Source organism: Oceanicola sp. D3, from assembly GCF_006351965.1.
In the GTDB taxonomy this organism is placed as follows: domain Bacteria; phylum Pseudomonadota; class Alphaproteobacteria; order Rhodobacterales; family Rhodobacteraceae; genus Vannielia.
Genome location: NZ_CP040932.1, coordinates 111,932 through 335,563, shown reverse-complemented (window position 1 = coordinate 335,563; position 223,632 = coordinate 111,932). Strand labels below are relative to the sequence as shown.

Annotated in this window: 230 protein-coding genes, 2 tRNA genes and 1 riboswitch (2 of these 233 only partly in view); of the genes, 136 read left to right on the top strand and 96 right to left on the bottom strand. The window is 62.7% G+C overall.

The window, feature by feature from the left end; all coding sequences use genetic code 11:
• The 3 genes in view from FHY55_RS01730 to FHY55_RS01720 are tightly spaced (at most 46 nt apart) and all read right to left on the bottom strand, a layout consistent with a single transcriptional unit that may run on beyond the window.
• A protein-coding gene (locus tag FHY55_RS01730) for a heme biosynthesis protein HemY (protein ID WP_140012548.1) crosses the window boundary here: on the bottom strand, positions 1–884 show its 5' portion. It extends 607 nt beyond the left edge of the window; 884 of the gene's 1,491 nt are visible here — the first part of the coding sequence; it begins with the start codon at positions 882–884; its stop codon lies off the left edge, out of view.
• 14 nt (positions 885–898) lie between these two features.
• Positions 899–2,350 carry a COG4223 family protein gene (locus tag FHY55_RS01725; protein ID WP_140012547.1) on the bottom strand — a complete coding sequence of 484 codons (1,452 nt, stop codon included), beginning with the start codon at positions 2,348–2,350 and terminating at the stop codon, positions 899–901.
• 46 nt (positions 2,351–2,396) lie between these two features.
• On the bottom strand, positions 2,397–3,083 hold the full coding sequence (locus FHY55_RS01720) for a uroporphyrinogen-III synthase (RefSeq protein WP_168222909.1): 687 nt from the start codon (positions 3,081–3,083) through the stop codon (positions 2,397–2,399).
• 75 nt (positions 3,084–3,158) lie between these two features.
• On the opposite strand from FHY55_RS01720, the gene tsaD reads away from it, so the two are divergent.
• The 4 genes from tsaD to FHY55_RS01700 are packed head-to-tail and all read left to right on the top strand — an operon-like array spanning position 3,159 to position 6,083.
• A complete protein-coding gene (tsaD, locus tag FHY55_RS01715; RefSeq protein WP_140012545.1) occupies positions 3,159–4,250 on the top strand; it encodes a tRNA (adenosine(37)-N6)-threonylcarbamoyltransferase complex transferase subunit TsaD in 1,092 nt (363 codons plus the stop codon).
• Positions 4,247–5,215 (top strand): NAD(P)H-dependent glycerol-3-phosphate dehydrogenase, encoded by a 969-nt coding sequence (locus FHY55_RS01710; protein ID WP_140012544.1) that lies wholly within the window; start codon positions 4,247–4,249, stop codon positions 5,213–5,215. Before tsaD ends, FHY55_RS01710 begins: the two co-directional genes overlap by 4 nt.
• Before the next feature lie 4 nt (positions 5,216–5,219).
• Complete coding sequence (locus FHY55_RS01705; RefSeq protein ID WP_140012543.1) at positions 5,220–5,645, top strand: EVE domain-containing protein; 426 nt, start codon at positions 5,220–5,222, stop codon at positions 5,643–5,645.
• A 42-nt stretch (positions 5,646–5,687) separates the two neighbouring features.
• Entirely contained in the window at positions 5,688–6,083 is a 396-nt protein-coding gene (locus FHY55_RS01700; protein ID WP_140012542.1) for a DUF1761 domain-containing protein, read from the top strand.
• A 3-nt stretch (positions 6,084–6,086) separates the two neighbouring features.
• On the opposite strand, the gene FHY55_RS01695 is transcribed toward FHY55_RS01700, so the two are convergent.
• Positions 6,087–6,983 (bottom strand): serine hydrolase, encoded by an 897-nt coding sequence (locus tag FHY55_RS01695; RefSeq protein WP_254695392.1) that lies wholly within the window; start codon positions 6,981–6,983, stop codon positions 6,087–6,089.
• 333 nt (positions 6,984–7,316) lie between these two features.
• On the bottom strand, positions 7,317–7,658 hold the full coding sequence (locus FHY55_RS01690) for a DUF2853 family protein (protein ID WP_140012541.1): 342 nt from the start codon (positions 7,656–7,658) through the stop codon (positions 7,317–7,319).
• Positions 7,659–7,975: 317 nt separating this feature from the next.
• On the opposite strand from FHY55_RS01690, the gene FHY55_RS01685 reads away from it, so the two are divergent.
• Entirely contained in the window at positions 7,976–8,413 is a 438-nt protein-coding gene (locus FHY55_RS01685) for a universal stress protein (RefSeq protein WP_140012540.1), read from the top strand.
• Positions 8,414–8,429: 16 nt separating this feature from the next.
• Positions 8,430–9,971 (top strand): sodium:alanine symporter family protein, encoded by a 1,542-nt coding sequence (locus tag FHY55_RS01680; protein WP_140012539.1) that lies wholly within the window; start codon positions 8,430–8,432, stop codon positions 9,969–9,971.
• Between the two features lie 67 nt (positions 9,972–10,038).
• Here the strand turns inward: FHY55_RS01680 and FHY55_RS01675 are convergent, their stop codons facing one another.
• The 3 genes from FHY55_RS01675 to FHY55_RS01665 all read right to left on the bottom strand — a co-directional run bounded on the left by FHY55_RS01675 (position 10,039) and on the right by FHY55_RS01665 (position 12,872).
• Positions 10,039–11,007, bottom strand: coding sequence for a ketopantoate reductase family protein (locus FHY55_RS01675; RefSeq protein ID WP_140012538.1), 969 nt, complete (start codon positions 11,005–11,007; stop codon positions 10,039–10,041).
• 78 nt (positions 11,008–11,085) lie between these two features.
• Positions 11,086–12,474 carry an adenosylhomocysteinase gene (gene ahcY / locus FHY55_RS01670; protein ID WP_140015959.1) on the bottom strand — a complete coding sequence of 463 codons (1,389 nt, stop codon included), beginning with the start codon at positions 12,472–12,474 and terminating at the stop codon, positions 11,086–11,088.
• 92 nt (positions 12,475–12,566) lie between these two features.
• Positions 12,567–12,872, bottom strand: a complete 306-nt coding sequence (locus tag FHY55_RS01665; protein ID WP_140012537.1) for a hypothetical protein — start codon at positions 12,870–12,872, stop codon at positions 12,567–12,569.
• 156 nt (positions 12,873–13,028) lie between these two features.
• Here FHY55_RS01665 and FHY55_RS01660 point away from each other — a divergent pair, with 156 nt between their 5' ends.
• Genes FHY55_RS01660 through bla form a run of 4 tightly spaced genes read left to right on the top strand, consistent with a single transcriptional unit; the run spans position 13,029 to position 15,911 of the window.
• Entirely contained in the window at positions 13,029–13,625 is a 597-nt protein-coding gene (locus tag FHY55_RS01660) for an HD domain-containing protein (RefSeq protein ID WP_140012536.1), read from the top strand.
• Positions 13,625–14,542, top strand: coding sequence for a hypothetical protein (locus FHY55_RS01655; RefSeq protein ID WP_140012535.1), 918 nt, complete (start codon positions 13,625–13,627; stop codon positions 14,540–14,542). The genes FHY55_RS01660 and FHY55_RS01655 overlap by 1 nt, the downstream gene beginning before the upstream one ends.
• Positions 14,539–15,021, top strand: a complete 483-nt coding sequence (locus tag FHY55_RS01650) for a GNAT family N-acetyltransferase (protein ID WP_140012534.1) — start codon at positions 14,539–14,541, stop codon at positions 15,019–15,021. Before FHY55_RS01655 ends, FHY55_RS01650 begins: the two co-directional genes overlap by 4 nt.
• Positions 15,018–15,911, top strand: coding sequence for a class A beta-lactamase (gene bla, locus FHY55_RS01645; RefSeq protein WP_140012533.1), 894 nt, complete (start codon positions 15,018–15,020; stop codon positions 15,909–15,911). The genes FHY55_RS01650 and bla overlap by 4 nt, the downstream gene beginning before the upstream one ends.
• Here the strand turns inward: bla and FHY55_RS01640 are convergent, their stop codons facing one another.
• From FHY55_RS01640 to FHY55_RS01630, 3 genes are all read right to left on the bottom strand, one after another.
• Entirely contained in the window at positions 15,912–16,220 is a 309-nt protein-coding gene (locus tag FHY55_RS01640; RefSeq protein ID WP_140012532.1) for a hypothetical protein, read from the bottom strand.
• 68 nt (positions 16,221–16,288) lie between these two features.
• Positions 16,289–16,843, bottom strand: a complete 555-nt coding sequence (locus FHY55_RS01635) for an ActR/PrrA/RegA family redox response regulator transcription factor (RefSeq protein WP_140012531.1) — start codon at positions 16,841–16,843, stop codon at positions 16,289–16,291.
• An 82-nt stretch (positions 16,844–16,925) separates the two neighbouring features.
• Positions 16,926–17,543: an SCO family protein gene (locus tag FHY55_RS01630; protein WP_140012530.1), complete on the bottom strand. Its 618-nt coding sequence runs from the start codon at positions 17,541–17,543 to the stop codon at positions 16,926–16,928.
• Between the two features lie 98 nt (positions 17,544–17,641).
• Between FHY55_RS01630 and regB the strand changes: the two genes are divergently transcribed.
• The 8 genes from regB (at position 17,642) to trxA (ending at position 29,678) form a co-directional block, all read left to right on the top strand.
• Positions 17,642–19,060, top strand: a complete 1,419-nt coding sequence (regB, locus tag FHY55_RS01625; RefSeq protein ID WP_140015958.1) for a sensor histidine kinase RegB — start codon at positions 17,642–17,644, stop codon at positions 19,058–19,060.
• Positions 19,061–19,320: 260 nt separating this feature from the next.
• The gene (locus FHY55_RS01620) at positions 19,321–20,748 is read left to right on the top strand and encodes a PAS-domain containing protein (protein WP_140012529.1); all 1,428 of its coding nucleotides are present in this window, start codon (positions 19,321–19,323) and stop codon (positions 20,746–20,748) included.
• A gap of 52 nt (positions 20,749–20,800) precedes the next feature.
• Positions 20,801–21,295 (top strand): tRNA (adenosine(37)-N6)-threonylcarbamoyltransferase complex ATPase subunit type 1 TsaE, encoded by a 495-nt coding sequence (gene tsaE / locus FHY55_RS01615; protein ID WP_140012528.1) that lies wholly within the window; start codon positions 20,801–20,803, stop codon positions 21,293–21,295.
• Positions 21,292–22,278, top strand: coding sequence for an aminoglycoside phosphotransferase family protein (locus FHY55_RS01610; RefSeq protein WP_140012527.1), 987 nt, complete (start codon positions 21,292–21,294; stop codon positions 22,276–22,278). Before tsaE ends, FHY55_RS01610 begins: the two co-directional genes overlap by 4 nt.
• Positions 22,275–22,958: a nucleotidyltransferase family protein gene (locus FHY55_RS01605; RefSeq protein WP_140012526.1), complete on the top strand. Its 684-nt coding sequence runs from the start codon at positions 22,275–22,277 to the stop codon at positions 22,956–22,958. The genes FHY55_RS01610 and FHY55_RS01605 overlap by 4 nt, the downstream gene beginning before the upstream one ends.
• A complete protein-coding gene (gene addB / locus FHY55_RS01600; RefSeq protein WP_140012525.1) occupies positions 22,951–25,941 on the top strand; it encodes a double-strand break repair protein AddB in 2,991 nt (996 codons plus the stop codon). The genes FHY55_RS01605 and addB overlap by 8 nt, the downstream gene beginning before the upstream one ends.
• Entirely contained in the window at positions 25,938–29,297 is a 3,360-nt protein-coding gene (gene addA / locus FHY55_RS01595; RefSeq protein ID WP_140012524.1) for a double-strand break repair helicase AddA, read from the top strand. Before addB ends, addA begins: the two co-directional genes overlap by 4 nt.
• Positions 29,298–29,357: 60 nt before the next feature.
• A complete protein-coding gene (gene trxA, locus FHY55_RS01590; protein ID WP_140012523.1) occupies positions 29,358–29,678 on the top strand; it encodes a thioredoxin in 321 nt (106 codons plus the stop codon).
• A gap of 45 nt (positions 29,679–29,723) precedes the next feature.
• Here the strand turns inward: trxA and FHY55_RS01585 are convergent, their stop codons facing one another.
• Positions 29,724–30,623, bottom strand: a complete 900-nt coding sequence (locus FHY55_RS01585) for a hypothetical protein (RefSeq protein ID WP_140012522.1) — start codon at positions 30,621–30,623, stop codon at positions 29,724–29,726.
• 92 nt (positions 30,624–30,715) lie between these two features.
• Here FHY55_RS01585 and hslV point away from each other — a divergent pair, with 92 nt between their 5' ends.
• Together hslV and FHY55_RS01575 are read left to right on the top strand one after the other, a co-directional pair.
• On the top strand, positions 30,716–31,273 hold the full coding sequence (hslV, locus tag FHY55_RS01580; protein ID WP_140012521.1) for an ATP-dependent protease subunit HslV: 558 nt from the start codon (positions 30,716–30,718) through the stop codon (positions 31,271–31,273).
• Positions 31,270–32,373 (top strand): hypothetical protein, encoded by a 1,104-nt coding sequence (locus tag FHY55_RS01575; RefSeq protein WP_140012520.1) that lies wholly within the window; start codon positions 31,270–31,272, stop codon positions 32,371–32,373. Before hslV ends, FHY55_RS01575 begins: the two co-directional genes overlap by 4 nt.
• Here the strand turns inward: FHY55_RS01575 and FHY55_RS01570 are convergent.
• The gene (locus FHY55_RS01570) at positions 32,362–32,616 is read right to left on the bottom strand and encodes a hypothetical protein (RefSeq protein WP_140012519.1); all 255 of its coding nucleotides are present in this window, start codon (positions 32,614–32,616) and stop codon (positions 32,362–32,364) included. The two genes, FHY55_RS01575 and FHY55_RS01570, sit on opposite strands and share 12 nt — an antisense overlap.
• Before the next feature lie 168 nt (positions 32,617–32,784).
• Here FHY55_RS01570 and hslU point away from each other — a divergent pair, with 168 nt between their 5' ends.
• Genes hslU through FHY55_RS01555 form a run of 3 tightly spaced genes read left to right on the top strand, consistent with a single transcriptional unit; the run spans position 32,785 to position 36,511 of the window.
• Complete coding sequence (gene hslU, locus FHY55_RS01565) at positions 32,785–34,095, top strand: ATP-dependent protease ATPase subunit HslU (RefSeq protein WP_140012518.1); 1,311 nt, start codon at positions 32,785–32,787, stop codon at positions 34,093–34,095.
• A 39-nt stretch (positions 34,096–34,134) separates the two neighbouring features.
• Complete coding sequence (locus FHY55_RS01560) at positions 34,135–35,247, top strand: alpha/beta hydrolase (protein ID WP_140012517.1); 1,113 nt, start codon at positions 34,135–34,137, stop codon at positions 35,245–35,247.
• A gap of 40 nt (positions 35,248–35,287) precedes the next feature.
• The gene (locus tag FHY55_RS01555) at positions 35,288–36,511 is read left to right on the top strand and encodes an MFS transporter (RefSeq protein ID WP_140012516.1); all 1,224 of its coding nucleotides are present in this window, start codon (positions 35,288–35,290) and stop codon (positions 36,509–36,511) included.
• Here the strand turns inward: FHY55_RS01555 and FHY55_RS01550 are convergent.
• The 3 genes from FHY55_RS01550 to FHY55_RS01540 form a co-directional block, all read right to left on the bottom strand.
• Positions 36,494–37,069 (bottom strand): Smr/MutS family protein, encoded by a 576-nt coding sequence (locus tag FHY55_RS01550; protein ID WP_140012515.1) that lies wholly within the window; start codon positions 37,067–37,069, stop codon positions 36,494–36,496. The two genes, FHY55_RS01555 and FHY55_RS01550, sit on opposite strands and share 18 nt — an antisense overlap.
• A complete protein-coding gene (locus tag FHY55_RS01545) occupies positions 37,066–37,806 on the bottom strand; it encodes an MltA domain-containing protein (protein WP_254695391.1) in 741 nt (246 codons plus the stop codon). The genes FHY55_RS01550 and FHY55_RS01545 overlap by 4 nt, the downstream gene beginning before the upstream one ends.
• A 169-nt stretch (positions 37,807–37,975) precedes the next feature.
• Complete coding sequence (locus FHY55_RS01540) at positions 37,976–38,641, bottom strand: Tim44/TimA family putative adaptor protein (RefSeq protein WP_140012513.1); 666 nt, start codon at positions 38,639–38,641, stop codon at positions 37,976–37,978.
• 103 nt (positions 38,642–38,744) lie between these two features.
• On the opposite strand from FHY55_RS01540, the gene FHY55_RS01535 reads away from it, so the two are divergent.
• Positions 38,745–39,221: an FxsA family protein gene (locus tag FHY55_RS01535; RefSeq protein ID WP_140012512.1), complete on the top strand. Its 477-nt coding sequence runs from the start codon at positions 38,745–38,747 to the stop codon at positions 39,219–39,221.
• A gap of 54 nt (positions 39,222–39,275) precedes the next feature.
• The gene (gene secB / locus FHY55_RS01530; RefSeq protein ID WP_140012511.1) at positions 39,276–39,776 is read left to right on the top strand and encodes a protein-export chaperone SecB; all 501 of its coding nucleotides are present in this window, start codon (positions 39,276–39,278) and stop codon (positions 39,774–39,776) included.
• On the opposite strand, the gene dnaQ is transcribed toward secB, so the two are convergent.
• From dnaQ to FHY55_RS01510, 4 genes are read right to left on the bottom strand one after another with little or no spacing between them, the layout of a single operon-like run.
• The gene (gene dnaQ, locus FHY55_RS01525; RefSeq protein WP_140012510.1) at positions 39,773–40,465 is read right to left on the bottom strand and encodes a DNA polymerase III subunit epsilon; all 693 of its coding nucleotides are present in this window, start codon (positions 40,463–40,465) and stop codon (positions 39,773–39,775) included. The genes secB and dnaQ overlap by 4 nt on opposite strands.
• Complete coding sequence (coaE, locus tag FHY55_RS01520) at positions 40,458–41,012, bottom strand: dephospho-CoA kinase (protein ID WP_254695479.1); 555 nt, start codon at positions 41,010–41,012, stop codon at positions 40,458–40,460. Before coaE ends, dnaQ begins: the two co-directional genes overlap by 8 nt.
• A 38-nt stretch (positions 41,013–41,050) precedes the next feature.
• Positions 41,051–41,884, bottom strand: a complete 834-nt coding sequence (locus FHY55_RS01515) for a shikimate dehydrogenase (RefSeq protein ID WP_140012508.1) — start codon at positions 41,882–41,884, stop codon at positions 41,051–41,053.
• Positions 41,881–42,480: a nucleoside triphosphate pyrophosphatase gene (locus FHY55_RS01510; RefSeq protein ID WP_140012507.1), complete on the bottom strand. Its 600-nt coding sequence runs from the start codon at positions 42,478–42,480 to the stop codon at positions 41,881–41,883. The genes FHY55_RS01515 and FHY55_RS01510 overlap by 4 nt, the downstream gene beginning before the upstream one ends.
• A gap of 387 nt (positions 42,481–42,867) precedes the next feature.
• On the opposite strand from FHY55_RS01510, the gene hemJ reads away from it, so the two are divergent.
• The 7 genes from hemJ to FHY55_RS01475 all read left to right on the top strand — a co-directional run bounded on the left by hemJ (position 42,868) and on the right by FHY55_RS01475 (position 50,219).
• Positions 42,868–43,323 carry a protoporphyrinogen oxidase HemJ gene (hemJ, locus tag FHY55_RS01505; RefSeq protein ID WP_140012506.1) on the top strand — a complete coding sequence of 152 codons (456 nt, stop codon included), beginning with the start codon at positions 42,868–42,870 and terminating at the stop codon, positions 43,321–43,323.
• A 129-nt stretch (positions 43,324–43,452) separates the two neighbouring features.
• Positions 43,453–44,724 (top strand): transcription termination factor Rho, encoded by a 1,272-nt coding sequence (gene rho, locus FHY55_RS01500; RefSeq protein WP_140012505.1) that lies wholly within the window; start codon positions 43,453–43,455, stop codon positions 44,722–44,724.
• Between the two features lie 27 nt (positions 44,725–44,751).
• Complete coding sequence (gene mnmE, locus FHY55_RS01495) at positions 44,752–46,032, top strand: tRNA uridine-5-carboxymethylaminomethyl(34) synthesis GTPase MnmE (RefSeq protein ID WP_140012504.1); 1,281 nt, start codon at positions 44,752–44,754, stop codon at positions 46,030–46,032.
• An 11-nt stretch (positions 46,033–46,043) separates the two neighbouring features.
• Entirely contained in the window at positions 46,044–47,909 is a 1,866-nt protein-coding gene (gene mnmG, locus FHY55_RS01490; protein ID WP_140012503.1) for a tRNA uridine-5-carboxymethylaminomethyl(34) synthesis enzyme MnmG, read from the top strand.
• Positions 47,906–48,526 (top strand): 16S rRNA (guanine(527)-N(7))-methyltransferase RsmG, encoded by a 621-nt coding sequence (gene rsmG / locus FHY55_RS01485; RefSeq protein WP_254695390.1) that lies wholly within the window; start codon positions 47,906–47,908, stop codon positions 48,524–48,526. Before mnmG ends, rsmG begins: the two co-directional genes overlap by 4 nt.
• Complete coding sequence (locus tag FHY55_RS01480) at positions 48,519–49,319, top strand: ParA family protein (protein WP_140012502.1); 801 nt, start codon at positions 48,519–48,521, stop codon at positions 49,317–49,319. The genes rsmG and FHY55_RS01480 overlap by 8 nt, the downstream gene beginning before the upstream one ends.
• A gap of 15 nt (positions 49,320–49,334) precedes the next feature.
• On the top strand, positions 49,335–50,219 hold the full coding sequence (locus FHY55_RS01475) for a ParB/RepB/Spo0J family partition protein (protein ID WP_140012501.1): 885 nt from the start codon (positions 49,335–49,337) through the stop codon (positions 50,217–50,219).
• On the opposite strand, the gene FHY55_RS01470 is transcribed toward FHY55_RS01475, so the two are convergent.
• From FHY55_RS01470 to rph, 4 genes are read right to left on the bottom strand one after another with little or no spacing between them, the layout of a single operon-like run.
• On the bottom strand, positions 50,194–50,547 hold the full coding sequence (locus FHY55_RS01470; RefSeq protein WP_140012500.1) for a YbaN family protein: 354 nt from the start codon (positions 50,545–50,547) through the stop codon (positions 50,194–50,196). The two genes, FHY55_RS01475 and FHY55_RS01470, sit on opposite strands and share 26 nt — an antisense overlap.
• Positions 50,548–51,723, bottom strand: a complete 1,176-nt coding sequence (hemW, locus tag FHY55_RS01465; RefSeq protein ID WP_254695389.1) for a radical SAM family heme chaperone HemW — start codon at positions 51,721–51,723, stop codon at positions 50,548–50,550.
• Positions 51,689–52,300 (bottom strand): RdgB/HAM1 family non-canonical purine NTP pyrophosphatase, encoded by a 612-nt coding sequence (gene rdgB / locus FHY55_RS01460; protein WP_140012499.1) that lies wholly within the window; start codon positions 52,298–52,300, stop codon positions 51,689–51,691. Before rdgB ends, hemW begins: the two co-directional genes overlap by 35 nt.
• A gap of 3 nt (positions 52,301–52,303) precedes the next feature.
• Positions 52,304–53,017 carry a ribonuclease PH gene (rph, locus tag FHY55_RS01455; protein WP_140012498.1) on the bottom strand — a complete coding sequence of 238 codons (714 nt, stop codon included), beginning with the start codon at positions 53,015–53,017 and terminating at the stop codon, positions 52,304–52,306.
• 98 nt (positions 53,018–53,115) lie between these two features.
• Between rph and hrcA the strand changes: the two genes are divergently transcribed.
• Together hrcA and FHY55_RS01445 are read left to right on the top strand one after the other, a co-directional pair.
• The gene (hrcA, locus tag FHY55_RS01450) at positions 53,116–54,183 is read left to right on the top strand and encodes a heat-inducible transcriptional repressor HrcA (protein ID WP_140012497.1); all 1,068 of its coding nucleotides are present in this window, start codon (positions 53,116–53,118) and stop codon (positions 54,181–54,183) included.
• A 3-nt stretch (positions 54,184–54,186) separates the two neighbouring features.
• Positions 54,187–54,738: a nucleotide exchange factor GrpE gene (locus FHY55_RS01445; RefSeq protein ID WP_140012496.1), complete on the top strand. Its 552-nt coding sequence runs from the start codon at positions 54,187–54,189 to the stop codon at positions 54,736–54,738.
• A gap of 28 nt (positions 54,739–54,766) precedes the next feature.
• Here the strand turns inward: FHY55_RS01445 and mutS are convergent, their stop codons facing one another.
• On the bottom strand, positions 54,767–57,382 hold the full coding sequence (gene mutS / locus FHY55_RS01440) for a DNA mismatch repair protein MutS (protein ID WP_140015955.1): 2,616 nt from the start codon (positions 57,380–57,382) through the stop codon (positions 54,767–54,769).
• A gap of 139 nt (positions 57,383–57,521) precedes the next feature.
• Between mutS and FHY55_RS01435 the strand changes: the two genes are divergently transcribed.
• Positions 57,522–59,777 (top strand): NADP-dependent malic enzyme, encoded by a 2,256-nt coding sequence (locus tag FHY55_RS01435; protein WP_140012495.1) that lies wholly within the window; start codon positions 57,522–57,524, stop codon positions 59,775–59,777.
• Between the two features lie 13 nt (positions 59,778–59,790).
• Positions 59,791–60,660, top strand: coding sequence for a ribokinase (locus FHY55_RS01430; RefSeq protein WP_140012494.1), 870 nt, complete (start codon positions 59,791–59,793; stop codon positions 60,658–60,660).
• Positions 60,661–60,684: 24 nt separating this feature from the next.
• On the opposite strand, the gene msrA is transcribed toward FHY55_RS01430, so the two are convergent.
• Positions 60,685–61,350, bottom strand: a complete 666-nt coding sequence (msrA, locus tag FHY55_RS01425) for a peptide-methionine (S)-S-oxide reductase MsrA (protein WP_140012493.1) — start codon at positions 61,348–61,350, stop codon at positions 60,685–60,687.
• A gap of 121 nt (positions 61,351–61,471) precedes the next feature.
• On the opposite strand from msrA, the gene FHY55_RS01420 reads away from it, so the two are divergent.
• The 4 genes from FHY55_RS01420 to FHY55_RS01405 all read left to right on the top strand — a co-directional run bounded on the left by FHY55_RS01420 (position 61,472) and on the right by FHY55_RS01405 (position 63,857).
• The gene (locus tag FHY55_RS01420) at positions 61,472–62,380 is read left to right on the top strand and encodes a D-amino acid aminotransferase (RefSeq protein WP_140012492.1); all 909 of its coding nucleotides are present in this window, start codon (positions 61,472–61,474) and stop codon (positions 62,378–62,380) included.
• Positions 62,377–62,643 carry a hypothetical protein gene (locus tag FHY55_RS01415; protein ID WP_140012491.1) on the top strand — a complete coding sequence of 89 codons (267 nt, stop codon included), beginning with the start codon at positions 62,377–62,379 and terminating at the stop codon, positions 62,641–62,643. The genes FHY55_RS01420 and FHY55_RS01415 overlap by 4 nt, the downstream gene beginning before the upstream one ends.
• A 4-nt stretch (positions 62,644–62,647) precedes the next feature.
• Positions 62,648–63,349 carry an HAD family hydrolase gene (locus tag FHY55_RS01410; RefSeq protein ID WP_140012490.1) on the top strand — a complete coding sequence of 234 codons (702 nt, stop codon included), beginning with the start codon at positions 62,648–62,650 and terminating at the stop codon, positions 63,347–63,349.
• A gap of 94 nt (positions 63,350–63,443) precedes the next feature.
• Entirely contained in the window at positions 63,444–63,857 is a 414-nt protein-coding gene (locus FHY55_RS01405; protein ID WP_140012489.1) for a hypothetical protein, read from the top strand.
• Positions 63,858–63,914: 57 nt separating this feature from the next.
• On the opposite strand, the gene FHY55_RS01400 is transcribed toward FHY55_RS01405, so the two are convergent.
• On the bottom strand, positions 63,915–65,138 hold the full coding sequence (locus FHY55_RS01400; protein WP_140012488.1) for an argininosuccinate synthase: 1,224 nt from the start codon (positions 65,136–65,138) through the stop codon (positions 63,915–63,917).
• A gap of 72 nt (positions 65,139–65,210) precedes the next feature.
• Positions 65,211–65,528 (bottom strand): Hpt domain-containing protein, encoded by a 318-nt coding sequence (locus FHY55_RS01395; RefSeq protein WP_140012487.1) that lies wholly within the window; start codon positions 65,526–65,528, stop codon positions 65,211–65,213.
• 180 nt (positions 65,529–65,708) lie between these two features.
• Between FHY55_RS01395 and FHY55_RS01390 the strand changes: the two genes are divergently transcribed.
• Positions 65,709–66,956, top strand: coding sequence for a PP2C family protein-serine/threonine phosphatase (locus FHY55_RS01390; RefSeq protein ID WP_140012486.1), 1,248 nt, complete (start codon positions 65,709–65,711; stop codon positions 66,954–66,956).
• Here the strand turns inward: FHY55_RS01390 and FHY55_RS01385 are convergent.
• Positions 66,953–67,399, bottom strand: a complete 447-nt coding sequence (locus FHY55_RS01385) for an NUDIX hydrolase (protein ID WP_140012485.1) — start codon at positions 67,397–67,399, stop codon at positions 66,953–66,955. The two genes, FHY55_RS01390 and FHY55_RS01385, sit on opposite strands and share 4 nt — an antisense overlap.
• Positions 67,400–67,476: 77 nt before the next feature.
• Here FHY55_RS01385 and FHY55_RS01380 point away from each other — a divergent pair, with 77 nt between their 5' ends.
• The 6 genes from FHY55_RS01380 (at position 67,477) to FHY55_RS01355 (ending at position 73,894) form a co-directional block, all read left to right on the top strand.
• Complete coding sequence (locus FHY55_RS01380) at positions 67,477–68,466, top strand: Hsp33 family molecular chaperone HslO (RefSeq protein ID WP_140012484.1); 990 nt, start codon at positions 67,477–67,479, stop codon at positions 68,464–68,466.
• Positions 68,459–69,052 (top strand): CoA pyrophosphatase, encoded by a 594-nt coding sequence (locus tag FHY55_RS01375; protein WP_140012483.1) that lies wholly within the window; start codon positions 68,459–68,461, stop codon positions 69,050–69,052. The genes FHY55_RS01380 and FHY55_RS01375 overlap by 8 nt, the downstream gene beginning before the upstream one ends.
• Positions 69,049–70,185 (top strand): CCA tRNA nucleotidyltransferase, encoded by a 1,137-nt coding sequence (locus FHY55_RS01370; protein ID WP_140012482.1) that lies wholly within the window; start codon positions 69,049–69,051, stop codon positions 70,183–70,185. Before FHY55_RS01375 ends, FHY55_RS01370 begins: the two co-directional genes overlap by 4 nt.
• Positions 70,186–70,236: 51 nt before the next feature.
• Positions 70,237–72,084 (top strand): ABC transporter ATP-binding protein, encoded by a 1,848-nt coding sequence (locus FHY55_RS01365; RefSeq protein ID WP_140012481.1) that lies wholly within the window; start codon positions 70,237–70,239, stop codon positions 72,082–72,084.
• A 10-nt stretch (positions 72,085–72,094) separates the two neighbouring features.
• The gene (locus FHY55_RS01360; RefSeq protein WP_140012480.1) at positions 72,095–73,303 is read left to right on the top strand and encodes a class I SAM-dependent RNA methyltransferase; all 1,209 of its coding nucleotides are present in this window, start codon (positions 72,095–72,097) and stop codon (positions 73,301–73,303) included.
• An 87-nt stretch (positions 73,304–73,390) separates the two neighbouring features.
• Positions 73,391–73,894, top strand: a complete 504-nt coding sequence (locus tag FHY55_RS01355; RefSeq protein ID WP_140012479.1) for a murein L,D-transpeptidase family protein — start codon at positions 73,391–73,393, stop codon at positions 73,892–73,894.
• Positions 73,895–73,963: 69 nt separating this feature from the next.
• On the opposite strand, the gene FHY55_RS01350 is transcribed toward FHY55_RS01355, so the two are convergent.
• Positions 73,964–74,467: a CAP domain-containing protein gene (locus FHY55_RS01350; protein ID WP_140012478.1), complete on the bottom strand. Its 504-nt coding sequence runs from the start codon at positions 74,465–74,467 to the stop codon at positions 73,964–73,966.
• A gap of 188 nt (positions 74,468–74,655) precedes the next feature.
• On the opposite strand from FHY55_RS01350, the gene FHY55_RS01345 reads away from it, so the two are divergent.
• Positions 74,656–75,249 (top strand): L,D-transpeptidase, encoded by a 594-nt coding sequence (locus FHY55_RS01345; RefSeq protein WP_140012477.1) that lies wholly within the window; start codon positions 74,656–74,658, stop codon positions 75,247–75,249.
• Between the two features lie 58 nt (positions 75,250–75,307).
• On the opposite strand, the gene FHY55_RS01340 is transcribed toward FHY55_RS01345, so the two are convergent.
• From FHY55_RS01340 to FHY55_RS01325, 4 genes are all read right to left on the bottom strand, one after another.
• A complete protein-coding gene (locus FHY55_RS01340) occupies positions 75,308–75,625 on the bottom strand; it encodes a HigA family addiction module antitoxin (RefSeq protein WP_140012476.1) in 318 nt (105 codons plus the stop codon).
• Positions 75,615–75,905 carry a type II toxin-antitoxin system RelE/ParE family toxin gene (locus FHY55_RS01335; protein WP_140012475.1) on the bottom strand — a complete coding sequence of 97 codons (291 nt, stop codon included), beginning with the start codon at positions 75,903–75,905 and terminating at the stop codon, positions 75,615–75,617. The genes FHY55_RS01340 and FHY55_RS01335 overlap by 11 nt, the downstream gene beginning before the upstream one ends.
• Positions 75,906–76,019: 114 nt before the next feature.
• The gene (hemH, locus tag FHY55_RS01330) at positions 76,020–77,036 is read right to left on the bottom strand and encodes a ferrochelatase (RefSeq protein WP_140012474.1); all 1,017 of its coding nucleotides are present in this window, start codon (positions 77,034–77,036) and stop codon (positions 76,020–76,022) included.
• A gap of 60 nt (positions 77,037–77,096) precedes the next feature.
• Entirely contained in the window at positions 77,097–77,921 is an 825-nt protein-coding gene (locus tag FHY55_RS01325) for an SAM-dependent methyltransferase (protein WP_140012473.1), read from the bottom strand.
• Between the two features lie 24 nt (positions 77,922–77,945).
• On the opposite strand from FHY55_RS01325, the gene FHY55_RS01320 reads away from it, so the two are divergent.
• Genes FHY55_RS01320 through FHY55_RS01305 form a run of 4 tightly spaced genes read left to right on the top strand, consistent with a single transcriptional unit; the run spans position 77,946 to position 80,253 of the window.
• Positions 77,946–78,677 carry a ComF family protein gene (locus FHY55_RS01320; RefSeq protein WP_140012472.1) on the top strand — a complete coding sequence of 244 codons (732 nt, stop codon included), beginning with the start codon at positions 77,946–77,948 and terminating at the stop codon, positions 78,675–78,677.
• Between the two features lie 28 nt (positions 78,678–78,705).
• Positions 78,706–78,963: a glutaredoxin 3 gene (grxC, locus tag FHY55_RS01315; RefSeq protein WP_140012471.1), complete on the top strand. Its 258-nt coding sequence runs from the start codon at positions 78,706–78,708 to the stop codon at positions 78,961–78,963.
• Positions 78,963–79,793 carry a carbon-nitrogen hydrolase family protein gene (locus FHY55_RS01310; RefSeq protein WP_140012470.1) on the top strand — a complete coding sequence of 277 codons (831 nt, stop codon included), beginning with the start codon at positions 78,963–78,965 and terminating at the stop codon, positions 79,791–79,793. Before grxC ends, FHY55_RS01310 begins: the two co-directional genes overlap by 1 nt.
• Positions 79,768–80,253 (top strand): MarR family winged helix-turn-helix transcriptional regulator, encoded by a 486-nt coding sequence (locus tag FHY55_RS01305; RefSeq protein WP_254695388.1) that lies wholly within the window; start codon positions 79,768–79,770, stop codon positions 80,251–80,253. Before FHY55_RS01310 ends, FHY55_RS01305 begins: the two co-directional genes overlap by 26 nt.
• Positions 80,254–80,274: 21 nt before the next feature.
• On the opposite strand, the gene ubiG is transcribed toward FHY55_RS01305, so the two are convergent.
• Positions 80,275–81,015 (bottom strand): bifunctional 2-polyprenyl-6-hydroxyphenol methylase/3-demethylubiquinol 3-O-methyltransferase UbiG, encoded by a 741-nt coding sequence (gene ubiG / locus FHY55_RS01300; RefSeq protein WP_140012469.1) that lies wholly within the window; start codon positions 81,013–81,015, stop codon positions 80,275–80,277.
• Between the two features lie 57 nt (positions 81,016–81,072).
• On the opposite strand from ubiG, the gene pip reads away from it, so the two are divergent.
• The gene (gene pip, locus FHY55_RS01295) at positions 81,073–82,062 is read left to right on the top strand and encodes a prolyl aminopeptidase (protein ID WP_140012468.1); all 990 of its coding nucleotides are present in this window, start codon (positions 81,073–81,075) and stop codon (positions 82,060–82,062) included.
• Here pip and FHY55_RS01290 read toward each other — a convergent pair.
• Both FHY55_RS01290 and FHY55_RS01285 read right to left on the bottom strand, forming a co-directional pair.
• Positions 82,059–82,265 carry a hypothetical protein gene (locus FHY55_RS01290; RefSeq protein WP_140012467.1) on the bottom strand — a complete coding sequence of 69 codons (207 nt, stop codon included), beginning with the start codon at positions 82,263–82,265 and terminating at the stop codon, positions 82,059–82,061. The genes pip and FHY55_RS01290 overlap by 4 nt on opposite strands.
• Before the next feature lie 262 nt (positions 82,266–82,527).
• Positions 82,528–82,944 (bottom strand): hypothetical protein, encoded by a 417-nt coding sequence (locus FHY55_RS01285; protein WP_140012466.1) that lies wholly within the window; start codon positions 82,942–82,944, stop codon positions 82,528–82,530.
• A 223-nt stretch (positions 82,945–83,167) separates the two neighbouring features.
• Between FHY55_RS01285 and rimP the strand changes: the two genes are divergently transcribed.
• Genes rimP through infB form a run of 4 tightly spaced genes read left to right on the top strand, consistent with a single transcriptional unit; the run spans position 83,168 to position 88,702 of the window.
• Positions 83,168–83,755, top strand: a complete 588-nt coding sequence (rimP, locus tag FHY55_RS01280; protein ID WP_140012465.1) for a ribosome maturation factor RimP — start codon at positions 83,168–83,170, stop codon at positions 83,753–83,755.
• Positions 83,755–85,527 carry a transcription termination factor NusA gene (gene nusA / locus FHY55_RS01275; RefSeq protein ID WP_140012464.1) on the top strand — a complete coding sequence of 591 codons (1,773 nt, stop codon included), beginning with the start codon at positions 83,755–83,757 and terminating at the stop codon, positions 85,525–85,527. The genes rimP and nusA overlap by 1 nt, the downstream gene beginning before the upstream one ends.
• Positions 85,528–85,548: 21 nt before the next feature.
• Positions 85,549–86,187 carry an RNA-binding protein gene (locus FHY55_RS01270; RefSeq protein WP_140012463.1) on the top strand — a complete coding sequence of 213 codons (639 nt, stop codon included), beginning with the start codon at positions 85,549–85,551 and terminating at the stop codon, positions 86,185–86,187.
• Complete coding sequence (gene infB, locus FHY55_RS01265; protein WP_140012462.1) at positions 86,177–88,702, top strand: translation initiation factor IF-2; 2,526 nt, start codon at positions 86,177–86,179, stop codon at positions 88,700–88,702. Before FHY55_RS01270 ends, infB begins: the two co-directional genes overlap by 11 nt.
• Positions 88,703–89,010: 308 nt before the next feature.
• Here infB and FHY55_RS20840 read toward each other — a convergent pair whose 3' ends face one another.
• The 4 genes from FHY55_RS20840 to FHY55_RS01250 all read right to left on the bottom strand — a co-directional run bounded on the left by FHY55_RS20840 (position 89,011) and on the right by FHY55_RS01250 (position 91,828).
• Entirely contained in the window at positions 89,011–89,145 is a 135-nt protein-coding gene (locus tag FHY55_RS20840) for a hypothetical protein (protein ID WP_256377569.1), read from the bottom strand.
• Between the two features lie 152 nt (positions 89,146–89,297).
• On the bottom strand, positions 89,298–89,696 hold the full coding sequence (mutT, locus tag FHY55_RS01260; RefSeq protein ID WP_140012461.1) for an 8-oxo-dGTP diphosphatase MutT: 399 nt from the start codon (positions 89,694–89,696) through the stop codon (positions 89,298–89,300).
• Positions 89,697–89,708: 12 nt separating this feature from the next.
• A complete protein-coding gene (gene argJ / locus FHY55_RS01255) occupies positions 89,709–90,932 on the bottom strand; it encodes a bifunctional glutamate N-acetyltransferase/amino-acid acetyltransferase ArgJ (RefSeq protein WP_140012460.1) in 1,224 nt (407 codons plus the stop codon).
• Positions 90,932–91,828, bottom strand: a complete 897-nt coding sequence (locus FHY55_RS01250) for a peptidylprolyl isomerase (protein WP_140012459.1) — start codon at positions 91,826–91,828, stop codon at positions 90,932–90,934. The genes argJ and FHY55_RS01250 overlap by 1 nt, the downstream gene beginning before the upstream one ends.
• Positions 91,829–92,010: 182 nt before the next feature.
• On the opposite strand from FHY55_RS01250, the gene secA reads away from it, so the two are divergent.
• Positions 92,011–94,695 (top strand): preprotein translocase subunit SecA, encoded by a 2,685-nt coding sequence (secA, locus tag FHY55_RS01245; protein WP_140012458.1) that lies wholly within the window; start codon positions 92,011–92,013, stop codon positions 94,693–94,695.
• Between the two features lie 190 nt (positions 94,696–94,885).
• Here secA and FHY55_RS01240 read toward each other — a convergent pair whose 3' ends face one another.
• Positions 94,886–95,197, bottom strand: coding sequence for a hypothetical protein (locus FHY55_RS01240; RefSeq protein WP_140012457.1), 312 nt, complete (start codon positions 95,195–95,197; stop codon positions 94,886–94,888).
• Between FHY55_RS01240 and FHY55_RS01235 the strand changes: the two genes are divergently transcribed.
• Positions 95,196–95,915 (top strand): hypothetical protein, encoded by a 720-nt coding sequence (locus FHY55_RS01235; RefSeq protein WP_140012456.1) that lies wholly within the window; start codon positions 95,196–95,198, stop codon positions 95,913–95,915. The two genes, FHY55_RS01240 and FHY55_RS01235, sit on opposite strands and share 2 nt — an antisense overlap.
• A 60-nt stretch (positions 95,916–95,975) precedes the next feature.
• Here FHY55_RS01235 and radC read toward each other — a convergent pair whose 3' ends face one another.
• Positions 95,976–96,731: a DNA repair protein RadC gene (radC, locus tag FHY55_RS01230; protein WP_140012455.1), complete on the bottom strand. Its 756-nt coding sequence runs from the start codon at positions 96,729–96,731 to the stop codon at positions 95,976–95,978.
• Positions 96,732–96,815: 84 nt separating this feature from the next.
• Here radC and FHY55_RS01225 point away from each other — a divergent pair, with 84 nt between their 5' ends.
• A complete protein-coding gene (locus tag FHY55_RS01225) occupies positions 96,816–97,307 on the top strand; it encodes a hypothetical protein (RefSeq protein WP_140012454.1) in 492 nt (163 codons plus the stop codon).
• Positions 97,308–97,320: 13 nt separating this feature from the next.
• Positions 97,321–97,794, top strand: a complete 474-nt coding sequence (locus FHY55_RS01220) for a hypothetical protein (protein WP_140012453.1) — start codon at positions 97,321–97,323, stop codon at positions 97,792–97,794.
• Positions 97,795–97,834: 40 nt separating this feature from the next.
• Here FHY55_RS01220 and dnaJ read toward each other — a convergent pair whose 3' ends face one another.
• Together dnaJ and dnaK are read right to left on the bottom strand one after the other, a co-directional pair.
• Positions 97,835–98,989, bottom strand: a complete 1,155-nt coding sequence (gene dnaJ, locus FHY55_RS01215) for a molecular chaperone DnaJ (RefSeq protein ID WP_140012452.1) — start codon at positions 98,987–98,989, stop codon at positions 97,835–97,837.
• A 78-nt stretch (positions 98,990–99,067) separates the two neighbouring features.
• On the bottom strand, positions 99,068–100,984 hold the full coding sequence (dnaK, locus tag FHY55_RS01210; RefSeq protein WP_140012451.1) for a molecular chaperone DnaK: 1,917 nt from the start codon (positions 100,982–100,984) through the stop codon (positions 99,068–99,070).
• Positions 100,985–101,179: 195 nt separating this feature from the next.
• Here dnaK and FHY55_RS01205 point away from each other — a divergent pair, with 195 nt between their 5' ends.
• Entirely contained in the window at positions 101,180–101,740 is a 561-nt protein-coding gene (locus FHY55_RS01205; protein WP_140012450.1) for a GNAT family N-acetyltransferase, read from the top strand.
• The gene (locus tag FHY55_RS01200; RefSeq protein WP_140012449.1) at positions 101,737–102,342 is read left to right on the top strand and encodes an alpha-ketoglutarate-dependent dioxygenase AlkB; all 606 of its coding nucleotides are present in this window, start codon (positions 101,737–101,739) and stop codon (positions 102,340–102,342) included. Before FHY55_RS01205 ends, FHY55_RS01200 begins: the two co-directional genes overlap by 4 nt.
• 247 nt (positions 102,343–102,589) lie before the next feature.
• On the opposite strand, the gene FHY55_RS01195 is transcribed toward FHY55_RS01200, so the two are convergent.
• A complete protein-coding gene (locus FHY55_RS01195; protein WP_140012448.1) occupies positions 102,590–103,411 on the bottom strand; it encodes an ABC transporter permease in 822 nt (273 codons plus the stop codon).
• A 132-nt stretch (positions 103,412–103,543) separates the two neighbouring features.
• On the opposite strand from FHY55_RS01195, the gene cysQ reads away from it, so the two are divergent.
• The 9 genes from cysQ to FHY55_RS01150 all read left to right on the top strand — a co-directional run bounded on the left by cysQ (position 103,544) and on the right by FHY55_RS01150 (position 113,867).
• Positions 103,544–104,341, top strand: a complete 798-nt coding sequence (gene cysQ, locus FHY55_RS01190; RefSeq protein WP_140012447.1) for a 3'(2'),5'-bisphosphate nucleotidase CysQ — start codon at positions 103,544–103,546, stop codon at positions 104,339–104,341.
• A 15-nt stretch (positions 104,342–104,356) separates the two neighbouring features.
• On the top strand, positions 104,357–105,157 hold the full coding sequence (locus tag FHY55_RS01185) for a 3-deoxy-manno-octulosonate cytidylyltransferase (RefSeq protein WP_140012446.1): 801 nt from the start codon (positions 104,357–104,359) through the stop codon (positions 105,155–105,157).
• Positions 105,154–106,386 (top strand): glycosyltransferase family 2 protein, encoded by a 1,233-nt coding sequence (locus FHY55_RS01180; RefSeq protein ID WP_140012445.1) that lies wholly within the window; start codon positions 105,154–105,156, stop codon positions 106,384–106,386. Before FHY55_RS01185 ends, FHY55_RS01180 begins: the two co-directional genes overlap by 4 nt.
• Positions 106,387–106,570: 184 nt before the next feature.
• The gene (galU, locus tag FHY55_RS01175; RefSeq protein WP_140012444.1) at positions 106,571–107,461 is read left to right on the top strand and encodes a UTP--glucose-1-phosphate uridylyltransferase GalU; all 891 of its coding nucleotides are present in this window, start codon (positions 106,571–106,573) and stop codon (positions 107,459–107,461) included.
• A gap of 12 nt (positions 107,462–107,473) precedes the next feature.
• Complete coding sequence (gene galE, locus FHY55_RS01170; protein ID WP_140012443.1) at positions 107,474–108,457, top strand: UDP-glucose 4-epimerase GalE; 984 nt, start codon at positions 107,474–107,476, stop codon at positions 108,455–108,457.
• On the top strand, positions 108,447–109,673 hold the full coding sequence (locus tag FHY55_RS01165; protein WP_140012442.1) for a glycosyltransferase family 1 protein: 1,227 nt from the start codon (positions 108,447–108,449) through the stop codon (positions 109,671–109,673). The genes galE and FHY55_RS01165 overlap by 11 nt, the downstream gene beginning before the upstream one ends.
• A gap of 15 nt (positions 109,674–109,688) precedes the next feature.
• Positions 109,689–110,723, top strand: a complete 1,035-nt coding sequence (locus tag FHY55_RS01160) for a glycosyltransferase family 2 protein (protein ID WP_140012441.1) — start codon at positions 109,689–109,691, stop codon at positions 110,721–110,723.
• Complete coding sequence (locus FHY55_RS01155) at positions 110,720–112,423, top strand: beta-1,6-N-acetylglucosaminyltransferase (RefSeq protein WP_140012440.1); 1,704 nt, start codon at positions 110,720–110,722, stop codon at positions 112,421–112,423. The genes FHY55_RS01160 and FHY55_RS01155 overlap by 4 nt, the downstream gene beginning before the upstream one ends.
• 7 nt (positions 112,424–112,430) lie before the next feature.
• Positions 112,431–113,867 (top strand): nodulation protein NodH, encoded by a 1,437-nt coding sequence (locus tag FHY55_RS01150; RefSeq protein ID WP_140012439.1) that lies wholly within the window; start codon positions 112,431–112,433, stop codon positions 113,865–113,867.
• A 7-nt stretch (positions 113,868–113,874) separates the two neighbouring features.
• Here FHY55_RS01150 and FHY55_RS01145 read toward each other — a convergent pair whose 3' ends face one another.
• From FHY55_RS01145 to FHY55_RS01100, 10 genes are all read right to left on the bottom strand, one after another.
• Entirely contained in the window at positions 113,875–114,339 is a 465-nt protein-coding gene (locus tag FHY55_RS01145) for a PTS sugar transporter subunit IIA (RefSeq protein WP_140012438.1), read from the bottom strand.
• A gap of 39 nt (positions 114,340–114,378) precedes the next feature.
• Positions 114,379–114,951, bottom strand: coding sequence for a ribosome hibernation-promoting factor, HPF/YfiA family (gene hpf / locus FHY55_RS01140; protein ID WP_140012437.1), 573 nt, complete (start codon positions 114,949–114,951; stop codon positions 114,379–114,381).
• 108 nt (positions 114,952–115,059) lie between these two features.
• Positions 115,060–116,367, bottom strand: a complete 1,308-nt coding sequence (locus FHY55_RS01135) for an RNA polymerase sigma-54 factor (protein WP_140012436.1) — start codon at positions 116,365–116,367, stop codon at positions 115,060–115,062.
• Between the two features lie 12 nt (positions 116,368–116,379).
• The gene (gene lptB / locus FHY55_RS01130) at positions 116,380–117,081 is read right to left on the bottom strand and encodes an LPS export ABC transporter ATP-binding protein (protein ID WP_140015953.1); all 702 of its coding nucleotides are present in this window, start codon (positions 117,079–117,081) and stop codon (positions 116,380–116,382) included.
• 71 nt (positions 117,082–117,152) lie between these two features.
• Positions 117,153–117,656 (bottom strand): LptA/OstA family protein, encoded by a 504-nt coding sequence (locus FHY55_RS01125; RefSeq protein WP_140015952.1) that lies wholly within the window; start codon positions 117,654–117,656, stop codon positions 117,153–117,155.
• A gap of 17 nt (positions 117,657–117,673) precedes the next feature.
• Positions 117,674–118,291 carry an LPS export ABC transporter periplasmic protein LptC gene (lptC, locus tag FHY55_RS01120; RefSeq protein WP_168222908.1) on the bottom strand — a complete coding sequence of 206 codons (618 nt, stop codon included), beginning with the start codon at positions 118,289–118,291 and terminating at the stop codon, positions 117,674–117,676.
• A 16-nt stretch (positions 118,292–118,307) separates the two neighbouring features.
• Positions 118,308–119,279 carry an SIS domain-containing protein gene (locus FHY55_RS01115; protein WP_140012434.1) on the bottom strand — a complete coding sequence of 324 codons (972 nt, stop codon included), beginning with the start codon at positions 119,277–119,279 and terminating at the stop codon, positions 118,308–118,310.
• Between the two features lie 15 nt (positions 119,280–119,294).
• A complete protein-coding gene (locus tag FHY55_RS01110; protein ID WP_140012433.1) occupies positions 119,295–119,909 on the bottom strand; it encodes a ribonuclease D in 615 nt (204 codons plus the stop codon).
• Between the two features lie 82 nt (positions 119,910–119,991).
• Positions 119,992–120,717 carry a hypothetical protein gene (locus tag FHY55_RS01105; RefSeq protein ID WP_140012432.1) on the bottom strand — a complete coding sequence of 242 codons (726 nt, stop codon included), beginning with the start codon at positions 120,715–120,717 and terminating at the stop codon, positions 119,992–119,994.
• 308 nt (positions 120,718–121,025) lie between these two features.
• Positions 121,026–121,112: transfer RNA gene (locus FHY55_RS01100), tRNA-Leu, on the bottom strand.
• Between the two features lie 129 nt (positions 121,113–121,241).
• On the opposite strand from FHY55_RS01100, the gene FHY55_RS01095 reads away from it, so the two are divergent.
• The gene (locus FHY55_RS01095; RefSeq protein ID WP_140012431.1) at positions 121,242–122,225 is read left to right on the top strand and encodes a complex I NDUFA9 subunit family protein; all 984 of its coding nucleotides are present in this window, start codon (positions 121,242–121,244) and stop codon (positions 122,223–122,225) included.
• Here FHY55_RS01095 and FHY55_RS01090 read toward each other — a convergent pair.
• Positions 122,222–123,025 carry an undecaprenyl-diphosphate phosphatase gene (locus FHY55_RS01090; protein ID WP_140012430.1) on the bottom strand — a complete coding sequence of 268 codons (804 nt, stop codon included), beginning with the start codon at positions 123,023–123,025 and terminating at the stop codon, positions 122,222–122,224. The genes FHY55_RS01095 and FHY55_RS01090 overlap by 4 nt on opposite strands.
• A 211-nt stretch (positions 123,026–123,236) precedes the next feature.
• Here FHY55_RS01090 and FHY55_RS01085 point away from each other — a divergent pair, with 211 nt between their 5' ends.
• From FHY55_RS01085 to queG, 7 genes are all read left to right on the top strand, one after another.
• On the top strand, positions 123,237–124,673 hold the full coding sequence (locus FHY55_RS01085; RefSeq protein ID WP_140012429.1) for an NAD(P)-dependent oxidoreductase: 1,437 nt from the start codon (positions 123,237–123,239) through the stop codon (positions 124,671–124,673).
• Between the two features lie 168 nt (positions 124,674–124,841).
• Positions 124,842–125,552, top strand: a complete 711-nt coding sequence (locus tag FHY55_RS01080; protein ID WP_140012428.1) for a hypothetical protein — start codon at positions 124,842–124,844, stop codon at positions 125,550–125,552.
• A gap of 11 nt (positions 125,553–125,563) precedes the next feature.
• Positions 125,564–130,105, top strand: coding sequence for a glutamate synthase large subunit (gltB, locus tag FHY55_RS01075; RefSeq protein ID WP_140012427.1), 4,542 nt, complete (start codon positions 125,564–125,566; stop codon positions 130,103–130,105).
• Positions 130,106–130,283: 178 nt separating this feature from the next.
• On the top strand, positions 130,284–131,189 hold the full coding sequence (locus tag FHY55_RS01070) for a Hint domain-containing protein (RefSeq protein ID WP_140012426.1): 906 nt from the start codon (positions 130,284–130,286) through the stop codon (positions 131,187–131,189).
• Positions 131,190–131,229: 40 nt separating this feature from the next.
• Positions 131,230–131,976, top strand: coding sequence for a monofunctional biosynthetic peptidoglycan transglycosylase (mtgA, locus tag FHY55_RS01065; RefSeq protein ID WP_140012425.1), 747 nt, complete (start codon positions 131,230–131,232; stop codon positions 131,974–131,976).
• Between the two features lie 55 nt (positions 131,977–132,031).
• A complete protein-coding gene (locus FHY55_RS01060; RefSeq protein ID WP_140012424.1) occupies positions 132,032–132,700 on the top strand; it encodes a glutathione S-transferase family protein in 669 nt (222 codons plus the stop codon).
• A gap of 129 nt (positions 132,701–132,829) precedes the next feature.
• On the top strand, positions 132,830–133,792 hold the full coding sequence (queG, locus tag FHY55_RS01055; protein ID WP_254695478.1) for a tRNA epoxyqueuosine(34) reductase QueG: 963 nt from the start codon (positions 132,830–132,832) through the stop codon (positions 133,790–133,792).
• Positions 133,793–133,860: 68 nt separating this feature from the next.
• Here queG and FHY55_RS01050 read toward each other — a convergent pair whose 3' ends face one another.
• Together FHY55_RS01050 and FHY55_RS01045 are read right to left on the bottom strand one after the other, a co-directional pair.
• Positions 133,861–134,562 (bottom strand): response regulator, encoded by a 702-nt coding sequence (locus tag FHY55_RS01050; protein WP_140015951.1) that lies wholly within the window; start codon positions 134,560–134,562, stop codon positions 133,861–133,863.
• 8 nt (positions 134,563–134,570) lie between these two features.
• Positions 134,571–135,077: a MarR family winged helix-turn-helix transcriptional regulator gene (locus tag FHY55_RS01045; RefSeq protein ID WP_140012422.1), complete on the bottom strand. Its 507-nt coding sequence runs from the start codon at positions 135,075–135,077 to the stop codon at positions 134,571–134,573.
• A gap of 159 nt (positions 135,078–135,236) precedes the next feature.
• Between FHY55_RS01045 and FHY55_RS01040 the strand changes: the two genes are divergently transcribed.
• The 3 genes from FHY55_RS01040 to FHY55_RS01030 all read left to right on the top strand — a co-directional run bounded on the left by FHY55_RS01040 (position 135,237) and on the right by FHY55_RS01030 (position 137,580).
• Positions 135,237–136,106: a branched-chain amino acid aminotransferase gene (locus FHY55_RS01040; protein WP_140012421.1), complete on the top strand. Its 870-nt coding sequence runs from the start codon at positions 135,237–135,239 to the stop codon at positions 136,104–136,106.
• Positions 136,107–136,182: 76 nt separating this feature from the next.
• Positions 136,183–136,608: a hypothetical protein gene (locus FHY55_RS01035; protein ID WP_140012420.1), complete on the top strand. Its 426-nt coding sequence runs from the start codon at positions 136,183–136,185 to the stop codon at positions 136,606–136,608.
• Positions 136,609–136,671: 63 nt separating this feature from the next.
• Positions 136,672–137,580 (top strand): DMT family transporter, encoded by a 909-nt coding sequence (locus FHY55_RS01030; RefSeq protein ID WP_140012419.1) that lies wholly within the window; start codon positions 136,672–136,674, stop codon positions 137,578–137,580.
• 3 nt (positions 137,581–137,583) lie between these two features.
• Here the strand turns inward: FHY55_RS01030 and FHY55_RS01025 are convergent, their stop codons facing one another.
• A complete protein-coding gene (locus tag FHY55_RS01025; protein ID WP_140012418.1) occupies positions 137,584–138,726 on the bottom strand; it encodes a HupE/UreJ family protein in 1,143 nt (380 codons plus the stop codon).
• On the opposite strand from FHY55_RS01025, the gene FHY55_RS01020 reads away from it, so the two are divergent.
• The 5 genes from FHY55_RS01020 to dxs are packed head-to-tail and all read left to right on the top strand — an operon-like array spanning position 138,725 to position 143,547.
• The gene (locus FHY55_RS01020) at positions 138,725–139,525 is read left to right on the top strand and encodes a DUF4198 domain-containing protein (RefSeq protein ID WP_140012417.1); all 801 of its coding nucleotides are present in this window, start codon (positions 138,725–138,727) and stop codon (positions 139,523–139,525) included. The two genes, FHY55_RS01025 and FHY55_RS01020, sit on opposite strands and share 2 nt — an antisense overlap.
• Positions 139,526–139,561: 36 nt before the next feature.
• Positions 139,562–140,506, top strand: coding sequence for a histone deacetylase family protein (locus tag FHY55_RS01015; RefSeq protein ID WP_140012416.1), 945 nt, complete (start codon positions 139,562–139,564; stop codon positions 140,504–140,506).
• Positions 140,503–140,745, top strand: coding sequence for an exodeoxyribonuclease VII small subunit (locus tag FHY55_RS01010; protein ID WP_140012415.1), 243 nt, complete (start codon positions 140,503–140,505; stop codon positions 140,743–140,745). Before FHY55_RS01015 ends, FHY55_RS01010 begins: the two co-directional genes overlap by 4 nt.
• A 12-nt stretch (positions 140,746–140,757) precedes the next feature.
• Positions 140,758–141,609, top strand: a complete 852-nt coding sequence (locus FHY55_RS01005; RefSeq protein ID WP_371707142.1) for a polyprenyl synthetase family protein — start codon at positions 140,758–140,760, stop codon at positions 141,607–141,609.
• Between the two features lie 9 nt (positions 141,610–141,618).
• Positions 141,619–143,547 (top strand): 1-deoxy-D-xylulose-5-phosphate synthase, encoded by a 1,929-nt coding sequence (dxs, locus tag FHY55_RS01000; RefSeq protein WP_140012414.1) that lies wholly within the window; start codon positions 141,619–141,621, stop codon positions 143,545–143,547.
• Positions 143,548–143,558: 11 nt separating this feature from the next.
• On the opposite strand, the gene FHY55_RS00995 is transcribed toward dxs, so the two are convergent.
• The 4 genes from FHY55_RS00995 to FHY55_RS00980 form a co-directional block, all read right to left on the bottom strand.
• A complete protein-coding gene (locus FHY55_RS00995; RefSeq protein WP_254695476.1) occupies positions 143,559–144,110 on the bottom strand; it encodes an exopolysaccharide biosynthesis protein in 552 nt (183 codons plus the stop codon).
• A gap of 19 nt (positions 144,111–144,129) precedes the next feature.
• Positions 144,130–144,987, bottom strand: coding sequence for an SDR family oxidoreductase (locus FHY55_RS00990; RefSeq protein WP_140012412.1), 858 nt, complete (start codon positions 144,985–144,987; stop codon positions 144,130–144,132).
• Complete coding sequence (locus tag FHY55_RS00985) at positions 144,980–145,645, bottom strand: class II aldolase/adducin family protein (RefSeq protein WP_140012411.1); 666 nt, start codon at positions 145,643–145,645, stop codon at positions 144,980–144,982. The genes FHY55_RS00990 and FHY55_RS00985 overlap by 8 nt, the downstream gene beginning before the upstream one ends.
• 66 nt (positions 145,646–145,711) lie before the next feature.
• On the bottom strand, positions 145,712–146,695 hold the full coding sequence (locus FHY55_RS00980; RefSeq protein ID WP_140012410.1) for a DNA topoisomerase IB: 984 nt from the start codon (positions 146,693–146,695) through the stop codon (positions 145,712–145,714).
• 76 nt (positions 146,696–146,771) lie between these two features.
• Here FHY55_RS00980 and ade point away from each other — a divergent pair, with 76 nt between their 5' ends.
• From ade to FHY55_RS00965, 3 genes are all read left to right on the top strand, one after another.
• On the top strand, positions 146,772–148,574 hold the full coding sequence (ade, locus tag FHY55_RS00975; RefSeq protein ID WP_140012409.1) for an adenine deaminase: 1,803 nt from the start codon (positions 146,772–146,774) through the stop codon (positions 148,572–148,574).
• Positions 148,571–150,055, top strand: coding sequence for an AMP nucleosidase (locus FHY55_RS00970; protein ID WP_140012408.1), 1,485 nt, complete (start codon positions 148,571–148,573; stop codon positions 150,053–150,055). Before ade ends, FHY55_RS00970 begins: the two co-directional genes overlap by 4 nt.
• A 130-nt stretch (positions 150,056–150,185) precedes the next feature.
• Positions 150,186–150,476, top strand: coding sequence for an HU family DNA-binding protein (locus FHY55_RS00965; protein WP_140012407.1), 291 nt, complete (start codon positions 150,186–150,188; stop codon positions 150,474–150,476).
• Positions 150,477–150,559: 83 nt separating this feature from the next.
• Here the strand turns inward: FHY55_RS00965 and FHY55_RS00960 are convergent, their stop codons facing one another.
• The 4 genes from FHY55_RS00960 to FHY55_RS00945 all read right to left on the bottom strand — a co-directional run bounded on the left by FHY55_RS00960 (position 150,560) and on the right by FHY55_RS00945 (position 153,643).
• On the bottom strand, positions 150,560–150,928 hold the full coding sequence (locus FHY55_RS00960; protein WP_140012406.1) for a hypothetical protein: 369 nt from the start codon (positions 150,926–150,928) through the stop codon (positions 150,560–150,562).
• The gene (locus tag FHY55_RS00955; RefSeq protein ID WP_140012405.1) at positions 150,915–151,493 is read right to left on the bottom strand and encodes a polysaccharide deacetylase family protein; all 579 of its coding nucleotides are present in this window, start codon (positions 151,491–151,493) and stop codon (positions 150,915–150,917) included. The genes FHY55_RS00960 and FHY55_RS00955 overlap by 14 nt, the downstream gene beginning before the upstream one ends.
• Positions 151,494–151,567: 74 nt before the next feature.
• Positions 151,568–152,815: an aminotransferase class V-fold PLP-dependent enzyme gene (locus FHY55_RS00950; protein WP_140012404.1), complete on the bottom strand. Its 1,248-nt coding sequence runs from the start codon at positions 152,813–152,815 to the stop codon at positions 151,568–151,570.
• 114 nt (positions 152,816–152,929) lie between these two features.
• Positions 152,930–153,643, bottom strand: coding sequence for a DUF1045 domain-containing protein (locus FHY55_RS00945; RefSeq protein WP_140012403.1), 714 nt, complete (start codon positions 153,641–153,643; stop codon positions 152,930–152,932).
• 168 nt (positions 153,644–153,811) lie between these two features.
• Here FHY55_RS00945 and FHY55_RS00940 point away from each other — a divergent pair, with 168 nt between their 5' ends.
• From FHY55_RS00940 to speA, 5 genes are all read left to right on the top strand, one after another.
• Positions 153,812–154,534, top strand: a complete 723-nt coding sequence (locus FHY55_RS00940) for a response regulator (protein WP_140012402.1) — start codon at positions 153,812–153,814, stop codon at positions 154,532–154,534.
• Positions 154,535–154,554: 20 nt separating this feature from the next.
• Entirely contained in the window at positions 154,555–156,765 is a 2,211-nt protein-coding gene (locus FHY55_RS00935) for an ATP-binding protein (RefSeq protein ID WP_140012401.1), read from the top strand.
• Positions 156,762–157,247: a response regulator gene (locus FHY55_RS00930; RefSeq protein WP_140012400.1), complete on the top strand. Its 486-nt coding sequence runs from the start codon at positions 156,762–156,764 to the stop codon at positions 157,245–157,247. Before FHY55_RS00935 ends, FHY55_RS00930 begins: the two co-directional genes overlap by 4 nt.
• A 2-nt stretch (positions 157,248–157,249) precedes the next feature.
• Positions 157,250–158,335, top strand: coding sequence for an ATP-binding protein (locus FHY55_RS00925; protein ID WP_140012399.1), 1,086 nt, complete (start codon positions 157,250–157,252; stop codon positions 158,333–158,335).
• A 78-nt stretch (positions 158,336–158,413) separates the two neighbouring features.
• The gene (gene speA / locus FHY55_RS00920) at positions 158,414–160,309 is read left to right on the top strand and encodes a biosynthetic arginine decarboxylase (protein WP_140012398.1); all 1,896 of its coding nucleotides are present in this window, start codon (positions 158,414–158,416) and stop codon (positions 160,307–160,309) included.
• 1 nt (position 160,310) lies between these two features.
• Here the strand turns inward: speA and FHY55_RS00915 are convergent, their stop codons facing one another.
• The 6 genes from FHY55_RS00915 to FHY55_RS00890 all read right to left on the bottom strand — a co-directional run bounded on the left by FHY55_RS00915 (position 160,311) and on the right by FHY55_RS00890 (position 166,811).
• Positions 160,311–161,162 (bottom strand): ABC transporter permease, encoded by an 852-nt coding sequence (locus tag FHY55_RS00915; RefSeq protein ID WP_140012397.1) that lies wholly within the window; start codon positions 161,160–161,162, stop codon positions 160,311–160,313.
• 5 nt (positions 161,163–161,167) lie between these two features.
• Positions 161,168–162,034 (bottom strand): ABC transporter permease, encoded by an 867-nt coding sequence (locus FHY55_RS00910; RefSeq protein WP_140012396.1) that lies wholly within the window; start codon positions 162,032–162,034, stop codon positions 161,168–161,170.
• Positions 162,031–163,155 (bottom strand): ABC transporter ATP-binding protein, encoded by a 1,125-nt coding sequence (locus FHY55_RS00905; protein ID WP_140012395.1) that lies wholly within the window; start codon positions 163,153–163,155, stop codon positions 162,031–162,033. The genes FHY55_RS00910 and FHY55_RS00905 overlap by 4 nt, the downstream gene beginning before the upstream one ends.
• Before the next feature lie 45 nt (positions 163,156–163,200).
• Entirely contained in the window at positions 163,201–164,268 is a 1,068-nt protein-coding gene (locus tag FHY55_RS00900; protein ID WP_140012394.1) for an extracellular solute-binding protein, read from the bottom strand.
• Positions 164,269–164,400: 132 nt separating this feature from the next.
• Complete coding sequence (locus FHY55_RS00895; protein WP_140012393.1) at positions 164,401–165,654, bottom strand: FAD-binding oxidoreductase; 1,254 nt, start codon at positions 165,652–165,654, stop codon at positions 164,401–164,403.
• Positions 165,655–165,689: 35 nt separating this feature from the next.
• On the bottom strand, positions 165,690–166,811 hold the full coding sequence (locus tag FHY55_RS00890) for a mandelate racemase/muconate lactonizing enzyme family protein (RefSeq protein ID WP_140012392.1): 1,122 nt from the start codon (positions 166,809–166,811) through the stop codon (positions 165,690–165,692).
• Positions 166,812–166,906: 95 nt separating this feature from the next.
• Here FHY55_RS00890 and FHY55_RS00885 point away from each other — a divergent pair, with 95 nt between their 5' ends.
• On the top strand, positions 166,907–168,370 hold the full coding sequence (locus FHY55_RS00885; protein ID WP_140012391.1) for a PLP-dependent aminotransferase family protein: 1,464 nt from the start codon (positions 166,907–166,909) through the stop codon (positions 168,368–168,370).
• Here FHY55_RS00885 and FHY55_RS00880 read toward each other — a convergent pair.
• Positions 168,351–169,973 (bottom strand): GMC family oxidoreductase, encoded by a 1,623-nt coding sequence (locus FHY55_RS00880; RefSeq protein WP_140012390.1) that lies wholly within the window; start codon positions 169,971–169,973, stop codon positions 168,351–168,353. The genes FHY55_RS00885 and FHY55_RS00880 overlap by 20 nt on opposite strands.
• Before the next feature lie 505 nt (positions 169,974–170,478).
• On the opposite strand from FHY55_RS00880, the gene FHY55_RS00875 reads away from it, so the two are divergent.
• The 6 genes from FHY55_RS00875 to FHY55_RS00850 all read left to right on the top strand — a co-directional run bounded on the left by FHY55_RS00875 (position 170,479) and on the right by FHY55_RS00850 (position 175,552).
• The gene (locus FHY55_RS00875; RefSeq protein ID WP_140012389.1) at positions 170,479–171,330 is read left to right on the top strand and encodes a helix-turn-helix domain-containing protein; all 852 of its coding nucleotides are present in this window, start codon (positions 170,479–170,481) and stop codon (positions 171,328–171,330) included.
• 19 nt (positions 171,331–171,349) lie between these two features.
• Complete coding sequence (gene mobC / locus FHY55_RS00870) at positions 171,350–171,778, top strand: plasmid mobilization relaxosome protein MobC (protein WP_254695387.1); 429 nt, start codon at positions 171,350–171,352, stop codon at positions 171,776–171,778.
• Complete coding sequence (locus FHY55_RS00865; protein ID WP_140012388.1) at positions 171,772–173,328, top strand: relaxase/mobilization nuclease domain-containing protein; 1,557 nt, start codon at positions 171,772–171,774, stop codon at positions 173,326–173,328. The genes mobC and FHY55_RS00865 overlap by 7 nt, the downstream gene beginning before the upstream one ends.
• 337 nt (positions 173,329–173,665) lie before the next feature.
• The gene (locus FHY55_RS00860) at positions 173,666–173,959 is read left to right on the top strand and encodes a type II toxin-antitoxin system HigB family toxin (RefSeq protein ID WP_140012387.1); all 294 of its coding nucleotides are present in this window, start codon (positions 173,666–173,668) and stop codon (positions 173,957–173,959) included.
• A 2-nt stretch (positions 173,960–173,961) separates the two neighbouring features.
• Positions 173,962–175,191: a transcriptional regulator gene (locus tag FHY55_RS00855; RefSeq protein WP_140012386.1), complete on the top strand. Its 1,230-nt coding sequence runs from the start codon at positions 173,962–173,964 to the stop codon at positions 175,189–175,191.
• Positions 175,192–175,366: 175 nt separating this feature from the next.
• Positions 175,367–175,552 carry a hypothetical protein gene (locus tag FHY55_RS00850; protein WP_089962287.1) on the top strand — a complete coding sequence of 62 codons (186 nt, stop codon included), beginning with the start codon at positions 175,367–175,369 and terminating at the stop codon, positions 175,550–175,552.
• 272 nt (positions 175,553–175,824) lie between these two features.
• Here the strand turns inward: FHY55_RS00850 and FHY55_RS00840 are convergent, their stop codons facing one another.
• The 6 genes from FHY55_RS00840 to FHY55_RS00815 form a co-directional block, all read right to left on the bottom strand.
• Entirely contained in the window at positions 175,825–177,048 is a 1,224-nt protein-coding gene (locus FHY55_RS00840; RefSeq protein WP_140012384.1) for a retron St85 family RNA-directed DNA polymerase, read from the bottom strand.
• A 185-nt stretch (positions 177,049–177,233) separates the two neighbouring features.
• The gene (locus FHY55_RS00835; RefSeq protein ID WP_089962282.1) at positions 177,234–177,545 is read right to left on the bottom strand and encodes a hypothetical protein; all 312 of its coding nucleotides are present in this window, start codon (positions 177,543–177,545) and stop codon (positions 177,234–177,236) included.
• Positions 177,542–178,141 (bottom strand): hypothetical protein, encoded by a 600-nt coding sequence (locus FHY55_RS00830; RefSeq protein WP_140012383.1) that lies wholly within the window; start codon positions 178,139–178,141, stop codon positions 177,542–177,544. Before FHY55_RS00830 ends, FHY55_RS00835 begins: the two co-directional genes overlap by 4 nt.
• Entirely contained in the window at positions 178,138–181,587 is a 3,450-nt protein-coding gene (locus tag FHY55_RS20410) for a class I SAM-dependent DNA methyltransferase (RefSeq protein ID WP_168222907.1), read from the bottom strand. The genes FHY55_RS00830 and FHY55_RS20410 overlap by 4 nt, the downstream gene beginning before the upstream one ends.
• 7 nt (positions 181,588–181,594) lie before the next feature.
• Complete coding sequence (locus FHY55_RS00820; RefSeq protein ID WP_140012382.1) at positions 181,595–182,170, bottom strand: hypothetical protein; 576 nt, start codon at positions 182,168–182,170, stop codon at positions 181,595–181,597.
• Positions 182,170–182,559 (bottom strand): helix-turn-helix domain-containing protein, encoded by a 390-nt coding sequence (locus FHY55_RS00815; protein WP_168222906.1) that lies wholly within the window; start codon positions 182,557–182,559, stop codon positions 182,170–182,172. Before FHY55_RS00815 ends, FHY55_RS00820 begins: the two co-directional genes overlap by 1 nt.
• Before the next feature lie 221 nt (positions 182,560–182,780).
• Here FHY55_RS00815 and FHY55_RS00810 point away from each other — a divergent pair, with 221 nt between their 5' ends.
• Genes FHY55_RS00810 through xerC form a run of 3 tightly spaced genes read left to right on the top strand, consistent with a single transcriptional unit; the run spans position 182,781 to position 184,312 of the window.
• Positions 182,781–183,005 carry a hypothetical protein gene (locus tag FHY55_RS00810; RefSeq protein ID WP_131822039.1) on the top strand — a complete coding sequence of 75 codons (225 nt, stop codon included), beginning with the start codon at positions 182,781–182,783 and terminating at the stop codon, positions 183,003–183,005.
• Positions 183,006–183,023: 18 nt separating this feature from the next.
• The gene (locus FHY55_RS20405; protein ID WP_155846068.1) at positions 183,024–183,197 is read left to right on the top strand and encodes a hypothetical protein; all 174 of its coding nucleotides are present in this window, start codon (positions 183,024–183,026) and stop codon (positions 183,195–183,197) included.
• Complete coding sequence (xerC, locus tag FHY55_RS00805; RefSeq protein ID WP_140012380.1) at positions 183,194–184,312, top strand: tyrosine recombinase XerC; 1,119 nt, start codon at positions 183,194–183,196, stop codon at positions 184,310–184,312. Before FHY55_RS20405 ends, xerC begins: the two co-directional genes overlap by 4 nt.
• Before the next feature lie 4 nt (positions 184,313–184,316).
• Here xerC and FHY55_RS00800 read toward each other — a convergent pair.
• Positions 184,317–184,392: transfer RNA gene (locus FHY55_RS00800), tRNA-Lys, on the bottom strand.
• A 101-nt stretch (positions 184,393–184,493) separates the two neighbouring features.
• Between FHY55_RS00800 and dapF the strand changes: the two genes are divergently transcribed.
• The 4 genes from dapF to FHY55_RS00780 all read left to right on the top strand — a co-directional run bounded on the left by dapF (position 184,494) and on the right by FHY55_RS00780 (position 187,970).
• On the top strand, positions 184,494–185,312 hold the full coding sequence (dapF, locus tag FHY55_RS00795; RefSeq protein ID WP_140012379.1) for a diaminopimelate epimerase: 819 nt from the start codon (positions 184,494–184,496) through the stop codon (positions 185,310–185,312).
• Positions 185,305–186,561 (top strand): tRNA (N(6)-L-threonylcarbamoyladenosine(37)-C(2))-methylthiotransferase MtaB, encoded by a 1,257-nt coding sequence (gene mtaB / locus FHY55_RS00790; RefSeq protein WP_140012378.1) that lies wholly within the window; start codon positions 185,305–185,307, stop codon positions 186,559–186,561. The genes dapF and mtaB overlap by 8 nt, the downstream gene beginning before the upstream one ends.
• 72 nt (positions 186,562–186,633) lie before the next feature.
• Positions 186,634–187,263, top strand: a complete 630-nt coding sequence (locus FHY55_RS00785) for an FMN-binding negative transcriptional regulator (RefSeq protein WP_254695386.1) — start codon at positions 186,634–186,636, stop codon at positions 187,261–187,263.
• 92 nt (positions 187,264–187,355) lie between these two features.
• Positions 187,356–187,970, top strand: coding sequence for a glutathione S-transferase (locus tag FHY55_RS00780; RefSeq protein WP_140012377.1), 615 nt, complete (start codon positions 187,356–187,358; stop codon positions 187,968–187,970).
• Positions 187,971–188,021: 51 nt separating this feature from the next.
• Here the strand turns inward: FHY55_RS00780 and FHY55_RS00775 are convergent, their stop codons facing one another.
• Entirely contained in the window at positions 188,022–188,702 is a 681-nt protein-coding gene (locus tag FHY55_RS00775) for an outer membrane protein (RefSeq protein ID WP_140012376.1), read from the bottom strand.
• 297 nt (positions 188,703–188,999) lie between these two features.
• Between FHY55_RS00775 and petA the strand changes: the two genes are divergently transcribed.
• The 3 genes from petA to FHY55_RS00760 are packed head-to-tail and all read left to right on the top strand — an operon-like array spanning position 189,000 to position 191,752.
• Positions 189,000–189,560 carry a ubiquinol-cytochrome c reductase iron-sulfur subunit gene (gene petA / locus FHY55_RS00770; protein WP_140012375.1) on the top strand — a complete coding sequence of 187 codons (561 nt, stop codon included), beginning with the start codon at positions 189,000–189,002 and terminating at the stop codon, positions 189,558–189,560.
• Positions 189,561–189,574: 14 nt separating this feature from the next.
• Entirely contained in the window at positions 189,575–190,903 is a 1,329-nt protein-coding gene (gene petB / locus FHY55_RS00765; protein WP_140012374.1) for a cytochrome b, read from the top strand.
• An 18-nt stretch (positions 190,904–190,921) separates the two neighbouring features.
• Positions 190,922–191,752 (top strand): cytochrome c1, encoded by an 831-nt coding sequence (locus tag FHY55_RS00760; protein ID WP_140012373.1) that lies wholly within the window; start codon positions 190,922–190,924, stop codon positions 191,750–191,752.
• A 125-nt stretch (positions 191,753–191,877) separates the two neighbouring features.
• Here FHY55_RS00760 and thiQ read toward each other — a convergent pair whose 3' ends face one another.
• From thiQ to FHY55_RS00745, 3 genes are read right to left on the bottom strand one after another with little or no spacing between them, the layout of a single operon-like run.
• Positions 191,878–192,570, bottom strand: a complete 693-nt coding sequence (thiQ, locus tag FHY55_RS00755; RefSeq protein WP_140012372.1) for a thiamine ABC transporter ATP-binding protein — start codon at positions 192,568–192,570, stop codon at positions 191,878–191,880.
• Positions 192,557–194,104: a thiamine/thiamine pyrophosphate ABC transporter permease ThiP gene (locus FHY55_RS00750; protein WP_140012371.1), complete on the bottom strand. Its 1,548-nt coding sequence runs from the start codon at positions 194,102–194,104 to the stop codon at positions 192,557–192,559. Before FHY55_RS00750 ends, thiQ begins: the two co-directional genes overlap by 14 nt.
• Positions 194,080–195,057, bottom strand: coding sequence for a thiamine ABC transporter substrate binding subunit (locus tag FHY55_RS00745; RefSeq protein ID WP_140012370.1), 978 nt, complete (start codon positions 195,055–195,057; stop codon positions 194,080–194,082). The genes FHY55_RS00750 and FHY55_RS00745 overlap by 25 nt, the downstream gene beginning before the upstream one ends.
• A gap of 38 nt (positions 195,058–195,095) precedes the next feature.
• Positions 195,096–195,207, bottom strand: a riboswitch (TPP riboswitch).
• Between the two features lie 121 nt (positions 195,208–195,328).
• Here FHY55_RS00745 and FHY55_RS00740 point away from each other — a divergent pair.
• From FHY55_RS00740 to FHY55_RS00730, 3 genes are all read left to right on the top strand, one after another.
• On the top strand, positions 195,329–196,108 hold the full coding sequence (locus tag FHY55_RS00740; protein WP_140012369.1) for a hypothetical protein: 780 nt from the start codon (positions 195,329–195,331) through the stop codon (positions 196,106–196,108).
• Positions 196,109–196,493: 385 nt separating this feature from the next.
• The gene (aroC, locus tag FHY55_RS00735) at positions 196,494–197,597 is read left to right on the top strand and encodes a chorismate synthase (protein ID WP_140012368.1); all 1,104 of its coding nucleotides are present in this window, start codon (positions 196,494–196,496) and stop codon (positions 197,595–197,597) included.
• A gap of 91 nt (positions 197,598–197,688) precedes the next feature.
• Positions 197,689–198,288 carry a glutathione S-transferase family protein gene (locus FHY55_RS00730; protein ID WP_140012367.1) on the top strand — a complete coding sequence of 200 codons (600 nt, stop codon included), beginning with the start codon at positions 197,689–197,691 and terminating at the stop codon, positions 198,286–198,288.
• A gap of 29 nt (positions 198,289–198,317) precedes the next feature.
• Here the strand turns inward: FHY55_RS00730 and FHY55_RS00725 are convergent, their stop codons facing one another.
• From FHY55_RS00725 to FHY55_RS00705, 5 genes are all read right to left on the bottom strand, one after another.
• Entirely contained in the window at positions 198,318–199,196 is an 879-nt protein-coding gene (locus FHY55_RS00725) for a DMT family transporter (protein ID WP_140012366.1), read from the bottom strand.
• A gap of 108 nt (positions 199,197–199,304) precedes the next feature.
• Positions 199,305–199,940 carry a nucleoside/nucleotide kinase family protein gene (locus FHY55_RS00720; RefSeq protein WP_140012365.1) on the bottom strand — a complete coding sequence of 212 codons (636 nt, stop codon included), beginning with the start codon at positions 199,938–199,940 and terminating at the stop codon, positions 199,305–199,307.
• Positions 199,937–200,707 (bottom strand): ATP-binding cassette domain-containing protein, encoded by a 771-nt coding sequence (locus tag FHY55_RS00715; RefSeq protein WP_140012364.1) that lies wholly within the window; start codon positions 200,705–200,707, stop codon positions 199,937–199,939. Before FHY55_RS00715 ends, FHY55_RS00720 begins: the two co-directional genes overlap by 4 nt.
• Positions 200,707–201,768: an ABC transporter permease gene (locus FHY55_RS00710; protein WP_140012363.1), complete on the bottom strand. Its 1,062-nt coding sequence runs from the start codon at positions 201,766–201,768 to the stop codon at positions 200,707–200,709. The genes FHY55_RS00715 and FHY55_RS00710 overlap by 1 nt, the downstream gene beginning before the upstream one ends.
• Before the next feature lie 89 nt (positions 201,769–201,857).
• Entirely contained in the window at positions 201,858–202,871 is a 1,014-nt protein-coding gene (locus FHY55_RS00705) for a sugar ABC transporter substrate-binding protein (protein ID WP_140012362.1), read from the bottom strand.
• 185 nt (positions 202,872–203,056) lie between these two features.
• Here FHY55_RS00705 and FHY55_RS00700 point away from each other — a divergent pair, with 185 nt between their 5' ends.
• Positions 203,057–204,256 carry an ROK family transcriptional regulator gene (locus FHY55_RS00700; protein WP_140015948.1) on the top strand — a complete coding sequence of 400 codons (1,200 nt, stop codon included), beginning with the start codon at positions 203,057–203,059 and terminating at the stop codon, positions 204,254–204,256.
• A gap of 56 nt (positions 204,257–204,312) precedes the next feature.
• Here FHY55_RS00700 and FHY55_RS00695 read toward each other — a convergent pair whose 3' ends face one another.
• Positions 204,313–204,822 (bottom strand): DUF1772 domain-containing protein, encoded by a 510-nt coding sequence (locus FHY55_RS00695; RefSeq protein ID WP_140012361.1) that lies wholly within the window; start codon positions 204,820–204,822, stop codon positions 204,313–204,315.
• A 78-nt stretch (positions 204,823–204,900) separates the two neighbouring features.
• Between FHY55_RS00695 and FHY55_RS00690 the strand changes: the two genes are divergently transcribed.
• The 10 genes from FHY55_RS00690 to uvrC all read left to right on the top strand — a co-directional run bounded on the left by FHY55_RS00690 (position 204,901) and on the right by uvrC (position 216,190).
• A complete protein-coding gene (locus tag FHY55_RS00690; protein WP_140012360.1) occupies positions 204,901–205,515 on the top strand; it encodes a TetR/AcrR family transcriptional regulator in 615 nt (204 codons plus the stop codon).
• Between the two features lie 230 nt (positions 205,516–205,745).
• Positions 205,746–207,095, top strand: a complete 1,350-nt coding sequence (locus tag FHY55_RS00685) for an ABC transporter substrate-binding protein (protein ID WP_140012359.1) — start codon at positions 205,746–205,748, stop codon at positions 207,093–207,095.
• Positions 207,096–207,141: 46 nt separating this feature from the next.
• The gene (locus tag FHY55_RS00680) at positions 207,142–208,377 is read left to right on the top strand and encodes a carbohydrate ABC transporter permease (protein ID WP_140012358.1); all 1,236 of its coding nucleotides are present in this window, start codon (positions 207,142–207,144) and stop codon (positions 208,375–208,377) included.
• Positions 208,374–209,585 carry a carbohydrate ABC transporter permease gene (locus FHY55_RS00675; protein ID WP_254695385.1) on the top strand — a complete coding sequence of 404 codons (1,212 nt, stop codon included), beginning with the start codon at positions 208,374–208,376 and terminating at the stop codon, positions 209,583–209,585. Before FHY55_RS00680 ends, FHY55_RS00675 begins: the two co-directional genes overlap by 4 nt.
• Positions 209,582–210,835: a hypothetical protein gene (locus FHY55_RS00670; protein ID WP_140012357.1), complete on the top strand. Its 1,254-nt coding sequence runs from the start codon at positions 209,582–209,584 to the stop codon at positions 210,833–210,835. Before FHY55_RS00675 ends, FHY55_RS00670 begins: the two co-directional genes overlap by 4 nt.
• A complete protein-coding gene (locus tag FHY55_RS00665; RefSeq protein WP_140012356.1) occupies positions 210,823–211,845 on the top strand; it encodes an ABC transporter ATP-binding protein in 1,023 nt (340 codons plus the stop codon). Before FHY55_RS00670 ends, FHY55_RS00665 begins: the two co-directional genes overlap by 13 nt.
• Before the next feature lie 200 nt (positions 211,846–212,045).
• On the top strand, positions 212,046–212,840 hold the full coding sequence (locus FHY55_RS00660; protein WP_140012355.1) for a S49 family peptidase: 795 nt from the start codon (positions 212,046–212,048) through the stop codon (positions 212,838–212,840).
• Positions 212,841–213,017: a hypothetical protein gene (locus FHY55_RS20400; RefSeq protein ID WP_168222905.1), complete on the top strand. Its 177-nt coding sequence runs from the start codon at positions 212,841–212,843 to the stop codon at positions 213,015–213,017. It begins immediately after the preceding gene.
• A gap of 3 nt (positions 213,018–213,020) precedes the next feature.
• Entirely contained in the window at positions 213,021–213,986 is a 966-nt protein-coding gene (locus FHY55_RS00655) for a calcium/sodium antiporter (RefSeq protein WP_140012354.1), read from the top strand.
• A 359-nt stretch (positions 213,987–214,345) separates the two neighbouring features.
• Positions 214,346–216,190 (top strand): excinuclease ABC subunit UvrC, encoded by a 1,845-nt coding sequence (gene uvrC, locus FHY55_RS00650; RefSeq protein WP_140012353.1) that lies wholly within the window; start codon positions 214,346–214,348, stop codon positions 216,188–216,190.
• A 15-nt stretch (positions 216,191–216,205) separates the two neighbouring features.
• On the opposite strand, the gene FHY55_RS00645 is transcribed toward uvrC, so the two are convergent.
• Entirely contained in the window at positions 216,206–216,619 is a 414-nt protein-coding gene (locus FHY55_RS00645) for a hypothetical protein (RefSeq protein ID WP_140012352.1), read from the bottom strand.
• Between the two features lie 114 nt (positions 216,620–216,733).
• Between FHY55_RS00645 and pgsA the strand changes: the two genes are divergently transcribed.
• From pgsA to FHY55_RS00630, 3 genes are read left to right on the top strand one after another with little or no spacing between them, the layout of a single operon-like run.
• Entirely contained in the window at positions 216,734–217,351 is a 618-nt protein-coding gene (gene pgsA, locus FHY55_RS00640) for a CDP-diacylglycerol--glycerol-3-phosphate 3-phosphatidyltransferase (RefSeq protein ID WP_140012351.1), read from the top strand.
• Between the two features lie 2 nt (positions 217,352–217,353).
• Positions 217,354–217,599, top strand: coding sequence for a molybdopterin converting factor subunit 1 (moaD, locus tag FHY55_RS00635; RefSeq protein WP_140015946.1), 246 nt, complete (start codon positions 217,354–217,356; stop codon positions 217,597–217,599).
• The gene (locus tag FHY55_RS00630; RefSeq protein WP_140012350.1) at positions 217,599–218,042 is read left to right on the top strand and encodes a molybdenum cofactor biosynthesis protein MoaE; all 444 of its coding nucleotides are present in this window, start codon (positions 217,599–217,601) and stop codon (positions 218,040–218,042) included. The genes moaD and FHY55_RS00630 overlap by 1 nt, the downstream gene beginning before the upstream one ends.
• A gap of 73 nt (positions 218,043–218,115) precedes the next feature.
• Here FHY55_RS00630 and moaB read toward each other — a convergent pair whose 3' ends face one another.
• From moaB to FHY55_RS00615, 3 genes are read right to left on the bottom strand one after another with little or no spacing between them, the layout of a single operon-like run.
• Positions 218,116–218,649 (bottom strand): molybdenum cofactor biosynthesis protein B, encoded by a 534-nt coding sequence (gene moaB, locus FHY55_RS00625; RefSeq protein WP_140012349.1) that lies wholly within the window; start codon positions 218,647–218,649, stop codon positions 218,116–218,118.
• The gene (locus FHY55_RS00620) at positions 218,646–219,266 is read right to left on the bottom strand and encodes a LysE family translocator (RefSeq protein ID WP_140012348.1); all 621 of its coding nucleotides are present in this window, start codon (positions 219,264–219,266) and stop codon (positions 218,646–218,648) included. Before FHY55_RS00620 ends, moaB begins: the two co-directional genes overlap by 4 nt.
• Positions 219,263–220,045 (bottom strand): uracil-DNA glycosylase, encoded by a 783-nt coding sequence (locus FHY55_RS00615; protein ID WP_140012347.1) that lies wholly within the window; start codon positions 220,043–220,045, stop codon positions 219,263–219,265. Before FHY55_RS00615 ends, FHY55_RS00620 begins: the two co-directional genes overlap by 4 nt.
• A 74-nt stretch (positions 220,046–220,119) precedes the next feature.
• On the opposite strand from FHY55_RS00615, the gene FHY55_RS00610 reads away from it, so the two are divergent.
• The 6 genes in view from FHY55_RS00610 to pyrC are tightly spaced (each overlapping or abutting the next) and all read left to right on the top strand, a layout consistent with a single transcriptional unit that may run on beyond the window.
• Positions 220,120–221,061, top strand: coding sequence for an aspartate carbamoyltransferase catalytic subunit (locus FHY55_RS00610; RefSeq protein WP_140012346.1), 942 nt, complete (start codon positions 220,120–220,122; stop codon positions 221,059–221,061).
• Complete coding sequence (locus tag FHY55_RS00605) at positions 221,058–222,032, top strand: DUF4268 domain-containing protein (RefSeq protein WP_140012345.1); 975 nt, start codon at positions 221,058–221,060, stop codon at positions 222,030–222,032. The genes FHY55_RS00610 and FHY55_RS00605 overlap by 4 nt, the downstream gene beginning before the upstream one ends.
• Complete coding sequence (locus FHY55_RS00600) at positions 222,029–222,481, top strand: hypothetical protein (protein WP_140012344.1); 453 nt, start codon at positions 222,029–222,031, stop codon at positions 222,479–222,481. Before FHY55_RS00605 ends, FHY55_RS00600 begins: the two co-directional genes overlap by 4 nt.
• On the top strand, positions 222,478–223,038 hold the full coding sequence (locus FHY55_RS00595; RefSeq protein ID WP_140012343.1) for a hypothetical protein: 561 nt from the start codon (positions 222,478–222,480) through the stop codon (positions 223,036–223,038). Before FHY55_RS00600 ends, FHY55_RS00595 begins: the two co-directional genes overlap by 4 nt.
• On the top strand, positions 223,038–223,604 hold the full coding sequence (locus FHY55_RS00590; protein WP_140012342.1) for an aspartate carbamoyltransferase catalytic subunit: 567 nt from the start codon (positions 223,038–223,040) through the stop codon (positions 223,602–223,604). The genes FHY55_RS00595 and FHY55_RS00590 overlap by 1 nt, the downstream gene beginning before the upstream one ends.
• A protein-coding gene (gene pyrC / locus FHY55_RS00585) for a dihydroorotase (RefSeq protein ID WP_140012341.1) crosses the window boundary here: on the top strand, positions 223,601–223,632 show its beginning. It continues 1,246 nt past the right edge of the window; the window shows 32 of its 1,278 coding nt (coding positions 1–32); its start codon is at positions 223,601–223,603; its stop codon lies off the right edge, out of view. The genes FHY55_RS00590 and pyrC overlap by 4 nt, the downstream gene beginning before the upstream one ends.

The following is a 223,632-nucleotide window of genomic DNA, read 5'->3' as shown; positions in this document are numbered from 1 at the left end:
ACCCGGGTCGCATAGCGCGGTTTGTCCTGCTCGATGTAGCCGTGGGCGGCCATGACGGCAGCGGGCACAAGATCGGGCGAAAGACGGTTTGCCTCGATCGCGGCTTCACGCGCTTCGATGCTGCCGCCTTCCTCAACCACATCCTTGGCTTCCGAGAGCGCCAGAACAGCATCACGGCGACGATGCACATCGCGCGGCAGCGAGCCGTGCTTCAGCTTGGCGCTCAGGGTCTTGCGGGCACCGGACCAATCAGAGTGGCCAGCCTGAAGCTGGAGCAGAGTATCCTGCACCTCTTCGTGACCCGGCTTCATCGAAAAGGCCTTCTCCGCCAGTTTGAGGGCGGTGTCAGTGTCACCATCGGCGAGCTTTTGCTTCAACAGGCCGCGAACGCCGACAAAGCGGGTGCGGTCATCGGTCAGCAGGGATTTATAGGCTTCTTCGGCCCGCTTCCTGTCGCCCACCTGCTCGGCGGCCTGCGCCGTCAAAAGGCGAGTGAGCTCGGGCTTGCCGAGGTAGCGCTCGGCCCGGTTGGCCTTGGTCAGGGCCAACTGCCCCTCACCAGAAGCCAGCGCCATCATCCCGTCTGCCAAGGCCTCATAGCCGCGCTTTTCGCGGTGACGGTCAAAGTAGCGGCTCATCGCGGTTTCATCGCCGTTGAGAAAGCGAACCACAGCCACCAGAAGGCCAGCGAGCTTGAGCAGCAGCCAGACCGCGAGCAGCAGAACGAGGGCGCAGATGATCGCAACCAATGGCGAGGGCGCAAATTCGATGGAGCCAACGCGCAGCAAAACCGATGGGCCGTTTTCCATCACGAACCCCGCGCCAAGCGCGAGAGCCGCCACGATCACGACGAAAAAGAGAATCTTGAGAACCGACCAGAGCATGCGTCTGTTGTCTCCTAGTTACTTGTGAGCGTGGCAGACAGGGATTGGGCCCCGGTCACGGCATCGTTGCGGCGGCTGGCTTGCGCGATCCACTGATCCATCGCCTGTTGGCCGCCCTCGGGCAGCGCTGCAAGCTCTTCGAGCGCGGTGGAAAGGTCGCCCCCATTCAGCGCCGCTTCAGCGCGGGAGAGCACGGCATCGGGGTCATCCCCCTCCTTGGGCTCAAGTGAGCGGGCGCCAACTTGCCGCGTGAGCCACGAGCCAAAGCCGCCACCGTCTTCCGAGGCTGTTTCTTCGCGCGATACCCGAAGCGCACCGCGGGCCGCGGCGGGGAAGCTGGCTTTCAGCGCATCCAGCGTCATCACACCCTCTTCGGCATGGGCGGCAAGCCCTTCGGGGATCTCCGCAGATGTGATGCGCGCAAGCGCCTCGGCATAGGGCGCGCCAGTATCGAGGGCCTGCTGCACTTCAAGCAACGCGCGTTGCTCTTCGGCGCGGGCGGCGGCGGCGGCGGCCTCTTCCTGCCGTGCGGCGGCCTGCGCCTCGGTTTCCTTCGCGGCCTCCAGCGCCGCATTCATCTCGCTCATCTGTTCGGCCACTTCCTTGCGAAGGGCCTCAACTTCTCGGCCATAGGCGGCAAGGGCGGCCTGGCTTGCCGGGTCTGCCGAGCCTTCCACAGGGGCCTTCTCCAGCGCCTCCATCCGCGCTGAAAGGGCTGCAAGTGCATCGGCCTGTTCTGCGATGGCGGCATCGATTTCGCTGGTGTCGGCGGTAACGGCTGGCGCGGCTTCAAGCTCCGCCACGCGGGCCTCCAGCGCGGCAAGATCTTCCGAAGACGCCTTTTCATTGAGCGCGGCCGTTGTTCCGGCGGCGCTTTCCTCTTGCTGGGTCAGCCGCGCGGTCAGGTCTGCGGAGGCATTGTCGCGCCCCCAGAGGGCCCATGCGGCGGCAAAGCCGATAAGGCCCGCGATGATTCCGCCAAAAAGCAAAGGCATGACGCTGGCTTTTTGCGCAGCTGGTGGCGGAGCCGCAGCATGGGTCGGCGTGGCCTCGGGCTCCGGCGGTTCTGAAAGGTCGGGCACCTCATCCGTGGCTTCGGCTTCGGCTTCGGCTTCGAGGCTATCCGCGCCCTTTTCGGTGGGTCCAAACTTCAACGGTTCAGCGATTTCGAGCGTTGCGTCGGGGTCGGCGGCATCGCCACTGGGCGAATCCTCCGGCTCAACGGGTGTAAGAGCGTTCTCGTCAGCCTCGGCGTCACCCGGTTCGCCATCTTCATCGGCTGTCTCATCGGTCGTGTCGTCCTGCGAAGAGTCGGCCAATTCTTCAGCGTCCGCAGCGGTGTCAGGCTCATGATCCTTCTTCTGATCCGGGCCATCATCTTGCGTATCCGCACCGTTCACTTCGGCCTCGCTGCCCTCGTCTTCCGGCTTGTCGTCCGAACCCGCCACGTCAACTCCTCTCGTCATTTCGCTGCGCTGCCGCACAACACCCTAGCCTGCCACCCGCAGCGGCTCAACCAACCTCGCGCCTGACGGCATCCAGCATCGCCGCTGCGTCAGGGCGCTCCGCAACAACGGCATCTCCGGGCCATTCCTGAGCCACCGCACTACTCAACGCCACAACCCGAAGATTCGCACCAAGGTTTTTCACCTCTGCGGCCAAAAGACCTGCCGAGCGGGGCGAAAAGAGGGGCGCAACCATCGCTTCACCCCCCGCAAGGCGAGCTTTGAGGGGCGGGGTCAGGGCGCGCGCGGGTTGGTCATAGATAACGACGCTATGGCAGGGGTAGCCCATTGAGGTGAGACGTTCCGCAAGATCCACCCGAACATGCGCGCCATGCATATGCAAAAGCAACGGCACTGGCTGCTCCCGCGCAATCCTCTCGGGCAGGCCGGCTGCCACCCCATTCCCCACACGCGGCTCAAACCCTGCTGAGGCAGCCGCCGCTGCTGTGCGATCTCCCACGCACCACGCCCTGCGCCCACCGCCCGCCTGAAACGTTGCAAAAACCTCAACCGCGCTCACCGATGTAAAAATCAGCGCATCATCCGGGCCGGGGAGTTCTTTGGGCGCAACCGGAACGATTTCGATCAGCGGATTAACGATGATCTCCACCTCGCCCAGCGCGCCACGCAGCGCCTCGGCAAACTCTGCCGAACCCCGTGCCGGGCGGGTGAGCAGGACGGGCAGGCGGTTCACAACGCAACCCGGGCGGGATAACAACGATCAGCCATCTGCGCGGGTCATGCCGCGCGACCCCTGAAAAGGCAAGACATGAGCGTGCTAACCGTCCTTGGCATCGAAAGCAGCTGCGACGACACCGCCGCAGCGGTTTTGCGCTGGGACGGTGCCGCCCATGTGCTCTCCTCCGAGGTCTCCGGGCAAACAGACCTGCACGCAGCCTTCGGTGGCGTGGTGCCCGAAATTGCCGCCCGTGCCCACGCCGAGCGGCTGGACCTGATGGTGGAGCTGGCCTTGCAAAACGCGGGCGTGGCGTTGACAGAGCTGGATGCGATTGCCGTCACCGCCGGCCCGGGGCTGATCGGCGGGGTCGTCTCTGGCGTGATGTGCGCCAAGGGGCTCGCAGCGGCTACCGGGCTTCCTCTCATCGGGGTCAATCACCTTGCAGGCCATGCGCTGACGCCGCGGCTGACAGATGGGCTGGCCTTCCCCTACCTGATGCTGCTGGTTTCCGGGGGGCATTGCCAGTTTCTGATCGTGCACGGGCCAGAAAGCTTTGAACGGCTGGGCGGCACCATCGACGATGCACCGGGCGAGGCCTTCGACAAATCCGCCCGCCTGCTTGGCCTGCCTCAACCCGGCGGCCCGGCCATCGAAAATGCCGCGCAGGAGGGGGACGAAGAGCGCTTCAGCCTGCCCCGCCCTCTGCTGCGCGAGCCGCATTGCGATATGTCCTTCTCCGGGCTCAAAACAGCGCTTTTGCGCGCCCGAGACGAGGTGATGATCGGCGGCAACCAGCTGAAGCGACAGGATGTGGCCGACCTTTCCGCCGGTTTCCAGGCCGCCGTGCGCGATGTGCTGGCCGCAAAGACAGCGCGGGCACTGGAGGCCTACATGGCACATTCTCCGGCCGAACCTGCGCTGGCTGTGGCTGGGGGCGTGGCCGCCAATCAGGCCCTCCGCGCGGCACTTCAGGATGTGGCCGCAAAGGCCGGCGCCCGGTTTACCGCACCGCCACTCAGTCTCTGCACCGACAACGCGGCAATGATCGGCTGGGCCGCAATCGAACGACTGCGCGCAGGTGGCTCTGCAGACGACCTCACCCTCTCGGCCCGCCCACGCTGGCCGCTTGACACAGCAGCCCTGCCAATGCTCGGCTCCGGCAAGAAAGGCGCAAAGGCATGAGCGATATTTCCGTCATAGGAGCAGGGGCCTTTGGCACCGCACTGGCCAGCCAACTCGCTGGCGAGGACGGCCCCACCGTGACCCTGTGGGCGCGCAACCCCGATCATGCCGCCGAGATTAGTGAGGCAAGGGAAAACAAGCGTCACCTGCCCGGCGTGTCCCTGCCCTCTGAACTTGCAGTGGTGCATGACAATGGCGCTTTCGCCGCACCAATCCTCATCATGGCCACACCCATGCAAACCCTCGCCAGCCTCTTGGCCGAGCACCGCGAGCATATCGGCGAGGCCTGCGTTGTTGCGGCCTGCAAGGGTGTTGATCTTGAGCGTGGCAAGGGGCCAACCGGCATCATCGAAAGCGCCGCAAAAAAGGCGATTCCGGCCATTCTTACCGGCCCGTCCTTTGCCGTCGATATTGCCCAGGGCCTGCCCACCGCCCTCACCCTCGCCTGCGCCGACAAACGCACCGGCGAGATGCTGCAATCGGCGCTCTCCACCACCACCCTCCGGCTCTACCTGTCGACGGACCCGATCGGGGCGGAGCTTGGCGGAGCGCTGAAGAATGTCATCGCCATCGCCTGCGGGGCCTGCATTGGGGCGGGCTTCGGTGAAAGCGCCCGCGCCGCTCTGATGACGCGTGGCTTTACCGAGATGGCCCGCCTTGCGGCCGCGCTGGGCGGCAAGCGCGACACGCTCTCCGGCCTTTCCGGCTTTGGTGATCTCGCGCTGACCTGCACCTCCGACAAAAGCCGCAACTTCCGCCACGGCTTCGCGCTGGGCCGGGGGGAGGTTCCGCCGCCGGGAGTGACAACCGAGGGCATCGCCACCGCCGAGGCCACGCTGCGGCTTGCGCAGCGATACAAGCTCGACATGCCGATCACCGAGGCCGTTGCTGCGCTCACCTCCGGCACGCTCTCGGCGCCCGAGGCAATGGCCGTGCTGCTCTCCAGACCGCTGACGAAGGAGTAATCTCATGGCCTATTGGCTCTTCAAATCCGAACCCTCCACGTGGAGCTGGGATGATCAGGTCGCCAAGGGCGACGCGGGCGAAGAGTGGGATGGCGTGCGCAACTATCAGGCGCGCAACATGATGCGGCAGATGAAGCTGGGCGACCTTGGGTTTTTCTACCACTCCCAAAAGGATAAGGAGATCGTCGGCGTGGTTGAAGTCTGCGCCGAGATTCACCCCGACAGCACCACAGATGACGCGCGCTGGGAGTGCGTCGACATCAAGGCGGTTGCGCCCATGCCCAATCCCGTGACCTTGGCGATGTGCAAGGAAGAGCCCGCGTTGAAAGACATGGTGTTGGTCAACAACACCCGCCTCTCCGTGCAGCCCGTCACCGAGGCAGAATGGTCGTACATCTGCAAGCTTGGCGGGTATTCCCACAAAGGTTGATGTGCCGCATACTCGCTGCTGACCGCAGAGGGAGGGGGCCCAATGGGCATGATCGCCGTACTCATCGCAGCTATCGCCGGATTCGCCTTTGGCGCAGTCTGGTACATGACGCTGTCCAAGCCCTGGCTCGCCGCCTCGGAGATTCCCGTGGATGAAACCGGCGCGCCTGCGGGCGGGTTCTCTCCGGTGCCCTTCATCATCTCCGGTGTGGCAATGCTTCTGGTTGCCGGGATGATGCGCCATATCCTCGTGATGTCGGGCATCGAAGGCGCGCTGAAGTCCGCCCTCGTCGGCCTCGGCATCGGGCTCTTCATGATCACGCCCTGGGTGGCGATGAACTACGCCTACGCCCGCCGCAAACGCGAGCTGACGCTGCTGGATGGTGGCTATTCCGTGCTTGGCCCCACGGTCATCGGCCTCGTGCTCGGCCTGTTCTAAGCGTTAGCCCCCAAGGGCAATCCGCACCGCCTCCCACTCCGGCCCGGCTTCGCTTGCGCCGGTGCCAAAGGTCGCCACGCTCACCGGGCGGGCGACATCGGCAAAATGGTAGATGGCGCAATGGCTGAACGGCCCCGAGCCAGAATGGCCAACCACGCGGCCAGCACCCTCAACGGCACCGGCCATCACACCCAGCCCATAGCCCGTTTCGCTCCACGGTCGCCCCTCTATACCGCCGCCAAGCCGGTGCACAGGCTGCCCGCCAAGTTCCAACGCCAACACGCCCACCAGCCGCGCGGCATCTCTCGCTGATCCCATGAAGCACCGGTGGTAGACCCATCCCGGGTGATATCCTGCCGCGCCCGGACTCTCCGCAAAATCGCCCGGCACCTCGGCCAGCCGCATGGTGGCAAGCGCCAGCGGCTCGGCGTAGTACCGCGCCGCCAAACTGCCAATGTCACAGCCCGCCGCGGCTTCTACGGCTTCGCGGGCCAGCATGTATCCGATGTTCGAATAGGCCCAGCCCTCGCCCGGCGCGAACAGAAGCTCGCTGCCAGCCTCCCGCACCAACCTCTCGCGTGACCACGGCGTATCGCCCCGGGCCACCGCATCGTGATAGGCACGCAACCCCCCGTAGCACGGCACGCCGGCCCGGTGCTGAAGAAGCTGCCGCAACGTGTGAGGGCCGCCGTATGGCGCCTCAAGATCAAGCGCGCCCTCCTGCGACAGACGAAGCGCACAGCCCGCAATGATTGTCTTGGAAAAGCTCCACCACGGCCAAACGCGGGATGCCTCGCCGCCTTGCCCCTCTTCTCCGTCGTCATGGATCCAAGCCGCGTCCAAACCGATCCCGCAAACAAAATGGAGGGCCTCGACCCCCGAGACCCTCCATCTTCCCACGAGCTCCCAATCGCACCGCTCGTATCTGATATGTCCCGGGTCATCCTGACCCTTCGCTTGTGAACGAACCTACGCCAAGTGGCACCACAAAGCAACTGTTCCGTTTAGAAAAATGTCTGTTTTACAGTGGTTTAGGGTATATGGCGCGTTAACCATAAGGGTCGCCTCAAAGCCACCACATTCACCGCTTTCCGGCCCCGGGCGAAACCTTCCAAGCGCCCGAAACAAAAGAGGGAACCGCTGTTGAGCGGCTCCCCGTCTTGATGGCATGACCAAAGCGCCGCCGCCACAATCCTCTCGGAGAGGTTACGATTTCGGCGGCTTCAGGCTGCCTTACTTGTAAACAGATTCTTTCTTGAACTGCTTCACGAGCAGATAATAGAAAACCGCGCGATACTTGTTCCGCTCCGATTTGCCATAGGTCTCGATCGCCTTGTCGATGCCCGCCATCAGGTCGGGCCCGGCGGGCAGGCCGAGCTTTTTGATCAGGAAGTTCTTCTCGATCGTCTCCAGCTCGCTCTTCTGGCTCGCGGCTACGGTAGAAGCATCGTCGTTGTAGATCGACGGACCGCAACCGATTGTGACTTTCGTCAGCAGGTCCATGTCCGGGGTCATCCCGCACTTGTTCTTCAGATCGTCGGCATACTTCGCGATCAACTCGTCTCTCTTGCCCATGATGCTTCACTCCCTCGCATGGTGGCACTGCGGCGAGTTCTCCCGCCGTTGGGGTGAAACATACGCATCAGCCCCATACCGGCAAAGGAAAAATACCCCCGACGCGAGGTCAAGCCGATGTCGGGTGACATACCACGCAATGGGCCAATTAACCGCCCATTCCGGCGGTTGACCGCCGAGTTTCGCCCGTTTTCACCAGAAATTCCGTGACAGACCTGTGACATATCGCACAGGCTCAAAGAGCGGCCTGTCAGTTTTTGTGTGTTTTTTGGGGATCTTGATTGGGCCGGAACATAAAAAGACACGGGGGACGACCAATGAGTTCTGAAACATTCATCGTCGCGTATGAGGGCGAAGAGGGCGATACGCCCACGCTCGATTACGCGATCGAGCGCGCCAAGAAAGACGGCGCCAGCCTGCTGATCGTGCATATTCTGGAGTGGTCGCCCTACAGCTTCCTCACCCCGGAAGAGATCGAAGAGCGCCACAGTCGCCGCAAACAGGAGATGACCCGCGCCAAGGAGTTCGTGCTTGATCCGGCTGTTGCCAAGGCACAGGCCGCCGGTCTCGATGCCAAATGCGAGCTGCGCTACGGCAATGTGGTGGACAAGATCGTTGAGATCGCCGCCGAAACAAAGGCCACGATGATCTATGTCGGGCGGGCCGGGTCACAATCCATCGCGGCCCGGGTGTTTGGCTCAGTGCCCATCGGGCTGGCCCAGATTGCCCCCGTTCCCACCGTGATCGTGCCCTGAGCGCCGGAGAAAACCCATGCATCTCAAAACAGCTTTCGCCGCCCTCATTGCCACCCTTTTTGCGCCTTTCCCGGCGCTGGCACAGGGCATCGACGAAACCATCAACACCATCTTCGCAGACTATACCGGCTGGTATGTGTCCTTCATCTTCGCGCCCCTTCCCGGCACCACCTTTTCGTGGATCGCGCTTTGGCTCGTCGTCGGCGCGCTCGTGTTCACGCTCTATTTCGGCTTCATCCAGATCAAGGGCTTCGTCCATTCGATCCGGCTGGTGAAGGGCGATTATTCCGATCCGAACGACGCCGGTGAGGTCTCCCACTTTCAGGCGCTCGCCACGGCGCTCTCGGGCACCGTGGGCCTCGGCAACATCGCCGGTGTCGCGGTGGCTGTCGGCATCGGCGGGCCGGGGGCAACCTTCTGGATGATCGTCGCAGGCCTCTTCGGCATGGCGACCAAGTTCACCGAATGCACGCTCGGCGTGAAGTATCGCAACGAGTACCCCGACGGGCGCGTCTCTGGCGGCCCAATGTATTACATCACCAAGGGCTTCAAAGAGCGCGGGCTTCCGGGTGGCAAGATCCTCGCGGTGCTGTTCTGTATCTTCACCATCCTCGGCGCGTTGGGCGGCGGCAACATGTTCCAGGCCAACCAGGCCCACGCACAGCTCGCAGGCGTGTTGGGCGACTATCCGGGCTGGATCACCGGCGTCATCCTTGCGCTCGTAACCTTTGCAGTGATCGTTGGCGGCATCAAATCCATCGCCCGGGTCACGGAAAAGGTCGTGCCCTTCATGGGCATCTTCTACGTCGCCGTGTCACTGGTGATCCTTCTGATGAACTATCAGATGATCGGATGGGCCTTTGGGCAAATCTTCATGGGTGCCTTCACCGGCCTCGGGGTTGTGGGTGGCTTCACCGGCGCCCTGATCCAAGGCTTCCGCCGCGCCGCCTTCTCCAATGAAGCGGGCATCGGCTCTGCCGCCATCGCCCACTCGGCGGTGCGCACCAAGGAGCCGGTGACAGAGGGCTACGTCGCCCTGCTGGAGCCCTTTATCGACACCGTGGTGATCTGCACCATGACCGCGCTGGTGATCGTCATCACCGGGGTGCTCAACGTCGATCCCGAAACCGGGCTCTATGTCTGGAACGCCGAGGCGGGCCGGATCGCGACCGAAGGCGAGGTTTCAGGTGTGGCGCTCACCTCTGCGGCCTATGCCAAGGCCTTCTCGTGGTTCCCGGTCCTTCTGGCCGTGGCGGTGGTACTCTTCGCCTTCTCCACCATGATCTCGTGGAGCTACTACGGCCTGAAAGCCTGGACCTATCTCTTCGGCGAAGGCGGCACGACAGAGGTGATCTTCAAGATCATCTTCTGCCTCTTCATCGTGATCGGTGCAGCGGCCCAGCTTGGCCCGGTGATCGACTTCTCCGATGCCATGCTCTTCTCGATGGCGATCGTGAACATCATCGCGCTCTACCTGCTGATGCCGATCGTGAAGCGTGAGGTGAACAGCTACATCTCCCGGCTGAAGTCCGGCGAGATCAAGCGGTTCAAGCACTAAAACTCCGGCGCTCCGCGATCCGTCGCGGGGCGCCGCCTTCGTAGGGTGGGCAATCTGCCCACCGCCCCTACGCGCTGAAAAGCCTCTCCCGCAGCTCCGCCACGCTCAGGCTCCCGGGCTTTCCACCCTCCGCGATCATCTCCACCGAAAGCGCCTGCACCCGCGCATTCAGCGGTGCCGCCACCCCATGCAGCCGCGCAAGCTGCACGATTTCGCCGTTGAGCCAATCGGTCTCCACGCTGCCCGTCGCCCGCGCAAGGCTCTGGGTCGTCGAGTTGCCGGGCCGTCCCGCGTCGCCCCCGGCGCGGTCCTGCATGTGCTTCGCGCGCCGCTCCGTCTTGCCAACATCTTCCCAGGCGATCCCGGCGGCCTTCAGCACCGCCTTGCCCTCTTCGCGCAGCGGCCCGTCAAACTCCGCGCACTCCGCGCCCGGCGGCAGCAGCGCACCGGTGATATTGCCGAGATTGAGGATCAGCTTGCCGTATTTCGGCGCCATCGCATCGTTCCGCACGAGCGTGGCGATGTTGGCCGCGTTCAGCACCTCCGCAACGGCCTCGTCATCACCGTCATGCCCACCCGGAAAGCGCCCGATGTCGAACATCCCGAAGCTCGGCTGGCAGAAGATGCTCACCTCGCCCGGCTCGATATAGCTCGCAGGCATCATCACCGTTACCGCGTGAACATTCGGAAAGAACCGCAGCGCCAGCGGCTCGTTCGCAACGCCGTTCTGGCAGCAGAACACCGGCTGATCCGTCAGCCCCGCCGCCCGCAGATCGGCCAGCGCAGCGGCAGTATCCTGCCCCTTCACGCAAAGCAGCACCGCATCATCCGGCTGAAACGTGATCTCGTTCGGGTGCCCCACGCACTCAAACCGCGCCACCTCGCGGCCCCGCTCACTATCAAGCAGCAGCCCATTGGCCCGGATCGCCTTCAGCATCCGCCCCCGCGCAATGCCAACAACCTCCTGTCCGCTCAGCGCCAGCGCCGCCGCAACAACGCCCCCAATGGCGCCCACTCCATAAACGATGATCCGCATAACCCCTCCAAAATCAAAAGGCCCCGAGGTCTCCCCCGGGGCCCGTTGTCTGTAGGGTGGGCAATCTGCCCACCATTCTCAATACCGGTAATGCTCCGGCTTGAACGGCCCTTCCGGCGTCACGCCGATGTAAGCCGCCTGATCCTTCGAGAGCTTCGACAGCTTAACCCCGATCCGGTCGAGGTGCAGCATCGCCACCTTCTCGTCGAGGTGCTTGGGCAGGATGTAGACGCCCGGCTGATACTCTTCGCCCTTGGTCCAAAGCTCGATCTGCGCCAGCACCTGGTTGGTGAAGGAGGCGCTCATCACGAAGGACGGGTGGCCCGTGGCATTGCCAAGGTTCAACAGGCGCCCTTCCGAGAGCAGGATGATCCGGTTGCCGCTTGGCATCTCGATCATATCCACCTGATCCTTGATGTTGGTCCACTTGTGGTTCTTCAGGTTGGCCACCTGAATCTCGTTGTCGAAGTGGCCGATGTTGCCGACGATGGCCATGTCCTTCATCTCGCGCATATGCTCGATGCGGATCACGTCCTTGTTGCCGGTGGTGGTGATGAAGACATCGGCGGTGGGGGCAACATCCTCTAGCGTCACCACCTCGAAGCCGTCCATCGCCGCCTGAAGCGCGCAGATCGGGTCGACCTCCGTCACCTTCACCCGGGCCCCCGCGCCGCGCAGCGAGGCGGCAGAGCCCTTGCCCACGTCGCCGTAGCCGCAGACCACGGCCACCTTGCCAGCCATCATCGTATCGGTCGCGCGGCGGATGCCGTCGACCAGCGATTCCTTGCAGCCGTACTTGTTGTCGAACTTCGACTTGGTCACCGAGTCGTTCACGTTGATCGCCGGGAAGGGCAGCTGGCCCTTCTTGTGCAGGTCATAGAGCCGGTGCACGCCGGTGGTCGTCTCTTCCGACACACCCTTGATCTGGTCGCGCACCTTGGTGAACCAACCGGGGCTCGCCTCCATCCGCTTTTTGATCTGCGCCTTGATAACTTCCTCTTCCTCCGACTGCGGCACGGGGATGATATCCTCCCCCGCCTCAGCCCGTGCGCCGAGCAGCACGTAAAGCGTGGCATCGCCGCCATCGTCGAGGATCATGTTGGGGCCGTCCTCAAACAGGAACGACTTGTCGAGGTAGTCCCAATGCTCCTCAAGGCTCTGCCCCTTGATCGCAAACACCGGCACGCCCGCTTCTGCAATCGCCGCCGCCGCGTGGTCTTGCGTGGAGAAGATGTTGCAGGAGGCCCAGCGCACGTCGGCACCCAGCGCCACCAGCGTTTCGATCAGCACCGCCGTCTGGATCGTCATGTGAAGCGAGCCCACGATACGGGCCCCTTTCAGCGACTTGCTCTCACCATATTCGGCGCGGCAAGACATGAGCCCGGGCATCTCGGTCTCTGCAATGTCCAGCTCCTTACGGCCGAACCCGGCAAGAGAGATGTCTTTAACAACGTAATCGGCGGCCATCGGGCGCTCCCACTGCATGTTTCACTTGCAGCGGCACATAGCACTCGACCCAATGAGCGGCAACCAAACCTGCCTAATCCGAAGTTGTTTGATCAGGACGCCTCGCCTTTGACGCCAACAAAGCCACCGGCCTCGTGAAAGTCCTCACCAGTGATGGCCACGCAGGTTTGCCCCGACGCATCGGTAACGAGAATGGTAAAGCTACCACTCGTTTCAGAGGCCCAGATTTCCACCAGAGAGTCTTCGCTTTGCAGCCCGCCCGCAACAGGCTGCTCCTCGTAGGTTTCTACAAGCTGATCCACGAAGAACTCGCGCTTGCCGCAGGGCCCGTCTGCACTCTGCGCGGCCAGCGGCGTGGCGGCGGCGAGCAAGGTCGCGGTGGCGATGACGGTCTTCATGTTACACTCCTAACGGGCCCGCATCTGGCAGGCTTCATTCTGGCTGGTTGCCCTGTGTTGTCAGCAGTTTAACAGCTACGACGGCCCTGTGGTTCCAACCCACGTTTACACCTCGCCGTGATCGCGCTACCCAATCCGGGCGAGAGGGAGACGTTCATGGCCAAGGCACCGCCCCGCGCGTGGCAACGCATGTTATCGGGCCGAAGGCTCGATCTGCTTGATCCGACGCCGGTCGATATCGAGATCGAAGATATCGCCCACGGCCTCGCCTTCGTCGCCCGGTGGAACGGCCAGACCCACGGCGACTATGCCTATTCCGTGGCCGAGCATTCCCTGCTGGTCGAGGCGCTCTTCACCCGGATGAACCCCGCCGCCCCCGTCAAATGGCAACTCGCCGCCCTGCTGCATGACGCGCCCGAATACGTGATCGGCGATATGATCTCTCCCGTTAAGGCCGCAGTTGGCCCCGGCTACGGTGCGCTGGATGATCGGCTGACAGCCGCCATTCACATCCGCTTTGGCCTGCCCGCCGCAATCCCCGCCACGGTCAAGAAACAGATCAAGAAGGCCGATAAGGTCTCAGCCTGGCTGGAGGCCACGCGCATCGCCGGTTTCACTGTGGCCGAGGCCAACAAGTTTTTCGGCGTTCCCGCGCCGGAGCTGATCGACGGCATGGAAATCACCCTGCGCCCACCCGTCGACGTGCGAGCCGATTTCACCGCCCGCCACGCAGCCCTGATGGCAGCTCTCTGATGGCGCCCCTGGTCCTGCGCCCGCTGATCTTTCTGATCTATGCGGCACTGGCCTACGCGGTCTTCTTCCTCGTGCCGTCCGGGCCCGATATCGCTTGGCTAGCGCTCTGGTTTGCCCTTGGCCTCGGTTTTGCTGGCCAGCTCGTGTTCGATTGGCACCGCAGGCTCGATTTCTGGGCAGTCGTCGGCCGCACGTGTCTGGCAATGCTCGCTATCACCATCCTGTTCCTGCTCTTCGCCATCGAAACCTTGGTTTGCGTGGTGATGATCCTGCCAATCGCCATGTTTATCGCCGTAATCGGCATCGCCCTCACCCGCCTCCTGCTGAAGCGTTTCGAGCGCCAAAGCCATCTCTGCGCAGCACTGCTCGCCCTGCCGCTGCTCGTGCCCGTGTTCGATTGGCCCGCACCCGCCTTTGAAGAAGTCGTTTCGGTCTCCACTGTCATAACCATCGCCGCACCAGCTTCCGAGGTGCGCGCGCAGGCCGAAAACGTCTCTGACATTGCCGAAAGTGAGCGCCCTTGGACGTTCACCCACAACCTGCTGCGCGCGCCGCGCCCGCTCTCCGCGCAGACAGAAGGCGGTGTTCGCTATGCCCGGTGGACGCGGGCCGTGCGCTTTGAAGAGCATCTCCTGCCCGGCCCCGATCTCGCGTGGCGCTTCGCCTTTCCCGATCCGGACGCGCTGAAGGCGCTCGATCCCCGCATTTCGCCGCTCGGCCCGGAAGTGGTGATGCTTGAAGGCCGCTACAACTTCGAGCCGCTCGGCCCGTCGCAAACCCGCGTCACCCTCACCACGAGCTACCAGCTCTCCACACCGATCAACGCCTACCTCAAGCCGTGGGGCAGGCTCTTCTTGAACGACATGCACAACGCCGTCCTCCATGTCATCAAAGCCCGCGCCGAGGCCCGATCATGATTCACATCCGCGCGGCGGGGGCCTCCGATGCCCGCGCCATTGCCGAACTCTTGCAGGAAGTCGTCGATGCTGGCGGCACCACCGCGATCACAGGGGAGGTGACCCGCGAAGACATCCTCGCCAAAATGTCCATCTCCCCCCGCGCCGCATGGCACGTAGCCGAAGATGAAGCAGGCGAGCTTCTCGGGTTTCAGTGGATCGACCCGATGGTTGATGAGCCCAAAACCTGCGCCGAGATCGCCACCTTCGCCCGGCGTGGCAAAACCGGGCTGGGCATCGGCTCAAAGCTCTTCGAGGCCACGCTAAAGGCCGCCAAACGGCTCGATTATCGCTGGATCCGCGCGAATATCCGCGCCGACAACACGGGCGGGCTGGCCTATTACCAATCTCGTGGTTTTGAGGATTATGGCCGCATCGAGGGCTACCGGATGGCCGATGGCACCGTGGTCGACAAGGTGCTCAAGCGTTTCGATCTATGATCCGCCGCCACTTCCTCACCAGCGCCGCAGCCCTCACTGCCACGCCCCTGCTCGGCCAGACCGGCACGCGCGAGTACCATCCCCGCAGCTACGATGAGGGGCTGATCCCGCGCTTCTCTTTCGAGCTGATCGAACAGGAGGCCCAAGGCTCGCTCGGTGTGCTGGCCCTCGACACGGCCACAGGCCGCCGCGCTGGGTGGCGCGCCGACGAACGCTTTCCGTTCAACTCCACTTTCAAGGCCTTGCTGGCGGGCCTCGTGCTCGAACGTGTGGACGCCGGCGCGGAGCGACTCGATCGCCGCATACCCATCCGCGCGGCGGACATTCTGAACTACGCCCCTGTCACCGCCGCCGCGCAGGGCAATTCGCTCACCATCGGCCAACTCTGCGCCGCCGCCGTCGGACGCAGCGACAACACAGCCGCCAACCTATTGCTCGATACCCTCGGCGGCCCCTCCGGCTTTACAACCCGGCTCGCCCACCCCGACGCGCGGATCGACGCGTGGGAACCTGCCTTGAACACCTTTGCGCCGGGCGATCCCGCCAACACCGTAACACCTTCGTCCATGGTCTCTCTGATGACCGGTTTTCTGTTGGAACAGAGACTTTCCGAGGCCTCCCGCGCCCAGCTTCTCGCCTGGCTGCGCGCTGCCTCCACCGGGGCCAAGCGCATCCGTGCCGGTGTACCCTCCGGCTGGCAAGTCGGGCACAAGACGGGCACCGGCCCGGGCGGGTGCTGCTCGGATGTTGCCATCATTCATCCGCCGCAAGGTCGCGCGCCGCTGATGTTGGCCATCTACGTCGCTGGCTCCGAGCGACCCACCGCCCGGATCGAACCGCTCTTCGCCGAACTCACCCGGATCGCCTGCGCCAACCTCTTGGCCGGTTAGTCAGCCGCAGGTCATCCCCACACTGCGCCCCTCGCTCCGCCAGCCTACAAACTCACGGCCCCGGAATGTGGCCACCAGCCCGTCGCGGAAGGTGATCCGCGTCATACCCGGCCCGCAGGTCTGCCGCGCGGTCACCGGCCCGGCGAGCTTGGCAAGCGAGGTCTCCGCCCCTGGCAGCACCCGGTCAAAGCTCACCTCCTGTGGTGAGCCCGGAACGCCCACACCGGTCTGGCGCAGCTCGTAACCAAGGGGTTTGCCAACCGGGCGCAGCGCCTCACCAGATGTGGTGCAGCCTGCGAGCAGAATCACCAGAGGCCAAATCCTCGTATGCATGGGTTGTGCACGGGATGTGCATGGGTTGTGGCCCATGTGATTTTTCACTTCGGAGAGCGTTTTGCGAGGATCCGCTGAAGTGTCCGGCGGTGCATGTTAAGCCTGCGCGCGGTCTCGCTGACGTTGCGATCACACAGCTCATAGACCCGCTGGATATGCTCCCAACGCACCCTGTCGGCACTCATCGGATTTTCCGGCGGCGGCGGCAGTTCGTCAGCGCTGGCCAGCAGGGCAGCAGTCACCTCATTGGCATCGGCCGGCTTGCTAAGATAGTCCGTCGCCCCGATCTTCACGGCAGCAACGGCGGTGGCGATGGCACCATAGCCGGTGAGCACAACAACCTTTGCATCGGGTCGCTTTTCACGAATGGTTTCAACCACATCGAGGCCGTTGCCATCTTCGAGCCGCAGGTCGATCACGGCGTATGCCGGGGGGCGGGCCGTGGCGATTGCTTTGCCGGCGGCAACCGACCCCGCCATCTCGGGCTCAAAGCCGCGTTTCTCCATCGCCCGCGCCAGACGCCGCAGAAAAGGTTCATCGTCATCCACGATAAGAAGGGATTTGTCTTCCCCGATCTCCCTGAGATCACGCTCGGCCACGCGCACCCCTCCGCTCGTCGTCCAATGGTTGCATCACGCTATACGGGCGGCAAATCCGCCACAAGCCTTTCCGCACAACGGGTTATCCCGCGTCGAGGAAGCATTGCACCCGATCGGCCAATTGCTCCCCCGTCAACTCGCGCTTGAAAAAGCCTGCAAATCCGGTCTCCGGCAGGGTGAGATAGGTGAAGGTGGAGTGATCTACGAGATAGTAGTCGGGGTCATCCTCGGTATGGGCCTTGTAGTAGGTGCGATAGGCCTTGGAGGCGGCATCCACCTGCTCGGGGCTCCCGGTCAGGCCCACCATCTTCTCACTGATATTACCCGCAAAATCCCCCACCGCCTCGGGCGTGTCGCGCGCCGGGTCGATACTGATGAACACAGGCGTCACCGCATAGCCGCGCTCGGCAAGGATATCCACCGCCTCGGCGTTTCGCACAGTATCGAGCGGGCAGACATCGGGGCAAAAGGTGTAACCGAAGTAGATCAATGCGGGCTCGGTGATGACATCCTTGTCAGTCACCGTCTCACCGCTGGCATTTACCAACTCAAACGGCCCGCCGATGCTGGCACCGCTGGCCCCCCCAGCACATTCGGCAAAGGCATCACTCGGCGCACCGGGGTAAACCTTCCAGAGCGTCACGCCGATCACGCCGCAAATGGCCGCTGCCGCCGCTCCTGCCCAAATCGCCGTTCGCATGCTCTGCTCTCCTTCGCCGTCTTGCCCTTTGCTGCCGGTGCAGCACCGGGCTATCAATGGGTCCGACTGTCACACCAAAGGCTCCAGCCGCAATTCACATGCCCGAGACCGGCCCCCCTCAAACGCTCTTCGAGCACCCGCACCGGGCCAACTGGATCCGGTTGCGCACGCTTATCGTGCTACGCTGGGTTGCCGTTGCCGGGCAAAGCGCTGCCATCGCCATCGCCCATTTCTGGTATGATCTGCAATTGGAAATCGGGCTCTGCGTGCTGGCCATCGGCATGTCGGTCATCGCCAATCTCGTAGCCATGTTCATCTATCCGGCGAACAAGCGGCTGAACGAGACCGAGACTATGCTGATGCTGCTCTTCGATCTCGCGCAGCTGGCCTTTCTGATCTATCTGACCGGCGGGCTGCACAACCCCTTTGCCCTGCTCTTGCTGACGCCGGTCACCATCGCCGCTACCGCCTTGGGCCTAAACGCCGTGCTCATCGTCGGTGCCGCCGCCATCGGGCTCGTCACCTTCGTGGCGTTTGGTTATCTGCCCCTGCGCACCGTTCAGGGCTTCGTGTTGCGGGTGCCCTCGATCTTTCTCTTCGGCTCGTGGACGGCGATCGTCATCGGCGTGTCGTTCCTCGCGCTCTATGCCCGGCGGGTAACCACCGAGATTGCGACGATGGGCGATGCCTTGCTGGCCACGCAACTGGCACTCGCGCGCGAGCAAAAGCTGACCGACCTTGGCGGCGTTGTGGCGGCAGCGGCCCATGAGCTTGGTACCCCGCTGGCAACGATCAAGCTGGTCAGCTCGGAGATGGCCGATGAATTGAAGGCCGATGCGGACCGGGAGAGCCTGCTGGAGGATTCTCAGCTCATCGCCGAGCAGGCCGACCGGTGCCGAGAAATCCTGCGCGCCATGGGCCGCGTCGGAAAGGATGACCTTCACATGCGAACAGCACCGCTTGGCGCCGTGCTGGAAGAGGCCGCCGAGCCGCATCAAGACAGGGGCAAGGCGCTGCATTTTGATCTGCAGCCGGGCCCGGGCAATGAGGCGGAAGACCAGCAGCCTGAAGTGCACCGCAGCTCCGAATTGATACACGGCATGCGCAACCTGATTCAGAACGCTGTGGATTTTTCTGCCGGTCACGTCTGGATCGAGGCGCGATGGACGGCGCGCCGCATCACCGTGCGCGTAATCGACGATGGCGACGGCTACCCGCCTCACCTGATCGGCCGCATCGGCGACCCGTTCATGCGGCGGCGGCGCAGCGAGGAAGAGCGCCGAAAACGTCCTGAGTATGAGGGCATGGGCCTTGGGCTCTTCATTGCCAAAACCCTCCTTGAGCGGGTCGGCGCAGAGCTCACATTCGCCAATGGCTCAGACCCGTTTCTTGCACCGGAGGAACGCCCCGATCGGAGCGGCGCTATCGTAGAGGCCACATGGCCGCGCGCGCGCCTAGTGGCGGAAAAGGATGAAACCCGCGCCGCGCTCGGGCTTAACCGGCCGTTTCAGACGTAACCTCCATATTGACGTTGGGTTAACAACGTCGCGGAACGACAAATTAACCAGCGGTTAACCAGATTCGCTTTTCATCGGATCTAGGGAACAGTTTTCCCTTTCGGGGAGAAACGGAATTGTTAAGCGAATTGTCGTGGACGTTCGCGCTGCTCTTGGTGGTGACTTCCTTCGGAACAGCGCTCATTGCCCTTCTGGCGGTAAATTACTTGCAGCCCAAGCGCCGCATTGCATGGGATCGGCTCGGGCGCGAAAGCGGCAGAATGACCTTTTTGTTCGAGGAAGAACAGTTGGTCGACGCCACCGAAGAGGCTCAGAATTTTCTGTCGAAAGGGCCAGAAGCGCTGCCGCCTTGGCCCCGTTTCCTCGCTCTGCTCGCAGGCAGCTTCCCTGATATTGGTGCCCGAGCCGCCCAACTTGCCGATGTCGGGGTGATGGAGCTTCGCGCCCGTGACGGCGCATCGCGGCTTGAGGCCGAATGGAAGAGCGGTCTTGCCCGGTTTTCATTGCATGAGGGAGACGATCTGGAGCCCGAGGCCTATGATAGCTTTTCGGTAGCTGCCATGGCTGAAGAGCTAGAGAGCCTTCGCGCGGTTGTCGATGATGCGCCCGTTCTGGCATGGCGCGAGGATGACGACGGACAGGTTACATGGGCAAACGGCGCCTATATTGACCTGCTCTACCGGATGCACCCTGACCGCACCACTTTGGCATGGCCCTTGCCCCGCGCGTTCGCACACACGTTCTTCGACTGCGACGATGATGTGGTGCATCGGGTTTCCGTCACCGTGCCCTACATCGAGCAGGTGGTCTGGTATGATTGCACGGCCCGCCCGATTGGCGACGAGGCCCTTGTTTTTGCAACCCCGGCCGACCGGCTCGTGCAGGCAGAACGCTCGCGCATCGAGTTTTTGCAGACGCTGACCAAGACCTTCGCAGATCTGCCCACTGGCCTCGCCGTCTTTGACAAAAACCGGCAACTCGCCCTGTTCAATCCCGCGCTCACCGACCTGTCTGCGCTGGAGCCTCCGTTTCTCTCTTCCCGCCCAACGCTCGTGGCTTTTCTCGACCACCTCCGCGAGGCGCAGAGAATGCCGGAGCCGAAGAACTACAAGAGCTGGCGCGAGAGCATTGCCCAGCTGGAGTCGGCGGCATCCGAAGGGATGCATCAGGAGCTCTGGTCGCTGCCCACGGGCCAGACCTATCGGGTCACCGGGCAACCCCACCCGGATGGGGCGATTGCCTTCCTGTTTGAGGACATCTCCGCTGAAATGTCGCTCACCCGCCGCTTTCGCTCCGAATTGGAGATGGGCCAAGCGGTTGTCGACAGCTTGGAGGAAGCCATCGCCGTTTTCGCGCACACCGGATCGATGGTGCTGTGCAACCGCGCCTATCAAGAACTGTGGGATTGTGATTTGGCCGGATCACTCTCTGACATCACGGTGCAAGATGCGGTGCGCGACTGGTCTGTCTTGTCGGACGATGAGGCGCTGTGGTCACGCGCAGCAAGGTTTCTGTGTAGCCGTGACAACCGGCGCCCTTGGCGCGTTGAGCTTGACACCCCGGAGCGGGGAGGCGTGACGTGCCGATTTGCCCCCGTCGCCGGTGGCGCAGCTTTGGTTGGCTTCAAAGTTAAGGATGGTCTGGGCAGTTCGGCCCAAGAGGAAAAGTCGCACTCACTTCAGGCCTGACCATGTGCCGTTCGGCCTTGCCCTGCGCGGCGCGGCGGATAGTCTGGCGGCGATGACCCGTGATGTTTCATTTCCCCTCTCCCTGCACCTTGGTTCCCCCGCGCAGACAACCCGCCTCGCCGAGACCCTCGCGCCCGAGCTTGGCGCTGGCGATGTTCTGTTGCTTGCCGGGCCGGTCGGTGCCGGAAAGAGCCACTTTGCCCGCGCCCTGATCCGCTGGCGGATGCAGCGCGCGGATGCTGTTGAGGATGTGCCCTCGCCCACCTTCACGCTGGTGCAAAGCTACCCCCTCCCCGACGCAGAGATCTGGCACGCCGACCTGTATCGCTTGTCAGATCCCGATGAGGTTGAGGAACTTGGGCTGGCAGCGGCCTTTGAAGAGGCCATTTGCCTTGTAGAATGGCCCGACCGATTGCCAGAGCCGCCATCCAACGCACTGACGCTGGAGTTTGCGCCCGCCGATGAACCGGAAGCCCGCAACCTTGTGATCAATGGGCCAAAACGCTGGGCCACACGCCTAGGCGCAGTGCTTGAGGCCGCCACATGAACACTGTTGAAACCTTCCTGGCCTCTGCCGGATGGGCAGATGCCCATCGTGAGGCCCTCGCAGGGGATGCCTCTTCTCGCCGCTACGAGCGGCTCACCCGCGGGCCGGATCGCGCCGTTCTGATGAACGATCCGGGCGGCGATCTTCAGCCGTTTCTCCGCATTGGGCGGCATCTCTCGGCCACCGGCCTCTCCGCGCCAGAAATCTATGCGACAGAGCCGGATAACGGCCTCATCCTGATGGAGGATTTTGGCAACAGCCTTCTGGCTCGGCTCGCCGAAGAGGAGCCCGGCAACGAAGCAAACCTTTACCGCGCCGCAACCGATGTGCTCATCACCCTGCGCACCGCTCCGCTGCCGGACGGTCTCCAACCCTATGGACCAGCCGAGATGGCGCTGGCCGTCAGCCCCGCCGCCGAGTTTTACGCGCCCGCCACCGAAGCGCCGGTCATCCACCACAGCTGGCTGGAGCTGACATCAGCGCTGGAAGAGGCCCTGCTGGCCTCCGACATGAGCCCGCCCGTACTGATCCACCGGGATTACCACGCCGAAAACCTGATCTGGCTTCCGGAGCGCAGCGGCGCCGCGCGCGTTGGCTTGCTGGATTTTCAGGACGCCCTCGCGGGCCACGCGGCCTACGATTTTGCATCCCTCATCGGCGATGTTCGCCGCGAGATTTCCGCACCTGTCCGAGAGGCCGCCATCCGCCATTATCTCGATGCAACCGGGGAAGAGGAGGCGCGCTTTACCGCAGCACTGGCGGCTCAAGGTGCCCAGCGCAACCTTCGCATATTGGGCATGTTCGCGCGGCTGTGCACCCATATGGGCAAGCCCGGCTACCTCTCCATGATGCCTCGCGTCTGGTCTCTCCTCATGGCCGACCTGTCACATCCCAGCATCGAAACGCTGCGCGAGGCCGTTCTCTCCACCCTGCCAGAGCCCACACCAGAGCGCATCGAGCGGATCCGCAGGTCTGCCAAATGACCCCGCCGCAAGCCGCCATGATCTTTGCTGCCGGTTTCGGCACACGGATGCGCCCGCTCACCGAAACGCGGCCAAAGCCTCTTATTGAGGTCGCGGGCAAGCCGTTGCTGGATCACGCACTCGCCCTCACCTCCGGGCTGCCGCACGTGGTGGTGAACACGCATTACCTCGGCGAGCAAATCGCCAGCCATCTCGCCGGTCGTGATGTCTCTGTGATCCACGAGCCCGAAATTCTCGACACCGGCGGCGGCCTGCGCAACGCCCTGCCCCGGCTCGGCAGTGGCCCTGTCATCACCCTCAACTCCGATGCGGTGTGGACAGGCTCAAACCCGCTCGACACCCTGCGCGCAGCATGGGCCCCCGACGTCATGGACGCCCTGCTACTGCTCATCCCGGTCCCATCAGCGCGCGGCTACTCAGGCCAAGGTGACTTTTCCTTGGATGATACGGGGCAACTCACACGCGGTGCGGGCTATGTCTATTCCGGTGCACAAATCATCAAGACCGACGGGTTGGCGGCGATCCCCGATCACGTTTTTTCCCTCAACAAGCTGTGGAACGTGATGCAACCCGCCGGGCGTCTGCATGGCGTTGTGCACGCGGGTGGCTGGTGCGATGTGGGCCATCCCGGCGGAATCGCTGAGGCCGAAACCATGCTTGCTGAGGCCGGCCATGTTTGAGCCATCCGAAAAGCCCCGCCTCTTCTCCACGCCCATTGGTGTGGATTTCGGCGCAGCGCTGCTGAACGGGCTGGAAACCCGCCTTGAGGGTGCCCCGCCGGAGGCATGGGGGCGGGTGACGGTGTTTGTGAACACCACGCGCATGCGCCGCCATCTGCTGGACCGTTTCGCCGAAGGGCCGGCCCGGCTGATGCCGAAGATTCGGCTGGTGACAGATCTTGCCTCCGACACTCGGCTCACCGGACTTGATCCGGCTCTGTCGTCGCTTCGGCTGCGGCTCCAGCTTCGGCAAGCCATCGCGCGGCTGATCGAGCTTCAGCCAGACCTAGCCCCTCCCGCCGCCGCTTTCGACCTCGCCACCAGCCTCGCTGCACTGCTCGATGAAATGCGCGATGAGGGCGTGGACCCTGAAAACCTCGCCAACCTAGACGTGGGCGATCACTCGGCGCATTGGGCACGCAGCCTCAAGCTGATTTCCATCCTCTCCGGTGAAGACAGCGACGCATTCCGCAGCCAATCCGCGCTGAACAGAGATGCCCTCGCCGCGCTGCTCTCCCATTGGTCTGAGCAGGCACCAACCGATCCTGTAATCGTTGCGGGCTCCACCGGTTCTCGCGGCACAACCCACCACCTGATGGAGGCCGTCGCCCGCCTGCCCCAAGGCGCGGTGATCCTTCCGGGCGTCGATGCAGAAATGCCGAGCGCCATATGGGAGACGCTGCTTTCATCCGCCCTGCGCGAAGATCGCATACCGGAAGAGGACCATCCGCAGTATCGTTTCGCGGCCCTGCTGGCCTCACTCGACCTAAGCCCGGCAGACATGGCAACGTGGGCAAATACACCGCCCGTTGCCCCCGCCCGCAACCGGCTGGTCTCCCTCGCCCTCCGCCCCGCACCCGTCACCGACCAGTGGCGGCGGGACGGGCCTGAGCTTTTGCCTGAACTCTCAAGCGCCACCGAGACGGTAACCCTGATCGAAGCACCGACACCGCGCCAAGAAGCCGGGGCCATTGCACTGGCCCTGCGTGAGGCGGCGGGGCAAGGCAAATCCGCCGCCCTCGTCACACCGGACAGAACGCTTGCCCGGCAGGTCACCGCTGCGCTTGAGCGCTGGGCGATTGTGCCAGACGATTCTGCGGGCCTGCCTTTGCACCAAAGCGCGCCGGGGCGGTTCTTGATCGAAACCGCCGCGCTCTTCGGGCAGCCGCTGGAGCTTGCACCGGCGCTCTCGCTGCTCAAACACCCCCTTACCGCCTCAAGCCCGACCGTCCGTGGCATGCATCAGCTCAACACCGGGCGCTTTGAGCTCTGGGCGCGGCGCAATGGCGTGGCCCGGCTGGATTCTGAAAACCTCGCAGGTTGGATAAAAGAGGGCGAGGGGGCTGAGGAAGCGCGCGCTTGGGCGGCCTGGGTCTCTGACCTTCTGCTGCCCCCGGCAACACGCCCCGCGCAACCCGTCGAAACGCGCCTTGCCGATCACATTGCCCTTGCCGAAGCCCTTGCCGCCGGCCCTGGGCAAACTGGCTCTGGTGGTCTCTGGCTGAAGGAGCCGGGAGAAGCCGCGCGCGCCGTGCTTGATGAGCTGGCAGAGGCTGCGCCCTATGCGGGCGATTTGGAAAACAGTCACTATTCCGGCCTTATTCGCCGCATTCTGGCAGAAAAGGACGTGCGTGAAGCCCCAATCGCCCACCCGCTCATCTCGATCTGGGGCACGATCGAAGCGCGCACCCGTGTGGTGGATCTGTGCATACTCGCCGGGTTAAACGAGGGCACATGGCCCGCCAGCCTACCGCAAGACCCTTGGATGAACCGCGCCATGCGCCGCGAGGCCGGAATGCTGCTGCCGGAGCGGCGTGTTGGGCTGGCTGCGCATGATTTTCAGCAGGCCATGGGGGCGGCAGAGGTTATTCTGAGCCGCAGCGCGCGCAGCGCCGAAGCCGAAACTGTGCCCTCCCGCTGGCTGAACCGTTTTACCAACCTGCTCACCGGCCTTGGTGATCCGGGTCAGCAGGCCCTTTCCGCCATGCGCAAGCGCGGCCAAAGCCTGCTCGCCACCTCTGCCGCCTTGGCGCATCATACCGAGCAGGCACTCTCGCCCCTGCCAGCCCCCCGGCCCTCGCCCGCGCCGCCTGTTGAGGCACGCCCGCGCAAGCTTTTTGTCACCGCCGTCTCAACCCTCATCCGCGACCCCTATGCAATTTATGCCCGCCATGTGCTCAGGCTGCGTCGCGCAGGTTCCCGTTCGCCCGAGCCGGACGCTGCGCTTCGTGGCACCGTCCTTCACATGGTCATGGAGCGCGCCCTGAGGCGCGAATTCGCCTTCGACGGCCCAGTTGAAGATACCGTCGCCGCCTTCGTCGCGCTTGCTGAAGGCGTCATTGCAGAGCACATCCCTTGGCCCGCAACGCGGCGGCTCTGGCTTGGCAAGCTGGCGGCTGTGGTGCCCGACCTGATCCGGAAGGAGGCCCAGTGGCAGGCGCAGGGCAAGCCGGTGGTAATCGAAAAAGAGGGCTTCGTGCCCCTGCAAGCGGTCGATTTCACCGTCGCAGCAAAGCCTGACCGGATTGATAGCCTCACCTCCGGCGCGTGCGCCGTTATGGATTACAAATCCGGCACCAAGCCGCCCTCCGAAAAAGAGGTGGAGGCGTTCGACAAACAACTTCTGATCGAGGCGGCCATCGCAGAGGCGGGCGGGTTCCCCGGGCTTGGTCAGAGAAGGGCAGAGCGGGTGGGTTACATCGCGCTGGGCAACCCCGGCAACTCACGCGAAGAGCCCCTCGAAACTGAAGAGGGCGTCTGGAGACCCGATGCCATGTTGCAGGATCTCGCGGCGCTGATCCGGTGCTACGAAGATCCCGCGAAAGGCTACACCGCCCGCCGTGCACCCCAACACCTGCGCTACTCCAGCGACTATGACCACCTCTCCCGCTACGGCGAATGGGACGATACCACCGCGCCAGAAACCATTCCGGTAGGCAGATGACAGCACCCAACGAAGCCTCCGCCGCCCAGATCCGCGCCGCGCAACCGGAGATGTCCACTTGGCTTTCGGCCAATGCAGGCTCCGGCAAGACACGCGTGCTGACAGACCGCGTGGCGCGGCTGCTGCTCCGCGACGTGCCACCGCAAAACATCCTGTGCCTGACCTTCACCAAAGCCGCTGCTGCCGAAATGCAAAACCGCCTGTTCGACCGGCTTGGCACCTGGTCGATGCTGGACGACGCCACGCTTGGCAAGGCCCTCGAAACGGTTGGCGAGGCCTCCCCAGTTGGCCCAGACCGCCTCGCCAAGGCGCGGCGGCTCTTTGCCCGGGCGATCGAAACGCCGGGCGGGCTGAAAATTCAGACGATCCACTCTTTCTGCTCGGCGATCCTGCGGCGCTTCCCGCTTGAAGCTGGCGTGCCGCCCGGCTTCACCGAGCTTGATGATGTCACCGCCAAAGCCCGGCTCCGCGAGGCGCTTGATGAGGTGGCGCTATCTCACCCGCTTGTGTTTGATGCCTTCGCCGCCCTCTTCTCGGGGCTGGAGGTAGAGGCCTTCTGCGCCCGTCTCGCTGGCCAGCGCGAGGCCTTTGCCGAGCCAGCCAGCTTCGAAAGCATCTCAAATGCTCTGGGCTTGCCGCCCGGTTACACGGAAACCGCGATGCTCGACGAGGTGTTCAACGGCGATGAAGACGATCTGATAACGGCCCTGCTCCCCCATCTGCGGGGGGGAACATCTAGTGATGCAAAAGCGGCCGAGGGCTTGGCCGATTTGCCGCAAGAGCCGCTCGCCCGCCTTGCGGTGTTTGATAAGCGCTTCATCGCGCAGTCTGGCCAGAAGGCGGGGCAAGCCCGGATCGGCAGCTTCCCGACCAAGGCCACCCGAGAAGGGATGCCCCCCGACCTGCTGGATGAACTCGAAGCGCTGATGGCCAGGGTGGAGTCTGCTCATGAACCCGCCAAGCAGCTCCGCCTGGCCCGCCGCACCGCTGCGCTGCACGATTTTGCAGCCGCATTCCTCCCAGCCTACAGCGCCGCCAAAGCGCGGCGGGGCGAGTTGGATTTTGATGATCTGATCTTCAAAACCCGCAACCTGCTGACCCATGAGGGGGTGGCAGATTGGGTGCTCTTCCGGCTCGACGGCGGGATAGATCATATTCTGGTGGACGAGGCGCAGGATACCGGCCCCGAGCAATGGCAGGTGATTGACCTGATCTCCCGCGAAATCACCGCCGGAAGCGGGCGGCGCGAGGCCGGTGAGCGCACCATCTTTGTGGTGGGTGACAAAAAGCAGTCGATCTACGGGTTTCAGGGGGCCGATCCCGATGGCTTCGAGCGGATGGCCGATACCTTCACCGACAGGCTAGGCCAGCTAGGGACGCCGCCGCAGCGGATGGAGCTGCAATATTCCTTCCGATCCGCCGCTCCCGTGCTGCGCGTTGTCGATGCCGCCTTCCCAGATGCGCCACCCGCTATGGGCGGCGCTCTGACCCACATCGCCTTTCATGAAGATATGCCCGGCCGGGTGGACCTTTGGCCGTTCATTCCCAAGCCTGAAAAGTCCGAGGAGGAAGAGCCGCCTTGGTTCTCTCCGGTCGACATGGTCAGCGCCGATGACCCGCAGGTGCAGCTGGCCGAGCGCATTGCGGCTGAGATCCTGCGCATGCAGGCAGAAGAACGGCTCTATGAGCCAGTGGATGGCGGCTTTCGTCCGCGCCGTATCACCGATGGCGATATCCTTATCCTCGTGCAGCAGCGCAAGCTGATCTTCCATGAGGTGATCCGGGCCTGCAAAGCCGCCGGGCTGGAAGTGGCGGGCGCGGACAGAGTCAAACTCTCCGAGGCGATGGCGGTGAGGGATTTGCTGGCCCTCCTCGCGTTCCTCGATACCGCCGATGATGACCTTTCGCTCGCCGCCGCGCTCCGCTCGCCGCTCTTTGGCTGGAGCGAAGACGCGCTTTATCGTTTGGCGCAGCCGCGAAAAGGCACGCTCTGGCAAGCGCTTCGCAACCACGGCGAGGCCGGAGAGCCAGCGCTGGGCATTCTCGAAGATCTGCGCGATCACGCCGGGTTCTTGCGCCCCTACGAGCTGCTCGAACGGATCTTGACCCACCACCAAGGTCGCCCCCGCTTGCTGGCCCGCCTTGGTGCAGAGGCCGAAGAGTCGATTGATCTGCTGCTGTCCACCGCACTTTCCTATGAGCAGGCCGAAACCCCCAGCCTGACCGGCTTCCTCGCGTGGATGGAGGCCAGCGAGATTGATATCAAGCGCGGCCAAGAGAGTGGCGGGCGCGCCATCCGGGTGATGACGGTGCATGGCGCCAAGGGCCTTGAAGCGCCCATCGTTATCCTTGCCGAAAGTGGCGACAGGCGGCCTCCGCGCGAGGATGGGGCCGTTTTGCTCGAAGGCATGCCCCCGCTCTGGAAGCCCTCCAAGGCCGACATACCGGCCGATCTGCGCCCATCGTTCGAGGAACTGAAGGAGAAGCAGGAGGAAGAGCGCCTGCGCCTGCAATACGTGGCCATGACCCGCGCGGAGCAATGGTTGATCGTTTGCGGCGCAGGTGAGGCCAAGGAAGATAAGGAAAACTGGTATCGCCGAACCGAAAGCGCCCTGGAGCGGGTCGGCGCGGTGTCTCACCTGTTTCCCTTCGGCCAAGGGCTCCGGGCGCAAAACACGCAACCGGCAGGGGAAGACATTGTAGCCGATGATAGCCAGCCAGCGCAGGGCACCACTCTTCCGCCCCACATCCTCATGCCACTCCCCGCGCCCGCACGCCCGGCCAAAATTCTCTCTCCTTCCAGCGTTCCGGGCCCCAAGACCTTGCCCGCCGAGGGCAGCGGCAACCCTGACGCGATGGATCGCGGGTCGGCCCTTCATATGCTGCTGGAGCATCTTCCGGATGTTCCGCCCAGCGAGCGCCAAAGCCGCGCCGTTGCCCTGCTTGAAGCGCACGCGCCCACCGTGGCCGCCGACGTTCTGCCAGAAGCACTTGCCGTGCTCGCCGCGCCAGAACTCGCCAGCCTCTTTGCCGGTGAGGCCTTGGTGGAAGTGCCGGTTTGCGCCCGCTTGCCCGAACTCGGCGAACGCCCCATGCAGGGCATCATCGACAGGTTGATCGTCACCGAAACACATGTCACCGCGATCGACTACAAATCCAACGTCATCGTTCCGGCTCGCATCGAAGACACACCCACCGGCCTTCTGGCTCAGATGGGCGCATATGCCTCCGCCCTTTCGCAAATATACCCCCAGCACACCGTCCAAACCGCCCTGCTCTGGACCCGTGAGCCCCGGATTGACCTTCTTCCACACGACCTTGTGACGAATGCACTCAAAGCCACTGCTCCTGCTTGACCTGCCCTAGGCGCGACCCTACCTTCCCCACCCGAACCGCAAATCATCAGGAGAGCCGAGATGGCCACCGTTGCCGTTACCGATGACACCTTCGACACCGAGGTGAAGGAAGCTGATCTGCCCGTTGTGGTGGATTTCTGGGCCGAGTGGTGCGGCCCCTGCAAACAGATCGGCCCGGCGCTTGAGGAGCTTTCCGACGAGCTCGACGGCAAAGTGAAGATCGTCAAAGTCAACGTCGACGAAAACCCCAACGCCCCGGCCCAGATGGGTGTGCGCGGCATCCCCGCCCTGTTCCTCTTCAAGGACGGTCAGGTTGTGTCGAACAAGACAGGCGCTGCCCCCAAGGCCGCGCTGCAAAGCTGGATCACCGAATCCATCTGATTGCATTCCATCGCGAACGTTAAATGGCGCCTTCGGGCGCCATTTTCATAAATGCCAGCCGTGGGCTCGCAGCTTCTTCGGCAAGTCCCGATCGAAAGTATCGTTGCCTGCATTCAGCGTATCGCGCGTGAGAAACCAAGTGACATAGGCGGCAAAGTCCGGCGCCTCACGAAGCTTGTCGAAAGCCGCCTGCAGCCCATCACGCGGCACCGACCCGGCGATATGGTGAAAGTCGATTTCTCCAAAAAGAATGGCCGGCTTTTCAAGAAAATAACCTTGAAAGGCGACCGAACTGTTCTGCGCCGCTATGTACGAACACCTTCGCAAGAGCATGTCGGTGGCGCCTTCGGTAACCTCAAAGCGCCCATGCGCCCGCTCCAGCGCCTCCAACGCCTCGCGTTCCGCCGTTGTGTAGGCCTCGCGCGGGTGCAACGTGGCCACAACCGGGCAGGACGTGCGCGCAAGCACCTCGCCGATCATTTCCATCGGGCTCATCGACTGAAACGAGCGGCGCTCCAACAAGCGCCCCTGCAACGGAATCAGCACAAAGCCATCATCCGCCACATCCACCCCACGCTGAAACTGCCAGGCCCGCCAGTTGCCAAAAAACCGTGCAGCCTCCTCCGGGTCGACGTCGCCCGGCTCAAAACGCGTTTTTGCCACGGGCCAGCCCCACCGCTCATAGCTCTTTTCAATGCGCCAGAACGCACCGATGTAGGCGCGACGGCAGGTAAGGGCGGCATCGTGTGTTGGCGCTTCCATGTGGGTCAGGGTCGGCCCGCCAAAGGCCGCAGCACGGGCTTGCTCCTCCGGGCCATCGACCAAAGTGACAACCTTCCAGCCCTCCGCCTCGAAGATCCCCTGCACCCGGTTAAAAAAGTTGAACGTCCCGTTGCGCACCCGTTTCAGGCTGGGCGCATCTAGAAGAATGTGCAGTGTTTTCACGCTCATGCCGCAGGCTAGGCGGCCAGCGTCCGGGCAACAAGGGTTGCACCCGTGCCCCTCCGCCAATATCTCCCCATAAAATGGAGGTCGCTATGGCGGACGACAAATTTCCCGGGTGGCACGGCACAACGATCATCGGCGTTCGCAAGGACGGCGAGGTGGTGGTGGCCGGTGACGGGCAGGTAAGCCTTGGCCAGACGGTCATCAAAGGGTCTGCCCGCAAGGTGCGGCGCATTTCCCCTGGCGGTTTCGATGTGGTGTGCGGTTTCGCTGGCTCCACGGCTGATGCCTTCACCCTGCTCGAACGGCTCGAATCCAAGCTGGAGGCCACACCGGGCCAGCTTGCCCGTGCATCGGTTGAGCTTGCAAAGGACTGGCGCACCGACAAGTACCTTCAAAAGCTGGAGGCCATGCTGATCGTCACCGACGGCAAGGAGCTTCTGGTTATCACCGGCGCTGGAGATGTGCTTGAGCCCGAGCATGGCATTGCGGCCATCGGCTCCGGCGGCAACTTCGCACTGGCCGCCGCACGCGGCCTCATAGATCAGGATCTCGACGCCGAGGCCATCGCCCGCCGAGCGATGGAGATCGCCTCCGACATTTGCGTCTATACCAATGGCAACCTGACCGTTGAGAAGATTGGCGAATGACCATCACCCGCGATGACATCCGGGCAGCCGTCGGTGCAGGCAAAATCAGCGAGGCGCAGGCCACGGCCATTGTTGCGCTCTCCGATGCCCGCCGGGGTGCCCGCGAAAACCTGCAAGGCCTCGACGAGCCCTTTGAGCTGTTCAAAGGCTTCAACGAAATCTTCATCGTCGTCGGCCTGACAATCCTCTACGCAGGGTGGACGGGCCTCACTGGCGTTACCACCTTTCTCGCCAGCAGCTCCATGACCTCGCTCCTGCTGTGCGGCATCACCGGCATGGCCACGCTGGTTGCCCTCGCGTCCTACTTCACACGTAGGCGCAGGATGGTTGCACCCTCTATCGCGCTGGCCATCATGTTTGCCTTCTCCGCAATTCAAGCCGGATGGGCGGTGAGCTATTGGATGGTGCCCGATAGCGGCATCCCCAAGGTGACCGGTTCTTCAGATGTGCGCATCGTCATCATGCTGGCCCTCGCCACCCTTGCGGTCATCTTCTACTGGCTCGCGTTCCGCGTGCCATTCGCGATGCTCCTCATTGCGCTGGGTTTTTACGCCACATGCTTCGGGCTGACGGCGCTCAATGGCCCCGAGCTAGACAGTTTTCGCGATGTCTTTCTGCTCTCTGCCAATTCGGCATTCTCTTGGGTCACCCTCGCCCTCGGCCTCCTTGGCCTGGCCATCGCACTGCGCTTTGACATGTCAGACCCGCACCGCGTGACCCGCCGAGCCAGTCAGGCGTTCTGGCTCCATGTCATCGCCGCGCCAGCCATCGTCAACACCGTAGCCTTCACTCTCTTCCTGCAGGGCGGGGCTACCTCCTACCTCATCCTAAGCAGCTTCCTCCTGCTCATGGCGCTCTTCGCCATCGTGATCGACCGCCGCTCTTTCCTCATTTCCGGCATCGGCTACGTCGTGGCCCTCACCGCACTCGCAGCCGAAGGCAATACATGGGCCTTCATCTTGCTGCTCGGCGTCTTCCTCGTGGCCCTCGGCGCCTTCTGGGAAAGCATCCGCGGCGCGATCATGGCCGTGCTCCCTGCCTTTCCGGGCAAAGACAACCTGCCACCCTGGACGCGGCCCAGAGAGGTTTCAGCGAGTTAGCGGGTAGATGAGGCTGGCGTCAAACGGCACCGGCCCGGTCGCCAGTGCATCCCGAATGGAGCTCAGGTAATCCGAGAGGCGCTTTTGCGAAATCTCGATGGCGCGGCCCTTGTTCACGCCTTTCAGCGCGTTCATCCCGGCGCCAGACTTCACGGGAAAGGCCGCTTTCTGAAGTGCATAGCTGGTGCGAGTGACGCAAGTGTTGGAGTAGTTCGTATTCGAGATCAGGTCATCCCAGCCCATTTCCCGAAACAGGCGCTCCCGGCTCCATCCATCTTGTGGGCGCGGTTAACTCTTCCAAACTTCTGCGACCTTCGGTTTCATCGCCCCTGAGTTATCCAGCGTCTTTTCGCTGCGGGTTGTGTGCGGGACTGAGGCGCTTACATAGGGCGGAAGCCAAGGACGGAATACATGACAGACCTGACCCCCCGCGAGATCGTTTCCGAGCTCGACCGCTTCATCATCGGCCAAAAGGACGCCAAGCGCGCCGTTGCCGTTGCCCTTCGCAACCGCTGGCGGCGCAAGCAGCTGGCCGATGACATCCGCGAAGAGGTCTACCCCAAGAACATCCTTATGATCGGCCCGACCGGCGTGGGCAAAACCGAGATTTCCCGACGCCTCGCCAAGCTGGCCCGTGCGCCTTTCATCAAGGTTGAGGCCACCAAGTTTACCGAGGTTGGCTATGTTGGCCGTGATGTGGAGCAGATCATCCGCGATCTGGTTGATGCTTCCATTGCCCAGACCCGGGAGTTGATGCGCGAAGACGTCAGGTCGAAGGCCCGCGAAGCCGCCGAAGAGCGGGTGCTGCGCGCCATCGCCGGAGAAGACGCGCGCGGCAAGACGCTCGACATGTTCCGCGACAAGCTCCGCAACGGCGAGCTCGACGACACCGAGATCGAGCTCGACATCGCAGAGCCCGCTCCCTCCATGCCGATGTTCGAGATTCCCGGCCAACCCGGCGGCGGGATGCAGGGCATGGGCAACCTGCAAGATCTGTTCGGCAAGGCCTTCGGCGGGCGCACCCAGCGCCGCAAATTCACCGTCGCCGAAAGCTATGACGTGCTGATCGGCGAAGAGGCCGACAAGCTGCTGGATGATGAGGCCGTCAAGGCGGCAGCCCTTGAATCCGTGCAGGAGAACGGCATCGTCTTCATCGACGAGATCGACAAGGTCTGCGCCCGCGCCGAAACGCGTGGCGGCGATGTGAGCCGCGAGGGTGTTCAGCGCGATCTGCTGCCGCTGATCGAGGGCACAACCGTGTCCACCAAGCATGGACCGGTCAAGACCGACCATATCCTCTTCATCGCCTCAGGCGCCTTCCACATCGCCAAGCCGTCCGATCTGCTCCCCGAGCTTCAGGGCCGCCTGCCCATCCGGGTTGAGCTGCGGGCGCTGACCGAGCAGGATTTTGTGCGGATCCTGACCGAAACCGACAATGCGCTGACCCGGCAATACACCGCCCTTATGAAGACCGAAGGGGTGGAGGTGAGTTTTACCGATGATGGTATCTCGGCGCTTGCCCGCATCGCGGCAGAGGTCAATCAGAGCGTCGAGAATATCGGTGCCCGTCGGCTCTACACGGTGATCGAACGGGTCTTTGAGGAGCTTTCCTTCGTGGCGCCCGACAAGTCTGGCGACGCGGTCGAGATCAACGCCGACTATGTCGAGGAAAACCTTGGCGAACTTTCCCGCTCCACCGATTTGTCGCGGTACGTTCTATAGCAATGGCACCTGCCGTGCGGGCGCGATAATCTGGCAACCATGACTGGTTTCTTGCGCCTTACGCTGCTGATTCTTGCGCTGTCCGCCTGCGCCCCGCGCGCCTCGCTGGTGATCGTGCCCGGCGCCGTGGGGATCGGTACGCCCTACACAATCTTTGTCGGCAGCACCCGGGAGCGTGACCCTACAAAGAAGGCCCTCCGCTACACGGAGCGCGGCCCGCTTGGCTACCTGTCCTATGACGTGTCCGTTCCGCCCAACAGGCAGCCCGGCGAGGTGCGCACCGCACGGCGCCGTGGCGCAGATGTTCAGCGCGATTTCGTCGCAACGGCGGCAAACCGTTACGCGACACCACAAACATTTCGTGGTGCGGTCCATCAGGCGTTGAAGGCCCGGCCAAAGGCGCGGGGGAACGTGATCGTCTATGTTCACGGCTACAACAACACCATCGCTGACGCAGTCTTCCGCCTCGCTCAGTTGACCCATGATCTCAAGATCGACGATCTGCCTGTCAGCTACACATGGCCCTCCGCCGAAAACCCGCTGGCTTACGCCTATGACCGCGACAGTGCCCTGTTTGCCCGGGACGGGCTGGAGCAGTTTCTGGAGGAAGTCTCGCAGTCCGGTGCCCGGACTATCACCATTGTCGGCCATTCGATGGGCTCGCTTGTGGTGATGGAAACCCTGCGCCAAATGGCCATTCGCGGTGATCGCAAAGTGCTGCCCAAGCTCAACGGCGTCATACTGATGTCGCCCGATCTGGATGTTGATCTGTTCCGCACCCAAGCCAAGCGGATCGGCAACCTGCCGCAACCCTTCATCATCTTCACCTCAAGCCGAGATAAGGCCCTGCGCCTGTCTGCCCGCCTTACTGGCCTGCCCGCCCGGCTGGGCAATCTGCCGGATGTAGAGGCCGTGGCAGACCTCGATGTCACCCTCATAGATGTTTCCAGCTTCCAGAGCGGCGGGCTGGATCACTTCGTGGCCGCCGAAAATCCGGCACTGTTGAAGATCCTCGGCCAAGTCGGTGCCGTCGATGCCGCCTTCGGAACCGATAATGCAGGCCGCGCCGGACTCCTCCCCGGCACAATCCTGACGGTGCGCAGCGCCACCTCCATCATCCTCTCGCCCGTGTCCGCGTTAGCCGGAAACTGACAGCTTTTCATCCCCGTCCTTCGGCGCGATAAACGCCCGCATGAGCTTCTTCGGCTTCCTTCGCAGCAATGCCCCATTCCTACTGGCCGGTGCATTGCTCTCCTTTAGCTCATCCTTCGGGCAAACCTTCTTCATTTCGGTTTTCGCGGGCGAGATCATGGGCACCTTCGGGCTCTCTGACGGCCAGTGGGGGCTCATCTATACCGTTGGCACCACCCTTTCGGCCTTGGCGATGGTCTGGGCCGGTGCCTTGACCGATCGCTACCGCGTGCGCGCCCTCGCCAATATCGTCGGGCCAGGTCTGGCACTCTCCTGCCTCGCGATGGCCGCCGTCCCCGGGCCGGTTCTTCTGGTGTTCGTCATCTTCGCACTCCGCCTGTTTGGACAAGGCCTGTTCAGCCATCTTTCTGTGGTTGCCATGGCGCGGTGGTTCATCGGTCGGCGCGGAATGGCGCTGTCGATCTCATCGCTCGGCTTTGCCCTCGGGCAAGCGGTTCTTCCCGTTGGAGCCGCGGCTGCTTTGCTGACAATGAACTGGCGGTGGCTGTGGGTTGTGGCCGCTGGCCTTATTCTGGCGGCGCTGCCCGTGTTGGCCCTCCTGCTGCGCAACGAAAGAACGCCTCAATCCGTCGCCAGCTCCGCGCCGATGGCCGGCATGGACAATCACCATTGGAGCCGCGCCGAGGTTTTGCGCCATCCTCTCTTCTGGTTCAGCATCCCGGTGCTGCTCGGGCCAGCGGCATGGGGCACCTCGCTGTTCTTCCAGCAAGTCCATTTCGCAGCAATAAAGGGCTGGGCGCTGGTCGATTACGTTGCGCTCATGCCGGTGTTCACCACCTTGGCCATCATCTCAACCTTCACCACCGGCGCGCTGATCGACCGCTTTGGCACGGCCCGGCTGATGATGCTCTTCATGTTGCCCTTCGCCTTTGGCTTCCTGCTGCTCTGGCAGGCGGAAAGCCTGCACATGGCAGCGGCAGGGCTTGGCATGGTCGCCCTTGGTGTCGGGGCTCAGGCCACCCTGCCGGGATCCTACTGGGCCGAGTTTTTCGGAACCCGCCACATCGGGGCAATCAAGGCCGCCGCCGGAGCGATCATGGTGTTCGGGTCCGCAATCGGGCCGGGCATTAGTGGTTGGCTCATTGACGCCGGCTACAACTTTGAAGAGCAGCTGCCGTGGATTGCCGCCTATTTCGTTTTCGCGGCGGTGAGTATCACCATCGGGCTGACGGCGGCGCGCAAACGGCTACCGGCTACGCCTTAGATACACATAAAATGCACCCTCGCCACCATGCCTGAGGTTGGCCGGGGTCACTTCCAGCACCAGCGCCGTCAGCGGTGGCCGCGTTAGCCAATCGGGCACCTGTCGGCGCAAAACACCAGGACGGGACGGAATGGGCCCTTCGTCATCCGGCCGCGTGCGCCCCTTGCCGGTGATCACCAAAACGAGCCGTTTGCCATCTGCATGGGTGGAGTGGATGAACTTCAAAAGCCGCGGGTGCGCCTCGGCCAAAGTCATACCGTGCAAATCAATCCGCGCTTCCGGCTTCAACTTGCCCCGCTTCATCCGGGTGAAGGCCTTACGATCCATCGCCGGAGCGTGTTTGGCCGCCGGGGCTTTCGTTTCACTGGAGCCAGCCCGTTCCCCAATCGTGAAAGGCTGCGGAACGAATTTTGGCTTAGGCTCAGGCGCGTGATGCGGTTTAGTGGCGGTTGGCGTAGGTTTCGGGCGGCTCTTCGTGAGCGGCGTCGCCTTCTCCACCACCTTCCGCCACAGCGCTTCGTCTTCGCTGCTAAGTCGCTTTGGTGTTTTCCGGCTCATCGCACCGCCTTGGGAACGAGCCGAAAAAAGCTGAGTGTCGTGTTCAACCGCCCCGCCTGCGCGCCCGCTTGCGCTCCGGTGCCGCAAAACAAATCCGTCCGCCCCGCCCCTTTGATCGCCCCACCCGTATCCTGCGCAACGCAGAGGCGCGGCGCCGTGTCAGGGTGTTTGGGCACCACATAGGCCAGAGCGCCAAGCCTTGTATGGGCTTCATCAACCGCAATACTGCGCTGCGCCGTCAGCGGCACACCTGCGGTGCCAATCGGCCCCAACTCTTCTGGCAAATCATCAAGGGAGCGGAAAAAAACGTAGCTCGGGTTCTCCCGCAGGTAGCGCGGCCCTAATTCGGGGTTCTCGGAAAACCAGGCCTGTATCGCCTGCATGGAGGCATCTTTAGCGGTGAGGTGCCCCCGTTCGATCAAGAGCTTGCCGAGCGAAACATAGGGGTGGCCATTCTTCCCGGCATAACCGACACGGCGCATCGACCCATCGGCAAGGCGTACACGGCCAGAGCCCTGAACCTGTAGCAAAAAAGCGTCGAGCGGGCTTTTCAGCCAAGCCAGCTCGCACCCCTCAAGCAGATCACCATCTTCGATCTCGGCGCGCGTGGCAAAACTGTCTCCGGTTTGCCAACCCTCAGGGAGCGCGTGGATTGGCGCGCGGCAGTCATCGCTCTTTTGCAGCGCCCCCTCGTAAACCGGCTCAAAGTAGCCCGTCATCACGGCATCCTCAGCCACGACCTCGGCATCAAAGGATCGCTCTAGGAAGACCTTTCCGTCACCCTGCGCGACACTATGCGCGGGGTCATCTTTTGTTGCTGTTCTCAGATATGCGCTTAGAGCGGCGTCATGATCATCCTCTGCCCAACCGGGCAGGTCCGCCAATGCAAGCCGCGCCACGCCCGGCTCACTCGCCGGTGGCGACCAGTTTCCAGTTGGGATCGCCTGTGCCCATGTGCCTTGCAAAGGTCCAGACATCGCGCTGGCGCTTCACAGCATTCGGGTCGCCTTCAACGATATCTCCACCGGCATCACGCACCACACTTGTCATCTCACCGATGAAGCGCACGGTAATCTCGGCCTCGCTGCTGGCCTCGTCAAAGCTGGCGTTCTTCAGCACCGTCTCACGCACGCCAATAAAGCTGGCCTCAACCGTAACACCGTTTTCGGCGCGCATCTTCACGACGTCCTCGAAGCTCTCGGCCACGTCCTCGCCAAGGAACGGTGCCACGCTATCAAGCTCACCCCGCTCGAAGGCCATCAGGATCATCTCATACGCACCACGGGCCCCATGAAGAAACTCGCCAACCGAAAATCCGGGCTCGACAGACTTCATCTTGGCCAGCGCATCAGCCGCCGGCCCCTCGGGAACATTGTCGGTGATGTCGCGGTCAATCCCACCGTCGATCACCTCAAAATCCGGGCGAGAGTTTTCGCGGCTACGGCTTGGGCCGGGCAGCGGGGCTTGCGGCTTTTCGAAACCCTCGCGGGTGCCCAGCACGGAGCGCAGCCGCAGGATCAGAAAGATCGCGACACCGGCAAGCACAAGCAGCTGGATAACGGCAAGATTCATTGGGGCCTCGGGCACAAAGTTGGCAATTGGAGCGTTCCGAACATATGTAGGCTTTCGCAGGGGGCAAGTCCACCAGCGCCCCTGCGACACTTACGGAGGTTTGATGCCCCTATTAGCGCTCTTCATCGCGGTCCCGATCATCGAGATTGCTCTCTTCATCCAGGTCGGGGGCCTTATCGGGCTCTGGCCGACCCTCGGGATCGTTATCGTAACAGCAATTCTCGGCACTTGGCTGGTCAAGAGCCAGGGGCGGCAGGTGCTGGCCGATCTTCAGGGCAGATTCAACGACTTGCGCGACCCAACTGAGCCGCTCGCACACGGTGCCATGATCCTGTTTTCCGGCGCGCTCCTGCTAACCCCTGGGTTTTTCACAGATGCGGTTGGCTTTCTGCTCCTCATCCCTGGCTTCCGAACCATGGCCTTTGAGTGGTTGCGCAAGCGCGTGAGGGTTCAAAGTTTCACAATGGGCGGCGGGCCAGCCCAGCGCGCTGCGCGGGATGATGTGGTTGAGGGCAGTTTTCACGAGGTAGAGCCTGACACGCCAAAGGTGCCCGGCAATTCCGGGTGGACACGCCATTGAGGCCACCGCCAACGCCTGATAAAGCAGGCCCGACCTAAAAAACCGGAGGGCCCAATGGCCGACACCCCCGAAAATGGCGCTGCGGCGCCGCAAGAGCCGCCCCAGGTTCAACTGCAGATCCTCGCCCAGTTCATCCGCGATATGTCGTTTGAAAACATCGTGGTGCAAAAAGGCGTGACTGGTGAAGTTCAGCCCGACATGCAGGTGTCGGTTGCTGTGGACGCGCGCAAACGCACCACGCCCAACCAGTATGAAGTCACGCTGAAAACCAAGGTTGAAAGCAAGAACCGCCCTGATGGCGCGACGCTCTTCCTGCTTGAGCTCGACTATGGGGCAGTGTTCCAGATCGAAGGCGTGCCGGAAGACCAGCTGCACCCCTTCCTGCTCATCGAATGCCCACGTCAGGTGTTTCCCTACGTGCGCCGCATCGTGTCTGACGTCACCCGTGACGGCAACTTCCCGCCGGTGAACCTGCAAAACATCGACTTTGTGGCGCTCTATCGCCAGCAAATCGCCCAGCGGGCGGCCGAGGCTGCGCCTAAAGCCGACGCCTAATCCGCAAACCGTTTCCAGACCGCCGCATCACCGAGCTTTTCCACAAAAGCCTGGTGTGCGGCGTTCTCACTTTCTGTCAGCCGCGCGGGCAGCGCCTGCGGGCGAGGTGACGGGCGCCAATTGGTATCCACCGTGTCAGACGTGCTCCGGCTTCTCGTTTCCGAAAGCACCAACCCCGGCTGGCGGCCGCCAATCAGCTCCAAATAGACATCGGCCAAAATTTGGCTGTCGAGCAAGGCCCCATGCAGCTCGCGCTCCGTGGTAATGCCAAACCTCCGGCACAGCGCATCCAACGATGCTGGCGAGCCCGGAAACTTCTTGCGCGCCATCGCCACCGTATCAATCGCCCGATCGTCCGGGATGAGCGGCTTCTTGACCCAACCCAACTCCGCATTCAGGAATTTCATGTCGAAGGCGGCGTTGTGGATCACCAGCTTTGCATCGCCGATGAAGTCCAGAAAGTCCTGCGCGATGGCTGCGAAAAGCGGCTTGTCGGCCAGAAATTCTTCACTGATACCATGCACTTGAAAGGCTTCAGTCGGCATGTCGCGCTGCGGATTGATGTATTGGTGATAGTGGTTGCCTGTCGGCATATGCCCCACCAGCTCCACCGCACCGATCTCAACAATCCGGTCTCCGCTGAACGGATCAAACCCGGTGGTTTCAGTATCAAGCACGATCTCACGCATCATTTCGCTCCCTGATCTCCGCCACGATAGCCTCTACCTGAGCCTCGGCTTGCTCCAGTGTTTCTGTCTCGATCACCCGATCCGCCCGGGCTCTTTTTTCGGCATCGGGCATCTGTGCGGCAACGATCCGGTCAAAGGCAGCCTCATCCATCGTGCCCCGCTCCAAAACCCGACGTCGCTGTTCCTCAGGCGAGCAGCTCACTGTCACCGTCAGGTCCATCTCACGCTCCGCCCCTGTTTCAAAGAGCAACGGAATATCAAAGAGCAGAATGTCTGCCTCAGCCTTGTCAGCAAACGCAACGCGGTCTTGCTGCACCAGCGGGTGTACGACGGCTTCAATGGCCTGCAAGGCACCGTCATCCTCGGCAATCCACGCGCGTAATTCCGCACGAGACACCGACCCACCCACAACCGCCGCGGGCCGAAGCTCTGCAATCGCCCGAACGGCAGCGCCGCCCTTGTCATAAAGCCGGTGCACAGCTGCATCCGCATCCCAAACGGCAACGCCTTTGTCAGCGAACATGCGCGCCGTAGTGGACTTTCCCATGCCGATCCCGCCGGTGAGCCCTATCCGGAACGCGCCGCTCACCAGCCAAGCACAGCCGAACGGGTTTGATCTGTCACGGGAGGCCGTTCGCCGAACCACCGCTCAAACCCGGGCGCACCTTGGTGGATAAGCATGCCGAGCCCATCAACCGTGGTGCAGCCCCGCGCGGCAGCTGTCTTCAAAAGCTCGGTGTCTAGCGGGGTGTAGACGATATCGGTCACAACCATATCGGGGGTCAGCGCATCGAGCGGCACCTTGAACTCCGATTTGCCGACCATCCCAAGCGAGGTCGTGTTCACGATAAGGGCCGCGCCTTCAATCATCGAGCCTGCAAGCACCCAGTCGAAAACGGTGATCTTGGGGCCAAACTCGGTGCGCAGGGCCTCAGCGCGGGGCCGTGAGCGATTGGCGAGGCGAATATCGGTGCAGCCCGCCTCAATGAGAGACGCCAAAACCGCGCGGCACGCCCCGCCAGCCCCAAAAATAGCCACCGGCCCATCCTTCGGATCCCAGTCCGGCGCTCCGGCCCTGAGGTTGGCGATGAAGCCGTAACCATCTGTATTATCTGCATAAATGCTGCCATCATCCCGAAAGATCAGAGTGTTGGCCGATCCTATCAGTGCTGCGCGATCACTCACCGCATCGGCCAGGTTCAGCGCTGCCACCTTATGCGGGATGGTGATGTTACAGCCCACAAAGCCCATCTTCGGCAGCACCCGCAGCACTTCTTCAAGGTTCTCGTGGCTGACATCCATAGGGATGTAATGACCACGCAAGCCAAGGGCCTCCAGCCAGTGCCGGTGCAATACAGGGGAGCGAGAATGGGCGATTGGCGAGCCGATCACCCCCGCCAGCGGTATCTTGTCCGTCATGTCGGGATCACACCTTTGATCGACAGGTAGTTCAATACCTCCAATAGCGGCAATCCGAGCACATTAAAATAGTCCCCCTCAACCCGCGCAAAGAGCCGCGCACCTTCTTCCTCCAGCTTGTAACCGCCGACGCACCACCGAATCTCATCCCAGTTGCGCGCAACATAGTCTTCAACATACCCCGCCGAGAGTTGCCGCATGTAGAGCCGGACAACACCCACATGCCGCCACACGGGCGCGCCATCCTCATAGATAACAGCGGCTGAAAGCAGCGTGTGCTTCTGTCCCGCCATCTCTGTAATCTGCGCCACTGCCTCTTCCGGGCTTCCGGGCTTGCTGAGGATACGCCCGGAAAACTCCAACACCTGATCGCAACCCAGCACCATCCGCTCCAGGCGTTTGCCGGCGATGCGTGCGGCTTTCATCTCGGCCAATGCATCCGCTATATCGCGCGCCTTCGCGCCCTCGGCTTCCAAGGCAGCACGCATGGCCACCTCATCAACCCTCGGCACCTCCACATCAAACGGCACTCCCGCGTTTCTTAGGAGCGTAGCGCGGATCTCGGAGCCGGAGGCCAAGAGCAGAGGGGCTGGCATGTGAATAACCTCGTGGATGACTCTGGGAGTTGCCTGTGCACCGGGTGTGGCCTCATTCTGAACAACCTTCAACCCGGGGGAAAACCACCCGCTTGTCCCCAACCACTCCGTTTTCCTCCCCATGAGGATAACGCTTCGTCCGATGTATGAAGAGTTTCTTTGTCCACCCGCGACTCAGCGAGTTATCCGAAGGCTTATCCACAGGGAATTTTTATAAAACGCTGAAATTAAACGGTTTTTGAGAACACTTGAGGAACCATCAAGTTCCAAATCCACTGTGCGCAGATCTGTGGAAAACCAAGTAATCCCCATATCCCCAGCCCCTACTACAAAAACAACCTTTCTTAAGATTCTATTTTATTATTGAAGGGAGACAGGAGGTGACCTGTGCTCTTCGATTTCCTTGCCTGGTTCTACCCATGGACCAAGACGCTGCATATTCTCGCTGTCATCTCTTGGATGGCTGGCCTGTTCTATCTGCCCCGTCTGTTCGTCCATCATGCAGAGAAAGGGGTCGAGAATCCTCACTCTGATGCGATGCTCCAGATGATGGAGCTGAAACTGCTTCGGCTCATCATGAACCCTGCCATGATCGCAACCTGGATCTTCGGGATCATGCTGGCCTCGACGCCCGGTATTGTCGACTGGGTTGCCATCTGGCCCTACACCAAACTGGCGGGCATCCTCGGCCTCACATGGTTTCATCACTGGCTGGGCAAACGGCGCAAAGACTTTGTTGCCGGCACCAACTCCGTTTCTGGTCGGACCTACCGGATGATGAACGAGGTGCCGACGCTGCTGTTGGTCGTCATCGTCGTTTCAATCGTGGTGCGCCCGTTCTGACCTTATCTTGACTCGCGGCCATCCCGCGCTTATCTCACCTGTCCAAGCGGCCGTTCGGCCGTGGATCTTCCCGCTATTCCATTCCGCGCCCCACAGCACTGCTGTGAGTTGCGCAGCCAAGGCCCGTTCATGACCCAACCCCAGCTTTCCCTTTACGATCTCAAGTCCAAAACCCCGGCAGACCTGCTGTCGATGGCCGAAGAACTGGAGATCGACAACGCATCGACCATGCGGAAGGGCGACATGATGTTCGCCATCCTCAAGGAGCGGGCCGAGGAAGGTTGGGACATTTCCGGTGATGGTGTGCTGGACGTGCTGCAAGACGGCTTCGGCTTCCTGCGTTCGCCCGAGGCCAACTATTTGCCCGGCCCCGATGACATCTACGTGTCCCCCGAGATGATCCGCCAACATGGCTTGCGCACCGGCGACACGGTTGAGGGCTTCATCAAGGCGCCCGGCGATAACGAAAACTACTTCTGCATGACGAAGGTCACGCAGATCAACTTCGAAGAGCCCGAGAAGGCGCGCCACAAGATCAACTTCGATAACCTGACACCGCTCTACCCCGATGAGCGGCTGAACATGGAAATCGACGATCCGACCATCAAAGATCGCTCCGCCCGCATCATAGATCTGGTCGCACCCATCGGCAAAGGCCAGCGCTCGCTGATCGTGGCACCGCCGCGGACCGGTAAGACTGTGCTTCTGCAAAACATCGCCCGCTCGATCGAGGTGAACCACCCCGAGTGTTACCTGATCGTCCTGCTGATCGATGAACGCCCCGAAGAGGTGACCGACATGCAGCGCTCGGTGAAAGGCGAGGTGATCTCTTCCACCTTCGACGAGCCCGCAACGCGCCACGTGGCCGTTTCCGAGATGGTGATCGAGAAGGCCAAGCGCCTTGTTGAGCACAAGCGTGACGTGGTCATTCTGCTCGACTCGATCACCCGTCTTGGCCGCGCCTTCAACACTGTTGTGCCGTCGTCCGGCAAGGTGCTCACCGGTGGTGTGGACGCCAACGCGCTGCAACGGCCAAAACGCTTCTTTGGTGCGGCCCGGAACATCGAAGAAGGCGGCTCGCTGACCATCATCGCGACTGCCCTGATCGACACTGGCTCGCGGATGGATGAGGTGATTTTCGAAGAGTTCAAAGGCACCGGCAACTCCGAGATCGTGCTGGACCGCAAGATCTCCGACAAGCGCGTGTTCCCGGCGATGGACATCCTCAAATCCGGCACCCGGAAGGAAGATCTGCTTGTCGATCCGAAAGACCTGCAAAAAACCTTCGTTCTGCGCCGTATCCTCAACCCGATGGGCACAACAGATGCCATCGAGTTCCTGAACGGCAAGCTCAAGCAAACCAAGAACAACGCCGAGTTCTTCGACTCCATGAACACCTGATCTTTCAGGTAAATCAAAGAGTTAACCATGGATACCATCGTCGCCCAAGCCACCGCGCCCGGCCGCGCGGGGGTCGCGGTGATCCGTATTTCCGGACCGGACGCCAAACCCGCATTGCAGCACCTTGCTGGCCGCGTGCCAGAGGCTCGGCGCGCCACGCTAATGCAGCTGCGCGGCTCCGCAGGGCTTCTCGATACCGCGCTCGTTCTGGTCTTCGAGGTTGGTGCGAGCTTCACTGGCGAAGATGTGGTTGAGCTGCAAACGCACGGCTCAGTCGCCGTCACCCGCGCTGTTCTTTCAGAGCTGACAACGCGGCCCGGCCTCCGCCTCGCTGAGCCTGGAGAATTCACCCGTCGTGCGCTCGAGAACGATCAACTCGATCTGGCGCAGGTCGAAGGCCTTGCTGATCTGATCGAGGCCGAAACAGAAGCCCAACGCCAGCTCGCGCAAGCAACCTTCACCGGTGCCCTCGGAGCGCGGGTTGAAGAATGGCGCTCTCTTCTCATCCGCGCAGCAGCCTTGCTTGAGGCAATGATCGACTTCGCCGATGAAGAAGTGCCGGAGGACACCACAACCGAGGTGCTGGGCCTGATCGACACGCTGGTTTCGCAGTTCGAAAGCGAAGCGCTTGGCGTAGATGCGGCAGAACGGATCCGGGAGGGTTTCGAGGTTGCCATTGTCGGCGCACCTAATGTCGGCAAATCCACCCTGCTAAACCGCCTTGCCGGGCGCGAAGCCGCCATTACCTCTGAGGTCGCCGGAACGACGCGCGATGTCATAGAGGTCCGCATGGATATCGGTGGCCTCGCTGTGACCCTGCTGGATACCGCTGGCCTCCGCGAAACCGAAGATCGGGTAGAAGCCATCGGTGTTGAACGGGCAAAAGCCCGCGCCGCCTCAGCAGACTTGCGGATCTTTCTTGGCCCTCCGATGGGCCTGTCCCCTTCCGCTCAAGATATCCTTGCACACCCGAAGTCTGACATGAGCCAACCATCCGGCGAAGCTCTTGGTCTGTCAGGCCTGACCGGCGACGGGATTGATGAGCTCTTGTCACGCGTCAAGGCAGTGCTTTCCGAACGCCTCCCAACGCAAACCACCGCTACGCACGAGCGCCACCGGGCGGCTCTGCAGTCCGCGAGCGATGCTTTGCGGGCCAGTCGAATCGAGGTAGAAGCGGGGCCAGAGAGGGCGGAAATCGCAGCCGAAGAGCTACGCACCGCCCTGCGCCGGATCGAAAGCCTCACTGGGCGTATCGGGGTTGAAGACCTGCTGGGCGAGATTTTCTCCAGCTTCTGTATCGGCAAGTAGGAGTGTTTCACGTGAAACATGACTTTGATGTCATTGTTGTTGGTGGTGGGCATGCAGGTGCTGACGCTGCCCATGCCGCCGCGCGCATGGGGGCAGCCACGGCCTTGGTAACTCTCCGGGCCAACGATCTGGGCGTGATGTCATGCAATCCGGCGATTGGCGGTTTGGGTAAAGGTCACCTCGTTCGCGAGATTGACGCCTTGGATGGCCTGATGGGTCGTGTTGCAGATGCCGCCGGAATCCAGTTTCGCCTCTTGAACCGCAAGAAGGGCCCCGCAGTCCAAGGGCCGAGAGCGCAAGCCGACCGCAAGCTCTATCGGCAAGCCATGGGAGCTGCGATCGCAGACACACCCGGCTTGCGCGTGATCGAAGCCGAAGTTTCCGGCCTTCTCCTAGAGGGCACGACCGTTAACGGCGTCCTGTTGGGGGATGGCTCCGAGCTGCATGCCAGCGCCGTGGTGCTCACCACCGGCACCTTCCTACGCGGCACCATCCACATTGGCGACAAATCCTACCCGGGGGGTCGGATGGGCGCAGAGCGTTCTCAGCTTCTCGCCGACCAACTCGCCAGCCTCTCTCTCCCACTGGGCCGTCTCAAAACCGGAACACCCCCGCGCCTTGATGGCCGAACGATCAATTGGGAAGGCCTTGAGGATCAGCCCGGCGACGAAAGCCCAACGCTCTTCTCCTTCCTGTCCGACGCCCCAAAGGCCCGGCAGGTTTCTTGCGGGATCACCTACACTAATCCTCAAACCCACCAAATCATTACCGAAAACCTGCACCGCAGCGCCATGTATGGCGGCCATATCGAGGGTGTTGGGCCGCGCTACTGCCCTTCGATTGAGGATAAGGTCACACGGTTTTCCACCAAGGACTCACACCAAATCTTCTTGGAGCCAGAAGGTTTAGACGACCCAACCATCTATCCAAACGGCATCTCCACCTCCCTGCCCGAAAACGTGCAAGAAGCCTACGTGCGCTCGATCGTCGGCCTCGAACAGGTGAAAATCCTGCAGCCGGGCTATGCGATTGAATATGATTACATTGACCCGCGCGCACTCACCTCCTCCTTGGAGCTACGCGCTCTGAGCAACCTGTTCCTCGCAGGCCAGATCAACGGCACCACCGGCTATGAAGAGGCAGCCGCGCAAGGCCTCGTCGCCGGGCTCAACGCTGCTCACCGCGCCCAAGAGAAGGATCCAATCACCTTCAGCCGGGCAGAATCCTACATCGGCGTCATGATTGACGACCTGACAACGCAAGGCGTTGCCGAGCCCTATCGGATGTTTACTTCTCGCGCCGAGTTTCGCCTGTCCCTTCGGGCGGATAACGCGGATCAACGCCTCACGCCCATTGGAATTGCGCTTGGATGCGTTGGAGAAGAACGAACCCGTGCCTTCAATACAAAGACCGAAGCGCTGATGGATGCCCAATCCACCCTATCTAGCCTCGAGTTCACATCCCGCGAACTCTCCAGCCTCGGCGTCCGTGTAAACTCTGACGGCCCGCGCAGGAATGGCTTGGAGGCTTTGGGTTTGCCAGATGCGAGCATGGCCAAGCTGCAAGAAAGCGCTTCGGAACTCAGCAACATTGCACCCAGCATCGCCACGCAGGTCGAGCGAGACGCGCTCTATCAAAATTACATCGCGCGCCAAGAGCAGGACGTGGCTGCGTTGGAACGGGATGAGAACCGCAAAATACCGGGTGATTTCAGCTACGATGCCCTTCAGGGCCTGTCCAATGAGCTAAAGGCGAAGCTCAATGCCGCCCGCCCCGCCTCGCTAGGTCAGGCCGCGCGGATTGGTGGTATGACACCCGCCGCGCTTGGGTTGATCCTTGCCCACTTGCGGCGCGCCGAAAAACGGAAAGTCTCTTGAACGATCGTGATGCCGTCCTGTCGCGCCTCGATGTTTCACGTGAAACATCGCAGCGGCTCGACACCTACGCCAATCTTCTAGTGAAGTGGAACAAGGCTATCAACCTAGTCGCACCCGCAACCCTACCGGATCTCTGGGCCCGCCATTTTATGGACTCCGCCCAAGTTCTCAAACACGCCGGGCACAGCGGGCTCTGGGTCGACATCGGCACCGGCGGCGGCTTTCCAGGGCTGGTTTGCGCAATTATCGCCCACGAAACATCACCAGACCTTACCTTTGAATTCATCGAATCTGATCAACGCAAGTGCACATTTCTCAGCACTGTCCTGCGAGAAACCGGCGTTTCGGCACAGATACACGCAAACCGCGCCGAGTCGCTCCCATCGCGCAGCGCTCAAGTCCTTTCCGCCCGCGCAATGGCCCCCTTAACCACCCTTCTCTCCTTCGCAGACCAGCACTTGGCTCCTGACGGAAAGGCGCTTTTCCTCAAGGGTGCGCAACATGAGACAGAGATCGCGAAGGCGCTTGAAAACTGGAACTTTGACGTTCAAAAACATCCCAGCGAAACCGATCCATCCGGCGCCCTTCTCACCATAGGAAACATCTCCCGTGTCTGACCTCAGCCGTCCCAAGGCACCTAAAATCATCGCCGTTGCCAATCAGAAGGGTGGCGTTGGAAAGACGACCACGGCAATCAACCTTGGCGCCGCGCTCGCGGCGGAAGGCAAGGCCGTGCTCATCGTCGACCTTGATCCGCAGGGGAATGCGTCCACCGGCCTAGGCGTTGAGCCAGCTGACAGAACGAAAACCACCTACGATCTGATTCTGGATGACGCACCACTGCGAGAAGTCATTCTGGCAACCGACGTCGAAAACCTCCTTCTCGCCCCCTCCACCACCGACCTCAGCTCTGCTGATATCGAACTGGTAGCCAACGAGCGGCGCAGCCACCTGCTGCACGATGCCCTTCGGCAGCCCGAGATAGACCGCTACTCGCTCGATTTCATCCTCATCGACTGCCCGCCTTCACTAAACCTTCTGACGGTAAACGCGATGATCGCGGCAGATTCCGTTCTCGTGCCCTTGCAGTCGGAATTCTATGCGCTTGAAGGCCTTTCTCAGCTTATGCTGACCCTTAGGGAAGTCCGCGAAACCGCCAACCCGAACCTCCGGATCGAGGGGGTTGTGCTGACGATGTTCGATTCTCGAAACAACCTCTCTCAACAGGTTGACGATGACGCCCGCGAAGCCCTCGGCGATCTCGTCTACCAAACCCGCATACCCAGAAATGTGCGAGTCAGCGAAGCGCCCAGCTTTGCTATGCCGGTGCTCGATTATGACCCAACGTCCAAGGGCAGCGTCGCCTACCGTGATCTCGCAAAAGAGCTGCTCGGGCGGCCTGCACAATAAAAAAGGAAGCGAGCAATGGCTGAAAAGAAGAGAGGTCTCGGTCGTGGACTGTCGGCCCTTATGGCGGATGTAGCACCCAAGGAAGACCAAACCGCGGCTCCCACCGGCACAGAGCGCCGCTTGCCGATTGAACAGGTCGAGCCCAACCCGGACCAGCCGCGTCGCGATTTCGAGATGGAGCCGCTACAGGAGCTGGCCAACTCCATCCAAGAGCGCGGCATCATCCAGCCTCTGATTGTCCGTAAAGACCCTGTAAAATCAGATATTTATCAGATCGTTGCGGGGGAGCGGCGCTGGCGTGCGGCACAGATGGCCAAATTGCACGAAGTGCCGGTCATCATCCGTGAGTTCACCGATGAAGAAGTCCTCGAAGTTGCGATCATCGAAAACGTTCAGCGCGAAGATCTCAACCCGATTGATGAAGCCCAGGGCTATCGGCAGCTGGTCGACAGGTTCGGCCACACGCAAGAGCACCTCGCCCACGCGCTTGGAAAAAGCCGCAGCCATGTCGCCAACCTGATGCGCCTTTTGCAACTTCCTGAAGATGTGCAGCTGTTGCTGCGCGACGGCCGCCTGTCATCCGGCCACGCCCGTGCGCTGATCACGGCAGATAATCCTTCCGAGCTGGCAAGGCAGGTTGTGCAAAAAGGGCTGTCCGTTCGCCAAACGGAGCAACTGGCCAAAAACGGCAAAAAACCCGCTTCCAAGGCCCCGAAACCCGAAAAAGACGCCGACACGCGCGCACTTGAAGCGGACCTGGCCGCCAATCTCGGCCTCAAGGTCGCAATCGAGCATGATGCTTCGGGCAAGGGCCGGCTTTCGATCGCCTACCGAGACCTCGACGATCTGGATGCCCTTTGCCGCGTTCTATCTGCTACGCCTCTGGACGTGTCCAGATAAACACCATCACCCCGCTGAGTGTGATGGCCTGTATCAGCAGGACATGCGCAGGCAGCTGAAGTACCAAAGACACTACAAAAACGAGCCCAACAGACGCGGTTGCAGCCAGTTTTGCCCGCCGATGTATGGCCCCGTTTCTTCGCCAATCCACGATCATCGGCCCAAAGGTTCGGTGTGCCAGCAGCCAATCGTGCAGTTTCTCGGACGATCTGGCAAAGCAGAAAGCCGCTAGAAGAACAAAGGGCACTGTGGGCAATAAGGGCAGCACAATTCCGATCACGCCGAGCATCAGGCTCACCGCGCCCGCCGCTGCCCAAAGCATCCGCATCTAAACCATCAACTCACGAATAACCGCATTCAGCACCATCCTACCGCGCTGCGTGGCTCGGATGTTGCCAGCTTCCAGCCAAATCAACCCATCCTCTGTAAGCTGGGCAATACGCTGATCATCAAGGGGCTCGCCGGCCATGGCAGCATAGCGCGACAGAGAAACGCCTTCATCAATCCGCAGCCCCATCATCAAATACTCTGACGCCTGCTCCGAGCCGGTCAGCGCTTCCCGCGCCTCTGCGCTGTCCTCCGCCTGCAGCTGTAACCACGCCAGCGGTGCGGATGTTGCGACTGTCGCATATTTCCGGCCCGCAAGCGTCAGCCGACCATGCGCTCCGGGGCCAATCCCGACGTAGTCCCCATAGCGCCAATACACCAGATTATGCCGCGAAAAGGAGCCATTTAGTGCATGGTTAGAGACTTCATAGGCCTCAAACCCTGCCGCCTTCGTCATTTCTTGGGTCAGCTCAAACATATCGGCGCCCAGGTCATCATCGGGCAACCCCCCGAGCCTCCCAATGGCGTAGCGGTCGCCAAAGGCTGTGCCGGGCTCAATCGTTAGCTGATAAAGCGAGAGGTGATCCGCGGCCATGTCCAGCGCTTCCGAAAGTTCTTCTCTCCACCCCTCAAGTTGCTGATGTTGCCGCGCATAGATCAAATCAAAGCTCACACGCCCAAAATGCGCCTTCGCAACGTCCAGCGCCGCCTTTGCCTGCGCGACATCATGCAAGCGCCCCAATGCCCGCAAGTCTCCATCTCGCAGCGACTGGATCCCAAGCGAAACCCGGTTCACCCCGGCTTCTGCATAGCCCGCAAAGCGCCGTGCCTCGACAGATGAAGGGTTGGCCTCAAGCGTGATCTCCAGATCGTTCGCGCGTGGCCAATAGCGCCCGATTTCTGCAAGTATCGCCGCAACGGTCTCTGGCTCCATAAGCGATGGTGTTCCGCCGCCGAAGTAGACAGAGTTGAGCACGCGCCCCTCTGTTTCGGCTCCAACGCGCGCAATTTCCCGAACGTAAGCCTCTCTCCAGGCGGAGTGGTCGATCTGGGCAGAAACATGGGAGTTGAAGTCGCAGTAGGGGCACTTGGCGGCGCAATACGGCCAATGAATGTAGAGCCCAAAGCCCCCGTTCTGCCAATCAGCGCGCAAAGCAGCCTGCAACGAGCTTTTCAAACGCTGCCGTCCTATGCGTAAGTGGAGCCTTTTGCTCTGGGGTCATTTCGCCAAAGGTTTGTCTCTGGCCGTCCGGCAAGAACATCGGATCAAAGCCAAACCCGTTCGTCCCGCGCATCGGCCAAACCAACCGGCCTTCCGCCGCACCCTCAAACACCTCGTCGTGCCCATCCGGCCAAGCGAGGCAGAGCGTGGCACGAAAGCGGGCAACCCGAGGCTCAGGGGCGGAGATACCCTCGCATTCTTCCCAAACACGGGTCATCGCCAGCGTAAAGTCTCGGCCATTCGGCGTTTCGGCCCAGTCAGCAGTATACACACCGGGCCGCCCACCCAGTGCATCAACCTCAATCCCGCTATCGTCGGCAAGCGCCGGCAGCCCGCTCTCTTTGGCGGCAAAATGCGCCTTGATCCGGGCATTGCCAACAAAGGTCGCCTCGGTTTCTTCGGGCTCAGCCAGCCCAAGCTCGCCCGCGCTGGTCACCTCCACGTCATAGGGCGCAAGAAGCGAGGAGATCTCCCGCAACTTCCCCGCGTTATGCGTGGCGATCACCAATTTATTGCCGTCAAACCTGCGCAAGGCTCAGCCCCCCACTGCGGCCTTCTGCGCCGTTACAAGCTCAGCCACTCCGGCTTCGGCAAGGTCCATCAGCGCATCCATCTCGGACCGGGCAAAGGTTGCACCCTCGGCGCTGGCCTGCACTTCGATCAACTTGCCGCCACCCGTCATCACAAAATTTCCATCGGTCCCGGCTTCGCTGTCTTCCGCATAGTCGAGGTCCACCACTGGTTGCCCGGCGTAAATGCCGCAGCTCACTGCTGCCACGTGGTCCAGCATCGGGTCAATTGTAACGAGCCCGGCCTTCATCAGTTTCTGCACAGCCAGCTTGAGTGCCACCCAACCGCCGGTGATAGAGGCGCAGCGCGTGCCGCCGTCAGCCTGAATCACGTCACAGTCGATCTGGATCTGCCGCTCGCCCAGCGCCTGAAAATCAACGCCTGCGCGCAGGGATCGACCGATAAGTCTTTGAATTTCCTGCGTTCTTCCGCTCTGGCCGTTCTTGGCCTCTCGCCGCATCCGGCTGTGGGTCGCGCGCGGCAGCATCCCGTATTCCGCCGTCAACCAGCCTTTGCCGCTGTTCTTCAAGAAAGGGGGCACACGCTCCTCAACGGTTGCGGTGCAAATAACTTGGGTCTCACCGCATTTGATCAGGCAAGAGCCTTCCGCATAGCGGGTGATGTCAGTTTCAATCGAGATCGGGCGCATGTCGCTCAGAGCGCGGCCGGAAGGGCGCATTTCAAGTCCTCCTCTTGGGTCGTCCCCGTCTTGGCCTTCCCGGCTCGTGGACGCAAGCAAGATTGACCTTCTCCGCCTAGCATCCCTATCTAAACCCCATGAACGATGCGGCGAAACTTCTGGAAGAAATGAACGACCGCTCCCGCGAGGTGTTCCGCCGGGTGGTCGAGAGCTATTTGGCAACCGGTGAGCCGGTCGGCTCCCGTACGCTCACGCGCGTGCTTGAAGAAAAGGTCTCTGCGGCCACCATCCGAAACGTGATGCAGGATCTGGAATATCTTGGGCTGCTGAACAGCCCCCACGTCTCTGCCGGCCGTATACCCACCCAACAGGGCCTTCGCATGTTCGTCGATGGCCTGCTCGAAGTGCGCGACCTTGGCGTCGACGACCGCGAGAAGATCGACGCGACGCTCGGCAGCAACTCCACCGATGTCACCTCACTCCTCTCCCGTGTCGGCTCCGCCCTTTCAGGCACCACCCAGGTTGCCAGCCTTGTTCTTGCGCCAAAGCATGAAGCCGAGATCAAGCACATCGAGTTTGTCCAACTGGGCCCCGACAGGGCGCTTGTGGTGCTGGTGTTCTCCGATGGCCACGTTGAAAACCGCGTGTTCACCCCGCCCCCGGGGCAAACACCCTCGTCCATGCGCGAGGCTGCCAATTTCCTGAACTCCTTTGCCGAGGGCCATTCCCTTTCCGAGATGCGCGGCCTCATCGAGCATGAAATTGGTGCGCGGCGGCAGGAGATTGATGCGCTCGCCGCTGATCTTGTGGCCGAGGGCACAGCCATTTGGGAGGCTCAGGGCGAGCCGCACGAACGGCTCGTTGTCCGGGGCCGCGCCAACCTTCTCGCTGAGTCGGAGCCTGAAGAGCTGGATCGAATCCGCACCCTCTTCGATGACCTCGAAAGGAAGCGCGACATCGCCGAATTTCTCGAACTGACCGATGAGGGCGAGGGTGTGCGCATTTTTATCGGTTCCGAGAACAAGCTTTTTTCACTTTCCGGTTCATCTTTGGTCGTTTCTCCATATATGAATGCCGACCGGAAGATCATCGGCGCCGTAGGGGTCATCGGGCCCACGCGGCTCAACTACGGCCGGATCGTTCCAATCGTGGATTACACCGCGCAGCTTGTCGGAAAGCTGATCGCGGATCGAGGCAAAGGGTAGAACATGGCAGATTCCAAGCAGGAACCGGAAGAGTTGATCGACATCGACGCGCTCGCCGAGGGTGGCGAAGAGGCGGTTGAGATGGACGAAGTCGAAATTCTCCGCGCCGAACGTGATGAAATGCGCGACCGCTTCATGCGCGCGCTGGCCGATGCCGAAAACGCCCGCAAGCGTGGCGAGCGTGACCGGAAAGAAGCCGAGCAGTATGGCGGCTCCAAGTTGGCCCGCGATATGCTGCCGGTCTACGACAACCTCAAGCGGGCCCTTGAGGCCGCCGGTGGGTCTGACGGCAAGGGAGAGGGCATGTCTGCCCTGATTGAAGGCGTCGAGCTTACAATGCGCGAGCTGCTCAACATCTTCGAGAAGCACGGCATCACCCGGATTTCGCCCGCCGTGGGCGACAAGTTCGACCCGCAGCATCACCAAGCCATGTTCGAGGCGCCGCTGCCCGAAACCAAGCAGGGCGACATCATCCAAGTCGCGGGTGAGGGCTTCATGCTTTACGATAGGCTGCTGCGGCCCGCGCAAGTGGGCGTCAGCTCCAACCCCGGCTAACCACTGTAGGGCGGGTTCTGTCCCGCCCTTACTCTGCCAGCCGCTTCAATTCGTAAATAACGTCAAGCGCCTCCTTGGGCGTTAGCTCGTCAGGCAATACGCCGGCGAGCTTTTGCTTGAGCTCATCGCTCTCAACTTTTGGCGGCGGCGACGCTTGTTTCGGCATTGCGGCAAAGAGCGGCAAATCGTCAATCAGCCGTGCCTTGTCGCCCCCTTCACGCTCGCCCTTCTCCAGCTGCTCCAAAACCATCCGCGCGCGCGTCACCACGGCCTCGGGCAGACCGGCCAGCTTGGCGACCTGCACGCCATAGCTCGCTTCCGCCGCGCCCATCCGCACCTCATGGAGAAAGATCACATCTCCCTCCCATTCCTTAACGGCGACTGTCGCGTTCTCGGCCCCTTTGAGTTTGGCACTCAGCGCCGTCATCTCATGGTAGTGGGTGGCAAACAGCGCACGCGCTTCGTTGACGTCATGAAGGTGTTCCATCACTGCCCAGGCAATCGACAGCCCGTCATAAGTGGCCGTGCCGCGCCCGATCTCATCGAGGATAACAAGGCTCCGGTCGTCCGCCTGATTCAAAATCGCGGCAGTTTCCACCATCTCCACCATGAAGGTCGACCGCCCCCGGGCAAGGTCATCTGCCGCACCAACGCGGGAAAACAGGCTCGAAACGATCCCGATATGCGCGCGCCGTGCCGGCACAAAGCTGCCCGCCTGTGCCAACAGCGCAATCAGCGCGTTCTGTCGCAAAAAGGTCGACTTACCTGCCATGTTCGGCCCGGTGAGCAACCAGATATGCGCTCCCTCGGCACCATCCGACAGCCCGCAATCATTGGCTACAAACGCCTGCCCGCCCTCGCGCCTCAACGCCGCCTCGACAACCGGATGCCGACCGCCCTCCACGTCGAAGGCCCGGCCATCATCCACCGCCGGCCGCACCCAGCCCTCACCGCTGGCAAGGTCAGCCAGCGCGCAGCAAAGATCCAGCTCAGATAGCGCCCGTGCGGCCGCGCCAACAGCAGCGGATGCGTCCAACACGGCCTCTTTCAAGGCGGAATAGAGACGTTTTTCAATTTCCAGAACACGACCCGCCGCATTCAAAATCCGTGTCTCCAACTCGCTCAGCTCAACCGTGGTAAAGCGAATGGCATTGGCCGTGGTCTGCCGATGAATGAAAACCTCCGAGAGGGGTGGCTTCAACATCTTGTCGGCATGGGTCGCCGTGGTTTCGATGAAATAGCCCAGCACATTGTTGTGCTTCACCTTCAGCGCGGCAATGCCCGTCTGCTCCACAAACTCGGCCTGCATCCGTGCAATCACCCCACGCCCTTCGTCACGCAGCGTGCGCACCTCGTCCAACTCGGCATCGTATCCGGAGGCGATAAACCCGCCATCCCGCGCCAAGAGCGGAGGTTCGGCTACAAGCGCAGCGTCCAGCAGGTCGGTCAGTTCATCATGCCCCCGCAGCGCCTGCGCGGCTTCCGCAATAAGGTCTGGCACTTCTCCATCCAGCGAACCCGCGAGGATCTCGGCCTGGGTCAGCCCGTTGCGAATGGCCGCCAAGTCCCGGGGTCCGCCCCGGTCGAGTGCCAGCCGCGAGAGTGCGCGGTCCATATCCGGCACCCGCCGCAGCGCATCCCGCAGCCGTGCCCGCAGCCCGGCATCCAGTGCCCATTCCACGGTGTCGAGCCTGCGATGCACCTCGGAGAGCTTCCGTGATGGCGAGGATACGCGCCGCTCAAGTAGCCGCCCGCCGCCCGCCGTCAGCGTCCGATCAATCGCTGCAATCAGGCTGCCGTCCCGGCCTCCGCTCAGGCTGCGGGTCAGCTCAAGGTTTCTGCGGGTCGCAGCGTCAATCTGCATCACCCCGCCCATGTCCTCGGCCACCGGCGGGCGCAGAAGCGGCAGTTGGCCTTTCTGGGTCAACTCCAAATAGGCCACGATCGCACCCATCGCTGAAAGCTCGGCACGCCCGAAGCTTCCAAACGCATCCAGCGTCTTTACCCCAAGCGCCTCGCACAGCCGGGCCCTGCCGCTTTCACTGTCAAAGCTCTCAGCGGATGCATAGGTGGCCGCAGCGCCCAAATCAGAGACTATTTCAGCCTGAAACGCCTCTGCGCGCTCGCTTACAAGCACCTCTCGCGGTGTCAGCCGCGCCAGCTGAGGCCCCAGCATCTCGCGCCCGCAAGGCACAACGCGGAAGGCCCCGGTGGAGATATCCACCCACGCCAGCGCGCCCTCGCCCCTCACATCGGCATAGGCCGCCAGAAAGTTGTGGCGGCGTGGCTCAAGCAGGCTTTCCTCGGTCAGCGTGCCCGGCGTCACCAGCCGCACCACCTCGCGCCGCACCACGGATTTGTAGCCGCGCTTCTTTGCCTCTTCCGGGCTTTCCATCTGCTCACAAACGGCCACCCGAAAGCCTTTGCGAATGAGGGTCAGCAGGTAGCTCTCTGCCGCATGCACTGGCACCCCGCACATCGGAATGTCTTCGCCGCCATGCTTTCCCCGTTTGGTCAGGGCAATATCCAGCGCCGCCGCGGCCGCCACCGCGTCGTCGAAGAACATCTCATAGAAGTCGCCCATCCGGTAAAACAGCAGCGCACCCGGTTGATCTGCCTTGATCTCCAGGTATTGCGCCATCATCGGTGTGACTGTCGCAGAACTCACTCTTGCCCCCGTCCGCTGATCTGGCGGACCATAGCCCCCGCGCCCGGAAGGCAAAACCCCCGGTAGACGCCCGTGCGCAAGCGGGTTACGCAACGGACGCCAGAGGAGAAGAAACATGGCCAAATCACGGATCACGCCCGAAGAAGCGTTGAACTTTCACCTTGAGCCGCGCCCCGGCAAGCTCGAGATCAACGCCACCGTGGCGATGACAACCCAGCGCGACCTTTCGCTGGCCTATTCGCCCGGCGTGGCCGTTCCGGTTGAGGCCATCGCCGAAAACCCGGCAGCGGCTTATGATTACACCTCCAAGGGCAACCTCGTCGCAGTCATCTCCAACGGCACAGCCATCCTCGGCCTCGGCAACCTCGGCGCGTTGGCGTCCAAGCCGGTGATGGAGGGCAAGGCCGTGCTCTTCAAGCGCTTCGCCGACATCGACTCGATCGACCTTGAGCTCGACACCGAGGATGCGCAGGAGTTCATCAACGCCGTCAAGCTGATGGGCCCCTCCTTCGGCGGCATCAACCTTGAAGATATCAAGGCCCCCGAGTGCTTCATCATCGAGCAGCAGCTCAAGGAGTTGATGGACATTCCGGTGTTCCACGACGACCAGCACGGCACCGCCGTGATCTGCGCCGCCGGCCTCATCAATGCGCTGCACATCTCCGGCAAGAAAATCGAAGATGTCCGCATCGTCCTCAATGGCGCTGGCGCAGCGGGCATCGCTTGCCTAGAGCTGCTCAAATCCATGGGGGCAAAGCACGAAAACTGCATCATGTGCGATACCAAGGGCGTCATCTACCAAGGCCGCACAGAGGGCATGAACCAGTGGAAATCGGCTCATGCCGTCAAAACCGACCTGCGCGATCTGAAAGACGCGATGGAAGGGGCAGATGTGTTTCTTGGCGTGTCGGCCAAGGGCGCGGTAACGCAAGAGATGGTCATGAGCATGGCCGACAAGCCGGTCATCTTCGCCATGGCCAACCCCGACCCGGAGATCACCCCGGAAGAGGCCCACGAGGTGCGACCCGATGCCATCGTCGCCACCGGGCGCTCGGATTACCCCAACCAGGTAAACAACGTCCTCGGCTTCCCCTACCTTTTCCGCGGCGCGCTCGATATCAACGCACGTGCGATCAATGACGAAATGAAGATTGCCTGCGCCGAGGCCCTCGCCGAGCTGGCCCGCGCCGATGTGCCCGACGAAGTGGCCATGGCCTATGGTCGAAAGCTCGCCTTTGGCCGGGATTACATCATCCCCACACCGTTTGACCCCCGCCTGATCCACATCGTCCCCCCAGCTGTCGCGCGCGCTGGCATGGACACCGGCGTTGCCCGCCGCCCCATCGTCGATATGGAGGGCTACGAGGCGCACCTTAAGGCCCGGATGGACCCAACAGCCTCCATCCTTCGCTCCATCCACGCCCGCGCCCGCAATGCACAGGCCCGGATGATCTTTGCCGAGGGCGATGATGTTCGCGTGCTGCGGGCGGCGGTCGCCTATCAGCGGCAGGGTTGCGGCAAGGCCTTGGTTGTTGGGCGCGCCGAAGATGTGAAGGAGCGGCTCGAAGGGGCGGGGCTTGGCGATGCCGTGCGCGAACTGGAGGTGGTGAATGCTGCCAACACCACGCAGCTCGATGCCTACAAAGAGTTTCTCTACACTCGCCTGCAACGCAAAGGCATCGACAAGCAGGATGTCCACCGCCTCGCCGCCCGCGATCGCCACGTCTTCGGCGCCCTCATGCTGGCCCATGGCCACGGCGACGGTTTGGTCACAGGAGCCACGCGCAAATCTGCCCACGCGTTGCAGCTTGTCGGCAACGTCTTTGACGTCACACAAGAGGCCGGGGCTGTTGCTGTCACCGCTCTTTTGCATCGCGGCCGGATCGTGCTGATCGGCGATACGCTGGTGCATGAATGGCCCGATGAGGAAGATCTCGCCACCATTGCCGAGCGCGGTGCTGCCGTCGCCCGCTCGCTCGGCCTTGAGCCACGCGTCGCCTTCCTCTCGTTTTCAACGTTCGGCTACCCTGTTTCTGAACGAGCAGAAAAGATGCACCTGGCACCACAGGTGCTCGATGCGCGCGGAGCCGATTTCGAGTATGATGGCGAGATGACGGTCGATGTGGCGATGAACCCCGATCAGATGGCCAATTATCCCTTTTGCCGCTTGAGTGGCCCGGCCAACGTCCTCGTGGTGCCTGCACGCCACTCCGCCTCGATCTCGACCAAGCTGATGCAAGAAATGGCCGGAGCCACGGTGATCGGCCCAATTCTCACCGGCATCGACAAGTCCATTCAGATCTGCTCGACAACCTCCACCGCGAGCGACATTCTCAACATGGCTGTGCTTGCCGCAGCCAAGATCGGATAGCCAGGAAAGCGCTGTGACCGTTTACAACTTCGGCTCGATTAACCGCGACCTCATCCACGAGGTGCCCCACATGCCCGCACCGGGAGAAACCCTGGCCGCCACCCGCTACTCCGTCGGGCTTGGGGGCAAGGGGGCCAATCAATCCGTCGCCTGCGCCCGCGCGGGCGCAAAAACGGTGCATATCGGCGCGGTCGGGCAAGACGACGGTTGGTCTTTGGCCCAGCTTGAAGGCTACGGGGTTGATGTATCTCGTATCCGCAAGGTCGAAGCGGAAACCGGCCACGCGGTGATCTATGTCGATCCTACGGGAGAAAACTCCATCGTCATCCAGCGCGGGGCCAACGCCGAGCAATCGCTGGACGCGGTGGAAGCCGCGCTGGAGGAAGCCCAATCGGGGGACATCCTGCTGCTGCAAAACGAGACCCCGCTGATCGAGGATGTCGCAAAATCCGGCCGGAACAGAGACCTCTTCGTCATCTTTTCCGCCGCGCCCTTCGAGCCAGATGCCGTTAGCGCAATGCTTCCCTACATCGACTTGCTCGTGATGAACCGGGTCGAATGTGAAGAACTCGAGCGCCGCAACCAGATGCCGCTCGCAGAAATCCCGGTGCCCCACGTTCTCGTAACACTCGGGGCCGATGGGGCGATCTGGCGCGACCAGAGCGATGGCAGCGTTACCCATGTCCCGGCCCGTAAGGTGGAGCCGGTTGATACAACAGGCGCCGGAGATTGCTTTATCGGCACGGTCGCCGCTGCGCTGTCTGAGGGGATGAAGCGTAAGGAAGCGCTAGAGTTGGCCACCGCCGCCGCCGGTCTGCAAGTCACCCGTCCCGGCGCGGCGCCGGCCATGCCAACCCGCGCCGAGGTAGATGCAACTCTATAGCGTGGCTGCTGGGCGAAGCCGCTTTCAGCCGCCCGCAAAAGGCGCAGCCGAGCCCCACAACTGCCGCACTCGCGCGTCGCGCCCGCAACTTTCTCGATAGAGCTTGTAGGCCTTCGCTTTGGATCGCGGCCCAAACCGCGTGAGAATGATATCACCCTTCTTGTAATAGTCCTGGTGATAGTCTTCCGCCTCGTAAAACCGACTGGCGGGCAAGACGGGCGTCACCACCTCTTTGCCCAGCGCCGCCGCCGCATCGGCAATTGCTGCTTCCGCCGAAGCTCTTTCGCCGGAATCAGAGACAAAAATTGCGGTCCGATAGGTTTCCCCCCTGTCACAAAATTGGCCGCCCGCATCGGTCGGGTCAACGCTCCGCATGAAGGCGTGCAGGATCATATCATATGTGATCACATCCGGATCATAGCTCACCTTCACCGCCTCGTAGTGCCCGGTGCCACCGCTCACCACCTGCTTGTAGGTCGGGTTGGCCACGGTGCCGCCGGCAAAGCCCGAAACCACTTCCTTAACGCCCTTCAGCTTCTCAAAGTCCGCTTCCACACACCAAAAGCAGCCGCCCGCCAAAATCGCCGTTTCAGTCCCGGCCGCCTTGGCGGGTGCGCAATTCAACGTCACCCCAATGGCAATCGCCATCGCCAGCAACATCGGCCGTCCGCGCCTCAATTTCATCAACATGGGTCACCCTCCTGTTTCGCAGAGCCTCGCCGCGAACCCATGCCACCGTCCAATCACCGGGGCGTGACCTCACACCGTATTTATCCTTGGAAACATCCTGCCGCCTCCGTAGCCTTCCTTCATGAATGAACATGTCACCACACATACCGCCGAAGATGACCCGCGAAACGCCGACATCCTGATTTGGCTCAACGGGGCGCTGAAGCCGCGGGCTGAGGCGCTTGTCAGCGTCTACGACAGCGGCTTCATGCTCGGCGATGGCGTGTGGGAAGGGTTGCGGCTTTATGATGGCCGTTGGACCTTCATGGATGAGCACCTCAACCGGCTCTTCGAGGCCGCCAAGGCGATTGATCTCGATATCGGGATGACCGCAGATCAACTCGTTTCGGCAATAACAGAGACACAATCTGCCAATGGCATGACCACAGACGCCCATGCGCGCCTCATGGTTACACGCGGCCTCAAAACCCGCCCGTTCCAGCACCCGTCCCTATCCGTCACCGGCCCTACCGTGGCGATCATCATGGAGCATTCCAAACCCTCCATCCCCCGCCCGATCCGCCTTGCCACCGTGCCACACCTGCGCGGCCTGCCGATGACTCAGGATCCAAAGCTGAACTCGCACAGCAAACTCAACTGCATCCTCGCCTGCATCGCCGCCGAAAAGGCCGGAGCCGATGAAGCGCTAATGCTCGACGTGCATGGCTTCGTGAACACAACCAACGCCTGCAACTTCTTCATTGTCCGCAAGGGCGAGGTTTGGACCTCAACCGGCGACTACTGCATGAACGGCATCACCCGCCAAAAGGTGATCGACCTCTGCCACGCCAATGGCATTCCCTGCCGCGAGAAAAACTATTCTCTTGTGGAGGCCTATTCGGCCGATGAGGCCTTCCTCACCGGCACCTTTGGCGCGCAAACACCCGTGGGCGAAATAGACGGTCGCCAGATCGGCACTGGAGAGATGGGCCCGCTCACCGCCCGCATCCGCGCGCTCTACAAAGCACTCGTCACGGAGCCCCCCGCGTGAAACGCCTCCTCCCCGCGCTTCTCCTCTCGGCCTGCATGACGCAGCCGCAACCATCCCCAACGGGTGAAATCACGTGGGAAGAGGCGCGCGCGCTCTTCAAGGCTTGCATGGTGGAGTACGCCTATCAGGACCATCAGCGGAACGTGGAGCTCACCCTGTTCGACGGCAGCACTGTCACAACCGTGGAGCCGGGCCTTGATGATATTTTCCGCACCGACGAGCTGGCCCCCGGCTGCCCCGAAATCGCGCTGATTACAGAGTGACGCCATGAAAATCGCCATGTGGTCGGGCCCGCGAAACCTGTCGACCGCGATGATGTATGCCTTCGCCGCCCGAGGCGATTGCGCGGCCTGGGATGAGCCCTTCTATGCGGCCTATCTCGCCGCCACCGGCATCGACCACCCCATGAAGGCTGCGATCATCGCTGAAAACGTCACTAACCCAGCGGAAATAGCAGCAAGATGCGCTGGGCCCAATCCCGGGGGTAAGGCCCACTTCTACCAAAAGCACATGGCCCTTCACATGGTTGATGGCATGCCGCTGGATTGGGCCGAAGGCTGTGTGAACGTTCATCTCATCCGCCACCCGGCCCGTGTGGTGGCAAGCTATGCCGCAAAGCGAGAGCACCCAACACTGGCCGACATTGGCTATACCCAACACGCCGAACTTTTCGCGCGCTTTCCCGGCCCGGTCATTGATGCAACCGATATTCGCGCCAACCCTGAGGCGATGCTACAAAAGCTCTGCGCCGAGATCGGCCTCGCCTTCACGCCATCCATGCTTTCTTGGCCAGCCGGGCCCAAGCCTTTCGACGGAACATGGGCACCCCATTGGTATGGCGCCATTCACCGCTCCGCCGGTTTCGCTGGTGCCGAGGGGCCGCTGCCTGAGCTGGGTGGCAACGAGGCCGCGCTCGCGCGATCCGCAATGCCGTTCTACGCAGATATGGCTGCTCGAAAACTTTTTTGAAACTCTTCGCACCGCCGCCCCGTGTCTCTCTGTAAGGCGGGCGCATAACGTGCCTGTCCCTTCACAATCGAAACCCCATTCGAAAGGGAGAGACATGAAGAAATTTATCCTCACCACCGCAATCGCGCTGACCTCCACCGCGGCCTTCGCCGCCAGCCATTCCATGGCACCCATGGTTGAAGCTGCTGACCAAAGCGTCGAAAACGGCGTTGTTTCGGCTGAAAAGGTCGTCGCCGGCGAGAACGGCTGGCTCGTGGTGCACCGCACCGACGCCGATATGAAGCCCGGCCCCGTGGTTGGCCACGCGCCCCTGCGCATGGGCGAAAACATGGACGTCGCGGCCATCCTCACCGAGGAAGTGGCCCCCGGCGACATGCTGATGCTGATGGTTCACTCCGAGGCGGGTGGCATGAAAACCGGTATCTTCGAATACACCCTGGGCGCCAAGGAAGACGGCCCGATCAAGCCCGAGGGTAACCTGGTGATGACGACCATCACCGCGCAGTAAGCGTAACCCGTTTCGAGCAGTCGGGCGGCACTCTCTCCGGGTGCCGCCCGTTTGCGTTTAGCCGACCCGCTTGTTCCGCGTGGCAATCAGCTTGAGGCGCAGCGCGTTGAGGTGGATGAACCCCTGCGCGTCCTTCTGATCGTAGGCGCCCGCGTCCTCTTCAAAGGTCACATGCGCCTCGGAATAGAGCGTATGTTCCGATTTCCGCGCCACGCATTTGGCCGAACCCTTGTAGAGCTTCAGCGTCACCGTGCCGGTCACATGCTCTTGGCTGTGGTCAATGGCGGCCTGCAGCATCTCGCGCTCCGGGCTAAACCAGAAGCCGTTATAGATCAGCTCCGCATAACGCGGCATCAGCTCATCCTTCAGGTGCATTGCCCCCCGGTCGAGCGTGATGCTTTCGATCCCGCGGTGCGCCTCAAGCAACAGCGTGCCCCCCGGCGTTTCGTAGATCCCGCGCGATTTCATGCCAACAAAACGGCCTTCCACAAGGTCGAGCCGCCCGCAGCCGTGTTTGCCGCCCAGTTCGTTCAGCTTGGTCAGCACGGTCGCCGGGCTCATCGCCTCGCCGTTGATGCTGACGGCATCGCCCTTTTCAAAGCCGATCTCCACAAACTCCGGCTTGTCTGGCGCATCCTCGGGGTGAACCGTCCGCTGATACACGTAATCCGGGGCCATTTCGGCCGGGTCTTCCAGCACCTTGCCCTCCGAGGAGGTGTGCAGAAGGTTCGCATCCACCGAGAACGGCGCTTCGCCGCGCTTGTCCTTGGCAATCGGAATCTGGTGTTGCTCGGCAAATTCGATCAGCTTGGTCCGGCTGCTCAAGTCCCACTCCCGCCACGGGGCGATGACCTTGATTTCCGGGTTCAGCGCATAGGCGCTCAATTCAAACCGTACTTGGTCATTGCCCTTGCCGGTCGCGCCGTGAGCCACGGCATCGGCCCCGGTTTCAGCGGCGATTTCAACCAGCCGCTTGGAAATGAGCGGGCGCGCAATCGAGGTGCCCAGCAGGTAGACCCCTTCGTAAACCGCATTGGCGCGGAACATCGGGAAGACGAAATCGCGCACAAATTCTTCGCGGACATCCTCGATAAAGATGTTCTCCGGCTTGATCCCCAGCAGCTCTGCCTTCTTGCGCGCCGGGTCCAGCTCCTCACCTTGGCCAAGGTCGGCGGTGAAGGTCACCACTTCGCAGCCATATTCCACCTGAAGCCATTTGAGGATGATCGAGGTATCAAGCCCGCCGCTATAGGCGAGAACAACTTTCTTGGGGGCGGTCATGTGCCGGGCGCTCCGTCGTCTTGCGTTCAAGGCGGCGGTCTATGCCCTTTCGGGGGGGAATCCAAGGGGCTGTCAGGCGTGCGGCCCTTGTTCAAAAGCCACCCGCGACGCTCGGAAACTCGCCACCACAGCCGCCGCCTCGCTGGCGCCGGCGCCGCCCTGGCGTGCACGTAGCTCTCCATCCTGGCAAAGCTGGGCAACTTCCGTGAAGCCCATGTTAAGCGCCGAACTCTTGAGGAAGTGAAAGTCCTCCTCCCAACTGGCAGATTGCCCGGCCTCGAATTTGATCAACACCTCCTCCACTTCTTCAAGAAAAAGCTCCGTCACCTCCTCAAAGGCTTCATCGCCCACTTCATCCCGAAGTTCGGACACACGCGCCCAATCAATCATACCAAACTCCCGATACGCCCTTGCCGCGCAAAACTAAGCGTCATCGGTTGATGGAAGATTACTTGATCCCAAAAATTTATCCGCTTCACCCAACCTTAACGCCTCCCTGCCAAACCAATCGGGCAGTTGCAGAAGAGACGACACACCTTGCAAACAGGCACCGCAAAGCCCGCGCTCCCCATGCGTTCCTCGCCTGCCGCGCAGCGCAAGGTTCTCGTTGTCGATGACAGTCAGATGCAGCGGCGCATTCTGTCTGCGATGCTCACCAAATGGGGTTATGCCGTGCGCGAGGCCGGCGGCGCAAAGGAAGCGCTTGATATTTGTGTTGTCGATCCGCCGGATTTCGTGCTCTCCGATTGGATGATGCCGGGCATGAATGGGATCGAGTTTTGCGCCATCTTCCGCGCCATTCCGCGTGAAAGTTACGGCTACTTCATCCTGCTGACGTCCAAGAGCAGCACCGAGGAGGTCGCGGCCGGGCTGGATGCCGGGGCTGATGATTACCTCGCCAAACCCATTTCACCTGATGAGCTTCGGGCCCGCATGGCTGCCGGTGAGCGTATTCTTGGTATCCATGCCGAACTGGTAGAAAAGAACCGCCTCGTCACCGAAACTCTCGGCCAGATCTCATCGCTCTACGATTCGCTGGACAGAGATCTGCAAGAGGCCCGCAAACTTCAGCAATCCCTCGTGAAAGAGCGGTTTCGCAGCTTCGGAAGTTCTCAGGTTTCCCTGCTGCTGCGTCCCTCCGGGCATGTGGGCGGCGATCTTGTTGGCTTTTTCTCGATCAACTCCGATCGTGTCGGTCTCTTCGGCATAGACGTGTCCGGCCATGGCGTCTCCTCCGCTTTGATGACCGCCCGGCTCGCTGGCTTCCTCTCGCCCACCTCGCCCGACCAAAACGTCGCCATGATGGAAAACGAGCTCGGCCTCTACGATGCGATTCCCCCGGCCGAGCTTGCCGCCACGCTCAATCGCCTTGCCTTCACCGAGTTGGAAACCGAGCATTACTTCACGCTCGCCTACGCCGATCTTGATCTCACCACCGGGGCCTTCACGCTCGTGCAGGCCGGCCACCCTCACCCGATGATCTTGCGGGCGTCCGGTGCAATCGAGATTATCGGCGAGGGCGGGATGCCCGTGGGCCTCGTGGAAGAGGCAAGCTTCGAGCAGGTTTCCGGCCAGTTGAACCCGGGGGACAAGCTCTTTCTCATGTCCGACGGCCTGACAGAGGCGATGGACCCGAACGGCCAAATGCTTGACGAAGACGGGCTGGCAGCCTTGCTGCGCCGCAATGCCAGCACACGCGGGCCGGGGTTTCTGGAAGCGCTGACATGGGATTTGTCAGAATACGCCGGTGCGCAGGACTTCGAAGATGATGTCTCCACCGTTCTCTTCGAATTCGATGGCCCGAAGGCAATCAACTAACGCAACCCGGCCAGCGCCCACGCAGCAAAATGCGCGTCTCCCCGGTTTCCAAGCAGCGCGATGGCCTCATCCGCGTTGAGCCAAACAGCAGAGTGTCCCGGCTCGGCGGGTGGCCCCAACTGGCGCACCGGGTGCGCCAGCACCACGGTGCAAATCTTCTCGGCCCAAAGCTCATAGTCCGGCATATAGGTAAACCGCCGAAACGCGCCCAGCCGTCGTAGCGGTGCAATGCGCCAGCCGGTCTCTTCCAGCACCTCCCGGTGCAGCGCGGCCATCGGTTGCTCACCCGGATCAATCCCGCCACCCGGGAGCTGAAACTCCGCCTTGGGCTCCTCCTGAAACGTCACCAGCACCTGCCCACCCAAGGGCAGCAACGCATAAATCCCCGGCCTGCGCACATAGCGCCGCCCCGCCTCCACAGGCTCTCCAAATCGTCTTGTCACGCACTGCCCCTTTGCCTTGCCCGCCTTCGCCCTTATATGGCACCGACAAGCCAAGCCTCCACCGTCAAGGAAAGCAAATGACCCTCGGTGCACAGATCGCCTGGGACGATACCGTCCTGCCCTTCCAGCTCGACCGCTCCGATATCCGGGGTCGCGTGGCCCGTCTTGACGGGGTGCTCGACGAGATTCTCGCCCAGCACGACTACCCCGACCCGATCGAGCAGCTCGTAGCCGAAATGGCTCTGCTGACCGCCATGATCGGCCACTCCATGAAGCTGCGGTGGAAACTTTCGCTTCAGGTGCGTGGCGACGGTCCGGCTCGGCTCATCGCCACCGATTACTACGCCCCCGAAACCGAAGGCGGCCCGGCCCGCATCCGCGCCTACGCCAGCTTTGATCGTGAGCGCCCGCTTGAGGGCAAGCCCTTTGATCTGATCGGGTCCGGATACTTCGCTATCCTGATTGATCAGGGCGAAGGTACCACACCCTATCAAGGGATCACGCCGATTGACGGAGGCTCGCTTTCTGCCTGTGCAGAGACTTATTTTGCCCAATCCGAGCAACTCCCCACCCGGTTCCACCTGCGCTACGGTCGCTCGCTTGATGCAGACGGCACCGCCGGAAGCTGGCGCGCGGGCGGCATGATGTTGCAGCTAATGCCCGAGGCCTCACCTCTGCTGAAGCCAACCGAAAGCGAAGAGCCGCGCCTGCTCCAACCCTCCGACATGCTAGACGATGAGAATGAAGAGCATTGGAACCGCGCCAACATTCTTCTCGACACCGTTGAAGAGCTTGAACTGGTCGGCCCGGCCATTCAGCCAACAGACCTGCTCGTGCGCCTCTTTCACGAGGAAGGCCCCCGCGTCTTCGATCCACAGCCGGTCAAGTTCGGCTGCACCTGCTCGGAAGACCGCGTGCGCGCCTCGCTTTCGATCTATTCGGCAAAAGACATTGCCACCATGACAACGCCGGAAGGCAGGGTCACAGCCGATTGCCAGTTTTGCGGCGCTCACTACAATCTCGATCCGGCCACGCTTGGCTTCGAGGCAAAGGATGGCAATGACTGACACAGAGGCTCGGCTTTTGGCGGCTCTCGCCGCGCCGGGCCGCCCTTCGTCGGATTATGACCTGAACCCAAGCCACCCTTCGGTGCGGGTCAAAACACGCGAGGCCGGCGTGCTGGTCCCAGTCTGGATGAACGGCCCCGCGCCGCGCCTGATCCTGACCAAGCGCAGCTCCCGGCTCAAGCACCACCCCGGCCAGATCGCCTTTCCGGGCGGCAAGGTGGATCCGGGCGATGCCGATGCCGTCGCAGCGGCCCTGCGTGAGGCCGAGGAAGAAATCGGCTTGCCCCGCGGCGATGTCCGCGTGCTGGGCACGTTGCCCGCCCATGAAACCGTCACTGGCTTCTCGGTCACTCCGGTGCTTGGGGTGATCGAAGGCCCGTTTATCCCTGTGCCGGAAGCTGGGGAGGTCGATGAGGTCTTTACCGTCCCTCTCGCCCACATCCTTGATCCAAACCGCTATGCCGTGCAAAGCCGTTACTGGCAGGGCTACGACCGGCGCTATTATACCGTGCCCTACGGTCCCTATTATATCTGGGGCGCGACCGCGAGGATGCTGCGCGCACTTGCCGACCGCGCCGCAGCATGACCCGCCTCAACGCAGAATGGCTCGCAGCCCCCCGCCCCAGCGCTCTTTGTGCCGCACTCGAAGCGGCAGGCCACAAGGCACTCTTTGTCGGCGGCTGCGTTCGCAACGCTCTGCTTGATGTGCCTGTAACAGATCTTGATCTGTCCACGGATGCGCACCCAGAAACAGTCACCAATCTAGCGGAAGGGGCAGGGTTTCGAGCAATCCCCACCGGGATCGAACATGGCACAGTCACTGTGGTGGCGGGCGACGTCCCTATCGAGGTCACGACCTTCCGGCGCGATGTTTCTACTGACGGGCGCCGCGCCTCAGTCGCCTTTTCCGATGATGTGGCCGAAGATGCCGCTCGGCGCGATTTCACCATGAACGCGCTCTACTGCGACATGCGCGGCGCACTGGAAGATCCGCTCAACGGCCTCCCCGATCTTGAGGCCCGCCGTCTGCGCTTCATCGGAAACCCGGCAGACAGGATCGCCGAAGACTATCTGCGCATCCTTCGTTTCTTCCGCTTCACCGCCTGGTATGCCGACCCGGCCCACGGCATCGACGCCGAAGGCCTCACCGCCTGTGCCGCCGGGGCAGATGGGCTCTCCCACGTTTCTGCCGAGCGCATCACAAGCGAAATCCTGAAGCTGCTCGCCGCGGCAAACCCGGCCCCCGCCGTCGCTTCGATGGATGCATCGGGCGTGTTGCATCGAGTGTTGCCCGGGGCAGACGCCCCCACGCTCGCTCGCTTCATCCACTTCGCCCCCACGCCTGACGCCATCGCCCGCCTTGCCGCGCTGGGCGGAAGCCGTGAGGGCCTGCGCCTGTCGCGTGCCGAAGAGCGCCGCGTTGAAACCTTGCTGACAGCCGCCGCCAGCCTCGCCCCGCCCGCTGCGCTAGGCTACCGTTTTGGCGCGGAAGATGGCCTTGCCGCCCTCTATCTCCGCGCCGCGCAGATAGAGACTATTCCGCCCGAAAATGCGCAATCAGACGTAGAATTTGGCGCCAGCCAAACCTTTCCCGTCACCGCGAATGACCTGATGCCAGAGCTCACCGGCCCCGCCCTTGGCGCTCGGTTGAAAGAGCTTGAAGCCCGCTGGATCGCCTCCGGTTTCCAGCTCACCCGCAAAGAGTTGCTGGCCCCCTAGTTTCCTTCCCGGTCGCGTGAGCTAAGTTGCCAGCGGACCAAAGGACCGCCCATGCATCGCCTCGCCCGCAAAATCCCTGATCTGATTGATGCGTTCCGCCACGCCAAGGGGCCGCCGCCGACGCAACTGATGGCCTTCATCCGCTGGTCGATCCGCGGTGCCGAACTGCCGTTGATCGGCGCCGGGCTGCTGTTCACGGTGACGGGCACGCTTGAGGTGGTCACCGCGCTTCTGCTCGGCCACATCATCGACTCCGCACTTGATGCAGGCCCCGAGTCCTTCTTTTCCAGCCACCTCTGGCTCATTCTCGGCACGCTTGGCTTCTTCCTGTTGATCCGCCCGGCCTGCTTTCTTGCCTCCGCCGCAGCAAACAGCCTCGTCATCCAACCCAATGTCATGCCGCTGGTGCTCTCACGCTTGCACCGCTGGACGATGGGCCAAGCCGTGCAGTTCTTTGACAATGACTTTGCAGGTCGCATCGCTCAGAAGCAGATGCAAACCGCGCGCGCCATTACCGATGTCGTCTCGGAGTTCGCCAACACCATCTGCTTCGCGCTTGCCTCCCTCATCGGTGCGGCCCTCCTGCTGACCTCGATTGATTGGCGCATCGCGCTCGTCCTCACGGCGTGGCTTGTGGTCTATCTTGCCCTCATCGCCTGGTACATGCCGCGCATCCGCGTCCGTTCAAAGGTCCGCGCCTCTGCCCGGGCCATGGTCACCGGCCAGGTGGTGGATACGATCACCAACATCAAGACGGTCAAGCTCTTTGCCCATGCCGAGCATGAAGATCGTGCAGCGCTGGGGTCCATGAGCAAGTTCCGCGATGCGGTGATCCACGTCGGCTTCCTCGCCGCCGGGTTTCGCGGTGCGCTGATGCTGCTTGCGGGCGCCCTGCCCGCCCTGCTCATCGGCGGCACGCTCCTGCTCTGGCAAAACGGCGCGGCCACTGCGGGTGATATCGCCGCCACCGGCACCATCGCCATTCGCATCGCCCAAATGACAGGCTGGGTCAGCCATACGCTCTTGGGGATCTATGCCAACATCGGCGAGATCGAAGATGGCATGCGCACCCTCACACCCCGCCACAGCGTCGTTGACGCGCCCAACGCAACGCCGCTCAAGGTGCCCGCTGGGGAGATCGCCTTTGAGGATGTGCGCTTCACTTACGGGCGCGAGCGCGAAGGGGTGCAGGGCCTATCGCTGCGCATCAAGCCGGGGGAGCGCCTTGGCATCGTCGGCGCGTCGGGCGCAGGCAAATCCACACTCGTGGCCCTTTTGATGCGTCTCTATGACACCGAAGAAGGCCGCATTCTGATCGACGGGCAAGATATTTCCGAGGTCACTCAAGAAAGCCTCCGCCGGGCCATCTCGATGGTCACGCAGGATACGGCAATGTTCAATCGTTCCGCCCGCGACAACCTCAAATATGGCCTCCCCGAAGCGCCGGATGACGATATGGAAGAGGCCGCGCGCCGGGCCGAGGCCCATGAGTTCGTGACCGGGCTGGAGGACTACAACAACCGCACCGGCTACGATGCCCACTTGGGCGAGCGTGGCGTGCGGCTTTCAGGCGGGCAGCGGCAAAGGGTGGCCCTCGCCCGCGCCATCCTCAAGAACGCGCCGATCCTCGTGCTGGATGAGGCAACCTCGGCGCTCGACTCCGAGGTCGAAGCCCAGATCCAGACTGCGCTCGACGAGGTGATGGAGGGCAAAACCGTGCTCGCCATCGCCCACCGCCTGTCCACCATCGCCCGGATGGACAGGATCGTGGTTCTGGATGACGGACGGATTGTCGAGGAAGGCACCCATGATGAGCTGGTCAGCCTTGGCGGGCGCTACGCTGGCTTTTGGAGTCGTCAGTCCGGCGGCTTCCTTGACGTGACCAAGGCCGCCGAGTAACGCCGGTTGCATGACCGAAGTGTTGATCGAAAAGTTGAATGTGCGTGGCGAGGGCATAGCCGCGGGTGTCCCTCCGGTGCCCCGGGTCATTCCGGGCGAAAAAGTCTCTGTTACGCCTGAAAAAACCCAAATCGTTACGCCATCTGAGCACCGCGTTGCGCCGCCCTGTCGCCACTTCAAGGCTTGCGGCGCATGCGCGATGCAGCACGCTTCCAATGCCTATGTGGCCGAGTGGAAGGCCTCGGTCATCTCTCAAGGTCTGGCGGCCCAGGGCCTTTCCACCACAATCCGCCCCACTGTCACCTCTCCGCCCGCATCCCGCCGCCGCGCAACCTTGCATGGGCGGCGCACCAAAAAGGGGGCAATGGTCGGCTTCAATGCCCGCGCCTCCGATGTCATCGTCGAAGTGCCCGATTGCCTCGTCCTGCACCCCACGATCCTCGCCGCCCTCCCCGCGCTTCAGGCCCTGACCCGCGCCACAGCCACCCGAACCGCCGGGGTCGATCTCGCTGTCACCGTCAGCGAGTCCGGCCTCGATGTGCACATCCCAAACGGTCGCCCCGCCGATGGCCCCCTGCTGGTGGAGCTCGCTGCGCTTGCAGGCCAGTTCAACATCGCTCGCCTCACCTATGGAGATGAGCCGGTGGCCACCCGCGCCGCACCCACGCTGCATTTCGGTTCGGCAAAGGTCACGCCGCCGCCCGGCGCCTTTCTGCAGGCCACAGCACAGGGAGAGGCGGCGCTGATCTCGGCCATCGCAGAGGCCATTGGCCCCGATCCACGCCGGATCGCAGACCTTTTTGCAGGCTGCGGTACGTTCTCGCTGCCCTTGGCCGCCCGCGCCGAAGTGGAGGCCTATGAAGGCGACGCCGCCCTGATTGCCGCGCTTGATCGCGGCTGGTGCAACAGTGGCGGCACACTGCGCCATACCAAGGCCGTCACCCGTGATCTCTTCCGCCAACCGCTTCTGCCCGATGAGCTTGCCCGCTTCGATGCGGTCGTCATCGACCCACCCCGCGCGGGCGCAGAAGCCCAACACCAAGAGCTCGCCGCTTCCAGCGTTCCGCGCATCGCCGCCGTGTCTTGCAACCCCGTCACCTTCGCGCGTGACGCGCGGATTCTTACAGATGGCGGCTACACGCTGGACTGGGTTCAGCCAGTCGATCAGTTCCGCTGGTCCTCCCATGTTGAGCTTGCAGCGCAGTTCACGCGGGTGTGAATCGCACTTTCAGCGCCTTCCAAGACAGGGCAGAATCCGTATAATGCATGGCATAATAATACACAGGCAAACGCTGGGGACTTAACGGTGAAAAAGCTTACACGGCGCGCCACGCTTCTCGGCGCCGCGGCACTGGCCCTTGCGGGCTGTTCGAGCAAGTTCAAATCTTACAACGGCCCAGAGGTCACGCGCGTGATCGTCTACAAAGACAGGCGCCGCATGTATCTGATGCACCACAACGAGGTGCTGCGCGAATACAAGATCGGCCTCGGCTTCGCGCCACGCGGCCACAAGCAGTTTGAAGGCGACGGTAAGACGCCGGAAGGCAGCTACATCATTGATCGCCGCAATCCGAACTCCGACTTCCACCTGTCGCTCGGTATCTCCTACCCGAACAGGGCCGATGTCGAATATGCGCGCTCTCAGGGCAAGAAGCCGGGGGGCGATATCTTCATCCACGGTCGCCGCGAGAGCAAACGTGACAGGCGCGGCTCTGACTGGACGGCAGGCTGCATCTGGGTGAAGAACCGCGAGATCGAGAACATCTATGCCATGGTGCGCAACGGCACCCCGATCGACATTCACCCCTAAACGCAAACGCCCGGCCTCTTTCGAGCCGGGCGTGACTTGCTTTTGCTGTGATGGTGGTCGTTGAGCGGCTCAGCCGCCGGTGATCAACGTCCACCAAATCTTGCCGTTTTCTTCCTGATGCCACGCAATCCCGAGGTTGCGTGCCTCAGGAGCAAGGATCACATTCCGCGTGTCCGATTGCGCCATCCATGCCGAAAGCGTCTCGACTTCAGATTCGAAGGTCTCGCTGATGTTTTCACCCAGGAAACGGCCTTGGTAGCCAGTGCGGCGCACCCGATCGAGCGGGCTGGACCCGTCAGAGCCAAAGTGCCACGGACGGTTCTGCACAGCCATGTCACGAGAATGGGTTGCCGCAGCGGCGTTGAGCTGGGGGCTCAGTTCCACCGGGTTCACGCCACGCGCGGCCCGCAGTTGGTTCACGTTGTCCAGCACCCGGAACGGAATCTCTTTCGCGTCCCGCGCCGTGATGTTGTAAACCCGCACCCCGCTGCCATCCGGCCCGGTGGTTACCGCAGGTGTACAGGCCGAAAGAGCCAGCGCGCCTGCAACGATCAGAGAAATCATCCGCAGCATGATGAGAGGCAACCCCAGTTAGCAGTGTCGGGCGTCAGCCATAGCGATTTGCCCTGACTTGTGCAATTGCACCACCGCAACGTTGCCGGTTTTCCTGCGTGATTGATTTGCGACTGCGGCTTTCCCGCCATATAAATAGGGGATGTCGGGGATTTGCCCCCGCCTGTTCCCAACCGTTCGAGGCCGGAATGACCGATTATTCTGATAGCAAATTTAACCGTCGCGCCTTCCTCGGTGCCACCGCCGCTGCCGCCGTTCTGCCCGCCGCTTTGCGGGCCGAGCAGGTCGATCCATCCGCGCTGGGCCCGCAAGCCCAAGTGCGCCGAAACATCTCCAGCTTCCGCTCGCTCGATTGGCGGCCCTATTTCAGTTCCACGCGCGGCGGGGCAATCCTCGTCGACATCACGTCACGTGCCCTGCACTACTGGTCCGCCGATCAGTCGGTTTACAAGCTCTACCCAACCTCGGTGCCGATCACCGAAGACCTCACCCGCCGGGGCCGCACCACTGTCGCCCGCAAGGTCGAAGGCCCCACCTGGTCGCCCACCCCCGCCATGAAGCGCCGCAACCCCGAGTGGCCCGATTTCGTGCCCGCTGGCCCCGATAACCCGCTCGGCACCCACGCGCTCTATCTCGGCTGGACGTATTATCGCATCCACGGCACCCACGACACGCGCAAAATCGGCCGCAAGTCCTCCAACGGCTGCATCGGCCTTTACAACGAGCACATCGCCGAGCTCTTCAGCCTCGTCCGCCCGGGTGCGCAGGTGTTGCTGATCTGAGCCGTCTGGATTTTCATTATGTAATCGCTTCTGGGGACATCGCATCCCTATGGTGCTGTCATGCAGCGGAGTGGTCACCCCAAGCTAAGGGTGGCACCTTGATGGTGGTCTTCCTCTCCGCTTCCCAGAGATCGTGTTGCATTTGAAGCGCCATCCAAAAACGCGCACCATTGCGGAAGGCTTGTCCGAGACGAACTGCCATATCCAGAGAGATAGAGGCTTTTTCGTTTATCAGCCTGGATGCTGAGTTTCTCGATATATCAAGGTGCTTGGCGAGTTCACTCACAGACATGCCAAGTTCAGGGAGAATGTCCTCCCTCAGGTACTCGCCGGGATGCGGCGGCTGAAATGCAAGTCCTTCTCTTCTAGCTTCCATGATAGTCCTCCAAATGCACGTCATAGGGGCCTTCATCATCCCATCTAAAGGTAACGCGCCAGTTGCCCGTGACCCTAACCGAGAATGTTCCTGCCCTTTCTCCTTTCAGTTCGTGTAGACGCCAACCCGGCATATCAAGTTCCATGGGCGAAACAGCCACATCTAAAGCGTTAAGAATCCGTTTGATGCGCGGAACCCAACCTGAGTTCAGTCCGCGTTGGTCGCCTTTTGCTACAAGGCGCTTTAGCCCTTTGTGACGTATTCGACTATGTAAGAGCATCGTTTAGCGATGCTTCATCATCGTTGCTCTGTCAACTGTAACGTTACATGGTGCACACGTCACTACTTCCCAAGAGTTGTAATGAAAAAGTGAGTCCGCATCGACACACTCAGCCTAGATCCACCCCCCAAGGTTCTCCTTAACCGCATCCGCCAGTGCCTCAATGTGGTCGGGCCGCTCATTGAGGCAGGGAATGTAGGTAAAGCTCTCGCCCCCTGCTTCCTCAAAGCTCTCGCGGATCTCCCCCTCGATCTCTTCCAGCGTCTCGATGCAATCCGCGCTGAACGCGGGGGCGACCACGGCAATCTTCTTCACCCCGGCCTTCGCCCGCTCCGCCACCTCTTCCACCGTATAGGGTCGCAGCCAGTCTTCCGGTCCAAACTGGCTCTGGAAGGTGGTGATGATCTTGTCCTCCGGCAAGCCGAGCTTTTCCCGCAGGAGTCGTGTCGTTTTCTGGCATTGGCAATGGTAGGGGTCGCCCTCCATCAGGTAGCGCTTGGGCATCCCGTGGTAGCTGCACACCAGCAACTCCGCATCACCCAGTTTCTCTTCCACCGAGGCGGCCAGCGCGTCGATGTAGCTGGGCCGGTCGAAATAGGCTGGCACAGTCCGCACCGCCGGTTGCCACTTCTCTTTCATCAGCGCCCGGAAGAACTGGTCATTCGCCGTGGCCGTCGTGGCGCCCGCATATTGCGGATAGAGAGGGAAGAAGATGATCTTGTCACAGCCCGCTGCCACCATCTCGGCCACCTTGCTCTCCGTCGAGGGGTTGCCGTAGCGCATGCAGAAATCAACCATCACCTGGTCGCCATACTCCTGCGCCAGCCGCGCCCGCAGCGCCTCGGTCTGCGCCATGGTAATCACCATCAGCGGCGACATGTTTTTCGCCTTATCCCAGATCAGCTCGTAGTTCTTGCCACTGCTGAAGGGCCGCTTGGTCAGGATGATCCCCTGCAGGATCGGCTGCCACTTCCACGCCGGATAGTCGATCACCCGTTTGTCGCTGAGGAATTCGTTCAGATAGCGCCGCATGTCCCAGTATCCCGGGCTGTCGGGCGTGCCGAGGTTGGCAATCAACACGCCAATCTTGCGTGGCTTTACGGGCGGATGGTCGGGCGGCAGATGGCTCACGGGCTGTCCTCGCTATGGGCTTTGGCTAGGGATAGTGCACGCGCCGCCCGGGTCAATGCGTCACCTCTTCCCACCCTCGGGCCCAAGCTCCTGCGTGCCAAGCGCATCAGCAAGCCGCGTGGTGGCCGATCCGGGCCGGAGCGGCTGTGGCTGGTTCGGCCCCGGCGACCATCCGGTGAGGAAAACGGTTTCGAATACAGCCCGAATGCGCCCATCCGGCCCGGCGCTTGCGTCATTCAGCGCGGCTGCCCCCAAAAGCACGGCCCGCCGTGTCATCGCCTTGAGGCGGGCGGTCATCGCGTTGGCCTCCCCCATCGCGCGAAGGTCACGCATCAGGGCCAGTGTGTCGGCGTATGAAACCTCAAGCGGAAAGGCATCTGCCACCGGCAGCACATACCCGGCCCTTTGTAGCAACGCCCCAAGGTCGCGTATCTCACCCATCGGCAACACCCGCGGGCTGAGCCCCCCGGTCTGCGCCACTTCCGCCTCTGCCAGCGCGGCCCTCAGCCCGGCCAGCGTCTCGCCCCCCAGCATCGCACCAATGAACAGCCCGTCAGGTTGCAACCCCCGCCGCGCTTGCACCAGTTGGCCCACCGGGTCGCTGGCCCAATGCAGCGCCAAACCGTGGATCACAAGGTCATGGGCCCCCTCTTCGATCTCAAGTAGATCATCGTCGCTGATGATCCGCGCATCGGGGAAGGCTTCGCCCCACAATTCAGGAAAACCCGTCACAACGCAGGGCGCCGTAAAGGTTCTGTTAACCTCGCTGAGTCTTTCCTTGATCTCGTCGATGGCCTGCGCGTGCAAAAACAGCGCGTCGGGCCGGGCACGGGCACGGTTGCGGGCAAGGGCCTTGCGATCGGTCAACTGGGGTGGCTGGGCCATGACCCGGCTTATCAGGGAGGGCGCGTGGCGATGCAACGGCTTCTGCAGGTGATTTATCCTGATCACTGCCTGTCCTGCGGTGCCGTCAGTGGCTCCGAGGGCGGGCTTTGCGCCGATTGCTGGCGGGATACGGCCTTCATCAACGGCCTCGTCTGCGACACTTGCGGCGCGCCCCTCCCCGGCGATGACGACCCGGATAAGGCCCCCACCCTCACCTGTGACGATTGCCTGCGCATCGCACGCCCATGGAGCCGTGGCCGCTCTGCTTTGCTCTACCGAGGCAATGGACGGCGGATCGTTCTGGCCCTGAAAGGCTCTGACAGGGCCGATCTGGCGCAATCCGTGGCCCCCTGGCTCGCCCGCGCCGCCGCCCCCATCTACGAGCCGGGCATGCTCATCTCGCCCGTGCCTCTGCACTGGATCCGGCTGTTCAAACGCCGCTACAACCAATCGGCCCTGCTCGCCCGCGCCCTCGCCAATGAGCTGGGCGCGCCCTCTTGCCCCGACCTCCTGCAACGCACCCGTGCCACGCCCCGGCAAGAAGGGCTCGGAGCCCAGGCCCGATTTGCCAACATGGCCGAGGCCATCCGCCCCCACCCAAAACGCCGCCACCGCATGGCGGCCCGCAAGGTGATGCTGGTCGATGACGTGATGACCTCCGGCGCCACCCTCGCCGCCTGCGCCGATGCCTGCCTCGCGTCCGGCGCAGCAGAGGTTCGGGTGCTGACACTGGCGCGAACGGTCAAGGACGCCTAAGTATGGCCGGAACCCGAAAGGACCAGCCATGCCCGTGCCAATCGAGATCTATACTACACCCATCTGCGGCTTCTGCACGGCCGCCAAACGCCTCCTCGCCTCCAAGGGCGTCGAATTCACCGAAGTGAACCTGTTTGAAGAGCCCGGCCGCCGCTCCGAGATGATGGACAGATCAGGCGGCCGTCACACCGTGCCGCAAATTTTCATCGGCGAAACCCATGTTGGCGGGTGTGATGATCTCTACGAATTGGAGAGCGCCGGCAAGCTCGAGCCAATGCTCGCCTGATGCGGGCTTCCCTCCTCCAACTCACCAGCTCCGATGATCCCGAGGCCAACCTGCCGGTGATGCTCGGGATGGTCGAACAAGCCGTGCAGGAGGGCGCCGACCTGATCTTGACGCCAGAGGTCACCAACTGCGTGTCCTCCAGCCGCACCCGCCAGCAGCAAGTGTTGCGCCACGAGCCTGACGACCCAACGCTTGCCGCCTTCCGCGAGGCCGCCGCACGCCTCGGCAAGCACCTCCTCCTCGGCTCCATCGCCGTCAAAACAGACGATCCCGATGGCCGATTTGCCAACCGTTCCTTCCTGATCGGGCCGAGCGGTGAGGTCGTCGCGCGGTATGATAAGATTCACATGTTCGACGTTCAGGTGAGCGAAACGGAAACCTACCGCGAGAGCGCGGGCTACCGACCCGGAAACGTCTCTGTCTTAGCCCAAACACCGCTGGCAGCGATTGGCCTCACCATCTGCTACGATCTCCGCTTCCCGCATCTCTATCGCGGTCTGGCAAAGGCGGGCGCTCAAATCATCGCCGTCCCATCCGCCTTCTCGCCCGGCACCGGCCCAGCGCATTGGCAGCCGCTGCTGCAAGCCCGTGCCATCGAAACCGGGGCTTACGTGCTCGCCCCCGCCCAATGTGGCACCCATCCCGGCACCGCAGGACGCACCCGCCGCAGCCATGGCCACTCGCTCGTTGTGTCCCCTTGGGGTGAGGTGCTGGCGGACGGTGGTGACGCACCCGATGTGATCACAGTTGACCTGGACCTCTCCGATGTGGACGATGCGCGCCACAAGATCCCCGCGCTAACCCATGATCGCCCTTTCGAAGGCCCCTGACCCCTGCATGGCTGTTGAAATCTCAGATACTCTGGCCGTCGCGCTGTTTTCCGAACTGCTCACCGCCGAGCAGCTCGCGCGCAACCGGATGTCGAAGGCGCTGCCCAAGGGTATGGAGATCAGCCATTTCTCGGTGCTCAACCATCTCGCTCACATCGGAGAAGAGCGCAGCCCGGCCCAGCTCGCGCAGGCCTTCCACCTGACCCGTGGGGCAATGACCAACACGCTGAACAAGTTAGAATGGGCAGGCTACGTGCACATCCGCCCCGATTGGGATGATGCCCGGCGCAAGATGGTCTCCATCAGCCCATCCGGTCGAGCTGCGCGCGATGCCGCCATCGCCTCGGTCAGCCCCGTCATCGCCGCCATCGTGTCGGAGATCGGCAGCGACAAGGTGCGCTCCATGCTCCCGGTCATGCGAGAGCTGCGCCAAAAGCTCGGCGCCCGCGAAGAGCCATAGGGCGGAATTTTTCCCGCCGCCTTACGCCGCCTTCACACTCGCCGTCACGTAGTTGACGCTCAGGTCGCGGTCACTCATGCTCCAACTCCAGGCGAGCGGATTGAAGACAAACCCCTTCCGATCCACCGGATCAAGCCCCGCGCCACGCAGCAACTCGTAAAGCTCATCGGGCGTGATGAACTTCTTCCAGTCATGCGTGCCCTTGGGCAGCCAGCGCATCACCCATTCTGCGCCCACAATCGCAACGGCAAAGCTCTTAGGGTTGCGGTTGATGGTGGAGCAAATCATCAGCCCACCGGGCTTAAGCAGTTTCTGGCAGGCTTCCAGGTAGTCGGGCGGCGAGGCCACGTGCTCCACCACCTCCATGTTCAGCACCACGTCAAACTGCTCGCCGGCCTCGGCCAGCGCCTCTGCGGTGGTGTGACGATAGTCAATCTCCAGCCCCGACTGCTCGGCATGAACCTTCGCCACGGGGATGTTGCCCGCGGCGGCATCCGCGCCCACCACCTCGGCCCCCATCCGCGCCATCGGCTCGCTCAGCAGACCGCCACCGCAGCCGATGTCCAGCACACAAAGCCCGGAAAAAGGCTCTGTTCCGGCCCGATCCCGGTCAAACTCGGCGGCGATCTGGTCGCAGATGTAATCCAGCCGCACCGGGTTCATCATGTGCAGCGGCTTGAACTTGCCCTCCGCATCCCACCATTCCGCCGCCATCGCCTCGAATTTGGCCAGCTCTGCCGGGTCTGTCGTGTCGACTGCCATCGAAAATCTCCCTCTCAACCCATGGTCCCGCGCCCCGTCAGCCTATATAGCTCAGGCATGGACAAAAACGCGGGTCATAACAGCGCATACCGTCACCTCTACCCGGCGATCAGCCCGTTCGACCAGCGGATGATCGACATGCCGGGCGGCCACTCGATCTATGTCGAGCAATGTGGCAATCCGCAGGGGATTCCGGCGGTGGTGCTCCACGGCGGCCCCGGTGGCGGCTGCTCCCCCGCCATGCGCCGCTATTTCGACCCGGAGCGGTATCGCGTGGTGCTCTTCGATCAGCGCGGTTGCGGCCGCTCGCGCCCCTTTGCCTCGGTCGAAAACAACACCACGCAAGACCTGATCGCCGACATCGAGCGCATCCGCGAAATCCTCGGCATTGATCGCTGGGTCGTGTTCGGCGGCAGCTGGGGCGCCACGCTTTCCCTGCTCTACGCGCAGGCCCACCCCGAGCACGCCGCCTACCTGGTGCTGCGCGGCGTCTTCCTGATGACCCAGCGCGAGCTGCAATGGTTCTACGGCGGCGGCGCGGCGCGGTTCTTCCCCGATGTCTGGAAGCGGTTCATCGAATTCATCCCCGAGGCCGAGCACGAAGATTTCATCGCCGCCTACAACAAGCGCCTCTTCTGCGGCGACCTGATGGAAGAAACCCGCCTCGCGCAGCGCTGGGCGGGGTGGGAGAATGCGCTCGCCTCGATGGAGAGCCACAGCCACATAGGCGAAGGCTCCGGCAGCTACGCCCGGGCCTTTGCGCGGATCGAAAATCACTACTTCTCCAACGCCGGCTTTTTGCGGCAAGACGGCCAGATCCTCGCCGACATGCCCGAAATCGCCCACATCCCCGGCACGGTGGTGCAAGGCCGTTACGATATGATCTGCCCCCCCGAGGCCGCGCAAGCCCTCTGCGAGCGCTGGCCCCGCGGCACCCTCCGCATGATCCCCAACGCCGGCCACGCCCTCTCTGAGCCGGGAATATCTGCGGAACTGGTGCGAGCAACGCGGGGGATTGCCAAGGCACCCGAGCTTTACGGCTTCTAACCGTCCCCCAACTCTTCGGTCAGCCCCACCCGCGCCAGACAGGTCTTCCGCACCTGCATGATGATCGCGAAGACCTCGCGCATCTCCGCTGTCCCGGCCTCCGCATTGGCCCGCATCTCCGCCACCGGCGTAAACTGCTGGTTCTCGGTTTCCGCCACCCGCTCATATGCGCGCCAAGCCGGGTAGGTGCCGAGGTAAGTCATCTCCGCTTCGTCCTGCGCACAGTCACGCAATGCCTGACATCGCCCCCCATCGGCTTGGAAATTTCGGAGCGTGTCAAAGTGTATCTGGCACTCAGCAACAATGTTCGCTCCCACATCCACATGCGGCGGCGCTCTGAAGCCATTGGCTACGCATTGCTGAAGTGGAAGAAGCCCCAAGACTATGGCTATAACCCGTAAGCTCCTTCCCCGCCCTCGCATCATCCTAAGCCATCCATCGTCAAGGCCCTGAACTTCCCGGCACTTAGCCGTCCCCTAACTCTTCCGTCAGCCCCGTTCGCGCCAGACAGGTCTTCCGCACCTGAACGATCAAGCCAAAAACCTCGCGCATCTTCGCTGTCCCGGCCTCCGCATTGGCCCGCATCTCCGCCACCGGCGTGAATTTCTGATTTTCGGTCTCCATGACCCGCTCGTAGGGACGCCAGGCGGGGTATGTACCAAGGTAGGTCCGTTCGGCTTGGTCTCTCGCGCATGCCCCCAAGGGCTCACACCGCCCACCATCGGCGTTGAAGTTCCTTATGGTGTCAAAGTGAGTAAGGCATTCCATTACGAGGTTGCGCTCGACATCGAGATGCGGTGGCGGGCGAAACCCGTTGGCCACGCAGTGCGGGAGGACCAAGAGCATCGCCACCATGCTGGTCGCTCTCAACATCAGCTGCATAGACCCGCTCAAACCACTCAAACCACGCAATCCCCACAACCTATCGTAATAACTTTCTCGCCCCCCGCAACGCCCACAACCAAACCCCCTTGCGATTCGCCCCGCACAGGCCTATATTCCCCTCAACAGCGGCAGCGTCGGCCTCCACCCCCGACACTCCACCGGAACTTCCGACGGGCCGCAGCGCCCGTTTTTTTGTGCCCGAAAGGCCCCTACCCAGATCATGACCGACCTTATCGCCAAGACCGGAATGGATCAGCGCATGGCCGAGATCGTCTCGCCCGTGCTTGAAGGCATGGGATTCGAGCTGGTGCGCCTGCGCCTCATGGGCGGCAAAACGGCGAACCTTCAGATCATGGCCGAGAAGCCCGAGGGCGGCATCGAGGTGGATGACTGCGCCCGCATCTCCACCGCCGTTTCCGCCGTGCTCGACGTCGAAGACCCGATCGAGGATGAGTATACGCTCGAAGTTTCCTCCCCCGGCATCGACCGGCCCCTGACCCGGCTCAAGGATTTTGACCGCTGGGAAGGCTACGAGGCCAAGCTCGAAACCACCGAAATGATCGACGGCCGCCGCCGCTTCAAGGGCGAGCTGGCGGGCACCGAGGGCTCCGAAGTGCTGATCGAGATCGAAGAGCACGGCGAGCCGCTCACTATCGGCCTGCAGTTTGACTGGCTCTCCGACGCCAAGCTCGTGCTCACCGACGAACTCATCCGCGACGTGCTGCGCCACCGCAAGGACGCCGGCGAAGTCGACGAAACCCAATTTGACGAGGTGCAAACCCTCATGGACGGTCAGGAGGACAACTGATGGCCATTACTTCCGCAAACCAGCTGGAGTTGCTGCAAACTGCCGAGGCAGTCGCCCGGGAAAAGATGATCGACCCTGGCTTGGTCATCGAAGCGATGGAAGAAAGCCTCGCCCGTGCCGCCAAGTCGCGCTACGGCGCAGAGATGGACATCCGCGTGGCGATCGACCGCAAGACCGGGCGCGCCACCTTCACCCGCATCCGCACCGTCGTTGGCGAGCCTGATCTGGAAAACTATCAGGCCGAAATGACCCATGAGGCCGCCAAGCAGAGCCTCGGCACCCACGGCAAAGATTACATCGTCGTCTCCGGCATGTCGCAGCCCGAGGCCGAAGATGAAGAGCCCCGCCCGATCCGTCGCTTCCTCCTGCGCACCCCGTCCGAGATCGACAAGGCACTGGCCGAAGGCGTCGACCAAACCGCACCGCCCGCCGATGGCGACGAGCTGGTCGACGAGGTTCCGCCTGTCGAGATGGGCCGGATCGCCGCGCAATCGGCCAAGCAGGTCATCCTGCAAAAGGTCCGCGAAGCCGAGCGTGATCGTCAGTACGAAGAGTTCAAAGATCGCGCCGGCACCATCATCAACGGTCTGGTGAAGCGCGAAGAGTATGGCAACGTCATCGTCGATATCGGCGCGGGCGAGGCGGTGCTGCGCCGCAACGAGAAGATCGGCCGCGAAAGCTATCGCCCCGGCGACCGCATCCGGGTGTATATCAAGGACGTGCGCCGCGAGCAGCGCGGCCCGCAGATTTTCCTGAGCCGCACCGCGCCCGAGTTCATGGCTGAGCTGTTCAAGATGGAAGTGCCCGAAATCTACGACGGCATCATCGAGATCAAGGCCGTGGCCCGTGATCCCGGCTCCCGCGCCAAAATCGCCGTCATCTCCTACGATGGCTCGATCGACCCGGTCGGTGCCTGTGTTGGTATGCGCGGCAGCCGCGTGCAAGCCGTGGTCAACGAGCTTCAGGGCGAGAAGATCGACATCATCCCCTGGAACGACGATCAGCCCACCTTCCTCGTCAACGCCCTGCAGCCCGCCGAGGTCTCCAAGGTGGTGCTCGACGAAGAGGCCGGCAAGATCGAGGTCGTGGTGCCCGACGAGCAGCTTTCGCTCGCCATCGGTCGCCGTGGCCAGAACGTGCGCCTCGCATCGCAGCTCACCTCGCTCGACATCGATATCCTCACCGAGGAAGAAGAGAGCGCCCGCCGGCAAGCCGAGTTCGAAGAGCGCACCAAGCTCTTCATGGATACCCTCGATCTGGACGAATTCTTCGCCCAGCTGCTGGTGTCCGAAGGCTTCACCTCGCTCGAAGAGGTCGCCTATGTCGAGCTTGACGAGCTGCTGGTGATCGACGGTGTCGATGAAGGCACCGCCGGAGAGCTTCAGGCCCGTGCCCGCGACTATCTCGAAGAGCAAAACCGCAAGGCGCTTGAGCATGCCCGTGAACTTGGCGTCGAAGACAGCCTAGTCAGCTTCGAGGGCCTCACACCCCAGATGATCGAGGCGCTGGCCGAAGATGGCGTGAAAACGCTCGAAGATTTCGCCACCTGCGCCGACTGGGAGCTGGCAGGCGGATGGACAACCGTGGATGGCGAGCGTGTGAAGGACGACGGCATTCTGGAAAAATTCGACCTCTCGCTGGAAGAAGCGCAAAACATGGTCATGTCGGCCCGCATTTCGCTGGGCTGGGTCGATCCTGCCGAACTGGACGCATCCGAGGATGAGGGTGAAGAGTCCGAAGCTGCTGCTGAAGCAGAGGAGGCCGGAGCCTGATCTCAGGCTCCGGGATCGGGCCTGAGTCGCGGCGGCCGCGATAAGGAACATGGGGAGATCCCCGAACGCCGGTGCATTGCATCCGGCGAGAGCTACCCTATATCCAAACTGATCCGCTTCGTCGCCGGCCCCGGCGGCGAGGTTGTTCCCGACATCGCCGGAAAGTTGCCGGGCCGCGGTATCTGGATTACGCCTAACCGGGCCTCGCTTGAAAAGGCGATCAAGAAGAAGCTGTTTTCCCGCGCGGCGAAAACCCAGCTCACAGTGCCCGATGGTCTTTTTGAGCTGGTTGAACGGCTTATGGCCAAGCGGGTAACAGATACCATCGCCCTTGCCCGCAAGTCGGGCCGCGCGGTGGCGGGATATGAAAAGGTCAAAGGCTGGCTCCTTACCGAGGAGGCCCGCGTGCTGATCCAGGCTTTCGACGGTTCTGAGCGCGGCAAGTCAAAGCTGAGCTCGCCGCCGGGAAAAGGAACCTTCATAGGCTGCCTGAGTGCAAACGAAATCGGTTTGGCATTCGGCAGAGAACATGTGATACACGCCGCTCTTGCGTCTGGCGGACTCACGAAGCGTGTTGTAGAAGACGCCGCAAAGCTTGGCGCTTTGCGCGAAGAAAGCGGGGATTCTCCCCGGAAAGGACGAACATCGCATGAGCGATAGCGACGGCAAAAAAACCCTGGGCCTCCGTACCGGCCCGCGTTCCGGTCAGGTGAAGCAGAGCTTCTCCCACGGACGCACAAAAAACGTCGTGGTGGAAACCAAGCGCAAGCGCGTTGTGGTGCCCAAGCCCGGTGCGCCCACCGCTGGCGCAAAGGCGGCGGCAGCCGCCGGGTCTGACCCGTCCAAGCGCCCCGCCGGGATTTCCGACGCCGAGATGGAGCGCCGCCTGAAGGCGCTTGCCGCGGCCAAGGCAACCGAGGCTGAAGAGGCCAAGCGCCGCGAGGCCGAAGAGAAAGAGCGCGAGGCCGAGCGCCAGCGCCGCCGTGAAGAGGCCGAGGCGAAAGAGCGCGAAGAGCGCGAACGCCAGGAAGCCCTGAAGGCGAAAGAAGAAGAAGACGCTCGCAAGAAACGCGAAGCGGAAGAAGCGAAAGCCCGCGAAAAGGCCGAGCGCAACGCGCCGCCCGCCGCAGCCGCTGCAGCAGCCCAGCCCGGCCCCGCGCCGGCTGAAGACGGCGGGCGTGGTGGTGGCAACCGCCCCGCGCCGCGCCGTGATGGCCGCGACGACCGCGACAACAACCGTGACAACCGTGGCAAAGGCAGCCGCGATGACGGTGGCCGCCGCGCTGGCAAGCTCACCCTGAACCAGGCGCTCTCGGGCGGTGAAGGCGGGCGTCAGCGCTCGCTTGCCGCGATGAAGCGCAAGCAGGAGCGTGCCCGCCAAAAGGCCCTCGGCGGTGGCGAAAGCCGCGAAAAGGTCGTGCGTGACGTTCAGCTGCCCGAAACCATCGTTGTGTCCGAGCTGGCCAACCGCATGGCCGAACGGGTCGCGCTGGTGGTGAAGGCCCTCATGCAAAACGGCATGATGGTCACACAGAACCAGGTGATCGACGCTGATACAGCCGAGCTGATCATCGAGGAATTCGGCCACAAGGTCGTCCGCGTCTCCGACAGCGATGTCGAGCAGGTCATCAAGACCGCTGAGGACAAGGACGAAGATCTGCAGCCGCGTGCGCCCGTCATCACCATCATGGGCCACGTCGACCACGGCAAAACCTCGCTGCTCGACGCGATCCGCGACGCCAAGGTTGTTTCCGGTGAGGCCGGTGGCATCACCCAGCACATCGGCGCCTATCAGGTGAAAACCGATAGCGGCGCTGTGCTGAGCTTCCTCGACACGCCCGGCCACGCCGCCTTCACTTCCATGCGTGCCCGTGGTGCGCAGGTGACGGATATCGTCGTGCTCGTGGTGGCCGCCGATGACGCGGTGATGCCGCAGACCATCGAGGCCATCAACCACGCCAAGGCCGCCAACGTGCCGATGATCGTTGCGATCAACAAGGTAGACCTGCCCGCGGCCGATCCGCAGAAGGTCCGCACCGATCTGCTTCAGCACGAAGTCATCGTCGAGGCGATGTCTGGTGAGGTTCAGGATGTTGAAGTGTCGGCCCACACCGGCCAAGGCCTTGATGAACTGCTCGAAGCCATCGCGCTTCAGGCCGAATTGCTTGAACTCAAAGCCAACCCCGATCGTCCCGCCCAAGGCGCTGTGATCGAGGCCCAGCTTGATGTTGGCCGTGGCCCTGTTGCCACCGTTCTGGTGCAAACCGGTACGCTCCGTCAGGGCGATATCTTCGTCGTTGGCGAGCAGTGGGGCAAGGTCCGCGCGCTGATCAATGACAAGGGCGATCGTGTGCCCGAGGCTGGCCCCTCCGTTCCCGTCGAGGTGCTCGGTCTCAACGGCACTCCCGAGGCCGGCGATGTGCTCAACGTCGTCAGCTCTGAGGGTCAGGCCCGCGAAATCGCCGAGTATCGTGAGAACGCCGCCAAGGAGAAGCGCGCCGCCGCCGGTGCCGCGACCACCCTTGAGCAGCTCATGCAGAAGGCCAAGGACGACAAGGACGTCGCGGAGATGCCCATCGTCATGAAGGCCGACGTGCAGGGGTCTGCCGAGGCCATCGTTCAGGCGATGGAGAAGATCGGCAACGACGAGGTTCGTGTTCGCGTGCTGCACTCCGGCGTCGGCGCCATCACCGAAAGCGATATCGGCCTTGCCGAAGCCTCCGGGGCGCCCGTCTTCGGCTTCAACGTCCGTGCCAACGCCCCCGCGCGTCAGGCCGCCAACCAGAAGGGCGTCGAGATCCGCTACTACTCGGTGATCTACGACCTTGTGGATGACGTGAAAGCCGCCGCTTCCGGCCTGCTCTCCGCCGAAATTCAGGAAGACTTCATCGGCTACGCGTCGATCAAGGAGGTCTTCAAGGTCACCGGCGTCGGCAAGGTTGCCGGTTGTCTCGTCACCGAAGGCGTTGCCCGCCGCTCCGCTGGTGTCCGCCTGCTGCGCGACGACGTGGTGATCCACGAAGGCACGCTGAAGACCTTGAAGCGCTTCAAGGATGAGGTTGCCGAGGTGCAATCCGGTCAAGAGTGCGGCATGGCCTTCGAGAACTACGACGACATCCGCGAAGGCGACGTCATCGAGATCTTCACCCGCAAGGAAGTCGAGCGCACGCTCTAAGCGCTCGACCAATCAAGCTATCAAGGCTCCGACCGTGGCCCCGCGCCCCGGTCGGCCTTTGTGCGCGTGTTATGATCGCACCTTTATCTGTGTCCGCTAAACTTGCTGGAGATCGCTCCATTCTAAGATGCTTGCACAGGGCGTCCCCTGCTACGCTTGGCAAACCGAAGCCGGATCTAAATGCGCGTCACCCGCCTGCCAAATAAAGAACACTCAAGCCCCAGCAGGTCTAAACTCGGCCCGGACAGCAAAATGCCCGCGTCGTCCCCAACGCGGGCAGTGCACAGCATTTGCAGTGGCGAAACTTGTCAGGCAGCGACAGTCTCAACCGGGCGGCCGGTGAAATCCCGTTCACCCACGCGCACAACAACACGCCCGTCCGAGAGCGCCTTCACAAAGGTGCCCTGAACCGAAACACAGCTTCCAACAACGATGGTCCGCAATTTATTTCCTCCCCAAAGGTTGCTTTCCTCAGGGTAGAATAGCGCAGCTTGGTTTACATTTCATTTACAAAGTGATCGCCCAAGCAAGAAAGTTGCGCAAATTTGAGGCAAGTAGCAAAGATACTTGCTCCGATTCCGGGCAACCGCCCCCGTCAGAGCCAATCCCGCAGAATCGCCACCAAGGGTACATCCGCCGGCGGCATCGGGTAGTCGTGCAGCTCATTCGCCCGCGCCCACTTCAGCCTCTGCCCTTCTTTGCCCTGCGGGGTGCCGCCCCACTTGCGGCAGGCAAAGAGCGGCATCAGCAGATGAAAATCATTGTAGCTGTGCGAGGCAAAGGTGAGCGGCGCAAGGCAGCTTTCCCATGTTTCAATCCCCAGCTCTTCATGCAGTTCACGGATCAGCGCCGCTTCCGGCGTCTCCCCCGCCTCAACCTTGCCGCCCGGAAATTCCCACAGCCCGGCCATGCTCTTCCCCTCGGGGCGCTGGGCCAAAAGCACCCGGCCATCCACATCGATCAGGGCAACAGCTGAAACAAGAACCACCTTCACCTGCGCTCTACCTCAAGACCGATAGTCAGCGTTGATCGAGATGTAGCCATGGGTCAAATCGCAGGTCCACGCGGTAAACCGGCCCTTGCCCAGGCCCAGATCCACCTTGATAACCAACTCAGGCAACTTCATGTAGCCCGCAGCCTGCTCCTCGGAGTAACCCGGCGATACCCAGCCATTCTCGGCCACCAAAACCTCACCAAACTTGATCGTCAGCTTGTCCCGATCCGCCTCGGCACCGCTCTTGCCCACGGCCATCACGATCCGGCCCCAGTTCGGGTCTTCCCCGGCAATCGCCGTCTTGACCAATGGTGAGTTGGCAATGCTCATCGCTACGCGCTTGGCATCGGCATCATGGGCCGCGCCTGTCACCCGCACGGTCACAAACTTGGTGGCCCCTTCGCCGTCTTTCACCACCTGATGCGCCAGATCCTTCATCACCGCCTTCAGCGCGGCTTCAAACTCTTCGGAGCCGTCACAATCCACCCCCGAAGCCCCGGTCGCGGCGCAGATCAGCGTGTCGGAGGTGGAGGTATCACCATCCACCGTGATCGCATTAAAGGTGGTCTCGTTAAGCCCGCTCACCATGCCCTGAAGCGCATCGCGAGAAATCTTGGCATCGGTGAAGATATACACCAGCATCGTCGCCATATCCGGCGCAATCATGCCAGAGCCCTTGGCAATTCCGGCAATCTTCACCTTGCCGCCCTTCAGCTCTACCTCGCGCGTCGACCCCTTAGGGAAGGTGTCGGTCGTCATGATCGCCTGCGCAGCCTCGGCAATGTTGCCCTCGTCCAGCCCACCCACAAGCTCGCCGAGCTTGCCGGTGATCCTGTCATGCGGCAGGCGCTCTCCGATCACCCCGGTCGAGGCGGTGAACACCCGGCTCTTCGGCACATCCGCAGCCTCGGCCACGGCGGCACAAATCGCCTCCACGCTCTCCTGCCCGGCTCCGCCGGTGAAGGCGTTGGAGTTGCCGGAGTTCACCAAAATGGCGGCCCCTGCCTCGCTGCTCTTGCGCAGCTTGGCCTCGCAATCGCGCACCGGGGCCGAGCGGGTGGCAGAGCGGGTAAACACTCCGGTCACCACACTCCCCGGATCAAGCAGGGCCAGCATCACGTCAAGCCGGCCCTGGTATCGCACCCCGGCCTCCACGGCGGCAAACCTCACGCCCCCGATCACCGGTAGATCGGGGAAGCTCTCAGGCGCCAGCGGCGAAACAGGGTACTTGCTCATCAGTCCTCCAGAAGGCTGAAATCGTTAAGCACAGCGGCCGGAATCTCGCCCTCGGGCGTCTCTACTCCGGCAGCCTCAACGGCTTTTGCAATCGCCTCATCCACCGCAGCCCGCTGCACCTCTTCGGTCAACTGGTCCTTCACGGCGGCCATATCGGGCTTATCCTTCAGGCGGGTCTCGTTGAGCATGATCACATGCCAGCCAAACTGCGTCTGCACCGGCTCGCTCAAGTCTCCGGCCTTCATCGCCATCACTGCGGTTTCAAATTCGGGCACCATCATGCCTTTGCTGAACCAACCAAGCGCGCCACCATTGGGGCCAGACGGGCCGGTGGATTTGACCTTGGCGACCTCGGCAAATTCCGCACCCGCTTCAACCTCTTCCTTCACGGCCTGGGCCTCTTCCTCGGTTTCCACGAGGATGTGCGAAGCGTTCCACTCCCGCTGCGGCTCGGCATCGGCGTAAAGCTCTTCGTACTTCGCTTCCAGCGCCTCGTCAGAGACAGAGTCCATCGCTGCAGCTTCAAGCACGTCGCCTGCAAGATAACCGCTGCGCTGGTTCTCCAGCGTCAGCTCGGTTTCCTTCGAAGGCTCGCCAGCCTGCTGTGCCAACGCGTTCTGCTGCACCAGCTGCTCAAGGATCCCCTCCCACAGCACTTCCGGCGGCAGTTGGGCATATTGCTCGGGCAGCGTCTTGCGCGCCACGATCATGTGGCCAACGGTGATATCCACGCCGCCGACGGTCGCCACCACGGTTTCAGCGGTCACATCCGCCATCGCTTCGGCACCGGCTTCGGGCGCGGTCTCTTCGGTCGCCGCGGCCTCCTGAGCCACCGCCCCGGCACCAAGCCCTGCGGCCAGAATGGCTGCCAGCGCGATCGTCTTGGGGAAGGTCATACATCTACTCCTGCTCGGCCGCCCTTGCGGCGGCGTTGACACTATGGGTCGCGGGTCTTACATCGCCTTGTGTTCTAAGGCGCAAGCCCGTTTTCTCTGCCCGCGTTTCTATGGGGGCCAGCGAAGAGCGGCAAGCGCGTTCAGCCACACAAAACCGTCAAGGCAGGGCGAGCGGAGAAATTATGCTGGGTCTGGGTACCGTCGCGAAAAAGGTCTTTGGCACCGCCAATGACCGCAAGATCAAGTCCACCCGTCCGCTGGTCGAAAAGATCAACGCGCTGGAGCCGGAGTTTGAAAAGCTCACCGACGAAGGGCTGAAAGAAAAAACCGAAGAGCTGGCCAAGCGTGCCATGGGTGGTGAGGCGCTTGAGGCGCTGCTGCCCGAGGCCTTTGCCAACTGCCGCGAGGCGGCCAAGCGGGCGCTCGGTCTGCGGGCCTTCGATGTGCAGCTCATGGGCGGCATCTTCCTGCACGAGGGCAACATCGCCGAGATGAAGACCGGCGAGGGCAAAACCCTTGTCGCCACCTTCCCGGCCTACCTCAACGCGCTCACCGGCAAGGGCGTGCATGTGGTTACCGTCAACGATTACCTCGCCAAGCGTGACGCCGAGTGGATGAGCAAGGTCTACAACGCTTTGGGCCTCACCTGTGGCGTGGTCTACCCGCAGCAGCCCGATGGCGAGAAACAGGCCGCTTACGCTGCCGACATCACCTATGCCACCAACAACGAGCTGGGCTTCGATTATCTGCGCGACAACATGAAGTCCGAGCTGAACCAGATGTATCAGCGCGGCCATAACTTCGCGATCGTCGACGAGGTGGACTCGATCCTGATCGACGAGGCCCGCACCCCGCTCATCATCTCCGGCCCGTCGCAAGACCGGTCAGAGCTCTACATGACGCTCGACAAGGTGATCCCTTCGCTGTCCGAAGAGCATTACACAGTCGACGAGAAAACCCGCAACGTCACCCTCACCGACGAGGGCAACGAGTTTCTCGAAACCGAGCTCCACGCTCAGGGCATTCTCCCCGAAGAGCAGTCGCTCTACGATCCGGAAAGCACCACCATCGTCCACCACGCCACGCAGGCGCTGAAGGCCCACAAGGTCTTCCAGAAGGACAAGGATTACATCGTTCGCAACGGCGAAGTGATGCTGATCGACGAGTTTACAGGCCGGATGATGGCCGGGCGGCGCCTCTCCGATGGTCTGCACCAGGCCATCGAGGCGAAGGAGGGCTGCGATATTCAGCCCGAAAACGTCACCCTCGCCTCCGTGACCTTCCAAAACTATTTCCGCCTCTACAACAAGCTTGGCGGCATGACCGGGACCGCGCTTACCGAGGCCGACGAATTTGCCGAGATCTACAAACTCGGCGTGGTCGAAGTGCCCACCAACAAGCCGATCGCCCGGAAAGACGATCACGATGCCGTCTATCGCACCGTGCGCGAGAAATATGACGCCATCGTCGAGCGCATCCGCAAGGCCAACGAAAAGGGCCAGCCGGTCCTCCTCGGCACGACCTCCATCGAAAAGTCCGAGATCCTTTCGCAGCTGCTCGAAAAGGCCGGCATCAAGCACAACGTCCTGAACGCCCGCCAGCACGAGCAAGAGGCCCAGATCGTGGCCGACGCCGGCAAGCTGGGGGCCGTGACCATCGCCACCAACATGGCCGGCCGCGGGACCGACATCAAACTTGGCGGCAACGTCGAGTTCAAAGTGATGGAGGCCATCGCCGCCGATCCCGAGGGCGACCCGGAAGAAATTCGCACCCGCATCGAGGCCGGGCATGAGGCCGATGAACAGGCCGTAAAAGACGCGGGCGGCCTCTTCGTGCTGGCCTCCGAGCGCCACGAGAGCCGCCGGATCGACAACCAGCTGCGCGGCCGCTCCGGTCGTCAGGGCGACCCGGGCCGCACCTCCTTCTACCTCTCGCTGGAAGATGACCTGATGCGCATCTTCGGCTCCGAACGTCTCGATGCCGTGCTTTCGCGCCTCGGAATGAAAGAGGGCGAGGCCATCATCCACCCGTGGGTGAACAAGTCGCTCGAACGGGCACAGGCCAAGGTCGAGGGCCGCAACTTCGACATCCGCAAGCAGCTGCTGAAGTTCGATGACGTGATGAACGATCAGCGGAAAGTCATCTTCAAGCAGCGCCGCGAGATCATGGAAAGCAAGGATCTCTCCGAGATCGTTGCCGACATGCGCCACGAGGTCGTCGATGACCTTGTCGATCAATACATGCCGCCCAAAACCTATGCCGATCAGTGGGAGGCCGAAAAGCTTTACGCCGCCTGCATTGAAAAGCTCGCCATCGACGTGCCCGTCATCGACTGGGCGCAGGAAGAAGGCGTGGATCAGGACGACATCGCCGAACGTCTCTGCAAGGCCTCCGACGAGATGATGGCCAAAAAGGCCGCCGAGTTCGGCCCCGACACCATGCGCAACATCGAAAAGCAGGTGCTGCTGCAAACCATTGACGGCAAATGGCGCGAGCACCTGCTCACGCTCGAGCACCTCCGCTCGGTCATCGGCTTCCGTGGCTATGCCCAACGCGACCCGCTTAACGAATATAAAACCGAGGCCTTCCAACTTTTCGAGGGCATGCTCGACAGTCTCCGCGAGGAGGTCGCCCAGAAGCTTGGCCAGATCCGTCCGCTCTCGGAAGACGAACAAGCCCAGCTGATGCAGCAAATCGCCTCCCAGCAGCAGGCCCCAGCCGCCGCTGAAGATGCCGCACCCGCAGAGCAGGCTGCGCCCGGTTTCGATGAGAACGACGAGAGCACATGGGGCAACCCGGGACGGAACGATCTTTGCCCCTGTGGATCGGGCAAAAAGTTCAAGCATTGCCACGGCGCGCTCGCCTAAGATCGTTTCCGATCGCGCAACAGAAAATGTGGCAGCTTTAGGGCTGCCGCTTGGTAAACCGCGCTGATGTCGCGGCCCGCCATTTCGCCCGCCCCCATATATTGCGTAGCCTGACGGGCGGCTTGGCCAGAATCGGCCAAACTCCGCCCTGTCTGTGCCCAACTCCGACTTTAGACGTTAACGATGTCGACTAAGGGGTGTCGGAGGGAATGATGATCATCGACGCAAAGCAAAAAAAGCGAGTGATGACGGCGGCATCGGTGTTTGCCATCGCGCTCGGAACCGGCTTTCTGATGCAAAATCTGGGGCCGATGGCCGACCAGTTCGCGGATCGCCAAGCTGAAAAAAGCGCAAGCGCAGCCGCACCAACCAAGGCATCGCTCCAGCCCCTCTCTTCCGCGCTCCAAAAGAGCTCACCCGCGCCCAACCAAACGGATAGCCAATCACAGGCGCCCGCCGCGCCGGTCCGAATGGCGTCCGTGCTGCCCACTATCTCGCCCATGTCGCTCGCGCCAGATAGCCTTCCGACTGCCGATGGCGTTGCCAGCGCCTGCGCGCTCAAGCTGAAGGCCACCGCACAACAGGCGGCGCTCGTGCAGCTCACGCTCACCGCGCCCTGCAATGGCGGCCAGCCGGTGACGGTCAAGCATGGGCCGCTCAGCTTTACCGATATCACGGCCAACGACGGAACGTTCACCGTCACCGTGCCCGCCCTCTCCGCCACTGCCGCCTTCGAGGCGCGGTTTGATAGCGGCGAGCGTGCATTCGCGATGACGCTGGTGGAGGGTCTCGACGATCACCGCCGCGTGGCCCTCACCTGGCAGGGCAACATCGGCCTCGCACTCCATGCGCTGGAGAAAGGGGCCGAGTATGATACTGGCGGCCATATCTCCGCCGCACATCCTGCCACGGCCTCCCGCGCCCTCAGCGGCGAAGGCGGCTTCCTGACGGTGCTTGGCTCTGCTGACCTGCCCGGAGCACGGATGGCTGAAGTCTACAGCTACCCCGCCGCACTGGAGGGCGAAGTGCAGTTGAATGTCGAAGCTGCGGTGACAGAGGCGACCTGTGGCGCTGAAATGAGTGCCAACATCCTGAGCCTCGGTATCAAGGGCTATGCCTCCCACGCGCTAACGGCCACCATGCCCGGCTGCGATGCGGTGGGCGAGCATCTCATGTTCTTCGACGTCCAGCCCGAGGTGCGCCTCGCGTCTGCCGAATAGCGCCCAACCGGCCACGCATGGCCCAAGCGGGCAGCGCATTGAGAAGTGCGGTGCCCGCTCTCACAAATAACCCTCCGCCCGAAAGCTAAGCTCCGTCGCCCGCCCGACGATCAGGTGATCGTGCAGGGCAATCCCCAGCGCATCGGCGGCTTCGCGAATCTTGTCGGTCATCTCTATGTCAGCCGTGCTTGGCGTCGGGTCGCCGCTGGGGTGGTTGTGAACGAGGATCAGCGCCGAGGCATTCACCTCCAGCGCCCGCTTCACCACCTCCCGCGGATACACCGGCACATGGTCCACCGTGCCGCGCGCTTGCTCTTCATCGGCAATCAGCACATTGCGCCGGTCGAGATAAAGCACCCTGAACTGCTCCGTCTCCCGGTGCCCCATCGCCGCGCGGCAATAATCCAGCAGCTGGTCCCAGCTGGAGATCACCTGCTTCTCAATCACCCTCGAGCGGGCCAGCCTGTGCGCCGCCGCCTCCACAATCTTCAGCTCCGCAATCACCGCCTCACCCACCTCCGGCACATCTTGCAGCCGCGCCACCGGGGCGGAGAGCACACCGTTGAAGTCCTTGAATCGCTCCAGCAGCGCCCGGGCCAGCGGCTTCACATCGCGCCTCGGAATGGCGCGAAACAGCACAAGCTCCAGCATCTCGTAATCCGGCACGGCTGCCGCACCGCCCTCCATAAAGCGCGCGCGCAGGCGCTTGCGATGATCCTTGATGTAAGAGGGCAACTTGCCGGCGGCCAGTAGCGCAGGCTCTGCCTCGTCGGGCTCAAACAGCGGCATCGGGGCTTCGTGAAAGGCGCGTGACATGCAACGATGTAACGCGGCTTTGGTAAATCATTGGTTAATTCATTTTGTCTTGCCCGCAACAGGCGCAAACGGCAGGGTCTCGGCATGTTTAAAACCTTGCTGATTGCCCCGCTCTTCGCTTTGTGCCTCCTCACCGCGCCAGCCGCTGCCGCCTCCCTTACCGGCGCGTGGAACTGTCAGGCTGTCAACGGAGATCGCGGAATTGGCCGGCGCGTCACCTTTGGCGATAATGGCCGGTTCGACAGCCGGATGGCCTATCAGATCAAGCTCACCCACAAAGGCAAAAAGGGCCTCGCGCGGCTGACGGCCTCCATGGAGGGCAGCTGGAGCATCAAGAACGGCTTGCTGGTGGAGCGGGTGACATCGGTGCACCACGTGGATGTCACCGTGCAAGAGGGCAACCGCGCCACCAAGCTCAAGCGCAGCGAGGCGGCGGAGTCTCAACGCCGCGCGTTGAAGAAAAATCCCACGTGGCGCTACAAAATCCGCAGCCTGTCCGACAGCAAGATGAAGCTCCTCTACCTCTCGCCCAGAGGCGGGCGCAACAACGTGAACATCTCCTGTCGCAAGCTGTGAGGCCGCACCGGTGGTGAGCTGTGCACGGCTCGTCGCCGCCTTCGCCCTGCTCTCCAGCCTATCCGCCTGCAAAGAGACGATAGACACCGCAGATTTCGTGAAGGAATGGGCCTGCGAGGCCGAGCTGCCCGGCTATCTCTATTCCCGCGTCCTCCAATACGCCAAAGGCGGCACAATGGATGGGTTGGTCTCGATCCAAAGCACCGATGGCGCGCCCAGCGTTGTGATGAATTTTCAGGTCGAGGGAACATGGGCGCTCTCAGGCACCCGGCTGGACGAAACCCTCTCCGAGCAAACCCTGATGCGCGTCACCCGTGGCGGCGAGAACGTGCCCATCACCTCCCTCGGCGCCGGGGTCGTTCCGCAAGTGGAAGCGCGCCTCAAGGATGAGCCCTGGAGCTTCGAGATCTCGGAATTTTCCAGCGAAAGCATGCAGATGAAGGACATCGCCGGCGGGCATGTTCTCTATTGCCAACCTACGACCTGAACTAGGTGGTGGTGGGGGGCGGAAAATTCCGCCGCCCCGCTTAGCCCTTCATCCCGTCCCAGAAGCTCTTCACACGGCTGAAAAAGTCAGAGCTGCCCGGGCTGTTGTCTTTGCCCAGCTCGTCAAACTCTTTCAGCAGCTCCTTCTGGCGGCTGCTCAGGTTCACCGGTGTCTCTACCGCGAGCTCAATGAACATGTCGCCATGCGCAGGGCCCCGCAGCGGCGGCATGCCCTTGCCGCGCAGACGCATCTGCTTGCCGCTTTGCGCCCCGGCCGGAATTTTCACTCGGCTGCGTCCACCGTCGATCGTGGGCACCTCGATGTCACCGCCCAGCGCGGCATTGGTCATGCTCACCGGCACGCGGCAAAACAGGTCCGCGCCCTCGCGCTCAAACAGCGGATGCGGCTCGACCTCGATGAATATGTAAAGGTCGCCCGTCGGCCCGCCACGCAGCCCGGCCTCGCCCTCGCCGCTGAGGCGAATGCGCGTGCCGGTCTCAACACCGGCCGGGATGTTCACGCTCAGCGAGCGGTCCTTCTCCACACGGCCCTGCCCGCCACAGCTGTTGCAGGGGTTCTTGATGTGCTGGCCAAGCCCGCCACAGGTAGGGCAGGTGCGCTCCACCGTGAAGAAACCCTGCTGCGCACGCACCTTGCCCATGCCTGAACAGGTCGGGCAGGTGGTTGGCTCGGCCCCGCCTTCAGCGCCGCTGCCTTCACAGGTGTCGCATTGCACCGAGGTCGGCACGTTGATGGTTTTCTGCGTGCCCTTGAACGCCTCTTCCAACTTGATCCGCATGTTGTAGCGCAGGTCGCTTCCCCGCGCGGCGCGGCGCCCGCCGCCCCCGCCCGGGCGCCCACGGCCCCCCATGAAATCACCGAAGAGGTCGTCAAACACATCGCTGAAGGCCGAGGCGAAATCGCCCTGCTGGTTGAAGCCGCCACCCTGCCCGGGCCGCGGGCCACCGCCCTCGAAGGCGGCATGACCAAAGCGGTCATAGGCGGCCTTGCGCTCCGGATCCTTCAGCGCGTCATAGGCCTCGTTTACTTCCTTGAACTGGTCTTCCGCGTTCGGGTTGTCGGCATTGCGGTCGGGGTGCAGCTCCTTGGCCTTCTTGCGATAGGCCTTCTTGATGTCATCGCCAGACGCGCCGCGTTCGACGCCCAGAACCTCATAGAAATCGCGTTTTGCCATCTGATCGCCCTTTCCCTTGAACGGCGAAGACCGGCCCGGTTTCCCGGACCGGCCTATCCCGGGTTACATCACGTGCGATCAGGCACGCTTGTCGTCGTCGAGGTCTTCGAAGTCGGCATCCACGATGTCGTCATCCACGCCGCGCGGGCCTTCTTCCTCGGCGTCAGAGGGCTCCTCGCCGGCTTTCTCCTGCTCGGCCTTGTAGATGGCCTCGCCGAGTTTCATCGCGGCTTCGGAGAGGTTCTGAATGCCAGCCTTGATCTTGCCGGCATCGTTGGCCTCCAGCGCCTCTTCCAGCGGGCCCATGGCCAGCTCGATGGCTTCCACCGTCGAGGCGTCAACCTTGTCGCCGTGCTCCTCAAGAGACTTCTTGGTGGAGTGCAGCAGGCTCTCGCCCTGGTTCTTGGTTTCCACCAGCTCCTTGCGGGCCTTGTCGGCGTCGGCGTTCTCTTCGGCGTCCTTGACCATCTTCTCGATGTCGTCGTCGCTGAGGCCACCCGAAGCCTGAATGGTGATCACCTGCTCTTTGCCGGTGCCCTTGTCCTTGGCGCTGACGCTGACGATACCGTTGGCGTCAATGTCGAAGGTCACTTCGATCTGCGGCATGCCGCGCGGCGCGGGCGGGATCTCTTCAAGGTTGAACTGGCCGAGCATCTTGTTGTCGGCGGCCATCTCGCGCTCACCCTGGAACACCCGGATCGTCACGGCGTTCTGGTTGTCCTCGGCAGTCGAGAAGATCTGGCTCTTCTTGGTCGGGATCGTCGTGTTGCGGTCGATCAGGCGGGTAAACACGCCGCCCAGCGTCTCGATGCCCAGCGAAAGCGGGGTCACGTCGAGCAGCACAACGTCCTTCACGTCGCCTTGCAGAACACCGGCCTGAATGGCGGCGCCCATGGCCACAACCTCATCGGGGTTCACACCCTTATGCGGCTCCTTGCCGAAGAACTTGGTAACCTCTTCGATCACCTTCGGCATCCGGGTCATACCACCGACAAGAACGATCTCGTCAATGTCGCCGGTGCTCAGCGAAGCATCCTTCAGGGCAGCCTGGCAGGGCTTGATCGACGCCTTGATCAGGTCGTTCACAAGGCTTTCCAGCTTGGCGCGGGTCAGCTTCATGACCATGTGCAGCGGCTGGCCGTCGGAGCCCATGCTGATGAACGGCTGGTTGATCTCGGTCTGGCTCGCGCTCGACAGCTCAATCTTCGCCTTCTCGGCAGCTTCCTTCAGGCGCTGCAGCGCCATCTTGTCCTTGGTCAGGTCAACGCCGTTCTCTTTTTTGAACTCGTCGGCCAGGTAGTTGACGATGCGCATGTCAAAGTCTTCACCACCAAGGAAGGTGTCACCATTGGTGGATTTCACTTCAAACAGGCCATCGTCGATCTCGAGGATCGTCACGTCGAACGTACCGCCGCCAAGGTCATATACGGCGATGGTCTTGCTCTCTTTCTTGTCGAGACCATAGGCCAGCGCAGCCGCGGTCGGCTCGTTGATAATGCGCAGCACTTCGAGGCCAGCAATCTTGCCGGCGTCTTTGGTGGCCTGGCGCTGGGCGTCGTTGAAGTAGGCGGGCACGGTGATCACGGCCTGCGTCACGTCTTCGCCAAGGTAGCTCTCGGCGGTCTCTTTCATCTTGCCGAGAATGAATGCGGAGATCTGGCTCGGGGAGTATTTCTCACCGCGCGAGTCGACCCATGCGTCTCCATTGCCGCCATCAACGATGTTGAACGGCATGTTCTTCTTGTCTTTCGCCAGATCCGAGTCGTCGAACCGGCGACCGATCAGGCGCTTCACGCCAAAGATCGTGTTTTCGGGGTTGGTCACGGCCTGCCGCTTGGCGGACTGGCCGACAAGGCGTTCACCGTCGGTGAAGGCCACAATGGAGGGCGTGGTGCGCGCACCCTCTGCGTTTTCAATTACCTTGGGCTGCGAGCCGTCCATGATGGCGACACAGCTATTGGTGGTCCCAAGGTCGATACCGATGACTTTAGCCATTATACTCTACCTCTTCTTTCGGCGATGTTTTGGACGTCAGATCCTGTCAGGCCTCTGACACCCGATCCCAGTGGCCGGAGTTGGGCCCCCGACCGAGCTTCGCAGGGTATATAAGGAGCCGGTTGCCGCGCTGCAACACATGCCGCACAAGGAATCTGCCGTTATTTGGGTGGAATTGCACAGAAGGAACAAAGCATGGGCCAAAGCGCTCCCAAATTTGATCCGCAGCCCGTGCTGGAAGGTCCCTCGCTTCTGCTGCGTCCGCTCGAAGCGGGCGACAAGCAGGCCTTGGCTGCGGCAGCCAGTGATCCGCTGATCTGGGCCGGCCATCCCGCCACCGAGCGCTGGCGGCCCGAGGTGTTTGGCCCCTACTTCGACATGCTGCTCAGTCATGGCGAGTCGCTCGTGGTGATCGAGAAGGCCAGCGGCACGATCATCGGCACCTCACGGTTCTATACCACCCCAGATGATCCCGGCATGCCCTGCATTGGCTATACCTTCCTGTCCCGCGCCTACTGGGGTGGGGGCTGGAACTTCGAGATGAAGTCCCTGATGTTCGCCCATGCCTTCCGCTTGTCCGATGTGATCTGGCTGCACATCGACCCGGTCAACATCCGCTCCCAAACCGCAACGAGCAGGCTGGGGGCCATCCACACCCACGATGCCATGCTCGATTTCGGCTCCGGCGCCGCGATGCGGCAATGCTGGAAAGTCTCGCGCTCGGCATGGGATGCGGTCTTGGCGGTACGGGTATGAGCGAAAGGCTCGATTTTCGCGGAGTCAGCCTCTATCCCGGCCTGCTCGACCGGGACGCGCAGGAGGCGATGGTCGCCGCCTTGCGCCGGGTTGCCGAGGCGGCCCCGATGTTTCACCCCGAAACCCGCTTCGGCAAAAAGATGTCGGTAAAGATGACCTCTGCCGGGCAATTCGGCTGGGTCTCTGACCGGCGCGGCTACCGCTACGAACCCCGCCACCCCTCTGGCGTGGACTGGCCCCCAATTCCGCCCGAAGTGCTGGCCGTCTGGCAAAAGGTAAGCGGCGTTTCCCGCGCGCCTGAATGTTGCCTCGTCAATTACTACTCCGAGGCCGCCCGCATGGGCCTGCACCAAGACATCGACGAATCCGATTTCGACATGCCCGTTGTCTCGATCTCGCTCGGAGATGATGCGCTCTTCCGCGTTGGCGGGCTCGAGCGCTCCGCTTCCACGGCTTCCACATGGCTCCAATCTGGCGATGTCTGCGTGCTCGCCGGTGCCGCGCGGCGAGCCTTCCACGGAATCGACCGCCTCAAACCCGGCACCTCCACTCTCCTCCCCCAAGGCGGCCGCCTCAACGTCACCCTCCGCGTCGTCACCTGACCCGCTCATCCGCCCTTCGAGGCGTCTTCGCGATGACGGGGAAAGTCAGCGCCGATTCGCTGGCCGATCCCGGCTATCATCTGATCGCGGAAAACGAGTCGCAGCGGTAAGAACGGTGGGTTAATTCACCAAGGCGGGTGAAATCTCGTATGCATCGGTTGTGCATAAAATGTGCATAGGGTGTGGCTGTGGTAATTTGGCGGTTAACGCCAAAAACCGCACAGCCCTGCCACCAGCGTTCCCGCCGTTAACGTTTGGCGCTCCAGCTGAGCGAAACCCGTTTGCGGGTAAAGAACTCTCCCAGCAGCCCCAGCATGATAAGCACCAACGATACATAGATCGGATAGGTGAGTGAGCTGTGGTGGGGATTGTAGTTGATAAAGGCATATCCGCGGGTCTGGTCGATGACATGAAACAGCGGATTCCAATCAAAGATCGGCAGGATCGACGCTGGCAGGTTGTTGGCCAAAAACATCTTGCCCGAAGCAATCATATTCGCCCGCGTATAAACGCTGCTGATCACCCCCACGGCCTCTGGAGCCCAAGGCTTGGCTGACAACAAGAGCATGCCAACCGCAACGCCCGAGAACCACGCCATGAGCACCATCCCGAACACGCCAACAGGATCGTAGATGTAAAGCGGTGTAATCGCCACGTGGTACAAAAACAGGATAAGAACCATCGAAAGGATCTGGGTGTAAAGCGATGCAAGGGCCGAAGAACATATCGCGATGACGGTGTTCATCGGAGCGTGTTTCATCATCGCCGAGGTCGGCCCTTCAGAGCCAAACACAGCCCCAACCGCCTTCACGTGCGTCATAAACAGGAAGATCCCGGTCATCACGAACAGCAGGAAATCGCCGCGCACCGCGTTGCCCTTCAAGCCGAGAACGCTGAACATGAAATAGAAGGCAGCCACCATCACGACGGTCTGCATCATGTTCAGCAGCAGGCCCATCACCGCGTTGCCGTGGCCCTTGCGCACCTCACGCACCGTGGCGTGATAGATGAGCTCAAGCATCGCCAACGCCGAACCATAGGGCGTTCTCGGTGTTTGTTTCTCAAACATGTGCCTGCGGGCCTCTTTGTGCTGCTCTTGCAGCTATCTTGCACGGAAAACTTGCCGAAACTTTGACGCCAAACCATAAGGGGCCGGGGCTGGCAGATCAATTGACGCTGCCGCGAGCAATAGGAGAGTGCAATGGATTTCGACCGTTTGGTCACAGTGATGCGTCGTCTGGCGCTGGAAGCCGGCGAAAAGATCATGGAGATCTACGAGGCTGACGATTTCGAGGTGAAGTCGAAATCCGATGAAAGCCCCGTTACCGTGGCCGACGAGGCCGCCGATGCGCTTATCGGCGCGGGCCTGCGCGAAGCCTTCCCCGATGTGCTCGTGGTCACCGAAGAACAGGCTGGCACACACAGCCAAAGCGCCGATGCCTTCCTCATCGTCGATCCGCTCGACGGCACCAAGGAATTCATTAACCGGCGCGGTGATTTCACGGTCAACATCGCCTATGTCGAAGGCGGCGTGCCCCTGCGCGGCGTGGTCTACGCCCCTGCAAAACAACGGCTCTTCTACACCCTCGCCTCTGGCCAGTCGGTCGAAGAAACCGGCACCCACGCGCCGGGTGAGCCAGGCGAACAGGTGCCGATGGCAGTTTCAAAGCCCAACAACAGCGCGCTCTTGGTTGTCGCCTCCAAATCTCACCGCGATCAGGCCACCGACGATTACATCAACCTTTACGCCACCGCCGACATGAAGAGCGCCGGCAGCAGCCTCAAGTTCTGCCTCGTCGCCACCGGAGAGGCCGATATCTATCCGCGCCTTGGCCGCACCATGGAATGGGACACGGCGGCAGGCGATGCGGTGCTGCGCGGGGCGGGTGGTAAGATGGTCCGCTTCGATGATCACACCCCCTTCACCTACGGCAAGCCGGGCTATGAAAACCCGTTCTTCATTGCCTATTCGCCCGACGTGGCGCTCAAGCAGGGCTGAGCCCCGAGGTCTTTCATGTCGTTTCTCATCGTCATCCCCGCCCGCTACGCCTCGCAGCGCTACCCGGGCAAGCCGCTGGCAATGCTGCGCGGCGCAAGCGGCGTGGAAAAGTCGCTGATTCAGCGCAGTTGGGAGGCGGCAACGGCTGTTGGTGGCAACCCGCGCGTTGTGGTCGCCACGGATGACCACCGCATTCGCGAGGCCTCCGAAGCCTTTGGCGCAGAGGTCATCATGACGCCGGATACCTGCGCCAACGGCACCGAGCGCTGTGCGGCGGCCATCGAGGCGCTGGGCGAAAGGTTTGATGTGGTGGTCAACCTTCAGGGCGACGCCCCGCTCACGCCCGCCTGGTTCATCGACGATCTGGTCGCAGCAATGCGGGCCGAGACCACGGCAGACATTGCAACACCGGTGCTGCGCTGCGACGGCTTTGCGCTCAATGCCTTTCTGGATGACCGCAAGGCTGGGCGCGTCGGGGGCACCACGGCGGTGTTCGCAGCCGATAACTCCGCGCTCTACTTCTCCAAAGAGGTTATCCCCTTCACCTCCGCCAGCTATCCGAATGAGGCTGCAACGCCGGTGTTTCACCACGTCGGCGTCTATGCCTACCGCCCGGATGCCCTTGCTGCCTACCCATCGTGGAAAGCGGGCCCCCTTGAGCGGCTCGAAGGGCTGGAGCAACTTCGGTTTCTGGAGCAGGGCCGCCGCGTGCTCTGCGTCGAAGTCGAGGGGCGCGGACGGGCCTTCTGGGAGCTGAACAACCCTGAAGATATCCCCCGTATCGAGGCCATGCTGGCGCAGATGGGCGTCGAATGAGTGAGGCGGCCAGCGTCATCATCGTCAGCCGCCGCAGGCCGGATGAGCTGCGCCGAAACCTCCCCGCCTTCCGCCTGCAAAGCCACCGCAACTTCGAGCTGATCCTCGTCGCAGACCCGCCGGGCCTCGCCGTGGCGCGGGAGCTTAACCTGTCTGACAGGATGAAGCTGGTAGAGTTTGACGAAGCCAATATCTCGGCGGCCCGCAACCTTGGTCTCGCACAGGCCGCCGCGCCCCTTGTCGCTTTCATCGACGATGATGCCACACCCGAACCGCCGTGGCTTGCGCGGCTTCTGGCCCCCTTCGACGATTCCGATGTGGTTGCCAGCACCGGCTTTGTGCGCGGTAGAAACGGAATTTCCATGCAATGGCAAGGGGTTGCAACGGATGAGACGGGCGCGGATATCGCCCTCGACGTTAACGAACAAGAAACCACGGTTCTGCCCATCGCGCGCTGCGTCAAGACTCACGGAACCAACTGCGCCTTTCGCCGCGCTGCCCTCGCCCGTATCGGCGGGTTTGACCCGGCCTTTCGCTTCTTCCTCGATGAAACCGACGTCACTCACCGCCTTGTGCCACAGGGCGGCAAAACCGCTATCGTCCCGCTGGCCCAAGTCCACCACGGCTTCGCCGCAAACGCGAGCCGCAAGGCCAACCGGGCACCAACGGATCTTGCCCAAATCGGCCGGTCCGCCGCTCTGTTTTTGAGGCGTCACTGCCCACCGGATCGCCGCGATGCAGCACTCGATGCCTTACGCAGCGGGCAGGCCGAACGCCTGGCTCATCACCGCGCAGAGAGGCGCCTCAGTACCGAAGATGAAGCCCCGCTGATGGAAAGCCTTGAGCGTGGTATCACTGAGGGCCAGATGGCTGATTTGAGCGACCCACAGGCCTTGCCCGAGGCAACCGTCGCCTTCCGCCCGTTCCCGCAAGGCCCGGGGCCGCGCCGCCACGAGGTGCGCAGTTGTGGCCTTTGGGGCTATCGCAAGGCCCTTGCGCAGGCCCGCGCTGATGCGGCGGCGGGCGACAAGGCAATCACCCTGTTGCGCCTCTCCAGAACCACCCGATTCCACGCCAGCCGGTTCGATCCGGCGGGCTTCTGGGTGCAGCGCGGCGGGCTCTTCGGCCGATCTTTGCGCAGCGATCCGCTTGTCCGCTTTTGGCGCCGCGCCGACCGGATCAAGCGTGAAACAGCCCGAATTGATGCTTTTCGCAGCCCTGAAAGCTGACGATCGCCCATTTGGCACGCCGAGCATTAACCGGAAACCGTTTTAATGCCGCAGTGCAACAAAATGCCCACCTTGGCTGTTTCTTCCGCAAGGGTTTGCCCCTATCGTCGCGGCCATACAGCGCCACCTTCTCGGCGCTATGGCGGTGAAACCCGCATGTGAAACAATGATTGACGAGACAGATATGAAAAAAGTGACCAAGGCGATTTTCCCGGTGGCAGGGCTGGGTACGCGTTTCCTTCCAGCAACCAAGTCCATCCCGAAAGAGATCATGACCTTGGTTGACCGTCCCTTGATCCAATACGCGATCGACGAGGCGCGCGCCGCCGGGATCAAGGAATTCATCTTCGTCACTTCTCGCGGCAAGGGCGCGCTGGAAGATTACTTCGATCATGCCCCGGTGCTCGAGCAGGAACTGCGCAAGAAGGGCAAGGACCAGCTCATGGAGGTGCTCAAGAACACCAACATGGAAAGTGGTGCCATCGCCTATATCCGTCAGCACAAGGCCCTCGGCCTTGGCCACGCCGTCTGGTGCGCCCGTCGCCTCATCGGCAACGAGCCCTTTGCCGTGATCCTCCCCGATGACGTGATCGCCGCCGAAAAGCCCTGTCTTCAGCAAATGGTCGAGGCCCATCAGGAAACCGGCGGCTGCATGGTTGCCGCGATGGAAGTTCCGCAATCCAAAGCCTCCGCCTACGGCCTGCTTGATGTGACGGAAGACCACGGCCAGCTGGTCAAGGTCGGCGGCATGGTTGAAAAGCCGAAGCCCGAAGACGCACCCTCCAACCTTGCGGTGATCGGCCGTTACATCCTTACCCCCAAGATCCTGAACAACCTGAACAAAAAGCAAAAGGGCACGGGTGGTGAGATTCAGCTGACGGACGCCATCGCGCAGGAGATCGGCGGCGACGAGGGCGTGTATGGCTACCGCTTCAACGGCGAGCGCTTCGATTGCGGCTCCAAGGCGGGCTTCCTCCAGGCCACCGTCTCCTTCGGCCTTGGCCGGGACGAACTTCGCGACGAGCTTTGGGGCTACCTGCGCGAGCTTGTTGCCAGCGAAAAAGCCGCTCAGTAAGCGGCGGTGGAAATGGACCACGTTCTTGTCACCGGCGGCGCCGGCTATATCGGGGCACATGCCTGTAAAGCTCTGAAAGCGGCGGGATACATTCCCGTCGCCTTTGACAACCTCTCAACTGGTTGGCGTGACGCGGTGAAATTCGGCCCCTTGCACGAGGGCGATTTGCTGGACCGTGCCAGCATAGATGCCGCTTTCGCCAAGTATAAGCCCATTGCCGTCATGCACTTTGCCGCGCTCTCTCTGGTGGGCGAAAGCATGAAGGATCCGGGCAAGTATTGGCGCCAGAACGTGCTGGGTGCAGCCAACCTTGCCGATGCTGCCGTTGCCGCTGGCTGTCTCGACTTTGTCTTTTCTTCCACCTGCGCAACCTATGGCGACCAGGATGGCGTGGTGCTGGATGAAGACACCGAACAGCTCCCCATCAATGCCTATGGCAGCTCCAAGAGGGCCATCGAGCAATTGCTGGCTGATTTTGAGGTGGCCTGCGGGCTGCGCTCGGTCATCTTTCGCTATTTCAACGTGGCCGGCTCGGATCCGGAGGCCGAAGTCGGCGAGCAGCACCTGCCCGAAACACACCTGATCCCGCTGATGCTCGACGCCATCGCGGGCAAGCGTGACGCGCTGACGATTTTTGGCACTGATTACAACACGCCCGATGGCACCTGCATCCGCGACTATGTGCATGTGTCAGACCTCGTCGATGCCCATGTGAAAGGGTTGGAGTGGCTGAAGTCGGGCAAAGAGAGCCGGGTGTTCTGCCTCGGGTCCGGCCACGGGTTTTCTGTGCGCGAGGTGGTGGATGCCAGCCGCGCTGTCACCAACCGTGAGGTGCCCATCGTCGAGGGCGACAGGCGGCCGGGTGACCCCGCGGCATTGGTCTCAGGCAGCCACCGCGCGACGGAGGAACTGGGCTGGACACCAAAACGGTCGGACATCGCGACAATGATCGCCGACGCTTGGCGCTGGCATCAGTCGGAGCCCTATGAGCGCTGAGGCGCCTCCGCGCTGTCTCGATCTCTCGCGGCTCATATCCCGGGTCGGACGCGGCCCGCTGACCGGTGTAGACCGGGTCGAGCGGGCCTATCTCGACAGGCTTCTGGCAGAAGGCGCACCACTCTTCGCCCTGATCCGCCTGCCCGGCTCCTACGCCTTGCTGAGTCGCGATGGGCTGTCTCCACTTGCCGCTCGTCTCGCTGCAGGGGGCAAATGGGGCAGCACCGATTTGCAGGGCCTCCTCAACCGTAAGCTCACGCCGCTTCAGCGCCGGGTCCATTCCGATATCCGCGGCCTCGCAGTGGCCACCTGCCTCCGTGCCCGCCTGCCCGCCATGCTGGCCCGGCACCTTCCCGAGGGCACGCGCTATCTCAACGTCGGCCACTCCAATCTGACAGAGCGCGTGCTGGCCACAATGGCGGTAAAGGCTGCCGGGGTCACAGTGCTGATCCACGATATGATCCCGCTGGATTTTCCGCAGTATCAGCGCGAGGGCCAGCCCGAGAAGTTTGAGGCGGCGATGCGGCGCGTGAGCCGTCATGCAACACAGGTAATCTACAACTCCCGCCATACGCAGGAGCGCAGCGAGCATTGGTTTGCTCGCTTTGGCCGGGTGCCAGCGGGTCAGGTTGCCCTGCTCGGCGTCGAGGAGCCGGTGCCAGAGGCTGCAGAAGTGCCCACCACACTGCCAACGCAGCGCCCCTTTTTCATCACCACGGGCACCATAGAGCCGCGCAAAAACCACGCCTTGCTGCTCGATGCGTGGGAGCACCTGGCCAAAATGCCCGGCGAACCGCCACTGCTCTTCATTGTAGGCAGCCGGGGCTGGAGGAATGAGGCGCTCTTCAAACGTCTCTATAGCTCTCCGATGAAAGGGCGTTTCATCTTTGAGCTGCAGGGCCTGTCTGACGGCGCCGTTGTTGCCTTGACTCGCAAGGCCTGCGCCGCGCTGTTTCCCTCGCACGCAGAGGGCTTTGGCCTGCCTCCTGCCGAGGCCTTGGCGCTTGGCACGCCAGCCATTGTCGCCGACTTGCCAGTCTACCGCGAATTCTTGGGGGATTTGCCCGTTTACCTAGGTGGCAACGATAGTTATCTATGGGCCAAGACCATTCAGGAAATGGCAACAATGGGTCAGGCGGTGCCGAGGGTCGAGCTGGAGCAGGTGCAACTCCCCACATGGGATGCGCATTTCAACAGAGTTTTAAGCGTGACCTGATACCGCTTTGCCGCCATGCCTCCGGGGCGAAGGATTGAGTTGGGCGCTTTAAGATCATATCGCTTGCGGCTCCAGCGCAAACGCTGGCGCATTCGCGCGCTTCGCAAGCGGCGGGAATTGTCTGCAGTTGCCAACCGCACGGATTCTGTGAGGCCCGGCGATGTGCTGGCCTTTATCACCCTCCGCAATGAGCGTATCCGCCTGCCTTACTTTCTGGAGTATTACCGCAAGCTCGGGGTGGCGCATTTCTTCATGGTCGACAACGGCTCCGAAGATGGCTCGCGCGAATATCTTGCCGATCAGCCCGATGTTTCGCTCTGGACCACCCAGCAAAGCTACAAACGCGCCCGTTTCGGGGTGGATTGGCTCAACTGGCTCCAACGCAAGTATGCGCACGGGCATTGGGCGCTGGTTGTCGATGTCGACGAGTTCTTCGTCTATCCCTTCTGCGATACCCGGCCCATCCGCGCGCTGACCGATTGGCTCGATGCCTCCTCGATCAAGTCCTTCTCGGCGATGCTGCTCGATATGTACCCCAAGGGCCCGCTCGACGCGCTGCCCTATACCGAAGGGCAAAACCCGCTTGAGATCGCCTGCTACTTCGATAGCGGCAACTACCAGATCACGCGCAACCGGCTTTACGGTAACCTCTGGATACAAGGCGGCCCCCGCGCCCGCGCCTTCTTTGGCGATACGCCAGAACGTGCCCCGGCGCTAAACAAGATTCCGCTGGTCAAATGGGACAAGCAATACACCTACGTCAGCTCCACCCACATGCTCCTGCCACGCGGGCTGAACCTCACCTATGATGAATGGGGCGGCGAGAAAGCCTCGGGCATTCTGCTCCATGCCAAGTTTCTCGATACCTTCACCGCCAAGTCCGAGGAGGAGTTGGAGCGCGGCCAGCACTATGCGGCAAGCCATGAGTACAAGGCCTATGCCCGCGTGCTGCGCGACAATCCCGACTTCTGGACGAAGTGGAGCGAGCGCTACATCAATTGGCGCCAGCTTGAAATTCTTGGCCTGATGTCAAAGGGAAACTGGGCCTGATGGTCGGCTTTGTGATGCTTGTGCATACCGCGCTTGACCGTGCCAGCCAAACAGCGCGGCACTGGGCCACGAGCGGCTGCCCGGTTGTCATCCACTGTGACCGGAAGGTTGACCGGAAGAGCTATGCAAAGCTCACCGAGTCCCTCGCAGACCTCGACAATGTCCGCTTCAGCCCCCGTTACCGATGCGAATGGGGCACGTGGAACATCGTTGCCGCAACCCAAAAGGCGGCGGAGATCATGCTGGAAAAGCATCCGGAGGTCGGCCACGTCTACCTCGCCTCCGGCTCCTGCCTGCCGCTGCGCCCGCTACAAGAGCTGAAAGCCTACCTCAGAGCTCGCCCCCGCACTGACTTCATCGAAAGCGTGACGATCGAGGACGTTACATGGACGAAGGGCGGGTTTGACAGCGAGCGGTTCACGCTGCGCTTTCCCTTCTCATGGAAGAGGCAGCGCTTCCTGTTTGATCGCTACGTCGCACTGCAACGGCTGGTGCGGTTCAAGCGCAAGGTGCCCAAGGGGTTGGTGCCCCACCTCGGTTCGCAATGGTGGTGCCTCTCTCGTCCCACGCTTGAGGCTATTCTGACCGACCCTGACCGGCCTGTTTATGACAGCTACTTCAAGCGAGTGTGGATTCCGGATGAAAGCTATTTTCAGTCCATCGTCAGGGTCTATTCCGCCGAAGTCGAAAGCCGTTCGCTGACGCTTTCCAAGTTCGATTTTCAGGGCAAGCCCCACATTTTCTACGACGATCACCTGCAATTGCTCCGCCGGTCCGATTGCTTCGTTGCCCGCAAGATCTGGCCCCACGCCAACCGGCTCTACGCTTCCTTCCTGTCGAACGATCCGAAGGTGACCAAAAACGCCGAGCCGAACCCTTCCAAGATCGACCGGCTCTTTGCCAAAGCTGTCGACCGGAGGACGCGTGGGCGAATGGGGCTCTACATGCAGAGCCGTTTCCCCAACCAAGACTGGGAGAATGGCAAAACGGCAGAACCCTACTCGGTGTTCGAAGGGTTTTCTGAGCTCTTCTCAAACTTTGACACATGGCTTGGCAAGGCGGCAGGCGGCCGTGTGCACGGGCACCTCTTCGCGCCTGACCGGGCGCAGTTTGCAGGGGGTGAAACGGTTTATAACGGAGGGCTCTCCGACAGCGCCCTGTTGCGAGATCATAACCCGACAGCCTTCCTGACCAACTTGATCTGGAACACCCGTGGCGAGCGCCAGATGTTCCAGTTCGGCCCCGGCGATGCGCAGGATATCGAGTGGCTTATCGCCACCGATCCGAAGGCGCAGATTTCGGTCATCACCGGGGCCTGGGCTATCGGTCTCTTCCGGCTAGGCATCAACTCGTCAGTTGTTCGCAAGGAAGCGGCGCGCCTACAGGCCGTTGAGGCCGCGCACCTAGATGTGCTGCGTTCTCCTCATGCCAAGGCACGGGTGCGGATCTGGTCGCTGGCGGAGTTCATCGAAGACCCGATGAACAACCTCCAGCTCATCATGGATGATATCGTTCCCGGTGCGCGCCGTCGCCTTACCGCGGCACCCCTGATGGAAGATCTCAACGGGTTCGGCCAGTTCCTCCAGACTCTCAAGAACCAGGGGATGAACCCCTACCTCGCCGGTGATTTCCCGGTTGATCCGCAACTCGTGCCAACCTCGGCTGATGAGGCTCAGCGCCCCTATCTCGTAAAGAAGTGACCTGCTTATGAGCGACCGGTTCGACAGTTTCGTCATCTTCGGAGAGATGCGCACGGGCTCCAACTATCTTGAGGAGAATATCAACCGCTTTGAAGGGCTGCACTGCTGCGGCGAGGCCTTCAATCCGCATTTCGTGGGGCATCACAACACCAAGGAGCTGTTTGATATGACCCTCGCCGCGCGCGAGGCCGATCCGCTCCTGCTGCTCGAACGGATGAAGAGGAACACCAAGGGGCTGCCCGGCTTTCGCTTCTTCCACGACCATGACCCGCGCGTGCTGGAGGCCTGCCTGCCCGATCCGCGCTGCGCCAAGGTGATCCTCACCCGCAACCCGCTTGAAAGCTACGTCAGCCGCAAGATCGCTGCAGAAACCGGCCAATGGCGCCTGACCGATGCCAAGCACCGCCGCGATGCGAAGATTCGTTTCGACGGTGCGGAATTTGAAGAGCTGGTGGCAGAGCTGCAATCGTTTCAACTGCTGCTCCAGCACGAAATGCAGATCACGGGGCAAACCGGCTTTTACATCGCCTACGAGGATATAAACGACCTCGATGTGCTGAATGGCCTAGCAAAGTTTCTGGGGTGTGACACGCCGCTTGAAGAGCTCTCGACCAAGCTCAAAAAGCAAAACCCGGGCGGTCTTGAAGAGAAAGTGGCCAACTTCGACGATATGCAGGCCGCTTTGGCGAAGATTGACACCTTCGGCCTTACCCGCACCCCCAACTTCGAGCCGCGGCGGGGCGGCGTGGTGCCAACCTACCTCGCCTGCGCGCTCAGCCCGATCCTGCATATGCCGGTGAAAGGCGCTGCGCTCGGGCCGGTCGAGCGCTGGCTGGCGGCGCTTGATGGTGTGGAGCCCGATGTACTGCAACGCGGCTTCAACCAAAAGACCCTTCGGCAATGGCGGCGCAAGAACAAGGGTGCGCGCAGCTTTTCCGTCATCGCCCATCCGCTGCAGCGGGCGCACCGGGTGTTCTGCCATCATATCCTTCGGGCCGAGGGCGAGGGCGCTTTTACCAAGATCCGTCGCACGCTGCGTGAAGGGTACAATGTGCCTTTGCCGGAGGGTGAGCCGGGGGATGACTATGATACCTCCGCCCATCACGCTGCCTTCCTTGGCTGGCTGAAGTTTCTGAAGGCCAACCTCGCCGGCCAGACTGGTGCACGAATAGATGCGGCATGGGCCAGCCAGGCAGCGGTGATTCAGGGCTTCGCCGATCTGGGCTCGCCCGACATGATCATTCGGGAAGACCAGTTGGCGCTGGGCCTTTCGCACCTTCTGGCGCAATGCGAGATAGAGACCTCACCACCGCTGGAATCGCTTGAGGATGAAGGCGCTTTGCTGCTCGATACGATCCTCGATGACGAGATCGAACAGGCCGCGCTGGATGCCTACCAGCGCGATTACCTCACCTTCGGGTTCAAACGTCTGAAAAACAGCTGACGCGGGCTCAGGCGGCCTGCTGACCCGGCGCTTCCGTCAGAATGGCATGCAGGGTCGCCGGGGCATCATTGGCGCGCAGCTTGCTGCAAACGCCGCTGTCCCGCAGGGTGCGCGAGACGAGGGCTAGCGCCTTGAGATGGTCTACTCCCGAATCCTGAGGCGCAAAGAGCGCAAAAACCAGATCAACAGGCTGGCGATCAACCGAGTCGAAATCCACGGCTTTCTCGATCCGCACAAATACGCCCACAACCCTGTCCAGACCGTCCAGCCGGGCGTGCGGCAAGGCAACGCCCCGGCCCACTCCAGTGGGGCCGAGGCTTTCGCGTTCCATCAAGGCATCGACCGAGCGCTGCGGCTCGAGCCCATAGGCGGACTGCGCAAGTTCTGCGAGCTGCTGAAACAGCCGCTTTTTGCTGCTCACACCCTGCAAGACCTTCACGGCCTCGGGCTTGAGGATTTTTTGCAGCTCCATGTCCTGCCCGGCCTTCCCGCCCCTTGAACGGGGCGTCACTCATTCCTGTTTGGTGTCGATCCAGCCAATGTTGCCGTCATCCCGACGGTAGACCACGTTGACACCACTATGCCCTTCATTACGGAAGACCAGAACCGGGGCACCCTGAAGCTCCATTTGCATCACAGCCTCACCAACGGAGAGTGCAGGCACGCGGGCCTCCATCTCGGCGATGATCATGGGCTGAAGGCTTTCAGGTTCCTCGGTCTCGGTATCTTCCGATGCGGCGAGGATATACGAAGACGCGCCGATGAATTCAACCGGCTCCGTGCGGTCCTTGTGGTGGTCTTTCAGCCGCCGTTTATAACGCCTCAGCTGCTTTTCCATCTTGTCGCAACAGAGCTCGAAGGCCGAGTAGATTTCTGCCGCATGGGCCTTGGCTGATGCCGTCAGGCCGGTTGAGAGGTGAATCGTCGACTCACAAACAAACTCGTGGGCGCTTTTGGAAAAGATCACATTCGCATCGGTCGGTCGCTCGGCATATTTATCAACCACGGCACCAAGTCCGGATTGGACGTGTGTTTGCAGTGCTTCACCGATGTCGATCTGTTTTCCGCTGATTTGGTAGCGCATGGCACCTCCTGGGGGTCTCTTCGGGGTCTTCATCCCATCGGCAGGAGCACGGCACAACGCCATGCGTGCCGGTGGGCAATCTCTATGTAGTGTGGCTTGGCGGGCGTTTCAGCGAGCTCGGCGTCGCTCCGCTGACTGGGTCAGCAGGCGTCTGCGTTTGCTTGAGGGTGGTATGTTCAGGCATTTTCTGTATTTGGCGACAGTTCGCCGTGAGATGTCAACTCCATCCTGCTTCAACTTGCAGCAGATCTGCTCGTCAGAGAGCACCGCGCCGGGCGCTTCTGCGGCAACAAGACGCGAAATGGCGAGCTGTGCCGTATGGCTCGAAGTCGCCGGATTACTCCCGGTTCCCAACGCCGCCGGAAAGAGTGAGTCGAGCTCGATGATCCTCCCGCGCCAGATGAGTGTCTTGCCCGAGATGGCCCGCCCAACGGTTGATTTGTGCAGCCCCAGCTGATCGGAAATCGCGGTGCGTGTAAGCGGGGCCAACGCATCACTTCGCCCGGTGAAAAACGCGGCCTGCGCGTCGGCCACCGCCTTTCCGACAGCCAGCAGGGTCTTGCCCCTGTAGCGCACCGCCGAAATCAGCGCCCGTGCTTCGGCCAGATGCGCTGCCAGCTTTTCACCGCGCGCCTGTGCCAGCGCTTTGTCGAGTTTCAGCCGGGGCCCGTTGTCATTGACAAGCTCCACCCGCAGCCCGGCGGCTTCATCTTCGGTCACCAGCAGTTCGGGCACGCGCACGACAGGCTCTGCCATGTCAAAGGCGCGGCCGGGAGCCGGATCGAGTGAGCGAACCAAGGCAACGATCTCGGCGGCCTCTCCGCTGGTGAGGCCGAGCGCGGGGCCTATCAGCTCGGTCTGGCCTTTGCTGAAATAGGGCAGCCCCGCCAGCACCAGTTGCACCCTTTGCGGGGGCAGGCCGCTTTCTGTGAGTTGCAACTGGATGCACTGCATCAGGCTGAACACCCCCACCCCGGTGGGCTCGCAACTTTGAATGGCCTGCACTGCCAACCCGGCAACCGCTTTCGAAAGCCCGTGCTCCTCTGCAAGCGCGGCAACATCCGTCTGGGTAAAAAACCCACTCTCGTCGAGATCATAGGCCAGCCGCCGGGCCGCATCGTCGACCGCTGGTGAAAGGTCCATCAGGGCGATCTGCCCGCTGAGGTGCTCGCCAAGGCTGGGGCGCGCGGCAACGGTTTGGAGCGCAAGCTCGTAAGGGGTTGCGCCTTGGGCAGCGCTGGCGCCTCCTTCAAACGGTTTATAAATCAGGAAGGGGTTATCAGCGGCAGCCTCGGCAATCACCTCCTCCAAGGCACCGCCCGTCAGCATCAAAATTCCGATGGATTGCTGGAGGGCAGGCGAAAGAGCAAGGCGCTGTGCCTGCTTCAGCTCAAGTCGGGTTTTCGGGCCGCTCATTCGGGCCCGCCGTCACATGATGCGGAAGCTGTCGCCGAGGTAGACACGGCGCACGTTCTCATCCTGCACCACCTCTTCAGCCGTCCCGCTCATCAGGATTTTGCCGTCATGCAAGATGTAGGCCCGGTCCACGGTTTCCAGCGTTTCGCGCACGTTATGATCGGTGATGAGCACGCCGATGCCCCGAGATTTAAGATCGGTCACAAGGTGGCGAATTTCGCCCACCGATATCGGATCGACGCCGGCGAATGGTTCATCCAGTAGCAGATACTTCGGGTCTGCGGCGAGACAGCGGGCAATCTCCACACGTCGCCGCTCACCGCCCGACAGCGCCAAGGCCGGAGCGCGGCGGAGATGCTCAATGGCGAATTCCGAAAGAAGTTCTTCCAGCCGCTCGCGCCGCTTATGCCTGTCGGCCTCTGCGATTTCGAGGATGGCCATGATGTTATCTTCCACGTTCAGCCCGCGAAAGATCGACATTTCTTGCGGCAGGTAGCCGATGCCCAGCTTGGCACGGCGATACATTGGCAGGCTCGTCACTTCGCGCCCGTCAATCGTGATCTGCCCGCTCTCCGGCACGATCAGACCGGCAATCGCATAAAAGCAGGTGGTCTTGCCCGATCCGTTGGGGCCCAGCAGGGCCACCACCTCGCCGCGGCCCAGATCCATGCTGACATCGCGAATGACGAGGCGCTTGCGGTAGCTCTTGCGCATGTTGGCCACACGCAGCCCCGCATCACCGCCGGCCACACGCAGGTCGGGCTTGGTATTGGTGTCAGTGTCGCTCAATTTTCGATGTCCGAACGGAAGACGGTGCGCACGCGCCCTTCCATCACGCCGGTGCCCTTATCGAGATCCACCACCATCTTCTGGCTTGAAAGCGCGTTCTGCCCCTGTGTGAGCAGAACGTCACCGGTCATTACAATCTGACTGGTGCCAATGGTATAAACAGCCTCCCGCGCCTCTGCCGCCTCGGCGCCGCTAACAAGCGTCACACCGCCGGTCGCATGCAGTCGCTTCACCTTGCCGGTCGAGCTTTCGCCGCCTTCGTATTCAACTTCCACCATCGCAGCCGTCAGCCGCATTTCGCCTTGGCCAACCTTGACGTTGCCACGAAATACGGCCCGGCCGGTTTCTTGGTTGATCTGGAGCTGATCGGCGGCGATTTCCACCGGAAGCGAGCTGTCATGCTTCAGCGCCCCGAAGGCGACATTGGCACCCTGTGCATGGAGCGGGGCCGAGAGTCCGGCAAAAAGCACAAAAAGCCACGCAGTAAAGAGGCGCTTCAAAGTCACGGAGACAATTCCTATTCGGTTGGCGGGGTGTATACCAGCTTCACCCCATTCTTGAAAACCAGAAGGAATCCGCCGTCTTCGTTGGCGTCATCCGCCGGAGCCAAGCGCATGCTGCCCGCATCAAGCGTTCCGGCGGGGCCTTCAGCCTTTACCGGGCCGACCGATTCGATCTCGGTGCGCTCCAGAGCAGTGGTAATCTCATCCGAGGTGATCCGATAGCCGGATGGTGTGGTGATGATCACACCCCCACCGAGCACGGCTTGCCCTTCCTGCGTGTCGATCTGCCCGGAAAGAGACGAAAGCTCATAGGTGCCGCCGTCTTCGGTTTCGAGTTGGGCGCGCAGGTCCGTGGCCGAAACGCGGTGCTCGTTCTCGGGATCGGGCCGGGCTGTGGTGGCGGCGATGGAAATAGCCGAGCCATCGCGGGTGACCCCCGAATAGTTTGGCGCGGATATGCGCTGCTCGCGGGCCAGTTCGTTCACGTCGACATCGGCGAAAGGGATCGAGCGGGTCGGGTCCACCGTGCGGGCAACCAGAAAGAGCGTCGAGAGCATGGCCAGCGCGGCCAGTGGCAACACGATCTTCGCCATCGAAACGAAGCGGGAATAGCTGTTGTCGTAAACCGACATCGCCGCGCTCCGCCGCTCAGGCCACGCCGGCGCGGAGACAATCGTGAATGTGCAAGAGCCCCTCCGCCCGGCCATCGCTCGAAAGCACGAAAAGGCAGGTGATCTTACGGCTGTTCATCAACGCCAGTGCCTCAGCGGCGAGGGCATCGGGGCCGATGGTCAGGGGGTTATCGGTCATGACTTCATCCACGGTATGATCCAGAAGCCCGGACATATGCCGGCGCAAGTCACCGTCGGTGACGATACCGTGAAGCCTACCATCCTGTGCGGCTACGCCTACCACGCCAAAACCGCTTTGGCTCATGGTAAGCAGGGCCTCGCTCATAGGCGTCCCCGGAGTGGCAAGAGGCAGCGCATCGCGGTTGTGCATGAGGTCTCGTACCTTGGCGAGACGCGCGCCCAGCTTGCCACCGGGGTGAAAGTCGCGAAACTTTTCTGGGGTGAAGCGCCGGTGCTTCATGAGCGCCACCGCCAAGGCATCGCCCAGCGCCAGCGTCATGGTAGTTGACGTGGTTGGCACGATCCCTTCTTCGCAGGCCTCTTCGGCTCCTGGCAACAGAATCGCACAATCGGCGCTAGAGAGCAGTGTGCTCTCAGCTTTCGAGGCCACGCCGATGAGTGGGATGCCAAAGCGCCGGGTATAGCTGATCATATCAGCTAACTCGGGGGTTTCGCCGGAGTTGGAAAGCAGCAACGCTACATCGCCCTGGCTCATCATCCCAAGGTCGCCGTGGCTGGCCTCGGCGGGATGGACGAAATGCGCAGGCGTGCCGGTGGAGGCGAATGTGGCTGCGAGTTTGCGAGCGATATGCCCGGATTTGCCCATGCCAGACACGATGACCCGCCCCGGCGCGGCGAGGATCATTTCGCAGGCCTCAGCAAAGCCCGGCCCGAGCCCCTCAGCCAGCCGGGTAAGCCCCTCTGTCTCAAGGGCGATCACCCGCTTGCCCGCTTCAATGAGCGTGGCGGGGTTGATGGGCTCCTGCATGTTCATCGCGTCAGCCTAATGGGCGAAAATGTCGATTTCGGGCCAGCCGGCGAGGTCGAGCTTGGCACGGGTTGGCAGAAAGCCGAAGCAGGATTGTGCCAATTCGGTGCGCCCCTCGCGGGCCAGACGCTCGTTCAGCACATCGCGCAGCTTGTGCAGGTGCAACACATCAGAGGCTGCGTAGCTTTGCTGCGCCTCGGTCAGCTCGGGTGCACCCCAGTCGGAGCTTTGCTGCTGCTTCGAGATATCCACCCCGATCAGCTCCTGGCAGAGGTATTTCAGCCCGTGCCGGTCAGTGAAGGTGCGCACCAGTTTGGAGGCGATCTTGGTGCAATAGACCGGCGCGGCCAGTGCGCCGAAGGCATTGTACATCGCAGCAATATCAAACCGCCCAAAGTGGAAGAGCTTCAGAACATCGGGGTTCTCAAGCATCGCAGCAAGGTTCGGCGCTGCGGTTTGGCCCTTTTCGATCTGCACCAGATGCGCCTCGCCGTCGCCGCCAGACATCTGCACAAGGCACAGCCTGTCACGATGCGGGTTGAGCCCCATCGTCTCGCAGTCAATGGCCACCACTGGGCCAAGGTCGAGCCCGTCTGGGAGGTCGTTCTTGTAGAGATGGGTCTTTGCCACGGTGGTTTGCCTTTTTATCCGTTTGAGCCGAGATAGGCCCTAACGGGTGCGAAATCAAATGCCGCAAACGTGGCAAATCCCGTCACTCAGGGAAGAATTTTGCCATTTCCGCCTCGAAGTGCCGCCAACTCATGGTCGCCTTATTGCCCGCGTGCCCGTGGTAATGTGATTTGCCCGTGGAAGTGGGCAGCCCGGCCCAGATGGCGGCAAGGCGGTTCATGAAGGTTTTGCGGGGCATTTTGCCAGCCAGAAGCGCGCTGAGCCCTGCTTCGCGTAACAGTTGGTCGGCCAGCGCATCCTGCACTTCGGGACTGAAGCGCGTGTTTGGCGGTGCGCCGAGATGGTCAACAAGGCGCCGGAGTGTGACAGGGATAAACTGATATCGCCCAATCGCGTGGTTCTGGCCGGGTGTATCCTCGATCCAATCGTAAATCTCGGCAATGGTCAGCTCGGTCGGGCGGCGTGGTGGCTTTACCTTGGCGCTCAGAACAACCGCGTCATAGCCCGCCGCGCCAGCTTCGGCCTGAGCGATCAGCCCGCGAATCCACTCGGCATAAACGGCCTCGGTCGTCCAGCCGCGACCTGTTGGTGCCTCCTGCACGACCTCATCCCTCGTGCGCCGCTCCGGAAGGGGGGCAAAGAATCCGCCCTGCTGATTCCCAGCAAAAAGGCTCGGCCCCGGCCCAATTTCGGCCCCGACAGGCGCAACCAGCGGCCGTGCACCGCCAAAAAGCGGCTCGGCGGCATTGGCTGAGGTGGCAAGCAGGAGCGTAAACCAAAGAGCGATGAAAGCCGGGCGGTATATCATTCAGCCTCATTCTGAGTGCGATCCGTCAGGCCTGTTGTGGCACGAAGAGTTTGAGGAATGGTAAAGAGGGCGCTTCAGAAAGCAGCCCGGGCCCCACCGTTCGCCCCTTCTCAACTTGCCGCGCTACAGCTTGACGTCGTCCTGCAGCCACGAGTTTGAGAGGCTTGGGGAGCTCGTGGCGGTTTCGCCAATGCTCGAACCTTTCAGGGGAATCAAAAGCAAGCCGCCCTACGGGTGCCTGAATGAGCACCGGGGAAGTCTGCAAGCTCTATAATGTATTGATTCTGGCTGACCTTTGGCGGGGTCAATGGTGCCCAGGAGAGGACTCGAACCTCCACATCCTTGCGAATACCAGCACCTGAAGCTGGCGCGTCTACCAATTCCGCCACCTGGGCAGGTGTCGTGAGGGCGGCAGATATATGTGCTGCGAGGGGCTGTCAACCACTCCTGTGCGTCCAATCGCGCCTTGCCGTGCGAGGCTCGGGAAGTTATCAGCATTTCAGCCAGTAAGGGAGACATCCGACATGTCGAAACTCGTTACCATCTACGGCGGTTCCGGCTTTCTGGGGCGCTACATTGCCCGCCGGCTGGCCAAGCAGGGATGGCGGGTGCGGGCTGCGGTGCGCAGGCCCAATGAGGCGGGCTTTTTGCGGCCCTATGGCGTAGTTGGCCAGGTTGAGCCGATCTTCTGCAACATCCGCGATGACGCTTCGGTGGCGCAGGCGATGCAGGGCGCTGATCTTGTGATCAACTGCGTGGGTGTCGGTGGCACCTATGGCAAGAACAATATGGACGCCGTGCATGTCGATGGCGCTGGCCGGATCGCGCGGATCGCGGCGGAGCAGGGCGTTGAGGGATTTGTGCACGTGTCGGCCATCGGGGCCGATGCGGATGGGCCGAGCGATTATTACCGGACCAAAGGCGAAGGTGAGGCGGCCGTTCGTGAGGCCCTTGAAAACGCCGTGATTCTGCGGCCTTCGCTGATGTTCGGGCCGGAAGATGGCTTCATCAACCTCTACGCCTCAATGTCGCGCTTCGGGCCGGTGATGCCGGTGATTGGCGCGGGCACCAAGGTGCAGCCTGTCTTCGTGGATGACGTGGCCGCAGCAGCTGAGAAAGCTGCGTTGGGCGAGGCCGCGCCGGGCGTTTATGAGCTTGGCGGGCCGGAGGTGCTGACCATCCGGGCGCTGGTGGAAAAGGTGCTGAAGATCATCCGGCGCAAGAAGATCCTGATCGCGCAGCCAAACTTTGTTGCACGGCTCCTGGCTGGTTCGCTCGATCTTGCGCAAACCCTCACGGGCGGGCTTTTTACCAACAGCCTCATCAACCGCGATCAGGTTAAGAGCCTGAGTGTTGACAATGTGGTTGGCGATGGGGCCACGGGCTTTGAGGCGCTGGATGTTCAGCCCACCCCGATGGAAGCTGAGCTCCCTGATTACATGTGGAAATTCCGCCCCTCCGGCCAGTATGACGCGATCAAGGAATCGGCGGGTAAACTGAAGGCTTAAGCGTAAGCCCACCACAGCAGGAACAGGCCGAGCACGACCCGGTAAATCACGTAGGGTGTGAAGCTGACCGAGCGCAGCAGGCGCATCATCAGCGCCAATGCCAGAAGGGCCGAGAGGAAGGCGAAGAGCGCGGCGATTGCGGCGTCTTTAGCAACCTGAGCATCGGCGTTGGCGGCCACCTCTGCACCCAACAGAATGCCCGAAGCTGCGATGGTGGGGATCGACATCAGCATCGCCAGTTTCGCCCCGTCCTCGCGCTTGTAGCCAAGGCTGCGGGCGGCGGTGATGGTGATCCCGGAACGGGAGGTGCCCGGGATCAGGGCGACGGCCTGCCAGAGGCCCATGATGAGGGCGTCCTTCAGGTTCCAGTCTGAATCTTTCTTGGTTTCCGGGCCTTTCTGGTCGGCCCAATAGAGGACGAGGCCGAAGATCAGCATTGTCCAGCCGATCACGGCGACGGAGCGCAGTTGGTCATCGAGGCCGGTGAGTTTGAGGACGAGGCCGAAGAGGATGACGGGAATCGTTGCCAGAATGAGCAGCCATGCGAGGCGGGCCCCCGGCGTGTCGATGCGGCCACGGGCGAGGCGGAGGGTGCCTGCGGCGGCGGCGGCGACATCGGTGCGGAAGTAGAGAATGACGGCAAAAAGGGTGCCGACATGGACTGCCACATCAATAACCTGCCCCTGATCCTCCATGCCGGTAAGGCCCGGCAAAAGGATGAGGTGGCCCGAGGAGGAGATTGGCAAAAACTCCGTAACCCCTTGAATTATTGCAACAACTAGTAACTGCCAAAGTTCCATTTCAGCCCGCCCGTTTGGTTTTGCCGCAGCCTATACAACAGGCAGATAGAGGGAAGCGGGAAAATAGGTAAACTATACTGACACAAAATCTAGGGAGTTGACACCTATCGGGCCGCGAGGGTATCCAAAATCGCAAAAATAGGTCAGCTCAGTTGACTTTTATTCCCCCCGCCCCGCGTGATAGGGAGGCGGGGACAGTGAAGGAGACGTCATGGCCAAGCAGCCCATGCTGAAATTCGTCGAGCTAGAACGCCAGATGCCCGAGAAGCGGGAGGCCAATGTACGCTCGAATGATTTCAAAGAGATTTACGCAGAGTTTGCGGCGGAGCGCGCCGAGGCGCAGGCGAGTCGGTGCAGCCAGTGTGGCGTGCCCTACTGCCAGAGCCATTGCCCGCTGCACAACAACATCCCCGACTGGCTGCGCCTCACCGCGACGGGCCGGTTGAAGGAAGCCTATGAGCTGAGCCAGGCCACCAACACCTTCCCCGAGATCTGCGGTCGCATTTGCCCGCAAGACCGGCTGTGCGAAGGCAACTGCGTGATCGAGATGAGCGGCCACGGCACTGTGACCATTGGCTCTGTCGAGAAGTATATCACTGATACCGCTTGGGAAAACGGCTGGGTTGAGCCGCCGAAGCCGCATCAGGAACGCGAAGAAAGCGTGGGCATCATCGGCGCGGGCCCGGGCGGGCTGGCGGCGGCAGACATGCTGCGCCGCGCGGGTGTGCAGGTGACGGTGTATGACCGTTACGACCGTGCGGGCGGCCTGCTGACCTACGGCATCCCCGGCTTCAAGCTGGAGAAGGACGTGGTGATGCGCCGCAACAAGCAGCTGGAAGACGGCGGCGTGACCTTCAAGCTCAACTGCAACGTGGGCGAGGATATCTCTTTTGAGGAGATCCAGAAGGCCCATGGCGCGGTGATCATCGCCACCGGCGTGTACAAGACGCGAGAGCTTCAGGCGCCCGGTGTGGGGGCGAAGGGGATCGTAAAAGCCATTGATTTCCTTACGGCTTCCAACAAGAAGAGCTTTGGCGACACGGTCGAGGACTACGAGAACGGGACGCTGAACGCTGAAGGCAAGAACGTGGTTGTCATCGGTGGGGGCGACACGGCGATGGACTGTGTGCGCACCTCGATCCGGCAGGGCGCGACGAGCGTGAAGTGCCTGTATCGCCGTGACCGGGCCAACATGCCCGGCTCTCAGCGCGAGGTGGCCAATGCTGAGGAAGAGGGCGTGGAATTCGTCTGGCTTTCGGCGCCCAAGGGCTTCACCGGCGAAGAGGCTGTGGAGGGCGTTATGGTGCAGAAGATGCGCCTTGGTGCTCCCGATGCCAGCGGCCGCCAAAGCCCTGAACTCATTGAAGGTTCGGACTATGTGGAAAAGGCCGATCTGGTCATTCAGGCGCTGGGCTTTGAGCCGGAAGAATTGCCAAAACTCTGGGATCAGCCCGAGCTTCAGGTGACCCGCTGGGGCACTGTGAAGGCCGACTTCCTCACCCATGAGACGCCGATGGAAAACGTCTATGCGGTGGGCGACATTCAGCGGGGCGCGAGCCTTGTTGTATGGGCGATCCGCGATGGTCGGGAGGCCGCCGAGGCGATCCTTGAGAAGTTCGATGCCACCCGTGCGGTGGCTGCAGAATAAGGGGCGAAAAGGCAAAAGGTCACAGGCACAACTGATGCACAAGTGATGCACAGGCCATGCACACGACAAGTGTTAAAGGTCAGCCTTGGTGACGCAACGCCTTGCCACCCCTCCACACCCCCAAAGGTCAGCCAAGCTGACCCAGAGCCGCGAAAGAGTTAAGACCCTGTGAAGATCATTGCGACACTCCTGCCTCTCACCCTCGCTGCATTTGCGGCGGGCAGTGCTGTGGCGCAATCGACCAGCCCGCCCGAGGGCTGCGCGGGGTTTTTGACGGTTCACACCCGGGCGTGCACCGTGTCTCACTACTGGCGCTGCGAAGATGCTCCCGAGGGCACCACTTGGGAGGTGTCTCACGACATCGACGGGCCTTCGAGCCTGCATGTCTATGACCGCGAGTTTCAGTGGGTGGATGCCTTCTACTTCAACACCGGCACCACCGAGCGGCTTTATGAGCCGGGCCCCGACCCGATCAGCATTTCTGAGCTGCTGGAAACGGGGCAGGACAGCTATGACTTTACCACCATCGAGCAGACCGGCGACGAGGTGATGAAGCTCAACACCCGTGGCCGCGATGTGGCCACCGGCAAGACCGAGGTGATTGACGGGGTGACGCTGAAAACCGTCAACGTTTCCTCCGAGACCCGCGACGAGACCGGCGAGCTGATCTTTGCCGCCGAGGGCAAGCAATACGTTTTTGAAGACGAGCGGCTCTTCATGCTTGGGCAGGAGAGCTACTTCGACGGCGCGGAGCGCTGGCAGGAAGATAACACGCCGCGGGAGTTCATCTTTCCCGGCGAAAAGGGGTTTGACGATTTTCGACCCCGCTACGGATGTAACGCGCTGCAGGCGAGCCTCTTGCCGCCTGTGAGCCAGTGAAGGAGACCACCATGACCAAGTATGATGAGGCCTGGGCTGCGGAACACGTGCAGCAACGCGAGTGGCTCAGCGAAAATGGCATGTATCACGAGAGCGAAGAGAAAAGCTCTTGCGGGGTCGGGCTGGTTGTTTCGATCGACGGAAAACCGAGCCGCCAGGTGGTGGAAAACGGGATCGAGGCGCTGAAAGCGATCTGGCACCGCGGCGCGGTGGATGCCGATGGCATGACGGGCGATGGCGCGGGCATCCATGTGCAGATTCCGGTGAACTTCTTTTACGACCAGATCGAGCGCACCGGGCACCTGCCGGACAAGAACAAGCTGATTGCCGTTGGACAGGTGTTTTTGCCGCGCACAGATTTTGGCGCGCAAGAGCGGGCGCGGACCATCGTTGAGGCCGAGGTGCTTCGGATGGGCTACTACATTTACGGCTGGCGGCACGTGCCGGTGGACATCACCTGCCTTGGCGAGAAGGCCAATGCGACGCGCCCCGAGATCGAGCAGATCCTGATTTCGAACATCAAGGATGTGGATGAAGAGACGTTTGAGCGCGAGCTGTACGTTATTCGCCGTCGGATCGAGAAGGCGGCGCAGGCGGCGAGCCTGCCGGCGTTCTACGTTTGCTCGCTGAGCTGCCGCAGCATCATTTACAAGGGCATGATGCTGGCCGAGCAGGTGGCAGAGTTTTATCCCGACCTGATGGACGAGCGCTTTGAGAGCACCTTTGCGATCTATCACCAGCGTTACAGCACCAACACCTTCCCGCAGTGGTGGCTGGCTCAGCCGTTCCGCATGCTGGCGCATAACGGTGAGATCAACACCATCAAGGGCAACCTGAACTGGATGAAGAGCCACGAGATCCGCATGGCCTCGGCCACGTTCGGGGACATGGCGGAAGACATCAAGCCGATCTGCCCGCAGGGGGCCTCTGACTCCGCTGCGCTTGATGCGGTTTTCGAGGTGCTGGTGCGGGCCGGGCGGAGCGCGCCGATGGCCAAGACGATGCTGGTGCCCGAAAGCTGGAGCAAGCAAGCGGTTGAGCTGCCCGAGGCGTGGCGCGACATGTACAGCTACTGCAACTCGGTGATGGAGCCGTGGGACGGCCCCGCCGCGCTGGCGATGACCGATGGCCGCTGGGTGTGCGCCGGGCTTGACCGGAACGGGCTGCGGCCGATGCGCTATGTTGTTACCGGCGACGGGCTGCTGATTGCAGGCTCCGAGGCCGGGATGGTGACGATTGACGAGTCTGTCGTGCGCGAAAAGGGCGCGCTTGGGCCGGGGCAAATGATTGCCGTGGACACCAAGAAGGGCCTGCTGTTCCACGATGTGGAGATCAAGGACAAGCTCGCCCGTGCGCTGCCGTTTGGCGATTGGGTGAGCAAGATCAATGACCTCGATGAGGCGATGATCGACATTCCGGAGAAGACGCTGTTTGCCGGCGACCAGCTGCGCAAGCGGCAGATCGCGGCGGGCTATTCGATTGAAGACCTTGAGCAGGTGCTCGCGCCGATGGCCGAGGACGGCAAGGAGATGATTGCCAGCATGGGCGATGACACGCCCTCTGCGGTGCTGTCCAAGAAGTATCGCCCGCTGAGCCACTTCTTCCGCCAGAACTTCAGCCAGGTGACGAACCCGCCGATCGACAGCTTGCGTGAGTATCGGGTGATGAGCCTGAAGACGCGCTTCGGCAACCTGAAGAACGTGCTGGATGAAGACAGCAGCCAGACCGAGATTATCGTGCTGGAAAGCCCGTTTGTGGCCAATGCGCAGTTTGAAGAGCTGGTGAAGCACTTCAATGCGGAGATGTGCGAGATTGATTGCACCTTCCCGCGTGATGGCGGGCCGAATGCCTTGCAAGAGGGGCTGGCGCGGATCCGGGCTGAGGCGCAGGATGCGGTGCGCTCGGGCGCCGGGCATATCGTGCTGACCGATCAGCATTCGGACGAAGACAAGATTGCCATGCCGATGATCCTTGCCACCAGCGCCGTACACAGCGGGCTGACGGCCAAGGGGCTGCGGACCTTCTGTTCGCTTGGGGTGCGCTCGGCGGAGTGCCTTGATCCGCACTACTTTGCGGTGCTCATCGGCTGTGGCGCGACGATTGTGAACGCCTATCTGGCCGAGGATTCGCTGGCCGACCGGATCGAGCGGGGCCTGCTCGACATGAGCCTGACGGATGCGGTGAAGAAATACCGCGAGGCGATTGATCAGGGCCTGCTGAAGATCATGTCGAAGATGGGGATTTCGGTGATCTCGTCTTATCGCGGCGGCTTGAACTTTGAGGCCGTAGGCCTGAGCCGGGCGATGGTGGCGGAATTCTTCCCCGGCATGACCTCGCGCATCAGCGGCATCGGTGTGCCCGGCATTCAGAAGAAGGCCGAAGAGATCCATGCCGCGGGCTGGCTGAAGGGCGCAACGCCGGTGCTGCCGGTGGGCGGCATCTACAAGGCGCGGCGCTCGGGCGAGACCCATGCGTGGGAGGCGTCGAGCATGCACCTGCTGCAAAGCGCCTGTGACCGGGGCTCGTTTGAGATCTGGAAGCAGTATAGCGCCAAGATGCAGGCCAACCCGCCGATCCACCTGCGCGACCTGCTGGCGATCAAGCCGCTGGGCGAGGCGATTCCGGTGGAGCAGGTGGAGAGCGTAACAGCCATCCGCAAGCGCTTCGTGACGCCCGGGATGTCTCTCGGGGCGCTGAGCCCTGAGGCGCATAAGACGCTGAACGTGGCGATGAACCGGATTGGCGCGAAGAGTGACTCGGGCGAGGGCGGTGAGGATCCGGCGCATTTTGTGCCTGAACCGAATGGCGACAACCCGAGTGCGAAGATCAAGCAGGTGGCTTCGGGGCGCTTTGGCGTGACGGCGGAGTACCTGAACCACTGCGAAGAGCTTGAAATCAAGGTGGCGCAGGGGGCAAAGCCCGGCGAGGGTGGCCAGCTGCCCGGCATGAAGGTCACCGACCTGATCGCCCGGCTGCGGCACTCGACCAAGGGGGTGACGCTGATTTCGCCGCCGCCGCACCACGATATCTACTCGATCGAAGACCTCGCGCAGCTGATCTACGACCTCAAGCAGATCAACCCGACGGTGAAGGTGACGGTGAAGCTTGTTGCCTCCTCCGGTGTGGGCACGATTGCGGCGGGTGTGGCGAAGGCCAAGGCCGACAACATCCTGATCTCGGGGCACAATGGCGGCACGGGGGCCTCTCCGGCGACCTCGATCAAATACGCTGGCCTGCCTTGGGAGATGGGGCTGACGGAGGCGCATCAGGTGCTGAGCCTGAACAACCTGCGGAGCCGCATCACCCTGCGGACCGATGGCGGGCTGCGCACGGGCCGTGACATCGTGATGGCCGCGATGATGGGGGCCGAGGAGTATGGCATCGGCACCGCTGCGCTGATCGCCATGGGCTGCATCATGGTGCGCCAGTGCCAGAGCAACACCTGCCCGGTTGGCGTGTGCACCCAGCGCGATGACCTGCGTGAGAAGTTCACCGGCAATGCCGACAAGGTGGTGAACCTCATCACCTTCTACGCGCAGGAGGTTCGGGAGATTCTGGCCTCCATCGGTGCGCGGTCGCTGGCCGAGGTGATTGGCCGGGCCGATCTGCTCGGGCAGGTCAGCCGTGGTTCGGCGCATCTGGATGATCTTGACCTGAACCCGCTGCTGATCTGCGTCGATGGTGCGGACAAGGTGGATTACACTCAGGAACGCCCGCGTAACCCGGTGCCCGATACGCTGGATGCGCAGATCGTGCAGGATGCCAAGCGCTTCCTGCGGGACGGCGAAAAGATGCAGCTGCAATATGCGGTGCAGAACACGCATCGGACGGTGGGTACGCGCACGTCGAGCCACATCGTGCAGAACTTTGGCATGCGCAACGCCTTCCTGCCGGACCACCTGACGGTGAAGCTCTCTGGCTCTGCCGGGCAATCGCTTGGTGCCTTTGCCGCTCCTGGCCTCAAGCTGGAGGTGGCGGGCGACGCCAACGACTACGTGGGCAAGGGCCTGAGCGGGGGCACGATTGTGGTGCGCCCGACGATGAGCAGCCCGCTGGAAGCCAGCGAGAACACGATCATCGGCAACACGGTGCTCTATGGCGCGACCGACGGCTATCTGTATGCCGCCGGGCGGGCGGGCGAGCGCTTTGCGGTGCGTAACTCGGGCGCCAAGACGGTGATCGAGGGCTGCGGCTCGAACGGGTGTGAATACATGACCGGCGGCGTGGCCGTGATCCTCGGCAGCATCGGAGCCAACTTTGGTGCCGGGATGACGGGCGGCATGGCCTATCTTTACGACCCGGAAGGCAAGGCGCACGACATGATGAACATGGAGACGCTGGTGACCAATCCGGTGACGGTGGACCATTGGGAGCGGCAGCTTCATGAGCTGGTGACCAACCACCTGAAGGAAACCAAGAGCCGGAGGGCCGAGTCGATCCTCCAGCATTGGGAGAGCGAGTTGCCGCACTTCGTGCAGATTTGCCCCAAGGAGATGCTGGCCAATCTCAGCCATCCGCTTTCCTTGGAAGAAGGTGCTGTTCCGGCGGAATAGAGCCTGTTTTTATCAGATAAGACGAGATCGGGGCGGCCATTGGCTGCCCCTTTTCGTTGGTGTGGGGGCTCGGTCAATTGCGGCGGAAACGCCCTGTTCTTACCCTCGCCCTGCCCTTTTTGGCTGCCATATTCATCCTGTTACCGCCGTGGGGGCGGGTATCCATGTGGAAGCAGAGATGCCGACGTATACCGACCAATTTTATACTTTTGACCCGGCCAATCCGCCCTCTGTGGGCGCCGAGGTTGACTGGGAGATGATGGACCTCGTCGACAACAACGGCGATGGCGATGTTGACCGTTTTAACGGCGACAGCGTGAACGGGAGCGATGTAACCAACTCCTACCCGGGCGATACGGTAACGATCAACGTCGCCGGGGTTGGCAATGTAACCTACACCGGGATTACCTTTTACCTCGCAGATGGCGGGCGAGTCTTTACCCCGACGGACGGGCAGACGCTGGCGAACGGCACCTTTGTGAGTTCCACATGGGTAAACGGGCAGGGTCCGTTGGATGTGGATGACCTCGGGCCGCCCTGCTTTACGCCGGGCACGCTGATTGCCTGCGAGGGCGGGTTTCGCCCGGCAGAAGAGCTTGAGGCAGGCGATCTGGTGATGACGCGCGACAAGGGCCTGCAACCGCTTGTCTGGGTCGGCCAGCGGCGGATTGGTGGGGCGGGTGCCTTTGCGCCGGTGCGCATTGCAGCCGGAACGCTGGGCAACACGCGCGATCTGGTTGTGTCGCAGCAGCATCGGATCTTGATCGAGGGCTGGCGGGCGCAGATGTATTTTGGCGAGGATGAGGTGCTGGTGGCGGCCAAGAGCCTGCTTGGCCATGACGGCGTGCACCTGATGCCCTGCCGCGAGGTGACCTATCTGCACCTGATGTTTGAGGGCCATGAGATCATCGAGGCCGAGGGCGTGCCAACCGAGAGTTTTGACCCGGGCGGCGAGTTTGCCAGCGCGGACAGCGAGACCAGGGCGGAGCTTGCCGCGCTCTTCCCCGAATGGGTAGGGCGGGCGCCCGGGCGGGTTAGCCGGCCGGTGATGCGGGCGCGTGACGCTTCCGCGCTTTTTGCCTGACGGCTTTTCTGAGGCGCGGCGGCGGCGTATAGCAGACGGGATGGCGCGCGCAGCAACGGCAAAGAAGCGCTCTGGAAAGAGCAAGAAGGCGAAGGCGAAACCGCCAGCGGTGCGCCGGGCGTGGCGCTGGTTTTGGCGCAGGCTGCTGCTGGTGATGTTGGTGCCGGTGGTGCTGACCTTCCTCGTTGTGCTGCTTTACAGCTTTATCGACCCGCCGACGACGCACACGATCTGGTCGGAGAAGCGCCGGTTGGGCGAGGTGGATCGGCAGTGGATCGGCATAGAGGAGGTGGCCCCCTCTGCAGTGCGGGCTGTGGTGGCTGCCGAGGATGCCAACTACTGCCTGCATTGGGGCTTTGACGTGGACGCGATCCGCGACGCGCTGGAAGACGGCGGCACGCGGGGCGCTTCGACGATCAGCCAGCAAACGGTGAAGAACGTTTTTCTGTGGCAGGGCCGAAGCTGGCTTCGCAAGGCGCTGGAGGCCTTGATTACGCCCGCTGCCGAGGCGGTCTGGAGCAAGCGGCGGATGCTGGAGATTTACCTTAACATCGCTGAGTTTGATGAGGGTGTCTTTGGTATCGACGCGGCGGCCTATCACTACTTCGGTGTGGCACCCCGCGATCTGACGCCGCTCCAGGGCGCTTTGCTTGCCAGTGTGTTGCCCAACCCCAAGCAGCGCTCGGCCTCGCGCCCCACCGCCAACCTGCGAAAACGCGCCGTGCGGATTGCCGATGGCGCGGCGACGATTGCCGCCGATGGACGGGCTTCCTGTTTCGAGGATTGAAGGTTGGCCGGTGGCCGCGTTATCACGGTGGCATTAACGAATATCGGGGAAGTTCATGAGCCACCGTCTGTACCACGTGCCGCTGTCGCCCTTCTGCCGGAAGGTGCGCCTTGTGATGGCCGAGAAACGGCTTGAGGTGGAGCTGGTGGAAGAGCGCTACTGGGAGCAGGAGCCCGACTTCCTGCGCCGCAACCCGGCGGGCAAGGTGCCGGTGCTGCGGATGAACGGCGTGATGATGGCCGAGAGCCAGCCGATTTGCGAATACATCGAAGAGAAAAATCCAGAGCCGCCGCTGATGCCGAAGGATGCCGAGGGGCGCTATGAGGTGCGGCGGATTTGCGCGTGGTTTGACGACAAGTTTCATCACGAAGTCACCGCGAACCTGCTCTACGAGCGGGTGAACAAGAAGGTCACTGGCGCGGGCTACCCGGAAAGCCGCAACGTGAAGGCGGGGGCGAAGGCGATCAAGTATCACCTCGACTACATGAGCTGGCTGCTGGATCAGCGGCGCTGGCTGGCGGGGGATGCGATGACGCTCGCCGACTTTGCCGCCGCCGCGCATTTGAGTGCGCTCGACTACATCAGCGATGTGGACTGGAACCGGAGCGAGAACGTGAAGGACTGGTACGCCAAGATCAAGAGCCGCCCCGCCTTTCGGGGGCTGCTGGCCGATCAGGTGCCGGGCTTCCCGCCGCCGCCGCATTATGCCGACCTGGACTTTTAGGATCGGCTGTCTGCGTGGGGGCCAGCGCCCACACACCCGGAGATATTTTCAGCAAGAGAATGGAGCGGGCCCGTGAAGGACGCCATTGTTGCGCGTGCTCTGGAGGAGGGATTTTCGCTGTGCCGCGTGATGCGAGCCGGGCCGCTGGAGGGTGTGCCCGAGAATCTGCGGCAGTTCCTGGCCGAGGGGCGGCATGGGCAGATGGAGTGGATGGAGCGCCGGGTGGAGTGGCGCGAGGATCCCTCGGTGCTGTGGCCCGAAGCGAAGAGCGTGATTGTGCTGGGAGAGAGTTACGGGCCGGAGTTTGACCCGCTGGCGGCGCTGGGGGAGCGCGAGAAGGGGCTGATCTCGGCCTATGCGCGGGGGCGCGATTACCACGATATCGTCAAGAAACGGCTGAAGCGGCTGGGGCGCTGGCTGATCGAGACCTATGGCGGCGAAATAAAGGTTTTTGTCGATACCGCGCCGGTGGCGGAGAAGCCGCTGGCGCAGGCGGCGGGGCTGGGCTGGCAGGGCAAGCACACCAACCTTGTAAGCCGGGATATGGGCTCGTGGTTTTTCATCGGGAGCGTGTTCACGACACTGGAATTAGAGGCTGATCCAGCGGAAGAGGACCATTGTGGGGGGTGTCGGCGGTGCCTTGATGTCTGCCCGACCGGGGCCTTTCCCGCGCCCTATCAGCTCGATGCGCGGCGGTGCATCTCTTACCTGACGATTGAGCACGCGGGGCCGGTGGACGAGGCGTTGCGGGGGCTGATGGGCAACCGGATCTACGGCTGCGACGATTGCCTCGCGGTTTGCCCTTGGAACAAGTTTGCCGTCGAGGCGGCGGATATGCGGTATCGCGGTGGGATAGAGACGGATTTGCCCGATCTGGCGGAGCTGGCGGGGCTGGATGATGCGGCGTTTCGGGCGCGGTTTTCCGGCTCGCCGATCAAGCGGATCGGGCGGGGGCGGTTTGTGCGCAATGTGCTCTATGCGATTGGCAACTCGGGCGTGGCGCGGCTGAGGCCGGTGGCGCAGGGGCTGTGTGAAGACAGTGACCCGGTGGTGGCGGATGCGGCGCGCTGGGCGGTGGCGCAGTTGGGGTGAGCGGGTGGTGGGCAGATTGCCCACCCTACAGCCATTCGTAGGGTGGGTGCCGACCCTCGAACCGGCGGTCAATCCGGGGCGAGCATGTAGCCTTCGCCGCGCACGGTTTGCAGGTAGCGGGGCTGTTTTGGGTCGGCCTCGATCTTGCGCCGGAGCCGCGTGATCTGCACGTCGACCGCGCGTTCCTGGGCCTGGCCGCCATCGCGCCCGAGATCTTCGACCAGCTTGTTACGGGTCACGGCAGCGCCGGGCTGGGCGGAGAAGATGCGCATGAGGGCGCTTTCGGTTGCGGTCAGGCGAACCATCTCCTCACCCTTCCACATCTCGCCACGGGCAACATCGTAGCGAACCGGGCCGAGGGAGAGCACCTTGGGGCCGGTATCGACCGCGACCTCGTTGGGCACGCGGCGCAGGATGGCGTTGATGCGCAGCAACAGTTCCTTGGGCTCGAAGGGCTTGGCGAGGTAGTCATCTGCCCCGGCCTCGAGCCCTGCGATCCGGTCTTCGGTTTCGCCCTTGGCGGTAAGCAGGAGGATGGGGGTGGTGACGGTTTCGCGCAGGGCGCGGGTCAGCTCCACCCCGGTTTCGCCCGGCATCATCACGTCCATCACGATCAGGTCAAACTCCAGCCCGGAGAGCAGGCGGCGGGCGTGGGCGGCGTCGCGGGCAGAGGTGGTGATGAACCCGTGGCGCAGCAGGAACTTTTGCAACAGCCCGCGAATCCGCTCGTCATCATCGACGATCAGTAGATGCGCGTCACACTGGTCGATCGAAACCATCAGCTCCCCTCCTTGAGCGCGGTATAGTGATGCCGCAGCTCCGGGTCCATCATCGCTTCGAGCACGGTGCGAAAGCCAATCACGGCTTCGGGACCGGCATGGCGAAAGGCGGCGCGCATCCTGTCGCGCTGGGCGTCTGACAGGCGCTGCTCCAGCCGGGTGCCCGCTTCTGTGAGGTGGAGGTGCCGCTCGCGCCTGTCTTGCCGGCCCACGCGGCTTTCAACAAGGCCATCCTCGATAAGGGTGCGCAGAACGCGGTTTAGAGACTGTTTGGTGACGCCGAGAATGGAGAGCAGGTTGTTGACGGTGGTGCCGGGGGAGCGGTGGATGAAATGCACCGCCCGATGGTGCGCACGGCCATAGCCAAGCTCGCCGAGGATACGATCGGGATCGGCGGTGAAGCCGCGATAGGCGAAGAACATCGCCTCGATTCCCTTGCGTAACTGCTCATCGGTCAGAAACAGCAGGCTTTCGCTCGATTGCGGATTACCGGGGCCGTCGGCCATGTTGTTGTCCTGTCTGGATTTCTCCTCTTGGTGGCGGATATTATGTCAGCCTTGTTGACTTTCCAAGGATGGATTGGTAGCGAGTCGCAGGTTTTGCGCAAGATTGTGTCCGGTTCGGACCTTTGGTGCGCAATATTCGAAAAATTGGAGGAGGGTCCGATGGTTGGAGCCTATGATGACCGTGACGGCAAGATCTGGATGGATGGCAAGCTGGTGGACTGGCGCAGCGCCAATGTGCACCTGCTGACCCACGGGCTGCATTATGCCTCCAGCGTGTTCGAGGGCGAGCGCTGCTACAACGGCACGATTTTCGAGAGCCGCAAGCACAGCGAGCGGCTGATCGCCTCGGCGAAGTGGCTGGATTTTGACATCCCCTACACTGTCGACGAGCTGGAAGCGGCGAAATACGAAATGCTGAAGGCCAACGGCTGGACGGATGCCTATGTGCGGGCCGTTGCATGGCGCGGGGCGGGCGAGGACATGGGCGTGTCTTCCATGAAGAACCCGGTGCGCGTGGGCATCGCGGGCTGGGAGTGGGGCAACTACTACGGCGACGCCAAGATGAAGGGCGCCAAGCTGGATGTGGCCAAGTGGAAGCGGCCGAGCCCCGAGACGATCCCGGTGCATGCCAAGGCTGCGGGGCTCTACATGATTTGCACGATGAGCAAGCATGAGGCCGAGGCCAAGGGCTGCTCGGACGCGCTGTTCATGGATTACCGCGGCTATGTGGCCGAGGCGACGGGGGCCAACATCTTCTTCGTCAAGGATGGCGAGGTGCATACGCCCAAGCCTGATTGCTTCCTCAACGGGATCACCCGGCAGACCGTGATCGGGATGCTGGCGGAGCGGCAGATCAAGGTGCATGAGCGCCATATCATGCCCGAGGAGCTGGAAGGCTTTGAGCAATGCTGGCTGACCGGCACCGCCGCCGAGGTGACCCCGGTAGGCGAGATTGGCGACTGGAAGTTCGAGGTGGGCGCGCTGACCCGTGACATGAGCGACAGCTATGAGAAGCTTGTGAGAAGCTGACCGGGCACCTCTTAACCTGATTGAAAGGCGGGACTGGGAAACTGGGCCCGCCTTTCTTGTGTTTGGAGGCCCCCGCATGTGGGTCAAGCAGCTCTTATACGGTCTGTTCCTTGCCTTTGTCGTTGCGCTGCCCTCCGCGCTTGCGCTGGGCTACTACAAGATCACAGGTGACCCGACCTTTCGGCCCTTGGCGCAGAGCATCGAGCGCGTGGTGTTCCGTGGAGAGGTGGGGGAGGCGCGGGATTTGCAGGTGCAGTTGCGGCTGCATGATCCGAGCGCGGCGGATGGCCTCAGAATGGCGAGGCAGATTCGCCGCAGCTTTTCCGCCAAGGGGATCGACGCGCGTGTTTACGTGCTCACCATTCCCGAAGGCGAGCGGGCTGGCGTGATCTTCAGGGTGCATAGCAACCGTCTGGGCCCCTATCCGCTTTCGCGTGCCTCGGAGGGGATACAGGCGGCGGTTTCGGCCTACCGGATGACGGTGCGCGCCGCGGCGGAATAATTTGCGGTCGCACCTTGGGGCGCGGCGTGGTCTAAGGGCGCAAGACCCGGACAAACCAGTATAATGAAACCTCTCGTCGGCATTTCGCTCACTCTGAGCGCCATATTCATGTTCACCATCATGGGCGCGCTTGTGAAGGCGGCGGATGGCATTCCGGTGGGGCAGACCGTGTTCTTCCGCGCGGGCTGCGCGCTGCCCGTGATCGTGCTGTGGCTCTGGATCAGGGGAGACATGCCGAGCGGGCTCAAGGTGAAGAGCGTGCGGAGCCATGCGATCCGGGCGATTGCAGGCTCGGCCGCGATGGGGCTGGGCTTTCTTGGGTTGCGCTACCTGCCCCTGCCGGAAGTGACCGCGCTGCGGTTTGTCACGCCGATCCTCATCGTGATCTTCGCGGCGCTGCTGCTCAAGGAGCGGGTGCGCCTGCTGCGGATCAGCGCCGTGGCGGTGGGGCTGGTGGGCGTGCTCATCATCATGTGGCCACGGCTGACGCTTTCCGGCGGCGAGCGGGAGTTTATCGGCACGGTGATGGTGCTGTCGTCCGCCATTCTCGCCTCGCTGGCCCAGATCTTCGTCAAGGCGATGGCGTCGAAGGAGTCGACAGCGGCCATTGTCTTTTACTTTTCGGGCACGGCCACGCTGCTTTCGCTTCTGACGATCCCGTGGGGCTGGGTCTGGCCGAGCCCTCAAGAGTGGCTGCTGCTCGTGGGTGCCGGGTTGATCGGCGGGGCCGGGCAGATCCTTGTGACGTCTTCCTACCGCTTCGCCGATGCCTCCCTGCTGGCGCCCTACACCTATAGCTCGATGATCTGGGCGCTGGTGATCGGCTACTTCGTGTTCAACGAGCTGCCTACGCTCCAGATGCTGGGCGGCGCGGCTTTGGTGATTTGCGCCGGCGTCTTTATCGTTTGGCGCGAGCAGCAGCTGGGCAAGGACCGGGCGGCGCGGGGCAAGATCAACGCGACGATGAAATAGGCCTCAGAGCAGCGTGCGCTCCACCACCCAGAAGGCGGCAATGGCGGCGATTGCGAGGGAGGCGGGGATGGCGACAGCGCGGCGATACCAAGGCTTCTGTCCCAGCCAGTAGCCCACGGTCAGGAACGCGAGCGCGATCACGGTGAGTTGCCCTATCTCGACGCCGATGTTGAAGCCGATCAGCCCTGCCAGGAACCGCGATGGCTCCAGCCCGACATCGCCCAGCACATAGGCAAAGCCGAGGCCGTGCAGCAGGCCGAAGAGGGTGACAACGACGATGCGCCACCACCCGAGCCGCCCGCCAAAGATGTTCTCGACGGCGACATAGACGATGGAGGCGGCGATGAGCGGTTCCACCACGGCTGCCGGGATCAGCACGATCTTCAGGCTGGCGAGCGCCAGCGTGACGGTGTGCGCCAAAGTGAAGGCCGTGACCTGCCAGAGCAGCGGGCGCAGGTGGAGCGAGAAGAAGAAAAGGCCGAGCACGAAGAGAATATGATCCAGCCCCTTGGGGATGATGTGCTCGAAGCCAACCACGATATAGCGGCCAAAAAGCGCAAACCCGCCTTCTGTAACGACCTCACCCGAGCGGGGCAGAGGCTGGCTGCTGGTGCCGGGGTTGAGGAAATCGGAATAGGCATCTTCTCCACCACCCATCTGGCGCAGGATCAGCGGGCCAAGGGCGGAGGCCCAGCCGATGGTAACGGGCGCGTCTCCGGGCGGCAGGGCGCCTGTGATCACAGCCGTTGTGTCGCGCGGGAGAGACGCATCGGGCACCTCCGCGACGGACACCTCGCCCAGCGTGAGGGAGACGGGCGCATCGCCTGCCAAGACTTCGAAATCATCCTGCAACTCCGGCCAGACAGCCCGCAAACGGCTTGCAAGCTCTTCCGCGGGAAGGGCGCGCAGGGCGTCATAGGCCTCGGCCTGTGGCACATCGTCGGTGTTTTCTCCGGCGGATTGATCGACCCCGGCCAGAATGGCCTCTGCGTTGAGAGTGACCTGCAGTGTCACTGTTTCTGCCGAAACCGTCACATCGGCCACGGATGGGTTCAACTCATGCGCGGCGCTCGCGGAGGCGTGGGTTGACAGCAGGAGGGCGAGTGCCAGTGTTCGTAGGGACTGCCAAAGGGTAAGGGTCTTCATGCGTTTCGCTTCGCTCGCTTTCTGCCTCATCGCCGCGCTTCCCGCGCAGGCTCATGAATTCTGGATTTCGCCTGATGCCTATCAGGTGCCGGCTGGGGGCACGCTAAGCGCGGAGTTCCGGGTAGGGCAAGAGTTCAAAGGCGGGGGTTACGTGTTTGTGCCCGGGCGCTCGGAGCAGTTCTTTGTGGCCTCCCCGGCGGGCAAGACAGAGGTGACGCCGCGGGTGGGGGACCGCCCGGCGCTCAACGTCCCGGCCCCGGAGGAGGGGTTGAACGTGGCGGTGCATGAAACCAGCGACCTGACGGTGACCTACAAGGACATCGAGGTGTTCAAACGCTTCCTCGCCCATAAGGATTGGGCGTTTCTCGAAGAGGTACACCGCCAGCGCGGCCTGCCGGACGCGGGCTTCAAAGAGGCTTACCGCCGCTATGCCAAGGCGCTTATTGGTGTGGGGCACGGCGAGGGCGCGGATGTTGAGGTGGGGCTGGATCTCGAGCTTGTTGCCGTGCTGAACCCCTACGCCGACAATCTTGGCGCCGGGATGCTGGTGGATCTTTACCACTACGGTGCCAAGCTGGGGGACACTCAGGTGGAGGTGTTCGACAAGGCGCCCGATGGGAGCGTTGAGGTGTTTCAGTTGACGACCACGCGTGGCGGGCGCGTTCGCTTTGATGTGACGCCGGGCCATGAGTACTTGGTGGATTCCGTGATTGTGCAGAGCACCCAGAATGACGACGTGGACGCCGGGCCTGTTTGGCGCTCGCTTTGGGCCTCGCTCACGTTTCGTGTGCCCGAGTAGCTTGCGAGTGCGGGCGCGGCGCGGCAGGGTAGCGCCATGACAACCGCTGTATTCACCCATGACGACTGCCTGAAGCACCTCACGCCCCCCGGCCACCCCGAGCGGGTGGACCGGCTTGAGGCGATATTGGAGGTGCTGGAAGGGCCGGATTTTTCGGCACTGGACTGGCATGATTGCCCGCTGGCCGACCGGGCCGAGCTGCTGCGGGTGCATCCCGAAGCGCATGTGGCGGCGGTGGAACGCGCCGTTGAGGCGGCGGGCGATGGCTGGGACTCGATAGATGCCGATACCCATGTGATGGCCGGTTCGCTCAAGGCGGCGTTGCGTGGCGCGGGGGGCTGCGTGGCGGCGGTGGAGCGGGTGATGCGCGGTGCGGCGCAGAATGCCTTTGTTGCTGCTCGCCCGCCGGGCCACCATGCAGAGAAGGCAACGCCGATGGGCTTTTGCCTGTTCGGAAACGTCTCTATCGCGGCAAAAAACGCGCTGGATGTGCATGGGCTGAACCGCGTGGCGATTATGGATTTTGACGTGCACCACGGGAATGGCACGCAAGACCTGCTGTGGGATGAAACCCGCTGCCTGTTCATCTCCACCCATCAATCGCCGCTCTATCCGGGCACGGGTGCGCAGCATGAGACTGGGGGCGACAACAACGTGATGAACGTGCCGTTGCCGCCTGACACGGGCTCTGCCGGGTTTCGCCGGGTGATGGAGGCCGAGGTGCTGCCGGCGCTGGATGACTTTGCGCCGGAGCTCGTGCTGATTTCTGCTGGCTTCGATGCCCACCGCGCCGACCCTTTGGCGCAGATGAACCTCGTGGAAGAGGATTTTGCCTGGGCAACGGAGCGGCTGTGCGATGTGGCGGATGCCCATGCCGGGGGCCGGGTGGTCTCGACGCTGGAGGGCGGATATGATCTGGAGGCGCTGGCCGCGAGCACGGCGGCGCATGTGAAGGTTTTGATGAAGCGGGGCGAAAGATGAGCGAGAAGCCGGTGGCTGAGATGAGCTTCGAGGAGGCGATCCGCGAGCTGGAGAATGTGGTGGGCCGTCTGGAAGGCGGAGACGTGCCGCTGGAAGATTCGATTGCCCTCTATCAGCGTGGCTCGGAGCTGCGCGCCAAGTGTGATGCTCTGCTGAAGGCCGCCGAGGAAAAGGTGGCCAAGATCACCACCGACGCCGAGGGCGCGCCCACGGGCACCCAGCCGCTGGACGTCGACTAGGGGCGTTTTGCCGTGAAACAGAGACTGTTTGAGGCCCGTGAGTTGGCCAGCGCGGCGATTGCTGGTGCCGTGCCGGACGGCGGGCGCGTGGCCGAGGCGATGGGCTATGCCTGCGCGGGCGGCAAGGGGCTGCGGGCGCTTCTGGTGGTGGAATCGGCGCGGCTCTATGGCGTGGAAGCAGAGGCAGGGCCGGTGGCCGGGGCGATTGAATCGCTGCATGCCTATAGCCTCGTGCATGACGACCTGCCCTGCATGGATGACGACGACTTGCGGCGGGGCCAGCCAACGGTGCATCGCAAGTGGGATGAGGCAACGGCGGTGCTGGCGGGCGATGCGCTGCAATCGCTCGCGTTTCAGCTGATCGCCGGTGCAAACCTGCCTGCGGAGGCGCGGATTGCGCTGGTGCAGAGCCTTGCAGAGGCCGCGGGCGTGGCAGGCATGGTGGGTGGGCAGGCGGCTGACATTGCCGCCGAAACCGCCGAAACGCCGCTGACCCTGCCCGAGATCGAGGCCCTCCAGGCCGGGAAAACCGGGGCGCTTATCACGTGGTCGGCGCTGGCCGGGCCGCGCATGGCGGGCGCTCAAAGTGCTGCCCTGCGACATTATGGCGATGCAATCGGGCGGGCCTTTCAAATCTTTGATGACATATTGGATGTAGAGGGAAGCGCAGAAACCGTAGGCAAAGCGGTTGGAAAGGATGCGGCCCGGGGCAAGGCGACCTTTGTTTCGCTTCTCGGGCTGGAGCCTGCGCGGAAACGTGCCGCTGAGCTCGTGGAAGGCGCCATTGCGGCGCTGGAGCCCTACGGGCCGTCGGCGGAAACGTTGCGGGAGGTCGCGCGTTTCGTTATTGCCCGCCGCAGTTAGGAGGCCAGAATGAGCCAGAGCCCAGCCACGCCGCTTCTCGACCGGGTGAATGACCCGTCCGCCCTGCGCCAGATGAGCGATAGCGAGCTGCTGCAGGTGGCGGGTGAGCTGCGCACCGAGACGATTGATGCCGTCAGCCAGACCGGCGGCCACCTTGGGGCCGGGCTTGGCGTGGTTGAGCTGACAGTGGCGATTCATGCGGTGTTTGACACCCCGCGCGACCGGCTGGTTTGGGACGTGTCGCACCAGTGCTACCCCCACAAGATCCTGACCGGGCGGCGCGACCGCATTCGCACCCTGCGCCAGAAGGATGGGCTGAGCGGCTTCACCAAACGCTCCGAAAGCCCCTATGACCCGTTTGGCGCGGCGCATTCCTCCACCAGTATCAGCGCGGCGCTGGGCTTTGCCGTGGCCCGTGATCTTGGCGCGCCTGCCGATCCGCCGCTGGGCGATGCGATTGCCGTTATCGGCGATGGCGCTATGAGTGCGGGCATGGCCTATGAGGCGATGAACAACGCAGGCCACCTCGGCAAGCGGCTTTTCGTGGTGCTGAACGACAATGAGATGTCGATCGCCCCGCCGACCGGCGCGATGAGTGCCTACCTCAGCCGACTATACGCCGGTGCGCCGTTTCAGGAGTTCAAGGCGGCGGCCAAGGGGGCGGTGAGCCTGTTGCCAGAGCCGTTCCAGGAGGGCGCGCGGCGGGCCAAGGAGCTGCTGAAGAGCGTGACGGTGGGCGGCACGATGTTTGAGGAGCTGGGTTTCTCTTACGTCGGGCCGATCGACGGGCACGACATGGAGCAGCTGCTGCCGGTGCTGCGCACGGTAAAGGCGCGGGCAGATGGGCCGGTGCTGATTCATGTGATCACAAAGAAGGGCAAGGGCTATGCGCCCGCCGAAGAGGCGCCCGACAAGGGGCATGGTGTTGCCAAGTTCGATGTGGTCACCGGCAAGCAGAAAAAGGCGCCGAGCAATGCGCCGAGCTATACGAAAGTCTTTGCAGAGAGCCTGATTCAGGAGGCGGAGGCCGACCCGCGCATCACCGCTGTGACCGCCGCCATGCCGGATGGCACGGGGCTCGACCTTGTGGGCAAGCACTTCCCCGGGCGGGTGTTTGATGTGGGTATCGCCGAGCAGCATGCCGTTACCTTTGCGGCCGGGCAGGCGGCGGGCGGGTTGAGGCCCTTCTGCGCGATTTACTCCACCTTTCTGCAACGCGGCTACGACCAGGTGGTGCATGATGTGGCGATCCAGCGCCTGCCGGTGCGCTTTGCCATCGACCGGGCCGGGCTGGTGGGCGCCGATGGGGCAACCCATGCGGGCGCGTTTGATGTGGCCTTCCTTGCCAACCTGCCCGGGTTCGTGGTGATGGCCGCTGCCGATGAGGCGGAGCTGCGGCACATGGTGGCCACGGCGGCTGCGCATGACGACGGGCCAATTGCCTTCCGATATCCGCGCGGCGAGGGCATGGGTGTGGACATGCCGGAGCGCGGCATTCCGCTGGAAATTGGCAAGGGCCGGGTGATTCAGGAGGGCAAAGGCGTGGCGCTGCTGTCCTTCGGGGCGCGGCTGGCGGAGGTGATGCAGGCCGCAGAGGCGCTGGCCGCCCGCGGCGTGACGCCAACGATTGCCGATGCCCGCTTTGCCAAGCCGCTGGACAAGGAGCTTTGCCTGCGGCTCGCCGCTGAGCATGACGCCGTGATCACAATCGAGGAGGGCGCGATTGGCGGCTTTGGCAGCCATGTGGCGCAGCTCTACGCCGAGGAAGGCGTGTTTGATGAGGGGCTGAAGTTTCGCTCGATGGTGCTGCCCGATACCTTCATCGACCAGGCCAGCCCGCGCGACATGTGGGCTGAGGCGGCGATGAATGCCGAGCAGATCGAAGCGAAGGTGTTGAGCGTGCTGGATGTGGCGCAGATTGGCTCAAAACGCGCCTGAACAGAGCCTGTTTAGCCCGTCAGCCAGTAAATCGCACCCGCCGCAACGCCGATCCAAAGATAGCCAACCAGTGTAAACAACCCATCGCGGAGCAGGAGCCCGATGGCAAAGAGGCTGATGACCACCGCGAAGAGCGAGGTGACCATTGGCAGCAGTTCCAAGAACGGGATGATCACGCAGATGAGTGTGATCACAACCGCCGCCAGCAAGTTTGCGGGGCGCGAGACCAAGGGGCTGAGGCGTTTGCGGGAGTGTTTGTCGATCCAGTGGCAGGGCTTGCGCATCCAGTCGACGGCATCTGCCAACTTCTCGCCCCGAACCTTGCGGCGGGTCAGCCACCCGGGGAGCCAAAGATGCTCTCGCCCAAGCAGTTTTTGCACAATCACCAGCCCGATCAGCACCGCGCCAAGGGTTGGCAGACCCGGGATGCCCGAAATCGGTGTGACGAGAATGAGGGCGGGAATCAGGATGAGGGGCGCAAAGGCGCGAACGCCCACCTCTTCGAGCAAGTCCTGAACCGAAACTGTTTTGGCAGATGTCAGCCCGTCGAGCGCGTCCAGCACATCGGACAACGACCGAATGTCACTCTCTTTCGAGGAGTGCTCTGAGCCCGTCCCGGTACGTCGGGTAGAGGAGCTCGATTCCAAGGTCTCGCTTGATACGGTCATTCCTCACCCGCTTGCTCTCGGCATAAAAACTGCGGGCCATGGGAGAAAGTTCCGCGTCTTCGATAGAAATTGCGGGTGGCACGGGGAGGCCGAGGAGATTGGCGGCGTGTTCGATGACGTCTTGCGGCGGCGCAGGATCATCATCGCAGAGGTTGTACACCGCGCCGGGATCGGGCCGGGCCATGGAGGCGGCGAGCACTTGGGCGATGTCCTCGACATGGATCCGCGAAAACACCTGACCGGGCTTGATGATCCGCCGGGCCTTGCCCGCCCGCACCTTGGCGAATGGGCCGCGCCCGGGGCCGTAGATGCCGGCGAGGCGGAAGATGTGCAGGGGTAGATCGTGGGTAGCGGCCAGCGCTTGCCACGCGGCCTCGGCCTGGGTGCGCATCTCGCCGCGCCGGGTGGAAGGGGAGAGCGGCGTTTGCTCGTCGACCCAGCCGCCTGCATGGTCACCATAGACGCCGGTTGTGGAGAGGTAGCCGAGCCAGACAGGGGCGCTTTCGGCAAGGATAGAGCCTATTTCGGGCAGAAACGGGTCTCCCTCTTCCGTGGGCGCGGCGTTCAGCAGAATGTGGCTGGCGCGGGCGGCGAGCGGTGCAAGATTGGTGCCGGGCCAGAGGTGCATTTCGGCGTGTGGGGCCTGCAGCTTGCTCTCGCTGCGGGTGGTGCCGATGATCGTCCACCCCGCGGGCGCGAGGCGCGCGGCGAGTGCGCGGGCGGAATAGCCGTGACCGAGAGAGAGCAGGGTTTTCCCCGGTGCGTCAGGCACTGTTTTGCTGCTTTACGGCGGCAAAGAAGGCCTCGGCATCCGGCTCGGGCTGGGTGGATGCGAGCTCGTCGGGGAGGCGGCGCAGGCTGTGGCCGGTGGAGAGGGCGCGCAGATAGGTGCCGGCAGCCCGCTCGAAGCGATGCAGGTAGGAGAGCGCGAGAGACACGCGGGGGCCTAAGGTAAGCACGCCCTGGTTGCCGATCAGCGCCGCGCGGAGACTGGGGGCGGAGAGCAGGGCGGCGAGACGGCCGCCCTCATCTTCTGGCGTGCGCCCGCCGAAGTCGGAATCGACCAGATGTTTGTGGTGAAACAAAGAGGAATCAGGGCAGATCGGCTGCAACTGGCTCTCGGTCAGCGCGGCCAGCGCCCGTGTTTGGGGCGGGCGTGCGAAGAGCAGGCAGCGCGTGTCGGGCAGGGCGGTGAGCGCGACGGCAAGGGTGGCACCGATCCCCTCGGGCGGGCCAGTGCGAATGTCATCCGGGGTGCAGCCGCTGCCATCGCACCAGAGCAGCGATGTGTCATCTGGCCTGATAAGGCAGAGAAAGTCGCCCGCATCGACGAGGCCGTTGCGCAGAGCCCAGCCGCTCGCCGCCGAAAGATCGGTTCGATCGGGCCAATTGCTGATGCTTGGCAGGCTGGAAAAGAGACCCTTTTGCATTGGACAACGAATAGTCGGCCCTGCCAGCGGGTCAAGAGGGTGATAAGGCGCGGAGCGGGCCACTGCCTAGGGTGTCCAGCGGGCGATGAGCTTTAGCAGCCGTCGCTCGGCGAGGCGCAGGCCGGGGCGGTCTTGCGCGGTATCGGGCAGGGCGGATGGGTCGCTGGCGAGGTCGATGACGGCGGGGTGGATGTAGCTGTTGCGGGCGATGGTGGGGGTGTTGCCGAGGCGCTTGGCGGCAGCCTCGGACATGCCCTTGATCGTGACCGTTTCGGCCAAACTCGCCGCCTCCAGCGCCGCGACGGAGCCTGACCATGTACGGAAGGTTTTGGCGGTGATGCCCGGCGTTCCGGTGATGTCGGCCAGCCAGTCGTTGACGCGCGAGGAGCTTATGGTGCGCGGCTCGCCCTCCTCATCCACCCATGTCACCAGCTCGGCGCCGGGGAGGTCATCGAGCTTTTGCAGGGTTTGCTGCATCCGCTTGTTGCCGATCTTGCGCCGCACCTTCTTGCCGCCTTTGGAGGTATAGCCAAGGTGCAGGTCGCCATCCTGCAGCCGCAGGTGGCGGGAGCGGAGCGTGGTGGCGCCATAGGTGCCATTTTCGGCGGCATAGTCACTGTTTCCGACCCGCAGAGAGAGCCTGTCGATCATGGCGATGACGGCGGCGAGGGCGAAAGGCTCTTCGCCCGCGTCGAGGGTGAGGTCGCGGGCGACACGGCGGCGAATGGCGGGCAGGGCCTCTCCGAAAGCGGGGAGTTCGGCGTATTTGGTGGCGGCGCGATAGGCGGTCCAATCCGGGTGGTAGCGATACTGTTTGCGCGCGCGGGTGTCGACGCCGGTGGCTTGCAGGTGGCCGTTGACCTTGGGGCTGATCCAGACTTCCTCGTAGGCAGGCGGGACGCCAAGTGACTTGAGGCGTGCGCGTTCTTTCTGGTCGTCGATGGTGGTGCCATCCGGCGCGGTATAGGTGAAGCCGCGCCCGCAGCGGCGGCGGGCAATGCCGGGGCGGCTGTCGGGGTAGTAGACGAGGGAGGCGGGCGCGGCGTTCATGGGCTGAAAACGCCGGTGACGCGGGGGCGGTTCCGGCAGGGGTTGCGGATGGCCGCGCGCCATGGACAATTGCGCCATGACGGCTGATTTCAAAACATGGGCGGAGGCGGCACCGGAACTGGTGGCGGCGGCCGCAGGGCGCGCGGCGGCGGATCTGGTGATCCGTGGCGGCAGGTTGGTGAACGTGCAGAGCCGCGAGGTGCTCGACGGCTGGCAGGTTGCGGTGAAGGCGGGGCGGTTTGCCTATGTCGGGCCGGATGCCTCGCATTGCATCGGGGACGGCACCGAGGTGGTGGAGGCCGAGGGGCGCTATCTGATCCCGGGGCTGTGTGACGGGCATATGCACATCGAGAGCGGCATGTTGACGCCTGCGGAGTTTGCCCGGGCCGTCACCCCGCATGGCACGACGGTGATGTTTACCGATCCGCATGAGATTGCGAATGTGCTGGGGCTGGAGGGCGTGCGGCTGATGCACGATGAGGCTCTGCTTCAGCCGGTTTCGATCTTTACCCAGATGCCAAGCTGCGCGCCCTCCGCGCCGGGGCTGGAGACGACGGGCTTTGAGATTACGCCCGAGGATGTGGCTGAGGCGATGGAATGGCCGGGGATCATCGGGCTGGGGGAGATGATGAACTTTCCCGGTGTGAGCGCGGGCGATGCCAAGATGCTCGCCGAGATTGCCGCCACGCAACGGGCGGGCAAGACGGTGGGCGGGCATTATGCCTCGCCCGATCTTGGCCCGGCGTTTCATGCCTATGTGGCCGGCGGTCCTGCGGATGACCATGAGGGCACCGGCGAGGCGGATGCTGTGGTGCGGGTGCGGCAGGGGATGCGCTCGATGATGCGGCTGGGCAGTGCGTGGTATGACGTGGAAAGCCAGATCACGGCAGTGACCGAGAAGGGGCTGGACCCGCGCAACTTTATCCTCTGCACGGATGATTGCCACTCGGGCACGCTGGTGAATGACGGGCATATGAACCGGGTGGTGCGCCATGCGATTGACTGCGGCTGCGAGCCGCTGGTTGCCTTGCAGATGGCGACGGTGAACACCGCCACGCATTTCGGGCTGGAGCGGGAGCTTGGCTCCATCGCGCCGGGGCGGCGGGCGGATGTGATTTTGACCTCCGACCTGAAGGCCCTGCCGATTGAGAAGGTTTGGGCCAAGGGGCAGTTGGTGGCGGAAAACGGCAAGGTTAGTGTCGATTTTCCGCATCTGGACTGGCCGGATCATGCGCGGGCAACGGTGAACCTAGGCAAGTCGCTTGGTGCAGCGGATTTTGTGATCACAGCGCCGGAGGGGGCGAACTCGGTTCGCGCTCGGGTGATTGGCGTGGTCGAGAACCAAGCGCCGACGAAGGCCCTCACCGAAGACTTGCCGGTGGTGGATGGCGTGGCCGAGGGCGCGGATGGCACCTGCCAGATTGCGCTGGTGGAGCGGCACCGGGGGACCGGTGGTGTGACCAACGGCTTTGTGAAAGGCTTCGGCTACGAGGGGCGCATGGCGATGGCCTCGACGGTGGCCCATGACAGCCACCATATGATCGTTGTCGGCACGGACCGGGAGATGATGGCCATGGCCGCCAACCGGCTGGGCGAGGTAGGCGGCGGCGTGACCGTCTGGAAGGATGGGGCGGAGCTGGCGCTGGTGGAACTGCCGATTGCCGGGCTGATGAGCGATAGCCCCGCGCAGGAGGTTGCCGAGAAGGCGGCGCAGATGGTGAGCGCCATGGAAGCCTGCGGCTGCACGCTCAATAATGCCTATATGCAGCATTCTCTCCTTGCGCTGGTCGTGATACCCGAACTCAGGATTTCGGACCTCGGGCTTGTGGATGTTACGAAGTTTGAGCTGACGGAGCTGTTTGAGGAGGGGGCGACATGAACGCAAGCGATCAGATCACCCCGGTGGTAACGCCGGACGGCCAAGAGGCAGAGCTGTTCGACGATCCGGGCAAGGCGGTGGCCCGCCTTGAGGAGTTGTATCACGACAGCACGCGGTTTTTGTCACGGCACTTCAGCGAGGCGGTCATGGGCGATGCGCCCTCGGTGCGCTACCGGGCCTTTTACCCAGAGATCCGCATCACCACGACGAGCCACGCCAAGACCGACAGCCGCCTTGCCTTTGGCCATGTCGCCGGGCCGGGCACCTATACCACCACGGTCACCCGGCCAGACCTGTTTCGGTCGTATCTGAAACAGCAGATCGGCCTGCTCATTCGCAACCACCGCCAGCCGGTGCTGATCGGGCCGTCTTCCACCCCGATCCCGGTGCATTTTGCGGTGGCCAATGATGCCCATGTGACGGTGCCGCAGGACGGGGCGATGCGCTATCCGCTGCGCGATGTGTTTGATGTGCCGGACCTGAGCACCACGAACGATGCGATTGTGGATGACTTTGGTTACCTCCACGAAGATGGCAGCCACCCGCTGGCCCCGTTCAGCGCGCAACGTATTGACTATTCGCTGGCCCGGCTCAGCCATTACACCGCCACGGCGGCGGATCATTTTCAGAACCACGTGCTGTTTACCAACTACCAGTTTTACGTGGAGGAGTTTGAGGCCTACGCCCGGCATGTGCTGGCCGATCCGAAGAGCGGGTACACCAGCTTTGTGAGCACCGGGAACGTCGAGATCACCGACCCGGAGGCCGAGATCATCGCGCCGACGAAGATGCCCCAGATGCCGACCTATCACCTGAAGGCGGAGAATGGCGCGGGGATTACGCTGGTAAACATCGGCGTCGGCCCGTCAAACGCCAAGACGGCGACCGACCATATTGCCGTGCTGCGGCCCCATGCGTGGCTGATGGTAGGCCATTGCGCCGGGTTGCGGAACAGCCAGAGCCTTGGCGATTTTGTGCTCGCCCATGCCTACCTGCGCGAAGATCACGTGCTGGACGATGACCTGCCGGTTTGGGTGCCGATCCCGCCGCTGGCGGAGATCCAGATTGCGCTGGAGAAGGCGGTGGCCGATGTGACCCGGCTGGAAGGGTTTGACCTGAAGCGGATCATGCGGACGGGCACGGTGGCCACCATCGACAACCGCAACTGGGAGCTGCGCGACCAGTCCGGCCCGGTGCAGCGGCTCAGCCAGAGTCGGGCGATTGCACTGGATATGGAGAGCGCCACGATTGCGGCCAACGGCTTCCGCTTCAGGGTGCCCTACGGCACGCTTCTGTGCGTCAGCGACAAGCCGCTGCATGGCGAGTTGAAGCTGCCTGGTATGGCCTCGGAGTTCTATAAATCACAGGTTGCGAACCATCTGTTGATCGGCATAAGGGCCATGGAACACCTGCGCACCATGCCGCTGGAGCGCCTCCACAGCAGGAAATTGCGCAGTTTCGACGAAACCGCCTTCCTTTGAGGCCAAAAACCCCAGAAAACGCCTTGATTTATTGACTTGAAGGCCACTAAACGTTGTGGGACGCCGCAAGATGGCGTAGTTTTGCCGAACATAAGACCCACAGATGGGTCACTTACGAGGAGACAAGTACATGGCAACCAAACCGATGACCAAGACTGCCCTGGTCGCTGCAATCGCCGAAGAACTGGACAGCGACAAGAAGTCGGCTGCCGCGGCGCTGGAAGCGATCACCGCAATCATCACCAAAGAAGTGTCTGCCGGCGGTGCCGTGACCCTTCCCGGTGTTGGCAAAATCTACTGCCGCGAGCGCCCCGAGCGCATGGTGCGCAACCCCGCCACCGGCGACCAGATCAAGAAAGAGGCCGACAAGGTGGTGAAGATGACCATCGCCAAGGCTCTGAAAGACAGCGTGAACGGCTAAGCCCGAACGCAAAAGCTGCCAAGGCTTTCGAGGCCGCCCCACCCGGGCGGCCTTTTCGTTTGCCGGGGTGCGGCTGTTGGCGCTTATTCCCCGATCGGGCCGTAGCTGACGGTTTGGACGCTGTCGGTAAGCTGCGCGTCGGCGTCGCGGTAATCGACGATGAGGCCCAGCGTCAGCTCACGTTCTCCCACCTTCTGGCGGTCTTCGGAGGCATACATCGCCACCCCCTCCACCGGCGAATAGGTGGGCGGGCCGATCAGCTCTTCCACCTCGGCGCGTTTGGTGCCCGGCCCGATCTGTTGAGAGACGGCCTCAAGGCTCGCGGCATCGCTGTTTTCACGGTAGCTTGCTGCGGCCTCTGCCAGAGAGGCGGCGGCGGTGTCTTCCTCGCGGCAGCCTGCGAGGGCGACCGAGACGAGCAGTGAGAGCGCGGTGAGCCTAACCAAACTCATAGCCGGCCCCCTTCAGGCGCGTAATGAGCTCGGGCAGGTCGCGGGCGGTGGTGTCGAGCACATGCATGAGCACGTCGTTGAGGTCTTTCGTCGCCCATTTCTGGACCTCGCCCATGACCCAATCCCACTTGCCCGCCATGGGGGCCTTCCAGTCTTCGGTATCGACCCGCCAGAGGGTAATGGTTAGGCCTTCTTCTTGAGCCACTTGCAGGAGTTCCGGGTCTTTGGGGTTGGTCCACATGCCATCCCCGTAGGGCGGGCGCAGCCGGGTGGGGGCCACGCCGATGGCATCCTTGATGATCTGCTGATTGCTGCGCACCTCTTCGCGGAGTTTTTCGATTGGCAGCGGGCTTAGTTTGACGTGGTGGAAGGCGTGGTTTTCAACCTTGTGGTGCGCCGCGTGGATGGCTTGCACCGCCGCCTTTCCGCCGGAGTCCTCCATTTCGACGCCGTTCACGTAGAAATCGGCGATGATTTTGTTGTCTTCGAGGGTTTTCAGAATCTGGGTGAGCGCTGACACGGGTTTTGGGCCGTCGTCGAACGACAGGCGAATTTTCTTGGCCATTGGAATAGTGCTTTCAAAAGGAAAAGATCAATGCAGGCAGTATAGGCCCTGTGCCGATTCCCGTAAAGCGTGTGTCAGCCTTCTGCGATTTCCGCCATGGCCGAGAGGAAGCCGGCAACCTCCCCTTCGGTGTTGTAGTGACACATCGAGACCCGCACGCAACCGGGCAGGCCCAGCGGGGTGAGCACGTTGCCCGAGTAATGGTCGGCCTTGCGGGCGTGGGTGCGGATGCCGCGCTCGCGCAGGGCCGAAACGAGGCTTTCGGCGGAGAGGCCATCGAGCGTGAGAGAGACCAGCCCCTCGCGTGCCGGGTTGTCGACCCCGCCGATGATTGTGACGCCGGGCAGCTCGGCCAGCCCCTTCTGGTTGCCGGTGCCGTGCAGCATGGCGTTGGTCAGGTCTGTCTCATGGGCGTGGATCGCGGCGGCGGCGGCCTCTATCTTGGCGCGTTTGTCGCCGGTTTCTCCCAAGGCGCCGCCGAGCCATGTGAAATAGTCGATCACATCCGAAAAGGCGGCATAGGCCCCGGTGTCCCGCGTGCCAAGCTCCCATCCGCCGCCGCCCTGAAGCGTGTCATGCGGCTGGGCGGCCAGCCTGTCAGACAGCCAGGCGAGGCCAAAGCCGTGGCGCGAGAACATCTTGTAGGGCGAGACCACGTAGCCATCGACGCCGGCAGCGGCGATATCGACATGGCCGTGGGCGGCGTGCTGGATGCCATCGACGAGGATAAGGCACTCGGGCGCAATGGCGCGGATTTGGGCCGCGATCCCGGCCACATCCGTGCCCATGCCGGTAACAGGAGAGGCATGCACGATGGTGGCCACACGCACATCCGGGCTCATCGCGGCGGCATAGGCCGCTGGCCCGATGGTGCCGGTTGCGTTGTCATGGGGCACCACGATGTGCTCCAGCCCGGCGGCCTCGGCCCCCAGCGCTGCGGCAGAGCGGCTGGCGGGGTGTTCCAGCGTGGAGCTGATGACCTTGCCCGCGGGCTGACCGGCACAGGCGGCGCGGGCGAGACGAAACAGCAGCTCGGTGCCGCTCTCGCCCACAATCACTTGCCCGCCGTCGGCATTGAAGAAGGTCGCTGCATCGGCCCGCGCCTTTGCGATGACCTCCATGAGATGGGCCGAGGCCGGGTTATCGCGGCCCTGATTATCGGGGATTGCGGCGAATTTGGCAGTGGTCTCGACCACCGACTTGAGGGTCAGCGCCCCGCCCGCGTTCTCGAAGAAGATCCGCTCGCCGGTGATCGGGCAGCGCTCCACATGGGCGAACCGCGCCCGCACGTCTTCGATCAGGTCAGGGGTTTTGCCAAGCATATGCGCCTCCGTTGTTCGGTTTCGCTCTATGCCCACATGCGCAGGGCTACAAGGCGGGATGGGGTTTTGTTGGGTGTTTGGGTGCGGTTGCACGGGAGGGAGAGGCGGGCGGACTCACCGCGCCCGCGCCCCGCCCTCCTGCCCGGCACCGAGCGGAAAGCGGCAGATGAGGCGAAAGCGGCCATCCTCTGCGCCTTCGCCAAACAGGCAGAGCGCGTCGATGGGAAAGGGGCGGGGCAGGAGGCCCTCCAGCTCTTGCCGCAGCACCGCCTCTGCGGCCTCGGCTTGAGGCGGGGCCAGCTTGCCGGTGAGCGTGAGGTGAAAGCGGAACTCCTCCATCACATAGGGATAGCCCCAGCGCAGCAGCAGCGCGTCTTGCCGAGGGGTGAGGCCCGCGCCGCGCCTGCGGGCCAGCTCCTCGGGCCCGGGCTGCGCCCTGAAGCGGTCGAGCGCCTGCACAGCCTGCCCGGCCAGCGCGGCCAGCGGGGTTGCATCGCCCTCGGGCACCAATGCCAGAAAGCTGCCGATCTGCGCCAGCGTCAGACCCTCCAGCACCACCGGCGCGGCTCCGGCGCAAAACTCTGCAAGCGCCGCTTCCAACGCCGCCGCGCTCTGGCCCTCGGCCAGCCGGAACGGGGGCTTGATGGTGCCGTGAAAGCCATAGGCCCGGGGCGCCTTGGTGATGGCCCGCATATCAAGGCCGGTTTTCTCAGGCTGCGCCACCTCGGCCCCCGCGGCGGCATCCCACCCCAGCCATTGCGCGCCAAAGCGGGCGAGCGGCCCCTCGGGCGGCGCGTAATAGACGGCATATCGGCTGAATTCCTGCATTGGCCTGATCCTCCGGCATGGGGGCGACAGATTCATGACGCGGGGCGCAAACTGTGGCGAGATTTAGAGAAAGTCGAGGCTCGCGTGCCCAAGATGGCAACCGAATGTTAACGGAGCGCCCCCTACAGTCTTGCTAATCCGCTTGCCCCCAGATGCAGGAGTGCGTTCATGACATCGCAGCCCATCCCCTTTCCGACCCCAGCCGCCCATGCGGCCATGCCAATGCGCCTGCGCGCGCTGGTGCTGGACGACGACGATATCGACCATCTTCGCCTGCAGCGCATCTGCGAGCGGGCGGGGCTCGATCTGGAGGTGACCGAGGCCTACACCATCGCCGAAATGCGCGAAAAGCTCGATACGCCCTTTGACGTGGCCTTTATCGACTACAACCTTGGCATGGAGACCGGGCTGGATGCGCTCAAGGTGCTGCTGGGCCATGAGGAGCAGAGCCAGGTTATTCCGATCATGCTCACCTCCGTCACCCGCCGCGCGATTGCCGTGGAGGCCATGCGCCGGGGCTGCGCCGACTATCTGGTGAAGGAGGAAATGTCTGTCGACAACCTGCGCAAGTCCATGGTGTCGGCCTTCGAGCGGCGCATGTTCTACGCCTCGATCTCTGATGCCCGCGCCTTTCAGGAGAAGATGAAGCACACGATCACGCAGTTTCTTACCTCCTGCGGGCCGGAAATGCGGGAAATTCTCTCGGGCACCCTCGCCCATATCCGCAAGGTCCGGGCCGGGGAGGTTGAGCCTGACTGCGACGAGCACGTGACCCTGCTGGAGCGCGGCTGCAAGGATCTGGTCGTCTTCCTCGATGATCTCACGAGCATCGTCGAGCAGAGCAAGCTGGAGACGGCGCGCAACATCAAACTCGTCAACGGCACCGTCTAGGCCCAAACACCGGAGGCCCAATGAAGAATTCGCGGGCGGCCCAAAGGATGCTTTCGGCCGAGCGCCTGACCTCCCGGCTCACGCTGATTTCTGTTTGCGTGGTTGTTGCCGTCAGCGCGCTCTATGGCGCGTACCACGTGCTCACCACCCGAGCCGATGCGTTGAAAGCGCAGGAGCTACGGCTTCAGCAGCGCGCCCAATTCTATGCCGAGCAAATTTCGGGCGTGTTCCATGACATGCAGGACAATGGTGCCATCCTTGCAAAATATCCGCCCATCGGTGGGATAGAACGGGCGCTTGCCGCGCCGGATGGGATAGATCTGCTGGACGAGTCTTCGCTCGACCAATGGAAGAAGCGCTTGGCCACGATCTTCGCCAATAACCTGCAGGTGCATCCGCATTACACCCAGCTGAGGCTTATCCTTGCTGAGGGCGGCTGGCGCGAAGCTGTGCGCGTTGATCAGCGCGCGGGTGAAATCACCCACGTGCCCGAGGCCGGGTTGCAACAAAAGGCGCAGGAGCCCTATCTTGCCCGGCTCCGTGCCGACCCGGCCTCCGAGGCCTATTTTTCCCGTGTCTCCTACAACCGGGAACATGGCAAACGCGATGGCCCGGTGACCATCCGCCTGATCCACCCGATCCGCGATGCAGAAGGGCAGCTGCTTGGCGCGATTGTCATCAATGCCGATTACGAGATGCTGCTGCAAACCGCCCACCCAGAAGTTCTGCATGACCAAACTGTTGCCGTGGTGAACAGCGCCGGAGACTACCTTCTTTACGAAGCGGGCGGGCGCAGTTCGCGGCTTTTTCATCACGAGGACGCAAGCTACACCCCTTTGCCGCAAGCCAAGGCGTTGGGGGCTCGGCTGGGACAGAACAGCTTTGCCGAGCTGGACGACAAAACTGTTTACCTGCACACCGTTCCGATCGACAGGCTGCGGCCGCTGCCGGTGCAGTTTGGCGTGCTCACATTCGGGGCCCCCACCGCGGCCATCAGCGACACTGCCGGCCTTGTTATGCGCCATTCGCTGATCACCGTGCTCCTCGTGCTTTTCGCCGGAGCGATCACCAAGCTGCTCGGAGCGGAACTGGCGCAACGGTTTGGCGAGTTGGCGCAAGAGGTTGAGCAGAGCCACAAGCGATTGAGCTGGACCCTGCGCAACGTGGGCGACGGGCTGATCACCATTTCAGGGGCTGGCGTTATTGAAGATATCAACCCGGCGGCAGAAGAGATGTTTGGCTACGCCGCCGAGGAGTTGCGCGGCAAGCCTCTGACGGTGCTGATGTTTGAGGACACCGCGCACACTCATCAAGCCTATGTCAGCGCGTCCCGAGTTGGGCCGCAGGGCGCCCGCATGGCCGAAAATCGTGAAATTCACGGGCGCCACAAATCTGGCCGCGGCCTGCCCATCGAGATTTCGGTCAGCCGCGCCGAACTGGATGGCGAAGTAAAATTCATCGGGATGGTGCGCGATATCTCCGCCCGCCGCGCTGCCGAGATGCGGACGACCGAGTTGGTGGAGGCACTGCGGCGCTCTAACGAGGAGCTCGACCAATTTGCCTATGTCGCCAGCCATGACCTGAAAGCCCCGCTTCGCGTGATCCAGAATGCCGCGGGCTGGCTGGCAGACGATCTGGATCCGCATCTGACAGAAGACACCCGCGAAAGCCTCGATCTGTTGCAAAGCCGCGCCAAACGGATGGAAAACCTGCTGAACGACCTGCTGGAACACTCCCGCATTGGCCGAACCAAACAGTCTCAGGAGCAACTCACCGGCACCGCCTTCATTGAGGAGCTGCGCGGGTTGCTCCACATACCCGAGGGGATGCGGCTTGAGATCGAGGGGCCGTGGGCCGAGGTCACCCTGCCGCGCATGCCACTTCAGGTGGTGCTGCTCAACCTCGTCAGCAATGCCTTCAAGCACCACGACCGGCCCGATGGCAAGGTGCGGCTCACCCTCGCGGAACGCGCCGATGCCTGGCACTTCACCGTCGAAGATGACGGCCCGGGCATTGCCCCCGATTTCCATGAAAAGGTCTTCCAGATCTTCCAGACCTTGCGGCCCCGGGACGAGGTTGAAGGCAGCGGCATGGGGCTGGCCATTGTGCGCAAACATGTCGCCGTGGTGGGCGGCGACATAGAGCTTCAATCCGAGGGAACCCGTGGCACGACCTTCCGCATGCGCTGGCCGCGCGCGCAACACGCCCCAGAAGAGGAAATCGCAGCATGAACGCCGTGCGCCCCCGCCCCTTCGAAGCCCGACACAACCTGCTCAACATCGTTCTTGTCGAGGATGACGACGGCGATGCCAAGGCCGTGGTGCGCGCGCTCACGAAATCGCATATCGCCAACCCGATCCACCGCCTGCGCGACGGGATCGAGGCGCTCGCCTTTCTGCGCGGCGAGGGCGAGAGCAAGCCCCCCGAGCATTACGTGCTGCTGCTCGACATCAACATGCCGCGCATGAATGGCCATGAGTTTTTGAAAGAGCTGCGCGCCGACCCGCGCCTGCACCGCGCTGTCGTGTTCATGCTCTCGACCTCGGAAGATGAAACCGATGTGTTCCACGCCTATGACCAGAACGTCGCTGGCTACATCATCAAAGGCCGCGCCGGGGCGGACTTTTTGGAGCTGATCGACACGGTAGAACACTTCTGGCGCATCGTTGTGCTCCCTGACATGTCGCGCGAGGCGCCGCTTTCCGAGGGCTGAGGATGACGCTGAGCTTTTTGGTGATCGACGATGATGCGGGGGACCGCAAATTGCTTCGCCGCCTGCTCGGCCAGCGCAAGGATCCCTCGGAGGTGCATGAGGCTGTGAACGCCGAAGCCGCCATGGCCTGCGACCTGCCCGCGCCCGATATGGTGTTTCTTGACTATATGCTGCCGGATGCCAGCGGCGCTGACCTGATTATTCCGCTCGGTCGCCGCTGGCCCCGCGCCGCCATTTGCATGATGACCGGGCAGGGGGACGAGGAGATCGCCAAGGACTCCATCCAGCGCGGCGCGATAGACTATTTGCCCAAGCGCAACCTCTCGCCCGCCGCGCTCGACCGGGTGATCAAGACCGGCTGCAAGCTCGCCCGGATGCGCTGGCAGCTTGATGAGCAGCGCGAGGATCTTTCGGTGTTCTCCGAGGTGCTGGTGCATGATCTGAAAGCCCCGATCCGCTCCATGCGCTTTCTGGTCGACAAGCTGAACGAGGATCTGGCCGAGGGCACCGCCAAAGACGTGCGGCGGGATGTTCAGCTAATCGGGAAATCGGCTGACCGGCTGAATGACCTGGTCACAAGCCTCGCCGGCCACGTGCATTTTGACCATGAGACCGCGGAAGAGGAGGTGACGAGCGACGAATTGGTCGAAGCGGCCCGGACGGTGCTGCTGGAAGAGATCGAGCGCACCGGCGCGAAAGTGGTGAGCAAGGGCCGCGCCCGGTTTACCTGCCATATGCCGCAGATCGTGCAGCTGCTACAAAACCTGATCGGCAACGCCATCAAATACGCGGGCGATGCCCCGCCCCACATTACGATCCACTGCAGCGAAATCCCGGAGGAGGTGCGGCTGAGTGTTGAGGACAAGGGGATCGGCGTGCCGCCCGAATACCGGCAAACCATCTTTGAGCCGTTCAAACGCCTGCCCGTTGCCGCGGCCATCCCCGGCACCGGGCTTGGCCTTGCCACCTGCCGCAAGGTCGTCGACAGGCACGGCGGCCGCATCTGGTGCGATGAGGGCACCACGGAGGGCACCGCCATTCACGTTGTGCTGCCTCGCAGGCCCAAACCGCTCGCCTGCACCGGCTGACCCGACTTGCCCCGTTGCAGAGCCGCCCCGTTGCTCTACCATCCTGCCAGCAACCGCAGATATCCGCAGGAGCCGCAGGTGACACAGCCCGAAAGCCAAACCGCCCCCCATGCCATCTATGGCGTCAACCGCTGGGGCCGTGGCCTTGTGGAGGTGATGGAGAACGGCGAGATCGGCCTCGTCAACCCGCTGGCCCCCAAGGCGACGCCGGTAAGCCTGCCCGGCGTGGTCAACGCGCTTTCAGAGCGCGGGATACAAACGCCGGTGCTGCTTCGGGTGACGCAATTCTTGGAATACGGCCTCAGCCGGGTGACCGGCAGTTTTGCCGAGGCGATCGAGAAATCCGGCTACGGGGGCAGCTACCGGGGGGTGTTTCCGATCAAGGTGAACCAGCAGGAGCAGGTGGTGCGGCGGCTGGTGGAATACGGCGCGCCGATGGGCTACGGGCTGGAGGCGGGCTCCAAGCCCGAGCTGGTGATCGCCCTTGGCCAGCCTCTGGCGAAGGACGCGTTGATCATTTGCAATGGCACCAAGGACGAAGAGTTCGTGCGCCTTGCAACACTGTCCCGCAGGGCCGGATTTAACACCTATATCGTGTTGGAATCGTTGAACGAAGTTGAAATCGCCATTCGGGTCGCCAAGGAGTTGGGGATAGATCCGCTGCTTGGCGTGCGCATCAAGCTGACCAACCAGATCGGCGGCGCATGGGCCGCCTCTTCGGGCGACCGCTCGGCCTTTGGCCTCAACTCCGAGCAGTTGGTGACGGCTGTGGAAAAGCTCAAGGCGGCAGGCCTGCTGCATTGCCTGACCCTGCAGCACAGCCACCTCGGCAGCCAGATCCCCGATGTGAACGACGTGCGCCGCGCCGCCTCGGAGGCCTGCCGCTACTTCACCGAACTCTTGGGCGAGGGCGTTCCGCTCACCCACCTCGACCTCGGCGGCGGGCTTGGCATCGACTACACCGGCGAGGCCCGGGCGACGGAATCTTCGGTTAACTATTCGGTTGCCGAATATTGCTCGAACATCGTGGAAACCGTGAAATACGCGATGGACGAGGCGGGCGTGGCCCACCCCACGCTGGTCACCGAAAGCGGGCGCGGCGTGGTGGCGCTTTCTGCCGCGCTGGTCTTCGACGTGCTGGAAACCACCCGCTATGACGTTGAAAGCGCGCCCGAGCCGGAGCCGGGCGACCATCACCTCGTGTCAGACATTGCTGCCATTGTCGCCTATCTGGAGCCGCAGCGCTTGCAGGAGTGCATCAATGACGCGAGCTACTATCGCAACGAGTTGCGCGCCATGTTCCGCCGGGGCGCGGTTGGCCTGCGCGAGGTGGCCCGCGGCGAACGGATCTATCTTTGGCTGATGTCGCGGATCCATGACATTGCCGAGGCCCCCGGCGGCCCGTCGGAGATTTTGGACCAGCTCGACAGCACCGCCGACATCCTCCATTGCAACTTCTCGCTCTTCCAATCGCTTCCCGATGTGTGGGCGATTGACCAGCTTCACCCGCTGGTGCCCTTACAACGGCTCAACGAGGTGCCCGACCGGCGGGCCATTCTGGCCGACATCACCTGCGACAGCGACGGCAAGATTGACCGCTTCATTCTGGAGGGCGGCACCGCCAGCACCCTGCCGGTGCATGCGGTGGAAGAAGGCGAACGCTACCACTTTGCCACCTTCTTTGTCGGCGCCTATCAGGAGACGCTGGGCGATTTGCACAACCTGTTTGGCGATACCAACGTGGCCACCATCACCCTGCGCGACGATGGCGGCTTTGACCTTGTGGAAGAGTTGCAGGGGGACACGATTTCGGAGGTGCTCAGCTACGTTGAGTACAACCCGCGCGACATTTCCGGCGGCTTCCGCAAACGGGTGGATGCGGCCATTTCGGAGGGCGGGATTGATGCGCGGGAGGGCCGCAAGCTGATTGAGGCCTTCCGCAATTCGATGAACGGTTACACCTACTTCGAGTAACTCACGCCTGCTTTTTGGGCCGCTGGGCAAAGACCGAGAGCAGCGCCAGCAGGCCGGAGCCGAGCATCAGCACCACCGATGTGGCGTTGAGCACCGGCGTGCTGCCCGCCTTCACCATCCGGTCATACATGGTGATCGTCAGCGGTGAATCGGAGCCGACGAGGAACAGCGTGGTGTTGAAGTTCTCGAACGACACGAGGAAGGCCACGACGAAGGCCGAGAACATCGCCGGAAAGAGAAACGGCAGCGTGACGGTTGCCAAGGTGCGCGCCCGCGAGGCGCCGAGGTTTAGCGCCGCCTCTTCGAGCGAGATGTCAAACTTTTCCAGCCGCGCGATGATGACCAGTGAGGTGATCGTGACGAGGAAGGAGAACTGGCCCATCACCACCAGCGGGATGCCCGGACGGAGCGAGGTGAGGAACACGCCAAACCATTGGTCGGCGAGTCCGGCGATGGTTGAGGCCAGAACGAGGATCGAGATGCCGAGGATCACGCCGGGGATCACCAGCGGCACGACCATCAGCACGTAGAGCGCGTTTTTGAAGCGGAAGTCCTTGCGCACGAAGAGGAAGGCGTTGCAGGTGCCCGCCGCCACCGAAAGCGCGGCGACGATAACGCCGATGTAGAGCGAGTTGCCCATGCCCTGCAGTAGTCGGTCGTCATGGAAGAGGCCGAGCTTGGGCTCATTTGGCGAGAAGAACCAATCCCACGTAAAGCCGTTCCATGGCAGCGAGGGAAACATGGAATCGTTGAAGGCAAAGACACCCGCCGCAACCAGCGGGGCGACGAGGTAGAGGAAGAACACCACCACGTAAGAGCGGTAAATCCACATGAGGCCGCGAGAACCCTGCATCACGCTCACTCCTTTGCCACGGTGGTCGCCAGGCTCTGCCCGGTCAGCCGGAGCCCGGCCCAGACCACGAAGGAGGTGAAGACGAGGAGCGAAACGCCAAAGGCCGAGCCGCTCTCCCAGTTATATCGGGTGATGAACTGGTTGTAGATCTGCTCGGTGAACCAGCTGGAGTTTTTGCCTCCCAGCAGGATCGGCGTCAGGTAGCTGCCCGCCGTCAGCATGAAGGTGATGATGCAGCCGGCCACGATGCCCGGCATCGCATAGGGCACGATGATGCGACGGAAGACGGTGATGCGCGAGCCGCCGAGGTTATACCCCGCTTCCAGCAGCGCGTCGTCCATGCCTTGCAGGGTGGATACCAGCGGCACGATCATGAAGAGGATCACGGTATAAACGAGGCCAATGATGACCGTCATGTCGTTGTAGAGCATCTCGATGGGCTGGTTGATGATGCCCCATTTCACCAGCGTCATCGAGATCACCCCGGTTTCGCGCAGCAGCACGATCCAGCCATAGGCGCGCACCAGGTCCGACACCCAGAGAGGGATGAGGCACATCAGGAACAGCGCGGCGCGGGAGCGTTCGCGGGCGATCTTGGCGATATACCAAGCGATGGGAAAGCCGATCACCAGCGCCAGAGCGGTGACGAGAATGCTCATCCACGCCGTGCGCAGCAGAGTGTTGCGATAGACCGGCTCGGTGATGAAATCTATGTAGTTCTTGAACCCGTATTCATACTGGTTGATCCCCACCTTCTCGCGGATCGAGACATAGCCGATGCCGATTTGCGGCAGGATAATCAGCAGGCCGATCCACAGCGCAAAGGGCGTGAACAGCAGGATCAGAGAGAGTTTTCCCGCGTCGCGGCTCATGCGCCGGGCCTCCGGGTAAAGATGCGGGCGCGGTCCGGTGCCCAGCTTACGTCTGTTGTGCCGCCCTCTGTTGCCCCGGCGCGCTGCTCCGGGTCCGCCACCTCGATCAGCGCGTTGCCCGCGCGGACGAGGATGCGGCTGGCGGCGCCGTTGAACAGCAGGCTATCCACCGTGCCCTTCAGGGTGCAGCCCTCGGCCCCCGCGCCAAGGCTCAGGGCTTCGGGCCGCAAGAACACCTCTACCGCGTCGCCGCTTTTTGCGCCGTCTGCCACGGTGCCAATCACCTCGCCGCCGCCCTCCAGCACCACCCGGCCTTCGCCGCCTTTGACCTCGCCCAGCTTGCCGGCCAGCACCGTGGCATCGCCAACGAAACCGGCCACGAAGCCGGAGGCGGGCGCATCGTAAAGCTCCTTCGGCGCGCCGATCTGCTCGAAGCGCCCAGCGTTCATCACGGCAACATTGTCACTCATAACCAGCGCTTCCGACTGGTCGTGGGTGATGTAGAGAAAGGTGGTTTCAAACTGGTGCTGCAGCTGCTTCAGCTCGATCTTCATACGCTCGCGCAGTTTGAGGTCGAGCGCGCCAAGGGGTTCGTCCAGCAGCAGCACATCGGGCTCAAGCACCATGCAGCGGGCAATGGCGATGCGCTGCTTTTGCCCGCCCGAGAGCTGCTCGATCTTCTTGTCTTCGGTGCCGGGCAGGCCCACCCGGTCCAGCACGCGGGCCACCTTGCCGGCAATCTCGCTTTTCGGCTCGCCCCGGCAGCGCAGGCCATAGGCGATGTTTTCGCCTACGCTCATCATCGGAAACAGCGCGAGGTGCTGGAACACCATCTTCACGTTGCGCCGGTTGGGCGGCAGGTTGAGCACGCTTTCACCCTTGATCCGGATGTCTCCGGCAGTGGGGCTCTCGAAGCCCGCAATCATCCGCATCAGCGTGGTCTTGCCGCAGCCCGATGGCCCGAGGATCGAGAAGAACGAGCCTGAGGGAATGTCGAGCGACACATCGGAGACGGCGGTGAAGGTGCCGAACTTCTTGGTCAGATCGGTGCAGCTCAGGTCATACATGGGGGTGGTCTTTCTGTCTTCCGGGCGGGCGTAGGGCGGGACTTGTCCCGCCATCCCGCAATGAAAAAGGGCCGGAGCGCAAGGCCCCGGCCCGTTCTCTCAGTTGGCAGCCTTGATGCGCTCGAGCGCGAGGCCTTCCATGTCTTCGATTCCCGGCGGGATGTTGGCGAAGAACTTCAGGTTATCGAGGTCTTCCTGATCAAACCCTGCCGAAATCGCGGCTTTCTTGTCGTCGGGCATCAGGTCGATCCCGTTGGGCACGGCGGCAATGGCGCCTGTCGAGGCCGACATCATCTTGGTGATCTCGGGCCGCAGCACGAAGTTGATCCACTTGTAGGCCGCATCGTCCGCCTCGCCACCGCGCGGGATGGTGAAGGTGTCGATCCATGCCAGCGCGCCGGTTTCTGGCGGCACGAACACGATATCGGGGTTCTCGCCGTAGAGTTTGAAGGCGGTGGAATCCCATGTTTCAGACACCACGACCTCGCCCGAGAGCATCAGCGCCGAAAGGTCGTCGCCACCGCTCCAATAGGTCTTGATGACCGATTTGCAGGCGATGAGCTTCTCGGTCACCTCGTCCAGCATCTGCTGGTAGGCTTCCGGGTCGGAGTAGAGGGCGAACGGGTCTTTGCCCATGCCGAAGGCGGTGCCCAGCAGGATGGTGCGGCGCAGACGCATCGAGGTGCGGCCAGCGTATTTTTCGTCGCACAGGTCGTTCCAGCCGGTCACGTCGGGCGCTTCGGCCATATTGGCCATCACGCCGGAGGTGCCCCACTGGTGCGGCACCGAGTAAACCTCGCCTTCGATGGTGGTGTTGGCCTTCACGCCGTCCAGCAGGTTGGGCGTCATCGCGTCGGTGTTGATCTTGCTCAGATCCAGCGGCTTGTAGATGTTATATTCCAACTGCGCGGCATAAACCCGGTCGTGGCTCGGCTGGGCAAGGTCAAAGCCGGTGCCGCCGGTGGCGCGCAGCTTGGCGATCATCTCTTCGTTGTTGGAGAGCGTCACCTCGACGTCGATATCGGGGTATTCCTCTTCGAACTTGGCAATCACATCCTCGGGGGCATAGCCACCCCAGGTGAGCAGGCGCAGGGTTTCGGCGCTGGCACTGCCAGCGGCAAAAGCCATTGCAGTGCCCGCGAGCAGGGCGCGGATGGTTGGTTTCATGTCAGATCCTCCGGTTGGGGTCATTAATAGGTTTTCCTGCCCGTCTCACGCGGGCCTGATGGAGAGTGAAGCCCAGAATGGTTTGGTCCGAAAGGTCCATTTCATGCATCCTGGCAAACCGATACACAGCCGTTACAAACCGAAGCGGTCGAGCAGCCGATAGCTTGCAACCGCAGCGGGCAGAAACCATGGATCGCCCGAATAGAGCGGTCTCGTGGGGAAGCTGGGGGCCGTCATCGCGGTGTCTCCCGCCGGATCGCCGAGCACCCTGAGCCCCGCCTTCATGCCGAGATAAGAGGCCATACCCACGCCTGATCCGCAATAGCCCATGGCATGGCGAATGCGCCCTTTGTCGGCGGTATGGGCCAGCTTGTCGAAGGTGAAGGCGACGAAGCCCATCCAGCTATGGGTGATCTTGGTGCTCGCAAGCTCGGGGAAGAGCCGCACCATCTCGGCCCTCAGCCGCCGCGCTGCCACCGCTGCGCCGGCCTCTCCCGCTGCCGCGCGACCGCCAAAGAGCACCCGCTTTCTGTCGGGCGAGGCGCGGTAGTAGTAGATCACGCGGCGGCTGTCGCAATACATCCGGTTGTGCGGGAAGAGGCGGGCCATAACCTCCTCCGGCAGTTCCTCGGTGGCGATGATGTAGCTGCCGATGGGGATCACCCGCTGCCGGTGCCAAGGGGTGGCCGTGGGGGTGTAGCCGTTGGTGGCAACCACCACATCCTCCGCCGAGATGCTGCCGTGCGCGGTGCGCAGGGTGACCTCGCTTGGCCCCTCGTCCATCGCCTCGACGCCGCATTGGGGCAGCACCGTTACGCCAGCTTCCAGCGCCTTTTCCAGCAGCCCGGCATGGTAGCGGCCCGGGTCCAGCCCGCCGTAATTCTTGTAGATGATGCCGCCATGATAAAGATCGGTGCCGATCTCTTCGCGCTGGCGCTCCTTTGGCACGGCGATGATGTTCTCGCCATCAGCTTCATGGCTCATCTCCACATAGGCCCGCGCCGTAGCCGCCCCGTCGAACCGCCCGCAAAGCCGAAAGTCGCAGTCAATCCCTTCGGTGCGGATGAAATCGCCGGTGAAAGCAAGCGAAGCGGGGCCTTCGGCACGAATCGCGGCGGCCATCTCTGGCCCGTGCTTGGCGGTAAGGGCGCGCAGGGAGGGCTTGATCGAGTAGCTGAGCTGGCCGCCGTTGCGGGTTGAGCAGCCCTCGCCGACCTGCCCCTTTTCCAGCACCACAACGCTGCGCCCGCCCCGTGCGATTTGCAGCGCGGCATGCAGGCCGGTGTAGCCGGAGCCGATCACCACGGCATCGGCCCGGGGCGGGAGTTGGCCCCGTTCGATCGGCGCGGGCGGGGCGCTATCCCACCAATAGGGCGTTGTCTTCATCCCGTGATCCTGCCCGCCGCCCCGGGTCTGCGCAATCACCCCGCTGGGGCCTCGCTCACCCTGTAGTCTGCCGCCTCCAGCCACTCTGGCGCAATTTCTACGCCCCAGCCGGGCGCATCGGTGACTTCCACCTTGCCGCCCTCGACGCGGTAGGGATCATTTCGGTAGAGGCCGTATTGCCATGGGTAATAGTCGGCCTCCTCGATGGAAAACTCCAGATAGGGGCCGGCATTGGGGATTGCCCGCAGGAGGTGCATGGTAAAAAGCGTGACCAGCCCGAGGTTGGCCGCGTGGGGGGTAACAGGCAGGCCCGCCGCAGCCGCCATCTTTGCCACCTGCAAGGTGCGGCCAATTCCGCCGAGATAGAGCACATCCGGCTGGGCCACATTGACCGCCTTCAGCTCGAACATCCGCCGCCATGTTGGCAGCCAGCAGTCCTGCTCGCCGCCGGTTACGTCGATCTCCAGCGCGGCGGTGACTTCGGCGGTTTGTTCCAGCTCCCAATAGGGGCAGGGCTCCTCGTAATGGGTGATCCCGTGATCCTGCAGCATCCGCCCGTAGTGCATGGCTTCGGCGGGCGCGTAGCAGGAGTTGGCATCGGCCAGAAGCGCCACATCCTCGCCCCGCATCGCGGCGGCAATCTCGGGGATGATCGCCTCGGTGCGGCCCTCCCATTCGTCTCTATTCCGCCCACATTCGGCGCCAATGCGAAACTTGAAGGCATCAAACCCCTGCTCGCCCCGCAACCGCCGAAAGCGCTCTGCCTCGGCCTCGGGCGTGATGTCGCGCTTCATCGAGGAGGCATAGGCACGCAGCTTGCCCGGGCTGCCGCCGAGCAGCGTGGCCACCGGCTTGCCCGCCGCCTTGCCGCGCAAGTCCCACAGGGCGGTTTCCACCCCGCCGATGGCGCGGCACATGTATGAGCCGGGAAACTTGTGCTCTTTCTCCCACGCACGCTGAAACAGGTCATCCTGGCCTGTGTCAGGGTCGAAAACCACGCCCAGCACATGCGGTGCCACCTGCCGGTGGAGCACGGCGGCGCTGATGTCGCTCTGATAGGTGGAGACCTGCCCCCAGCCTTCGCGGCCCATCTCATCGGTGACACGCACGAAGCCCACATCGGGGGTGGCGAAGGTTTCGATTTTCGTCAGACGCATGATGCGGACTCCCGGTTACGGGCCGATAGAACTTGCCAAACGGTCTGCCGATAAGGTCCACTCCGCAAAGGCTGGCAGACCAATTGGAGGATCGGATGGCCAAATACGCGGGTGGTGCGCTGATTCCCGGCCTCTCGGTGGACCGGGCGGATGCTGCCAGCCTTTCGATGCAGCTGACCACCCGTCTGCGCGAGCTGATCCTGTCTGGCGCGTTGCCGCCCGGAACCCGCCTGCCCGCCACCCGGGTGTTGGCGCGGGATCATGGCGTCAGCCGCACCACCGCCGTCACCGTCTACGAACAGTTAGCCTCGGAGGGCATGGTCTCGAGCCATGTGGGGGCGGGCACCTATGTGTCGGAGGAAGTGCGCCCGCATGCGCCCGCCGCGCCTGCAACAGAGACGGTTTCGCATGTCGCCAAAGACCTGACCGAGCGGTATTTCCCTCGGCTCGAACACCCGCGCACCCCGCGCCCCTTTGTCACCGGCATGCCCGCGTTTGATGCCTTCCCTATGGCGCAATGGGCGCGGATGCAGGCGAAGTATTGGCGGGGTTCCCGTGCCGGGCTGATGAGCTACCCCGAGGCCGCCGGGCTGCCTGCCCTGCGTGACGCGATTTGCCAGCACCTGCGCGCCAACCGGGGCCTCAGCTGTGCGCCGGGGGAGGTGTTCGTCTTTGCCGGGGCACAGGATGCCTTTGTGCAGATTGCGCAGATCCTGCTGGAACCGGGCGACCCTGTCTGGATTGAAAACCCCGGTGCCATCGGCGCGCGCAACGCCTTCTTGTCACGCGGGGCACGGCTGGTGCCCGTGCCCGTGGATGCGCAGGGGATCGACGTTGCCGCGGGTCGCGCCGCCGAGCCGAAGTTTCGCGCCGCCTTTACCACCCCGGCGCATCAGCATCCGCTGGGCGTGCCGATGTCACGCGACCGGCGCTTTGAGCTGCTGGAAGAGGCCGAGCGGGCCGGGGCCTGGGTGATTGAGGATGACTACGTGGGCGAGTTTCACTATGGCCGCGCCCCGTTGCCGCCGCTGAAGGCGCTCGATGCGGGGGGGCGGGTGATTTACGTGGGCACCTTCTCCAAGGCGCTGTTTCCGGCGATCCGGCTGGGCTATGCGGTTGTGCCGCCGGGGCTGGCGGAGGTGTTCACCCGCACGCTTGAAGCGGCGGCGCATGGGGTGTCGCATTCGGTGCAGGCGGTGGTGGCGGCGTTTATCGAGGAGGGGCGATTTTCGGCCCATATCCGCCGGATGAGAGACCTTTATCGCGACCGGCGCGATGCCCTGATGGAGGCCGCGCAGAGCCATTTGGGCGGGCTGCTCAATGTGCAGCCCACGGAGACCGGCTTTCATACGGTGGGATACTTTCCGCAGCCGCGCGATGAACTGGCAGCGGCCGAGGCGGCGCGGGCCGAGGGGCTGGCCACCGCACCGCTTTCGCGCTTTGCGCTGGCCCCCGTCGCGCAACAGGGGCTGACGCTGGGCTTTTCGGCGGTGCCCTGGATCGAGGTGCAGCGCGGGGTGGAGCGGCTGGCAAACGCGCTCAGAGCCGCGCCGCGATAAGGTCTGCCGCCTTTTCGCCGATCATCAACGCCGGGGCGTTGAGGTTGCCCGAGGTGATGGAGGGGATCACCGAAGCATCGGCCACCGTCAGCCCTTCGATCCCGCGCAGGCGCAGATCCGGCGTAACAACCGCGCTGTCCTCGGCCCCCATCGCGCAAGTGCCGCAGGGGTGGAAAACAGAGCCTGTTACGGCCCGAATATAATCTTTCAGCGCCTCGCGCTCGGTCACCGCGGGGCCCGGCTTCAGCTCGGCGCGGGTGATGCTGGCCAGCGGGTGCTGCTCGGCAATTGCCCGCATGATTGGCACTGACGCCAGCAGTTCCTCCATGTCTACGGGGGCGCTCAGATAATTGGGGCGGATCGCCGGTGCCGCCTGAGGGTCGCGCGAGCGGATGTGCAACTCGCCCCGGCTCTTGGGGTGGCAGTTGGAGACGCCAATCATGAACCCTGCAAAGGTATCGGGTTTCATCAGCCGCCGCTTGCCCGGCACCGCCTTGGTGTAGCTCAGCGGCGAGAAGTAGAGCTGGAGGTTGGGCCTGCTGCGCCCCGGATCGCTGCGCACAAAGCCGCCCGCCTGATTGACCGAGAGCGAAAGCGGCCCGCCGCGTGTGATCACATATCGCATCCCGGCCCGGACGCGCCCGATCCAGCGCCCGAGGGTGGCGTTGAGTGTGGGCACGGTGGCCTCATAGACAAGGTCGAAGCCGATGTGGTCTTGCAGATTGCGGCCTACCCCGGGTGCGGCATGAATCGTCTCTATTCCGTGGGGTTTGAGCCGTCTTGGGTCACCGATCCCCGAGAGTTGTAGTATCTGCGGCGTGCCGATTGCCCCGGCGGAGAGCACCACCTGCCGCGCCTTTACCTGATGGACGGTATCGCCCCGCCGAAACTCGACGCCGGTGCAGCGCCGCCCTTCGAACAGCAGCCGCGTAACGTGCGCACCCGTCTCCAGCCGCAGGGCCTTGCGCCGCAGGGCGGGCCGCAGATAGGCCGCTGCCGCCGAAGAGCGGAAGCCGCCGCGCGTGGTGATCTGGTAAAAGCCGACGCCCTCCTGCGAGGCGCCGTTGAAATCGGGGTTTACCGCGTGGCCCGCTGCCCGGCCTGCGGCGACGAAGGCGTGAGACAGGGGGTGAACCTCTTGCGAAACATCCTTGACGCCCACTGGCCCGCCGGTCGCCCGCCACGCGCTTTCGCCCGCCGTGTTGTCTTCCAGCCGCTTGAAGTAGGGCAGCAGATCGGCGTGGCTCCAGCCGGTGCAGCCCGCCGCGGCCCAGCTGTCGTAGTCCTCGGCCTGCCCCCGGATAAAGACCATCGCGTTGATCGAGCTTGAGCCACCAATCACCTTGCCGCGCGGCCAATAGGCACTGCGCCCGCCAAGGCCTGCTTCGGGCTCGGTGTAATAGCGCCAGTTGAGACGCGGGTGATAGAAGGCGCCTCCGTAGCCGATTGGCATACGCACCCACGGGCTAAGGTCGCGCCCGCCCGCCTCGATGACGCAGACCCGCAGCCCCGGGCGCTCGGAAAGCCGGGCCGCGACGACACAGCCCGAAGAGCCCGCGCCAACCACCACCACATCGCATTCGCTCGTTTCCAAAGCCGTCATCCCCGCCGTTCTAGCGCCTGAGGGTAAGTGCTGAACGGTCTGCCGTCACGGGGCCATTCAGCAGCTTCGACAGGACCAATTCGGCTTGGCTGGAGCCACTGCCGTGCCTGCTCCCCGGGGATCTCGCTATAGGCGCGGTCAGAAGAATAGGCCCGCAGTTCCGCGAGGTCGCCGTATTCGGGGCAATCAAGCTGCTGCTCGCCCCAGCGATTGACGGCGCGCGGATGCGGACCGCAAGGTGCGATCCCTGGAAGGAAATCTGATGCAAGTGGTGAGCCGTGCAGGACTGTGCGGGGTAAAGGAAATCAACGGCTTGCGCTGGCGAACCGGAAAACCCCGCCCCTTGATTTGATTGGGCTTTTCGGGCCTCTGGCGAACCGTTTCAGGGGGCCAAGAAACCGAAAGGCCGCTGACTGGGCTGGCACCCGGGTCAACGGCCAAATCGAAAAGTTTGCTCGGAATGGATACCAGATCGCGCCCGTGATCGCAATCGCGGGAGGGGTCGATGTCTGAGCTTCTGCCCTTCTGCAAGATCAAGCTGCAATACCTTCTGGAGATGGTCACCGACCACGAGCTGGACGACAACGCCCTGCGCGTGGCGCTCTACCTGGCCTTGGCTCATGCCGATCACGAGACGGGGGAGAGCCGACCGTCCTTTGAAACCATCGGCGCAGCCATCGGCAAGCACGCCAAGTCGGTCAAGCGGGCGCTGAACAAGGTCGAGGCGGCGGGCTACATGACCGTGGAGCGCGGGACCAACAAGGGGAAATCATCGCGCTACCGCCCGACTGAAGCGGCCATGAAACGGGCCACCGAGCGCCGCCGGGAAGGGGACAAGGTTGTCCCGCTTAGCCGCGCCAAAGGGGGACAATCCTGTCCGCAAAGCGGGACAGACCTGTCCAGCAAAGGGGGACAGGATCGCCCCCCGAACAGAGAACAAGAATTTAGAAAAGAACGAGGGCGCGCGTCCGCGCCGGATTTGCCCGATGAAGGGCAATCCGGCGGAACGCGCCCGGACCTGGTGTTTGTCCCGAGGGGTATCTGCTTCGTCCGGGACTGGGATGCACGGCTGGCCCGGGAAGGGATGACCACGCTGGACCGAAGCCTGCCACTGTCACCGCACGAGCATCACCTGGGTTTCTGGCTTCCGGCACGGACACCGGCCCCGGTGGACAGCGCGGAATGGCAGGCGCAGTTGCGTCTTCTGCGGGATGTCATCCATCAGTCGCAGGTTGGCGCATGCGCCGCGCCTCCTGCACCCCGCATCGCGACCTTTGCACCGCGTCAGATGCAGTGCGCATCACGTTTTCCGCAGGATGTTGCCCCGACCGTGGGGAAGAACCGCCATGCGGTCTGAGGAAACAGCAAGGCGACCCGTGTCATACGCTGGCGCTTCTGACACGGGACCTTGCGAGGGGCGGCAAGCCTCCCCTTCGAACCCCACCGGCGCGGGCAAGACCCGCGCAAAGGAGCCGCTGACGGAGACCTTCGTCTTCCGTTGCACGGCGGCTGAGAAAGCCGAGCTGCGCGCCAAGGCCGAGGCTGCGGGGCTGCCCGCCGCGACGCTTCTGCGCGAGGCGCTTGGCCTGACCGAGGCGCGTCGCCGCAAACCCGTGCCGCGCGTCGATCCGGCGCTGGTGCTGGCCGTGGGGCGCATCGGCGGCAACCTCAACCAGATCGCACGCTGGCTGAACCGCGCGATGCTGGTGGGCCGCACCGACCTCGACAGCCTGACCGTGGCGCGCCGCCTGCTGGTGATCGAACGTCAGCTCGCCCAGCTCCTCGACGAGGCGCGGCGGTGCTGATCAAATTCTTTCCCAACGGCAAGGGCGCGGGTGCGGGACCGGTCGGTTATCTCGTGGCTGAGCGCGTGTTGGCCTATGACAGCAACCGCGACTTGGTCCGCGATGCCGACGGCCAGCCCTTGATGGTGACGCGCGATCCCTTGCCCGAGGTCTTGCGCGGCGACCCCAGCCGCACCGAGGCCCTGATCGACGCCAGCCGCCACCAGTGGACCTACCGCGCAGGCGTGATCAGCTTTGCCGCCGAGGACGCGCCCAGCGACGCACAGCAGGCCGAGGTGATGGACGCCTTCGAGCAGCTGGCCTTCGCCGGGCTGGACGGCGAGCAATATGACATGCTCTGGGTCCGTCACAGCCACGAGGACCGCGTCGAGCTGCACTTCTGCACCCCGCGCCTTGAACTGACCACAGGGCGCAGCCTCAACATCGCCCCGCCGGGCTACCAGGATGCCTATGACAGCCTGCGCGACCTGATGAACCAGCGCCACGGCTGGGCAGACCCGATGGAGCTGGAGCGTACCCAGGAGGTGCGCGACACCATCGAGGCCCCGACCCGCGCCCAGGGCCGCGACGAGCTGCATGCATGGATCCTCGATCAGGTCAGCATCGGCCTAATCACCGACCGCGCCAGCATGGTCGACGCGCTCACAGACGCAGGCTTCGACCTGCCGCGCGTCGGTAAAGCCTACCTGACCGCCCAGGACCCCGAGACCGGCGAACGCTGGCGCCTGAAAGGAGAGATTTTCCATGAAGACTGGCAAGCCGACCCGGCTGAGCGAGAAATTGAACGCGGAGCTAGACACGATACGCCAGGACTACGCCGCCTCGATGGCATCCCAGCTGGAGAGCTTCAGGACCGATTTGACGGCCATTGCGAGCGACGCGCGGCGTACCATCGAGAACGATACGCGCCGCTTCCTGAACGAGAACAGGAGCTTGTTCGAGACGCGGACCGAGCAGATCAGGCGCTGGCTGACGATCTCGCCCTGGGTGATCTCGGGGCTGATCGTGACGGGGATCGCCTCGATGATGGCCGCGAGCTGGTTCTGGGCGACCCTGCTGACGCGCTCGGAGCTGACGGAACTGGGCCTGACGCGGATCGACCGGGGGGAGCAGACCTGGCTGACGCTGGACCCCGACAGGACCGAGCTGAAGACCTGCACACTGGCCGGGACGCCGGTCATCTGCATCAAGATCGAGGAGAGATGAATGACGACGCCCCTGACAGCCTTGGAGCGCGACTTGCTCGCCTGCGTCGAGCGGTTGGTGACGGCCTGCGAAACCTCAGCCGCGGAATTGAGCGGCTTGGAAGCGCGCTCGACGAAGAGGCTGCAAGCCCAATTGGATGGTATCGCGGCCTGCGCGACGTTGCTCATACGCTCACAGATCGCGTCAATGCAGGCGTTGCGTGGCTTGCTGAGCGAAGAGGCCACCTACAACGCGCTGGACGCGAAGTTGAACGAGAGCTTGAGCTTAGCGAGGGACGCCGAAGAGAGGCTGAGACAGAGCTAGAAGTGCGGGAGCGGGAGATGGACCGGGGGCTGACGCATTGAATGTGGCGCCAAGCTGTGGGTTGGCAGGTCCGCGCCATTTGCCATGCTATAGGTTGGCTGATCGCGCGTTCTCGGCGCGTGCGGCATAGACGATCAAGAAGTGATCAAAGGCGAGAAGAGCGAGATTTAGTGTTTTCCCAGCTTGCACATCTCAAAACTTAGTACTGAGCGTTGCCCTTAGGTTGTATTCTGCGCCATTGTAGACATCGGCATCAAAAGTGGATCAAGAAACTCCCTTCGCTGCCGAACTTGCCGCCAAGGCACGAATCTGGTATCTGCTCCCCTATAGGGAGCGATGTATAACTTGACTGTACGGGAACGTTGGACTAGATAAACGATGAGAATCATTGCCCGACCGAAGTTGATTGCCTTTTCCAAACGCTTCCCAGACTCGAAGTCGCAGCTGGATGTTTGGTGGGCAGAAGCGCATCGCGCGAACTGGAAAACGCCAGCCGAGGTCAAAGCGCAGTATCGCAACGCAAGCATTTTGAAGGGCGGACGAGTGGTCTTCAATATTTGTGGCAACAAATATCGACTGATTGTCAGGTTCGACTACGAGAAGGGTATTGGCTTTGTTCGGTTCCTCGGAACTCACGAGGAATATGATCAAATCGACGCGGAGGAAGTATGACTATGAACGAGCATCATATTCGGCCAATTCATTCCGAGCAGGATTACACCGCTGCACTTGCCCGTGTTGAAGCGCTGATGGACCTTGATCGCTCTGAAGTAGAAGATGATGAGCTTGATGTGCTGGCGACACTGATCGAGGTCTACGAAGATCGTCACTTTCCAATGGACGCGCCAGATCCAATCGAAGCAATCAAGTTTCGCATGCAGCAGCTCGACATGAATCAGAGTGACCTGGCCCCAATCTTTGGAAGCCGCGCAAAGGCATCGGAAGTTCTGAGTGGAAAACGAAGCCTAACTCTCAAGATGATCCGGGCTTTGAATGAACATTTGGGCATTCCGGCCGATGTGCTGATACGAGATGGTGGCGCTTTGCCGACCGCTCCGGCGGGGATTGATTTCGAGCGTTTTCCTGTGATGCAAATGGCCAAACTAGGCTGGATCCAGAAAACAGCAGACATCAAGGATCGCACCGAAGAAATCGTGCAGAAGATGGTCGCGTGCGTTGGGGGGCAGCAAGCGCTGCCACAGGCTTTGTTCCGCCAAGGCGGAGGTTCACGAGCCAACGCCAAAACGGATGTTCATGCTTTACAAGCTTGGTGCCTGCACATTCTTTGCAAAGCACGGCAAGCGGGGTTGGAAGGTGTCTATGAACAAGGAACTATCGACCTCGATTTTCTCCGTGACTTGGCCCGCTTGAGTGAATTTGACGAGGGGCCAAAGCTCGCCAAGGAAAGACTTGCCAAGCATGGCATCGCGCTTGTTGTCGCTTCGCACCTGCCAAAGACCTATTTGGACGGCGCAGCACTTTGGACAGTGGATAGTGTTCCAGTTGTGGGCATGACGATCCGATATGATCGTCTGGATAATTTCTGGTTCTGCCTACTTCATGAATTGGCCCACTTGGGGCGGCACTTCAACAATGGAGACGGCGAGGTCTTCATTGACGATCTGCAACTTCGTGAGCGGAACCATGAACGAGATGATATCCGCGAACAGGAGGCTGACGAGTGGGCGCAAGAAGCCCTTATTCCCTTGGAGCTGTGGGACGGCCATCCAGTGCGCTCTAGCCCCAGTGTGCAGAACGTTATCTCCCTTTCGCGGCAAGCAAAGGTTCATCCTGCCATCGTCGCAGGCCGCATACGCCACGAGAAGCAGAACTACAGGCTACTTTCGCAGTTCGTTGGCGCGAAACAAGTTCGTCCATTGCTGATGGAGGATTCAATCTGCTGAGTTTAGCGGGGGCGCCCGGCAAGGCGTCCCCGCTTTCACAACACGTCGAAAGGATACAGGCGCACCCTCTTCGTCGTGGCTCCGGAGACCGAAGCGCTCTTGTGGTGGTAAGCAAGGGATAGACGGTTCGGGACTCCAGGGCAAATGTTTTAACAAGCGCCAAGGAGTACGCCGGATGGCTACTATCAAAACTCTGACGCCTGAGCAGGTGTCGATCATCAAGGCTCGCCTTGCGAAGGGCGATTTTCAGCATCGGATCGCTGCCGACTTCGATCTCAATCAGGGGCGCATCAGCGAGATCGCGACCGGAAAGCGCTTTGCAAATGTTCCCCCTGCAGCACCGGAGGCGTCTCATGTCTGACAAGCTTCTCAAGCCAGGTCAAAAAGCGCCGCGTTCCGGACAGTATGAAATCACCGGTCCTCGTGGCGGTGGAACCGGGGTCGAACGCACGGTCACACGCAATGAACCTCTTCCACCTCCAGAGCAGAAGGGACAGAAGTATCGCCTGGTGGATCCAACAAAACACCGGCGGCAAAGATAACAATGGCGGTGCGGCCAAGTAACTTGGGTCGCGCCGCTTGTCACGTCGGTTCCCTAGAATTGGACTCTGGCACACCGGAAAGCTGGTGCTCTCAAAGATGCTTTACCGCCCATCGGTGTGCGCCATTTCTGTCTCCAGCCCCAATCTTCCGAAATGCCTCCTGTAGCCTCTTCTTTATCGCTGCCTCGCTGGTCCCGAGTCGCGCAGCGATTTCCGCGTTAGTTCGTCTCGGGCCGAGCATAGCCAAGGCTTCAGCCTGGCGAACAGTAAGCCCGTTCGGGAGTATTGGTTGCGGGCTGTGTCTAACCACAGTTTGCGCCTTTATCTCGATTAGGGCACTGGCTTCGGCAGAAAGCCTTTGCATCTGTACGCTATCTTGGAATTGTGCAGCCATCCCGACTATTCCATGTAAGAAAGCCAGCTGTTGTCTAGTCAGACGAGGAGCCAACCCAAGCTTGTGAAGCTTCGCCCTTGTGCGTTTGCGCCAAGCACGAGGTGGCTGCATCTTGTCGTTGATGACAACACCCGTGACCTCCATGCGTCCTTCGAATCCAGAAAACCTGGTTTTCTCCGGCTTCAGCTCGAACCCTGCTTGTTCAACTGCTTGCTGCACTGAATCGAGAAATGCCGGTTCAACTCGTTGCTGTGAACTGAACGTGAGATCATCCGCATATCGCGAGTATCGGTGGCCAGCCTCTTTGGCCAAATGTGACAGCTGCTCATCCAGTCCGCGCAGAACCAAATTGGCAATGGCCGGGCTTGTCGGCGCGCCTTGCGGTACACGGTCATCTAGGCAGCACAACTCTGCCAACATTTCCGCTACATCTTCCTTGTAGCCGAGCGAGACAAAGATTTCACGCACCTGGTCAATCGTGATCGATGGGAAAAACTGCCGGATATCGACATTGAGCACATGCTTTGCGCCAAGATGGTACTTGGCATTCTGGACCGCGCTTCGCCCAGCCACGAAACCGAAGACGTTCTCAGCGATCTCCACATGGTTCAGGATGTTGTCCAAGATCCACCACTGGATGACCTTGAGGTAGGTCCGTGGTGTATCGATGTCGCGCTTGGTGCCATCCTTCTTCTTTAAAGGAAAAGAACGATAGTGCTTCCTGGGCCGACGGCGGATTGAGAAAATAGTCTTCGGGCTGATTCCGAGGAACAGCGGCAATGCACCCGTTGTCGGTATCGGCGGTAGCCCAAGCTCACGGAAGCGCGCAGTTTCGTCGTCAGGAAAACCACCTGGTTCCGCCCGAAGGATTTCCTCTAGGTGCGCAAAGTCTCTGGGGAAGTAGTATGAGCGAGTTGGCATCTACAGCAACTTCCAGTCTCTGAAGTGAAGACTGCCTTGAGCGCGCGGCCTAAGTCCAAGAGGCATTTTGGCCGAGACCTTGGGCAAAATGCCTCTTGGACTTAGGCCGCGAGCCCCTTCAAACCAAACCTGAACAACGGCTCGCCGAAGCAGCGAACAAGCTGAACGCGATACCAACTCGCACATTACTTGTACCTCCTACGCTGGGCTTTCATCAAGAACAAACGACGGTTGTCGATGGAGCGCTCTAGGCCTTCACGACGCACAACCTGCTTGCCCTTAGGTGTCATGAAATACACACCGCGCCTCACCGCTGTGACCAAACCATTCTCTCTGGCGTCCAAGTGCGCTTCGCGCAGTTTTTCGTTTTCACTTAGCCAGTTGGAAAGCTCCTTCCCCAACAGTTTGGACGAGAATTCTTCGATATCCTGAATTCTCGCGGGCTGAATAACAGCCAAGATCGAAAGGTAGGCAAAGAGCGGGTCAATGGTTTTCATCGTCCAGTTATCCTTCTGGCGGCTCTTCTCCTGGCGCGAGCGGTTACAAAAGGCTCAACGTGCGTCCAGCAAAGGTCTTTGTCCGCGTAATCAATGAATTCGACGTTGGCGCCGTTCTCTTTTGCTTCAATGATGGGCCCCGTGTTCATGTAGTTTTCGTGGGTTTGATACTGGGCATCAACGATGACCAGCATCTTTCTGCAGATGTCTTCGTCATGGCAAAACGATCCAAGTTCAAGGAAGCTTCCGGGGCTGCTTGGCAGCATTACTACGGCGTCGGTTCTGCGCGATTTTGCGTGATCGAACTCGGCCAGGGCTGCATTGTTTTGATCGCCAAGTAGTGGTGCAGTTGCACCAATCAATTTCTCATACTCGCCCAGCGTTACTTGCCAGCCAGCGTTCGTGAGCTTGTGGAAAAGGAAATAGCGCAACACCGCCGCAGTGTTACGCGAGTTCTTTCGAGGTGCCTTGTCTGTTTTAATGAACGGCCCGGCCAAGAAGGCCACCCGTTCCAAGCCGGATGCCCTTTGCGCATTTCTAAGGAGTTCTTCATCAAGCAAACGCTCGACGGGCAATGGCGGAATGTTTTCTGTCACGCCGCATACCTCCCCTCTTCGATCTTCTCGGCCTGCCCCAAAGCCGCGAGACTTTCCAGCAGCGGCTGCACGGTGGTGGTACGGGCGCGGACGAAGCGGCGGGCGATTTGGTCGGGGGTGGCTTCGCCCATCTCCGCCAGCGCCTCGCGGACGGCGGCGATCTGGTCGGGGAGGGTTTTGGGCCAGGGGGCTTTTTCGATCTTGGCGGTGGGGCCGACGTCCAACTCGGCCTGCGTGCCCTTGGCGGTCTGGCGGCCTTCGGGGTTCTGGTAGTCCGGGCGGAGCCAGCGGATGTGGCCGCGCGCCTCTTCCTCGGCGCGTTCCTTGTTCAGCGCGACGAGTCGGAAGAGGATGTCTTCGTCGCTCAGGTCCACGGGCCAGCCATAGGCCTCGGCCACGGCGGCGTCGATCTGGTCGTGCAGGTCCTTGAGGATACCGATCAGGCCCTGGTCGTAAATCTCGCGGTCCTTGCCCCCGATGGTTTCCCCGGCGCGGAGCTTTTCCAGCACGTTGTACATCTGTGTCAGGGTCAGCTTGGGGTGGGCGGCCTGCTGGCGCTTGCGGTGGGCGTCTAGCTCTTCGCCCAAGGCGCGGAGGCGGGTGCGCAAATCGTCGGTGAGGTCGGGGAATGGGAAGGGGTCGAAGCAGCGCGATTTATTATACCTTGGGTCGTTGCCTACGCCCAGCCTTCCGCCGGCAGCCAGCGACCAACACACGTGGATACGGCTTGAAAGAACAGCCAATTCTTCTGAGCCTGACACTGCAATAGCGATCAGAGCATTGTCTGGCAAAACGGAACCATCCAAGAACTGGAATATCCTGTGCTTGGTGGTCTCTGCCGTGACGATGAACCTGGGCAAGTGCTCAAGCGCGGGACGGAATGGAGCCAAGGGCTCTCCGAACAACCACCATTTCTTTCGCCTACTTTCACGGTTGTTTTCTCGCCGCTCAGGCCAAACGTTGTCGCGGACATGTTGGTAGACTGCGGGCACTCGTTCTCTAACGTCTTCTTCAGCCATGCCGAGAAGATCAATGACCATGACGTTTCGCGAGCGAGCCAAGAGGTCCCGGCCGTTGAAATATGGCTTAATTACCTTTGCGACTTCCGGGTCACGTCCTAGTCCCAGAGCTTTCGCCTTGTCTTGTGAGACGATGAAACCAGAGCCGAAAAGCATCACACCTCGTGTCGAAAGGCCATCGTTTGCTGCAAGACTGTGGGTTCCTTGAATGTCTGCCCCAATCTTAAGATTCGCATAAATCTTCCCGACTTGATCAAGGAATGAAACCGAGCGCCCTTCCGCTTCACTCTTTTCTGTTGACTCGTTTTCCACGAGTCTCAGCTTTCCGGCCCGGTTTCCCGCCGCCGCCACGGTCATCGCAATCCGCACGGCAGCTCCGTAGAGCGTATCGACCCAAGGGTGATCCGGGATCGCAAAGAGCAGGGAGAGCGGTTTCTTCGGGTCGTTCAGATGTGGCTCCAGCACCCGGCGGTTGAAGGTCTGGCGCAGGGAGTTGGTGGTGATCAGGCCAAAGCGGCGGGTGCCTTTGCCCGTCTTGGCATTGTAGGCGCGGGCGGCGAGTGCGGCCTTTTCCCACCAGAACATCACCAGATCGGCGCTTTGCGGCATCTTGGGGTAGGCCTTCCACAGCGCCTCGACATAGCCATCGCCCAGATTGTCCCGCAGGCGTGAGGCCCCGATGAAGGGCGGGTTGCCGACGATGAACTCCGCGCGGGGCCATTGGGTCGGTTTCGGCTTGGCATAGTCAAAGACCTGCACGCGCGCGGCGGGGTCCGGCACCTCCTCCCCCGTCACGGGGTGGCGTATGGTGGTCACGCCGTCCCAGCGGGTGACGGGGTTGCCGTCTGCATCCATGCGCGGGGTGCGGTCGGACCATTCCAGCACCGCATCTGCGTTGCGGATGTTCTTGAAGTCGCGCAGCACCGGTTCGGACGGGGCGGCGGTGCCATGGGTGCGGTAGTGCCATTGAAGGTAGCCGATCCACAGCACCAGCTCGGCCACGTTGGCGGCCCAGGGGTTCAGCTCGATCCCCAGAAACTGGTGCGGGTCCACGGTGATCAGCGGGCGCGTGTCGCCCAGTTCGATCATCAGCGATGCGACCTCACCCTCAAGGCGCTTCATCATCTCCAGCGCGACATAGAGGAAGTTGCCCGAGCCACAGGCGGGGTCGAGCACGGTGGTCTCGCACAGCTTGTGGTGGAAGTCGCGGACGAGCTTGAGCGCGTCGTCGGTCTTGCCGTCCTCTGTCAGGCGCTGAACGGCGGTCTGCACGTCGCGCCAATCCTCGCGCAGGGGTTCGATGATGGTGGGGGTAACAAGGCGCTGAACATAGGCGCGGGGCGTATAGTGCGCGCCCAGCTTGTGGCGCTGGCGCTTGTCGAGGGCGCGTTCGAGGAGCGTGCCGAAGATCGCCGGTTCGACCTGTTTCCAGTCGGCTTCGGCGGCTTCGATCAGGAGCCCTAGTTGCAGATTGTTGAGGGGGAGCGCGTCGGCATCACGGAAAAGGCCGCCGTTGAAACGTTTGAGGTCCTGCATGAGGACCTGGGAGAAGCCGCCCGTGTTCATCGTCTCCCACAGCCCCTTGAGCGCGGGTTGGGCATGTTCGGGATGGCCGCGCAGCTTGTGCAGGAGGTCCGTGAAGCTGCCGCGCGGGATCAGGTCCACATCCTCGGCAAACATCGAGAAAAGGCACCGCATCAGGAAGCGGGCGACGGTTTCGCTGTCGTGGCCCTGCCCTTCGAAGCTTTTGCCCAGTTCGGCCAGGTGGGCGGCGATGTCGCGCGTAACCTCGGCGGATTTCAGGGAGGGGTCAAGGCTGTAAGGATCGCTCCAGATCGTGCAGAGGAGATCGCGGATCTCGTCCTTGCGCAGGTCGTCGAGGAAAATGCGATAGCGGTTGCCATCCGGGAACTGGTTGTAGCCCTGCCCCTGTTTCGAGAAGTCGGCATAAAGCTCGATCACATGGCCTACGTCGACGATCATGAGGAAGGGCGGCCAGCCGTCTTCGCGTGCGACGGCGCGGGCGTAGTTGTCGGCCTGGTTGCGTGCCTTGAGCATCGTGTCGTCCCAGGCGGCGGTGCCCCGCACGCCGTGGCCGATGCGCTTCTGGCTGAGCGCGGCGGTGCCCTTGGCCAGGTCGGCGGCGCGGTTCTTTTTCTGGTTCACGCCTTGCTTGGTTTCGAGCACGAAATGCCCGGCGCGATAGGCGTCGATGAAGCCCGTGGTGCGCTTGTGGGTGTGGGCAAAGGTGACGGGCCGTTCGAACCGGTAATGGTCATTGCTGTCGTCATCCGTGGCCGGGTTGGGCCGGTCGAGGCCCAGCAATTCGGTCAGCTCGATCACGAAGAGCTGGTAATTGGCATGCTCGCTGCCGCCGGTGTCTTTCCAGCGCGCGATGAAGGCGTCGATCTGCGGGGCGTTGCTCATGTGAAATTCAGTGACTCGGTAAGGGAACGCGTTCGGACAAGAATTGCTCGAAAGTGGCGGCTTCGACCGCATGCGCGCTCGCGTCACGCGCGGCAGTGATCCAGGTTTCGATCAAGGCACAGAGACCCAAGATGGCAAAACCGGGGATCAGCCATAGCCAGATGGCAAGGGGCGTGCTTCCGTCGCTGAAGACGCTGTGAAGCAGGGGCCAGACGATGAACGGCATACCGCAGGCCCCAACCCAACGCACCGGTTTCATCTTTTCCCCGGCAGCAGCGGCCAAGCGATCACGCGTTTCGACCAATCCTCGTTCCCACGCCAGGAACTCGTCCATCACCTGCCCCGCGAGGTAGTGCCCGCACCGACAATAGTCGCGGGAGATGTATTCGATCTGGCCGCAATCAGCACAACGGATCGCATTGATGCTGTGGGCATTTGGACGGAGGCGGTTTCTGTGCACGGATTCGCTGTGTTCACCCTCAGTGCCGCAGACGTCATTCAGCAGTCGTTCAGCGTCACGACCGAGCCGCAGCTTGCGCGGTCGAAGTTTCAACACGTCATCGGGAAAATCTTCTCTCAACATCAACTTACCAGTCTCAAAACACTGTCAATTCTTGTTGTATCCGGTGCACCGCTCTCGCCGGACAATGCATCGGCATTCAGGACTTCATCGAACAGGAATTCGATGGCATCCCATTTCTTCTCGGGCGTCACGCTCAGACCTCGATCCATGATGCGGCGTTCAACAGCGATGCCGATCTTACGGTAAGCAGTCGCGATCTCTTCGTGTCTGCGGTCCTTTCCGTCTTCGGAGTCTCCTTCGAGCATCCAAAGGGGATCGACGTCGAACTTCTCGTAGACCTCTAGGAGCAACTGAGCTGTCAGGTCACGCTGGCCACGTTCGTAGTTCTGATAAGCGCTTCGACTGATGCCAAGCGCCTGCGACATCTCCTCTTGGGAGAGGCGAGCCATATTTCGTACTGCCGCAAGGCGATGTCCAAGGCCAGAAACAGCCATGCTCAACTTTCGTTTGTATTTGTGTTGACCTCATTCGTAGTCATTTGTATAAAAAATAGATACGAACGATGGCGACACGCTTGATTCATGCAGTTTCAGCGTAGTTTTGTTTCATTCTGGACGCAAAACGATTTCTTCCGCTTCAGTTCGTGAGCAACGACGACAGGAGGCGAAGCGTGGGAAAGCTGCTTGAAACCCCCAAGGAACTGGCCGAGCGCGTGGGCATTCCCGTGTCCAACGTGCGTTACCTGATCCGCGAAGACATGCTGGATCATATTTTCACCGCACCAGGACGCCGCAATCCCAAAATCCCAAAGGGTGCTTGGGAGCGATACGTCGAGAAATTCACAGTTAAAGCAGCCGTGAGCGAAGGGCCGGGTGCGGCCTCGGGCGCGAATTGATCGAGTGAAGGACACACCATGGCCATGCCCCGCGCGACCCTGACGCAGAGCGAATTGACACGATACCTCAAGGCGTACCGAGACGCGGGCATTCCGGTCGTGCGGTCAGAGATCAGCCGCGACGGCAAGGTCGTGATCTACAGCACCGAAAAGCAGACCGACGAGGTCAACAACCCGTGGGATCGCCCATGAAACGCCGAAAGCAGTTTCCCGGCGCGACGGCCTATTTCGATCGGCACGGGAAGCGGCGCTGGCGGTTTCGGAAGGGTGGGTTTTCGGCGGAGCTGGGAAGCGACTACGGGTCAGAGGAGTTTGTCCGGCGCTATGAAGACGCGGTCAACGGCCACAAGACGCGCGGGCTGATCGGGGCGGACCGGACCAAACCCTACAGCGTCAGCCAGCTTGTGGCACTGTGGTATCGCTCGCCCGAGTTCCTCGATCTCTCGCCGAGCACACAGAAGGTCTATCGCGGAATTGTCGAGAAGTTCCGGGAAGAACATGGAGACAAGCCCGTACGGCTGATGCAGCGGCGGCATGTGCAGACGATCCTGGCGGAGAAGGCCGAGACACCCACTGCGGCGAACAATCTGCGTAAACGGCTGATCCAGTTGATGGATTTCGCCATCACACTGGATTGGCGCGGAGACAACCCGGCGCGGGCAACAAAGCCGTTTCGCGTCGGCGGTGACGGCTTCCATACATGGGACGAGGACGAACTGGCTCAGTTCTTTAGAGCCCACAAGCCCGGAACACTGGCGCATACGGCAGTGACGCTGATGCTCTACACCGGCGCGGCGCGGGTCGATGCGGTGAAGCTGGGGCCGAAGAACGTCCGCAATGGCAAGATCGATTACCGGCGGCAGAAGACGCAACGCTCAGGCGGCGTGCTCGTCTCCGTGCCGATCCACCCGGACTTGGCCGAGGTGCTGGACAAGTTGCCGAAGGACCGGCCCTTCCTGGCCACCCAGAAAGGCACGATGCGCTCTGCCGGCGGTCTGGGCAATCTCATGCAGCGTTGGACCGAGGACGCCAAGCTGCCTCAGTGTTCCGCTCATGGGCTGCGCAAGGCCTGCGCGCGCCGTCTGGCCGAGGCCGGAGCGACGGCGCACGAGATCGGCGCGGTCACGGGTCACAAAACGCTGGCCTTAGTCCAGCGCTACACTGAGGCCGCAGGCCGCGAAGGCATGGCCGATTCCGCTATCGAGAAACTGATCGCCCGCCCGAATGGCGAGCGCAATTTGGCGAACCTTCCCAAGAGGTTCGTCAAATCCGACACCAAACCCAAACAGGGAAAGGATAATTTATGAGAAGTGGTGAGCCGTGCAGGATTCGAACCTGCGACCCACTGATTAAAAGTCAGTTGCTCTACCAACTGAGCTAACGGCCCACTCTGAGGCCCGCTCTCTAGGGAATCCCCCAAGGGGGGTCAAGCGGGAATCTTCGCCCCCGGGCTGGAAAGCGCACCCCCCGCGCTGTATATGCCCGCCCATGCGCGACCAGACCCCTCCCTCTGGCCTGCCCTTCATGAAAATGCACGGGCTTGGCAATGACTTCGTGGTGCTTGATCACCGCGCGGGCGGCGTGGTCGTGACTCCGGAACTTGCGATGGCCCTTGCCGACCGGCACCGGGGGGTGGGCTTTGACCAGCTTGCCGTGATCGAGCTGAGCGACAAGGCCGATGCCAAGCTCACCTTCTACAACGCCGACGGCTCGCTCTCAGCCGCCTGCGGCAATGCCACGCGCTGCATTGCCCGTTACCTGATGGGGGAAACGGGCAAACCCGCCGTGACCCTCCTCACCGAGCGCGGCCTCCTGCCCTGCGTTGATGCCGGCGACGGCCTTACCTCCGTCAACATGGGCGCGCCGCTCACCACCTGGCGCGAGATCCCGCTCGCCCGCGATGCCGACTCGCTCCGCCTGCCGCTCGAGGGCGACCCTGTCGGCACATCCATGGGCAACCCGCATTGCACCTTCTTCGTGGATGACGCCGAGGCCGTGGACCTCGCCGTGCGCGGCCCCGAGGTCGAGCACGACCCGTTGTTCCCCGAGCGCACCAACGTGCAGTTTGCCCATGTCATCGGCCCCGATCACCTGCGGATGCGGGTCTGGGAGCGGGGCACCGGAATCACCCTCGCCTCCGGCTCCTCTTCCTGCGCCGTGGCCGTGGCCGCCCACCGTCGCGGCCTGACCGGGCGCAAGGTCACCATCGACCTCGACGGCGGCACCATCCACATCGACTGGCGCGAAGATGGCGTCTGGATGACCGGGCCTACCGCCCATGTCTTCGATGGTGTCTGGCATGGCTGACGCGCCGATCTTTTCCACCCACGGCTGCCGCCTCAACGCCTACGAAACCGAGGCGATGCGCGAGCTGGCCGAGGGCGCTGGGCTGCATGGCGCGGTGATCGTCAACACCTGCGCCGTCACTTCAGAAGCTGTGCGCAAGGCCCGGCAGGATATTCGTAAGCTCCGCCGCGAACACCCCGCGGCCCGGCTCATCGTCACCGGCTGCGCGGCGCAGACTGCGCCCGAGAGCTTTGCCGAGATGCCCGAGGTCGATCATGTGATCGGCAACACCGAGAAGATGCAGCCGGACACATGGGCCGGGTTGGCCCCCGACTTCATCGGCGAGACCGAGCGTGTGCAGGTGAATGACATCATGTCGGTCACCGAAACCGCCGGCCATCTGATTGATGGCTTTGGCCGCCACCGCGCCTATGTGCAGGTGCAAAACGGCTGCGACCACCGCTGCACCTTCTGCATCATCCCCTTCGGGCGCGGCAATTCGCGCTCCGTGCCTGCGGGCGTGGTTGTGGAGCAGATCAAGCGACTGGTGGGCAAGGGCTTCAACGAAGTGGTGCTGACGGGCGTGGACCTTACGAGTTGGGGTGCCGACCTTCCGGCGCAGCCCAAGCTGGGCGATCTCGTCATGCGCATCCTCAAGCTGGTGCCCGACTTGCCCCGGCTGCGGATCAGCTCGATTGATTCGATTGAGGTGGATGAAAACCTGATGCAGGCCATCGCCACCGAGCCGCGCCTGATGCCCCACCTCCACCTTTCGCTTCAGCACGGGGCCGACCTGATCCTGAAGCGGATGAAGCGCCGCCACCTGCGCGACGATGCGATCCGCTTTACCGAAGAGGCGCGCAAGCTGCGCCCCGAAATGACCTTTGGTGCCGATATCATCGCCGGTTTCCCGACCGAGACCGAAGTGCACTTCGAAGATTCGCTGCGCCTTGTTGAAGACTGCCACCTCACATGGCTGCACGTCTTTCCCTACTCGCCGCGCCCCGGCACCCCGGCGGCCAAAATGCCCGCCGTGCCCGGCCCCGAGATCAAGGCCCGTGCCGCTCGACTGCGTGCCGCCGGGGAGGCTGCCGTTGCACGCCATCTCGCGGCGCAACAGGGCCTCACTCACAGGGTGCTCACCGAATCCCCCCGCATGGGCCGCACCGAGCAGTTTGCCGAGGTGCATTTCGCCTCTGACCAGCCGGAGGGTGCGCTTGTGACGGCCAGGATTACCGGCACCGACAAGGCCCGCCTCACCGCGGCCTGACCACAACGCCCCCATCCTCGGGCTTGACCCTTGGGTCTCCAACCGCAAGAGATCCCCGGGTCAAGCCCGAGGATGACCGCTCCGATGCACCCAAACCCGATCTATCGCGACGCCCCCACTGCCCAGAACCTTGCTTTTGCAGCCGAGCGCGGTTTTGGCACGCTGGCGGCCAATGGCGAGGTCTTTCCGCTCACCGCCCATGTGCCCTTTCTGCTCGACGCTGAGGCAGGCACGGCCACGCTCCACATGATGCGCTCCAATCCGATGGCTCGCGCCTGCATCGCCCCGATGCCTGCCCGCCTCTCGGTGATGGGGCCTGACAGTTACATCTCGCCCGATTGGTACGAGATGGACGATCAGGTGCCGACGTGGAACTACGTTGCCGTGCAACTCGATGGCCAGCTGGAGCGGCTGCCCGACGCTGCCCTGCGCGATGTGCTCGATGCGCTTTCAGATCATTTTGAGCAGCGCCTGCTCCCCAAGGCCCCATGGACCGCCGACAAGATGCCTGCCGACGTTTTGGCGCGGTTCATGCGGATGATTCAGCCGTTTCGCTTTGTGGTCGAAAAGGTAGAGAGCACGTGGAAGCTTGGCCAGAACAAGCCTGCGGAGGCCCGGCAGGCGGCGGCGCGGCAGGTGAAGGGCTATGGCATCGGGCAGGATCCGGCGCTTTTGGCGGCGCTGATGCTGGGAGCGGAGTAACGCAGGGTAAGGGCGCCCCGACAAGGTTAACTTGCCAGCACGGCATTCTTGAGCCAACGTGAATTGTCCACTCTCCCAGACGGTTGCCAGAAATGCCCTACATTCTCCACCACAGTCCTGCCTCGCCCTTTGTCCGGATGGTCATGGTGGTTGCGCATGAGTCGGGGTTGGCCGAGGAGATAGAGTGCGTTGAGGCAGCGGGCACACCGCTTGCGCCGGGCACCATGCCGCTGGCGCAAAACCCGCTGGGCAAGATCCCCACGCTGGAGCGGCCTGATGGCCCGGCGATGTTCGACAGCCGGGTGATTTGCCGGTTTCTCGACGCCCAGAGCGGCAAGACGCTCTACCCCGAATCGCGAATCTGGGAGGTGCTGACGCTTGAGGCGCTGGCCCATGGGCTGACCGAGGCGGTGCTGCTGATGACCTATGAGGCCCGGCTGCGCCCGGAGGAAAAGCAGAGCCCGGAGATTGTCGAAGCCCAGTGGGGCAAGGCTCACCGCGCGGCGACGGCGGCCAACTCGCGCTGGATGAGCCACCTCTCAGGCCCGCTTGATGCGGCGCAGATCGCGCTGGCCTGCGGCCTTGGCTATGCGGATTTTCGCCACCCCCAGCGGGATTGGCGCAGTGGCAACGAGGCGCTGGCGGAGTGGTATGCCCGCTTCAGCGAGCGCCCCTCGATGCAGGCCACCAAGCCGCCCGAAGGCTGATAGGGCCGTAGGGTGGGCAATATGCCCACCGCCCCGGCAAGCCCAACCCGATCAGAAGTTGTAGCTGACGCCGATGTTGATGGCGTTGGTCAGGATGTTCGATTCCCACTCGCCGCCGCCTTCAAGGTCGCCCTTGTTGGCCGAATAGGTGCCCTGATACTCGCCAAACACCGACCATGTGTCTTTGAAGGCGTAGGAGGCTCCGGCCATCCAGCGCGCGGCGGGGCCGGTGAACTGGTATTCGAAGGTCTTTGCGCCGCCGGTGGGCGTGATATCCACATGCGGCACCGCAATGCCGAGGCCCGCGCCCACATAGGGGGTCAGCTTGCCAGAGGCCCATTGGCCGGGCCAGCGGTAGAGCACGTTGGCGGTGATGATATTGAGCCCGTCGGTCAGCTCCAGCCGGTCAAAGCCGTTGTCGACGCGGGTTTCATCAGTGGCATAAACCTTGGTGTGGGTAAATTCGGCCCCGAAGCCAAGGTTGGCGCTGCGCCACCACGTGGCGCGGATGCCGTAGTAGGGCGGTGCCTCGAAGGGGCGGCCTTCCCACTCTGACAGGAACGAGAAATCGGAGGTGCCGTCATTGCCCTCCACCCGGCTGTGCGGTGCGGTCTGGTAGCCTGTGTAGAAGCTCAGCTCCATCTCCGCCGCAGCTGGCCGTGCGGCGGGCAGAAGAGCGGCCAGGGCGAGGGTGAGTGTTGCAGCGAGGCGAGGAAGGGCGGGAATACGCATGGAAGGCTTTGCTCCGAGGGGTCGTCATGTGGTCGTCATGTGTCTGTCAGCCCACCTAGCACGGCACGGGCCGATTTACAGCCGCGCCGGTGACGCAGGGTGCGATGTGATGCTTTGCTGCCCTTTTTCCGGCCTCCGCGCGTTTTTTGCGTCACTTGGCCGCAACTGTGCGGGAATGTCCGCTGGACTGGCGCGATGCAGGCAGCTAATAACCGCGCGAAATGGCTGGGCTCACGCCCTTGTCATGCCGCGTCATGGCCCGCCTACGCGCCGGGCCGGTGAGAAGGAGAACAACCCGTGTCGGACACTCACGAGCCCGAAGGTACACGCCGGGATTTCATCTATTATGCAACCGCAGGGGCCGGCGCTGTCGCCACCGGCGGGGCCGCTTGGGGTCTGGTCAACCAGATGAACCCCTCCGCCGACGTTCGGGCGCTCAGCTCGATTCGCGTCGATGTGAGCGGTGTCGAAGTCGGCACCCAGCTCACCGTGAAGTGGCTCGGCAAGCCGGTGTTCATCCGCCGCCGCACCGCTGAAGAGATCGAAGAGGCCCGCGCCGTTGCGATGGCCGATCTGGTCGATCCGATCGACCGGAACGAAAACAAGCCCGGCCTGCCCGCCACCGACGAGAACCGCTCGCTCGATGAAAACGGCGAATGGCTGGTGATGATGGGCGTGTGCACCCACCTCGGCTGTGTGCCGCTGGGTGACGGTGCCGGTGAGTTTGGCGGCTGGTTCTGCCCCTGCCACGGCTCGCACTACGATACGTCTGGCCGCATCCGCAAAGGCCCCGCGCCAGAGAACCTGCCGGTTCCGGTCGCGGAATTCGTCGACGAAACAACCATTCAGCTCGGTTAAGGGAGGGAACGCAGATGTCCGGTATTCCGCACGACCACTACGAACCCAAGACCGGTATCGAGAAGTGGCTTCACTCGCGCCTGCCCATCGTCGGGCTGGCCTACGACACCCTGATGATCCCCACCCCCAAGAACCTGAACTGGTGGTGGATCTGGGGCATCGTCCTCACCTTCTGCCTTGTGCTGATGATCGCCACCGGCGTCGTTCTGGTGATGCACTACACGCCCCACGTCGACTACGCCTTTGCCTCCATCGAGCACATCATGCGCGATGTAAACGGCGGCTACTTCATTCGCTACACCCACATGAACGGCGCTTCGCTGTTCTTCTTCGCAGTCTACATCCACATCTTCCGCGGCCTGTTCTACGGCTCCTACAAGACCCCGCGCGAGGTGACGTGGATCGTTGGCATGCTGATCTACCTCGCCATGATGGGCACGGCCTTCATGGGCTACGTTCTGCCCTGGGGTCAGATGTCGTTCTGGGGGGCCACGGTGATCACCGGTCTCTTCGGCGCGATCCCCTTTGTCGGCGAAAGCATCCAGACCTGGCTGCTCGGCGGCCCCGCGGTGGATAACGCCACGCTCAACCGCTTCTTCTCGCTGCACTACCTGCTGCCGATGGTCATCGCGGCGCTGGTGGCGGTGCACATCTGGGCCTTCCACACCACTGGCAACAACAACCCCACCGGGGTTGCGGTGCGCACCGCGAGCAAGGAAGAGGCCGAGGCCGATACCCTGCCGTTCTGGCCCTACTTCGTGATCAAGGATCTCTTCGCCCTTGCGGTGATCCTCGCGGTGTTCTTCGCGGTTGTGGCCTTCATGCCCAACTACCTCGGCCACCCCGACAACTACATCGAGGCCAACGCGCTCTCGACGCCGGCGCACATCGTGCCCGAATGGTACTTCCTGCCGTTCTACGCGATCCTGCGGGCCTTCACTTCCGACGTCTGGGTGGTGATGTTCGCCGAGTGGATCAGCTTCGGCATCATCGACGCCAAGTTCTTCGGCGTGCTGGCGATGTTCGGCGCAATCGCGGTGATGGCGTTGGCACCCTGGCTTGATACCTCCTCGGTGCGCTCGGGCCGCTATCGCCCGATGTTCAAGTGGTGGTTCCTGCTGCTGGTGATCGACTTCGTTGTGCTGATGTGGCTCGGTGCCATGCCGGCAGAAGAGCCCTACTCCAGCTTCTCGCTGGTGGCCTCGGCCTATTGGTTCGCCTACTTCCTGGTGATCCTGCCGCTGCTGGGCGTGATCGAGAAACCGCTGCCGCGTCCGGCCACGATCGAAGACGACTTCAACGCCCATTACGGCAAGGCCAAACCGGCCACGCCGGCCGAATAAGAGGACGGAGAGAGAGACATGATCCGCAAACTCGCACTCACCGCCCTGCTCGCACTGGCCATGCCGGCCACCTCCGCCCTTGCGGCGGGGGGCGAGGGCCACATCGAAGACTATGCCTTCTCCTTCGAAGGCCCCTTCGGCAAATATGATCAGAACCAGCTGCAACGTGGCTTGAAGATCTACACCGAGGTCTGCTCGGGCTGTCACGGCCTCAAGTATGTCTCCTTCCGGTCGATGGCCGAAGAGGGCGGGCTGGGCTACTCCGAAGATCAGGTGCGCGCCTACGCCTCGCAGATCGTCATCCTCGACGAAGACGCCAACCGCGACTTCTACGATGCCGAGCTGGGCGAGTTCCGCACCCCCACCCCGGCGGACAACTTCCCGGCCGTCACCACCGCCGGCGCGCCCGATCTCAGCCTGATGGCCAAGGCCCGCGCAGGCTTCCACGGGCCCTATGGCACCGGCATGAACCAGCTCTTCAAGGGCATGGGCGGCGCCGAATACATCGCCTCCCTGCTCACCGGCTACACCGGCGAGGAGAAAGAGGAATACGGCTCGGTCTTCTACGAGAACACCGCCTTCCCCGGCGGCTGGATCTCGATGGCCCCGCCGCTGGTGGGCGAGGATGTGGAATTTGACGATGGCCACAGCAATGACCTGCACCATGAAGCGATGGATGTTGCCGCCTTCCTGATGTGGGCTGCCGAGCCCAAGATGATGCAGCGCAAGGAAACAGGCTTCCTGATCGTTGGCTTCCTCATCTTCCTCTCGGTGCTGCTCTACCTCACCAACAAGCGCCTCTGGGCCCCGCACAAGGCGAGGGCCAAGGCGCTGAACGCCAAGGCCTGAGAGCTGGCGACAGAATGACAAAAGGCGCGGACCTCACGGTTCGCGCCTTTTCCGTTTCGGGGCCTGCTCATCCGCCCTTCGAGGCGCCTTCGCAGGGGCGATGAGCGGCCGGGGGCCGCGAAGAGCTACCCAAGGTAGGCCCTGAGCCCCTCCGGCGGATCGTCCAGCAACGGGCCTGTCGTCACAGGTGCCTCGGCCCGGCCTTCGGCCACCACCACCGTTTGCCCGGCAAAGGCGCGCGCGTCTTCCGGGTCATGGGTGACCATCAGCACCGCCGCGCCGCTCTCCTCTGCGATCTCGCGCACAAGTGCCAGCATCTCGCGCTTCAGCGCAGGGCCGAGCGCCGCGAAGGGTTCATCGAGCAGCAGCACCGGCCTTTGGCGCAGCAGCACCCGCGCCAGCGCCACCCGGCTCCTCTGCCCGCCGCTCAGCTCACGTGGCAGCCGCGCGCCCATGCCGCCCAGCCCGACCCGCTCCAGCGCGGCATCCACGCGCGCCCGGTCACCAGCCGAAAGCCGCAGGTCGGGGCGCAGCCCCAGCCCCACGTTTCGCTCCACGCTTAGGTGCCCAAACAGGTTTTCTTCCTGAAACAGCACCGACACGGGCCGCGCGCCCGGTGCCAGCCCGCTAATGTCGTTTCCGTCCCAAACCACCCGCCCGCGCGCAGGCTCCACGAAGCCGGCGATGCCCATCAGCAGGGTCGATTTGCCTGCACCCGACGGGCCGATCACCGCCACCCGGGCGCCGGGCTCCACCGCCCAATCCGCCTCCAGCGCGAAGTTGCCCTGTTCCAGCCGCAGCCCCTCAAGCGCCAGCATTGGCTCGCCCTCCCCTGTCGAATCCCCAGAACAGCCCCAGCGAGAGTACCAGCAGCAGCAGCGCCGCGCCCGCGGCCTGATCTATCCGGTAGGCGGCCATCAAGCGGTAGAGTTGCAAGGGCAGCGTGGCGGTGTCGCCATCGGCAAAGAGCGCGATCACCCCGAGGTCTCCCATCGAAAGCGCGGCGGCGAGGCCGAGGGCAAAGCCGATCGGGCGGCGCAGGGTGGGGAGGGTCACCAGCCGCAGCCGCGCCAAACCGGTCATGCCGAGGCTATCGGCCAGCCGTCCTGACCCGGCGCGCATCTCCCGCGCGGCGGGCACCAGCGCGGCGAGGGCGAAGGGCAGGGCCAGCACCGCGTTGACCAGTGCGGTAACCACCAGCGCGATCTCGTCGGGGCGAACCCAGCGGTAGCTGAGGATGAAGAGGCCGGTGCCGATTACCAGCGGTGAGGCGGCGATGGGCAAGACGCCCACGAGTTGCACCCAAAGGCCGCGCCGCGCCGCCAGCGCCATCGGCAGGGCCAACGCAAGGCAGAGCGCCGCAGAGCCCAGCGCCACCGCCACAGAGCGCCCGGCGGCGTGCCAGACGGCCCAGGGCATCTCCGCCAGCCCCGGCACGCCGCGCAGGGCCACCGCGACCAGCGGCGCGAGCAGGAAGAGGGCGGCGAGCACCACAACCAGCCCGTCTTGCCAGCGCAGCCATCCGCCCCCGTCCCAGCGCCGCACCACGCCGCCAAGGCCGCCTGCAAACACCGTAGGCCGCGCCAGCCCCCATGCCAGCGCCGCCGCCGCGCCCGCGAGGGCAAATTGCACCAGCCCAAGCACCGAGGCCGCGCCAAGCGCATAGTCGAAGCGAAACGCCTGATAGATCGCCAGTTCCACGGTGGTTGCGCGCGGCCCGCCGCCGAGCGCCAGCGCCACGGCAAAGCTGGTGAGGCAGAGCGCGAAGATCAGCAGCCACGCGCCGGGCAGCACGCCCCGCAGCATCGGCCACTCAATGCCCCGCTGGATCGCTCCCGCGCCCATGCCGAGCGAGGCCGCCAGCCGAAACCGTTCCGCCGGGATCGCGAGCCAGCCCTGCAACACAAGACGCACAGCCAGCGGCAGGTTGAAGAAGACATGCGCCAGAATCACCCCCTGCGCGCCATAGGGGCTGACCTCGGGTAGGCCCAAGGCCCGCAGCGCCACGTTGACCACACCGGAGCGCCCGAAGACAGCGACAAGCCCCAGCACGGCGACGATGGTTGGCAGGATAAAGGGAGCGCCCATCAAGGTGATGACCGCCCCGCGCCCGAAAAACCGCCGCCGCGCAAGCGCCCGCGCGACAGGTACCGCGAGAATCACGCTCAGGCTGGCCGAAACCACGGCCTGCCAAAGGGTGAACCACAGCGCATCCTGCGCCGCCGGGCCGACGGCGGCAAAGTTTTCGGCCCGCCAGGCCACGGCAGCGAGCGTGCCCAGCGTCACCGCCAGCACAAGCGTCGCCGCGGCCCCTGCGAGCCATCGGGTTATTGGCTGAGCCCCTGCCGCCATGTCTCTATCGCATCCGCCTTCATCGCCTCTGCCGTTGCGGCATCGACGTAGAGCACCTTGTCGGGCACCGGCAGGTTGCGGAAGGCCTCGGGCCACTTGGCCTCTTCCAGCTTGGCCGGGAAGCTCCAGTTGCCTTCCGGAATGGCCGTCTGGAACCCGTCACTGAGGATAAAGTCCATAAAGCTCTGTGCCAGTTCCGGCTGCTCGGTGCCTGCCAGCTTGGCCGCGAGCTCAACGTACAGATAGTTCCCCTCCTCGAAGATCGCGGCCTGCTTGGTTTCGTCACCCTCGGCAACGATGTGGTAGGCGGGCGAGGTGGTGAAACTCAGCACCATGTCGGCCTCGCCCTCGGTGAACATCCCATAGGCCTCGCTCCAGCCCTTGGTGACGGTGAGGATCTTGGGAGAAAGCCGCTCCCATGCCGCCCCGGCTTCTTCGCCGTAAAGCGCCTGCACCCACATCACCAACGCCAGCCCGGCGGCAGAGGCGCGCGGATCCTGAATCACGATCCGGGTGTCATCAGCCATATCCAGCATCGCCTCGAAACTCGCGGGCGGGGTTTCCATCCGGGTGCTGTCATAGATGAAGGCAAGGTGGCTCCAGTCGAAGGGGAGGAAGGTTTTGTCTTCCCAGGTCACCGGCATGGTCAGGGCCGAAACATCTTGCCCGTGCGGTGCAAACAGGCCCGATTCGGCGGCGCGGGCCATTTCATCCTGGCTCAGGCCGATGGCCACATCGGCCTCCGAGCGGTCGCCTTCCAGCAGGATGCGTGGCAGCACGTCGCCGGTGACAAACTCCAACTCGCAGCCGCACTCGGCCTCGAAGGCCTGCTTGATCGCGGGGCCGGGGCCCCATTCGCTGGCAAAGTAATCGGGCGCGTAGACCGTCAGGGTTTCCGCTGCCGCCGTGCTGGCGACAAGGGCAAATCCCGCGGCGATGAGGGGGGCTTTCATGGGTCATCCTCCATTGCATGCGGGCGGAGCGGGCAATCGAGGTGTCTCGAAACCTTCCCTCCGCCGGTTTTAGCCGGTTCAGGTTCAGCGGGTTCATGGCGCGCGCGGCCACATCTCAGCCCTTCTGCAAGGGCACCCCGAGGTGCGGCACACCATAGGGCCGCACCGGGCGATGGCAAGCAGGTCACGCTTGTGGAATATGCGCGGCTGTCCGTTTCCTTCTCAAGCGACCGCCCTAATGTTGTGGGCCTGATCAACGGAGACTTCCGCCATGCTACGCCGCCTCGCTACAGTTGTTGCCTTTGCGTTTGCCTTGCCATTGTCGGCCCACGCAGAGGAGGCGAACGGCTTTCGCTTTGCCGGGGTGTCGTTGGAAACCGGCGGCTTCCCTAGGGGGGAGCAATACAACCGGCTGTCGGGCACGGCCCATGCCGACTACGGGCTTGGCTGGGCTGACCTCGGGATTGATCTTACCCTGTCCACCGCCCGCGCGGGGGAGGCTGACCTGAGCACCGCAAAGGCGCTCTTTCACCTCACCACACGCCCGCTTGGCGACGGGTTCTCGGTTGGCCCTTACCTGTGGCTCGGCTCTCAATCCGAAGGGGGCGCCGCCTTTGCCATTGGCGGGGAAGCCGCGGTGCACCTGCCTTCGGGCTTTGGCGCGGAGCTGTATTTTGGCGAAACCCGTGGCGGTGCACTGGGCGTGGATGGTTATGCCACCAACCGGGGCCTGCGGGTGAGCTACACCGGGCAGGGGCGGTTCTCTGGCTACGGGGCGTTTTCAAAAGACACGCTGAACATGGCCAGTGGGGACCAAGACTTTTACCGCCTCGCCTTCGGGCTCGACACATGGCTTGATCTGCCCGCTGCCGGCACCTCGGGCCGTGCGGCTTTGCTCTCGGTCGCTGTCGGGCAGCACCACTTTGATTTGCTGGATGAGCGCGAAAACTGGGTTTCTGTCGGCCTCACGATCCCGCTTACGCAGGGCCGCTCTGAGCTGCCGGTGTTCTCCTCCCGGCGCGCGGTCACCCACAACCTGCCGTTGCCATGATCATTTTTATGTCGCGTTAACCGTTAGTTAACCTTCCTTAACCTAACGTCACCCTTTTGCAACATTTTGGGCCTTCGATGGCGATTGTCGCCAAACGGGCAACATGGGTGGCGGATTTGGTGGTATGTCCAACGACATAACGAAGGCGCTCCAAGCGCCTCGCGAAGACCAGTGTGGTTACGATCGCCCCCTTTTGGTTACCGGGGACTCGTTGCTGAACTGAATCGGCAGGAGCTCGGGATCCCCCCAGTGCCACCGGGGGCCTCTGAAAGAGCTGGGCGGTGGCACAGTCATCATCGTATGTCCCGAGCTTCTGCCGATTTGATTCTCCTTGGCAGGGCGCGGCGCAGCGGATAACTCCTTGCGACCAAAGGAGCCCGCGCACATGAGCCTCAACACCTTCGGCCACCTCTTCCGCGTCACCACCTGGGGCGAAAGCCACGGACCCGCCTTGGGATGCACAGTCGATGGCTGTCCTCCCGGCATTCCGGTCACGGCAGAGCAGATCCAGGTCTGGCTCGACAAGCGCAAACCCGGGCAGAACAAGTATACCACCCAGCGCCGCGAGGCCGATGAGGTCGAGATTCTCTCTGGCGTGTTCGAGGGCGTCACCACCGGCACCCCGGTGCAACTGATGATCCGCAACACCGACCAGCGCTCCAAGGACTATGGCGACATCGCCGAAAAGTTTCGCCCCGGCCATGCCGACATCACCTATTGGCAGAAATACGGAATTAGAGACTATCGCGGCGGCGGGCGCTCCTCTGCCCGCGAAACCGCCGCGCGAGTGGCCGCAGGCGGGCTGGCGCGCAATGCCTTGGCCAAGCTGGTGCCGGGCCTCTCGATCAAGGGTTTCATGGTGAGCATGGGCGAGCGCGCCGCCGACCCGGCCCGCTACGATATGGCCGAGATCGATAACAACCCCTTCTGGACGCCCGACGCGCAGGCCGCCGAAGACTGGGCCGGTTATCTCGACGAGCTGCGCAAGTCCGGCAACTCGGTGGGCGCGGTCATCGAGGTGGTCGCCAGCGGCGCGCCCGCAGGCCTCGGCGCGCCAGTCTACGGCAAGCTGGATACCGACCTTGCCGCCGCCATGATGAGCATCAACGCGGTCAAAGGCGTGGAGATCGGAGACGGTTTCGCCGCCGCCCGCCTCACCGGCGAGGCCAACGCCGACGAGATCGCCATGAGTCAGGGTGGCCCGGTTTACTCCTCCAACCACGCGGGCGGCATCCTCGGCGGCATCTCCACCGGGCAGGATCTTGTGGTGCGCTTCGCCGTCAAGCCGACGTCTTCCATCCTCAAGCCCCGCAAGACGATCAACAAGGCGGGTGAAGAGACCGAGATCATCACCAAAGGCCGCCACGATCCCTGCGTCGGTATCCGCGCCGTGCCGGTGGGCGAGGCGATGATGGCCTGCGTGCTACTCGATCACATCCTGCTGCATCGCGGGCAGGTGGGCGAAGGTTTGCCCGGCAAAATCGGCTGATCGCCTCCTGACAGGGCCCCTGCCACCCCTCCTGACACCACCCTGTCAGGGGGGGGGCTGCTATGGTCCCTTCAGAAACAGGAGACTCCCGATGATCAAGTTTTACCACGCCCCGAATTCGCGCAGCAGCACGGTTGCCATAGCGATCGAAGAAATGGGCCTTTCCGCCGAGATAGAGACGAAAATCGTCACCGTTCCCCGGCAGGATGGCACCGGTGGCCCTGACGCGGCCAACCCTCACCCCGAGAGCAAGGTGCCCGCGCTTGAGGTGAACGGCAGCCTCATCACCGAACGCGCCGCCATCCTCGCCCTGCTGTCAGAGCTCTTCCCCGAGGCCCCAACCGCTGTGCCGCCCGGCCACCCGGATCGTGGTGCCTTTCTGATGTGGCTGTCCTATTACGCAGGCGTGGCAGAGCCGCTTATCATGGGCATGGTCTGCGAGGTGGCCGACAATCCGATCTGGGTGACCACCTATCGTGACATGCCGGCCATGATCGCAAGGCTCGAAACCGCTCTCGATGGGCAGGACTACTTGCTCGAAAGCGGCTTTTCTGCCGCCGATCTCATCATGGCCTCGCCCTACCAGTGGAACCGCGACTGGTTGCCCAAGCGGCCCGCCATCGAAGCATGGTTTGACCGTGTGGTGGCGCGCCCAGCGGTGCAGGCCGTGGCTGCCCGCGACAACGCCTGAGCAAAGCGTAGGGCGGGCGCTGGCCCGCCTTACGCCTCCACCTTCTTTTGCTTGGCCAGTTGCACCAGCAGGATGCCCACCGCGATCACCGCGACGCCTGCAATATCCAGCGGCCCGATGTGCTCGCCGAGGAAGATCCACGCCACCAGCACCCCGAAGAACGGGTTGAGAAAGTGGAAGGTGGCCGCCTTCACCGCGCCGATCCGCCCGACCAGCTTGAACCAGATCCACGTGGCCAGCAGGCCGGGCACGAAGACAGTGTAGATGAACGCCAGCGTCAGCGCCGTGCTCGGCGTGTATTCCCAGGTTTCAAACAGCATCGAGGGCAGCACGAGGCAGGCCGCGCCAATCAGCATCTGGTAGCCGACGACCACCATGAGGTTGCCCCCGCCGCCGCTCGCGCCGCGCAGTGCCAATGTGGCCACCGCCAGCGCGCAGGCCGCCGTGACGCAAAGCGCAACTCCCGGAAGGCTCACCCCCGCCTCCAGCCGCGCGCCCATGATCAGCAGCACACCGCCAAAGCCCATGACGAGGCCGAGCACCCCCATGCGCGGCAGCCTGTCACCCAGAGCCACCCAGCCGATGAGGCCCACCAGCAGCGGCATCGAAGAAGCGATGATGGCCGCAAAGCTTGCCTCCACCCATTGCATCGCAATGAAGTTCAGGCCGAGGTAGAGCGCGTTCTGGCATATCCCGAAGATCACCGTTGCCCGCCATTGGCCGCGTGTCAGGCTAAAGCTCTGGCCGAGCGCCCGCGCAATCAGCAGCGCAATGCAGCCCGCCAGAAAGAACCGGACGGAGGAGACGGCGAGCGGCGGGGCCGAGGTGACGATGATCCGCGCCGAGGTGAAGGCGGATGACCAGATGAAGGCAAATGAAAGCCCCATCAGAATTGCTCGAATGTCCACTGGTCCCTCCCGCAATCACACATCCGGGCTACCCCCGGAGCGCAGGAGGGTCCAGCCGAATTGCATGACGGGGGCAAGGATTGTCGGCCATCTCCCGGCCGCTTTGGGCTATCCGCTTGTTGTCACGGTGATGTCGGCAGGCAGCATGGCCTCCGCGACCAGCTGTGCATTGGCAAGGTCGTTGCCCTCTGCCCGCGCGGTCGCTTCGGGGCCGGAGAGGCCATAATCGTGCCAGCGGGCAACCAGCCGCTCGCGCAGGGTGGCAATCTCGACGTCGATCCGCACGGCCAAATCCCAGTGCGGGCGGAGGTCTCGCCAAACCGGCCTGTCAAACAGCAGGTAGTTGCCCTCCACGATCACCGTATCGCAGGCCTCATCCACAAGCCCCGCCCCGGCAATCGCAATGTCCCGTGCGCGATCAAAGAGCGGAAAGGCCACCTCCGCCTCATCGCGCAATCGCTGGACGAGGTGCAGGAAGCCGGGCGCATCAAAGGTTTCCGGCGCGCCTTTTCGCGCAAGCAGCCCGCGCTCCACGAGGATCGGGTTATGCAGGTGGAAGCCATCCATCGGCACCACCTGCGCGCGCTCCCCGGCCTCTTTCAGCGAGGTGCAAAGCGCGTCTGCAAGCGTCGATTTTCCACTGGCCGGTGCGCCCGCAAGGGCGACCACCCTGCGCCGGCCCGCCTTGGGGGTGGCCAGAACGGCCTCTTGCAACGCGGGCAATGACGCGAGGGTGCGTGTCATGCCGCTTCCGCAGGGGCCTCTTTTGCGCCGGTCATGAAGGCCACCGCGTCTGACATGGTGTAATCACGCGGGTCGATCACGCAGAGCCTGCGGCCCAGCCGGTGCACGTGGATACGGTCTGCCACCTCAAAGACATGGGGCATGTTGTGGCTGATGAGGATGATCGGGATGCCGCGCGACTTCACGTCTTGGATCAGCTCCAGCACGCGGCGGCTTTCCTTCACACCCAGCGCGGCGGTGGGCTCATCGAGGATGATGACCTTGGAGCCAAAGGCCGCAGCGCGGGCCACGGCCACACCCTGACGCTGGCCGCCCGAAAGGGTTTCCACCGCCTGATTGATGTTCTGGATCGTCATCAGCCCAAGCTCGGTGAGCTTTTCGCGGGCCATCCGTTCCATCGTGGGCCGGTCAAGCTGGCGCAGGAGTTTGCCGCGCCAGCCGGGGCGGCGGATTTCGCGGCCCATGAACATGTTGTCGGCAATCGACAGGGCGGGCGACATGGCGAGCGTCTGGTAGACAGTTTCGATGCCCGCCTCCCGCGCGTCGATCGGCGAGGAGAAGTTTACCTCTTTGCCCTCCAGCGTCACCGTGCCCGCATCGGGGATCACCGCCCCCGACACCGCCTTGATGAGAGAGCTCTTGCCTGCGCCGTTGTCGCCAATGACGGCGAGGATCTCGCCCGGCATCAGGTCAAAGTCGCAATTGTCGAGCGCGGTCACGCGGCCATAGCGCTTGGTGAGGCCGCGGCCTTTGAGAATGGGTTCCATCAGGCTGCCACCTTTCTGATCCACTGGTCGACGGCCACTGCGCCGATGATGAGAGTGCCGATAAGCAGGTAGGTCCACTGTGCATCGGCCCCGGCGAGCCGCAGCCCGAGGGTGAAAACACCCACGATCAGGGCCCCGAAGAGCGTGCCAAGGATCGAGCCGCGCCCGCCGAAGAGCGAGATGCCCCCGATCACCACGGCGGTGATGCTCTCGATGTTCAAAAGCTGGCCCGAGGTGGGAGAGACCGAGCCGATCCGGCCAATCAGCGCCCATCCGGCGAAGGCACAGATAAGGCCCGCGAGCGCATAGACCGAGATCAGCGTGCGCCGCACGTTCACGCCCGAAAGCTCCGCCGCATCCGGGTCATCGCCCACGGCATAAACATGCCTGCCCCAAGCGGTGTGGCGCAGCACATAGGCGAGGATCAGCACGAGGATCAGCATGAAGACCACGCCAACGGTAAACACCGCACCGCCCACGCTGAACTTGGCTCCCATCAGCTGAAGCAGGGGGGCCGCCTCGGCAATATCCTGGCTGCGGATGGTTTCGTTGGCCGAATAGAGGAAGTTGGCCGCCAGCACGATCTGCCACATGCCGAGCGTCACGATGAAAGGCGGCAGCTTGACCCGCGCCACCAGCCAGCCGTTCAGCGCGCCGATGGCGGTGCCGAGGGTGAGACCGGCGACGATGGAAAGGCCAACCGGAACGCCGTAGCGAAAGGTGAATTGCCCCATGATGACCGAGGAGATCACCGCAATGGCACCTACGCTCAGGTCGATGCCCGCTGTGAGGATAACAAGGCTCTGCGCGGCGGCCACGATGCCGACGATCTGCACCTGTTGCAGGATCAGCGTGAGGGCGAAGGGCGAAAAGAACCTTGCGCCAAGCGTGAGGCCAAAAACGATGATCGACAGCACAAGCACGATGAGCGGCACAAGCGCCGGCGTGGTGTGCAACTGGTGCTGAAGCCGGTCGATCAGGCTCTTGTTGTGCCCGTCGAAAGACGCAACTTCGCTGGGTGCGCTGGAGGCAGAGGCCTCGTAGTTATCAGATTGTGACATATGTCCCCCCGGGGCAGGTGCCTCACCCGCCGGTTTGAACAGGGCGGATAGGCCCGCCCCGTTCGTGATTCACTTGGCGTTGGGCCGGGTCAGCCCCAGCAGAGCTCGTTGCCCTCGTCGGTGTCGATGCTCTCGACGCCCTCGGCAGGCTTGTCGGTCACGAGCGCGACGCCGGTATCGAAGAAGTCCTTGCCGGGCGTGTTGGCCGGCTTGGTGCCGTCCTTGGCGAAGGCGACGATGGCTTCGATGCCCTTGGAGGCCATCAGCAGCGGGTATTGCTGCGAGGTCGCACCAATCACACCGTCTTTCACGTTGGCCACACCGGGGCAGCCGCCGTCAACCGAAACGATCAGCACGTCGTTTTCGCGGCCAATCGACTTGAGCGCCTCATAGGCACCGGCAGCGGCAGGCTCGTTGATGGTGTACACCACGTTGATCTCGGGGTCGGTCGCCAGAAGGTTCTCCATCGCCTTGCGGCCACCTTCTTCGTTGCCGGCGGTCACGTCATTGCCGACGATGCGCGGGTCTTCCTCGTCGCCCCACTTATTCGGGTCACCCAGCTCGATGCCGAAGCCCTGCAGGAAGCCCTGGTCGCGCAGCACGCCAACGGTGGGCTGGCTGACGGCAAGGTCGAGCATGGCGATCTTGGCGTTGGCGGCCTCGTCGCCCAGCGTGGCGGCGGCCCATTGGCCAATCAGCTCACCGGCGAGGAAGTTGTCGGTGGCAAAGGTCATGTCGGCAGCGTCGATCGGGTCGAGCGGCGTGTCGAGCGCGATCACCACAAGGCCCGCATCGCGCGCCTGCTGAACGGCGGGCACAATGGAGCTGGTGTCGGAGGCGGTGAGCAGAATGCCCTTGGCGCCGTTGGCGATGCAGGTTTCGATGGCGGCCACTTGCGTTTCATGGTCGCCGTCAACCTTGCCGGCATAGCTGTTGAGCGTGACGCCCAGCTCGGCGGCCTTGGCCTCGGCGCCCTCGCGCATCTTAACGAAAAACGGGTTGGTGTCGGTCTTGGTGATCAGGCAAGCGCCGATGTCTTGGGCCATCGCGGTGCCGGACATGGCGCAGAGTGCGAGCGCAGTTGTTGCGACGAGTTTCTTCATGATTTCCTCCCTGGGAAGCGTTGCTATCTGGATCTCCCATTGATCCGCCCCTGACGGATTACGCCCGGGGTTGCAGCGTAAAGAGCGCGATTCCCGTTCGCCTGTCAATAAATAAATAAACTTGATTTATTAAAGGACGGATGGCCTACTTCCTTTGGGGCAGGAAGTTTCGTATGGCCAAACCGATGGATGGCACTGAAATCAAGGGGCTGAGCGGCGGGGTCAACCAGTCGGGCGTTCGCAACTATAACGAGCGGCTGGTTCTGTCGGTGCTCCAGCGGCGCGGGGCGATGGCGGGCAGCGATATTGCGCGGCTCGTCAACCTGTCGCCCCAAACCATCTCGATCATCCTGCGCCGCCTCGAAGGGGATGGCATCGTGATGCGCGGCGACCCGAGCCGTGGCAAGGTAGGCAAGCCCTCCATCCCGATGCGGCTCAATCCTGATGGCGTGCTCTCGGTTGGTTTCAAGATCGGGCGGCGCAGTGCCGACCTCGTGCTCACCGGCTTTGATGGCGTGGTGCGTCAGCAGATGCAGGAGCACTATGATTACCCCTTCCCCGAGGCCGTTTTCAGCCTGCTCAAGCGCGGGCTTGCCAGCTTCATCGACCAGATGTCCCCCGAAGAGCGCGGCCGCCTCTGCGGCATCGGCATCGCCGCTCCCTTCGAGCTGTGGAAGTGGCATGACCTCATCGGCCACACCGCCGAGCGGTTTCGGTCGTGGAAAGACATCGACTTTGCCGAGGAGGTGGCCAAGTTCAGCGATCTGCCGGTTTTCGTGCTCAACGACGGCACCGCAGCCTGCCATGCCGAGCATCTCTACGGGCGCGGCAAGGAGTTTCGTGACTACGCCTTTTTCTTCGTCAGCCAGTTCATTGGCGGCGGGGTGGTGCTGAACAATACAGTCTTCGAGGGCAATCAGGGCAACGCTGGGGCGCTCGGCTCCATGCGCACCACCGGCCCGCAGGGCGAAAGCCTGCAAATGATAGACGTTGCCTCCATTCACCTGCTGGAAGCCCGGCTGATTGAAGCCGGGGTGGACCCGAAGCTGCTGTGGCGCAAGCCGCAGCATTGGAGCATGCTGTCGCGCTACGTTGACCCTTGGATGGCCCAGACCGCGCAAGAGCTGGCCAAGGCCTCGCTTTCGGTCTGCTCGGTCATCGACTTCGAGGCCATCGTGATCGACGGGGCCTTTCCCACCGAAGTGCGGGATGATCTTGTCAGCCGGGTCCGGCGCTATCTCGTCAACCAAGACGCGCGGGGGCTGATCGAACCGCGCATCGAGGTCGGAAGCATCGGAGAGATTGCCCGGGGCATCGGCGCAGCCAGCGCCCCGATCTTCTCGCAGTTTCTGCTAAACGCCAACGCCGGGCTGACGGCCTACTGAGGGGCGTCGCCGGGCTTGGCCTTCGCTGAAAGCGGGCTTGGCGTGATTGGCGAAAATCACCGCTCCGCTGCCGGAGCGGCCATCAGCAAACCCAAGCCCGCCAGCGCCAGCGCTATGCCGGTGAAGACGGTGCGCAGCTGATTCCAAAACTGCCACGGGGCGGAATACTCGGCCCAGATCTGCGCAGCCCCGGCGTCGATCTCTGCATCGCTCACCAGCGCCAGCGCCTCGTTCATTGGCACGTTCACCGCGAGGGTCAGCACCGACCCGCCGAACAGGGCCACCAGCCCCGCCAGCGCAAACAGCCCCACCACCGCGCGGCCTTGCCCGCTCTTCCATGCGAGGAGAGCGGTGAGCAGCAGGGCCGGGCCGGTGCCAAAGAAGGCCGGGGCGAACACCGCGTTACGGACAGAGGCATTCATCGCCTGCATCGCGCGAATGGCCACTTCCGGCGCGGCGGCATCAAGCCCCCACATCGTTGAGCAAACCCAGGCGTAGAAGAACCCGAAGAGCGCGCCGCAAAGCAGCAGGGACAGCAGGGCAGCGAGGCGAAAGATGGTCAGCATGGTTCAAATCCGTATACATGATTACGCTTGCGGCTATCCGTAATTACAAATACGGTTACTGTCAACGCGGAGGTAACAATGCGAGAAGAGAAGCGGGCAGCCCGCGAAAGCCAGATCATCGAGGCGGCCTATGCGCTGCTGGAAGAGAAGGGCGCCGCCGGCATGTCGATGCTGGCCGTGGCGAAGGCTGCGAAGGCGTCCAACGAAACGCTCTACAACTGGTATGGCGACAAGCTCGGGCTGTTTCGCGCCATGGCGCTGCGCAACGGCGAGGCCATTGCGGCCCGGCTGGAGGCGGCGCTGGTGGAGGAAGCCTCCCCGCTGGAAACCCTCGACGCTCTAGGTCCGCTGCTGCTGAACCTGCTGACCGGCCCGCGGGCGGTGGCGCTGGCGCGGGCGGCGGCGGGCGATGCCACGGGCGCGCTTGGCGCGGCGCTGGCGGAGGTGGGGCGGGCGCGGATTGCACCGATGATCGAGGCGCTTTGCCAGCGAGCGCTGGACGAACGCGCCTTGAGGGGCGGCAGTGCCGGGGCGATCTGCGAAACCTACCTTGGCCTGCTGTTGGGCGACCTTCAGATCCGCCGGGTGATCCATGCCGCGCCGCCCCTGCAAGAGGCCGAAATCCGCAGCCGCGCCGACCGGGCGCTGATGGCAACATGGCGGCTTTACGCCCGCGAGGAGTCTGGCAGGTAGCTGCACAAAAACTAGGCAGCCACTCGGCAAGACCCCGCATCCTGCCGCAAAACCGGGAAAAATCGTTGCCCAGCGCGATCTGGCCTTCAACTATGAAGGGCATCAGGGGAGCGCGCGCAACGACGCGGACTGGCCAGAGGGCCGACAGACGACCTCCCCCAAGGCGCGATCGAGTAACGCGAAGACCGGTGCCAACGGCGCTGCAAAAGACAAACACTGGGAGGACTTACATGACCTACGTGACCCTTAAACGCGGGCTTCTGGCCGCGACTGCGCTGACTCTCGGCACGGCGATGGCCGAGGCCCAGTCGATCCGCTTCTGGACCACCGAAGAGCAGCCCGAGCGGCTGCAGAAACAGCAAGAAATGGCCAAGGCCTTCGAGGAGGAAACTGGCACCGCCGTCGAGGTGATTCCCGTGACCGAATCCGATCTTGGCACCCGCGCCACCGCCGCCTTTGCCGCCGGTGACCTGCCGGATGTGATCTATCACACCATCCAATATACCCTGCCCTGGGCCGAGGCCGGCATTCTGGATGCAGAGGCCGCGACCGAGGTGCTGGAGGAACTGGGCGAAGACACATTCGCCCCCGGCCCGCTGGCCATGGCCGCCTTCGAGGATGGCACCGCCGCCGTGCCGGTAGATGGCTGGACGCAGATGGTGGTGTATCGCAAAGACCTGTTCGAAGAGAACGGGCTGGAGCCGCCCAACAGCTACGCCAACGTGCTGGCCGCGATCGAGGCGCTGCACAACCCGCCCGAGATGTATGGCTTCGTCGCCGCCACCAAGGTGGATGAGAACTTCATGAGCCAAGTGTTGGAGCACGTCTTCCTCGCCAACGGCGTTTCTCCGGTGAACGAAGAGGGCTTCGCCCCGCTCGACGTGGCTGCCACAACCGAGGTGCTCGATTTCTACAAGGCGATTGCAGAGGCCTCGCCGCCGGGCGAGCTGTTCTGGAAGCAGAGCCGCGAGCTTTACTTCGCCGGGCAGGCCGCGATGATCATCTGGTCGCCCTTCATCCTCGACGAGCTGGCCGGGCTGCGGGATGACGCGCCCCCGACCCTCACCGACGATCCGACCAGCAGCGAACTGGCCTCCAAGACCGGGATCGTCACCACCTTTGCAGGCCCGTCGAACCCCGATGGCGCGGCATGGGGCGATACTCGTTACTTCGGGATCACCTCGGATGCCGATACCGATGCGGCGATGGAGTTTGTGAAATACTCCATGGACCAAGGCTACATGGACACGCTCTCCATTGCGCCCGAAGGCAAGTTCCCCACCCGGCGCGGCACGGCCGATGAGCCTGAGAAGTTCAAGGCCGAGTGGTCGAAGCTCGATGTGGGTGTCGATCGCAAGGCAGCCCTCTCGGACCTCTATGCGCCCGAGATGATCGACGAGATCGTCAGCGGCCTTGATGTCGCCCAGCGCTGGGGCGTCGAAGAAGGGCAGCTTTCGCTGGCTTCGAAGATGATCAACAGCCAGGTCATCAACCGCCTTGTGCGCGAGTATATTGACGGCGCGCGTGATGCGGCGGCGACCGTGGATATGATGAACGAGGAACTGGCGAAGGTTCAGTGAACCTTGGCCATCGGGCGGCGGCCCTGTGCTGCCGCCCGGCTTCAAGATGAGCGACACACCCATCCCCCCCAAGGGCCGAGGCCCGCTTGCCAAGCGCGAGGCCCGGCTGGCTTGGGGCCTGCTGGCCCCGACCATCATCAGCGTCTCGTTGGTGGTGATCCTGCCTTTGCTGGCGATCTTCTGGATCAGCGTCAAACCCATCGGCCTTGCCGACCTGCGCCCACCCACGCTCAGCGTGAATGAACAACTGCGCGACGCCGATGAAGCCGAGCCTTACATTCGCTACCGGGTGCGCAACACCAGCCAAGACATCGCGCTGACCTCGGCGCGCTTTTCCGACATGTTCCCCGAAGGAGCAGAACCGGGTGCTGTGCCAGAGGGCTGCACCTACGAGGCCCGCACCCTCACCTGCGACTTGGGCGAGGTGGAAGCCGGGGGACGCAGCGAAATCCGGGTGCCAATCATCGCGGATGACCCCGAAGCGATGGAAGACCCGCTGGAAGACAGCGAACCGGATGTGGTGGTGAAGGCCCCCAACATCCTCACCAACTTCGAATTCACCGGCGAAAACTTTGCCCGTGTCTTCGATGGCGGAGAGTTCTGGCAGGTGCTCTGGGTCACGCTGCTCTACACCATCTTTGGCACAATCGGCGCGCTGGTCATGGGGCTCTTTGCTGCCATGCTGCTGAACAAGAGCTTCCGGGGGCAAGGGATATTGCGGGGGCTCTACCTCTTCCCCTATGTCGCGCCGGTGATCGCGGTGGCTTTCACTTGGGTCACGCTGTTTGACCCCTTCAGCGGCTCGGCCAACGCGCTGCTGATACAGATGGGCGTGACCAGTGAGGCGATCAACTTTTTTGGGCAGCGGCCGCTCGCCCTGATCATGGTGATCGTCTTCGAAATTTGGCGCTATTTCCCGCTCAGCTTCCTCTTCATCCTTGCGCGGATGCAGAGCATCGACACCGATATGTATGAGGCCGCCGATATGGACGGTGCCTCGCCCTTTCAGAAGTTCTGGTATCTCAGCCTGCCGCAGCTCGTGGGCATCCTGAGCGTGCTCTTCCTCCTGCGCTTCATCTGGACCTTCAACAAGTTCGACGACATCTTCCTGCTGACGGGCGGTAACGCGGGGACGCGGACGCTCACGGTGAACGTCTATGAACAGGCCTTCGCGATCAGCAACATCGGCGCGGGGGCGGCTGTGGCGGTGGTGATCTTTGCCTGCCTGATCGTGTTCAGCGTGTTCTTCTTCAAGTGGATCAGCCGGGAGGAAGGGCTTTGAGCTTTCTCTGGCGTGGAACCCTGACGGCCCCATTGCTGGGCGCTTTGTGGATGCTGGTGGTGGCGACGACAGTGGCGGTGGGGTTCTCCTTCGCCACTGGTGAGGCATTCCGCCCCTCGGTGTTGCTGTGCCTGCTCTGGGGAGCGGTCGTGGGGCTTGGGGCGGTGTTCCGGCTCGGATCGGTATCAATGTTCGGCGCGGTAATCGGGCTGGCTGGCGTGACGCTGGCGGGCGTCGGGCCGATGGTGATCGGCGCAGACGTTGGGCCGGTAGCGGGATGGGGCGCGGCAATTGCGCTCGGAATGGCCTTCGCGATGTCGTTCTGGGCCATCGTGGCGGAGCTGAAGCCGGGTGCGCTGACAAGGCACGAGTTCGAGGCGGCGGTGATCCGCTTTCTTACCGGTTTTGGCTACATCTTCTTCACCGCCATCGTGGTGATCCCCTTTTACGTGATGGTGATGACCTCGCTGAAGAACCAGCAGGCCCTCATGCAGAATCCGTTGGATTTTTCGATCGAGCTCTCGCGTGGGTGGGAGTTGTTTCGCAGCTACGCCGAGTTGTTCGGCCAATATGACTTTGGCCGCTATCTCTGGACGAGCTTCTATATCTCCTGCCTGACGGTCTTCATCACCCTGCTGTTCTCGGTGCCCGGCGCCTATGCCGTGGCGCGGCTGCGCTTCAACGGGCGGGCGGCCTTCTCGCGGTCGATCCTGCTGATCTACATGGTGCCGATGATCGTGCTGGCCCTGCCGATCTATATTGCGTTCAGCCAAATGGGCCTGCGCAACACCGTCTTCGGCATCGTGCTGATCTACCCGGTCACCACGATCCCGGTGGCGCTCTACATGTTGCAGGGCTACTTCCGCGGGCTGCCCGCCGAGGTGGAGGAGGCAGGGCTGATGGATGGCCTCTCACGCCTCGCCGTGATCTGGAAGATCACCCTGCCGCTGGCGTTGCCCGCCTTGGCCAGCGTGTCGCTCTACGTCTTCATGATCGCGTGGAACGAGTTCCTGCTCGCGTTCATGCTGCTGGACGATCCGTCAAAATTCACCCTCACCCGCGCGGTCACCAGCCTGAACAGCTCTGAAGTGCCGCGCCAGCACCTGATGGCGGGGGCGGTGATTGCCACCGTGCCGATCATGGCGCTGTTTCTCGGATTGGAGAAATTCATGACCAAGGGCCTTACCGCAGGGAGCGTCAAGGGATGACGCGAGACGAGGAAGCGCGCGCCATTTTGGCCGGCAACGACCGGGGCGGCTACACCGTGCCAACGGATGGGCTCTACCCCTACCAGTGGAACTGGGATTCGGTTTTTGCCGCGCTGGGCTTTGCCGAGCACGACATGGGCCGCGCGTGGGACGAGATCGACACGCTCTTCAGCGGCCAATGGGACAACGGAATGGTGCCGCATATCCTGTTTCACAAGGTTGATCCGAGCTACTTTCCGGGGCCGGATATCTGGCGCGGGGTGGGGCCGATCCCCTCCAGCGGGATCAGTCAGCCGCCGATAGCGGGCACCTTCGTGCGTTGGCTGCTGGAGTTGGACGAGAGCTTTGCCGCGCGCGCCGAAGCATTGGTGCCGAGGCTGATCGCTTGGCACCGCTGGTTCATGGAGTGGCGCAGCGAGGGCGGGGCCATCGTGGTGACCCACCCGTGGGAGACGGGCCGCGACAATTGCCCCGATTGGGATGGCCCCTTCGCCGCCATCGAGCCGGTGGGAATTGAGAGCTATCGGCGGCGGGACACGACCCATGTGGTCGAGGAAGAGCGGCCCTTGCAGGCGCAGTATGACCGTTTCCTCTATCTCGTGAAGCTGGGGGCCGAGAGCGGCTGGGACGAGGCCTACCTGCGCGAGGCCAACCCTTTCCGCGTGGCCGATCCCACGATGACCTTCACCCTCCTGCGCTCCACCCGGGATCTGCGGGTGCTGGCCGAGCGATTTGGCGGTGACCTGGCCGAGATCGACGGCTGGATCGCGGCGATGGAGGCTGGGGCGGAGCGGCTCTGGAACGCCGAGGCCGAAACATATGACTGCTATGACGAGCGGGCAGACAAGCACACCGGCGTCGTCTCAAACGCCAGTTTTCTCAGCTGGTATGCCGGTGTGGGCGACGACCGGATGCTGCCCCAGCTTGAGCGCGTCTGCGGGCTGGAAACCTATTTCATCCCCTCGACCGACCCGGCCCACCCGGCCTATGAGCCCAAGCGTTACTGGCGCGGGCCGGTCTGGGCGATGATGAACCTGCTGATCGCAAAGGGGCTTGCCGAGCAGGGGCACGGCGATTGGGCCAGCAAGATCACCGAGAACACCCGCGCGATGATCGCGGAAAACGGCTTTGCCGAGTATTTCGACCCGCGCGACGGCGCGCCTGCGGGCGGGCGCAACTTTACATGGACGGCGGCGGTGTGGCTCGCATGGGCCTCGCCCACCGCAGGGAGGAACGCATGGGCAGCATAGAGCTGAAGGCGGTCGAAAAGTGGTATGGCAATGTGCAGGTCATCAAGGGGGTGGACCTCAGCATTGCGGACGGTGAGTTCATCATCTTCGTTGGCCCCTCGGGCTGCGGCAAGTCCACCCTGCTGCGGATGATCGGCGGGCTGGAAGAAACCTCTCGCGGCCAGATCATGATCGACGGCGCAGACATGACAGCCGCGCCCCCCTCCAAGCGGGGCCTTTCCATGGTGTTCCAAAGCTACGCGCTCTACCCGCATATGTCGGTGGGCGAGAACATGGGGTTCTCGCTCAAGACGGCGGGCGCGCCCAAGGCCGAGATCCAGGAGAAGGTGGGCGAGGCGGCCCGGGTGCTGAAGCTGGAGCCCTACCTCGAGCGGCGGCCCAAAGACCTTTCGGGCGGTCAACGCCAGCGGGTGGCCATTGGTCGGAGTATCGTGCGCGACCCGACGGCCTTTCTCTTCGATGAGCCGCTCTCCAACCTCGATGCCGCGCTGCGTGTCGAGATGCGTTACGAGATCGCCAAGCTGCACCAAAGCCTTGCGACAACCATGATCTACGTCACCCACGATCAGGTGGAGGCGATGACACTGGCCGACAGGATCGTGGTGCTGGAGTTCGGCAAGATCGCGCAGGTCGGCACCCCGCGCGAGCTTTATGAGCGGCCCGCCAACCTCTTCGTGGCGCAGTTCATCGGCTCGCCCAAGATGAACGTCATGCCGATCACCGAAGCGCTTGCGCTGAAGAATGCGCCAGCGGGCGCGGTGCAGGTGGGCATCCGGCCCGAGCACATCATGGTTGGCGAGGGCGGGGGCACCTGCGATGGCCGGATCGACGTGATCGAATACCTCGGCGCCGATACTTTCGTGATCGTCGATGCGGGCGACGCCGGGCAGATCACCGTCAGGGCGCCGGGCAACACCGAGCTGCAAGAGGGCGCGCCCGTCAGCCTTGGTTTTCCGGGCGACGCGCTGCACTTCTTTGGTGAAGACGGGCTTGCCATTCGCGAGGGCTAGAGCTTCGCACGCCTCATCTGGTGAAAGGCCCGGCCTCAGCGGCTGTTGCCGATCAGTTGCCAAGCTATTCCTGAACCGAACCGGCCTGTTGTGCGGAACGCCTGCCTGCATGGGCTCCTGCGCGGTTCCTCCGTGTGACGCGCCGTCAGAGGCAGCGCCACGCCTTGCTTGTGCAGGGGGGCACACATACATGAGAGGTCATGCGCCGATTTATCCCCTTTCTCGAACAGCCCCCCCTTGTTTCTGTCGTTCGCCTTCAGGGCGCCATCGGCAGCGGGGCGCGTGGGCTTTCTGATGCAGGCATGGCTGCGCCGATCGAGCGGGCCTTTCGCAAGGGCAAACCCGCGGCGGTGGCGCTCCAGATCAACTCGCCCGGCGGCTCACCGACCCAAAGCGCCCTGATCGCTGCCCGCATCCGCCGCCTGTCGGAAGAAAAAGAGGTGCCGGTCTTTGCCTTCGTCGAAGATGTCGCGGCCTCTGGCGGTTATTGGCTGGCCACGGCGGCTGAAGAGATTTTCGTGGATGCAAATTCCATCACCGGCTCCATCGGCGTGATCTCCGCCAGCTTCGGGCTGACCGAGTTTATCGCCAAGCACGGGATCGAGCGGCGGGTGCACACCGCCGGGCAGTCCAAGAGCTTCATGGACCCGTTCCGCCCAGAGAAAGAAGAAGACGTGGCCCGCCTCAAGGCGCTGCAAGAGGTGATCCACGGCAATTTCATCACGCAGGTCAAGTCGCGGCGCGGTGACAAATTGGCAGAGGGCACCGACCTGTTCACCGGCGACATCTGGGTTGGCCAGCAGGCCGTGGAGGTGGGGCTTGCCGATGCCGTCGGCCACCTGATCCCCACGATGAAGGCCCGCTTTGGCGACAAAACCCGCCTTGCCGTGCACGGCCCCAAGCGCGGGCTCTTGCGGCGGATCGGTGCAGAGGCCATGAACGGGGCGGTAGGCGCGGTGGAAGACCGGGCCATGTGGGCGAGGTTCGGGCTTTAGATGCTCCTCAAGGCAGTCATTCTCTTTCTGGCCGTGATGGGCCTGTTGGCGATTTTCGGCAAGAAGAAGGTCGCCAAGAAGAAGCCTCCTGCAAAGCGCGTGGAGACGGCGCAGAAGTGCCCCAAGTGCGGGGCCTTCCGGATCGGGGCGGGTGACTGCGCCTGCGGAAAGAGCTGATCTATGGCCTATGATCTCCTGATCGCGGGGCTGGGCCTCGTGATCCTGCTTCTTGCCGGCGATGCGCTGGTGCGTGGCGCGGTGAACATCGCACTTCGGCTTGGCATTCCGGCCCTGATCGTCTCGCTCACCATTGTCGCCTTCGGCACCTCCGCGCCCGAGCTGCTGATCTCGGTCAATGCCGTGCGTGACAATGCAGGCGGCCTTGCGCTGGGCAATGTGGTGGGCTCCAACATCGCCAACGTGCTGCTGGTGCTCGGCGTGCCCGCGCTGATAAAAACCCTCGCCACCCGCGATCACGACACCCGCCGCAGCTACATGTTCATGATCGCGGCCTCGCTGCTGTTTATCGCCACCTGCTTCTTCGGCCCGATCCGCTGGTGGCATGGGCTGGTGCTGGTGGCGGCGCTCTCGGGCGTGCTCTGGGATGCGTTTCATTCCGCGCGCAACCACCGCCGCGCGACGGAAACACAGGACTACGGCGCTGATGAAGAGGTCGACCTTGAAGGGGCCGATCCGTCCATGCCGTGGTGGAAGATCGGCGTTTACACCGCGCTTGGCCTCATTGGCCTGCCGCTGGGGGCCGACCTGCTGGTGGATAGTTCGGTGAACATCGCCAAGGTGCTGGGCGTTTCGGACACGGTGATCGGCCTCACGCTGGTGGCCATCGGCACCTCGCTGCCCGAGCTCGCCACCACCGTCATGGCCGCGCTGCGCAATCAGGCCGATGTAGCGCTGGGCAACGTGATTGGCTCCAACATGTTTAACCTCTTGGCGATCATCGGCATCGCCAGCTTCGTTGGCCCAATCCCGGTGGACCCGGAGATCCTGCAGTTCGACCTGTGGGTGATGCTGGCCGCCTCGCTGTTCCTGATCCCCTTCGTCTTCCTGCGGCAAAACATGGGCCGGGCCGTCGGGGCCATATTCAGCTTTCTATATGTGGCATATTTAGTGGTGGTCGTCGTCTGAGGCGCAGACCGCCGCGTTGCCCCTACGTCCGGGTTTTCTCCTGCCAACCGCGTCAGGAGCGGGAGGGCGGACCGAGTTATCCTAGGCGGCTTGCGGCGTTACAAATCCGACATATTTTATGTAATGAAATCATTAATTTATGAGCGGACATAATTTTTATCGTTTAACTTCAGTGCTTTAAAATAGAGCCCAAAAATTAGGCAAAGTCCGGAATCCGCCGGGAAACAAGGGAAATTTCGCCCGGTCCCGAATTTCTCCCAAGAGTTATCCACAGAAACAGTGGAGAGCTTTCCTCTTGCCCTTGGTCAACTACCATTGCAGCCATGGCGGGGAATCATGAACTAAATAAAGTAGGTGCGATGAAGGCCGGTCACGAGGTTATCCGCGATCAGTTGCGACATCTGGATGGCTCCCCAGGGGTTTACCGGATGCTCGATGAGGAGAGCCGCGTTCTTTACGTTGGCAAGGCCCGCAACCTCAAGGCGCGGGTCAGCTCTTATGCTCGCCCTACGGGGCACAGCCCGCGCATCGCCCGGATGATTTCCGAAACCGCCTCGATGATGTTCCTCACCACGGCGACCGAAACCGAGGCGCTGCTGCTAGAGCAGAACCTCATCAAGCAGCTCAAACCCAAGTTCAACGTGCTGCTGCGCGACGACAAGAGCTTTCCCAATATCCTCGTCGCCAAAAACCACGCCTACCCGCAGATCAAAAAGCATCGGGGCGCGAAGAAGGAGAAGGGTGCCTACTATGGCCCCTTCGCCAGCGCGGGCGCGGTGAACCGCACGCTGAACCAGTTGCAGAAGGTTTTCCTGCTGCGCAATTGCACCGATGCCACGTTTGAAACCCGCTCGCGGCCCTGCCTGCTCTACCAGATCAAGCGCTGCTCCGCCCCCTGCGTCGGCCACATCAGCGAGGCCGATTATGCCGGGTTGGTGGGTGATGCAGAGCGGTTTCTGCAAGGCCGCTCCACCAAGGTGCAGGAGCAACTGGCCGAGCAGATGCAGGAGGCCTCCGAGGCGATGGAGTTTGAACGGGCCGCCGCGCTGCGCGACCGGATCCGCGCGATGACCAGCCTTCAGACAGCGCAGGGAATCAACCCGCGTTCAACGCCCGAGGCGGATGTGATCGCGCTGCACATGGAAGGCGGGCAGGCCTGCGTGCAGGTGTTCTTCATCCGCGCTGGGCAGAACTGGGGCAACAAGGACTATTACCCCCGCCTTGGCGGGGCCGAGAGCCCGGCGGAGGTTCTGCAAGCCTTCATGGGCCAGTTCTACTCCACCAAGGAGCCGCCCCGGCTGGTGCTGATCAGCGATGACATCGAAGACCGCGAGGTGATGGAGGCGCTGCTAACCGAGGCGGCAGGGCGCAAGGTTGAGGTGAGCGTGCCCCAGCGTGGCGAGAAGGCCGAACTGGTGGCAGGCGCGCTGCGCAACGCGCGCGAGAGCCTTGCGCGCAAGATGAGCGAAAGCGCCGCGCAGTCGAAACTGCTCAAGGGTCTTGCCGAGGCCTTCGACCTCGCCGCTCCGCCGCAGCGCATCGAGATTTACGACAACTCCCACATTCAGGGCACCAACGCCGTTGGTGGCATGGTGGTGATGGGCCCCGATGGCTGGGTGAAGAGCCAGTATCGCAAGTTCAACATCAAGGGCGAAGAGCTGGTGCCGGGCGATGACTTCGGCATGATGAAAGAGGTGCTCTCCCGCCGCTTCAAGCGCCTGCTGAAAGAAGACCCCGACCGCCAGTCAGACACATGGCCAGACCTGCTGCTGATCGACGGCGGCGCAGGGCAGGTGAGCGCCGTGGGCGAGATCATGGCCGAGCTTGGGGTGGAAGACGTGCCCTTCATCGGTGTCGCCAAGGGGGTAGACCGGGACCACGGCAAGGAAGAGTTCCACCGCCCCGGGCAGCGGGTGATGGCGCTGCGCCACAATGATCCGGTGCTCTATTTCATCCAGCGCATGCGCGACGAAGCCCACCGCTTTGCCATCGGCACCCACCGCGCCAAGCGGGCCAAGTCGATGGTGGCCAACCCGCTGGATGAGGTGCCGGGCGTGGGCGCCACCCGCAAGCGGGCGCTGCTGGCGCATTTCGGCTCAGCCAAGGCGGTGAGCCGGGCGAACCTTGCCGACCTGAAGGCGGTAGACGGGGTGAGCGAGGGGCTGGCCCAAAAGATCTACGATTACTTTCACGAAAAGGGCTAGGGCAGCGGGCCGGCGCTATGCCCGGCGCAGGTGCTCTTCCCACATGATGTAGCGGCCCAGCGAGTTCTTCTGGCTCGACCCAAGCACATGGCAGCCCCCGTTCCCGAAGATATGCGTGGCCTCCACCGCCGCATTCTGCACCGGCAGGGTAAAGTGCAGCGCCGTCTCGGTGTAATACCCGAGGCCCTGCGGCATGCCTGCCAACTCGAATGTGAGGATGCCCGGCGCCGTGACCTGCAGCGGAATTTGCATCACCACATCGGGCGTTTGCTCTTCGGTAAAGACATGCCTGAACCTCAGCCAAAGCCCGTGTTCCCCCTCGGGCGTCAGCTCCAGTTCCACCTTGTAGCCGTGGCTATCGCCCTGCGCATCGGCCCAGCGGCCGGTGCCGGTGTAGCGGCCATGGGCGTCAGAAAGAATTCCGGACATCGCAAACTCCTGCTGTTCGCCGCAACACTAGCACGACTTTTTGCCACCTCGCAGCCCGACCTGCGTGAAATCGCGGCACTTCCGTGTGCCCTCCGGCTGGGGTAAACCCCTCTCATGGTCTGGACGATCCCAAATATCCTGACGGTGCTCCGCCTGCTCGCCGCCCCCGGCGTGGCGGTGATGTTCCTGTACTTCAGCCGCCCCTGGGCCGATTGGTTTGCGTTGGTGCTCTTCATGGCCGCCGCCGCCACCGATTTCTTTGACGGCTGGCTGGCGCGCAAGTGGAAGCAGGAAACCAAGATCGGCGCCATGCTGGACCCGATTGCCGACAAGGCAATGGTGGTGATTGCGCTGCTCGTCATCACCGGCTTTTCGGGGATGAACCCGTGGATCCTGCTGCCCGCGACGCTGATCATGTTTCGCGAGGTCTTTGTGTCGGGCCTGCGTGAGTTTCTTGGCGATACCGCGGGCACGCTCAAGGTAACGCAACTCGCCAAGTGGAAGACCACGGCGCAGATGGTGGCGATTGCTATCCTGTTCCTCGGCACCGGCCTCGATTGGCTCACCCATCGTGGTGATGGCCCCGGCGGCTTGGCCCGCTTCCGCGATGGCCCGGCAGGCTGGGCGACGGTGGCCGGCATCTGGGTGCTGTGGATCGCCGGGGCGCTGACGCTCCTCACCGGCTGGGATTACTTCCGCAAGGCGCTGCCGTTCCTGAAAGGGCCAAAATGACCGTGGATGTGCTCTACTTCGCCTGGGTGCGCGAGCGGATCGGCTTGCCGAAAGAAAAGGTGGAAACCCAAGCCCCAAACGTGGCCGCTCTGGTGGAAGAGCTGCGCGCGCGCGAGCCACGCTATGCCGCTGCCTTCGAGGATGTCACCGCCCTGCGCGTGGCGCTCGATCAGGAGCTTTCCGACTTCGACGCGCCGCTTGAGGGCGTGCGCGAGGTGGCCTTCTTTCCGCCGATGACGGGCGGCTGATGGCCGAGGTTCGCGTGCAGGCCGAGAGCTTTGATGCCGGGGCCGAGTTGAACCGCTTTTCCGCCGCGCAAGGCGGGGCAGGTGCCGTCGTCAGCTTCACCGGGGTTGTCCGCGATGTTGCGGGCAGGCTGGAGGCGATGGAGATCGAGCATTACCCGGGCATGACCGAAAAGGCGATTTCTGGCATCGTGGAAGAGGCCGAGGGCCGCTGGCCGCTGACCGGGGCGCTGGTGATCCACCGCCACGGGCGGCTGGAGCCGGGCGCGCAGATCATGATGGTGGCGACCGCTTCGGCCCACAGGGTGGCGGCCTTCGAGGCGGCGGAATTTTTGATGGATTACCTGAAGTCGCGCGCGCCGTTCTGGAAGAAAGAGCTGACGCGTGAGGGCGAAGGCTGGGTGGCAGCCGTTGAGGCCGATGAGGATGCGCTGAAGCGGTGGTGAGCCGTTGCAGCGGGGGGCCAGCCCCCCGCACCCCCCGGAGATATTTAGAGCAAGAAAATGAACAGGGTGGCGGCTATTTCTTCCGCCGCATGTGCTCGTCGAGCCTGGGCATGATCTCGACGAAGTTGCAGGGCATGTGCCGGTAGTCGAGCTGTTTGACGAGGATCTCGTCCCAAGCGTCCTTGCAGGCACCGGGAGAGCCGGGCAGGGCGAAGAGGTAGGTGCCATTTGCCACGCCGCCGGTGGCGCGCGATTGCACCGCGCTGGTGCCGATCTTGGCCATCGACACATGGGTGAATACGGTGGCGAAGGCCTCGATTTCCTTCTCGTAGACATCGCGGTGGGCCTCCACCGTCACGTCACGCCCGGTAAGGCCGGTGCCGCCGGTGGAGAGGATCACATCAACACCCTCATCGGCGCACCACGCCCGGAGTTGCCCGGCGATCTCGTGGCGCTCATCCGGCAAGATCTTCCGGTCGGCCACAATATGGCCCGCCGCCTCGATCCGCGCCACCAGCGTGTCGCCGGAGCGATCTTCGGCCATGCTGCGGCTGTCGGAAACGGTGAGCACCGCGATCCGGGTGGGGATAAACTCTCGCTCGCTCATGTACGCTCCATCAGGGCCAGTCGCGCCGCCAACACCCCGAAGATGCCCGCCGTGATCCACGACAGAGCCCGTGCGAAGCGGGGCGAGCGCGTCAGCGCCAGCCCCAATGAGCCCGCCCCGAGGCCGACAGCGCCGTTGATCATAAAGCCACCTGCCGCCAGCACGCTGCCCAACGCCAAAAATTGCGGCAGCACGGCGCGAGACGGGTCCACGAATTGCGGCAGGAAGGCGAGGATGAAGAGGATCACCTTGGGGTTGGTTACATTCACCACCAAGGCCTGCCGAAAGGCCCGCGCCGGGGCGAGTGGCTTGGCGCGGCTCTGCCCGGGCCCGCCTGCCCGCAGCGTGGCCACGGCGAGCCACAGCAGATAGGCCACCCCCGCCCAGCGGATCACCTCGAAGGCCCCGGGCAGCGCGGCCACCACCGCGCCAAGCCCCAGCCCCGCAGCCGCGACGTTGACCATGCAGCCCGCCGAAATCCCCGCATTGGCCGCCATCGCCGGTCCGCGCCCGCCCTTGAGGCCCTGCGCCAGCACAAACATCATGTCGGCCCCCGGCGTCAGGTTGAGCGCCAGCGCGGCGGGCAGAAAGGCCAGCAGGGTGAGCGCGTCGATCATCCCAGCCCCTCCAGCCGCGCCTTCACTGTCAGCAGATCGGCCCATGCGTGGCGCTTCATCTCGGGGCGGCGGAGCAGGAAGGAGGGGTGAAACATCGGCATGGCGGGCACGCCGCCCACCTCGTGCCAGTTGCCGCGCAGCCGGGTGATGCCACGCTTGCCCAGCAGCGCGCCGCAGGCCGGATTGCCCATCAGCACGATCAACTCCGGCGCGGCCAGTTCGATATGGCGCTCCACGAAGGGGCGCATCATTGCCAGTTCTTCGGAGTCCGGATCGCGGTTTTGCGGCGGGCGCCAAGGCACAACATTGGTGATATAAAGCGCCGCCCCCGCATCCGCCGCATCCCGCGCCAGCCCGATGGCGGCAAACATCTTGTCGAGCAACTGCCCGGAGCGTCCGACAAAGGGCTTGCCCTGCGCATCCTCCTCGGCCCCCGGCCCCTCGCCGATCACCATCACCCGCGCCTCGGGGCGACCATCGGCAAAAACAAAATTGCGCGCCCCCCGTTTCAGCTCACAATGGGGGAAGGCCTCCTGCGCGGCGGCAAGCGCCTCAAGGCTGCCGGCCTCCTTGGCGGCGGCGCGGGCCTCGGCCACAGTGTCGACCTCGGGCACCACCACGGGCGCATGGGGCGCGGCTGCGGCGGCAGGTTTGGCCTTTGGCTCCGGCTTCACCTCGAAGCGGTCCACCGGCGCATCGCCAATGGTATCCACCGCCCCCAGCTCCACTTGCCAGGCCAGCGCCGCCAACATTGCGTTTCGGTCGAAATCCCCGTCCATACCCACGGCTTACCCCATGTTGCCGCCCCGTGCGAGCCTGCTATACACTGGCGCAAATTTCCGGGGAGCCAACCATGACCTTGCGCGCCAGACACCTGCTTGGCATCGCCAATCTCGCCCCCGATGAAATCACCGCCATCCTTGACCTTGCCGAGCACTATGCCGGGCTGAACCGCTCTGCCGAGAAGCACGGCAAGGCTCTGGAAGGGCTGACGCAGGTCAACATGTTCTTCGAGAATTCGACCCGCACCCAAGCCAGCTTCGAGCTCGCGGGCAAGCGCCTCGGGGCAGACGTGATGAACATGGCGATGCAGGCCAGTTCGATCAAAAAGGGCGAAACCCTGCTCGATACCGCGCTGACACTGAACGCCATGCACCCCGACTTGCTGGTGGTCCGCCACCCCCATTCCGGCGCGGTGGACCTGTTGGCACAAAAGGTCAATTGCGCGGTGCTCAACGCAGGCGACGGGCGGCACGAGCACCCCACGCAGGCCCTGCTCGACGCGCTCACAATCCGCCGCCACAAGGGCCGCCTGCACCGGCTGACCGTGGCGATCTGCGGCGATGTCGCCCATAGCCGCGTGGCGCGCTCCAACATCATGCTGCTGAACAGGATGGAAGCCCGCGTGCGCCTCGTCGGCCCGCCCACGCTGGTGCCCGCCGCCTTCCGCGATCTGGGCTGCGAGGTGACGCATGACATGGCCGAGGGCCTCAAGGGCGCCGATGTGGTGATGATGCTGCGGCTCCAACGCGAGCGGATGGACGGCGGCTTCATCCCCTCCGAGCGGGAGTATTTCCACCGCTACGGCCTCGACGCCGACAAGCTTGGCCACGCCAAACCCGATGCCATCGTCATGCACCCGGGCCCGATGAACCGTGGTGTCGAAATCGACAGCGCCACCGCCGACGACCCCACCCGCTCGGTCATCACCGAACAGGTCGAAATGGGCGTGGCCGTGCGCATGGCGGCGATGGACCTGCTGGCACAAAACCTCAAGGCATCGCGCGCGGCATGACACAGCTCGGCACCTTCCACCGGATCAAGGACATCCGAGGCACCTGGCCCAACGAGGCACAGGACTTCACTCCCTGGCTCGCCTGCCAGCTGCCGCTCCTCTCCGAAGCCCTCGGCATGGGCCGCGAGGGGCTGGAGCTGGAAGCCACCGAAGTGCCCGTTGGCAAGTATCGCGCCGATATCGTCTGCCGAGATCTCAACCAAGCCGCGGAAGCCACCGTGCTGATCGAAAACCAGTATGGCAGCTCCGATCATGACCACTTCGGCAAACTGCTCACCTACGCCAGCGGCCTCAAGGCGGCCACCGTGGTGCTGATCTGCGAACACCTGCGCGAAGAGCACCGTACCGCCCTGACATGGCTCAACACCATCACCGCCGACGACCACCGCTTCTTCGCCGTCGAGCTGGAACTCTGGCGCATCGACAACAGCCCGATTGCGCCGCGCTTCAACGTGGTGGTGGAGCCGGATGACTGGGCGCGGATGGCCGAGGAAAGCAAGAAGTCAGACACGTCCGGCACATTGTCTGACCTTAAGAAAACCTATGTCCAATATTGGGGGGCGCTGCGAGAACATGTCTTGGGGATGATCGAGGTCGTCGATGATCTGCCTTTGCGCCCCCGCAAGCCCCTTCCTCAGCAGTGGACCGGTTTCTCAATTGGCCGCGGCAACATCGAGGTGACCGCCGCGATCAACAGCCAGGAACGCTGGATCAAGGCCGAGCTGACAATGTTCGGCCCCAACGCCCGTGCCTGGCGCGAAGCGCTTCTGAGCCAGCGCACCGAGATCGAAGATGAGCTTGGCTACGCGCTGGAATGGGACGAACTCGCAGGCACCGGACAAGCCATCAGGCTCCACAATCATGGCGAAGACCCCACCGACCAATCCCGTTGGCCCGAGCAACACGAATGGCTTTATGACCGCCTGCGCGACCTCTACATCGCCTTCCACGACCGGGTGAAGGCCCTGTGACCGTAGAGGCCATCGCAAGCTGGGCACCCTCCTTCCGGAACTTTCTGTTCCGCTTCTTCATCGTCGGCCTGCTCACCAGCCTTTTCTTCGGCATCGTGCCCACCGGCCTGCGCGAGGCTGATCCGCTCACCTTCTGGGTTTCGCTGCTGGTCGTCTTCATCATCAGCCCGCTGCTATGGGGCTTCGTCTTTGACGACCACATAAAGTGGCTTCGCCACCGCCGTGAGCGCTGGGTGCTCTACCCCGACAGGCTGCGCCTTCATGATAACGACGGCTTGGTGACAGACCTCATGCTGCATGAGATCGCCCGGGTCAAAACCACCCTTCTGCGCGGTGTTCTCATCATCCGCACTGACGGCCGCAAGGTGGTGGCCCGCTACATCTCGCGCCCCGGCGAAATGGTGCGCCGGATCAACGCGGCCCTTGCTGAAAAGGAGGCGGAGCAATGAGCGACGGTATTGAACCCCATCTCAAGCCCAACGAAACCCTGCTTTGGCAGGGCAGGCCCACCTTTACTCGCACCCTGCCGGGCGCCTATGTCTTCCTGCGTATCACCGGCTGGGTCATGTTTGCCTGCTTCCTGTTCTTCCTGCTGATCGGCCTCGCCAACCTCGACGAGATGGAGGGCGGCACGCTGATCTGGGTCATCTTCCTCGCCATCTCGAGCGGTCTCTGGCTGATCTTCTCCTTCTTCGCCCCCGCTTACGCCCGCGCCGCCAACCGGCGCACCCGCTACGGCGTTACGAAAACCCGCGCGCTGATCCTGCACGGCGGGCACAGGCTGATACGCCTGTCGATCGGCAAATCCGGCAAGATCAATCGAAGGGGCCGCGACGAAGACGGGCCTTGGGCCGTTTACTTCTTCTTCCCCCCCGCCCGGCGCTACCGCGACGCTGACGGGCATTATCGCACCTCCCGCCCCGGCCCTGTCGGCTTCACCGGCCTCTCCGCCGAAGATGCGGTGATGGCCGAAACCGCGCTGACCGCAATACGGGGGAAGGGCTGATGAGCAAACCTCCCCCCGGCTGGGAAGGCCTTCTTGACGACGACGAAGAGATCCTCTGGCAGGGCCGCCCCTCTGCGGGTGTGGTGGTGCGCGGCAAGGATATCTTTGAAAGCCTTTTTGGCCTGTTCTTCGCCGGTTTCGCCATCTTCTGGATGAGCATGGCCAGCTCCATGGGCACGCCGCGCAATGCGCCCGGCATCTTCCAGTTCTTCCCGCTCTTCGGCCTGCCCTTTCTGGCGATCGGGCTCTACATGGTCTTCGGCAAGTACTTCTGGAAGGCCTACCAGCGGCGGCACACCAATTACACGCTGACCAACAAGCGGGGTTTCATCGCCACCGAGGTTCTTGGCACCCGCAAGCTCAAGAGCTATCCCCTGACCGACAGGCTGGAACTCGAGCAGTCGGCACGGGGTGACACGCTCTGGTTTGCCACCACCACCTATACGCGGCGCAACAAGAATGGCTTCAAGCGCAGCTTCACCCGGCGCATCGGCTTCGAGCTGATCGAGAACGGGGCGCATGTGATGGGGCTGGCGCGCAAGGCCCTCAAGGAACAGTCTCAATGACCACAACCCTCTTCACCAATGTCACCCT

Coding starts and splice junctions, on each gene's coding strand:
- FHY55_RS01725 (WP_140012547.1), bottom strand. CDS start 2,350: ATGACGAGAGGAGTTGACGTGGCGGGTTCGGACGACAAGCCGGAAGAC.
- tsaD (WP_140012545.1), top strand. CDS start 3,159: ATGAGCGTGCTAACCGTCCTTGGCATCGAAAGCAGCTGCGACGACACC.
- FHY55_RS01710 (WP_140012544.1), top strand. CDS start 4,247: ATGAGCGATATTTCCGTCATAGGAGCAGGGGCCTTTGGCACCGCACTG.
- FHY55_RS01705 (WP_140012543.1), top strand. CDS start 5,220: ATGGCCTATTGGCTCTTCAAATCCGAACCCTCCACGTGGAGCTGGGAT.
- FHY55_RS01700 (WP_140012542.1), top strand. CDS start 5,688: ATGGGCATGATCGCCGTACTCATCGCAGCTATCGCCGGATTCGCCTTT.
- FHY55_RS01690 (WP_140012541.1), bottom strand. CDS start 7,658: ATGGGCAAGAGAGACGAGTTGATCGCGAAGTATGCCGACGATCTGAAG.
- FHY55_RS01685 (WP_140012540.1), top strand. CDS start 7,976: ATGAGTTCTGAAACATTCATCGTCGCGTATGAGGGCGAAGAGGGCGAT.
- FHY55_RS01680 (WP_140012539.1), top strand. CDS start 8,430: ATGCATCTCAAAACAGCTTTCGCCGCCCTCATTGCCACCCTTTTTGCG.
- FHY55_RS01675 (WP_140012538.1), bottom strand. CDS start 11,007: ATGCGGATCATCGTTTATGGAGTGGGCGCCATTGGGGGCGTTGTTGCG.
- ahcY (WP_140015959.1), bottom strand. CDS start 12,474: ATGGCCGCCGATTACGTTGTTAAAGACATCTCTCTTGCCGGGTTCGGC.
- FHY55_RS01665 (WP_140012537.1), bottom strand. CDS start 12,872: ATGAAGACCGTCATCGCCACCGCGACCTTGCTCGCCGCCGCCACGCCG.
- FHY55_RS01660 (WP_140012536.1), top strand. CDS start 13,029: ATGGCCAAGGCACCGCCCCGCGCGTGGCAACGCATGTTATCGGGCCGA.
- FHY55_RS01655 (WP_140012535.1), top strand. CDS start 13,625: ATGGCGCCCCTGGTCCTGCGCCCGCTGATCTTTCTGATCTATGCGGCA.
- FHY55_RS01650 (WP_140012534.1), top strand. CDS start 14,539: ATGATTCACATCCGCGCGGCGGGGGCCTCCGATGCCCGCGCCATTGCC.
- bla (WP_140012533.1), top strand. CDS start 15,018: ATGATCCGCCGCCACTTCCTCACCAGCGCCGCAGCCCTCACTGCCACG.
- FHY55_RS01630 (WP_140012530.1), bottom strand. CDS start 17,543: ATGCGAACGGCGATTTGGGCAGGAGCGGCGGCAGCGGCCATTTGCGGC.
- regB (WP_140015958.1), top strand. CDS start 17,642: ATGCCCGAGACCGGCCCCCCTCAAACGCTCTTCGAGCACCCGCACCGG.
- FHY55_RS01620 (WP_140012529.1), top strand. CDS start 19,321: ATGACCTTTTTGTTCGAGGAAGAACAGTTGGTCGACGCCACCGAAGAG.
- tsaE (WP_140012528.1), top strand. CDS start 20,801: ATGACCCGTGATGTTTCATTTCCCCTCTCCCTGCACCTTGGTTCCCCC.
- FHY55_RS01610 (WP_140012527.1), top strand. CDS start 21,292: ATGAACACTGTTGAAACCTTCCTGGCCTCTGCCGGATGGGCAGATGCC.
- FHY55_RS01605 (WP_140012526.1), top strand. CDS start 22,275: ATGACCCCGCCGCAAGCCGCCATGATCTTTGCTGCCGGTTTCGGCACA.
- addB (WP_140012525.1), top strand. CDS start 22,951: ATGTTTGAGCCATCCGAAAAGCCCCGCCTCTTCTCCACGCCCATTGGT.
- addA (WP_140012524.1), top strand. CDS start 25,938: ATGACAGCACCCAACGAAGCCTCCGCCGCCCAGATCCGCGCCGCGCAA.
- trxA (WP_140012523.1), top strand. CDS start 29,358: ATGGCCACCGTTGCCGTTACCGATGACACCTTCGACACCGAGGTGAAG.
- hslV (WP_140012521.1), top strand. CDS start 30,716: ATGGCGGACGACAAATTTCCCGGGTGGCACGGCACAACGATCATCGGC.
- FHY55_RS01575 (WP_140012520.1), top strand. CDS start 31,270: ATGACCATCACCCGCGATGACATCCGGGCAGCCGTCGGTGCAGGCAAA.
- FHY55_RS01570 (WP_140012519.1), bottom strand. CDS start 32,616: ATGGGCTGGGATGACCTGATCTCGAATACGAACTACTCCAACACTTGC.
- hslU (WP_140012518.1), top strand. CDS start 32,785: ATGACAGACCTGACCCCCCGCGAGATCGTTTCCGAGCTCGACCGCTTC.
- FHY55_RS01560 (WP_140012517.1), top strand. CDS start 34,135: ATGACTGGTTTCTTGCGCCTTACGCTGCTGATTCTTGCGCTGTCCGCC.
- FHY55_RS01555 (WP_140012516.1), top strand. CDS start 35,288: ATGAGCTTCTTCGGCTTCCTTCGCAGCAATGCCCCATTCCTACTGGCC.
- FHY55_RS01550 (WP_140012515.1), bottom strand. CDS start 37,069: ATGAGCCGGAAAACACCAAAGCGACTTAGCAGCGAAGACGAAGCGCTG.
- FHY55_RS01540 (WP_140012513.1), bottom strand. CDS start 38,641: ATGAATCTTGCCGTTATCCAGCTGCTTGTGCTTGCCGGTGTCGCGATC.
- FHY55_RS01535 (WP_140012512.1), top strand. CDS start 38,745: ATGCCCCTATTAGCGCTCTTCATCGCGGTCCCGATCATCGAGATTGCT.
- secB (WP_140012511.1), top strand. CDS start 39,276: ATGGCCGACACCCCCGAAAATGGCGCTGCGGCGCCGCAAGAGCCGCCC.
- dnaQ (WP_140012510.1), bottom strand. CDS start 40,465: ATGCGTGAGATCGTGCTTGATACTGAAACCACCGGGTTTGATCCGTTC.
- coaE (WP_254695479.1), bottom strand. CDS start 41,012: ATGGGAAAGTCCACTACGGCGCGCATGTTCGCTGACAAAGGCGTTGCC.
- FHY55_RS01515 (WP_140012508.1), bottom strand. CDS start 41,884: ATGACGGACAAGATACCGCTGGCGGGGGTGATCGGCTCGCCAATCGCC.
- FHY55_RS01510 (WP_140012507.1), bottom strand. CDS start 42,480: ATGCCAGCCCCTCTGCTCTTGGCCTCCGGCTCCGAGATCCGCGCTACG.
- rho (WP_140012505.1), top strand. CDS start 43,453: ATGACCCAACCCCAGCTTTCCCTTTACGATCTCAAGTCCAAAACCCCG.
- mnmE (WP_140012504.1), top strand. CDS start 44,752: ATGGATACCATCGTCGCCCAAGCCACCGCGCCCGGCCGCGCGGGGGTC.
- FHY55_RS01475 (WP_140012501.1), top strand. CDS start 49,335: ATGGCTGAAAAGAAGAGAGGTCTCGGTCGTGGACTGTCGGCCCTTATG.
- FHY55_RS01470 (WP_140012500.1), bottom strand. CDS start 50,547: ATGCGGATGCTTTGGGCAGCGGCGGGCGCGGTGAGCCTGATGCTCGGC.
- rph (WP_140012498.1), bottom strand. CDS start 53,017: ATGCGCCCTTCCGGCCGCGCTCTGAGCGACATGCGCCCGATCTCGATT.
- hrcA (WP_140012497.1), top strand. CDS start 53,116: ATGAACGATGCGGCGAAACTTCTGGAAGAAATGAACGACCGCTCCCGC.
- FHY55_RS01445 (WP_140012496.1), top strand. CDS start 54,187: ATGGCAGATTCCAAGCAGGAACCGGAAGAGTTGATCGACATCGACGCG.
- mutS (WP_140015955.1), bottom strand. CDS start 57,382: ATGATGGCGCAATACCTGGAGATCAAGGCAGATCAACCGGGTGCGCTG.
- FHY55_RS01435 (WP_140012495.1), top strand. CDS start 57,522: ATGGCCAAATCACGGATCACGCCCGAAGAAGCGTTGAACTTTCACCTT.
- msrA (WP_140012493.1), bottom strand. CDS start 61,350: ATGTTGATGAAATTGAGGCGCGGACGGCCGATGTTGCTGGCGATGGCG.
- FHY55_RS01420 (WP_140012492.1), top strand. CDS start 61,472: ATGAATGAACATGTCACCACACATACCGCCGAAGATGACCCGCGAAAC.
- FHY55_RS01410 (WP_140012490.1), top strand. CDS start 62,648: ATGAAAATCGCCATGTGGTCGGGCCCGCGAAACCTGTCGACCGCGATG.
- FHY55_RS01405 (WP_140012489.1), top strand. CDS start 63,444: ATGAAGAAATTTATCCTCACCACCGCAATCGCGCTGACCTCCACCGCG.
- FHY55_RS01400 (WP_140012488.1), bottom strand. CDS start 65,138: ATGACCGCCCCCAAGAAAGTTGTTCTCGCCTATAGCGGCGGGCTTGAT.
- FHY55_RS01395 (WP_140012487.1), bottom strand. CDS start 65,528: ATGATTGATTGGGCGCGTGTGTCCGAACTTCGGGATGAAGTGGGCGAT.
- FHY55_RS01390 (WP_140012486.1), top strand. CDS start 65,709: ATGCGTTCCTCGCCTGCCGCGCAGCGCAAGGTTCTCGTTGTCGATGAC.
- FHY55_RS01380 (WP_140012484.1), top strand. CDS start 67,477: ATGACCCTCGGTGCACAGATCGCCTGGGACGATACCGTCCTGCCCTTC.
- FHY55_RS01375 (WP_140012483.1), top strand. CDS start 68,459: ATGACTGACACAGAGGCTCGGCTTTTGGCGGCTCTCGCCGCGCCGGGC.
- FHY55_RS01370 (WP_140012482.1), top strand. CDS start 69,049: ATGACCCGCCTCAACGCAGAATGGCTCGCAGCCCCCCGCCCCAGCGCT.
- FHY55_RS01365 (WP_140012481.1), top strand. CDS start 70,237: ATGCATCGCCTCGCCCGCAAAATCCCTGATCTGATTGATGCGTTCCGC.
- FHY55_RS01360 (WP_140012480.1), top strand. CDS start 72,095: ATGACCGAAGTGTTGATCGAAAAGTTGAATGTGCGTGGCGAGGGCATA.
- FHY55_RS01350 (WP_140012478.1), bottom strand. CDS start 74,467: ATGCTGCGGATGATTTCTCTGATCGTTGCAGGCGCGCTGGCTCTTTCG.
- FHY55_RS01345 (WP_140012477.1), top strand. CDS start 74,656: ATGACCGATTATTCTGATAGCAAATTTAACCGTCGCGCCTTCCTCGGT.
- FHY55_RS01340 (WP_140012476.1), bottom strand. CDS start 75,625: ATGGAAGCTAGAAGAGAAGGACTTGCATTTCAGCCGCCGCATCCCGGC.
- FHY55_RS01335 (WP_140012475.1), bottom strand. CDS start 75,905: ATGCTCTTACATAGTCGAATACGTCACAAAGGGCTAAAGCGCCTTGTA.
- FHY55_RS01325 (WP_140012473.1), bottom strand. CDS start 77,921: ATGGCCCAGCCACCCCAGTTGACCGATCGCAAGGCCCTTGCCCGCAAC.
- grxC (WP_140012471.1), top strand. CDS start 78,706: ATGCCCGTGCCAATCGAGATCTATACTACACCCATCTGCGGCTTCTGC.
- FHY55_RS01310 (WP_140012470.1), top strand. CDS start 78,963: ATGCGGGCTTCCCTCCTCCAACTCACCAGCTCCGATGATCCCGAGGCC.
- FHY55_RS01305 (WP_254695388.1), top strand. CDS start 79,768: ATGATCGCCCTTTCGAAGGCCCCTGACCCCTGCATGGCTGTTGAAATC.
- ubiG (WP_140012469.1), bottom strand. CDS start 81,015: ATGGCAGTCGACACGACAGACCCGGCAGAGCTGGCCAAATTCGAGGCG.
- pip (WP_140012468.1), top strand. CDS start 81,073: ATGGACAAAAACGCGGGTCATAACAGCGCATACCGTCACCTCTACCCG.
- FHY55_RS01290 (WP_140012467.1), bottom strand. CDS start 82,265: ATGACTTACCTCGGCACCTACCCGGCTTGGCGCGCATATGAGCGGGTG.
- FHY55_RS01285 (WP_140012466.1), bottom strand. CDS start 82,944: ATGCAGCTGATGTTGAGAGCGACCAGCATGGTGGCGATGCTCTTGGTC.
- rimP (WP_140012465.1), top strand. CDS start 83,168: ATGACCGACCTTATCGCCAAGACCGGAATGGATCAGCGCATGGCCGAG.
- nusA (WP_140012464.1), top strand. CDS start 83,755: ATGGCCATTACTTCCGCAAACCAGCTGGAGTTGCTGCAAACTGCCGAG.
- infB (WP_140012462.1), top strand. CDS start 86,177: ATGAGCGATAGCGACGGCAAAAAAACCCTGGGCCTCCGTACCGGCCCG.
- argJ (WP_140012460.1), bottom strand. CDS start 90,932: ATGAGCAAGTACCCTGTTTCGCCGCTGGCGCCTGAGAGCTTCCCCGAT.
- FHY55_RS01250 (WP_140012459.1), bottom strand. CDS start 91,828: ATGACCTTCCCCAAGACGATCGCGCTGGCAGCCATTCTGGCCGCAGGG.
- secA (WP_140012458.1), top strand. CDS start 92,011: ATGCTGGGTCTGGGTACCGTCGCGAAAAAGGTCTTTGGCACCGCCAAT.
- FHY55_RS01235 (WP_140012456.1), top strand. CDS start 95,196: ATGTCGCTCGCGCCAGATAGCCTTCCGACTGCCGATGGCGTTGCCAGC.
- FHY55_RS01240 (WP_140012457.1), bottom strand. CDS start 95,197: ATGGGCGAGATAGTGGGCAGCACGGACGCCATTCGGACCGGCGCGGCG.
- radC (WP_140012455.1), bottom strand. CDS start 96,731: ATGTCACGCGCCTTTCACGAAGCCCCGATGCCGCTGTTTGAGCCCGAC.
- FHY55_RS01225 (WP_140012454.1), top strand. CDS start 96,816: ATGTTTAAAACCTTGCTGATTGCCCCGCTCTTCGCTTTGTGCCTCCTC.
- dnaJ (WP_140012452.1), bottom strand. CDS start 98,989: ATGGCAAAACGCGATTTCTATGAGGTTCTGGGCGTCGAACGCGGCGCG.
- dnaK (WP_140012451.1), bottom strand. CDS start 100,984: ATGGCTAAAGTCATCGGTATCGACCTTGGGACCACCAATAGCTGTGTC.
- FHY55_RS01205 (WP_140012450.1), top strand. CDS start 101,180: ATGGGCCAAAGCGCTCCCAAATTTGATCCGCAGCCCGTGCTGGAAGGT.
- FHY55_RS01200 (WP_140012449.1), top strand. CDS start 101,737: ATGAGCGAAAGGCTCGATTTTCGCGGAGTCAGCCTCTATCCCGGCCTG.
- FHY55_RS01195 (WP_140012448.1), bottom strand. CDS start 103,411: ATGTTTGAGAAACAAACACCGAGAACGCCCTATGGTTCGGCGTTGGCG.
- cysQ (WP_140012447.1), top strand. CDS start 103,544: ATGGATTTCGACCGTTTGGTCACAGTGATGCGTCGTCTGGCGCTGGAA.
- FHY55_RS01185 (WP_140012446.1), top strand. CDS start 104,357: ATGTCGTTTCTCATCGTCATCCCCGCCCGCTACGCCTCGCAGCGCTAC.
- FHY55_RS01180 (WP_140012445.1), top strand. CDS start 105,154: ATGAGTGAGGCGGCCAGCGTCATCATCGTCAGCCGCCGCAGGCCGGAT.
- galU (WP_140012444.1), top strand. CDS start 106,571: ATGAAAAAAGTGACCAAGGCGATTTTCCCGGTGGCAGGGCTGGGTACG.
- galE (WP_140012443.1), top strand. CDS start 107,474: ATGGACCACGTTCTTGTCACCGGCGGCGCCGGCTATATCGGGGCACAT.
- FHY55_RS01165 (WP_140012442.1), top strand. CDS start 108,447: ATGAGCGCTGAGGCGCCTCCGCGCTGTCTCGATCTCTCGCGGCTCATA.
- FHY55_RS01160 (WP_140012441.1), top strand. CDS start 109,689: ATGCCTCCGGGGCGAAGGATTGAGTTGGGCGCTTTAAGATCATATCGC.
- FHY55_RS01150 (WP_140012439.1), top strand. CDS start 112,431: ATGAGCGACCGGTTCGACAGTTTCGTCATCTTCGGAGAGATGCGCACG.
- FHY55_RS01145 (WP_140012438.1), bottom strand. CDS start 114,339: ATGGAGCTGCAAAAAATCCTCAAGCCCGAGGCCGTGAAGGTCTTGCAG.
- hpf (WP_140012437.1), bottom strand. CDS start 114,951: ATGCGCTACCAAATCAGCGGAAAACAGATCGACATCGGTGAAGCACTG.
- FHY55_RS01135 (WP_140012436.1), bottom strand. CDS start 116,367: ATGAGCGGCCCGAAAACCCGACTTGAGCTGAAGCAGGCACAGCGCCTT.
- lptB (WP_140015953.1), bottom strand. CDS start 117,081: ATGCGCAAGAGCTACCGCAAGCGCCTCGTCATTCGCGATGTCAGCATG.
- lptC (WP_168222908.1), bottom strand. CDS start 118,291: ATGTCGGTTTACGACAACAGCTATTCCCGCTTCGTTTCGATGGCGAAG.
- FHY55_RS01115 (WP_140012434.1), bottom strand. CDS start 119,279: ATGCAGGAGCCCATCAACCCCGCCACGCTCATTGAAGCGGGCAAGCGG.
- FHY55_RS01105 (WP_140012432.1), bottom strand. CDS start 120,717: ATGATATACCGCCCGGCTTTCATCGCTCTTTGGTTTACGCTCCTGCTT.
- FHY55_RS01095 (WP_140012431.1), top strand. CDS start 121,242: ATGTCGAAACTCGTTACCATCTACGGCGGTTCCGGCTTTCTGGGGCGC.
- FHY55_RS01090 (WP_140012430.1), bottom strand. CDS start 123,025: ATGGAACTTTGGCAGTTACTAGTTGTTGCAATAATTCAAGGGGTTACG.
- FHY55_RS01085 (WP_140012429.1), top strand. CDS start 123,237: ATGGCCAAGCAGCCCATGCTGAAATTCGTCGAGCTAGAACGCCAGATG.
- gltB (WP_140012427.1), top strand. CDS start 125,564: ATGACCAAGTATGATGAGGCCTGGGCTGCGGAACACGTGCAGCAACGC.
- FHY55_RS01070 (WP_140012426.1), top strand. CDS start 130,284: ATGCCGACGTATACCGACCAATTTTATACTTTTGACCCGGCCAATCCG.
- mtgA (WP_140012425.1), top strand. CDS start 131,230: ATGGCGCGCGCAGCAACGGCAAAGAAGCGCTCTGGAAAGAGCAAGAAG.
- FHY55_RS01060 (WP_140012424.1), top strand. CDS start 132,032: ATGAGCCACCGTCTGTACCACGTGCCGCTGTCGCCCTTCTGCCGGAAG.
- queG (WP_254695478.1), top strand. CDS start 132,830: ATGCGAGCCGGGCCGCTGGAGGGTGTGCCCGAGAATCTGCGGCAGTTC.
- FHY55_RS01045 (WP_140012422.1), bottom strand. CDS start 135,077: ATGGCCGACGGCCCCGGTAATCCGCAATCGAGCGAAAGCCTGCTGTTT.
- FHY55_RS01040 (WP_140012421.1), top strand. CDS start 135,237: ATGGTTGGAGCCTATGATGACCGTGACGGCAAGATCTGGATGGATGGC.
- FHY55_RS01035 (WP_140012420.1), top strand. CDS start 136,183: ATGTGGGTCAAGCAGCTCTTATACGGTCTGTTCCTTGCCTTTGTCGTT.
- FHY55_RS01030 (WP_140012419.1), top strand. CDS start 136,672: ATGAAACCTCTCGTCGGCATTTCGCTCACTCTGAGCGCCATATTCATG.
- FHY55_RS01020 (WP_140012417.1), top strand. CDS start 138,725: ATGCGTTTCGCTTCGCTCGCTTTCTGCCTCATCGCCGCGCTTCCCGCG.
- FHY55_RS01025 (WP_140012418.1), bottom strand. CDS start 138,726: ATGAAGACCCTTACCCTTTGGCAGTCCCTACGAACACTGGCACTCGCC.
- FHY55_RS01015 (WP_140012416.1), top strand. CDS start 139,562: ATGACAACCGCTGTATTCACCCATGACGACTGCCTGAAGCACCTCACG.
- FHY55_RS01010 (WP_140012415.1), top strand. CDS start 140,503: ATGAGCGAGAAGCCGGTGGCTGAGATGAGCTTCGAGGAGGCGATCCGC.
- dxs (WP_140012414.1), top strand. CDS start 141,619: ATGAGCCAGAGCCCAGCCACGCCGCTTCTCGACCGGGTGAATGACCCG.
- FHY55_RS00985 (WP_140012411.1), bottom strand. CDS start 145,645: ATGCAAAAGGGTCTCTTTTCCAGCCTGCCAAGCATCAGCAATTGGCCC.
- FHY55_RS00980 (WP_140012410.1), bottom strand. CDS start 146,695: ATGAACGCCGCGCCCGCCTCCCTCGTCTACTACCCCGACAGCCGCCCC.
- ade (WP_140012409.1), top strand. CDS start 146,772: ATGACGGCTGATTTCAAAACATGGGCGGAGGCGGCACCGGAACTGGTG.
- FHY55_RS00970 (WP_140012408.1), top strand. CDS start 148,571: ATGAACGCAAGCGATCAGATCACCCCGGTGGTAACGCCGGACGGCCAA.
- FHY55_RS00965 (WP_140012407.1), top strand. CDS start 150,186: ATGGCAACCAAACCGATGACCAAGACTGCCCTGGTCGCTGCAATCGCC.
- FHY55_RS00960 (WP_140012406.1), bottom strand. CDS start 150,928: ATGAGTTTGGTTAGGCTCACCGCGCTCTCACTGCTCGTCTCGGTCGCC.
- FHY55_RS00955 (WP_140012405.1), bottom strand. CDS start 151,493: ATGGCCAAGAAAATTCGCCTGTCGTTCGACGACGGCCCAAAACCCGTG.
- FHY55_RS00950 (WP_140012404.1), bottom strand. CDS start 152,815: ATGCTTGGCAAAACCCCTGACCTGATCGAAGACGTGCGGGCGCGGTTC.
- FHY55_RS00945 (WP_140012403.1), bottom strand. CDS start 153,643: ATGCAGGAATTCAGCCGATATGCCGTCTATTACGCGCCGCCCGAGGGG.
- FHY55_RS00940 (WP_140012402.1), top strand. CDS start 153,812: ATGACATCGCAGCCCATCCCCTTTCCGACCCCAGCCGCCCATGCGGCC.
- FHY55_RS00935 (WP_140012401.1), top strand. CDS start 154,555: ATGAAGAATTCGCGGGCGGCCCAAAGGATGCTTTCGGCCGAGCGCCTG.
- FHY55_RS00930 (WP_140012400.1), top strand. CDS start 156,762: ATGAACGCCGTGCGCCCCCGCCCCTTCGAAGCCCGACACAACCTGCTC.
- FHY55_RS00925 (WP_140012399.1), top strand. CDS start 157,250: ATGACGCTGAGCTTTTTGGTGATCGACGATGATGCGGGGGACCGCAAA.
- FHY55_RS00915 (WP_140012397.1), bottom strand. CDS start 161,162: ATGCAGGGTTCTCGCGGCCTCATGTGGATTTACCGCTCTTACGTGGTG.
- FHY55_RS00910 (WP_140012396.1), bottom strand. CDS start 162,034: ATGAGCCGCGACGCGGGAAAACTCTCTCTGATCCTGCTGTTCACGCCC.
- FHY55_RS00905 (WP_140012395.1), bottom strand. CDS start 163,155: ATGGCGGGACAAGTCCCGCCCTACGCCCGCCCGGAAGACAGAAAGACC.
- FHY55_RS00900 (WP_140012394.1), bottom strand. CDS start 164,268: ATGAAACCAACCATCCGCGCCCTGCTCGCGGGCACTGCAATGGCTTTT.
- FHY55_RS00895 (WP_140012393.1), bottom strand. CDS start 165,654: ATGAAGACAACGCCCTATTGGTGGGATAGCGCCCCGCCCGCGCCGATC.
- FHY55_RS00890 (WP_140012392.1), bottom strand. CDS start 166,811: ATGCGTCTGACGAAAATCGAAACCTTCGCCACCCCCGATGTGGGCTTC.
- FHY55_RS00885 (WP_140012391.1), top strand. CDS start 166,907: ATGGCCAAATACGCGGGTGGTGCGCTGATTCCCGGCCTCTCGGTGGAC.
- FHY55_RS00880 (WP_140012390.1), bottom strand. CDS start 169,973: ATGACGGCTTTGGAAACGAGCGAATGCGATGTGGTGGTGGTTGGCGCG.
- FHY55_RS00875 (WP_140012389.1), top strand. CDS start 170,479: ATGTCTGAGCTTCTGCCCTTCTGCAAGATCAAGCTGCAATACCTTCTG.
- FHY55_RS00860 (WP_140012387.1), top strand. CDS start 173,666: ATGAGAATCATTGCCCGACCGAAGTTGATTGCCTTTTCCAAACGCTTC.
- FHY55_RS00855 (WP_140012386.1), top strand. CDS start 173,962: ATGAACGAGCATCATATTCGGCCAATTCATTCCGAGCAGGATTACACC.
- FHY55_RS00850 (WP_089962287.1), top strand. CDS start 175,367: ATGGCTACTATCAAAACTCTGACGCCTGAGCAGGTGTCGATCATCAAG.
- FHY55_RS00840 (WP_140012384.1), bottom strand. CDS start 177,048: ATGCCAACTCGCTCATACTACTTCCCCAGAGACTTTGCGCACCTAGAG.
- FHY55_RS00835 (WP_089962282.1), bottom strand. CDS start 177,545: ATGAAAACCATTGACCCGCTCTTTGCCTACCTTTCGATCTTGGCTGTT.
- FHY55_RS20410 (WP_168222907.1), bottom strand. CDS start 181,587: ATGAGCAACGCCCCGCAGATCGACGCCTTCATCGCGCGCTGGAAAGAC.
- FHY55_RS00820 (WP_140012382.1), bottom strand. CDS start 182,170: ATGTTGAGAGAAGATTTTCCCGATGACGTGTTGAAACTTCGACCGCGC.
- FHY55_RS00815 (WP_168222906.1), bottom strand. CDS start 182,559: ATGGCTCGCCTCTCCCAAGAGGAGATGTCGCAGGCGCTTGGCATCAGT.
- FHY55_RS20405 (WP_155846068.1), top strand. CDS start 183,024: ATGGCCATGCCCCGCGCGACCCTGACGCAGAGCGAATTGACACGATAC.
- xerC (WP_140012380.1), top strand. CDS start 183,194: ATGAAACGCCGAAAGCAGTTTCCCGGCGCGACGGCCTATTTCGATCGG.
- dapF (WP_140012379.1), top strand. CDS start 184,494: ATGCGCGACCAGACCCCTCCCTCTGGCCTGCCCTTCATGAAAATGCAC.
- mtaB (WP_140012378.1), top strand. CDS start 185,305: ATGGCTGACGCGCCGATCTTTTCCACCCACGGCTGCCGCCTCAACGCC.
- FHY55_RS00785 (WP_254695386.1), top strand. CDS start 186,634: ATGACCGCTCCGATGCACCCAAACCCGATCTATCGCGACGCCCCCACT.
- FHY55_RS00780 (WP_140012377.1), top strand. CDS start 187,356: ATGCCCTACATTCTCCACCACAGTCCTGCCTCGCCCTTTGTCCGGATG.
- FHY55_RS00775 (WP_140012376.1), bottom strand. CDS start 188,702: ATGCGTATTCCCGCCCTTCCTCGCCTCGCTGCAACACTCACCCTCGCC.
- petB (WP_140012374.1), top strand. CDS start 189,575: ATGTCCGGTATTCCGCACGACCACTACGAACCCAAGACCGGTATCGAG.
- FHY55_RS00760 (WP_140012373.1), top strand. CDS start 190,922: ATGATCCGCAAACTCGCACTCACCGCCCTGCTCGCACTGGCCATGCCG.
- thiQ (WP_140012372.1), bottom strand. CDS start 192,570: ATGCTGGCGCTTGAGGGGCTGCGGCTGGAACAGGGCAACTTCGCGCTG.
- FHY55_RS00750 (WP_140012371.1), bottom strand. CDS start 194,104: ATGGCGGCAGGGGCTCAGCCAATAACCCGATGGCTCGCAGGGGCCGCG.
- FHY55_RS00745 (WP_140012370.1), bottom strand. CDS start 195,057: ATGAAAGCCCCCCTCATCGCCGCGGGATTTGCCCTTGTCGCCAGCACG.
- FHY55_RS00740 (WP_140012369.1), top strand. CDS start 195,329: ATGCTACGCCGCCTCGCTACAGTTGTTGCCTTTGCGTTTGCCTTGCCA.
- aroC (WP_140012368.1), top strand. CDS start 196,494: ATGAGCCTCAACACCTTCGGCCACCTCTTCCGCGTCACCACCTGGGGC.
- FHY55_RS00730 (WP_140012367.1), top strand. CDS start 197,689: ATGATCAAGTTTTACCACGCCCCGAATTCGCGCAGCAGCACGGTTGCC.
- FHY55_RS00720 (WP_140012365.1), bottom strand. CDS start 199,940: ATGACACGCACCCTCGCGTCATTGCCCGCGTTGCAAGAGGCCGTTCTG.
- FHY55_RS00715 (WP_140012364.1), bottom strand. CDS start 200,707: ATGGAACCCATTCTCAAAGGCCGCGGCCTCACCAAGCGCTATGGCCGC.
- FHY55_RS00710 (WP_140012363.1), bottom strand. CDS start 201,768: ATGTCACAATCTGATAACTACGAGGCCTCTGCCTCCAGCGCACCCAGC.
- FHY55_RS00705 (WP_140012362.1), bottom strand. CDS start 202,871: ATGAAGAAACTCGTCGCAACAACTGCGCTCGCACTCTGCGCCATGTCC.
- FHY55_RS00700 (WP_140015948.1), top strand. CDS start 203,057: ATGGATGGCACTGAAATCAAGGGGCTGAGCGGCGGGGTCAACCAGTCG.
- FHY55_RS00695 (WP_140012361.1), bottom strand. CDS start 204,822: ATGCTGACCATCTTTCGCCTCGCTGCCCTGCTGTCCCTGCTGCTTTGC.
- FHY55_RS00690 (WP_140012360.1), top strand. CDS start 204,901: ATGCGAGAAGAGAAGCGGGCAGCCCGCGAAAGCCAGATCATCGAGGCG.
- FHY55_RS00685 (WP_140012359.1), top strand. CDS start 205,746: ATGACCTACGTGACCCTTAAACGCGGGCTTCTGGCCGCGACTGCGCTG.
- FHY55_RS00680 (WP_140012358.1), top strand. CDS start 207,142: ATGAGCGACACACCCATCCCCCCCAAGGGCCGAGGCCCGCTTGCCAAG.
- FHY55_RS00670 (WP_140012357.1), top strand. CDS start 209,582: ATGACGCGAGACGAGGAAGCGCGCGCCATTTTGGCCGGCAACGACCGG.
- FHY55_RS00665 (WP_140012356.1), top strand. CDS start 210,823: ATGGGCAGCATAGAGCTGAAGGCGGTCGAAAAGTGGTATGGCAATGTG.
- FHY55_RS00660 (WP_140012355.1), top strand. CDS start 212,046: ATGCGCCGATTTATCCCCTTTCTCGAACAGCCCCCCCTTGTTTCTGTC.
- FHY55_RS20400 (WP_168222905.1), top strand. CDS start 212,841: ATGCTCCTCAAGGCAGTCATTCTCTTTCTGGCCGTGATGGGCCTGTTG.
- FHY55_RS00655 (WP_140012354.1), top strand. CDS start 213,021: ATGGCCTATGATCTCCTGATCGCGGGGCTGGGCCTCGTGATCCTGCTT.
- uvrC (WP_140012353.1), top strand. CDS start 214,346: ATGAAGGCCGGTCACGAGGTTATCCGCGATCAGTTGCGACATCTGGAT.
- FHY55_RS00645 (WP_140012352.1), bottom strand. CDS start 216,619: ATGTCCGGAATTCTTTCTGACGCCCATGGCCGCTACACCGGCACCGGC.
- pgsA (WP_140012351.1), top strand. CDS start 216,734: ATGGTCTGGACGATCCCAAATATCCTGACGGTGCTCCGCCTGCTCGCC.
- FHY55_RS00630 (WP_140012350.1), top strand. CDS start 217,599: ATGGCCGAGGTTCGCGTGCAGGCCGAGAGCTTTGATGCCGGGGCCGAG.
- moaB (WP_140012349.1), bottom strand. CDS start 218,649: ATGAGCGAGCGAGAGTTTATCCCCACCCGGATCGCGGTGCTCACCGTT.
- FHY55_RS00620 (WP_140012348.1), bottom strand. CDS start 219,266: ATGATCGACGCGCTCACCCTGCTGGCCTTTCTGCCCGCCGCGCTGGCG.
- FHY55_RS00615 (WP_140012347.1), bottom strand. CDS start 220,045: ATGGACGGGGATTTCGACCGAAACGCAATGTTGGCGGCGCTGGCCTGG.
- FHY55_RS00610 (WP_140012346.1), top strand. CDS start 220,120: ATGACCTTGCGCGCCAGACACCTGCTTGGCATCGCCAATCTCGCCCCC.
- FHY55_RS00605 (WP_140012345.1), top strand. CDS start 221,058: ATGACACAGCTCGGCACCTTCCACCGGATCAAGGACATCCGAGGCACC.
- FHY55_RS00595 (WP_140012343.1), top strand. CDS start 222,478: ATGAGCGACGGTATTGAACCCCATCTCAAGCCCAACGAAACCCTGCTT.
- FHY55_RS00590 (WP_140012342.1), top strand. CDS start 223,038: ATGAGCAAACCTCCCCCCGGCTGGGAAGGCCTTCTTGACGACGACGAA.